Source organism: Billgrantia aerodenitrificans (genome assembly GCF_021404405.1).
In the GTDB taxonomy this organism is placed as follows: domain Bacteria; phylum Pseudomonadota; class Gammaproteobacteria; order Pseudomonadales; family Halomonadaceae; genus Halomonas; species Halomonas aerodenitrificans.
The window spans coordinates 1-230,686 of sequence record NZ_JABFTV010000006.1 but is presented as its reverse complement, the minus strand read 5'-3'; the positions used below and the strand labels follow the sequence as shown (position 1 = coordinate 230,686).

The window sequence follows — 230,686 nt, the reverse complement described above, 5'->3', positions numbered from 1 at the left end:
AGTCGCGGCATCGAGGTCAGCGCCTGGCGTGCCGGACGCGACCCGGCCCCGCTGCTGGTGCGTGCGCCGGAGGGTGAGCGTTTCTCCCTCGAGGGGCTCGAGGGGCTGCGTCTGACCGCGGCCGACGGGCGTTCGCTGCCGCTGGGGGAGATCGCCAACCTGACGCCCGCCTGGCGCCCGGCGGTGATCCAGCATCGCGGCCTGCAGCGCATGACGTCGGTACTGGCGGAGGTGGCGGATGGCTGGACCTACGATGGCATATTGGGCGACATCCTGCCGCGCCTGGAGGCGCTCGAGCTACCGCCCGGAGTCAGCTACAGCGTCGGCGGTGCAGCGGAGTCCGCCGGCGATGCCAATACCGCGCTGTTCCAGACGCTGCCGTTCGGCGGCCTGTTGCTGGTGGTCTTCCTGCTCGCCCAGTTCAACTCCTTCCGCCAGCTGTTCATCGTGCTGACCACGCTGCCGCTGGCGATCATCGGCGTGGTGCCGGGGCTGTGGCTGACCGGCCAGCCGTTCGGCTTCACCGCCATTCTCGGCGTGGTGGCGCTGGTCGGCATCGTGGTCAACAACGCCATCGTGCTGATCGACCTGATGAACGCCAACCGGCGCCAGGGCGAGTCGGTGAGCGAGGCCGTGATCGCGGCCGTCGCCCGGCGTACGCGACCGGTGCTGCTCACCACCGCCACCACCGTGGCCGGCCTGGTGCCGCTGACCCTGACGCAATCGACGCTGTGGCCGCCGATGGCCTGGGCGATCATCTCAGGGCTGGTGGCCTCGACGCTGCTGACGCTGCTGGTGATCCCGGCGCTGTATCGTTTGCTGATCAGAGAATAAGGAACCGTGGCACGGACCGGTGAGCGACTCGCTCGTGCAGACGTTTGTGCCAGGTTTCCTCAGCGTTCGTGGACGACATCCATGGGGTAGAACTGCCCCGCCAGGGCATCGCGAATGCGGCGCAGTACCAGGGGGCTGCGCATGCGCCCCAGGCGTTCGAGCTCCTCGACCTCGTCGAGGGTCAGCCAGTGCACGGCGACGATGGCGGGGTCGAGCGGGTTACCCAGGTGGGCCAGGGCCATGCCAAAAAAGCCGTGACTGTGGAAGGTTTCGCCGTTCGGCGTCTGGTAGACGTAGAGACCGAGATAGTCGGTGATGCCCACCTGCCAGGCGGTCTCCTCGCGCAGTTCGCGCAGGGCGGCTTCTTTCAGTCTCTCTCCGGGCTCCAGATGGCCGGCGGGCTGATTGAACAGGGTGACCTTGCTGCCTCGGGGGGCCTCTTCCACCATCAGAAAACGACCGGCGCGCTCCACGACGGTAGCCACGGTGACGTTTGGTTGCCAGCGGCTCATCGTTGTTCTCCTCTGCCTTTGCGGTGCGGCGGTCTTCGGGTCGTGTTGCGCGGGGCGTGCAGGGTCTCGCGGCGCCACTCACCCGGTGCCAGTCCGTCCAGGCGCCAGGGGCCGATGGCCACGCGCACCAGGCGCAGGGTGGGGTGGCCGACATGGGCGGTCATGCGCCTGACCTGGCGGTTGCGGCCTTCGCTGATGGTCAGCTCCAGCCAGGTCGTCAACGGATGCCGCTTCGGATCCAGCGGCGGTGTGCGCTCCGCCAGGCCGCTGTGGGCCAATCGTCGAACCTTGGCCGGACGGGTCATGCCGTCGCTGAGCGCGACACCTTGACGCAGCGAGTCCAGTGCCGACTCGTCGGGGCTGCCTTCCACCTGCACGCGATAGGTCTTGGGCTGCTTGTGGCTCGGGTCGCTGATGCGCTGGATCAGCGCACCATCGTCAGTCAGCAGCAGCAATCCTTCTGAATCATAGTCCAGCCGTCCTGCAGCGTAGACGCCCGGCACCTTGATGATGTCCGCCAGTGTCGCACGCGGTGCTTCCCCCTTACCGCGACGATCGGTGAACTGGGAGAGCATACGGTAGGGCTTGTGCAGGAGATAGATGGCGCTCATGGGGCAAAGCTTACCGGCAAGCGGGACGGGATGGGAGGGGGAAACGCGTCAGCCTTATTGACCATACGCCGAGGCGGACGGGCTGATATAATGCGCACGCTCGCCGGGAGCGCCCTCGTCGTTACGGGCCTGCCGTGACTCCGCCACCGGGTCGATGCCAAGCGCATCCCCCGCCCGATGAGAACCGTAGGTGGAGCACCCAGGGACCCCGTTTCAGGCATCGTGAGTGCGCGCAACCGTTCCAGTTATTTGCCACCGCAGCGACCAGAGAGATCAAAGCCACCATGTCAAAAACGCCGAAGATTATCTATACGTTCACCGACGAAGCGCCTGCGCTGGCGACCCATTCGCTGTTGCCGATCATCGACGCTTACACCGACGCCGCGGGTATCGAGGTGGAAACCCGGGACATCTCCCTGGCGGCTCGGATTCTCTCCCAGTTCCCCGATTACCTGACCGCCGAGCAGCGCGTCGAGGACCACCTCGCCGAACTGGGCGCTCTGGCCAAGACGCCGGAAGCCAACATCATCAAGCTGCCCAACATCAGTGCCTCCATGCCGCAGCTCAGGGCAGCGATCAAGGAGCTGCAGGGGCAGGGTTACAAGCTGCCGGAATATCCGGACGAGCCGAAGAACGACGAAGAGAAAGAGATCAAGGCGCGTTACGACAAGGTCAAGGGCAGTGCCGTCAACCCGGTGCTGCGCGAGGGTAACTCCGACCGCCGCGCACCCAAGGCGGTGAAGGAGTATGCCCGCAAGTATCCGCACTCCATGGGTGAGTGGAGCCAGGCTTCGCGCACTCACGTATCGCACATGCACGGCGGCGACTTCTACCACGGCGAGAAGTCGATGACGTTGGATCGCGCCCGCAACGTAAAGATGGAGCTGATCACCAAGAGCGGCGAGTCGCTGGTGCTCAAGCCCAAGGTCGCGCTGCTCGAAGGCGAGATCATCGACAGCATGTTCATGAGCAAGAAGGCGCTGTGCGAATTCTACGAGCGTGAGATCGAGGACGCGCGCAAGACCGGTGTGATGTTCTCCCTGCACGTCAAGGCCACGATGATGAAGGTCTCGCACCCGATCGTCTTCGGCCACTGCGTCAAGATCTTCTACAAGGATGCCTTCGAGAAGCACGGCGCGCTGTTCGATGAGCTGGGTGTCGACGTCAACAACGGCATGGTGAACCTCTACGACAAGCTCGACACCCTGCCCGAATCCCAGCGTGAGGAGGTCATCCGCGACCTGCACGCCTGCCACGACCAGCGTCCGGAGCTGGCCATGGTGGATTCGGCCCGTGGCATCACCAACTTCCACTCGCCCAGCGACGTGATCGTCGACGCTTCGATGCCGGCCATGATCCGCGCCGGCGGCCAGATGTACGGCGCCGATGGCCGCATGAAGGACGTCAAGGCGGTGATCCCGGAGTCCACCTTCGCCCGCATCTATCAGGAGATGATCAACTTCTGCAAATGGCATGGCGCCTTCGACCCGGCCACCATGGGCACCGTGCCCAACGTCGGCCTGATGGCGCAGAAAGCGGAGGAGTACGGCTCCCACGACAAGACCTTCGAGGTGCCGGCGGACGGCGTCGCCAACATCACCGACCTGGAGACCGGCGAGGTGCTGCTGTCCCAGCACGTTGAAAAGGGTGATATCTGGCGGATGTGTCAGGTCAAGGACGAGCCGATCCGCGACTGGGTCAAGCTGGCCGTGGAGCGCTGCCGCGATTCCGGCATGCCGGCGGTGTTCTGGCTCGACCCCTACCGCCCGCACGAGAACGAGCTGATCAAGAAGGTTAAGACCTACCTCCAGGATCACGACACCAGCGGTCTCGACATCCAGATCATGTCCCAGGTCCGCGCCATGCGTTATACCCTGGAGCGCGTGATCCGTGGCCTCGACACCATCTCGGTGACCGGCAACATCCTGCGTGACTACCTCACCGATCTGTTCCCGATCATGGAACTCGGCACCAGCGCCAAGATGCTCTCCATCGTGCCGCTGATGGCCGGTGGCGGTATGTTCGAGACCGGCGCCGGCGGCTCGGCGCCCAAGCACGTACAGCAGCTGCTGGAAGAGAACCATCTGCGCTGGGACAGCCTCGGCGAGTTCCTGGCGCTGACCGCCTCCCTGGAGCATCTCGCCAAGCGCTTCGGCAACGATCGCGCCGCGCTGCTGGCGGATGCGCTGGACAAGGCCACCGGTCAGTTCCTCGAGAACGACAAGTCGCCCTCGCGCAAGGTTGGTGAGCTGGACAACCGGGGTAGCCATTTCTACCTGGCCCTGTACTGGGCCCAGGCCCTGGCCGCCCAGGACCAGGACGCCAACCTCAAGGCGCTGTTCGGCCGCCTGGCCGAGACCCTGCAAGCCAACGAAGCGACCATTCTCGAGGAGCTCAATGGCGTGCAGGGCCAGCCGGTCGATATCGGCGGCTACTACCATGCCGACGCTGAGCTGGCTCGCGCGGCCATGCGTCCGAGCAAGACCTTGAACGAGGCTCTGGCGCTGGTGGCCAAGGGCTGATGTCGCGCTAGCACCTTCAGGCGCTGACCATCGACCCCCATCCGCCCACCGGCGGGTGGGGGTCCTTAGGTCATATGGGCCGGTCAGGGTGGACGATGCTATACTCCGCGCTCCACTGAACATACCAGACAGGGGAGTTCTCATGGGGTATCAGAAAATTGTCGTCCCTGAAGGCGGCGAGAAGATTACCGTCAACGCCGACAACACCCTGAACGTACCGAACAATCCGATCATCCCGTTCATCGAGGGTGATGGCATTGGCGTCGACGTCACACCGGCGATGAAGATTGCCATCGACGCTGCCGTGCAGAAGGCCTACAACGGCGAGCGTAAGATCCACTGGATGGAAGTCTACGCCGGCGAGAAGGCCACCCAGGTCTACGACGCCGATACCTGGCTGCCGGAAGAGACCCTGGAGGCCGTCCAGGAGTACGTCGTCTCCATCAAGGGTCCGCTGACCACGCCCGTGGGCGGTGGCATCCGCTCGCTGAACGTGGCCCTGCGTCAGAAGCTCGATCTCTACGTCTGTCTGCGTCCGGTGCGCTGGTTCGAAGGCGTGCCGAGCCCGGTGAAGAAGCCTGCCGACGTCGACATGGTGATCTTCCGCGAGAACTCCGAGGACATCTACGCCGGTATCGAGTGGAAGGCCGGCACCCCGGAAGCCGACAAGGTGATCAAGTTCCTGCGCGAGGAGATGGGTGTCACCAACATTCGTTTCCCCGAGAACTGCGGCATCGGCGTCAAGCCGGTCTCCGAGGAAGGTACCAAGCGTCTGGTGCGTCAGGCTCTGCAGTACACCGTGGACAATGACCGTGAGTCGCTGACCCTGGTGCACAAGGGCAACATCATGAAGTTCACCGAGGGCTCCTTCAAGGACTGGGGCTACGAGGTCGCCAAGCAGGAGTTCGGTGCCGAGCTGCTCGACGGCGGTCCGTGGATGCAGTTCAAGAATCCCAAGACCGGCAAGAACATCGTGGTCAAGGACGTCATCGCCGACGCCATGCTGCAGCAGATCCTGCTGCGTCCGGCCGAGTACGACGTCATCGCCACCCTGAACCTCAATGGCGACTACCTCTCCGACGCCCTGGCGGCGGAAGTGGGCGGTATCGGCATTGCGCCGGGTGCCAATCTGGCCGACGCCGTGGCCATGTTCGAGGCCACGCACGGCACCGCGCCGAAGTACGCCGGCCAGGACAAGGTCAACCCCGGCTCGGTGATTCTCTCCGCCGAGATGATGCTGCGTCACATGGGCTGGGTGGAGGCTGCCGACCTGGTGCTCAAGGGCATGGAGAAGGCCATTGCCAAGGGCGAGGTCACTTATGACTTCCATCGCCTGATGGACAATGCCAAGCTGCTCAAGTGCTCCGAGTTCGGTCAGGCGGTCGCGGACAACATGTAAGCGGCTCGTCGACCCACCGGGCCCCCGTCCGCCTGGCGGACGGGGGCCTTTTACGTATCAACCTGAACCCTGCCGGTCTGTTCTCGTCTAACCTGAGATGCCAGATGACCGGCTTGTCGAGATGGTGTGTGGCTTTTATGTTCGAGATTGAAGACCCGAGCGCATGGGAGTCGGTCGGTGTCGTGGCAGGCATGACGCGACCGCCGCGTCCCGAAGAACAGGATGACGGCGATCTCGCCGTGCAGCCTGCCGACCCCGAGGTGGCGCGCCCGCCGATGTACAAGGTGGTGCTGCACAACGACGACTACACCCCCATGGAGTTCGTGGTGGAGGTGCTGCAGAGCTTCTTCCACATGGACAGCGAGACCGCCGTGCAGGTGATGCTCACGGTGCATACCCAAGGCAAGGCGACCTGCGGCATATTTACCCGCGACATCGCGGAAACCAAAAGTCATCAGGTCAATCAATATGCAAGAGAGTGTCAGCATCCGTTGCTCAGCGACATCGAGGCGACGGACTGACGACTCCCGGCCTGCTCGAGACGGGACAGGAATGGCAGTCGTTGAGTGAAGAGACTTGCAACGGCAGCGTTTGTGCCCGATGTTGAAGGTGCCGGACCACGAAAGATCCGATGCAAGCCCTAAGCGGCGAGAAGGGGACTGCCATGCTGAGCAAAGAACTTGAACTGACCCTGAACACGGCATTTACCGTGGCCCGCTCCAAGCGGCACGAGTTCATGACCGTGGAGCACCTGCTGCTGGCGCTGCTCGACAATGCCTCAGCGGCAGACGTGCTGCGAGCCTGTGGGGCCAACCTCGACAAGTTGCGGTCCGACCTGCAGGATTTCATCAATTCCACCACTCCGCTGATTCCCGAGGATCAGAGCGACCGCGAGACCCAGCCGACCCTGGGTTTTCAACGCGTGCTGCAGCGTGCCGTGTTCCACGTGCAGTCCTCCGGCAAGAGCGAAGTGACCGGGGCCAACGTACTGGTGGCCATCTTCTCCGAGCAGGAGAGCCAGGCGGTCTACTTCCTCAAGCAGCAAAACGTGGCCCGGGTCGATGCGGTGAATTACATCGCCCACGGAATTTCCAAGGTGGCGGGACACGGCCAGAATCCTTCGTCGTCGCCCAGCGATAGCGAAGAGGCCGAAGAGGGCGGCGGCGAGACCAGCGCCAACCCGCTGACCGGCTATGCCACCAACCTCAACGAGCAGGCGCGGATGGGCAAGATCGATCCGCTCATCGGGCGTGAGCACGAGCTCGAGCGGGTGATCCAGATCCTCGCCCGCCGGCGCAAGAACAACCCGCTGCTGGTGGGCGAGGCCGGCGTGGGCAAGACCGCCATCGCCGAGGGTCTGGCCAAGCGCATCGTCGAAGAGGACGTGCCCGAGGTCATCGGCGATGCCGTGGTCTACGCCCTCGACATGGGTGCCTTGCTGGCCGGCACCAAGTACCGTGGCGATTTCGAGAAGCGTCTGAAGAGCCTGTTGGCGGAGCTCAAGAAGCAGCCCAACTCGATCCTCTTCATCGACGAGATCCACACGGTGATCGGTGCCGGAGCGGCTTCCGGCGGGGTGATGGATGCCTCGAACCTGCTCAAGCCTCTGCTCTCCTCGGGTGAGCTGCGCTGTATCGGCTCCACCACCTTCCAGGAGTTCCGCGGCATCTTCGAGAAGGATCGGGCGCTGGCACGTCGTTTCCAGAAGGTCGACGTCATGGCCCCCTCGGTGGACGACACCATCCGCATCCTCAAGGGGCTGCGCTCGCGCTTCGAGGAGCACCATCGCCTCAAGTACACCGACGCGGCACTGGAGAGCGCGGCGCGCTTGGCGGATCGCTACATCAACGATCGCCATCTGCCCGACAAGGCCATCGATGTGATCGACGAGGCCGGTGCGCATCAGCGCCTGCTGCCGCCGGAGGTGCGGGTCGATACCATCGACGTGGACCAGGTCGAGGCCGTAGTGGCGTCGATCGCGCGGATTCCGCCCAAGAGTGTGTCCAGCTCCGACCGCAAGCTGCTCGAGAACCTGGACCGCGACCTGAAGATGCTGGTGTTCGGTCAGGACGAGGCCATCGACAGCCTCTCTGCCGCCATCAAACTGTCGCGGGCCGGTCTCAAGTCCCCCGACAAGCCGGTGGGCAGCTTCCTCTTCGCTGGCCCCACCGGGGTGGGCAAGACCGAAGTGGCGCGTCAATTGTCACGCATCATGGGCATCGAGCTGGTGCGTTTCGACATGTCGGAGTACATGGAGCGCCACACCGTGTCGCGGCTGATCGGTGCCCCCCCGGGCTACGTCGGCTACGACCAGGGCGGGTTGCTTACCGAGGCGATCACCAAGCAGCCGCACTGCGTGCTGTTGCTCGACGAGATCGAGAAGGCGCACCCGGAGGTCTTCAACCTGCTGCTGCAGGTAATGGACCACGGCCGGCTCACCGACAACAACGGGCGCGAGGCGGACTTCCGCCATGTGATCGTGATCATGACCTCGAATGCCGGTGCCGAGCAGCAGGCTCGCCGCTCCATCGGCTTCCAGAGCCAGGATCACTCCACCGATGCCATGGAGGTGATTCGCAAGACCTTCTCGCCGGAGTTCCGTAACCGCCTGGACGGCATCATCCAGTTCCACTCTCTGCCCACCTCGGTGGTGCGCAGCGTGGTGGACAAGTTCCTGGTGGAGCTGCAGGCGCAGCTCGACGAGAAGCGGGTACAGCTGGATGTGGACATCGCCGCCCGAGACTGGCTGGCCGAGAAGGGCTACGACCCCAGCATGGGCGCAAGGCCCATGGCGAGGCTGATCCAGGAGAAACTCAAGAAGCCGTTGGCGGAGCTGATCCTGTTCGGGGAGCTATCCGAGCACGGGGGAGTGGTTCACGTCACGGTGGAGGATGGTGAGTTGCATCTCTCCACGGAGTCGGAAATGGCCGACGCGCCCTGAGCCCAGGGTGGTTTCGACCTCGCACAGCGCCCTGTCTCCGGACGGGGCGTTGTCGTGTCGAGGGCGGCGTCGCTGCCAGGCGCCCGCGTTCGCTCAGCGTGAGCGATAGACGATGCGGCCCTTGGTCAGGTCGTAGGGGGTCAGTTCGACCTTGACCTTGTCGCCGGTGAGAATGCGGATGTAGTTCTTGCGCATCTTGCCCGAGATGTGGGCGGTCACGACGTGGCCGTTTTCCAGCTCGACGCGAAAGGTGGTGTTGGGAAGGGTATCGACGACGACGCCTTCCATTTCGATATGGTCTTCACGTGCCATATAGGCGGTTCCTCGCTGATGACGATGTATGCATGACTTCGTATGCCATGAGCCCCAGGCGCCATGGCTACCGTACGACAGGGCGCCGAGCGCACCGATGAACGGCGCGCCCGTCCCTAGGATAGCGCGATATTGTGCCGCAAGCCGGGCGTCAAGGCAAAGCGGGCCGTGTCAGGGTGAGGACGAAGTGGGTAACAGGCGCCGCCAGTGCCGCCCTTCCAGTGCTTCCAGCGGGCGGTAGGCCTCTTTGTAGGCCATCTTGCGGCATTGGCGAATCCAGTAGCCCAGATAGACGTGGGGCAGCCCCTCGCGGTAGGCCAGATTCAACAGGCTCAGTACGGCGAAGGTCCCGAGCGAACGCCGGTCGTAGTCCGGGTCCGGGTCGAAGAAGGTGTAGATGGCGGAGAGGCCGTGCTCCAAGCGGTCGAAGGCCGACACGGCGATCAAGCGTCCATCCTGGCGGAACTCGAGCAGCCGCGAGTAGGGTTCGTCGAGGGTCAGGAAGGTGCGGTACTGCTCGCGACTGGGGGGGAACATGTCGCCATCCCAGTGGCGTACCTGGATGTAGCGCTCGTAGAGCGCGTAGTGCTCTACGTCGAACAGCGCCGGTCGCTCGACCAGCGACAAGTCCCCGTTGCGCCTGGCGACCCGCCGCTGGCTGCGGCTGGGCTGGAAGTCGTCGACCGGTATGCGCACCGAGACGCAGGCGCTGCAGCCCTCGCAGTGAGGGCGGTAGAGGTGCCGTCCGCTGCGACGAAAGCCGAGCAGGGCCAGCGAGTCGTAGATGCCCTGCCCATGCGACTCCTGGGGATCGAGAAACAGGGTCGTGGCTTCGTGCCCTTCCAGATAGCTGCAGGCGTGCGGTACGGTCAGGAAGAAGCGCAGATCCCTTATCGGATGACGAGGCGCATTGCTGCTCACGGGGGTCGCCTCCTTAAGTGAGTGCCGTCAGGGGTTCGACGCGGGATGAGTCATCGGGTAGCCCCCAGCAGGGCAGGGGATATTGGCTATCCTTATGTTCCGACGTCGCCAGACATGATTCAAGATAGTTGATGAACTCGGTGCGAGCGATGTCGCGTGCGCCCAGGCTGGCGAGGTGGCGGGTATGCATCTGGCAGTCGATCAGGCGCCCGCCGCCCGCGCGCATGGCGCGTACCAGATGCACGAGGGCGATCTTGGAGGCATCGTTGGCCCGCGAGAACATCGACTCGCCGAAGAATACCGGTCCCATGGCCACGCCGTAGAGACCGCCGACCAGCTCGGCTCCGCGCCACACCTCTACCGAGCGGGCATAGCCGAGGCGATGCAGCGTCACGTAGGCGGCATGCATCTCCTCGGTGATCCAGGTGCCCGGCTGACCTTGGCGGGGCTCGGCGCAGGCTCTGACGACGGCCGCGAAGGCGCGATCGAAGGTGACCCGAAGGCCGCCGTTGCGTAGCCGCTTGTCCAGGCTGCGAGCGATGCGCAGTTCGTCGAGGAACAGCACCATGCGCGGGTTCGGGCACCACCACAGGATGGGTTGGTCATCGCTGTACCAGGGAAAGATGCCGTGCCGGTAGGCCGCCAACAGCCACTCGGGCGTGAGTTCGCCGCCCGCTGCCAGCAAGCCTTCCGGGTCACGCAACGCGTGCGAAACGGGAGGAAAACGCACGGGACGCGCGGGAAGCCAGGACAGCATCGAATGGCGCTCCTCGTCAGCAGGAATACCTCTAGTCTGACGCCGCAGCCGATTTGGCTCAAGCGACCTGCGTGACCACTGTGCCGAGGCCTGTACTCCCGGTATGATGGCGGCTGAATTCAATCTGCTTCGTGCAAGTCGAGAAAGGCACCGTTGCCGTAACGGTGCGAGGGGGTTGGCGAGTTGAGTGCAAAGGAAAGAGGCGTGCCGCGGCGCGCAACGGAGGAGAGCCCCCAGCAGCCGACCACACGCCTGGCAATTCACCTGCAGGGCGTGGCCCGGGAAGGGGCAATCATTCTTCTGCTGGCTGCCTGCGTGTTTCTGCTGCTGGCGCTGTTCAGCTATCAGGGCACCGACCCCGGCTGGTCGCGTCGCGGCCCGGAAACCGAGGTTGGTAACTGGATGGGGCCTTTCGGTGCCTGGCTGGCCGACGTGCTGTATTCCTTGTTCGGCGCCAGTGCGCTGTGGTGGCCCGGCATGCTGGGCTTTGCCGGCTGGTGGCTGATTCGCCATCGCCGCGTGCAGATCGAATGGGACGCCACGGCCGTTGCCGTTCGCCTGGGCGGCCTGGTGCTGCTGCTGCTGGGCACCACCACGCTGGGGGCGCTGCATTTCTACAGCCCGAACAGCGTGCTGCCCTATGCCTCGGGCGGCATCCTGGGCGAGGGGCTGGTAGGCGCTCTGGTGCCGTTGGTCGACTCGGGTGGCACCGGCCTGCTGGCGGTGGCGGCCATGCTGTGTGGCTTCCCGCTCTTCACCGGGCTCTCCTGGCTGGCCGTCATGGATGAGCTCGGCTATCGCTTCCTGCGCCTGTGGCGCTGGGCGGCTTCTCCGTTCGGTTTGGTGCGCGAGCGGCATGAACCGCACTGGCGCGAGGGCGATGACCAGGAGCAGAACGAGACGGAACACGACGCTGAGGCAGCAGCCGAGCCGGCGCCGCGGCGTTGGCGGTTTTGGCAGCGGCGTCGCGGCGGAGCCGATGCCGAGGTGCCTTCGCTGCGTGAACCGGGGCTCGAGCCCACCTTCGGTGACGACGGCGATACCGATATTCCCTGGGAAGTGCCCGAGCGTACGCCTTCGGCGAAGCGGCCGGATGCCGCCTATACGGCCCGTCGTGACGACGTGGCCGCCGGGGCGCGGCCTGCTGCTGCCTCTGTGGCTGCCGCCGGCGCTACGATGGCGGCGGCACCGGGTGCGGCTGTCGCCGGGCCGCTTGCCGCCGCTGCGCTCAAGGCCAGCCGCGACGACGAACCGCTGCCTACCGCCGCCATGCCGCTACGCGCCACCGATGACGTTCAGACGCCGGCAGCCAAGGCTACCTCTCCCGGCTTCCAGCCACCCGATCCCGAGACGGTGTCGTCCACGGCGGAGCCCGCAGCCCCCGAGCCTGCTGCACCGCGTGGGGAAGTGCGGCGTGAGGAAGCACGGCGCGAGCCAGGGCTCGGCGATCTGCAGCCCGAAGAGTCGACCGATGCTTACGAGCCGCGGCTGAACTGGAACGACGTCGGTGGCGACGACTTCGAAGACGATGGCGATCTCGACGAGGCGAATGCGGACGAGGCCATGCCGCCTCAGACGGCCAGCGCTGCGCAACGCCCCACTGCCTATACCGATCAGGCCGAGGGTCTGCGGGCCTGGCGTGAGTCGGCCGGCCGGTCGGCTGCCACCGATGAGCCCTCATTGACGTTCATCGATGACGAGGAAGAAAACGAGAGCGAAGACGAGAGCGAAAGTGGCGGCAGAGTCGCCACCGCCGAACAGGCACGTGCCGCGGCAGCGGAGCCCGATGGCCCCACGCTCTGGACGGTGGAGCATCTGCAGAGCCAGCGGCCCACCCTCGACGACATGCCGGAGCCGGACGGCGAGCTGCCCAGCCTGCGCCTGCTCACGCCGCCGGAGCCGCATCAGCAGAACTACACCGAGCAGCAACTGGCCGACATGGCCGAACTGCTCGAGACCCGCCTGCGCGAATACGGCGTCAAGGCCGAGGTGGTGCACACCTGGCCGGGGCCGGTGATCACCCGCTTCGAGATCAAGCCCGCCGCCGGGGTGAAGGTGTCGAAGATCAGCAACCTGGCCAAGGATCTGGCGCGCTCGCTGATGGTCAAGAGCGTGCGCGTGGTGGAGGTCATCCCCGGGCGACCCACGGTGGGCATCGAGATTCCCAATCCGCACCGGGCGATGATCCGTCTGCGCGAAGTGATCGACTCCGACCGCTACCAGCAGGAGGCTTCGGCACTGACCCTGGCGCTGGGCCAGGACATCGGTGGTGGCCCGGTGGTGGCCAACCTGGGCAAGATGCCTCACCTGCTGGTGGCCGGTACCACCGGCTCGGGCAAGTCGGTGGGCGTCAACGCCATGCTCATCTCGATGCTGCTCAAGGCCACACCGGACGAGCTGCGCCTGATCATGGTCGACCCCAAGATGCTGGAGCTTTCCGTCTACGACGGCATCCCGCATCTGCTGGCCCCAGTGGTCACCGACATGAAGGAGGCCGCCAACGCGCTGCGCTGGTGCGTGGCCGAGATGGAGCGGCGCTACAAGCTGATGGCGGCCATGGGCGTGCGCAACATCGCCGGCTTCAACGGCAAGCTCGACGAGGCCGGGCGTGCCGGCGCCCAGGTGGCCGACCCGCTGTGGGAGCCGCAGCCGTGGGAGATGCACGAAGCCCCACCGGTACTGGAGAAACTGCCCTACATCGTGGTGGTGATCGACGAATTCGCCGACATGTTCATGATCGTCGGCAAGAAGGTCGAAGAGCTGATCGCGCGTCTGGCGCAGAAGGCGCGGGCCGCCGGTATCCACCTGATACTGGCCACCCAGCGCCCCTCGGTTGACGTGGTGACCGGTCTGATCAAGGCCAACATCCCCACCCGCATGGCCTTCCAGGTGTCGTCCAAGGTCGATTCGCGCACCATTCTCGATCAGGGGGGCGCCGAGAATCTGCTGGGCCATGGCGACATGCTCTACCTGCCGGCGGGTTCGGGGCTGCCGACCCGGGTGCACGGGGCCTTCGTCGATGACGACGAGGTGCATCGGGTGGTGGAGGACTGGAAACGTCGCGGCGAGCCGGAATACGTCGACGAGATCCTCTCCGGCGGCGTCTCGGCCGACGCCCTGACCGGGCTCGAGGCCGATATGGGCGAGGGTGGCGGCGATGCCGAGCAGGATGCCCTCTACGACGAAGCGGTACAGTTCGTCACCGAGAGTCGCCGCGCCTCCATCTCGGCGGTGCAGCGGCGCTTCAAGATCGGCTACAACCGCGCGGCGCGCCTGGTGGAAGCCATGGAGGCGGCCGGCGTGGTCTCCTCGATGGGCACCAACGGCGGTCGTGAAGTGCTGGCGCCGCCGCCAGTGGGCAATTGATCGCCGTCGGCGACAGGCGACAACCATGCATCAATCATGAAAGTGCCGGCGGGCAATGCAACCCGCCGGCACGTAGCGGGTCCGAGTGACAGGATCCATTCAGGACCCGCCCAGGGAGAGAGACGATGAGTGTGAAGAAGACCCTAACTGCACTGGCCCTTACCCTCGTCATGCCGGCAGCCGCCTTGGCCAGCGAAGGTGCCGACCGGCTGACCAGTCTGTTGGAGCCACTGGAAACCCTCGAGGCGCGCTTCGAGCAGTTGATCCTCGACGGCAGTGGGGAGCGTCTGCAGCAGGCCAACGGCCAGATGTGGCTGTCGCGTCCCGGCAAGTTCCGCTGGGAGGTCGCGGCGCCCTATCAGCAGGAGGTGATCTCCGACGGCAGCGAGGTCTATCTCTACGATCCCGATCTGGAGCAGGTCACCGTACAGGCGCTCGACCAGCGGGTCACCCACACCCCGGCGCTGCTGCTGTCGGGTAGCGCCCGCGAGCTGACCGATAGCTACGAGGTCACACGCCATCAGGAGGGCGGTGGCGAGAGCTTCCGGCTGGTGCCGAGATCGCCGGACACCCTGTTCGAAGAGCTGCAGATGACCTTCCGCGGCGAGCAGCTGGCGGCCCTGCAGATGATCGACAGCACCGGCCAGGAGACCGTCATTGAGTTCAGCGACGTGCGCACCAACCACGCCATCGACGAGCGTCGCTTCGCGTTCCAGATCCCCGAAGGGGCCGACGTGATCCGCGACACTCACTGATCCTCGTTATCCACGGATAGTTCAAGCAGAACGCAAAGCGCCGCCCTTGAGGCGGCGCTTTCGTTAGGGAAACACTGCACAAATGGCTGCGCGAGCGAATCGCTGCGTTGCGCGGTGCGCGGAATCCTCACATATACCCCATATGCTCCGGTTCCTGTGCTCCGTGCGCCTAGCGCTTCATCTCGCTCGCCGATTTATTCAGCGTTTCCTTAGCTGGCGTCTTTCCGGCTCGCCTTGCTACTCGCCTGCGTTTCCGTCGGCCCGGGCATCCAGCTCGGCGCGCCAGGCCATCAGCTGGGCGTAGCGCTTCTCCTGGCCGTGTTCGCTGGGCTGATAGAAGGCCTCTCGCGGCACTTCCTCGGGCCAACAGTCATGCTGGCTGCCCGCCGGGTAGCCTTCCGGCTCGTTGTGGGCGTAGCGGTAGCCGTGGCCATGGCCCAGCGACTCCATCAGCTTGGTCGGGGCGTTGCGCAGGTAGGTGGGCACCTCCAGCCGCGGCTGAGCCGCCGTGAAGGCCTTGGCACGCTTCCAGGCCTGGTCGATGGCGTTGCTCTTGGGCGCGATGGAGAGGTGAATGGCGGCATGGGCGATGGCGCGCTGGCCCTCGTAGTCGCCCAGGCGCAGGTAGGCGTCCCAGGCTGCCATGACCAGCGGCAGCGCGCGAGGGTCGGCATTGCCAACGTCCTCCGAGGCAATCGCCGCCAGGCGGCGAACCACGTCGAGCGGGTCGCCGCCGCCCTGGATGAAGCGGGCGATGTAAAGCAGGGCGGCGTCCTGGCGCGATGAGCGCACTGACTTGTGGATCGCCGAGAGCAGGTCGTAGTAGTGGTCGCCCTGCTTGTCGAAGGCGCTGGCCTGGTGACCGAGCGCGGCATTCAGGGCCTCGCGGGGCAGGCGCTCGCCATCGCCCTCGACGACAGTGAAGTCGCAGGCGGTCTCCAGCATGCCCAGGGCGCGACGGGCGTCGCCGGCCGCGGCGCGGGCCAGCATGCCGAGCACTTCGTCATCCACGGCGATGCGGCGCTGGCCCAGGCCGCGCTCGTCGTCGTTCAGGGCGCGTCGCATCACTTCCATGAGCTCTTCTTCGTCGAGTGCAGTGAGCACATGCACGCGGGCCCGGGAGAGCAGGGCAGAGTTGACCTCGAACGAGGGGTTCTCGGTGGTGGCGCCGATCAACGTGAGCAGACCCGCCTCCACATGGGGCAGCAGGGCGTCCTGCTGGCTCTTGTTGAGCCGATGGATCTCGTCGAGGAAGAGCAGCGTGGGGCGGCCCTGGCCTTGCATGGCGCGCGCGCGATCAACGGCGGCGCGAATCTCCTTCACGCCCGCCATCACCGCGGAGAGTCGCTCCAGGTGGGCGCCGGAGTGTTCGGCAAGGATCTCGGCCAGGGTGGTCTTGCCGGTGCCGGGCGGCCCCCACAAGATCATCGAGCGCACGATGCCCGCCTCGGCCATGCGTCGCAGCGGCTTGCCTGGACCCACCAAGGCCTGCTGGCCCACGTAATCGTCGAGGCGGCGCGGGCGCATGCGATAGGCCAGGGGGGCGGAATCGTCAGACGCCTTACCGAAAAGGTCCATGGCATACTCCTTGGTGCTTGCAAATTCGACCTTGGGCGATGTGCGGGATCGGCATAAAGGGTCTAGGGTGATACAGCATCCCGCTTTTGCCCCGTGTCTCGTTGGCGACAAGACCGTATCTCGACGGCGACGAGACTGAACCTGCTCCTGTCCCGCGACTCCAACACTATACGCTCATCGTTAGAGGAGGCCTCGACATGCCCATGCTGACCCAACTGCGTCAGGATCATGCCAATATGGCGCGCATGTTGCACGTCCTTCAGCTCAAACAGAAGTCCCTCGCTGACGGAGAACGGCCCAACTTCAAGCTGGTCCGCGAAGTCGTCGATTACATTCTCGACTACATGGAAGAGTTCACCGTTCCCCTCGAACGCGTCTGCTCGGAGAGGCTTCAGGCCCTGGCGCCCGAAACCCAGGAATTGACCGAGCGGTTGTCCAGCGACTATCAGGCCTTGCGCAAGCGCCTGAATCAGCTATCCGGCGACATCGACATGATCCTGATGGATGCGGTCATCCCCATGGACCGATTTGCCGACGATCTCAAGGCCTACCTCGACGCGCACCGTGCCTATCTGCGCGATGAGCGCGAACTGCTGTTCCCGCTGATTCGCGAATACTTCAACGATCGCGACCTGGAGCTACTGGCCCAGGCGCTGCCGGAAGGCGCGGCGGCCAAGTTGGGGCGGCTGCAGGAAGCCTATCCGGAGCTATACGCCGAGCTGCGCGAGACCGCGGAACCGGCAGCCTGACGTCAGGCGGCGAAACGGGGGCTTCAGCTCGTTCGGCATGCTGCTAGAATAGAGCCCTTTGCAGCAGCCGAGCGATTTCAATGCGCCTCGTTTCGCCATGTCTGGCCCGATACTGATCTTCGATTCCGGCGTCGGCGGCCTGTCGGTCGTACCGTCATTGCGGCACCACCTGCCTGGTGCCGCCTTGGTCTATGCCTGCGACAACGCCATGTTGCCCTACGGCATCCGCCCCGATGCGTGGCTGGTGGAGCGCATCCTGGCCGTGTGCAAGGCCGCCGTGGCTGCGAGCGAATGCTCCGTCCTGGTCGTTGCCTGCAACACGGCCAGCACCCTGGCGCTGGATGCGCTGCGCGAACATCTGTCGGTTCCGGTGGTGGGGACCGTGCCGGCGATCAAACCCGCCGCTGCCCAGAGTCGCAGCCGGCACATCGGCTTGCTGGCCACCAGCGCTACCGTGGCGCGTCCCTATACCGACCGGTTGATCGAGACCTTTGCCGCCGACTGTCGTGTCACTCGGGTCGCCGCCGACCCGATGGTACGTGAGGTGGAGCGATTCCTGGCCGGCGATGAGCCGGACCAGGCGGTCATCGATGCCGTGACCGCCCCCCTGTGGGAAGCGCCCGATCTCGATACCGTCGTGCTCGGCTGCACTCACTTTCCGCTGCTCGCCGAGCGCATCGTGGCCGCCGCCCCCAGGCCGGTCCAACTGGTCGACTCCGGTGAGGCCATCGCCCGGCGTACCGCCCAGGTGGTGCAGGAGCTCGAGATCGCGAGCGGACGCGACGAGAGCCTGGCGACGGCGCCGGATGCCCGTCTGGCCCGTGCCGTGGCCACTTTCGGTTTCGACGAGCCGCGCCTGCTCATCGTCGGCTGACCCAATATTTTCTTTCCACCCTGCACACGTCAGGAGATGCCGTGTCCATTCCCGTTGTCGACCCCGAACGCTACGACCAGCAGCTGGCGACCAAGCGTGAGCGCATCAGCCGGCAGTTCGAGCGCTTTTCGCCGCCCCCGCTGGAGGTCTTCGCCTCGCCGCCGAGCCACTATCGGCAGCGCTGCGAATTCCGCCTGTGGCACGAAGGCGACGACCTCTTCTTCGCCATGTTCGATGTCGACCCGGACGATCCCAAGCACAAGCGGGTGATCCGGCTGGACGACTATCCCGTCGCCAGCGGGCGTATCAACGAGCTGATGCCGCGCCTGCGCGAGGCGCTGCTGGCAAGCGACGTGCTGCGCCGCCGGCTGTTCCAGGTCGAGTTCCTGACTACGCTTTCCGGCGAGGCGCTGGTGACCCTGATCTACCATCGCCCGCTGGACGAGGCCTGGGAGAGCGAGGCACGGCGGTTGCAGCAGGCGCTGGACATCCTGATCATCGGTCGCTCGCGCAAGCAGCGCCTGGTGCTCGAGCGCGATCATGTCTGGGAGCGGCTCGAGGTGGAAGGGCGCACCTTCCACTACCAGCAGGTGGAGAACAGCTTCACTCAGCCCAATGCCGAGGTCAGTCGGGCCATGCTGACCTGGGCCCGGGACGTGACCCGGGGCAGTCAATCGAGCGACCTGGTGGAGCTCTACTGCGGCAACGGCAACTTCACCGTGGCCCTGGCCGAGAACTTCCGCCGCGTGCTGGCCACCGAGATTTCGCGTACCTCCGTCGCCAGCGCACAGCAGAACCTGGCGGCCAACGGCATCGACAATGCCGCGGTGGGACGCATGTCGGCGGAGGAGTTCGCCGCTGCGCTGAAGGGCGAGAAAGGCGGCCGACGCGTGACTGAAATGGCGCTGGAGGCATATGACTTCTCCACCGTGCTGGTGGATCCGCCGCGCGCCGGCCTCGACGAGGCAAGCTGCCGCCAACTGAGCGAATATTCGCGAGTCGTCTATATTTCATGCAACCCGGATACGTTGGAGCAGAACCTGGAGTCGCTGAGCCGCACGCATCGAATTGCCCGTTTTGCACTGTTCGATCAGTTCCCCTGGACCCATCACTGTGAATGCGGTGTGCTGCTGGAAAGACACGTCGCTTGATTTTCGATTCTGAAGCAATCGGTGGTTGTCAAGTGGCAAAACGTTCGGTCTCGATGCACAAGCGACATGCACCATGAGAAGGCTGGCAAGTCGGTAGGGTGTGGCGCAGGGCTGGAGTAAGCTTCCCGACACGTGGCCCCGGGCCACGCCGATTCTTTCCCAGGGCCGATACGCGGCCCCAGGCAGCCGAGGTGAGGGATGCAATACGAGACGATCGAAGTGGGCCGGCAGGAGATTCTCAAGCAGCTGCGCGAGCGCCTGGACAGCCGACTCGAGAAGGCGCGGGCCGAAGAGGTGGAAGCGTTCGCCCGCCATTTTTACGCCACCGTGCCGCTCGAGGACCTGGCCGACCGCCGCCTGGACGACCTCTACGGTGCCACGCTGTCGGTATGGCACTACATTCAGCACTTCGATCACGCCTCGCCCAAGGTGCGCGTCTTCAATCCCGATTTCGAGGAGCACGGCTGGCAGTCTTCCCATACCTTCGTTGCCGTGCTGCACGAGGACATGCCCTTTCTGGTCGACTCGGTGCGTATCGAGCTCAACCGGCGGGCGCTCACCGTGCACGCGATCCACAATGCCGTACTGGCGGTGGAGCGCAGTGCGGGCCACGACCTGGTGCGGGTCGGTTCGCCGCGGGCTGCCGACGCCCCCGAGCAGCGCGAATCGCTGATCGCCATCGAGATCGACCGCCACTCCAACCCCGAGGTGTTGGCCGACATCGAGGAGTCGCTGCGCGAGGTGCTGCGCGACGTGCGCATTGCCGTGGGCGACTACGATGCGATGAACGAGCGCGCCCTGGAAGCGGTTGCCGAGCTCAAGGCCGGGCGTCCCGAGCAGATCGAGCCGGGCGACCACGAAGAGGCAATCGCTTTTCTCGAGTGGCTGGTGCGCGACAACTTCACCTTTCTGGGCTACGACGCCTTTACCATCGAGTCGGACGCCGACGGCGACCGACTGATCAAGGAGCAGGGTAGCGAACTCGGCGTGTTCCGTCTGGATCTGCCGCGCTACCAGGAGCGTATCCGCACCGAGCTGGGGATCGAGGGCAACCGTTTCGTGCTCGTGCCGCAGCTGCTCTCCTTTGCCAAGAGTTCGCACCACGCCCGGGTGCACCGCCCCACCTATCCCGATTACGTCTCCATCGATCGCTACGACGAACAGGGCCGTGTGATCGGCGAGCATCGCTTCCTCGGCCTGTTCACCGCCAGCGTCTACAACGAGTCGCCGCGCAACATTCCGCTGCTGCGGCGCAAGCTCAAGGCAGTGATGGAGATTGCCGGATTCAACCCCAAGGGGCACAACGGCAAGCAGCTGCTGCAGATCCTCGAGGTCTACCCTCGCGACGACCTGTTCCAGATCGACACCCAGGAGCTGGCCCACACCGCGCTGGGCATTCTCGACATTCGCGAGCGGCGCCGCGTCCGCCTGTTCATTCGCACCGACCGCTCCGGGCGCTTCCACTCCTGCCTGGTGTTCGTGCCGCGCGACGTCTTCTCCACCGACCTGCGCGTGCGTATCCAGAACCTGCTGTGCGAAGAGCTCGATGCCACCTTCGGTGACTTCAACACCTATCTCTCGGAATCGATTCTGGCGCGTATCCAGTTCATCCTGCGCTTCCGTGGCGATGTGCCCCGAGAGGTCAACCTCAAGCGGCTCGAGGCCAAGGTGGCACAGCTGGCGCGCAGCTGGCGCGACGAGCTGCACGAGGCGCTGGTCGAAGGCTTCGGCGAGGAGCAGGCCAACCGGTTGATGGATCGCTTCCGTGACGCTTTCCCGGCCAGCTATCGCGACGACTTCGGCTCGCGCACGGCGGTGTTCGACCTGCAGCACCTGGCCGACCTCGATGCCGGCGAGCCGCTGGCGCTGACGCTCTATCGGCTGGTGGAGGAGGAGGGCAGCGGCGTCAATCTCAAGCTGTTCCAGCGCGATCGCACCATTCCGCTCTCCGACGTGCTGCCGGTGATGGAGAACCTGGGGCTGCGCGTGATCGGCGAGCGCCCCTACGAGATCGTCACTCCCGACGTGCGTTACTGGCTGCACGACTTCGACCTGGAGCACCATACCTCCACCGAGGTCAGCCTGCAGAAGATGCGCGAGCCCTTCATCGAGGCATTCAAGCGCATCTGGGTCGGCGAGGCCGAGAACGACGGCTTCAACCGCCTGGTGATCGCCGCCAACCTGGACTGGCGGGAAGTGGCCATGCTGCGGGCCTATGCCCGTTATCTGAAGCAGATTCGCTTCGGCATGTCGCAGGACTACATTGCCTCTGCGTTGACCAACTACCCCGAGATCACCCGCGAGCTGGTCGCGCTGTTCAAGCTGCGCTTCGACCCCGCGGATCGTCCCGGCGAAGAGGAGGTGGAAGCCTGCGTCGAGCGACTCAACCGCCACCTCGACGGCGTGGCCAGCCTCAATGACGACCAGTTGCTGCGCCGCTTCATGGAGATGATCCAGGCCACCCTGCGCACCAATTACTACCAGCGCAGTGCCGACGGCGGCTTCAAGGACTACATCGCCTACAAGCTGGATCCCAAGCACATCACCGGCATGCCCAAGCCGCGCCCGGCCTTCGAGATCTTCGTCTGCTCACCGCGGGTCGAGGGTGTCCACCTGCGCGGCGGCAAGGTGGCCCGCGGCGGGCTGCGCTGGTCGGATCGCCATGAGGACTTCCGCACCGAGGTGCTGGGGCTGGTCAAGGCCCAGCAGGTCAAGAACGCCGTCATCGTGCCGGTGGGTGCCAAGGGCGGCTTCGTCTGCAAGCGCCTGCCCGAAGGGGGCGACCGCGACGCCATCCAGCAGGAGGGCATCGCCTGCTACAAGACCTTCATCCGGGCGCTGCTCGACGTGACCGACAACCTGGTCGGCGGCGAGGTGGTGCCGCCCAGGGACGTGGTGCGTCACGACGATGACGACGCCTATCTGGTGGTGGCGGCCGACAAGGGCACGGCGACCTTCTCCGACATCGCCAACGAGATTTCCGTCGAGTACGGCCACTGGCTGGGCGATGCCTTCGCCTCTGGCGGGGCCAACGGCTACGACCACAAGAAGATGGGCATCACCGCCCGCGGTGCCTGGGAATCGGTGAAGCGCCACTTCCGCAATCTGGGCCTGAACACCCAGGAAGAGGAGTTCACCGTGGTCGGCATCGGCGACATGGGCGGCGACGTGTTCGGCAACGGCATGCTGCTCTCCGACAAGATCCGTCTGGTGGGGGCCTTCAACCATCTGCACATCTTCGTCGACCCGAATCCCGATGCGGCGGCCACCTTCGCCGAGCGCAAGCGCCTGTTCGAGTTGCCGCGCTCCAGCTGGGAGGACTTCGACGCCTCGCTGATCTCCGAGGGCGGTGGCGTGTTCAAGCGCAGCGCCAAGTCGATCGCCATGACGCCGCAGATGAAAGAGGTCTTCGGCATCGCCGAGGATCGTCTCTCGCCCAACGATTTCATCCGCGCCATGCTCAAGTCCCAGATCGATCTGCTGTGGAACGGCGGGATCGGCACCTACGTCAAGGGCAGCGCCGAGACCGACGCCATGGTCGGCGACAAGGCCAACGATGCGCTGCGCATCAACGGCAGCGATCTCAACTGCCGGGTGGTGGGCGAGGGCGGCAACCTGGGCCTGACCCAGCGTGGCCGCATGGAGGCCGCCGCCAAGGGCGTACTGGTCAATACCGACTTCATCGACAACGCCGGCGGGGTCAACTGCTCCGACCATGAGGTCAACATCAAGATCCTCATCGATGAGGTGGTCAAGCGCGGCGACATGACCGACAAGCAGCGTAACCAGCTGCTCGCCGACATGACCGAGGAGGTGGCCGATCTGGTCATCCTCGACAACTACCGCCAGACCCAGGCGCTGGATATCTCGGCCATCTTCTCGCGTCAGGGCATCGACCCCTACCGGCGCTTCATCAGCGGGCTGGAGGCCGCTGGCCAGCTCGACCGGGAGCTGGAATTCCTGCCCTCCGACGAGGAGCTGCTGGAGCGAGCCAACGACGACCAGGGGATGACTCATCCGGAGCTCTCGGTGCTGATCTCCTACTCCAAGAGCGTGCTCAAGGGCGAGGTGTTGGCCTCCGACGTGCCCGACGACCCCTATATCCAGCAGTACGTGGAACGTATCTTCCCACGGGTACTGGTCGAGCGCTTCCCCGACGAGATGTACGACCATCGCCTCAAGCGCGAGATCGTCTCCACTCAGGTGGCCAACGATCTGGTCGATCACATGGGTATCGTCTTCGTGCGGCTGCTGATCGACTCCACCGGCGCCAGCCCGGCCGATATCGCCCGTGCCTATGTCATTGCCCGCGACAGCTTCCAGCTCTCCAGCCTGTGGGAGCGTATCGAGGCGCTGGACAACCAGGTGCCGAGCCAGGTGCAGTACACCATGATGACGGATCTCATCCGCTTGATCCGCCGCACCACCCGCTGGTTCCTGCGTCAGCGTCTGGGGCTCTCCACTCGCGATGCCATCGAGTACTTCGCTCCGCGTGTGGCCCAGCTGCAGGAGAGCATCGGCGAGCTGCTGCGCGGCGAGGAGCGCGAACGCTGGGAGCACAAGCGCGGTGAGCTGCTCGAGGCCGGGGTGCCCGAAGAGCTGGCGGCCACGGTGGCGGCCTCGGGAAGCCTCTACGGCGCGCTCGGCATCATCCAGGCGGCCCGCCAGGCCGACGAGAAGCCACAGCGCGTTGCCGAGGTCTTCTTCGAGATCGGTAACCGTCTCGAGCTGCCCTGGATGATCCAGCAGGTGAGCAATCTCAACGTGCGTGACAGCTGGCAGGCCCAGGCCCGCGAGACCTTCCGCGACGACATCGACCGCCAGCAGTTGGCGCTGACGGTGAGCGTGCTCAAGACCGATGACGGGCGCGAGCCCGACGAGCGCGTCGACAACTGGCTGGCTACGCATGCCTCGCTGCATGAGCGTTGGTGCCGGCTGATCGCCGAGGTGCGTGGCGGCGGCAGCCAGTCGAGCTTCCCGCTGTTTGCCGTGGCCGTACGCGAACTGGTCGATCTGGCCGAGAGCAACGGCGAAACCTGAGCGAGACGACAACAACTCCGTGGTACTGCGAACCCCGCCCATGGCGGGGTTCGTCGTCTTGGCCTGGCAGCGCTGTTATAATCCGCCCGCCTTTCCAACCGGGCCTATCGCCAGTCGCCCATCGCCAACCGCCCATTGCCAACCGCCAGGAGATCTCATGTACGCGCTTGCCCGCTCGATTCTGTTTCGCCTCGACGCAGAAACCGCCCACGGCCATGCGCTGCGTGCCCTGGATCTGGCCCACTGCCTGAAGCTGTCGGGTGTGCTGGGCGGCAAGCGAATCGACGACCCGGTGGAGCTGATGGGGCTGCGCTTTCCCAATCGGGTGGGCCTGGCGGCGGGGCTGGACAAGAATGCCGACCACCTCGATGCGCTGGGTGCGCTCGGCTTCGGCTTCGTCGAGGTCGGCACCGTCACGCCCAAGCCTCAGGACGGCAATCCCAAGCCGCGCCTGTTTCGTCTGCCCGAGGGTGGCGCGATCATCAATCGCATGGGTTTCAACAATGCCGGAGTGGACCACCTGGTGGCGCGGGTCAAGGCATCGCGCTACGACGGCATGATCGGCATCAACATCGGCAAGAACCTCACCACTCCGGTGGAGCGCGCGGTGGATGACTACCTGATCTGCCTGGAGAAGGTGCACGCCCATGCGCATTACGTGACGGTCAACATCTCCTCGCCCAATACGCCGGGGCTACGCAACCTGCAGTTCGGCGAGCACCTCGACACGTTGCTGGGCACCCTGCGCGAGGCGGGCGACCGACTGGACCGGCAAGCGGGGCGGAAGGTGCCGCTGGCGGTCAAGATCGCACCGGACATGAGCGCCGAGGAGGTGGGGCTGGTGGCGGCAAGCATCGCCCGTAGCGGTATCGATGCGGTGATTGCCACCAACACCACGGTGTCGCGTGAGGCGGTGGCCGGGCTGCCCCATGCCGACGAGCAGGGCGGTCTTTCCGGGCAGCCGGTGTTCGAGCCCTCCAACCAGGTGATTCGTGAGCTGCGTCGTCACCTTCCCGTACTGCCCATCATCGGTGTGGGTGGGATCGACAGCGGAGACGCGGCGGTGGCCAAGGTCGAGGCGGGAGCCGATCTGGTGCAGCTCTATTCGGGTTTCATCTACCGCGGGCCGACGCTGATCGCCGAGTGCGCCGAGGCGCTGAAAGCGGCCGCTGTTCGCTCCGGCAAAGTGGGGGAGTAGCGGTACTGTCGACACAAGAAAGCCCGTGCAAGGCACGGGCTTAGCTCATGCTTCACCGTTCGGCGACGGTGAAGGGATATCGGGTTGGTCGAGAAAGAGGCTGCTTATAGCACCATGGGGTTCTTGTGAATGCCGGAGACACCGGTCATGCCGGCCCATTGGTCTCCTCGGCCTTCACGCCAACCGCTCATCCAGTATTCACGTATGTTGACATCCTGACTGGGACAGTCGTCGCGGGAGCGCCCGGAAATGCCAGCCTTGTAGCCATGAAGGTAGGCGCGTTGGTAGCGATCACGTTTCTGTCTTTTCATCGGATGACCTCTTGTAAAGGTACCAAATTGGGACGCACGACATGCGCGCCCCGACGTTCCACCGTTCGCCTAGCCGTTAATCAGTCCCTTAACGACGGCAGAGCGAGGTCATGCGGGACCAGAGGCCCGCTGGGTGTACGCATGCGTCTTTACAGTAGCTACCATGACTACTCTTAGCCCATCATGGGGGGCATTGTCGACCTATGTTTCGTCATAAGACAGAGACAAAATTGTAACGAAAGGAATATGCCCGGCCGAAGGGGGCGGGAACGACGCATGAGTGATTCATTGCAAAGGGAAACAGCGGCCCTGCTGGCCACCTGCCCCAAGGGCTTGGAAGAACTGCTGGCCGACGAGCTGCGTGCGCTGGGTGCGGAAGTCGACAGGAGTACGGTGGCCGGCGTGCATTTTCGCGCCGATCTGGCCACGGCCTATCGCGCCTGCCTGTGGTCGCGGCTGGCCAATCGTATCGTGCTGTGCCTGCTGCGCGAAGAGGGCATCGAGCACCCCGAGGCGCTGCATCGGGCCGTGGCCGGAGTGGACTGGTCGGCTCATCTGCGTCCTGGCGCCACCCTGGCGGTGGATTTCCATGGCCGCAGCGAGCAGATTCGTCATACCCGCTTCGGTGCCCAGACGGTCAAGGACGGCGTGGTCGATGCGCTGCAGGCACAGGGGCGGCCGCGCCCCGACGTCGACCTGCAGCGTCCCGATCTGCGGCTTTATGCCCATCTGCACCGGGGGCGTCTCACCCTGGGCGTGGATCTCTCCGGCGAGAGCCTGCATCGTCGCGGTTACCGTCGCGACGTGGGGCATGCCCCGCTCAAGGAGAACTTGGCGGCGGCGCTGCTCATCCGTGCCGGCTGGCCGCAGCGCCTGCGCGACGGTCAGGCGCTGGTCGACCCGCTGTGCGGTGCCGGCACGCTGCTGATCGAGGCGGCGCTGATGGCTGCCGACATGGCACCCAATCTGAACCGGGTGCGCTTCGGTTTTCACGGCTGGGCGCAGCACGACGAAGCGCTTTGGGCCGAGCTCAGGCGCGAGGCCGAGGCCCGTGCCAGCATCGGCCGCAAGCGCTGCCGCAGCCGGCTCTGCGGCTTCGACCAGAGCCCACCGGCGCTAGCGGCAGCAAAGGCCAACGCCATGCGAGCCGGCATTCCGGCACTGATCGACTTCCAGGGCGCCTCGCTTGGCCAACTGCAGCGGCCTTCCGAGTTGGGCGATGAGGTGCGAGGCCTGGTCATCACCAACCCGCCATACGGCGAGCGGCTGGGCGAGCTGCCCGAGCTGGTGACGCTCTATCGTGAGCTGGGTGAGGGCATACGGCAGGCATTTCCCGGCTGGCGCCTGGCGGTGTTCACCGCCAATCCCGATCTCGGCCATCGAATTGGCCTGCGCGCCGACAAGCAGTATTCGCTGAAGAACGGCCCGCTCGAGGCCAAGCTGCTGTTGATGGACGTTCCCGACGCGGCGGACGTCGCCCAGGACGCTGGGGCGGGTAGCGCTTCCGGCGCGGCGACGCCCCGACGCAGCGAGGGGGCGCAAATGTTCGCCAACCGCCTGGAGAAGAACCGCAAGCGGTTGAAGAAGTGGCTCAAGCAGTCGGGTGAGAGCTGCTACCGGCTCTACGATGCCGACATGCCGGAGTACGCCCTGGCGGTGGATGTCTACGATGGGCGGGTGCACGTTCAGGAGTACGCAGCGCCGCGCTCGGTGAATGCCGCCCAGGCGCAGAAGCGCCTGTTCGACGCTCTGCAGGTGATTCCCGAGGTGCTGGGCGTCGACCCGGGGCAAGTGGTGATCAAGCGTCGCGAGAAGCAGAGCGGCAAGGACCAGTACCGCAAGCAGGCCAGCACCGGTGAGCGTTTCCAGGTGCACGAAGGGCGTGCCAGGCTATGGGTCAACCTGCGTGACTATCTCGACACCGGGCTGTTCCTCGACCATCGCCCGGTACGTCGCATGCTGGGCGAGATGGCGGCGGGCAAGCGCTTCCTCAACCTGTTCTGCTACACCGCCGCGGCCACGGTGCAGGCTGCGTTGGGTACGCAAGAGGCGGGCGGTGCCACCGACAGTGTCAGCGTCGATCTCTCCAACACCTATCTGGAGTGGGCGCGGGACAACTTCGCCCTCAACGGCCTCGATCCGGCGCGCCATCGTGTGGTGCGCGACGACTGCCTGCGCTGGTTGGAAACCGCCAGGGCCGAGTTCGACCTGATCTTCCTCGATCCGCCGACGTTCTCCAATTCCAAGAAGATGGAGGGCACGCTCGACGTGCAGCGCGACCACGTGCGTCTGGTCTCGCTGGCCATGGCGCGGCTGGCCGCGGGCGGAACCCTGGTGTTCTCCAACAACCAGCGCCGTTTCCAGCTCGACCCGGGCCTGGCTGAGCGCTTCACCGTGGCGGAAATCTCGGCGCGCACTTTCGATCCGGACTTCACTCGCCGCCCCGACATTCATCATGTATTTTTAATTCGTCACCGGGAGGGAGCATGACCCACCTGACGCTCTACACCACGCTGGGCTGTCATCTGTGCGAGCGTCTCGAAGCCTTGCTGGACGTGCTGCATGAGGGTGAATACCGGCTGAACAAGGTCGAGATCAGCGAAGACGAGGCATTGATGCAACGCTACGGCGTGCGCATCCCGGTGCTGGTGGACGAAGCGGGCGAGGAGCTCGACCTGGGCTTCGAGCCGCCGCGGCTGGCCAACTGGTTGGCCGAGCGCGGCCGTCTCGATGAAGCCGTCTGGCGGAGGCTGCAGGCCGGTGTAGGCGAGTCAGGGAGCGGCGGGCACGATACTGTCAAAACTACTGGCAAGACTACTGCCCGTTCCAGCGGAAGACGCTATCTGGGCTGACTGACGCTAATAAGCTACGTTGACCCAGCGTATACCAGGCTCCCGTTTCTCTGTGGTGTGACGGTAGCGCATTGGTGACAATCAAAAAGGCATGGGCTCGTTGGCACGGGGGTGGGGATGAATGCACCGCAACGCAGGCGGTGGCAGCGCACTGCTGTGGCCGGCATGCTGCTGGCCCTGGTCAGCTCGGTGTCAGGTGCCGATCACGTCGGTATCGCGCTGACCGAGGAGGAGCGGCATTTCCTTCATGAGAACGAACCCATCGTTTTCGTCAGCCAGACGCGCTATCCCCCCTTCGAATTCATCGATGCCCACCAGCAGCCTCGAGGCATGATGGTGGAGCTGGCCCAGTGGATTGCCACCGAGGCCGGGTTTCACGCCGAGTTCACCGATACCGTCTTTCAGGAAGCGCAGCAGCGTGTATTGAGCGGCGAGGCGCATGTCCTCACCAGCTTTTTCTACAGCGAGGTGAGAGACCGGCAGTTCGACTTCACGCAAACGGTCTTCGAAGTGCCTGCCTCGATCTTCGTCTCTGCCGGACGCCCCGACATCGCGCTGGTCTCGGATCTCGATGGCAAGCGGGTGGCCACCCAGCGCGGCGACTATGCCAAGGAGTATCTGGCCGGGCTGGGGCTCGAGTTCGAACTGGTACAGACCGACGATTTCGCCAGTGCTGCGATGGCCGTGATCGAGGGGCGTGCCGACGCCATGGTCGGCGACGAGCAGATCGTGCTCTATCACCTCTACAGCAGCGGTCTGCACGAACTGATGAAACGGGTGGGTGAGCCGCTGTACGTTGGTCTGAACGCCATGGCCGTAGCGGACGACAACCACCTGCTTCAATCGATCCTGAACAAAGGGATCGAACACGCTCGCGCCAGCGGCACGCTCGATCGCCTCCAGGAGAAGTGGGTGGGGGCCGCGCTGCCCGGGAGAGTCGAGTTCGACTGGCGCGATTACTGGCTCTACGCTGCGGGTCTCGCGCTGTTGCTGGCCTTGATCGTCACGTGGAACGTCCGGTTGCGCCAGTTGGTGGCACGCAAGACGGCGGAGATCGAACTGGCCGCCAGTGTGTTCCGGCATGCCCGGGAGGGGATCGTCATCACCGATGCCCGGGGCGACATCCTCGACATCAACGACGCCTTCTCGCGCATCACGGGCTATCATCGCGACGAGGTGCTGGGCAAGAATCCACGCCTGCTACAGTCGGGGCGGCAGAGCGATGCCTTTTACCGTGAACTCTGGAAAGCGCTGCTCGAGCGCGGCTCCTGGGAAGGGGAGATATGGAACCGGCGCAAGAACGGTGAAGTCTTTCCGGAACTTCTGACCATTTCCAAGGTGGGTGGTAGGCAGGGCCAAGTGTCCCACTATGTGGGAATTTTCACCGACATCAGCCGCCAGAAGCAGCATGAGCAGCAGCTACAGAACCTGGCCTTCTATGACAGCCTGACCGGGCTGCCAAACCGTATCCTGTTGTCCGACCGGCTGCGTCAGGCCATGTTGACGGCGCGGCGCAGCGGCTGCCAGGTCTCCCTGGCCTACATCGACCTGGACGGCTTCAAGGAGATCAACGATCAGTATGGCCACGTTTTCGGCGACCAGGTCCTGGTGACCATTGCCGAGCGGTTGACGTCGACCCTGCGCGAAGCCGACACGGTGGCTCGTTTCGGCGGCGACGAGTTCATTCTCGTGCTGCCCGAGCAAAGCGATACGGCGAATGTGAACGGTCTGATGGTGCGCCTGCTCGACCACATCGCGGAGCCGATCGACATCGAGGGGAATCGCCTTTACGTCTCGGGCAGCATCGGGCTGGTGCATTGCGCCCCCGACGACGATATCGAGCCCGAGCAGCTCATCCGGCAGGCCGATCAGGCCATGTACCAGGCCAAGCAGGCGGGCAAGAATCGCTTTCATGTCTTCGATGCCGAGCACGACAGGGCGGTGCGCGGACATCTCGAGAGTCTCGAGCGTATTCGCGAAGCCCTGACCAGCGAGGAGTTCGTGCTTCATTATCAGCCCAAGGTCAACATGGCGACGGGCGAGGTGCTCGGGGTAGAGGCACTCATCCGCTGGCAGCATCCTCAGCGCGGGCTGTTGGCCCCTGCTTCCTTCCTGCCGGTGATCCAGCAGCATCCGCTGGCCGTCGATCTGGGCGAATGGGTGCTGGCCCACGCTCTGGACCAGTTCGAGACCTGGGCCGCGGCGGGTATCCGGCTGCCGGTCAGCGTCAACATCGACGCCCTGCATCTTCAGCAGCCCAGCTTCGTCGAGCACCTGCGCGCCGAGATCGAGCGTCATCCCAGCGTGACGCCGGGCGACCTGGTACTGGAGGTGCTGGAGACCAGCGCGCTGAGCGATGTCGCTCATGTTGCCAACGTGATGAAGGCGTGCCATGCCCTTGGCGTCGACTTCGCGCTCGATGACTTCGGTACCGGATACTCCTCGCTCAGCTATCTGCGCCATCTGCCTGCCAGTGCAATCAAGGTCGACCGCAGCTTCGTGCGCGACATGCTCGACGACCCGGAGGATCTGACGATTCTCGAAGGCGTGCTGGGGCTTGCCGTCGCATTTCGCCGCGAGATCATTGCCGAGGGGGTGGAAACCCTGCAGCACGGACGTCTGCTGCTGGCGATGGGGTATCAAGTCGGGCAGGGCTACGCCATTGCCCGCCCCATGCCGGCTGAATCGATCCCCACGTGGCTCGAAACCTGGCGTCCCGATCCATCATGGCGGCAGCGACAGCCGGCCCGGCAGGCGGAGCTGCGGGCCATTTACGCCATGGTCGATCATCGCTCCTGCGCAGCTGGTGTTTTGGATTACCTGAAAGGTGAACGTCATGACCTTCCCGAAACGGGCTGCGGCCAATGTCGTCTGCAGCAGTGGCTGTCTGAGCAGGAAGCCGGTCCGGTCGCGACGGCCACCCCCTTGGGGCGAATCGCCAGGTTGCATGCCACCTATGACCGACTGGTGCAGGAGGCGCTGGAGGTCCGGCAGGGGGGGAGGAATCAAGGCTTGGTGCCGCTGACCCGACGGGTGGCCGAGGTCAGCGAGGAACTGCAAGGCTTGTTGCAGCACTGGATAGACGAAAAGAAGCTCGGCAGAGAGGAGCTATAGCACATCCAGCAGCGAGAGCTGCCGCACTGCCGCCTGCCCTTCGGCGCTCTCTGCCTCGACCTCCAGCACCTTGCGTAAGCCGCGTGAGGATTGGATAGTGGCTTCGTCGGCGAGCCACATCCTGGCCTGATCGTGATCGTCGGCGAGCATGTGCTTGAGGCCGCCGAACTGAGTGCCGATCTGGCCCCAGGCGCGGCTGAAGATCCAGTCGCCGAACATGTCCTGGTGGATGTGCACCAGCACGTAATCGTGGTCACTTTCCCAGCGGACGATCACATTCGCTCCCCGTGACGGAATAAAGAAAACATTGGCTCTGCCGATAAGTCGAGTAGCAGATACGGCATTGTATAGCCTCGGTGTCCTCGAGCAAGCGAGGGAAGAGGGTGGCTGGTATGACATGAGAAGAGTTTTTGGACTGACAGCCAGGCTGGCCGCTCTCACGATGGTGCCGACACTGGTCATACTGGCCACCATTCTGCTGGCGTTACACTCCTTCGGTGAGTATCGCGTGACCGTCTCGCAGTTCTCCGAGCGGCATACCCATGCCTTGATGACGGCCAGCCGTTTGATGCAGCAGAGCGAGAGCATGCTGGGCAGCGGCGCGATGCTGCTGCTGGCCGACGATCACTTCAGCCGGCGCCAGGCTCTGTTCGAGATCGCCGACCGGCGTGAATGGATGGAACGGCTGGTGGATGAGCTTGCCGCCATACGCGGCGAGGCAGGCAGCTTCGATGATATCGAGCGAGTGCGCGATCAACTGATGGAGAGCTTCGACGCACTGGACGCTCTGGTTCAGCGGCGTATCGATCTCGTTGGGCAGCTTCAGCAAGCGCCGGACGAGACCAGCGATGCCCAGCTGCGCGAGACCGAAAGGCTGCTGGCCCGGCAGATGCGCACCAATCGTTCTCTCTCCCAGGACCTGAACGTGGCCATCGGCTATCACGTCAGCGGTATTCGCCTCGCCATTCGCGATTCGGCCGAGCAGATGGAGCAGCAACTGCGCCAGCGGGAGGGCGCCTTGAAGGGCTTTGCCCTGATTGCCGTCCTGTTGCTGCTGGCCACGGCGTTTCATATCAACCGCTCGGTGGTGCGCAGGGTGGTCAAGCTGCAGCGGGTCATCAGCCGTGAGCGTCCCGCCCCGAATGAGCTTCGAGTGGACGGTAGCGACGAAATCGCCCAGATGGCGCGCTCCATCCAACGCTATGTCTATCGCATCAACGACAACGAACGGCGGATCATGGCGATGAACCGGGAGCTCGACTTCCTGGCCACGCATGACGCCTTGACCCAACTGCGCAACCGACACTACTTCGAACGCGAGTGCAATGAGCGCCGCAGCGTCCTGGTGGCCGAGCATTATTGCGTGGCAATGATCGATATCGACCACTTCAAGGCGATCAACGACACCCATGGCCACGAGGCAGGCGACCGGGTGATTCGTCGGGTTGCCGACCGGCTGCGGCGGGGGCTGCCCGAGTCGGCTCTGCTGGCCCGCTACGGCGGCGAGGAGTTCGTGGCGCTGCTGCCCGGACTCGACATCGACGCAGTGGCGCCCATGCTGGAGCAGATACGCCAGGAATTCGAAAGTCATGCCATCGAGCTTGGCGAAACGGCGCTGCGTGTCACGGCAAGCTTCGGCCTGGCACAACAGTTGGCGGGCGGCGAGTTCGACGAAGCACTCAAGGCGGCCGACGAAGCGCTCTATCGGGCCAAGCGCAGCGGGCGCAATCGCGTCATGTATCAGTGGCTTTCGAATGACGATTCCGAAGAGGCGGCCTATGGGTGATGCGTTCAGCCGGCGGCTGGCGGTGGTTCTGCTCGCAAGCCTTTCGTTCCTGGCGGTGCCAGGAGACGCTTCCCAGGCCCTCCTGCGGGTCGAGCTGCAATTGGAACCACCGCACCTCGACCCCACGCTGACGGCATCCAGCACCGTGGCCGAGGCGTTGCATCTGAATGTCTTTCAGGGCCTCACTCGCATCGGCCGGCATGGCGAGGTGCAGCCGGCGCTGGCCAGCCGCTGGGAGGTCAGCGAGGATGGCCTCGTCTATCGCTTCGTCTTGCGTAGCGACGTCTTCTTTCATCACGGCAAGGCATTCGACTCTGGAGTGGCGGCGTATAGCCTGCGGCGCCTGCTGGAGGCCGAGAATGCCAATCCACAGCGCCATCTGTTCCGGGCGATTCGCCACGTAGAGGAAGTGGGGACGCATGAATTGCGCATCGAGCTGGAGCAGCCCGATGCGCTATTGCCATTCCGCCTGGCGCTCTCCGCCGCCGTGATCGTCCATCCCGATACGGTACACACCAACCGTACGCATCCGGTGGGCACCGGCCCCTACAGATTCGTCGGCTGGGAGCGCAAGGAGGGCGTTCGGCTGCGTGTCTTCGAAGCGTATTGGGGCGAGCTGCCAGCCATTCGCGAGGCGCTGTTCACCTTCACCCCCAACCGGGTAGAACTGGAGAATCTGCTCTCGGAGGGTGCCATCGATCTCTACCCCGATGCCAGCAGCCTGACCGCTCATATGCCGCTCATGCAGCGAGCCGACTACGAGATCCAGGACGGTCTCAGCGAGGGCGAAGTGCTGCTGGCCATGAATCATGGCCGTGCACTCTTCCAGGACATACGTGTGCGCCGTGCACTTTCCCATGCCGTCAACCGCGAGGCGCTGCTGGCGATCTATCCTTCCATCGACCCGCCCCTGATCGGCAGTCACTTTTCGCCGCGCCATCCGGCCTACGTGGACCTGAGCCAGCGCTACCCTTACGACCCCGAGCGGGCTCGAGACCTGCTCGCCGAGGCTGGCGTCAGCGCTGGAACTTCCATGACGCTGACGGTACCGCCGACCCAGTATGCCGAGCAGAGCAGCCTCTACATCGCCTCGGACCTGGAAGCGGTTGGCTTCGAGGTCGAGCTGCAGCGGGTCTCCTGGGGGGAGTGGCTGCGTCAGGTGTTCACCGAGCGTGACTACGACGTGACCGTGATCGCCCACGTGGAACCGATGGACATCGACATCTACGCTCGCGATGATTACTACTTCAACTATCACAGCGAGACGTTTCGCGAACTCTGGTCACGCATCGAGGCGCAGCAGGACCCGGCCGAGCGTCACCGCCTGCTGGCTGAGGCGCAGCGTCATCTGGCCGAAGAGGCGGTTCACGTCTTTCTGTTTCTCAAGCCGCAGCAGGCCATACGCAAGTCGAATCTGCAGGGTGTATGGAGCGATGCGCCCATTCCTGCCGTGGTGCTGGAAGAGCTTTACTGGGAGTGAACATGCGTATTCTCGTCGATGCCAACGTGCCGGGCACCGAGGCCTGCTTCGGCCAACTGGGCGAACTGGTGAGGCGGCCGGGGCGCGAGATCGATGCGGCGGCCCTGCAGGACATCGACGTGCTGGTGGTTCGCTCCATCACGCGGCTCGACGCGGCGACGCTCGACACCGCCGTGGCTCGGGGCTCCCGGCTGCGTTTCGTCGGTACCTGTACCATCGGCACCGACCATGTCGACCAGGCGGCGCTGGCGCGCCACGGCATCGCTTTCGCCAGCGCACCGGGCTGCAATGCCGAAGCGGTGGTCGACTACGTGCTGGGCAGTCTGCTCACGCTGGCCGAGCGTCAGGGTTGGCGACTCGCCGAGCGCCGGGTAGGCATCGTCGGCGTGGGCAACGTGGGCGGCAGGCTGCTGGCCCGACTGAGCGCCATGGGCATCGCCTGCCTGGCCTGCGACCCGCCCCGGGCTGAACGTGAGGGCAGTGAGGGCTTCGCGGCTCTCGATACCCTCATCGACGAGTGCGACGTGCTCTGCCTGCACACGCCGCTGGTTCGCGAAGGGCCACACGCCACTCATCATCTGCTCGATGCGCAGCGCATCGCCGAGCTGGCCCCCGGCACGCTGCTGCTCAATGCCGGGCGGGGCGACTGCGTGGACGGCGCGGCGCTGCGTCAGCGGCTGTCCGGCCCGGGCGACATCACGGCGGTACTCGATGTGTGGGAGGACGAGCCGGCCATCCACCCAGCGCTGCGCGATCTGGCCGCCATTGCCACCCCCCACATCGCCGGTCACAGCCTGGATGGCAAGCTGCGCGGCACGCACCAGATCTATACCGCGCTGTGCCGGCATCTGGGCTTGCCGGCACGGCTTGGGCTGGACGATCTACTGCCCCGGCCCCCCGTCTCGCGTCTGGTCCTTGAAGGTGGGCTCGATGCCGAGGAGACGCTGCGGCTCTGCCTGCGTGCGGTTTACGACGTGCGTCGCGACCATGACAGCCTGTTGCGGGAGAGTCGCCAGCTGGGCATGGCAGCCGGCTTCGACGCCTGCCGCGCCAACTATCCGCTGCGCCGGGAGCTCTCGACGCTCAACCTCGAGCTGGGCGAAGCGGCCTCGGCTCACGCAGCCTGGCTGCAGGGTGCGGGACTGCGTCTGGCGTGAGGTTCCATTTTGCAACAGGCCTGAACGCAGAAGAGCCCGTCGTAGCGACGGGCTCTTCTGGTTCTACTGCTGCGTACCGGTCTTTGGGACCGAGTTATGTATCGGGCTCATGTACCGGTTTCTCGTGCAGGGCTCAGCGGTAAGCGGCTTCCTTGAGCGCACGAATACGATCGTCCAGCGGCGGGTGACTGGCGAACAGACGCTCCATCAGCGAGCGGGTCTGGCCCTTGGTGATGGCCATGGCGCGCAGGGTGTCGGGCATCTGATCGGGCAGCTCGGTCTCCGCCTTGAGCCGGGCCAGGGCATTGATCATGGCGCCGGAACCGGCCAGCTGGGCGCCCGCCGCGTCGGCACGGTACTCGCGGTAGCGCGAGAACCAGGCAACGATGGCCGAGGCGATCAGGCCGAACACAATCTCGGCGACGATCACCACCGCGAAGTAACCCATGAAGCCCAGGCCGCCTTCACCGCCGCTGCGGGCGCGCAGGAAGTTGTCGACCAGGTGGGCCACGGCGCGGGCGAAGAACATCACGAAGGTGTTCACCACGCCCTGGATCAGCGCCAGGGTGACCATGTCGCCGTTGGCCACGTGGCCGATCTCGTGAGCCAGTACCGCGCGCACCTCTTCCGGGCGCATACGGTTGAGCAGACCGGCGGAAACCGCCACCAGGGCGTCGTTCTTGTTCCAGCCGGTGGCGAAGGCGTTGGACTGCTGCGCAGGGAAGATGCCGACCTCGGGCGTCTTGATGCCGGCCTCACGGGACAGCTCCTCAACGGTATCGAGCAGCCACTTCTCGGTAGCGTTGCTCGGCTGGGTGATCACCACCGTGCCGGTGCCGCGCTTGGCCATCCACTTCGACAGGAACAGCGAGATCAGCGAGCCGGCCATGCCGACGATGAAGCAGAAGATCAGCAGGGCATTGAAGTTGAAGCCCTCGCCGCGCAGGTAACCCTCCACCCCAAGCAGTCGCAGCGTGATGCTGGCGACGAGGATCACCGCCAGGTTGGTGCCCAGGAAGAGCAGTATTCTCATCATCGTTCGGAGTCTCCGGTCATCTCAAGGAAGCGAGGGCCGCACCGGGCGGCCCAGAAAATCTGTTGATTAGATACGGCTGGTTAACGGAGGTTTCAAGTCCGAGCCGAAAAATCGGGTCTAGGCCGACGCTTACTGGCGATAGCGTGACAGGAAGCGGGCGAAGCGATCCAGAGCGTCGCCGAGCTGATCGGCCCAGGGCAGGGTGACGATACGCACGTGGTCCGGCTCGGGCCAGTTGAAGGCGGTGCCCTGTACCAGCAGGATTCTTTCCTGCAGCAGCAGATCGAGCACCAGCTTCTGGTCGTCCTGGATGGGGTAGACCTTGGGATCGAGCCGCGGGAAGGCGTAGAGCGCGCCCTTGGCCTTGGTGCAGCTCACCCCGGGAATGGCGTTGAGTTTCTCGTAGGTGATGTCGCGCTGGGCCAGCAGCCTGCCGCCGGGCAGGATCAGGTCGTTGATCGACTGATAGCCGCCCAGTGCCGTCTGGATGGCGTGCTGGGCCGGCACGTTGGCGCACAGGCGCATCGAGGCGAGCATGTTGAGGCCCTGGATGTAATCCTGCGCGCGTTGCATGGCCACGCTGCCGGAAAGAATCATCCAGCCGGAGCGGAAGCCGGCGCAGCGGTAGCTCTTGGACAGCCCGTTGAGAGTCACCACCAACTGGTCCTCGTCGGCCAGCGCGCCGGTGGAGACGTGCTCGGTATCGTCGTAGAGGATCTTGTCGTAGATCTCGTCGGAGAACACCACGAGATCGTGCTCGCGGGCGATGGCCAGCAGCTCGCGCACCACTTCGGGTGGATAGACCGCGCCGGTGGGGTTGTTGGGGTTGATGATGACGATGGCGCGGGTGTGGCTGGTAACCTTGGCGCGCACGTCGGCGATGTCCGGCGCCCAGTCGGCCTGCTCGTCGCAGCGATAGTGCACCGCATGGCCGCCGGAAAGATGGGCGGCGGCGGTCCACAGCGGGTAGTCGGGGGCGGGAATCAGCACCTCGTCGCCATCGTTGAGCAGCGCCTGCAGCGCCATCACGATCAGCTCGGACACCCCGTTGCCGATGAAGATGTCCTCGATGCCTACGCCGGGAATCTCCTTGCGCTGGCACTCCTGCATGATCGCCTTGCGTGCCGAATACAACCCCTTGGAATCGCAGTAGCCCTGGGCAGTGGGCAGGTTGCGCATTACGTCCTGGAGGATCTCCTCCGGGGCCTCGAAGCCGAACGGCGCGGGATTGCCGATGTTCAGCTTGAGGATGCGGTGGCCTTCGTCTTCCAGCCGCTTGGCGTGCTCGAGCACGGGGCCGCGGATGTCATAGCAGACGTTGTCGAGCTTGTACGATTTCCTGAACGTGGAGGGCGTATCCATGAGGTGTCCGAGATTCCAGTGGTGTCCGGTGGCTCCGGTCAGCCCTGCTGCCGGAACTCAGTGATTATGCGGGGTTGTCGGCGTCGCCGCTATCGCTGATCGCCGCTTGTGGCATTGGCTCTTCGTCGGCTTCCGGCGGCGGGATGTCGGCGGGGGTTTCCAGCGTCAAACGGCCCAGCTTGCCGTCGCGCAGCTCATGCAGCAGGACCTCGGCGCCGCGATGCAGGTCGATCTCGCCGCCGGGGCGCAGCCCGCCACGACGGCTGGCGATCTCGGCCAGTATCGCATGGCCGTCGAAGCCGGCCACGGCGAGCAGGTCGATGCGCTTCGGTCCATCCGCCTCTACTTGTTCAGCCTGAAGGTTGGGCACGTAGGGCGGCAGGGCGGTCAGCTTGTAACGAGCCTTCAACGCCTCGGGATAGCGGCGGGCCAGCTCGGCGGCGGTGACCACCGCCACGTCGACGTAATCGATGGCGGTATCGCGTATGGCACCGCTGGCGGCCAGGCGATAGGCGCTGGCCTGATCTTCGATCTTCGGCCACAGCACGCCGGGGGTGTCGATCAGCGCCACGCGGCCGGCAATGCGCACCTTTTGCTGGCGTTTGGTCACCGCTGGCTCGTTGCCTGTCTTGGCAATGGCCTTGCCGGCCAGGCCGTTGATCAGGGTCGACTTGCCGACGTTGGGAATGCCCATGATCATCACCCGCACATCGCGGTCGGCGCGTACCTGCCCGGCCAGCTCATGGCACAGCTTGGGGATGCGCTTGAGCTCGCGGGCGTTGGTGGTGGTGACCGCCAGCGCGCGGGTGTCGGGCAGCGAATCGAAGTGCTCCACCCACTCCCGGGTACGCTCCGGGTCGGCCAGGTCGGCCCGCGAGAGGATCTTGAGTACCGGCTTGTGGCGGGTCAGGCCGGCCAGCATGGGGTTGGCACTGGAGTAGGGCAGGCGGGCGTCGAGCACCTCGATCGCCACGTCGATTTCCGGCAGCGCCTCCTGGATCTGGCGGCGCGCCTTGTTCATGTGTCCCGGATACCAGCCGAGCATGTGCCACTCCTGCAAACCGTACGAGGCCGCCCATCATAGCAGAAGGGCGGCCTCGGCAGGGTGGAGGAGGACTACTCGCCGGGATGGAAGGAGATGGACACCGAATTGATGCAGTAGCGTAGCCCGGTGGTGTGGGGCGGGCCATCGGGGAACACATGGCCCAGGTGAGCGTCGCAGTGAGCGCACACGACCTCGGTGCGCTGCATGGCGTGGGAGTCGTCGGGGCGTTCCTCGACGGCGGCCTTGCCCAATGGGCGGTCGAAGCTGGGCCAGCCGCAGCCGGCTTCGAACTTGTGCTCATTTTCGAACAGTGGAGCATTGCAGCAGACACAGTGGTAGATGCCGTGCTCGCCGGTCACCTGGTAGTCGCCGCTGAAAGGGCGCTCGGTGCCCTGCTGGCGCGTCACGCGATACTGCTCAGGGGTAAGCTGGGCTTGCCACTCGGCATCGCTCTTCACGATCTTCTTGCGCATGGCCTCTCTCCTGCTGGGCGACGTCGACTTCATCTGACACTGAAAGCTTGGCCGTTTTCCCTCTTTTCGGCCAGCCCGAGGCCGACAGTTGACAGCCTCGGGGGGCTTGAGTAACATTCGCGCCACCTCGTTGAGGCGAAAGCGAGACGACAGCGTCCCATTCGTCTAGTGGTCCAGGACACCGCCCTTTCACGGCGGGAACAGGGGTTCGAACCCCCTATGGGACGCCACTCGTTTTACGCTGGTTTCAACGGGTACCGGAGTGTAGGACCGAAGTGCAAGAGCAGAGTGCGGGAATAGCTCAGTGGTAGAGCATCGCCTTGCCAAGGCGAGGGTCGGGAGTTCGAATCTCCTTTCCCGCTCCAAATTCTGCTTCGGCAGAATGAGTAGGTGCTCCAATGCGTCCCATTCGTCTAGTGGTCCAGGACACCGCCCTTTCACGGCGGGAACAGGGGTTCGAACCCCCTATGGGACGCCACCTTCCGGTTGCGGTAGAAGTAGCTTTATCGATAGCATAGATGTTCGTGCATGCGGGAATAGCTCAGTGGTAGAGCATCGCCTTGCCAAGGCGAGGGTCGGGAGTTCGAATCTCCTTTCCCGCTCCAGCACGGTCTGGCTTTTGCGTCCCATTCGTCTAGTGGCCTAGGACACCGCCCTTTCACGGCGGGAACAGGGGTTCGAACCCCCTATGGGACGCCACTTCGATACTCTGTGATGTCCATGGTCGACACTCTAGAGGCAATAAGCGGGAATAGCTCAGTGGTAGAGCATCGCCTTGCCAAGGCGAGGGTCGGGAGTTCGAATCTCCTTTCCCGCTCCAGTTTTTCTATCCAATGTCCAAGATGCCAAGGCTCGGGCCGGAAGCCGGGGCGCCGGACCGTCGAATCTCCTCTCCCGCTCCAGTTTTCTTCTCCATCTCGAATATGCCAAGGCTCGCCCCCCCTTTCTTAATTTGATGACCTTGCCCATGGGCGAGGGTTTCGGCGTTTTTCCAGGCGGCGACTTGAAAAATTCCTTCGCGCCCTAATCTCTTGGACTCGCACTTCATCCCAACGCAAGGATGTCCCATGGCCGAACCGGCGCTGTCGATCCGTGGCCTGACGAAGGTCTACGGCAACGGCTTTCATGCCCTCAAGGGTATCGATCTCGACGTCGAGCAGGGAGATTTCTTCGCCCTGCTGGGCCCCAACGGGGCCGGCAAGTCCACTACTCTGGGCGTGGTGTGCTCGCTGGTGCAGAAAACCGCCGGCCGGGTCTCGATCTTCGGTATCGACATCGACCGCGACTTCGCCCGGGCCAAGTACCACCTGGGCGTGGTGCCCCAGGAGTTCAACTTCAACCAGTTCGAGAAGGTCATCGACATCGTGCTGGCCCAGGCAGGCTACTACGGCATGCCGCGCAGCGAGGCGTTGCCCCGTGCCGAGCAACTGCTCAAGGACCTCGGTCTGTGGGACAAGCGCAACGGCAGCGCGCGCATGCTCTCCGGCGGCATGAAGCGCCGCCTGATGATCGCCCGCGCCCTGATGCACCGCCCCAAACTGCTGATTCTCGATGAGCCCACCGCCGGCGTCGACATCGAGCTGCGTCGCAGCATGTGGGAGTACATGCGCCGCATCAACCGCGAGGAGGGCACTACCATCATCCTCACCACTCACTATCTCGAGGAAGCCGAGAGCCTCTGTCGCAACGTGGCGATCATCAACCACGGCGAGATCGTGCGGAACACCGGCGTGCGCGAGCTGCTCGCCGAACTCGATACCGAAACCTTTCTGCTCGACCTCTCCCGCCCCGTGGAGCAGGTCCCGCACGTCGAGGGCTTCGAGGTGCACAAGGTGGAGGGTGCCCAGCTGGCCGTGGTGGTACACCGCGGCCAGCGGCTCAACGACGTTTTCGCCGCTCTGGGCGAGCAGGGCATCGAGGTGGTCTCCATGCGCAACCGCGCCAACCGGCTTGAGGAGATGTTCGTGTCGATGGTGGAGCAGGGCAATGAGATGCAGCGCGAACTCGACGGAGCGGAGGTGAGCAAGTGAGCGCCGCTCAGATCGCCATCGCCCTGTGGACCCTGGTACTCAAGGAAATCAAGCGCTTCACGCGGATCTGGCCGCAGACCCTGCTGCCGCCCTCCATCACCATGGCCATGTACTTCATCATCTTCGGCAGCCTGATCGGCCCGCGCATCGGCGAGATGGACGGCTTCAGCTACATGGACTTCATCGTCCCGGGGCTGATCATGATGGCGGTGATCACCAACAGCTACTCCAACGTGGCCTCCAGTTTCTTCTCCAACAAGTTCCAGCGCAGCGTGGAGGAGATGATGGTCTCTCCCATGCCCAATTGGGTGATCCTGGCCGGCTTCGTGCTGGGCGGCATGGCCCGCGGCCTGGGGGTGGGCGCCATCGTCACCCTGGTATCGCTGTTCTTCACACGCATCAGCGTGGCTCACCCGCTGTTGACCCTCGGGGTGGTGGTGCTCACCGCGGCGCTGTTCTCCATTGGCGGCTTCATCAATGCACTGCTGGCCGACAAGTTCGACGACGTCTCCATCGTGCCGACCTTCGTGCTCACGCCGCTGACCTATCTGGGCGGGGTGTTCTACTCGATCTCGCTGCTGCCGACCTTCTGGCAGAACGTCTCGCTGCTCAACCCGATACTCTATATGGTCAACGTGTTTCGCCACGGCTTCCTCGGTATCTCCGACATTCCGGTAGGCTGGGCGCTGACGGCCATCTTCGCTTTCATCATCGTGCTCTTCGCCATCGCCCTGTGGATGCTGGAGAGGGGTAAAGGTATCAGATCATGAGTCAACGTCCTGACACGCTCGAGCATGCCCCGCTGGGGCGCGAGTCCGCCTATCCCGAGCACTACGATGCCGGGTTGCTCTATCCCATCCCCCGCGCGGCCAATCGCACGCCGCTGGGCATCGAAGAGGGCAAACTGCCCTTCGTCGGCGAGGATGAGTGGCACGCCTTCGAGGTGAGCTGGCTCAACGCCCGCGGTAAGCCGCTGGTGGCCGTGGCACGTTTTCGTCTGCCGGCGGAGTCGCCCAACCTGATCGAGTCGAAGTCGTGGAAGCTCTACCTCAACGGCTTCAACCAGACCCGCTTCGACAGCCGCGAACAGGTGATCGAAATCCTCGAGCGCGATCTGGCCCAGGCCGCCGGGGCACCGGTCTCGGTGGAGCTGTTCGATGTCGACGACGCGGCGCTGGCGGTGTGTCGGCTGCCCGGCGAGTGCCTGGACGAACTCGACATTGAGATCGACGCCTACACTCCCAGCGCCGAGCACTTGAAGGTGGGAGAGGAGATCGTCGAGGAGACGCTCTATTCGCACCTGCTCAAGTCCAACTGCCCGGTCACCGGCCAGCCCGACTGGGGCAGCGTACTGATTCGCTATCGCGGCCCCAGGCTCGACCGCGAGAGCCTGCTGCGCTACCTGATCGGCTATCGTCAACATCAGGATTTCCACGAGCACTGCGTGGAGCACATCTTCACCGACCTGATGGCCAGGGCGAAACCGGAGCGCCTGCTGGTGCTGGCGCGCTACGTGCGCCGTGGCGGGCTCGACATCAGCCCCTGGCGCGCCACTCCCGGCGAACGCCCGCCCGAGCCCCTGCGCCTGGCGCGGCAGTAGCGCCTTGGGTAGAGTGCCGAGAAAGACTCGAGAGGAGAGCAACATGGATGCGATGACCCTGCTGCACGAACGCAGCTCCATGGGCAAGCTGATGGGGCCGGCCCCCGGCCCCGAGCAGATGGAAGCGATCTATCGCGCCGCGCTGCGCGCGCCGGACCACAAGGAACTGCGCCCCTGGCGTTTCATCGAGTTCACCGGTGAGGGACTAGAGCGGCTGGGCGAGCTGTTCGCCGAGGCCGAGTACCGTGAGGACCCGGACATCGAAGATGCCGCCCTGGATGCGGCGCGCAAGAAGCCGCTGCGCGCCCCCATGGTCATCGCGGTGATCGCCAAGGTCACCCCCGATATGCCCAAGGTGCCCAAGATCGAGCAGGTGATCTCCGCCGGCTGTGCCGCCCACGGCATCCTGTTGGCGACCCATGCCCTTGGCCTTGGCGCCATGTGGCGCAGCGGCAAGTACGCCTTCGACCCCACCGTGCGCAAGGGGCTCGGGCTGGAGGAAGACGACGAGCTGATCGCCTTCCTTTATCTGGGCCAGCTCGGCGGACGCCACAAGCCCATTGCCGAGCATAACGTCGGCGACTTCGTCGAACGCTGGACCTGACCCATGCGGGAAATCGGTATACCCCACCCACGGCTGTCGCTGCCCGAGCCCGGCCAGAGCGACGTGCCGCAGGCGTTTCTCGCCTGGCTGGCCGAGGCCATTCCCATGGTCGCGCACCTGGGCATTCGCGAGATGCGCTGGGAAGGGGAGAGCCTGGTGTGGGAGCTCGCGCTCGAGCCCAACCTCAACGACAAGGGCACCGGCTTCGGCGGGGCGCTCACCGCCCAGACCACCCTGCTGGGCTGGTGTTGGACCACCCTTTGGCTGCGCCAGCGCGGCTACGCCCGCGACGTCGTCGTGGCCGAAGCCAGCCAGCGCTTCCTGGCCCCCGTTACCGGCGATTACCGCATCGTCTGTGCTGCCCAGAGCGAACAGGGCCCGGCGAGCCTGGCCGAGCGACTGACGAGCCGTGGGCGCGGCCGCATCAGTCTTGTCCAACAGCTCTGGTGCGGCGAAACCCTGTGCCTGGAAGCCCACGGCGACTACGCCGTGCTGGCCGCCGGCTGAATGTGCTCGAACCGAAAAACCGGCTTGCAAACGCGCACTTAAGCCGTTAGACTTTGCGCCGTTCTGACGCACAAGGGCGCTGCCCCCGTGGAAGAACCACAATGTGGAGAGGTGTCCGAGTGGTCGAAGGAGCACGCCTGGAAAGTGTGTAAGTCGAAAGGCTTCGAGGGTTCGAATCCCTCCCTCTCCGCCACAGATTTCGAAAACCCGGCTCAGCGAGCCGGGTTTTTCGTATGCGTGACCAGAGCACAGTAGCCACGTAGTGTTTGTGGTGTATCTATTACAGCCCGTGTCAGTCATCTCCTACAAACTCGCTTATCTCAGGTTAAATACATAGGGCTTCTTGGCTGCCAGACTGTACTCATGAGCCAGGGAGGCTCATCAGGGATGACCGAGTCAGGACGACTCACTTCCAGGGATGCTTGAGCAGGACGCTCGAGGTGGAAGAAGGGAAGCGAAGATTCAGCCCGGTCGAAAGGCCGGGCTTTCTTGTTTTATTTTGTAGCGCTTGGCGTTGGGTATTATGGCCGATGCTGGCTGTATAGCAGCGCTAGGATGACTTAAATTCTGAGTAGCCAAAGGGTTGCGAGAGGCGAGTTAATCGGCACATGGCTTGCTGAAGGTAAATTCTTACAGGCTTTGTAGGTTATTTCTTACAAGAAAGCATATCCCAGGTTAACAGCATTTTGCTCGAAAGCTGCCATGCTGGTTACAAGGGTAGGAAGCCCGAGACAGGGAAGGCCGCATCAGGACGATGCAAGTTCCATGGATGCTCGATCAGGAGGATCGAGGAGTGAAGCAAGGAGGCGAAGATCAGCCCGGCCGAGAGGTCGGGCTCTTTGCTTTTGGAGGGTCGTTTCTGGCGAAGCCTCAGGCCTTAAAGCTCGAAAAGTCGCCTGATGGCCATCGATTTTTTGCTTTTGCTTTACCGTGACAGGGTAGAAGATGGAAAGTCGACCATCGTAGGTTCATTTTAGATTTTTCTGCTATAACATAACGTATCCTTCTACCAGGTGACGGGATGTCCAACTCTGGCTGGCTGGTCAGCATATGCCGTACGGCTTCTGCAGGGGCAGTGGCTGGCCTGCCGATGGCCGCCTTCGCGGCGGCAGGGAAAAGCGTGCCTCTATCTCCCGGGTGGGGCGGGCTCGTGCTGACGGTGGTACTGGTGCCTGTCCTGGTCGTCGCCGGGCTGGCCTATCGCCGCAAGCTGACGAAAGAGACAGAGCGGCTGCGGGCCGGCAGGGAAGAGCTGGCGACCATCCTGGACAGTGTCGATGCCTGTATCTACGTCAAATCGGCGGACCTGCGCTATCAGTACGTCAATCGGAAGACCGTCCAGAGCATCGGGTTGCCGGTCGACTCGATCCTCGGCAAGACCGACTTCGACCTCTTCGACGCGAACATGGCGGCGGATCTGCGCTTCAACGACCAGCGGGTGTTGCAGCAAGGGGAGAAGGTGGTGGCCGAAGAGGGCCACGTGCTGGCCACGGGCGACACCATCCGTACTTATCTGTCGATCAAGCTGCCGCTGCATGCCGCCGACGGCTCGATTCGTGCGCTCTGCGGTATCTCCACCGACGTCACCGAGTATCGTGACATCCAGGAGAGCAAGTACCGCCTGACCTATTACGATCCCCTGACCGGCCTCCCCAATCGCCGTCTGTTGCTGGACCGCCTCGGCATGGTCGTCAAGGGCACGCGTCGCAGCGAGCGCTATGCGGCGTTGCTGTTCATCGATCTGGACGATTTCAAGGTCGTCAACGAGACCCAGGGACTGTACAGCGGAGACCGGCTGCTGAGTCGGGTGGCCCGATGCCTCGAGGAAGTGGTGCGGGAGAGCGATACCCTGGCGCGCCTGGGGGCGGATGAGTTCGTCCTGCTCATTCACGACCTGGGGCTCGACGTGGAGCAGGCCGCTCATGCCGCCGAGCGTGTGGGCGAGAAGCTGCTGGGCCAAATCGTGAACGCCCGGGGCGAGGACGGCCAACTGCCGGTGCTGCCCATCACCGCCAGCATCGGCATCACGCTGTTCGCCGACGGTGACGCCAACGTCGAGGCGGCCATGCGACAGGCGGACATCGCCCTGCAGCAGGCCAAGGCGGCAGGCGGGAATACGCTGCGCTTCTTCAATGCCGAGATGCAGGCCGACGTGATGGAGCGGGTATCGCTCGAGGCCGACCTGCACCAGGCACTGGCACGCGATGAGCTGTGTCTGCACTATCAGGTTCAGGTCGACAGCCACGCCAGCGTGGTCGGTGTCGAGGCCCTGATTCGCTGGAACCATCCCAAGCGCGGCCTGGTCCCACCGATGCTCTTCATCCCCCTGGCGGAAAAGAACCGGCTGATTCTGCCGATCGGCTACTGGGTGCTCGAAACGGCTTGCCGGCAGTTGGCCGAGTGGGGCAAGGAGCGCGACAAGGAGGGCCTCTACATTGCGGTCAACGTCAGCTCGGTTCAATTCCACCAGACCGACTTCGTGACTCGCGTGCAGCACGCACTGGAGATGACCGGTGCCGATCCGGCCCGCCTGGTGCTGGAGGTTACCGAGAGTCTGCTGATGGAGGATCCGCAGTGGGTGCGTGAGATCATGCTGCGCCTCAGCAAGCTCGGCATTCGTTTCGCCCTGGACGATTTCGGCACCGGCTTCTCATCGCTCAACTATCTGAAGCGCCTGCCCCTGCATGGCTTGAAGATCGACAAGTCGTTCGTCAACGGCGTGCTCGAAGACCCGGTGGACGCCGCCATCGTCAATACCACCATCACGCTGGCGGAGAGCCTCGGCCTGGAAGTCACGGCGGAGGGGGTCGAAAGCGAAGCTCAGCATCGCTGGTTGCTCGAACAGGGCTGCCAGGTGTTTCAGGGCTACTATTTCGGCCGCCCGCAGGCCAGGGAGAACCTCAAGCTGAAAGTGGCCGAGAGCTTCATCCCCACCTGAGGGGGGAAAGCGTTACGCTGTGTTTCCTCCTTTTCCTGTTGTTGCTGGGTTAAGCTGGTGCCTACGTGTTGCCGGAGGCATCGTTTCCTCTGCCATACCTACCACCACAACGGAGAGTTTCATGTCCTTACGACCCTGGGTTGCCGCTGCCGTGCTGATGTTCCCGCTGACGGCGCTGGCCGATACGCCCAACATCGTGCCGGGCCAGTGGCAGTTCACCAGCACCACTTCCGTCAAGGGCGACGTGCCGATTCCCGATCAGACGGAGAGTCATCAGGAGTGCATCGTTCAGGGCGATCTCGACGATGCCGACTTCCAGTTCCTCGAAGTCGAGGAGGGCTGCGAGCTGCTCGAGCACAACGTCTCCGTCGATGGCGTCGATTACCGCATGATCTGTCGCGCCGAGGGCGGCGAGGCCAACATCGACGGCCGCATGGACTTCCTGGGAGAGCGGGTCGAGGGTAGCGTAAACATCGACACCGAATCGCCCATGGGGCAGATGCGTCTCGAAACCGCCATCGAGGGCGAACGTCTCGGCGAGTGCTGAGCGCACGTCTCGCTGACGACGCGTGAGGGCCACCCATAGGGTGGCCCTCATCGTTTTCAGTTTCGGCTCAGCAGGTTCCGGCTCAGGGAAGGGGTGTCAGCGCCGGTTGACGGGGACCTCGTCCATCTCGGTTTCCAGGCGTCGCTTCACGTCGCCGGGGGAGCCGGTATGGCGTGCCAGCAGGTCGTAGGCCACCGGTACCACGAACAGCGTGAAGAAGGTGGCGGCGGCCACCCCGGCCATGATCACCGTACCGATCACCATGCGCGATTCGGCGCCGGCGCCGGTGGAGACAATCAGCGGGATGGCGCCGGCCATGGTGGTCACCGCCGTCATCAGGATCGGGCGCAGACGTGTCACGGCGGCATCGAGCAGGGCGTCGCGGAAGGCCAGGCCCTGATCGCGCAGCTGATTGGCGAACTCGACGATGAGAATGCCGTTCTTGGCCGCCAGGCCGATCAGCATGACCAGTCCCACCTGACTGTAGATGTTGAGCGACTGTCCGGTCAGCAACAGGCCGAGCAGGGCGCCGCTCATGGCCAGTGGCACGGTGAGCATGATCACGAAGGGGTGCACGAAGCTCTCGAACTGGGCCGCCAGCACCAGGAATACCACCAGCGCTCCCAGCACCAGCAGGAAGGTGGTGGCGCCGCTGGCCTCGCGATAGTCGCGCGAGGGGCCGGCCACGTTGGTCTGGGCTTCGGGCGGGAGAATCTCGTTGGCCGTCTGCTCCAGGTACTCCAGCGCTTCGCCCAGCGGGTAGCCATCCACCAGATTGGCTTCGATGGTGATGGAGCGTATGCGGTTGAAGCGGTTGAGGGTGCTGGCGCCCGCGTAGTCGGTCAGAGTCACCAGGCTGGCCAGCGGAATCAGCTCGCCCGAGCGCGCCGAGCGCACCTGGATGTTGTCCAGCGCCCGGGGGCTGTTCTGCCGCGCCCGGTCGCCCTCGAGGATGACGTCGTACTCCTCGCCGTCGTCCACGTAGCGCGTCACGTTGCGTCCGCCCAGCAGCACCTCCAGGGTACGGCCGATCTCGGTCACCGTGACCCCGAGCGAAGCCGCCCGCTCGTAGTCGATGTCCACGCGTAGCTGCGGCTGGGTTTCGCGATAGTCGCTCTCCAGGCCCGCCAGGCGCGGGTTGTGCTCGCGAATGTGCTCGAACATCAGGTCGCGCCACTCGGCCAACTGCTCGTAGGTGCCGCCGCCCAGCACGAACTGCACCGGCTTCTGCACGCGCTGGCCGAAACCCTGCCGCATCACCGGGCTGGCCTGTATGCCGGGAAGATCGGCCAGCAGGGCGCGCACCTCGTCCATGATCTCCCAGGCGCTGCGGCGCTCTCCCCAGTCGGCCATGTTGATGATGGCGAAGCCGCCGTTGTAGTTCTCGATGTTGCCGAAGCCCCGCGGCGCGCGGATCACCACGCGCTCGAGCTCGCCCGAGTCCAGCAGCGGCTGCAGGCGCAGCTCGATCTCGTCCATGTAGTCCATCATGTAATCGAAGGTGGCGCCTTCGGGACCGTTGACCAGAATGATGAAGTTGCCGCGATCCTCCCGCGGGGTGTACTCGTTGGGCAGCTGCTCGGCCATCCACACGGTGGCCGCGATCAGCGCGACGAACACGGCCAGCACCGCCAGGCGTGCCTTGAGGACGATTTCGAGCAGTGCCCGATAGATGCGCTGCGACAATTCCAGCAGCCACTGCACGCCACGGGCCGCCAGGCTGTCGCCCATGTTGGGTTTGAGGATCTTCGAGGCCATCATCGGCGTGAGCGTCAGCGCCAGCAGGCTGGAGATTGCCACCGCCGCGGCCATGGTCAGGGCGAACTCGGAGAACAGGCGGCCCACGTTGCCTTGCAGGAAACTCAGCGGTACGAACACCGCGACCAGCACCAGGGTGGTGGCGATAACGGCAAAGGCGATCTGCCGGGTGCCGCGGAAGGCTGCCACCAGCGGCGTTTCGCCGTAGTCGTGCATGCGCCGGTTGATGTTCTCGAGCACCACGATGGCGTCGTCGACGATCAGGCCGATGGCCAGCACCAGGGCCAGCAGGGTGAGCAGGTTGATCGAGAACCCCATGGCGGCTAGCGCGATGAACGAGCCGATGATGGCGATGGGCACCGTCACCGCCGGCACCAGGGTGGTACGCACGTTGCCGAGGAACATGAAGATGACCACCACCACCAGCCCCATGGCGATGAACAGCGTGATCACCACCTGCTCGATGGCCCCGGCGACGAACACCGAGGCATCGAAGTTGAGGCTCATCTGCATGCCTTCGGGCAGGGTGGCCTGTAGCCGCTCCATCTCCGCCTGGACCCCCTGGGAGAGCTCCAGCACGTTGGCGGTGGACTGCATCATGATGCCGAGCCCCACCATCGGCACGCCGTTGGCGCGGAACACCGAGCGGTCGTCCACCGAGCCCACCTCGACCCGGGCCACGTCGCCCAGGCGTATCAGGTAGCCGTCGCTGCCCTGGCCGATGGCCAGGCGGCGAAAGTCTGCCGCCTCGGCGAAGCTGCGCGGCAGCCGCACGATGAACTGCCGCTCGCGGGACTCGATGGAGCCGGCCGGCAGCTCCACGTTCTCGGCGCGCAGGGCGTTCTCCACGTCGCTCACCGTCAGGTTGCGTGCCGCCAGAGCGTTGCGGTCGAGCCATACGCGCATGGCGTAGTCGCGGCCGCCGCCCAGCCGCACCCGGGCCACGCCGGGCTGCACCGAGAGGCGATCGACCAGGTAGCGGTTGGCGTAGTCGGTCAGCTCCGGCATGGAGTAGCCCTCGCCGGAGAGGCTCAGCCACACCACGATCTCTTCGCTGGAATCGGCCTTCTGCACCTCGGGCGGGTCGGCGTCGTCGGGCAGGTTGCGCTGGGCGCCGGCAATGCGGTCACGCACGTCGTTGGCCGCGGCGTCGATGTCCATGCCCAGATTGAATTCGATGTTGATGCGCGAGCGGCCGTCCTCGCTGGAAGAGGTCACCACCTCGATGCCTTCGATCCCGGCAATCCGATCCTCGAGCACCTGGGTGATGCGCGACTCGACCACGTTGGCTGCCGCCCCGGGGTAGCGCGTGTCGATACTCACCACCGGTGGGTCGATGGCCGGGTACTCCTGCAGCGACAGCCGCTCCAGCGAGAGCAGGCCGAAGGCGACGATCAGCAGGGCCAGCACCGTGGCCAGGACCGGCCGCTGTACGGAGATGTCGGAGAGGCGCATCAGGCGTCTCCCTCGTCGCGATGCGCCTCGAGAATCTCGCGAATGGACATCTCGTCGTCGGCGATGCCGAGCAGTTGCACACGATCGCCCTCCCGGGCGCGCTGCACGCCATGAGAGACGATCAAGTCATCAGGCTCCAACCCTTCGAGAATCTCGGCCTGGCCGATACGGCGCTCGCCGACGCGCACCTCGCGCCGCTCCACGCGGTTCTCGTCGGCCTCGTCGATCACCAGCACATACTGCCGGTCGCCGCTGGGAATAAGTGCCGACTCGGGTACCACCACGGCCTGGCGCGGGCTGCGCTGCAGGATCACTTCCATCAGCATGCCCGGGCGCAGGCGCAGCTCGGGGTTGTCGATCTCGGCACGTATCGTCACGCTGCGGCTCACGGGGTCGACCCGCGAGCCGATGCTGCTCACTTCGCCCTCGAACAGTTCGTCGGGGAAGGCCACGCTGCGGGCGGAGAGCGGCAGGCCGGGCTCTAGGATCGCCAGATAGAGCTCCGGCACACTGAAGTCGAGCTTCATCACGTCGAGCTTGTCCAGGGTCACCAGCTCGGTACCGGGGGTGACCAGGCTGCCGACGCTGATGTTGCGAAAGCCGACCACGCCGTCGAAGGGCGCGCGCAGGCGGTAGTTGGTCAGTCGCGCTTCCAGCCCCTGAATCTCGGCCTCCACCTGGCGCAGCCGTGCCTGGCTGTCTTCCACGTCGGCCCGTGGCGCCATGTTGCGGTTCTGCAGCTGGGTCAGGCGGTCCACCGCGCTGCGACGCTCGTCGCGCAGGGCCTGCGCGGCGCGCAGTTGGGCCTGCTCTTCACCATCCTCCAGGCGGATCAGCATCCGGCCGGCCTCCACCGCTTCGCCATCACGGAAGTTCAGCTCGGCGACCAGCTCGGTCACTGTGGCCGAGAGCGTCACGCTCTCGTCGGCGCGCAGCGTACCCAGCGCCTCCAGCGGGTCGGACCAGGGCTGCAGTGCGGCGCGGGCACCGATCACGGCGGTGCGGTCCTGAGCTGCCAGGGGTAGCGAGACGGCCAGCAGCAGGCAGAGCGGGGCCAGCCAGCGGCAGGCTCCGGAAAAAGAAGTGCGCGATGTGGTCATGGGTGGCTCTTGTCGTGGTTTTCGGGTCGCGACGGAAGCCAACTCCTTTGGCTTCTGAAAGCACTGAACGAACTGGCGAGCTAGACGAAGCGCAACGCAGCGATTCGTTGGCGTAGCCAATGAGTGCAGAGCTTCCTTAACAGGCTACTCATATTGGCACCAACCAATATGACAACAAAATCGCAATATCCTCTCTACTTCCACGCTTGGATTGTACAGGTCTTGCATAGCTTTTGCCTCCTGTGCCGTTTCGTGCCTGCCCGCCGGTTCTGCAAGATTCTCCAAGCGTAACCGCTTTGTAACGGCGATGCTGAGTCACGTGAGCCGGGGCAAAGGCGCCGGACTCCGACAGCAGCAAGCTTGGATGACAAACCTGAAATGGGAGAAAGACCATGAGCAAGCTGATGCAGGGTGTCGTGCGCTTCTGGCGCGAAGAAGAGGGAACCGAGGTGGTGGAGTGGGCGATGTTAGCTGCCCTACTTGTTACTGTGGGTACGGTAATTATGGTCACTATCGGTGGAGCGGCAAGTGCAAGATTGACTGCACTTGCTACCATGCTGACGGGTTAGAATTTTTCGAAATTATAAAAATTTGCCGAAAGGGAATTCGGCAATTAGTTGATGTTTATTTAACTCATTTAGGAAGTGATATGTTAAATGTCATGATCCTCATGTTGGTGTGCTGTGCGGTAGCTTACGATTTGCGCACTCGCCGCATCCCCAACACCCTTATTCTGGCCGGGGCCGCCGTGGGGTTTCTGCTGCAGGGTTGGGCAGCGGGAGCCGGCGGTGTCCTGGCCGCCATCTATGGCCTATTGGTCGGATTGGCCATTCTACTGCCGGGTTACCTGATGGGATTTACCGGCGCCGGGGATGCCAAGCTGATGGCGGCGATAGGTACCTTTCTCGGTCCTGTTGGTGTGCTTCAAGCAGCGCTTATCAGTATTTTCGTTGGTGGCGTTATCGCCTTAGGCTTTGCTTTAAGTGCACTGATTAACCGTCAGTCGATCTCTCCATGGGAGCGCTACTCCCTCATGATGCGCACCCTGGTGGCCACCGGAAGGCCGCTCTATATTCCGCCCGTCGAGGGTGAAGTGATGGGTAAGAAATTCCCCTTTGCCGTTTCCATTGCCCTAGGTACCACTGCCTGGGTCGTCTGGCAGTGATCGCTGGTTTAAGCGGTAATCGAATAGAGGAGCGACGGCATGGATACGAAAATTGACATTGCAGGCAGCGAAGATGCCGCCGATGCCCTGCCGCCGCGCCCTGCCAGCGTCGAGGAGACCGGGCTCACGCCGCTCTACCTGATGGACCTGCTCTCCAAGCAGCTGCTCGAACAGGGCGTGCTCGATCTGCACCAGCTCAGCCGCAGCGCAGCCCTGGCCGGCAGCGTGGTGGAGACGCTATGCCACCTGTTGCGCCGGGAGGGGCGCGCCGAGGTGCGCGGCCAAGGCGAGAGCGGCGCACTGCGCTTCGGCCTTACCGAACTGGGTCGTGCCGCTGCAATAGAGGCGCTGATCCGCGACGGCTATGCCGGGCCGGCACCGGTGCCGCTGGAACGCTACACCACCCTGGTACGGGCCCAGGCCCTGAGCGACGTGGGCGTCTCCCGCGACGAAGTGCGCCAGGCCTTCGCCGATACCGTGATCGACCCGATGCTGCTCGATCAGCTCGGCCCGGGGCTGCACTCCGGTAGGGCGATGTTCATCCACGGCGAGCCGGGTACCGGCAAGAGCTACATGGCGCGTCGCCTGGTACGTCTGCTGCCCGGCGAGGTGCTGGTGCCCCACGCCATTCTGGCCGGCGGCAAGGCGGTGCGCTGCTTCGATCCCTCGGTGCACAGCCCGCTGGCGATGCCTGGAGCCGGGAACACCGGCGCGGCGCTGCTGCTGGCCGAAGGGCACGACCCGCGCTTCGTGCGCTGCCGGCGGCCCTGCGTGGTGACCGGGGGCGAGCTGACCATGGAGCGTCTGGAGGTCCAGTACGACCACGCGACCCACATTCATCAGGCGCCAGTCCAACTGCTGGCCAACAACGGCATGCTGGTGATCGACGATCTGGGCCGCCAGCGCATGGCGCCCATGGAACTGTTCAACCGCTGGATCGTGCCGCTGGAGGAGCGTCGCGACTTCCTGGCGCTGGCCAACGGCTACCACTTCAGCGTGCCCTTCGACGTGGCGCTGGTGTTCTCCACCAACCTGGACCCGCTGTCGCTGGCCGATGCCGCCTTCCTGCGCCGCATCGGCTACAAGATCCGCTTCGCCCCGCTGAGCCGCGAGGCCTACCGGGAGATCTGGGCCCGCCAGTGCCGGGAGAGCGGCATCGGCTTCGACCCGACCCTGGTCGATTTCGTCATCTATGAGCTGCATGCCCGTCTCGGCGTGCCGCTGCTGGCCTGCCACCCCCGCGACCTGCTGGGGCTGGCGGGGGACCACCTGCGCTACTGGGGCGGCGAATCCCTCGACCGCGAGGTGCTCGCCTGGGCCTGGCAGACCTACTTCGGAGACTTCACGAGCGATGACCGCACAGGCGGTGACGCCCACACGAGCGGGAGGACCGCGTCATGAAGAAGAAAGGCATTGTCACGATGTTCTGCGTCTCGCTGCTGATGGCCGGCGGTGCAGCGCTGATCGCCATGAGTTGGATGCAGGAACAGAACCAGGAGCGCGATGCCCTGACCGAGGCCGGTCAGGTAGTGGTGGCGGCGCTGCAGATTCCCTTCGGCACCACGGTGCAGGCCAGCGACCTGCGGGTCATGCGGTTGCCGCCGGAGTCGGTGCCGCCGGGCAGCTTCGACGACATCGAGCGCGTAGTGGGGCGGATCAGCAACCAGGTGATCTACGCCGGCGAGATTTTGCATGAAGGGCGTGTGGCCGAGCACCTGGGCGGAAGCGCCCTGGCGGCGCTGCTCGACCCCGGCAAACGGGCCATGAGCGTGCGGGTCGACGACGTGGTCGGGGTGGCCGGGTTCCTGCTGCCGGGCAATCGGGTCGACGTGGTCTCCTCCCGCAACAACGGCAACGGCACTCGCAACAGCGTGGAGTCGAGAACCGTGCTGCAGAACCTCAAGGTGCTGGCGGTGGACCAGATCGCCTCCCAGGAGCGCGACGGCCCGGTGATCGTGCGGGCGGTGACCCTCGAGGTGGACCCCACCCAGGCGGAGACCCTGGTCAAGGCCACCCAGGAAGGCAAGGTGCAGCTGACCCTGCGCAATCCGTTGGACCAGGAAGAGAAACCCGACCTGCTGGCGGCCCAGCGCGAACTGCTCAACGTCGAGCCGCCGCGCGCAAGCTATGCGCCGCCGCCACCGCGTGCGGCCCCTGCGGCTCAGCCGCAGCGCCAGGTAATGGTGATTCGCGGCACCGAGGCCAGCACCGTGAACGTGCGCAACTGAAACGCAGGGAGCGCAGCAATCCGGGCTGGCGCCGGGTCGGCCGAAGCCTATCAGAACAGGCAGGGGAGAAGCGTCATGAGCATACAAGGCGAGGGGTGGGGAGCGGCGGTGCGGAAGGGAGCGGCGCACACGAGAACGGCATGGCGGGAAATGGCATGGAAGGGGTGGGCGCTGGCGGCGTGCGCCGCCCTGGCCCTGAGCTGGGCGACAGCGCTACAGGCCCAGGAGAGCACGCGTAGCGTCGCCATGCCGGTGGAGGGGCGCACGGTGTCGGTGGCGGTGGAGTTGAACAAGGCCCAGGTGCTGCAGTTCCCCCGCGCGGTGCGGGTGGTGTCGGTGGGCAATCCCGAGATCGCCGACCTGGTGGTGATGGGCTCGCGTCAGCTCTACGTGCTGGGCAAGTCCACCGGAACCACCAACGTGGTGCTGTGGGATCAGTCGGAAAACATCCAGGGCACCCTCAACGTCACCGTGACCCACGATCTTGAAGCGCTGAAGGGCCATTTGCACGCGCTGCTACCGGACGAGAACATCCAGGTGCGCTCGGCCCAGGACAGCATCGTGCTCAGCGGCGAGGTCTCCAGCGCCGAGCGGCTGGATACCGCGCTGCGGCTGGCCATGCGTTTCGCCGGTGGCGGGGAGGATGCAGTGCTCAACCTGATGCAGGTGGGCGGGGCCAACCAGGTGATGCTGGACGTCAAGGTGGCGGAGGTCTCCCGTTCGCTGATCAAGCGGCTGGAGGCCAACTTCAACGTCTTCAACGTCGGCTCGTCGGCGCTCAGCTTGGGGGCGGTCAGCGGTGGAGCCACCTTCCCCGATGCCATCTTCCAGGGGCCGGGCGGGGATTTCCGTCTGCCGGTGTTCCAGAACGGCACGCGAACTCCGCTGGGGCCGATGGTGCGGGAGTTCTCCCCCGCAGTGGCCAGCATCGAGGACACCGGTATCTTCGCCAGCTACCAGCGCAGCGACTACCTGCTCAACCTGGTGCTGGACGCGGCCAGCCGCGAGGGCGTGGCCAAGATCCTCGCCGAGCCCAATCTCACCACCCTCACCGGGCAGCAGGCCCAGTTCCTGGCCGGCGGCGAATTTCCCATTCCGGTGCCCCAGGGCAACGGCCAGGTGGCCATCGAGCACAAGGAGTTCGGCGTCGGCCTGAGCTTCCTGCCGGTGGTGCTGGATTCCGGCTCGATCAACCTGCAGGTCAACGTATCCGTCTCCGACCTGGTGCCGGCCAACAGCCTGCGGGTCGGGGTGGGCGATCAGGTATCGGCGCAGTTCTTCGTACCGGCACTGGTCAAGCGTAGCGCCAGTTCCAGCCTGGAGCTGGCCTCGGGCCAGACCATCGCCATCGCCGGCATGCTCAACGAGAGCCTGCGCGAGAACGTCTCCAAGTTCCCCGGCCTCGGCGACCTGCCGGTACTGGGCGCACTGTTCCGCAGCCAGGAGTTCATCAAGGAGCAGACCGAACTGGTGATCTTCGTCACCCCACGGCTGGCGCGCTCCTTCGCGCCTGAGCAGGTGCGGCTGCCCACCGGTTCGTTCGTGGCGCCCAGCGACCTGGAGTTCTATCTGCTCGGTCGCTTCCAGGCCCGTGACGAAGACGGCGGCTCGCGGCCCCGCCCCAGCAGCCTGGATCTGGAACTGATGTCGAGCCGCCGTGCGGGCGGCACCGAGGGCCGCTTCGGCCATGACCTGTGAACCGAACGCCACGACGGAGGTGTCCGCCATGTTCCCACTGAATCCTTTTGCCGGCCTCGGCCATGCCACGCATCGCCCGCTCGCCCGTGGCATCCGGCTGGCAGCCCTTGCCACCGCCGTGGGGCTGGCGGGCTGCGCGGCCCAGCCCGGCGCCGATCTGCCGCCCTTCGGCGACACGGTGCAGCACACCAAGCGGTTGCAGACCTACGAACCCGGTGATGACGCACCGGCCCTGGGGGGCGCCAAGGCGGCCGAGTCGATGCGCAACTACCGCAGCGGCGGGGCGGGGCAGCAGTCGCTGCCCATGAGCTCCAGTTCGCTGCCTTGAGCGTTTGCCGGGCGCAAGGCGCACAGCGAGCGGAAACGCAAACAACGGTGCCGGTCGGGCGACCGCCGGCAAACCAAGGCTGACGACCAACGGGTATTCGCCATGCTGACACGGCTCGAGATACGGCTGGTGGGGCGCTCCAGGGCAGACATGGAGGCGCTGGAAGCGCTGCTGCGCAGCCAGGGTGGCATCGACGTCACCCTACGGCAGCTGATCAACGGAAACGTCGATCCGCTGGAGGACGTAGAGACGCTGCCCGACGCGCTGGTGCTGATGGTGGGAGAGTGCTGGGAGGCGGAGCTGCTGGCGCTGTGCGAGCGTCCCGTCGGCGAGCGCCCACCGCTGCTGGTGGTCGGCCCCAAGGGCAACGTGGAGCTGATTCGGTTGGCCATGCGTGCCGGTGCCCGGGACTACTTCTCTCCGCCCATCGACGACGGCGAGATCGGCCGCTTCCTGCGTGAGATCGTCCGCGACCGCCGCGAAGAGCAGGCACTGCCGGCGGCAAGCCTGACCGCAGTGATCAATGCCAAAGGCGGCTCCGGCGCCAGCCTGGTGGCGGCCAACCTGGCCCATCGGCTGGCGGTGGAGGGCAAGGAGTGCGCCCTGGTCGACATGGACGTGCAGTTCGGCTCGCTGCCGCTTTATTTCAACCTGACCCCCGACCACGGGCTGGTCCAGGCGCTGGACGCCGCCGACAGCCTCGACAGCCTGGCCATGTCGGCCTATGTCCAGCAGCACGAGAGCGGCCTGGGCCTGCTGGCCTCGTCGCCGGAAGACCGCGTGAGTCTCGCCGAGGTGCCGGAGATCCGGGTCGAGCAACTGCTGCACGTACTGGGCCAGGATCATGAAGAGGTGGTCGTCGATCTGCCGCGCTGGATCAACGGTGCCACCGCCTGCGTGCTCGAGCGCGCCGACCGCGTGCTGATGGTGATGCAGCAGAGCGTGGCGCACCTGCACGACGCCCAGCGCCTGCGCGACATCCTGATTCACGAGCTCGGATTGCCGCCTGCGCGCCTGACTGTGGTGGTCAACCGCTACGACAAACGCAACGAGGTGTCGTTGGGTGCCATCGGCGATGCCCTGCCGCGGCTGCCGATCCATACCCTGCCCAACGACTACCGTCATGCCAGCCAGAGCATCAACGTCGGCAGCCCGTTGATCGATCTGGCCCGCAAGGCACCGCTGACACGCGCCATCAAGGCGCTGGCGCTTGCCTTGACGACACCGCGCGAGCCGCCGGCGCCTGCCCGGCGCTGGTCCCTGCGGCTGTGGAATCGCACGCAACACTGACCCTTGCTGACGTCCGGGAGGCGGCCATGAACTTTCGCGAACGCATGACCAATGGAGATGAGGAGCGTGGCTGGGGCGGCCGCGGGCTGGCGGGCGTGAGCCTGTCGCCCCCAGAGCAGGAGTGCAAGCAGCGGCTGTTCCGTCAGTTGGTCAAGGTGATGGACCTGGCGCTGCTCAGCAGTCTGGAGGAGCGCGAGGCTCGCAGCCAGGTGCAGCAGGTGTGCGAGGCCTTGATGAGCAAGGAGTCGCTGCCGTTCAACGCGGCCGTACGCCAGCGCATCGTCAGCGAGCTGCAGGACGAGGTGCTGGGCCTGGGGCCGCTGGAGACGCTGCTGGCCGACAAGACGGTCTCAGACATCCTGGTCAACGGCACCAACCCGATCTACGTGGAGCGCCGCGGCAAGCTGGAACAGACCCGGCTGCGCTTCGACAGCGACCAGCATCTGATGACCATCATCGACCGTATCGTGTCCAGCGTCGGGCGGCGTGTCGACGAGTCCTCGCCGATGGTCGATGCACGGCTCAAGGACGGCTCGCGGGTCAACGCGGTGATTCCGCCGCTGGCCATCGACGGGCCGATGCTGTCGATCCGGCGCTTCGCCGTGGACCGTCTCACCGCCGAGAATCTGATCGCCCATGGCAGCCTCTCGCCGGTCATCGCCCAACTGCTGGAAAAAGTGGTCAAGGCGCGGCTCAACGTGCTGGTCTCGGGCGGTACCGGCGCCGGCAAGACCACGCTGCTCAACGTGCTGTCGGGTTTCATTCCGGCCGATGAGCGTATCGTCACCATCGAGGACTCCGCCGAGCTGCAGCTGCAGCAGCCCCACGTCGGTCGGCTGGAAACGCGTCCGCCCAACATCGAGGGGCGTGGCGAGGTGACCCAGCGTGATCTGGTGCGCAACAGTCTGCGCATGCGACCCGACCGCATCATCGTCGGCGAGGTGCGTGGCGGTGAGGCCTTCGACATGCTGCAAGCGATGAATACCGGTCACGACGGCTCGTTGACCACCATTCACGCCAATACCCCCCGCGACGCCCTGACCCGGATCGAGAACATGGTGGCGATGAGCGGCTACCAGCTGCCGCCTCGTGCGCTGCGCTCGCAGATCTCCTCGGCCATCGATCTGGTGGTCCAGGTGGAGCGCCAGGAGGACGGCGTGCGGCGCCTGGTCAGCGTGCAGGAGGTCAACGGCCAGGAGGGCGAGATCATCACCATGTCGGAGCTGTTCCGCTTCGAGCGCGAAGGCATCGACGAGCATGGCCGGGTAGTGGGGCGCTTCATGGCCACCGGCGTGGTGCCGGGCTTCTACGATCATCTCAAGCGTCGCGGCCTGGATCCTGGGCTGGAGGTGTTCCAGGTGGGGGGAGGCCAGCGGTCATGGGTCTGAACGTCAACCTCTCCGACGAGGCGATCTTCATCGGCATGATCTTCATTGCCGCCTTCCTGCTGATGCAGAGCTTCCTGGTGCCGACGTTCGGCGAGAACCGCAAGGCGCAGAAGCGGCTGAAGAAGCGCCTGCATGCCATTTCGGCCAGCGCCGATCACGGCAAGGCCTCGCTGGTGCGGCGCAAGTACCTGCGCCAGCTGTCTCCGCTGGAGCGGGCGCTGGAGGCGCTGCCCGGCATGGCCCGGGTCGAGCGGCTGGTCGAGCAGGCGGGGCGCGAGACTCCGGCCTACCGGGTGGTGCTGCAGAGCCTGGGACTGGGCGGCATGTGCGGCACGGTCGGCTTCCTGCTGCTGCCGCAACCCCTGCTCGGCGTGCTGTTGGGGGTGGGCGTGGCGACGCTGCCGTTCATGCACCTGCAGCGCCTGCGCAGCCAGCGCCTGGCGCGTTTCGAAGAGCAGTTGCCCGACGCCCTGATCATCATGGCTCGCGCCCTGCGTGCGGGGCATCCCTTCAGCGACGCCATGCACCTGGTAGCGGAGGAGATGGCCGATCCCATCGCCGGCGAGTTCCGTACCACCTTCATGGAGATCAACTACGGCGGCGAGGTGCGTACCGCCATGCTGGGCATGCTGGAACGGGTGCCGAGCGTGACCGTGATGGTCTTCACCACCTCGGTGCTGATCCAGAAGGAGAGCGGCGGCAACCTTGCCGAACTGCTCGACGGTCTGGCCGCGGTGGTGCGCGACCGCTTCCGCTTCCAGCGCAAGGTACGCACGCTTTCTGCCCAGGGGCGCATGGCGGCCTGGATCCTGTCGCTGCTGCCGTTCGCCCTGGCCGGTGTGCTCACTCTGGTGTCGCCGAACTTCTTGCCCATGCTCACCCAGGACCCCGTGGGGCGGCAGATGATCGCGGCGTCATTCTTCATGATCGTGGTCGGCATCCTGTGGATGCGCCGTATCGTGCGTATCGACGTATGAGGAGGAAGCCCGCATGAACGTTTCAACCGCTTGGCTCGAAAGCGTCAGTGGCCTGCTGAAGGGCCCTCAGGCCATGCAGCTTGGCTTCGCCGCACTGCTGGGCATGGCCGTTTTCAGCCTGATGGTGGCGCTGGTGCTGCTGGTGATGGGACTGTCGGATCCGCTGCGGCGGCGGCTCAAGCATCTGGAAGCCAGCGCTGAGGTGGCCGGTGGGCATGGCAAGGCGGATGAGAGCGGGCTGGTCCAGTGGCTCGGGCCCATGGGCGAGAAACTGATTCCAGAAAAGGATGAGGTGCGCAGCCGGATCGCTACGGAGCTGCGCCATGCCGGCAAGCGCTCGCCATCGGCCGTCAGCCTGTTCTACGGCATACGCCTGCTGCTGACCGTGGTGCCGCCACTGCTGGTGCTGCTGCTGATCATCCCATTCGTGCGCCTGCCCCCGATGGTGGCGGTACTGCTGCTGATCATCCCGGCCATCCTCGGCTACCTGCTGCCGCGCTTCTGGCTGGAGCGGGCGATCAAGCTGCGCACTCAGCAACTGCGCCGCGGCCTGCCCGATGCCCTCGATCTGCTGGTGGTGTGCAGCGAGGCCGGCCTGGGGCTGGGCGCGGCGATTCAGCGGGTGGCCCGCGACCTGGAGGTGAGTCACCCGGAGCTGGCGGACGAGCTGCACCTGTTCGGCATGCAGACCCGTGCCGGGATGGACAACAAGACCGCACTGCGTGACCTGGAGGAGCGCACCGGGGTGGAGGACATCCGCGGCCTGGTGACCACGCTGCTGCAGAGCATGCGTTTCGGTACCAGCATCGCCATGACCCTGCGCCTGTTCGCCGTGGAGCTGCGCGACAAGCGCACCCAGGAGGCGGAGGAGAAAGCCGCCAAGGTCAGTACCAAAATGCTGTTTCCCTTGATCTTCTGTGTCTTTCCCAGCTTCTTCGTGGTGGCTTTGGGGCCGCCGCTGCTGGGTGCGGCGGCCGCCCTGGCGGGGCGCTGAGTCGGCCAATGTCATCAACGAGTGGGAGGGATTGTCATGAAAATCACTACACGATGCCGTGCGGCCTGCGCCGTTGCCACGCTGTCCCTGGCACTGGCCGGTTGCGCTGCCACCGGAGGGGGTATGTCCCAGGAGAGCGACGTCTACGGTGCGCTGGGCGCCGGTGGGTCGTCGGTCGCCTATGGTACCGCCTTCCCGGTGGGGTCTCCCGAGGAGGCCTACCGCAACGGCGAGGCCGCCCTGCGTGCCGGCGACGCCGATCGCGCGCTGTTCGAGTACCTGCGCGGGTTGCGCATGGAGCGGCGCCCCCAGGCCGAAGCGTTGTACCGGGTCGGCATCATCCACCACGGTCGCGGCAACCATGAACTGGCCGACATGGCCTATCGCTGGGTGCTGGAGATCGATCCGCGCCATCCCGGTGCCGGCACCGCGCTTGGCATCATCCTGATCCAGCAGCGCGACTATGACCAGGCCGAGCGGTTACTGGCGCCAATCGCGGCGCGGCGCGATGCACCCTGGCAGACCCACAACGCCCTGGGGGTTATCGCCGACATGCGCGCCGACCACGCCACGGCACAAGGCCACTATGCGCGGGCCCTGGAGACGAACCCGAGAACGCCGCTGGTGCTCAACAACCAGGGCTACTCACGCTACCTGGCCGGCGACCTGCCGGGGGCGCGTCAGGCACTGCGCCAGGCGCTCAACGCCAATCCCAACTATGACCTGGCCTGGCGCAACCTGGGGCTGGTGCACGCCCGCGAGGGCGACTACGACACCGCCATCGAGGCGGTGGCCAGAGGCGGCGACCGGGCCAAGGCCTACAACGACATCGGCTACATCTCGATGCTCGAGGGGCGCTATCAGGATGCCCTGGGCTTCTTCGAGGAAGCCATGCGGCTTTCGCCGGCCTACTACGTCACCGCCAGTGAGAACGCCCGCAGTCTGGATCAATTGATCCGTCGTAATGGAGGCGAGGTCATCAACTGATCGCCCGGGCAGCGTTCCGGCATCGTCATGACCGGAGCGCTTCCCGAGCAGGGAGGGCCAGGCATGAAAGCAATACGCTCGGCGCGCCGGCAGCGCGGCTCGGAGGTGGTGGAGTTCGCGATTTCGGCGGCACTGCTGTTCATCCTGCTGTTCGGCATCATCGAATTCAGCGTCGCGCTGTTCGACAAGGCAACGCTGACCAACGCCAGCCGCGAAGGAGCCAGAACCGGCATCCTGTTCCGGCCCGAACCGCGCGACAACGGGAACGAGAACGCCGCCATCGAACAGGCCATCCGCAACTATGCCGAACAGTACCTGATCTCGCTGGGCGGGCCGGCGAGCATGACCATCGACATCCAGCGCATCGACCGCAACGGCAACGGCCGCTTCGATTCCGGCGACGAGATCGTGGTCAGCGTCGACTACCCCTACCAGTTCCTGCTGCTGCCCGGTTTCATCGGTACCCTGGGCAACGTGCTCGAACTCAATGCCACCACCGTGATGAGGGCGGAATGAGATGAACGTTCGCAACGTAAGGCGCGGCCGTTACGGCTCGCCGCAGCGCCAGCGCGGGGTTTCCATCGTGCTGTTGGCCGTCGGTCTGTTCATGCTGCTGGCCTTCACTGCCCTGGCGGTGGATGGCAGCAATCTCTACGTGGCCAGAAACGAGCTGCACAACGCTGCCGATGCCGGCTCCCTGGCCGGCGCTCGGATGCTGTATACCGCCGATGGCAGCTCGGTCAATGCGGATGCCAACCAGATAGCCACCGATGCGGCCATGGCCAACGACAGCCAGAAGGAGGCAGTCGAGGTGTTGAGTGCGCTGCGTGGCCACTGGAGCTTCGCCACGCGCACTTTCACCCCCAATGACTCCCTCGATCCGGTGGATCTGTTCGGTCGTACCGCCGAGGATCTCGATAGCGACCCCAATTTCATCAACGCCGTGGAAGTGGTGACGGCCCGCCAGCAGAGCCAGGTGGCGGCCTTCTTTGGGCGTATCTTCGGCTTCGAGGGCTACGACGTGACGGCGCGCTCGGTGGCCTACATCGGCTTCGCCGGTAACCTGCGCCCGGAGGACGTGGACCAGCCCATCGCCTTGTGCCGACAGGCGCTGGTGGACCCTTCGGGCAACTACTCATGTAGCGTGGGCCGCTTCATCCCCGAGGGCGACCAGACCGGTGGCTGGACCAATTTCAAGCACAATCACAGCGGAGCATCCAGCGCCAGCGAGCTGAGGTCGTTGGTATGCGGCGATGGCAACCCCAATGAGCTGCGCTTCGGTGAGAACATCGCCACCAACAACGGTCAGGTCAACTCAGCCTTCGGCGATCTCTATGACTGCTGGGTGGAGAAGACTGGCAAGCAGAGCGTCTGGACCCTGACGCTGCCGGTGATCGACTGCGATTCGGGTGTTGCGCCGAGCAATCCGCTGATTGGTGCCGTGACCGTCAACATCGTATGGATGAACGATCAAGCCAACCAGATCGACCAGAGGGCGCCCCAACAAATGCAGCTGCCGCCGGAAAACAGCGGCGGCACCTCGCCAGGCACCTGGAGCCATAGCAGTACCAGCGGCGTGGATCGCTGGAACAGCTTCGTGAATACCTTCAACTTGCGCAAGGCCAATGGGAGCATGGCCCACTGGAACTCTCAGCCACAGCAGAGTGGCTGGCAGCAGAAGAGCATCTACTTCCTGCCCAGCTGCAGCTATCACGATCCCAAAGGTCAGACGGGGGGCGAGAACTTCGGCATTCTGGCGCAGATACCCGTCCTGGTGGATTAGTTGGTGGGGCAGTCACACTGGCGCCGGCGAGAGCCGGCGCCATCGTTTTCGCCTTGTTCTCCCGTGGCTCAGGGCGAGACTACCTGGGGGCAGGTTGAGTCTTGCAGTTGGTTGGTGCTGATCAAGGGGCGAGAGGCCGGGGTCAGCTTGTCGTACGGATTTATCGGCATCGGTTCCACTACAGCGGCGCTGGCGGGTGGCTGAAGGTGCAAGCGCTGACGGTAGTGTGTCGGCGTATGGCCGACATGCTTCTGAAAGGTTCGCGTGAAGTAGGAGAGATCGCGAAAGCCGACGCTGAAGCAGACATCGGTGATGGACGTGCGAGGATTGGCCAGCAATCGCTTGGCTTCGTCGATGCGCCGCTCGAGCAGGAATCCCTGGAAGGTGTTGCCGGTGAGCTTGCGAAACAGTCGGCTGAGTTGAAACGAGGTGATACCGCACTGCGCTGCCACTTCCGCCTGGGCCAGCTTCTGGTACAAATGCTGCTCGATATAGCTGATGGCCCGCTCCAATTGGATCTGCTGGCTGCTGGTCGTGCAGCAGCGCAAGCGCGCTTCGGGCGGAATCCTATTGACGACGGCGGTCGCCTGTTTACGTTCTTGCGAGCCGGGATTGAGCGATCGTAACTGAGCAAGGCTGGCCACCACGCCTATGAACCTGGCCAGGTCGACGGGCTGTACGAAGTAGTCCCAAACTCGAGTGCGAAAGGCCCACACCGCCAGGCTTTCCGAGTGTGCTTGGGTGATCATCAGCAGGGGCACCGAGGCCGCGTGCTGCTTGGCTTGTCTGAGATCGGTAAGGCCCTTCAGATCAGGGTAGTCATACTCGAAGCAGGCAACGATGGGGGGATTAGAGAGCAGAATCGGAAGCGGGTCCTGCTCTGCCCCGACGAACTCGATGCGATAACCCTTTTGCCTTAGTGCAACCACATAGTCTCTTTCTTCAGGCTCATTCAGTGTGCGTAATACGATGAGTACGTAGGCGTGAGCGGACATGAGCGGTGTCCCTCCTGAGTCCCTTGCGTATGTTACTTTATGTGTTTTAGTTCTTGAGGCCTACTTTGCTCTTGTTTATTAGTAATGTCGGCGTGTAACCTTTTGTGATGGGTTGTCTTAGCCAATGTAATAGATGGCGAGGAAATATCTGGGTGATATTTCTCAGGCTGAAGTATTACTTTTCTAGTCAATAAGACCGGCTCCGAGGAGCCGGTCTCGTGGGTCAGTCACTCTTCCACGCCGCCCATCTCTTCGATCAGTGCGGCGAAAGCATCGCGCTGCTCGTATAGGGTGTCGGTGAGTTCTTCCTCGTTCATGTACTGTACCGGCAGCAGCAAGCGCTCTTCGGTCACTTCGATGAAGCGCTCGTCCTGGGTGGCCGCCTCGAGGGCCTCGGCCAGCCGCTCGGCACGCTCATCGGATACGTCATGCGGCAGCACGGCCATCAGGATGTCGCCCGGTGTGATGTCGTAGCCGGCTTCCACCAGGGTGGGGGCATCGGGAAAGGCCACCAGGCGATCGGCAGCCAGGCTCAGCAACACCGGCATCTCGCCGCTGTCGGCATAGCCCGAGTGGGTGCCGCCGCTGTAGGCGAAATCGACGTCGCCGGAGAGAATCAGCGGTGCCATGCCGGCGCCGCCTTCGGTAGGCACGATGCGCAGATCGAGTCCTTCCTGTTCGGCAATATAGTCGATGATGAGCCGGTCCTGAGCGGTCTGGGTGGCATAGCTCACGCCAGGGTTCTCGCGCGCGTATTCCACCAGCTCCTCCCAGCTGTCGCCGAAGGGGCGATCCTCGCCGGTGACGAAGCCGGCCTGGGCCAGGGAGACCGCACCGACATAGCGGAAATCGTCCAGCTCATAGTCGGTCTCCATCGCCAGCGGGGCGAAGGTCAGCGGCGAGGAGGGGCCATAGAGGAAGGTATAGCCATCGTCGGTATTGTTGGTCAGGCGGGTCAGGGCCACTCCCATGCCGGCCCCGGGCTGGTTCACCACGTTGACCGGCTGGCCCAGTTCCTCTTCCAGTACGTTGGCCAATACCCGGCCCTGGATGTCGGTGCTGCCGCCCGCGCCGAAGCCGATCACCATGGTGAGCGGCTGGCTGGGAAAGTCGTCGGCATTTACGGCAGTTGCTCCTACGGCCAGCAGTGATGCCAGGGCAACGGAGCTGGTCAACAGTGCCTTCTTCGGATACGTCATCGTCAAGCCTCTAACTTATTGGAATGATGTTTCTTCTGTTGGCTCAGTAAACCTAGTACACTAACGAGGCGGCGATCCTCCCGCCGTGGGTTTGCCCGCTTACAGCTGCTAGAATGCGCAGCCTCGAAGTGGCAACCCGGTGGGCGACGCAGGTGAGCATGCAAGCGGATGTGGTGGTGATCGGCGCGGGCGCCGCCGGACTGATGTGTGCTCTCACGGCGGGCTACGCCGGGCGGCGTGTGCTGGTACTCGACCATGCCAACAAGCCGGGCAAGAAGATCCTCATGTCGGGCGGCGGGCGCTGCAACTTCACCAATCTGGCCACCGGCCCGGCCAACTTCTTCTCCGCCAATCCTCACTTCTGCATTTCGGCATTGAAGCGCTATCGCCCCGAGCATTTCGTCGAGCTGGTGGAGCGCCACGGCGTGGAGTACGTGGAGAAAGCGCCGGGCCAGCTGTTTTGTGCCCACTCGGCCAAGGATCTGCTCGGCGTGCTGCTCGCCGAGTGCGAGTGGGCCGGGGTGGAGTTGCGCTTGAAGACCACCGTGGAGCGCATCGAGAGGGCGGGTGAGGGCATGCGGCTCGCCACTTCTGCCGGCCGCATCGAAGCGGGCGCGGTGGTGATCGCCACGGGCGGGCTCTCGATTCCCACCATGGGTGCCACCGGTTTCGGCTATGACGTTGCCCGTCAATTCGGCCTCGACGTGACGCAGACGCGTCCGGCGCTGGTGCCGTTCACCTTGACCTCACAGTGGAAGGCGCGGGCGGCCGATCTGGCCGGGGTGAGCTGCGACGTGGCGGTGAGCGCGATACGTGAAGGCCAGCGCCTGGGGCCGGGGCGGCAGCGGTGCTATCGCGAGCCGATGCTGTTCACCCACCGCGGCCTCTCCGGTCCCGGCATGCTGCAAATCTCGAGCTACTGGCAGCCCGGCGACGAACTGGAGGTCGACCTGCTGCCAGGGTTCGACATTGCCGACGCACTGGCCGAGGCGCGCCAAGCGGCACCGCGACGTCAGCTCTCCACCTGGCTGGGCGAACGCCTGCCGCGCCGTCTGGCCCAGGCGCTGGTGGAGTGGCACGGCGAAGACCCCACCCTGGCCGAGCTCTCCAACTCCCGCATCGAGGCCTGGCAGGAGCGCCTGGGGGCCTGGCGGCTCAAGCCCGCAGGAACCGAGGGCTGGCGTACCGCCGAGGTGACCTTGGGCGGCGTGGACACCACGGCGATCTCATCGAAGGACTTCAGCGTCGAGGGGCTGCCGCAGCTGCGCTTCATCGGCGAAGTGCTCGACGTGACCGGCGAGCTCGGCGGTTACAACTTCCAGTGGGCCTGGGCCTCGGGCGTGGCTTGTGGCCAATCACTCTAGCGGTGCCGTCATCGCATCGGGTTCAGAGTCGAGCAGTATGCTGGCCCAGGGTCGATAGCGCAGCGAGAACACGGCGCTCGGATGGCAAGCGGGTGCCTCTGCGGGATGGTTTGGCTGTGCCTGGAAAGGGGCATCCGGCTCGCTGACCTGGACGAAGGCTTCGCGCACGATGCCGATGCGGCAGTCCAGGGCCTCGGCATAGGCCTGCCTGACCGGAAGAGGCAAGGCTTGGGTGCCGTGGCCATCCTGCCACCAGACCTGGATGCCGGCGTCTGTCAGCTCCCCCATCCAACTGGCGAAGACCTCGGGGGACAGGATGCCACCGCTGAAGGCGCTGATGTGCAGCGGCCGGTCGAGGTATGAGGCTAGCGATTGCAACTGGGTTTCGAGCTCAGCCCGGGTTGCCGGATTCTCGAACAGATAGTCGTCCAGCTCCAGTGGCATGTACCAGCCTGCTACTTCGAGCCCCCACGCTCCAAGAGCCTCATGCTGTTCCAGGGCGTGGCTCGACTGTAGATACCAGTAGCTGGCGAAGCGCCGGTCATCCGGGAGTATGCGATAGTACTCGGGGTCGTAGCGCAGGCCCAATATCAACTCCAATCCTTCACGCTGGGCGGCATGCAAGGCCGCCGCCAGCCAGCCATTGCGACCGCCGAAGTCGTCATCGCCGTGGCGTGTCCACTGTACGATCAGGGTATCCACGCCGTGATCAACCGTACTGCGCCATAGGGCTTGCCACTCGCTCTCGCTGAGGGTGGCGTCGCTGTTGTGCGGCTGGTAGAAAAGGCGCTCATCGGCGTGTGTCGACAGTGCCAGCAGCAGAACCAGTATCACGGGCGTTGATCGCATCAGAAATTGATCTCCAGGCCGGCCATGACGCCGTCTTCGTTACGGTGCAGTTCGCCGCCAAGCGATTGTTGATATTCGAGACGCAGGGTGACATTGCCGCGGTAGGCATTGTAGCGGTCCTCATCGAACCAGCGCTGCCAGCGCAGCCCTATCCCGGCACGGGTATCGTGCTGCCACCCCTCGGTCTCGCTGGCGCTGGCTTGCGCCATTACGTAGGGCTTTAGCGTCTGCGCACTCTCCGTTGGCAATTTGTACGTCGGGCCATGGCGATAGCGGGCCAGGGCGCTCTTGTTGCCCGAGCGTGTCCACCAGGCAAGATCGGTGTATAGCGAACGCTCCTGCCAGCGCGTCTCGTCGACGCGCCAGTCGTTGCGGTACTCGCCCTGGTCGAAGAAGCTGGCCGTCATGCGCAACAGCGGTTCGGTCAATGTCTCGCTCTCGTCACCTCTCAGGCTTCGCTCGTGGAAGAGTTCGGCGCTGAGGTTGAGATTCTTCTCGGCAAGTGGCTTGATGCGCAACCCGATGCCGGTTCCGAGGCGATCGTCGCCATCCAATGAGCCGCCCTGCTGTAAACGCCCATAGAGGGCGAGTTCGCGTCCTTTACCTGCTTGCGCTTCATCCAAAAGATGATCCCAGAGCAGGCTGGTCGTCGTCTGACTCCCACCGGTTCGGTCATCCGCCGTTATGGCTGACGGCGATGTGGTGGCGGCCACTGAAACACGGCTGCGCCGCGACAGTGCCTCATGCTGGCGTCGCATTTCGTAGCGACGCTGTGCCAGCTGTGTGGGTGTCTCGTCTTCGACTTGCAGGGGGCGCTGTGTCAGATCGATGCCTTCACGTAACTGCAGGCGTGCCGCCGAGCTGTCGCCGGTTTCGGCATGGCGGGCGGCCAAGGCAATACGCAGCCGGTGGTCCTCCGGGTATGCCGCCAGGCTTTGTTCGAGCAGGGGCAGGGCGCGTTTCCGCTGTGCCTCGTCTTCGCTGGCGGCAAGCAGCAGGGCATGGTCGAGCCGGTAGACGGGGTTGTCGGGGGCCCGCTCGGCCGCCTCGGCCAGCCACGCGCTGGCCTGGGCCTTGTCGCCGAGTGCGCGAGCGGTAGCCGCCGCGGCGTAGAAGCGCTGCGCGCCGGGATCGTGTTCCAGGGCCCGATGCTGACGGTGCCAAGCCGCTTCCTCGTTGCCCAGGGAAAGTGCAATCTCGGCTCCCGTTTGCCAGTCTTCGCCCAACTGCGGTTCGCCTTGCACCCAGAAGCGCTCTGCCTGGTGCGGCTCACCGGCGGCCAGAGCGCTGCGGGAGGCGGCCATGGCGGCAGTCGCATCGAGCGACTCCGGTGTGTATGTCTGCCATATGGCATAGGCTGAAGGGGCATCACCAGCTGCATGCAGGGCATAGGCGAGTGGCAGTTGGCTATCCGTATCGCCCATGGCCATGGCCTGACGATAGTGCACCACCGCTTCTCCGGGTCTCTCCGGCATGGCGCAGACGCCCAGCGCGTGCCATTCGCCGGCTTGGGTTGGTCTGTCGCCGATGCTGCTGGTGACGAGATCGCAGGCGTCGTCGTTAGCCAGTCTCACGAGCAGATGCCGACGTGGCCCCTCCGCCAGCTGCGGCAGCAGGGTTTCGACGCGCTGTGGTGACCAGGTGAGGTCGGGGTTGGCATAGAGTGAGGCCAGGCGCGCCAGTGCGCTGTGTGGCAGGCTGGCGCCGTGTCTGTCGAATGCCGGCTCGAGGAGTGCCAGGGCACGGTCTGGCTGGTCCTGGTCGAGGGCCAGGAAGCTAGCCTGGTCGACTGCCCTCGGATCGCCATCAAGCTGGTACAGGCGCTCCCAGAGGTCAGCGGCCAGTACTGTCTCGCCCGCCTGCTGGGCCAGCTCGGCGCGCTGCCTCAAGACGAATGCTCCCTGCGGCTGTTCGGCCAGCCAGTGCCGTGCCCGCCGGGTATCGCCACGCGCTTGCCACAGATGTACCAGCAGCGCCTGGCGCTGAGTTTCGTAGGGGGCCTGGAGGGTAGTGCTCAGAAGCACATCCGTGGTTTTCAATTGCTGAGCCAGTGCCAGCCACTGCTTGGGGTCCTCTTCGGGGTGGCAGTCGGCGAGCTCCTGACGAGCCCGAGCGTTGCTGTGATTGGCCAGCCACTGAGCCCGGTCGAGACAAGGCATGCCGGTGTCACGACCGAGGGTGGCAAATAGCTCGAGATCGCGAGTCTCCCGGGCCAGTTCGAGCAGACTCGCCTGTTGTTCATCACTCAATGTTTGCATGTCGCCCAGTTCCAGCAGCCACTGCTTGGCGCGCTCATGCACATCGCCGGCAATGGCGCGCTGGCTGGCGATCAGGCGCATTTCACGGGCGTGCTCCGGGTCCGGGGCATCGGTGAGCATGGCATCGGCGATAGCCAGGTTGCCGGCGTCGAGGTGGGCGAGCAGCAAGCGCTGCCAATCATCACCGGTGAGCTGGCCGCGTCCGGCGAGAGGAGTCAGCTCACGTTCCACTCCAGGCCAATCTCCGAGCCGCTCGGCCAGGCTGGCGCGCCAGCGCCGTAGCGGCGCCTCCTCCGCAGCAGGATCGATGCCCTCGAGCCACGTTAGAGCCTCTGTGGTTCCCTCACGTCTTTCCAGTGCCTGTGCGTAAGCCAGCCAGAGTCTTGTATGTGTCTCCGCGCGGGCCTCGTCCAGCCATGCCTGAATACGTTCGCGGTCGGGCGGGTCGTGTGCGATCCAGGCCAGGCGCAGCTCCAGCAAGGCCTCAGCGTCATTTCCCTCAGGTAGGCGCAGAGCTTCCAGTTCGGCGGCTGCATGGCGATGCTGCTCGGTCAAGGCCTGAACCAGGAGTCGCCGCGCTTCCTGGTGGTGCGGCACTCGCTCCAGCAGATGACGCATGGTACGTTCCACCTCGCTCCAGTCGTCGCGCTCCGCCTCGCGATAACCGCGGTCGAGAAACGGATAGCTGCGAAATGTCTCGAAGTCGCTGAGCTCATCGGCGCTCAGGTCGGTCACGCTGGGCAATAGCAGTAGCCCAACAAGCAGCGAATATCTCATTGTTCTCCTTGCTGGCGCAGCACATCCATCGCTGCGGCCTGCTCCTTTTTCTGTGCTGCGATGGCCTCGTCCAGCGTGGCCTCGCTGATCAGCCCCTTCTGCAGCAGATGGCGGCCGAGGGAACCGCTTTCGGGATCGAAGTCGATCAGCGCCTGGTTCAGCACCTGGGCGGGCAGGTGGCCACGCTCCTGAATCAGCTCACCGAGCAGCAATTGGTGGCGGCAATAGGTCTCCATCAGTGCGTTTTCTTCGCCCTCACGTGCCGGGTCCGCGGTGCTTGAACACAGGGCTTGCGGCATCTCTTGATGCAAGTACCAGTAGCGCAGGCCGACCGTGACGCGTCCCTGGGGCACGATGCGATAGCCGACGTCGCGTCGGATCTGGCGGCGGATGGCGCCGAGCACCACGGGGCTGAGCGGATCCTCGCTGGCCAGCACCAACGCACCCTTCTCCAGCGCAATGGGGAGTATTGCGTAGCGCAGGGCGAGCTTGGCGGGCAGAAGGGCGATGACTTCCCGCTGCAGCGCGAACGGGTCGAGCACTTGCCAGGGCTGTCCCGCTTGCTCGGCGAGAGCTTCCGCCAGTTGGGCGCTGGTGATATGACCCCGGCGAAGAAGCTCGCGACCCAGGCGGCGCTGGCGCGGACTGGTCAGCACCTCGTTCAGGGTCTGCCGGTCGATGAACCCTTTGGCGACCAGAAGGCTGCCGATGGGCTCGCGCCGAGCATCGCTCAGTACCGGAAACTCGTGGGTGGTCTTGTCCCAGGCCAGGCGCCGCTCCTTGCCGGCAGCGAAGTAGATGCGAAAGGCGCGAAGGTTGGCCAGAAAGTTGATCAAGTTGCTCCACATCATGCGGGGCATCGAGAGTAGACCCTGAAGGATGCCGTAATAGGTGGTGACGAAGAAGCAACGCTGCAGCAGCCGGTTGAGCAACAGAACGCCATTGATCACCAGCAGCCAGAAGAGCAGGTCGCCGACAAGTATCGGCGGAAAGCGCCAGGCATCGGGCAGCAGCCAGGCGCTGACCCAGAGGGTCAGCAGCACCAGGAAAAGCAGGTTCACCAGCAGCCCGATCGGATAGGCGATCAGGCCGCGACGGTCGCGCCACAGGAAGTAGAGCGTAGCGGGGCCACCGCGCCAGCCAAGGCTGCGAGTGCCTTGGAAGACGATCCCGGTTATCCAGCGCGATTTCTGGCGTACGATGGCTTTCATGCGCTTGGGGAAATGCTCACGCACGCAGATCAGATTGCTGGTGAACTTGCTGGTGCCCCAGCGTCGTTCGCGAAACGGGGAGAGCTGAGGGTCGCTCACCGAGTAATGGGCAAGAATGCCGCCCAGCCCTTTCTGCTTGAGGCGAAAGCCGATGTCGTAATCTTCGGTCAGGCTCCAGGTATCGAAGGCAATGCCGTCGCCCTCTTCGAGCAGGGTGAGGATCGCCCGACGACTGAAGCAGGTGCCCACCCCGGCGCTCGGCACCTGACCGGCGAGAGCCTCGCGCACGGTCACGTCCTTGCCGTGATACTCGGCGAACTCGTCGATGTAATGACTGCCATTGAAGTTGCGCGCGCGAGGGACGAACGGAAAGACCGGCACCTGAATCAGATCCTTGGCCGGCAGCAGGTAGTTGAACAGGCGCAGCTCGAGCGGTGAAATGACGTCTTCGGCATCGTGCAACACGAAACCGGCAAAGGTGATACCGGCCGTCTGCTCGAAGCGCAGAATGGCATCGATCACGTTGTTGAGGCAGTCGGCCTTGCTGGTAGGGCCGGGACGAGCACAGACCACCTTGTGAACGTTGCCGAACTGAAGACACACCATATCGACTTCCTGCTGGGTGTCGGGGTCGTTGGGGTAGGTGCCAACGAAGATCTGATAGTTCTCGTAATCGAGATGGTGTGCCGCGAGGCGTGCCATCTCGCCTATGACCCCTTGTTCCTGCCAGGCGGGGATCATCACGGCCAGTGGCTGCTCCTTGGCTTCGTAAAGACGTGCCTCGTTGGCACGGGGCTCGTGCCGGTAGACACCCAGGCGGCGTTTGAGCCGCCGCATCCAGTAGACGATATCGATGAATAGGTCGTCGAGGCCGAGGATCAGCATGATCAGCGCCAGAAAAATGGCCAGCCATTTGAGGCCATACAGCAGATAAGCCAGCGAATCGATGAGCCAATAGGTCATGAGGCCGGCCTTCTCGTGCGGCCTGCCAGCCACTCTACGATGAACGACTCTATCCGCCTGGCGGCCTGACCGTCGCCGTAGGGCGAGGAGCTCGGGTCTGTCGGAGCGAGTTCGAGGCGCGACTCCAACACGTTGTGGGCGCATTCGTAGATAGCGTCGGGATTGGTGCCGACCAGCCTGGTACCTTCATTCGCCAGGGCTTCCGGTCGTTCGGTGGTGTCGCGCAGAATCAACAGTGGCTTGCCCAGCGTCACCGCCTCTTCCTGGATACCGCCCGAGTCCGTCAGGATCAGCTCGGCGTGCATCATCAGCCACACCAGGTGGCGATAGTCCAGCGGCGCAGTCAATATCACGTTGCGGTAATGTTTCAGCTCACCGTACACCGCTTGCTGCACGGTTGGGTTGAGGTGCACGGGAAAGACGAAGTCGACGTCGGTATGGCGTGACGCGAGTCTGGCGACGGCACGGCAAATGCTCTGCAGGCCGTTGCCATGACTCTCCCGACGATGGCTCGTGATCAGTACGTGCCTGCGCTCAGGCTGCAGACAGGCCAGCGGTGAGGTGTGGTCGGGGCGCCACCGGTGGTCGTCGATACGCTGTTTCATCCACAGCAGAGCATCTACCACGGTATTGCCGGTGACCCTGATACGGGAGGCCGGCAGCCCTTCGGCCAGCAGGGTGTCCCGGGCTGCCGGGGTGGGAGCCAGGTGCAGTTCCGCCAGTGTGTCGGCCATGCGCCGATAGTTTTCTTCCGGCCAGGGGGAGTGGCGGTTGCCGGACCTCAGACCTGCCTCGACGTGTGCCACCGGCAGTTGCAGATGGAAGGCGGCGAGCGAGGCGACGAAGCAGGTGCAGGTGTCGCCATGTACCACCACCAGGGCGGGGGAGGTCTCGTGAAAGTAGCCGTCCAGTTCCCGCATCATCTCACTCGTGAGACGCGTGAGAGAGCTGCCTTGTGGAACGGGCAGGCGAGCGGCGACGGGCAGCTCGAAGAGCTCAAGTACCTGTTCGAGCATCTCCTGATGCTGACCGGTAATGCAGAGCTGTAACTCGATATCGTCTCGCCCACGGAGGCGGTGTGCCAAGGGCGCGATCTTGATCGCCTCTGGGCGGGTACCCACCACCAAGGCGACGCTTGGTTTGGACATATCTCTTCTTCCTTGTTCGAGGTATGCCCTGCGTCAGGTAGTCGTCGCGACTAATGTACTTATTTGACTATTGTCTAATACGCTACAGAAGAAGTTTTCAGTTTTCAAACCGTAACGTCAGGCCCATTACGAAAGATAACCTTGCTGTCTTGGTGTCGCTGCTACGCTGGTTAAAACTGTTCGTCTGGATGGTTCGTCACGGATGTGGCTCGTCACAGGAGTGCGCCATGCCCCCCTTAGCTCATGAGTTGGCCTCCCCCCAGCAGTTGGATACGCCCGATACCCTGCACACCAAGGAGTGGCTGAGACGCTACCAGCGCATACGCCAGGCATCGGAGCGGCTGTGCGAGCCGCTGTGCACCGAGGACTACGTGATCCAGAGCATGGATGACGTCAGCCCGCCGAAGTGGCATCTCGCCCACGTCACCTGGTTCTTCGAAGCGTTCATTCTCGTTCCCTTCCAGCCCCGCTACCGACCTCTCGACCCCATCTACGACCACCTCTTCAACTCCTATTACGAGACCCACGGCGTGCCCTTTCCGCGGCCGAGTCGCGGTACGCTGTCGCGCCCCACGGTGGCCGAGGTGTACCGCTTCCGTGCCCATGTCGATACGGCCATGGCGGAGCTGCTCGAGTCGCCGCCACCCGAGCATGCCGAGGAGATCGTCCGCCGCGTCGAGCTGGGGCTGCACCATGAGCAGCAGCATCAGGAGCTGCTGCTCATGGACATCAAGCACATCCTGGCCCAGAACCCGCTGTGCCCGGCCTACCGCGACGACCTGGCACCACCTCAGGAGGAGGAGATCCCGGACGAGCTGGCCTGGCTCGAGCATGCCGCCGGCATTCGCGAGATCGGCCACGACCTGCAAACGGGCTTCGCCTATGACAACGAAGGGCCGCTGCACCGGCAGTTTCTCGAGGCGTTCCAGTTGGCCAATCGACCGGTGACTAACGCCGAGTTCCTGGCCTTCATCGAAGACGGCGGCTATACCCGCCCGGCGCTGTGGCTCTCCGATGGCTGGCAGCAGGTCGGCCAGGCCGGCTGGCAGGCGCCGCTGTATTGGGTGAAGCGCGAAGAGGGCTGGTACCACTACACCCTGGGCGGACTGCGGCCGGTCGACCCGCAGGCGCCGGTGGTGCACGTGAGCTTCTTCGAGGCCGATGCCTATGCGCGTTGGGCCGGGGCGCGGCTGCCGAGCGAGGCGGAGTGGGAGGTGGCGGCCCGGGACGCATCCATGGGCGGCAATTTCGTCGAGAGCGACCACCTGCAGCCGTTGGCCGCCGCGGCGCGGGGCAGTGCCGCGGCTCAGCTGTTCGGCGACGTATGGGAGTGGACCGGCAGCGCCTACCGGCCCTATCCGGGATTTCGGGCGCTGCCCGGCACCCTGGGCGAGTACAACGGCAAGTTCATGTCGGGACAGATGGTGCTGCGTGGGGGCTGCTGCGCCACGCCGAGCGATCACATTCGCCCGACCTACCGCAACTTCTTCCCACCCCACGCCCGCTGGGCGTTCTCCGGTTTCCGCCTGGCCAGGGAGGCATGACATGGACCCGTTCGTCACTTTTCACGACCAGCACTCACCGGCGGCGGCGGGTTCGCTGAGCCAGGAGCTGATGGTGGGGCTTGCCGCCACGCCGAAATACACCTCGCCCAAGTTCTTCTACGATCGCCGCGGCTCGGAGCTGTTCGACGCCATCTGCGAGCAGCCCGAGTACTATCCCACCCGCACGGAAGAGGCGATTCTGCGTGCTGCTGCGAGCGAGATCGCCGAGGCCGTGGGGCGCGACGCGACCCTGATCGAGCTGGGCAGCGGCGCTAGCCGCAAGGTGCGGCTACTGCTCGAGGCGCTGCATCCGGCCTGCTATCTGGGCGTGGACATTTCACGGGACTTTCTGCTCGACAGCACGCGCCGCCTGGCCACCGACTACCCCTGGCTGGAGGTGCATGCGGCCTGCGCCGATTTCTCGCAGCCGATGTGCTGGCCCGAGGGGCTGTCGGGAGAGCGTCCGGTGGCGTTCTTTCCCGGCTCGAGCATCGGTAACTTCACCCCCGCAGAGGCCGAGGCGTTCCTGGTGGGGCTGGCGCAGCTGCTCCCACCCGGCGGCGGGCTGTTGATCGGTGTCGACCTGATCAAGGATCGGGCGATACTTAACGCCGCCTACAACGATGCTGCCGGCATCACGGCGGCCTTCAACCTCAATTTACTGGAGCGGCTGCGCCGTGATTTCGAGGCCGAGGTGGAGCCGTCGCGGTTTCACCATCTCGCTTTCTACAATGAAGTCGAATCGCGCATCGAAATGCATCTGGTGAGTCGCTGCGACCAGGCCATTCGCTTGGCCGAGGAGCGTTTCTTCTTCGCCGAGGGCGAGAGCCTTCACACCGAAAATTCCTACAAGTACAGCGTGGCCGGATTTGTCGAGCTGGCGGGGCGCGCCGGGTTCGAGCCGTGTGCGCATTGGACCGATCGCGATGCGCTATTCTGCATCCACTATCTGGAGCGGGCGGCCTGATGGCGTCACCCGTAAACCGGGCTATGCTGCAAGCAGAACCATGCTGGAAGCCGAGGGCCACCCATGACCATGATCGCGATACAGGACTCTTCCCGGTCCGAAGCCTCTGCATTTGCCGATCTCGTCGTCGACGAGGCCGTGCGTCAGGCCGAGGAGCGCGGCTGGCAGGCGGTGCGGCTCTCGGATGTGGCACGCAACCTGGAGCTGCCGATGTCAGTGGTGCTGGAACGCTTTCGCGACATGGATGCCGTCGCGAATGCGTGGTTCCAGCGGGGCTGGCGCGCCATGCTGGCGGAAAAGCCGGAAACCTTCGATGACTGGCCGGAGCGGGTGCGCATCGAGCACTGCCTGCAGGCCTGGTTCGACACCTTCGCCGCCCATCGCCGGGTTACCGTGCAGATGCTCCGGACCAAGGCGCATCTGCCGCATCCGCACACCTGGGTACCGTTGGTGTTCGATCTGTCGCGCACCGTGCAATGGCTGCGCGAGGCGGCACGTCTGGAAGCCCGTTACGGCACGCGTCGCGCTCAGCTCGAAGAGGTGGTCTTGACCAGCCTGTTTGTGGCGGCGCTGACGGTGTGGGCAAGGGATACCAGCGAAGGGCAGCGCAAGACGCGTCAGTTCATCGACAAGCGCTTGAAGCGTGGCGAGAGCTGGATGCGATGGGTACCGAGCGGGGGAAAGCATAGGCATAGGGCCGAAGCGCAGCTCTGAACCGCCTTTCGAAGCCCTGTTCCGTTTGACTAATCCTAGGTGCTCAGCGAACCCGCTCCAGCAGGTGCCTTGCCCGATGCAGCAGCAGGGCGCCGGCAGCGATTTGCCTGGTCAGCCGAACGAGCATACGAGGATGACGCAAGCCAGCGACCAGCAGGGCGCCCCCGGCCAGATAAGCCGCTCCCCGGTAGTGCTTGATGAAGGGCTTGAGACTCTCCAGCTGCTGCCAGCCGGCATTGAGCCCCAGGGTGCCGTGCTTCCAGCGCTCCGCTTCCACCAGCAGGTCGATACGCTGCCGTTCGATGGCGGCGATGAGTTCGGCCTTGCGCTGGGCACGGCTCGCGGCAGCGGGTATTGAGGCGTCAACGTTGCGGCGTGTCACGCGGCTCCTCCATCAGGTGACGGTCCAGCGCGAGCTGAGCCAGTGTCTCCTTGAGCAGGGTATGGCGGCGCGCCAGGCGCATGCCCCAGAGTGCCATGCCGATGCCGCTACCCAGCAGCACCAGAGCGCTGATGCCGATGGCGGCCAGGCGGTGGGTGTCCCAGAACAGTACCACCACCAGCAGGGTCAGCATGCCCAGGCCCAGCAGCAGCAGCAGCAGGCTGAGCCCGAGCATCAGCAGCAGCGTGACGAGGCGGGCGCGCTCCTCTTCGAGTTCGAGAACGGCGAGGCGCAAACGCGTCTCGCCCGTCGCCACCAGATTGGCCAGAATTCGCTTGGCGATGCTGAACAGGCGTTGCGCCGGTCCTTCGCTTGCAGCCATCAACGGCGTCCGATGAGCATGCCGATGACGACGCCCACCGCAGCGCCGATGCCGATGCTGGTCCAGGGATTCTCGTGCACGTAGCGGTCGCAGGCGTCGGCCTGCTGGTGCATGGTGTCGCGTGCTTCGCCATAGAGCCGCTCACCGCGGGCTTCGAGTCGGTCGCGGGTGTCCTTCAGTCGCTGCTCGGCGCGCTCGCGCAGCTCCTTGATGTTGCTGCGAGAATCGTCGGCGGTGGCGTGCACCAGCTCCTCGATGGTGCGGGTGAGCTGGTGCAGGTCTTCCTTGAGTTGCCGAGTGGTTTCATCGGTATGCGGGGTGCGCGTTGCCATGACAGTCTTCCTCTGACGATGAATGACAGCCTCAGCATAGCACTCGCTGATATGAGATCAACGCTGCTCCTGTGGCAAGTCAGCGCACGCCACCGGCGCCGGTGAACAGCGGATTGACGCTGAAGCCGACGCTGATGCGTTGGTTGCGGTGGTCATAGTCGATCATGCTCTCGCCGTACCCGTAGAAGTACTGGACATGGCCGCGGATGTTGCCGAACAGGGGCCAGGAGTAGTCCACCTGGGTGCCCATGTTGCCGGGGCTGGGGTTGCCGCGCACCATGACGCTGGCCTCCTGGTCGCCGTTGAAACGGCGCGCCACGGTCACGTCGCCATAGCCCCAGTAGCGGTCGATGTCGGGATTGTCGTCGTCGCCGTCGGATTCGGGAATGCGCCAGTGGGGTGCCACTGCCACTGCCCAGTCGCCGCGTTGAAAGATGCTCTCCAGGTAGATGCGGTTCCAACTGCGCGAAAGCGGCATCGAGCGTCCGTTGGAGAGGTGATTGAAGGCCACCCGGTTGCGCGTGTTGGTCCAACCCAGGAAGCGCGAGGTGTTGTCGAAATCGACGAACACCTCAGGCTCGTAGTTGGTCTCGCGGAAGGGCGAGGAGGCATCGGTGTTGTAGGCCTGCCACCAGCTGCGCTGGGTGTAGGCGAAGTAGAGATCCCCGGTGGTGCCCAGGATGTCTTCGAGCAGGTTGACCTTGGCGCTGAACTGGAACTTCACCTCGAGATCGTTGGGGCTGCCGTCGGCATAGACGTCGCGAAAGGCCACCTGGTTGGGATGCGTGGTATAACTCAGGGGAAACAGGTAATTTCGCCGGTGCATGGTAATGGCCAGCGGGTTGCGCGTCGATTCCCGCTCCAGCTGACGGCGCTGGGCGATCTCTTCCAGCACGGGGTCATCCACCTCGGCATAGAGGGGGTCGTCCTCTGGTGGCAGAGCGTCGAGCTGAAGCCGCAATGCCTCCAGCTCGCCGCTCAACGCTTCGATGCGAGATTCGAGCGCTTGTCGCTGGGCATCGGCCTCGCCCATGGCGGAGGTGGGCAGCAGCCCTAGCACGGCGGCGCTGGCGAAAAGAAGGGAACGGATGGTCATGGAGGAACTCGAAGCGAGGCATTGAGCTTCCGTTTCTACCATGTCGCCTTGGCAAGTCAACTGCTGGCGCCGCTATTGTCATGTTATTGCACCAGTTGAGCCTCGTTCTGACGAGGGTCGCTGCTACGAGGAATTTCGTGAACGTCACGCTTTACTCCGCTGCCGGTATCTTCCGACGTGCCAGCCAGGCGCTGTGTCTACTGATCTGCTGTTGGATTCTGTTGATTACATCGGCGTTGGCGGAAGATGCCCTGCCCGAGCGCCAGGCAGTGGAAGAGCGCCTGGTCGAGCTGCGTCCCGAAGAGGGAGAGAGCCTGAGCGAGGCCGAGCAGCGCGATGTCGAGGCCCTCGAGGCGACGCTGCGTGCCCTGGAACAGCTGCAAGGGATCGAGGAGCGGATCGAGGGGCTGGAGCAGCGGCTCGAAAGTGCGCCCGCCGAGCTGCTGCGCCTGGAGCGGGAACTGCTGCAGGAAGAGGAGGCTGAGCTCGACCGCTCGATTGCCGAGCTCGACGACACGCCGCTGGATGAGCTGGAGTATCGCCAGCAGGAATCAGTGTTCGAGCTGCAGCAGCTGCAGGATCGCCTGGCCGACGTCAACTCCCAGTTGCTGGCGGCCCAGACGCTGCCGGAGCGGGCCCAGCAGGCCATAGCCGAGGCGATGCAGACGGCCGAGCGCACCCGCCGCGCGCTGGATACGCTGGAGGCGCAGGGTGTCAGCGAGGACTCGCCCCGGCTGTGGCAGCTGCAGGTGGAGCGGCGCCTTGCCGAGCGTACGCTGCGGCTGCGTCAGCGCGAGCTGGGCAGCAACACCCGCCTGCGGGAGCTGACCCAGCAGCGACGCGACCTGCTCACCCAGCAGGTCACGCGCAAGGAGTCGGAGCTGGCCCTGTTGCAGGGGGTGATCGACCGCCAACGGCGCATCGCCTCGGAGCAGGCGATTGCCGATGCCGCTCGCGACGACCCCCTGCTCGAGGCCGGACACCCGGTGCTGGAGCGCGCTCAGCACGTCAACCGCGAGCTCAGCCTCGAACTGCTGCGGGCCAACGACCGTCACAACGGTCTGGTGCGCGAGAGCCTGGCCATACGCAGTCAGCTCGATCACGTACGTCAGCTGCAGCGCAGCTTGAACGAGCAGATAGAAGCCATTCGCGGCAGTTTGCTGCTGTCGCGCATTCTGCGCGAGCAGCGACGCTCCTTGCCTCAGGTCGATCCGGGACGCAGCCTGCAGGATGAAATCGCCGACCTGCGTCTGCGCCAGTTCGACCTGGTGCGCCAGCGCGATGCCTTGCGCCAGAGCGAGCGACTGGCCAACCAACGCCTCGAGGAGGCCGGTGTCGAGGTCACTCAGGGACTGGTGGAGTCCCTCCAGGGGCTCTACCACTCGCGCCGTCAGCTCGTCGATCAGCTCGAGCAGACCTATGGCAGCCTGCTCAGCGCGGCCATCGAGCTGCAGCTCAATCAGCAGCAACTGCTGGAAACCACCCGGGAGCTGCGCACCACCATCGATGAGCAGCTGTTCTGGATCGCCAATACCCGGCCGCTGGACCTGGCCTGGTTCCGTCAGCTGCCGGCCAATGTGACCGAAGAGCTGCAGCGTGGCGAATGGCGCGGCGTGCTGCCGGTGCACTGGCGCATGCCGGGAGCCGAGGCCCTGTCGGGAGCGCCGCTGGTGCTCGTGGCGGTCTTGCTGCTGGGGCTGCGCCGCCGCATTCAGCGTCGTCTGGCTATGCTGCACGAGCAGATCGGTCGGCTGCGCAGCGATTCCCAGGCGCACACGCCCCAGGCGATCGGTCTCAATGCCTTGCTGGCGCTTCCCGGCCCGTTGACGCTGGCCGGTATCGGCATCTCGCTTGCGAGCATCGGCACGGGAATCGCCTCTGGCCTGGGCCAGGCGTTCCTGCATCTGTCGCTGGCCTGGGGCTTCATTGCCTGGTCGCGTCGCCTACTGGTACGCGATGGCGTGGCGACCAAGCACTTCTACTGGCCTTCGGGCTATGTGGCGCGGCTGCGCTGGTTGTTGGGCTGGCTCGTGGTGGCCCTGGTGCCGGTGCTGCTGGTTTCCACCCTGGCACTGGATGGCGAGATCGATCTCTCGTCGCGGCCCATTGCCCTGCTGCTGCTGCTTGTCGGCCTGCTGGCCATGAGCGTGCTGCTGGCCAGACTGATCATGGCCCACACCCCGTTCTTCGGCGTCAAGCTGTTCCGCCTGGTGCTGGGCCTGCTGATGGCCGGTGTGCCGCTGGTGCTGGCGGGGCTGATCGTGTCGGGTTACGAATATACCGCCCTGAGCCTGATCGGGCGCTTCGTCATCACCCTCTATCTGCTGGCGATGTGGATCCTGGTCGAGGCCACAGTGGTGCGCGGCCTGGCGGTAGCGGCGCGCCGGCTGGCGTTCAAGCGTGCGTTGATGCGTCGCCGCGCCCAGGCCCAGGAGGGCGCCGAAGGGGGGCTGGAAGTGGTGGAGGAGCCGCCGCTGGACATGGAGCAGATCAACCAGCAGTCGCTGCGTCTCTCCAAGCTGATCCTGCTGCTCGGCTTCGCCGTGCTGCTCTACCTGGTATGGTCCGATCTGCTGACGGTGCTGGGTTACCTCAATGAGATCGCCATCTGGGAAGCCAGCGAAGGCGTCGGCGCCGAGCTCGTCACCAGTGCGCTGTCGGTGGCCGACATCTTCGCCGCTCTGCTGATCTTCGTGCTGACCCTGGTGATGGCGCGCAACCTGCCGGGCCTGCTCGAAGTGATGGTGCTGTCGCGGCTGGAGCTCAAGCAGGGCAGCGCCTACGCTATTTCGGCGCTGCTCTCCTACACCATCGTCGGCACCGGGCTGGTGGTGGCGCTGGCCACCCTGGGCGTGGCCTGGAGCCAGCTGCAGTGGCTGGTAGCGGCGCTGGGCGTGGGGCTGGGCTTCGGTTTGCAGGAGATCTTCGCCAACTTCGTCTCGGGTCTGATCATCCTGTTTGAGCGGCCGGTGCGTATCGGCGACACCATCACCCTGGGCAACCTCACCGGTACGGTGAGCCGGATCCGCATTCGTGCCACCACGGTGACCGACTTCGACCGCAAGGAAATCATCATTCCCAACAAGACCTTCGTCACCGATCAGCTGATCAACTGGTCGCTGTCGGACACCATCACCCGCGTGGTGCTGGGCTACCGTGTTTCCTACGGTTCCGATCAGGTGCTGGTGCATCGGTTGCTTTACCAGGCGGCCGAGGAGAACCCCCGGGTGCTGGGCGATCCCGAACCCCAGGTATTCTTCATGGACTATGGCGAGAGTACCCTCAACTTCGAGCTACGGGTCTTCGTCAACGCGTTGGGCGATCGGCTTTACGCCACCGATGAGCTCAACTGCCGGGTGGGTGAACTGTTTGCCGAAAACGGCATCAGCATTGCCTTCAACCAGCTCGAGGTGTGGTTGCACCGGGAGGATGGCGAAGAGAGAAAAGTCAAAAGTGTATCGCCCAAGTCCAGTAGGGTGTCTCGTCATCCGCCGCCCGGCGCGGGGGGCGACCCAGGCGATATCGATATCGGCGGCAGCGACGGCGGGGATGGCGGACGCTGAGCAACGCCGTCACTGCTTGACGGCGTGTAGCAGGAACTCGCGGTTACCGTCTCCGCCGGCCAGCGGGCTCTCCTGCCAGTGGCGAACGTCGAGTCCGTGCTCGGCGCAGCAGGCGCGAACGGTGGCTTCCACCTCGCCGTAGCGGGCCGGGTCGGAGACGATGCCGCGTGAATTGATCCCGCCCGGGCCCACCTCGAACTGCGGCTTGACCAGACTCAGCAGTTCGCCGCCGGGGCGCAGCAGCTGGGCGATCTGGGGCAGGATCAGCGTCTGCGAAATGAACGAGACGTCCATCACGACGATATCGGGGGCCGCGGCGCTCTGAGCGGCGAGGGCGTCGTGCAGGCGCGGCTCGTCGTGCATGGCCCGCGCATTGAGCCCCTCCAGGCAGGTCACGCGAGGGTCGCCACGCAGCTCCGGGTCTAGCTGGCCGTGGCCCACTTCGATACCGATCACATGGCGCGCACCGAAGGCCAGGGCACAGTCGGTGAAGCCGCCGGTGGACTGCCCCACGTCGAGCACCAGTCGGTCCGTCAGGTCTAGCTCCAGCGCTGCGACCAGCGCTTCCAGCTTCAGCCCCGCCCGTGAGACGTAGCGCTCCTCGGGGTCTTCGGTCACCGCCAGGCGCACCCCCTCGGGCAGCTTCTCACCGGGCTTGCTGAGTATTTTTCCGCTCTCCGCCAGGCTGACCCGGCCGTGGCGGATCAGCCGCTGGGCGCGGGTTCGCGAGCGGGCCAGGCCCTGGGAAACGAGCAGCTGATCGAGGCGGGGCATGCAAAAGTTCCTCATGCGGCAAGAGTGGCAGCCAGAAGCGGGGCCGCCATTATGGCATAATCGTTTAGTTAGCCAGTTAACAGAAGGGAGCCGCGTGGAGCGAAGCGAAGGAACGGCACTGGCCAGGTCGCTGGCCATTGGGGCGCTAGGCGGGCTGATTTTCCACCTCATCGGTATGCCGCTGGCGTGGATGCTGGGGCCGCTGACGGCCAACCTGATCGCGTCGGCGAAGGGCGGCGACGTGCGCGTGCCCGAACCGCTGCGCGAGGCCTTTATCGGCGTGCTCGGCCTGGTGCTGGGCAGTCAGGTGACGCCACAGCTGGCTCAGCGGGTGCTGGACTGGCCGCTTTCCGCAGTGCTGCTGCTGCTCGGCGTGGCCGCTTCCACGGCGGCGGCCGCCGCCTGGTACCGTCGCTGCGGCTTCGATTCGGTGAGCGCCTGGTTCGCCTCGGCGCCCGGCGCGATGACGGCGATGATCCTGATGGGGGAGAAGTGCGGCGGCGATCCGCGGCGTATCGCCATCGCTCAGTCGCTGCGCATCGTGCTGGTGATCATGATCCTGCCGCCGCTGTTCTGGGCCTATGAAGGTGGCGCAGCGCCGCAGGCAGCGGAGATCGAGAACGGCTTTGCCTCCGCCTGGATGCTGCTGGCCCTGCCGCTGCTGTTTCCCCTGGGGCGTCGGTTGCGCCTGCCCAGCCACACGCTGCTCGCTCCTCTGCTCTTCGCCGGCCTGCTCTCCGGCTTCGACATTGCCAGCCTGCGCCTGCCGGACTGGGGTATGAACGTCATGCTGTGGGTACTCGGCTGTGCCATCGGCTCGCGCTTTCGCGGGCTCTCTTCCGCCAGGCTGGGACGCTATCTGTTCGAAGCCTTCATCGCCACGCTGCTGGCGCTGGCAGTGCTGGCGGGCTTCGCCGAACTGATCCATCGCCTGGTCGACGTGCCCCGCGACGTGGCGCTGCTGGCGCTGGCCCCCGGCGGTATCGGCGAGATGGCGATACTCGCCGTGGCGCTGGATCTCGACCCTGTCTTCGTCGCCTTTCATCACCTGCTGCGCATGGTGGCGCTGATGCTCTTCGCGCCGTTCTGGGCGCGCTGGTTGCTGCGTACACGTTGAATTTCAATGTCATGATACCCATTCAGGAACTTCACAGGGACGCTCCATCCAATGAGCAGGAACGAATGAATGCTTGAGCAGGCGCTGGTGCAGTTACTGCTGTTGCTTGGTGCAACGGTATTGGTCGTGCTGGTCTTTCAGCGCTTCAGGATCCCACCTAGCCTGGGATATCTGCTCGTCGGCGTAATGCTGGGCGCCCATACGGCCGGCCCGGTAATCGACAACGACTACATCGACGTCATCGCCGAGTTCGGCATCGTGTTTCTTCTCTTCACCATCGGCCTCAGCTTTTCCCTGCCGCAGATCTATGCGCTGCGCCATACCATTCTTGGATTGGGTACGGCACAGGTGGCGTTGACTACTCTGGTGGTGGCAATAATCGCATGGTGGCTGGGGTTGCCCGGGCCGGCGGCGTTCGTCGTCGGAGCGGTGTTCGCCCAGTCATCTACCTCCATCATCTCCAAGCAGCTGCTGGAGCAGGGTGAAAGCCAGGCGCGACATGGGCGGCTCGGCACTACCATGTCCGTCTTCCAAGACATTACTGCCGTTCCTTTCGTGGTAATCATCCCGGTGTTGGGTGTGGCTGCCATGCATGAGGTGGCAGGGGCGCTAGGGATGGCTCTGGCCAAGGCCTTCCTCGCGTTCGTGATCGTGCTGTTGTCGGGAAGATATCTGCTGCGTCCTCTGTTTCACCTGGTAGCCGAACGGCGCTCAGCGGAGCTGTTCACCCTCACGGTATTGTTCGTCTCTCTGGTATCCGCCTGGACCACCAAGACGCTCGGGCTGTCCATGGCGTTCGGCGCCTTTCTTGCCGGCATGGTGCTCGGTGACACGGAGTTCCGCCATCAGGTCGAGTCCACCATTCGTCCGTTCCGCGACGTATTGCTTGGGCTCTTCTTCGTCAGTATTGGCATGCTGGTCGAGCCCGCGCTTTTGCCCGATATCTGGCTCGAAGCGCTGCTGGGAGCGCTGGGGCTGCTGGGCATAAAGGTGGTGCTGGTCACGCTGATCGTACGTTTCTCGGGGGTCGATCCCCAGACGGCGTTTCGTACCGGGCTGGTGCTGGCCGTCGGCGGTGAGTTCGGCTTCGCGCTGCTGGCCATTGGCCTGGATGGCAACATCATCGCCAGCCGGCCGGCACAGATCGTGCTGAACTCGGTACTGTTCTCGATGATCCTGGCGCCACTGCTGATTCGCTTCAATCAACCTTTGGCGCTGTGGGCATTCGGCCGCTCAAGAGGCCGAGCGAAACCGGCTGGCGACGTACCGACGCCGTCCGAGCCCACCGAGAGCCAGGGGCATGTGGTGATTTGCGGCTTTGGCCGTACCGGCCAGACGGTGAGCCGTTTTCTCGAAAGCGAAGGCTTCGACTACCTGGCGCTGGATATGGATCCGGCCATAGTGAGGGAGGCGCGGCTGGCGGGGCAGCAGGTGTTCTATGGCGACTCATCGGACCTTACCGTGCTGGAAAACGTCGGTGTGGAGCGTGCGGCGCTACTGGTCATCAGCCATGACGACAGGCCGGCGGCACTGACGACGCTGCGCAATGCCAAGCGCCTGAATCCCGAGCTGGCGGCAGTGGTTCGTACGCGGGACCAACAGCATGTGGAGGAGCTGCGCAAGGCAGGTGCCACCGAGGTCATACCCGAGACACTGGAGGCGAGCATGCTGCTGACTTCCCATGCGCTGCAGTCGCTGGGCGTGCCCCTGTACCGGGTGGCACTGCGGCTGCAGGAGCAGCGCAGCAGCCACTACAGAATGCTCAGGGAGCTGTTTCGCGGTACGCTGGACAGCATCAAACCGGAGGCATTGGAGCAGGAGCGATTGCACTCGGTGCTGATGTCCGAGGGCTCACCGGCAATTGGCCAGAGCCTCTCGGAGCTTGATACCGAGCGGGACGATGTCTCCGTCACGGCACTTGTACGTGATGATAAGCGTGAGCGCTATCCGGGCGGTGCCACCGAAGTCCAGATCAACGACGTGCTGGTACTGTTGGGCTCGCAGGACAATCTCGAGCGGGTGGAACGGCGCCTCACCGGCTCCGGTCAGCCACCCGAGTAGCGCTCAGTCGAGCGGGTGCTCCTTGCTCAGGGCCTTGATATGTTCCGTCAGCCCCAGCGCCTTGGACACCTCGATTTCCAGCGCAATGCCCGTGTCGAGACTCTCGTCGAGCTTGCCCGCCGTGCTCACGGCGTTCAGTACATCCTCTGAACGGCGGGCTTCCACCAGAATGAGAATCACGCTGCGAGACGCCATGAATTCCAGGCCGAAGAAGGTCAACTGCGGCTTGAGCCCCTGGCCTTGGGCGTTGTTGATGATGGTAGCCCCGGTGGCGCCTGCTTCCCGTGCGGCAGTCAGAACGGTATCGGTCCGGTCCTGATCGACGAAAACCATCAATAACTTGAAATCCATTCGAACTTCCTCGAAGCGAGCCTCACATTGAGATACTGCCATTCTGGCAGAGCTCCGCAGCATTGTCCTGATATGGGTCAAGTGCCAGGGTTCAGGTGGCCGCTATCGGCCTGCAGATCGGCGGCGGGTACCCGGTTCGCCCCCCAACTGCGATGAACGTAGCCGGTGACCCGGTTGAGCTCTTCCTGGGTGACGTTGGCCAGCTCGCCGCGCTCCAGCGGATCGTAGTGGAAGATGTAGAGCCGCGAGGCGAACTGCTCGAAGGGCAGGGAGGCTTCGCCGAAGCGCTCGCCGTTGCCTGCCGTACTGACCCTGACGCCATCGCCCCAGTCCTGGCCGCTGTCGTTGTTGGGATTGAAGAAGTAGACCCGCATCACGTCCGTGGGATCGAGGGAGACGCGCAGGATGGTGATGGCGTGCCAACCGATGAAGCGCGCCGCGCTATCGGTCACGGCGATGCCCGCCGGCTGCGGGTGGATGAGGGGCTGATTGCCGTTGTAGTAGGGGTGATAGCTGGCGTAGAAGTGGCGCAAAAAGACGTCCAGCTCATGCAGCTGGCCGCTGGCCACGTCCACGTTGATACGAAAGCCGCGCCCCGACCACCAACCGTGGAACTCCGGATTGACCCAACGGTGCGGGTCGCCCTCGCGGCCGATGCAGCGCCGGCCCATCTCGGCATAGATGCGGTCCAGGTGCGGCACCACGATCAGCGACACCGGATCGAGATCCATCGGCAGGCTCTGTGCCACGCCACCACTGCTCTCCATCGAGGAGATCGGCTGGCCTTCGAAGTGCATCACGATCTCGTCGTCGCGGGCGGCCCAGGCCACCATCTGCAGCAGGTAGTCGGGATCGTTGTAAGCCCACATGGAGAGTGCCCTGGCCGACTGACAGGTCGGGTTGTTGCCCTGACCTACGCCCAGCGGCAGCCCCAGCATGCACAACACCCCCTCGAGCAGGCGGGCACGCGGCGAGACCGCATCGCCGTATGCCAGGTTGAGGCGCGCCTGGGACCACTCGGAGAGCGGCAGCCCTAACTGGCGCCACATGGCGGGCGCCACGGGGGGCTGATAGAGAATGCCGCGCTCCAGCATCAGCGCCAGGCCGTACACCGCCTGGGGCGTGGCCGGATGCACCGCACTGCGGATCAGCGCGTGAGCCAGCTCGCGGTAGCACAGCAGGCAGTCGCGGCCGGTGGAGGAGAGCCCCAGGGCCTCGGTGATGAGATGGTCGCCGTGGTCGAGCAGGTGGCGCAGCAGCACCGGGTGGTAGGGCGACACCAGCCCGGTGTCGTGCATGGCGCGGGCGAAGCCGGTGGCTTCTCCCTGCAGGGCGGCGTTGTCCATACTGGCCAGACGCTGGCGATAGACCTCGAGGCCGGGGTCTTCGCGGCAGGCGCGAGTGGGGCCATACAGCGAACTCACCAGGCGGTCGGCGCCCTGGCCGCTGGTACCGAGATCGATGGCCGGATCGGCCTGGCAGATGGCGATCTGGGTGATCATCTGCTTTACCGCCTCCACCTGGATCGGGCGCTGCTGCAGCACCCGCCAGATCTCCTCGATCAGCTGGTCGATGATGTGCTCGTAGCCGATACGCTCGGCAAGGTGATGGAACAGATAGCGTGGAATCCGCGCCAGTCGTCCCTGGGTTTCCCGCTCCGCCTCGCTGGGGGAACTGAACAGCAGCCAGAGGTTGAGCGCCATCACCTGGGTCAGGTAGTGGTGGGCCTGCTCGCCTGACACCAGCGAATGCAGATAGTCGCCCTTGGCCACCGCCAGCAGACGCAGCTCGCTCAAGGCCTCGATCACCACCGTGTTGGCGTCGGGGCTCTTGAGCGAGTAGGTGGTGAGGGAAGGGAGCAGATACTGCGGCGTGGCCCAGTCGGAGCCGAGAAACACGCCGGCCTCTTCCAATGCCCTGGCGCGTACCTCCAGGGCGGCGGCGCCACCGGGATGGAGCAGCACGCGACGTGCCGTATCCAGCACCCGGGGAAGTTTGCCCGGCTTGGCGAAGTCGCGGGCTTCGCCGAGCATGGCGGCTGCCTCGTCGAGGTTGGCCAGTAGTCTGAGCAGCTTCTCCTCGTCCGCTGGCGGGGTGCCCTCGTGCATGTGCCCGTTAGTGGTCACGCCGACTCCTTGTGATCGAGCTGTCGCACCATCACGCCCTGATCAAATGTAGAAATCAAGCTCTTCCTGGTGCTTGAGCAGATCTCGCAGGCGCTCCGGATCGTCGCCCTTGAAGTAGATCAGCCCCCAGTGCGTGCCGAAAGCGGTGCGCTTGGTCACGGTTTCCTCCATGGGCGGCGTGAGTTCGTGGGATTCGAAGTAGGGGTCGTCTTCCACCTCTTCGGGGATCTCCAGGCGGCTGACCACGCGACGCCGTGGATAGACGCCGAAGCAGCCGGCATAGCACTTGGCATCCTCGACCTCGCGAGGGAAGAAGGCGGCGACCTCTTCGGCGCTGCTCTTGGGGTCGAACACCAGCATGCTGGCCTGGTAGGCATTGAAGCCGTAGACCCGCTCGAGCAGCTCGAACACCTTGAAGCCCGGTGGGCGATAGGCCACCTCGCCGAAGTACATCTCGCCGTCGCTGGTGACGAAATACTCGGGATGGATCAGGCCGAAATCGATGTCGAAGGCCTTGATCAGCTTTTCGATCTGAGCGGTGATCTGGGGCCGGTAGCGTTCCAGTTCCGGCGAGGCGGGCACGAAGACCGAGTAGCCCAGGGTGACGTATTCCGAGATGTTGAGAAAGGCGATCTTGCCGTCATGGATCCACGCCTCCACGGCGAATTCCCAGCCGTCCAGGTGCGACTCCATCAGCACCGGAAACTCTTCATCGGGAATGGTATCGACCTCGTCGGGGGTGCGTATCACCCGATGCCCCAGGCAGCCGGCCTTGTCGAAGGCCTTGAGATGAATGGGGTCGTTGGGGTCGCCGTCCAGCTTGAGCAGGGTCTGGTTGACGCGCTTGAGAAAGCGGATGACGTCGCCCTTGTCGTGGGCCTCCTCGAAGATCCCCACGCGAATGCCGCCAAGCTGGGCGCGGCGTTTCATCAGCGCCTTGTCGCGCAGCAGCAGCGATTGGCCGTATAGCCGCGGGTTGTCGAGTAATACCGAGTTGATGGCGCCGGCCCATTCGACGGTTTCCTCGAACAGGGGGATCGCCACGTCCACTCCCATTTCCTTCAGGGTCTCGGCAATTTCCAGCGAGCGGTCGTTGAGGCGCTCGAAATTCCATGACACATGGGGGATATCGTGTTTCTGGCAGTACTCTTCCGCCCATTCCGGCGCTACCACGATGTAGCGACGGTCGAAGTTCTCGGCAGCCTCGACGGCATTCAGGCTCCAGCCGAGCAATGCAATGTAGCCCTTGTCGGGATTCTTCTTCATGGGGCGTCTCCTCCGGTGTGTGTGCCTCTCCTCATCGTCTCCCTTGCCCTTTCACCCTAGCCGATTTGGCTCCGCCTTACAGCCCGGGCCGTCGCTCATGCCTGCCTCGAGCGACGGTCCTTGCTCGCCTCCGGTGCCGCTGGTATAGTGCACGCGCACTCGGCAAGCCATTGATGCACGCCGGGTTCGATGCCTCGAAGGCATCGTGTCGTGGTGGCCCCGTCGGTCCTCCCGCAACGCTAAACCGCAAACCCCGCCAGGCCCGGAAGGGAGCAACGGTAGTGGTGGTCGCGTGTGCCGGGATGTGGCTGTCGGGGCTGCCTCCATTTCGGCCTCTTGTTTTCTTTTCGTCTTGTGTATCTCCGCGCAGCACGCTTCGATGTTAGACCTTGGTCGACATAGACTTTGGTGTTAATATGCAGCGCAGCAAAACGCTTGCGAGAGGATGTGCACCATGCAGATCGACGCCACGCCCAACGCTGGTATTCAGCGCAGCCTGCGCCAGTGCCTGTCGAACGCTGCCTTTCTGCTCTACCAGCAGGGTCACGTGCTGGAGACCATCACCATCCCCTTCCGTGGACTCGATAGCCGCGCGCTGCGCCAGATGCGCGAAGCCTCCCAGGAGTGGCCGGCCTGCCAGCGGGTACTCGAGAGCAGCGAGGCCGCCATCTACAACGAACACGGTCGCTTCGTGCTGAGCGCCATGGGCCGCGAGCTGCTGTTCGACATGTTCGGTGAGGGTGCGGCGGACTGCGCCTGAGTCCGGCAGCGACGAGCACTTACACGCACGAATGAAAGAACGAGCGGGGAGGCCAATGGCCTCCCCGCTGCGTTTTGATCCCCTTTAGAATTCGTGTCCCTGGTTTCAGGTCATCTCCGCCCAGCGATGGATGAACAGCGCGTAGGTGGTCAGCACGTGGCGAATCGAGTCGATCTCTACGCACTCGTCGACGCCATGGATGCGCTGGGCCACCGGCCCGTAGCAGGTGCCATTGATCGCGCCGCTGACGTGGAAGGCGCGCAGGTCGGTGGTGCAGGTGGAGAGATAGGTGGCCGGCGGGGCGCCGAGCAGATCCTGGTGGCAGCGCGAAAGCAGGGCAATGCCCGGTGCCTCGAGGTCGACCAGGTGTCCTTCGGAGCGAAAGCCGTGGAACTCCACCCGGGGCATGGGGCCGTCATCGGCAAGTTCGGCGTGGCGTGCCTCCACGCAGCGGCGCACACGCTCCATCACCTCGTCGGGCGTCATGCCCGGCGGGAAGCCCACGCGGCCTTCGAGGATGGCATGGGCGGGCACGCTGGAGGCCCAGTTGCCCCCTTCGATCTTGCCGATGCTGAGATTGAAGGGGCTGTCGAGGGTGTCGTAGGGCGCCTGGCGCGGCAGGCCGTTGATCTCGGCCTCCAGCGCCTTGAACGCGGGCAAATATTCGACCAGTGTCTCGATGGCGTTGCGCCCGGCACGGGTGTCGAGCACGTGGGCCGGCACGCCGTCGAGGCGCATACGGAACCACAGCACACCGACCTGGCCGGCATAGATCCGCGCGCCGAAGGGTTCGGGAATCAGCACGAAGTCGCCGCTGAAGCCCTGGTGCAGGCAGGCCAGGGCGCCGTTGCCGGTGCACTCCTCCTCGATCACCGTCTGCAGGGTCAGCGGGAAGTCGATGGCCACGCCGGCCTGACGCACCGCCTGCACGGCCAGGGTCATGGCGGCAATGCCGGCTTTCATGTCGCCGGCGCCGCGCCCGTAGAGCCAGCCGTCCCGTTCCCAGGGCTCCCAGGGCGGGCGGGTCCACATGTCGGTGGGCTCGGCGGGGACCACGTCGAGATGGCCGTTGAATACCAGATGCGGCCCCGGAGCCTCGGCATTGAGTTGGGCCACCAGGTTATAGCGTTCGGTGCAGTCCCATTCGGTGGGGGCGCGGTGGGTGTGCTCGGCGAAACCGGGGGCGTCCAGCGGCACCCGGGTAACCGGCAGCTCGAGGCGCTCGAACCAGCGCTCCATGGTCTCGAGTGCGCCGTGCTCCTGGCCCAGCACGCTGTAGCCGCGCACGAGGTCGCGGGTCAGCGCCAGGGTGTCGTCCATCAGCGCCTCGCAGCGCTCGACGATGCGCTGTTCGATGTCACTTAGCATTGGCCCTCCCCCAGTCGGCGCTCGTCGTTGAAGTATTCCACTATATGGTATCTCGGCCTAGGGCATGGCAAGGTCAGGCGAACCATCCCGAAGAGGTGTCGTCATGCTGACCTTCCATAGCGAGTCGACCAAGCTGCGTCGCGCCAAGACCGAGCTCAACGAGGGGTTGCTCATGGCGCCTTTCGAGTGTCCGGAGCGCGTCGACCTGGTGCTCGAGCGGATTCGAGCGAGCGGGCTTGGCCCGGTGCAGGCCCCGGCCCGCTTCGGCCTCGACCCGGTGCTGGCCGTGCACGATCGCGACTACGTCGAGTTCCTGGCCAGCTGCTGGGAGGAGTGGAAGGCGGCCGGCATGGCCGGCGAGGCGATCCCCAACATCTGGCCGTCCCGTTCGATGCCCGGCGTGCGGATACCCGAGCACATCGAAGGGCGGCTCGGCCATTACGCCCAGACCGGCGAGACCTCGATCTGCGCCAACACCTTCGAGGCCGCCGAGGTCAGCAAGGACATTGCCCTGTCGGCGCTGGGTCACACGCTCGAGAGCGGCGAGCCGAGCTTCGGTCTGTGCCGTCCGCCGGGCCACCATGCGTCGTCGAATCAGTTCGGCGGCTACTGCTTCTTCAACAACGCGGCCATCGCCGCCGAGCAGGCCCTGAGGCACGGGCATTCGCGGGTGGCGGTGCTGGACATCGACTTTCACCACGGCAACGGCACCCAGGAGATCTTCTACGCCCGCGACGACGTGATCGTCGTATCGCTGCACGGCGACCCGCTGCACTGCTTTCCCTATTACCTGGGCCACGCCGACGAGACCGGCAGCGGCCGGGGCGAAGGCTTCAACGTCAACTATCCCATGCCACCCGGCACCGACTACGCGCGCTGGTCGGCGGCTCTCGACGAGGGGCTGGCGCGCATTCGTCAGGTCGGGGCCGAGCTGCTGGTCGTATCGCTGGGGGTGGACACTTTCGAGCACGACCCGATCAGCAGCTTCAAGCTGCGCAGCGATGACTACCCGGATGTCGGGCGCCGTCTGGCTGCACTGGGCCTGCCCACCGTCTTCCTGCTCGAGGGCGGCTACGCGGTGGAGGAGATCGGCATCAACGTGGTGAATGTTTTGAGCGGCTTCGACGCTGCCCTAGCCAGAGTCGAATAGAGCCGCCTAGAGTCGCCGTTCTAGCAGGCTGCCCAGCTCGGCATCGGTCAGCACCAGGGGGTTGGTCTTCATGCTGCCGCCCCGGGCGCCGGCGACCACGCGCTCGATGTCGTCTCGCTGCATGCCGTAGGCAGCGAGCCTCGGCATGTCGAGCCGCTGGGTCCATTCGCGCAGCGTTTCGACCAGGGCATCGCAGGCGTCGTCGTCGCTCAGCTCGCTTTTGCCGCTGACCAGGCGGCCGGCCTCGGCATACTTGGCCAGGGCTGCTGCGTGCGGCGCACGCTGGCGCAGCGCCGCGACGTTGACCTCGGTGGCCTCGGCGACCAGGGTGCCGCACACCGTGCCATGGGGAATCGGGAAGAAGGCGCCCAGCGGCGAGGCCAGCCCGTGTACCGAGCCCAGGCCCGCCTGGGCCAGGGCGATACCCGACATCAGCGACGCGTAGGCGAGCTGGCCGTAGCCCTGGTCGGCCTCGGGATGGTTCGCCTCCCAGGCCGGCCAGAAGCCGCGATGGAACGCCTGCATGCCGGACCAGGCCAGAGCGTCGGTGGCGGGACTGGCATTGAGCGAGACGTAGGACTCGAGCAACTGGGTGAAGGCATCCATGCCGTTGGCGGCGATCTGCGCCTTGGGGCAGCCCGCCAGCAGCTCCGGGTCGACCAGCGCCACGGCGGCGACCAGCCGCTCATCGCGGAACGACTTCTTGAACCCGTCGGCGCCCTGTACGCTGAGCACGGCGTTCTTGGTCGCCTCGCTGCCGGTACCGGCGGTAGTGGGCACGGCGATCAGCGGTACCGCCGGGCCGCGATAGGGCAGGCCACGGCCGACGCCCTCGAGGTGATCCATCACCGAATTGCCGGGGCGTAGCAGGCCGGCCACCGCCTTGGCTGCATCCAGCACGCTGCCGCCGCCGATGGCGACCACGACGTCGATGGCGTGCCCTCGATGCTCGGCGACGATGGCGTCCACCCGCTGCGGCGAGGGCTCCCCCTCGACGGTGACGTGATGCCAGCTGGCGCCCTGTGCCTCGAGTGCTGCGACCAGCGCCTGCCAGCGTGGCGTGGCGACGAAGGAGCGCCTGCCCGTGACCACCAGCACGCTCGTGCCGTAGTCGGCGATCAGTCCTGGCAGCAATTCGATGCTGCCGGAGCCGAAGCGGATATCCGGCAGGCGGGCGATACGAAAGGCGTCGATACGTTCGGGAAAGGAAGCTGTCATGGCCGGCCCGCTATTCTAGTTGTTGGATTATCAGACACAGCTTAACGCCAGCGCTCGAGGAGCTGGTAATACCACATCCCCGCGGCCAGCAGCGGATTGCCCAGGGCGTCACCGAATGGCACCTTGAGGTGGCGGCAGGCGGCGAAGGTGTCGAACTCCTCCATGTGACCGGCAATCGCCTTGGCCATGATCTCACCGACGATGTGCGAGGTCGCCACGCCGTGGCCCGAGTAGCCCTGGGCGTAGTAGACGGTGTCGGAGAGCTTGCCGAGCATGGGGATGCGATTGATCACGATGCCGGCCATGCCCTGCCAGGCGTAATCGATGGGCGTGCCCGCGAGCTGCGGAAAGGTGGCTTCCAGGCGCGGGCGCAGCTCGGCGGCGATGTCGGGGGAGTCCTTGCCCGAGTAGTTGGCGCCGCCGCCGAACAGCAGCCGGCCGTCGGCGGTGAGACGGTAGTAGTCGAGTACGAAGCGGCAGTCGTACACCGCCAGATCCTGGGGATTGATCGCTTCGGCCAGCCCACCCAGCGGCGCGGTGGTGACGATGCCCAGCGAGGCCGGAAACAGCCTGCCGCCCAGGCGGCGGCGCTCCAGGCGGTGATAGGCATTGCCGGCCAGCAGCACGCGGTCGGCGCGCAGCGTGCCGTGCGCCGTGATCACGGCCGGCGAGGGGCCATGGTCGATGCGCTCCACCGGGGAGCGCTCGAAGATCAGCGCCCCCAGGCTTGCGGCCACTCGCGCCTCGCCCAGGCACAAGTTGAGCGGGTGCAGGTGCAGGTTGTAGCGATTGAGCAGACCGCCATGATAGAGCTCGGTGCGGATGACGTCGCGTACCTGATGCACATCGAGCAGCTCGACGTGCTCGCCCATGCCGCGGGCCTGACAGGCCTCGAAGTCGGCGCGTAGCGCCGTCATGTGCGAGGGCTTCCAGGCTGCTTGCAGATGACCCTGCTTCAGGTCGCAGGCAATGTCGTACTGCTCGACTCGCTGGCGAATGATGCGTTGGCCGCGCCAGCGCAGGTTCCAGACGAAGTCGTCGGCGGCTTCGCCCAGAGTGCGGCGCATCTGCTTGCGCATGGCCGCCTCGCCGGAGAGGCTGCCGGTCACCTGGCCGCCGTTGCGTCCGCTGGCGCCCCAGCCGACCTTGTTGGCCTCGACGATGGCTACCCGATAGCCGCGCTCGGCCAGCTCCACCGCCGTAGCCACGCCGGTGAAGCCGCCGCCGACGATGGCCACGTCGACCGTCACTTCGCCTTCCAGCCGAGGGTAGTCCGACTCCTGGTGGATGGTGGCGGTATAGTAGGAGGCGCAGCGCGGATCGCTCATGATGACTCCAGTAAATGTCGAAAATACTCAACGCATGCTAACACAGCCAGCCTGGCGGACGAGCCCCCGAGGCGGTGCTTCGACTGGCGGGCCGTGGGCCATTGCCGGGTGTGCTTTGCGCCCCCGGCATCAGCCGGTAGAATGGAGGTTTTCGCGTTCGGCTCGTCACCGGACACCTTCGTCGGGGCGCAGCAGGCCCTGCTCCGATCGGCTGCCCGCCAGCCCTGTTGCAAGGAATCCGTACAGCAATGAGCTACCAGGTTCTGGCCCGCAAATGGCGACCGCGTACGTTCCATGAACTGGTCGGCCAGGAGCACGTCCAGCGTGCGCTGGTGAACGCCCTCGATCAGGGGCGTTTACATCATGCCTACCTGTTCACCGGGACACGCGGCGTCGGCAAGACCACACTGGCAAGAATACTTGCCAAATGTCTCAACTGTACGGCCAAAGGGTATGGTGACGATGGCGTAACCTCTACGCCGTGCGGCCAGTGCGACAGCTGCCGTGCCATCGACGAGGGCCGCTTCGTCGATCTGATCGAAGTCGACGCCGCTTCGCGCACCAAGGTGGAAGACACCCGCGAGCTGCTCGACAACGTGCAGTACGCTCCCACCCAGGGCCGCTACAAGGTGTACCTCATCGACGAGGTGCACATGCTCTCCACCAGCAGCTTCAACGCGCTGCTCAAGACGCTGGAAGAGCCGCCGCCCCACGTCAAGTTCCTGCTCGCCACCACCGACCCGCAGAAGCTGCCGGCCACGGTACTGTCGCGCTGCCTGCAGTTCACCCTCAAGAACATGCCGCCGGAGCGTATCGTCACCCACCTGGCCAAGGTGCTCGAGGCCGAGGGCATCGGCTTCGAGGAGAGTGCGCTGTGGCTGCTGGGACGGGCCGCCGACGGTTCCATGCGCGATGCCATGAGCCTGACCGACCAGGCCATCGCCTTCGGCCAGGGGCAGGTGCGCCATGCTGACGTGGCCGCCATGCTGGGAACGCTCGACCACCGCCACGTGCTGGCACTGGTCGAAGCGCTGGCAGACGTCGATGCGCCGCGTCTGCTGGCCGAGATCGCCCAGTTGGCGGAGCAAGGGCCGGATTTCGCCGCCGTACTCGACGACCTGAGCGCGGTGCTGCACCGCCTGGCGGTGGCTCAGATGGTACCCGCCGCGGTGGACAACGGCCACGGCGACCGGGACACGGTGCTGGCTCTGGCCTCGCGCTTCACCGCCGAGGACGTGCAGCTCTACTACCAGATCGGCATTCAGGGGCGCGGCGACATGGCTCACGCCCCCGACCTGCGCACGGCGCTGGAGATGACGCTGCTGCGCATGCTGGCCTTCCGCCCCCAGGGGGTGCCGCAGCCGGCCAAGACCCCGCTGCCGCTACGCGGTGTCGAAAGTGGCGGTTCGTCCGCCGCACCCGCTGGTGGCGCCGGCGAGCCTGCCTCTCCGGAGGGCGAGTCGACTGGCGCGACCCCGCGGCATCCCGAGCCGGCCCCGGCGGTGAGTGCAGCGTCGCCTGCTGCCGAGGTCGTACGCCCACCGGAGCCACCCCCACCCTGGGAGGAGGCGACGCCGGAGCCATCGCTTGGTTCCACCGCCCAGGCGACGGCCGAGCCCGAGTTCGCCGCGGAAGTGGCTGTCACGTCACGGCCGAAACCTGAACCTGAACCTGAGCCGGTTCCCGAGTCTCGGTTTGCGGCGGAACCTGTACCCGAGCCTGAACCTGAACCTGAACCTGAACCGGAGCCTGCACCCGAACCGGAGCTTGCTCACCCGTCCGCGCCTGAACCTGCCTTCGAGCCGCGCACTGCCGCCGTCCAGCCGGCGGAGGAGTACGCAGGCAGGGCAGCAGCACAGATAGAAGCGGCACAGACAGTAGCGGCACGAACAGAAGAGAGCGACCTGGCGCTGCTCGGCGAACCCGAGCCGGTCGTCGAGGTCGCGCCCGCCAATGCCCACGAGCCGTGCCCTGCGGTAGAGCAAGCGGCAGATGGCGAACTGCTAAGTCATGATCGCTGGCTGGATGGTTTCGATGCTCTGGGCCTCGGTGGATTGACGCGCAACCTTGCGGCCCACTGTGTGGTCGAAGCCGATGACGGTAGGCGGTTGACGCTGCGCCTCGACCCGTCCCAGGAGGCCATGAACGCAGAGATCCACGTGCGTCGTGTGCAGGAGGCGCTGGCCGGCATCGGTATCGTACGCCAACTCGCGATCGTGCCGGGGTCCTTGCCGACCGACATCGAGACGCCCCGCCTGCGTGCCGACCGGATTGCCGCCGAGCGTCACGCCGAGGCGGTGGCTGCCCTGCATCGTGACCCACACGTCAGGCAGCTGCAGGAAACCTTCGGGGCACGCCTGATCGAGTCCAGCGTCAAGCCGGCCGAAGCGGCACCCAGGGCCTGAAGACAAGTTCACTTTGCCAAGCGAGAGGAACGACCATGATGAAAGGTGGAATGGGCAACCTGATGAAGCAGGCCCAGGAGATGCAGCAGAAGATGCAGCGTGTCCAGGAAGAGATCGCCAAGGCCGAGGTGACCGGTGAAGCCGGCGCCGGCATGGTCAAGGTGACCATGAACGGTCGCCACGACGTGAGCAAGGTCGATATCGACCCCAGCGTCATGGAAGAGGACAAGGAGCTGCTCGAGGATCTGCTGGCCGCGGCAGTCAACGACGCGGTACGCAAGGTCGAGGCCAGTTCGCGGGCGAAGATGGAAGAGGCCACGGCGGGACTGAACCTGCCGCCCGGCTTCAAGATGCCTTTCTGACTCTATTGAAACCGGCTTCGCTCGGCCATGCGGCGTCAACCATCCTCTAGAGGTATCGAATGAGCTTTTCCCCCCTCGTCGAGAGACTGATGGAGTCGCTGCGTGTGCTGCCGGGCGTGGGGCCCAAGACCGCGCAGCGCATGGCGATGCATCTGCTCGAGCGAGACCGCGACGGCGGTCGCCGCCTGGCCGGCGTGCTCGAGCAGGCCATCGAACAGGTCGGCTACTGTCGGCGCTGCCGCACCCTCACCGAAGAGGAGATCTGCGGGCTGTGTACCAGCAGCCGGCGCGACGACGCGCTGCTGTGCGTGGTAGAGTCGCCGGCCGACCAGCTCGCCATCGAGGAAGCGGGCGGTTACCGTGGCCGCTACTTCGTGCTCCACGGTCACCTTTCGCCGTTGGATGGCATCGGCCCCGAGGACCTGGGCCTCGACCAGCTCGAAGCGCGTATCGCCGAGGGCGGTATCAGCGAGGTGATCCTGGCCACCAACCCCACCGTGGAGGGCGAGGCCACGGCGCACTACATTGCTGCCCAGCTGGCGTCCCATGGGGTAACCCTGTCGCGCCTGGCCTATGGCGTGCCCATGGGCGGTGAGCTCGAGTACGTCGATGGCGGTACCCTCAGTCGTGCCTTCAATGGCCGCCTGCCGTTTCGCGGCGATTGAAGCCGCTGCCTTTTCCTGTTGCCGGATGACCGCATGACCCTGACCCCCGAGATCCGCTGGATCGACACCCCCGAGGCGCTGGATGCCGCCTGTGCCGAGGTGGCTGGCGCCGAGGTGATCGCGCTGGATACCGAATTCTTTCGCGAGAAGACCTTTCACCCAGTTCCCGCTCTGATCCAGTTTTCCAGCGGTGGACCGGCCTGGCTCGTTGACCCTGTCGTGGTGCACTGTACCGATGCCTTTCGCCGCCTGTTGGGCGAGGGGCCGCTGAAGCTGCTGCACGCCAGCAGCGAGGACCTGGAAGTGTTGGCGCATTGGGCTGGGGTATCGGTGGCTCCGCTGGTGGATACCCAGGTTGCCCAGGCGCTGCTTGGGGAGGACCCCGCCATGGGCTATCAGCGCATGGTGCATCACTGGACCGGGGAGACGCTGCCCAAGGACGAGACCCGATCCGACTGGCTGCAGCGTCCGCTGAGTGAATCCCAGCGGCTTTATGCGGCACTCGACGTGGTCTACCTGCTCAAGGTCTGGGAACGTCAGCACGAAGCGCTGGAACGGCTGGAGCGTCGTGAGTGGCTGGAAGCCGACTGCCGTGAGCTGATGGCCCAGGCCCTGCGCAGCGACGAGGCGGATGGGCAGTGGTATCGTCGCCATCGCCAGCTGTGGCGGCTCACGCCTCGTCAGGTCGAAGCCTACCGGCTGATGACCACCTGGCGCGAGGGCGAGGCCCGGCGACGCAACCTGCCGCGGGGCTGGCTGGTCAACGACCGGGTGCTGTACGCCATCGCCGAACGCATGCCGGAGAATCGTTATCAGCTCGCCGAAGTCGAAGAGATCAAGCCGAGCCTGATCAAGCGCGACGGCGATGCCTTGCTGGCCATGGTGAAGCAGGCGAAACAGTGCGAGGCGGACACTCTGCCGGCGGCGCAGCCTTCGCCGCTGGGGGCGGACTACAAGCGGCGCATGAAGGCGCTCAAGCGGGTGGTGAACGAGCATGCCGAACGGTTGGGGCTGGCGCCTGAGGTGCTGATGCGCCGGCGCGAGCTGGAAGCGCTGATTGCCGCCGATCTGGCGGCGGAACCGCTACCTTTGCCTGAGGGCTGGCGCGGCGACTGCCTCGCGACACCCCTGGAACAAGCTTTGAATGAGGTGAAGGCCGCATGAACGACGACCGTCTGCAAGGCAACAAGCTGCTGTGCGAGATCTTCAAGAGTCCGCACAAGGAGGAGATGTACCTCTACGTCGACAAGCGGCAGGGGCTGGCCGAGGTGCCCGCGGTACTGCTCGAGCGCTTCGGCAAGCCGGTGTCCATCATGACCATGATCCTGTCGCCGGAAAAACCGCTGGCCCGCGCCAAGGTGGAGGACGTGATGGCAGCGATCCGCGAAAAGGGGTTCTACCTGCAGATGCCGCCAGCCAAGGAGGAGTATCTGCTGGACCTGTATCGCACCCCCACAGAGTCGCGTTACTGACATGCGTGAACTGTTCTGGGAGCGCTTCGACCTCGAGGAGCTCACCGCCGAGGAGTGGGAAGCACTGTGCGACGGCTGCGGCCAGTGCTGCCTGGTCAAGTTCCAGGACGAGGACAGCGGCGACCTCGCCGTGCTTGGCGTGGCCTGCGAACTGCTCGACATCCACAGCTGCCGCTGTAGCGACTACCCCAACCGCCAGGCCCGGGTACCCGACTGTGCCCGGCTCACGCCCCAGCGTATCGAAGAATTCCGCTGGCTGCCGAAGTCCTGCGCCTACCGCCGTATCGCGGAAGGCCGCCGGCTGGCGGGCTGGCATCCACTGATCTCCGGCGACCCCGAGCGCGTGCATCGCAAAGGCATCAGCGTGCGCAGCTTTGCCATCTCCCAGCGTGACGTGCCAGACGACGAACTGGAAGACCACATCATTGCCATACTGCCGATTGACAGCTGATCCCCTCAAGGTCTGAAGGTCTTTGGTATCCAATTTCAGCCTGGCTGCTGATGGCCATTTCTCCCATTCCCCATAATGCTGAGTGTTGCAGCTTGTAACATTGTGTTGCTTTCAGGGGGCATTGCAAATGCCACGAGAGCTGAGCAAGCCGATGGGAGGGGATCATGAAACGGAGATGGATGACGACGGCAGGAGTGACGTTTGGCGTCATGCTGACAACGAGCGCCATGGCCCAGTCGCAGCCCTGGACCGAACCGCTCAGCGATGAGGAAATGACGGCACGTTGGAATGCGCTGTTCAACGACGGCGCCGTGCTGAGCGACGAAGAACTCGACGAATTGCTGGAATGGCTGCCGCCAACCGGCGCCGGCCTGGGAGCGATGGGCCTGGATGGCTCCAGAGGGGGAGGTGACGGAGGCCTGGTGCGCACCGGCGGCTCCTCGCCGCCCAGCAGTGGCGGCGGTGGCGGGGGTGGCAATAGCGGCGGTGGCGACGGTAATGGAGGCGGTGGCAACGGCAATGGAGGCGGTGGTAACGGCAATGGAGGCGGTGACAACGGCAATGGAGGCGGTGGTAACGGCAACGGAGGCGGTGGTAACGGCAACGGAGGCGGTGGTAACGGCAACGGAGGCGGTGGCAACGGCGATGGAGGCGGTGGCAACGGCGACGGCGGTGGGAATGGCAACGGAGGCGGTGGCAACGGCGGAGGCGGTTCCGGTGGGGGCGGCAATGGCGGCTCCGGTGGGGGCGGCAGCGGCGGCTCCGGTGGGGGCGGCAGCGGCGGCTCCGGTGGGGGCGGCAACGGTGGCTCCGGTGGGGGCGGCAACGGCGGCTCCGGCGGGGGCGGCAACGGCGGCTCCGGCGGTGGTGACGGCGGCGGTGCCGGTGGCGGCAGCGGTGGCGGTGCCGGCGGCTGATCTTCCGTGACGACCCGGCCCGGTTCCAACCGGGCCGGATTCTTGTTGCCCTCGGCTGCTCAGGCCTCTCTCTCGGCGAGACCCAGCGCCCAAAGAATGAAAGCGTCCTGGCGGGCATTGTCGTGCCAGGCCTTGAAGCGTCCCGAAGCGCCACCGTGTCCGGCGGCCATGTCGGTGCGCAGCAGCACCGGGCCGCGTGCGGTACCCATTTCCCGTAGTCGGGCATAGAGCTTGGCGGGCTCCCAGTAGGGCACTCTGGTGTCGTGCCAACTGCCCTGAAGAAACAGCGTGGGGTAGGGCTGCGGCGTCAGGTTGTCGAGCGGCGAATAGGCGCGAATGCGTTTTCGCGCATCGGGCTCGTCGGGGTTGCCCCATTCGGTGTATTCGGCGGTGGTCAGCGGCAGGTCGGGGTTCTCCATGGTGCGCAGTACGTCGACGAAGGGCACGTCCAGTAGGGCGGCACAGAAGGCCTCTGGTGCCAGATTGAGGCTGGCGCCCACCAGCAGGCCCCCGGCGCTGGCGCCGTAGGCGGCAATCCGTTCGGCGTCGCTGAAGCCTTTCTCCACCAGCGCGTGGCGCGCCGCCAGAAAGTCGCGAAAACTGTTTTCCTTGTGTTCGAGCTTGCCGGCCAGGTACCAGGGTTCGCCTCGGTCGCCGCCGCCGCGCACATGCGCCACGGCAAAGGCAACGCCGCGCGCAAGCAGCTCCAGCCTGGCCACCGAGAACCAGGGGTCGAGCACCTCGCCGTAGGCGCCATAGCCGTACAGCAGGGTGGGCAGCGGGTGGCCGGCTAGATCGGCACGCATCACCACCGATACCGGAATTCGTTCGCCATCGTGGGCGCGGGCCCAGATGCGTTCACAGCACAGGTCCTGGGGCTGCAGGTCGCCGTGGATGGGCTGCGACTTGAGCACCTGGCGCTGGCCGCTGTCGAGGTCGTGCTCGAGCCAGTGCACCGGCATGACGAACGACTCCTCTCGCAGGCGCAGGCGGCGGCTGTCGAAGTGGGGCATATCACCGAGCATCAGGCTGCAGGGCGATTCCGGCAGGGGCAGACGCTCGTCTCGTCCGACGGCATGGCCACCATCGAGTTCGACGATGCGCACCCTGACCTGGGCCTCGTGATGGTCGCGCTCGCTAATGGCCAGCCCCCAGTCGAAGGCTTCGACATCCTCCAGGGTGGTGTCGTCGCGGTGTTCGATCAGCGGACGCCAGGGCGCCTGCGGATCATGCTCGTCCACGACCTCGAGGCAGAAGTGGGGGGCGTTGCGGTTGTGCAGCACGTAGAAATATCCGGGACGGTGCTCCAGCCCGTACTCCACGCCCTTCTCCCGTGGCCGGAAGCAGCGCGGCGTCTGGTCGGGCGCCTGGGCCGACAGCAGGTAACACTCGCTGGTGTCCTTCGAGGCGCTCTCCAGCACCAGCCACTGCCGTGAACGTGTCTTGCCCAGCCCCAGCCAGAACTCCGCATCGTCTTCGCGCAGGATCAACGCCGGTTCGCCGGCCTGGCCTCGATTCAGCGGCAGGCGCCAGATGCTGTCGGGGCGCTGGGTGGCGTCGTAGCGGGTGAACAGCAGGGTGGCGTTGTCCTCGGCCCAGGTCAGCTCCGGGCCTATTTCCTCCAGCAGCAGCAGCGGTTCACCGTCGGGCAGCGCCTTGAGGTAGAGCGTGAAGCGCTCATCGCCGCTGGTGTCTTCGGTCCAGGCCAGCCAGCGCTCGTCCGGCGATAGGGCCATGTCGCCCAATTCCAGGTAGTGCTCCGCCGCGGCGCGCTGCTGCAGGTCCAGAAAAGGTACCGCGTCGCTCGGATTGCCGTTGTGATGGCGCCACCATACGGGGTAATCGGCATCGGCGGCGGTCTCGCTCCAGTAGGTGAAGCGATCGAGCGCGGTGGGCAGGCCCTTGATGCCCAGCTCACGACGCGAGAGATGGCCGTGATAGAGCCGCTCCACCAGATCGTCGAGTGGTCTCATCCAGGTCTTGGATTCGTCATTCGCCGCTTCCAGAAAGGCGCTGACCTGCGGGTCGTCGCGGTCTTCCAGCCAATGCCATTCGGGGTCATCGGGGCGGCGAAACCGTTCGACCGGCGACGGCGATGAAAAATCGGCGGCGGGGATAGAGGAACTTTGTGGCGGCTGTGCTTTCATTGGGGCGGGTGTACCATACTCAAAATGACTTTCCATCCTGTACGCTCCGTCATGTGGCGGGGCGTAATGCAACGAAGAGGTATCGATGCTGACATCCGATTCGATGTCCCTACTATGGCTGACCTATCTGGGTTTGTCGCTGGTCGTGCTGGTGGCAGGTTACCTGGGGCTGGCATTTCTACCCCGTATGCTGCGTCTACCCATCACCTGGGCGGTGGCCGGCATTCTGTGGATGCCGACGCGTTTTCGGCTGCCGCTGGTGGAAGGGGAGACCTATACCGGCATGGCGCCGGCGGTGGTGGTGGCTGCCGTGGCGTTTCTCGAGCGCAATGCGTCGACACTGATGTCGACGGCTTTGCTGTTGGCCGCGGGTGCACTGCTGGGCCTGGCCATCGGCGTGTTGCAGGTATGGATGTTTCGTGCCGAGCCTGTGGTTGAAGGCGGTGCGCAGAAGAAAAAGCAACAGGACGAAGAGAGCAGGAAGCGGGACCATAACAGAAGGCGTGCTGGCCAGGGCGGTAGACAACCGCATGCGTCAACCAAGCGCCGGGAGCCGAAGATCGGCTAGGGAGCCCCGATGGGGAGGGAGCGCAACACGATATGGCGCTGGCTGGCAGGGTTGGTCGGTTGCTTGGTAATGGCGGGTCATCTCTCCGCTACAGAGGTAGCGGAGCGGCCCGAGGTCAGGGTCATCTTCGATGTTTCGGGGAGCATGCGTCACAACGACCCCGACCAGCTGGCCGGCAAGGCGCTGGAACTCCTTGTCGCCATGGTGCCCGATGGCGCCACGGCAGGGATCTGGACCTTCGGCGAGCGGGTGCGCAGCCCGCTGCCGCCGTCACCAGTGAACGCCGAGTGGCGCGAGCGTGCCAGGGCGCTGGCACCTCAGCTGGTCGCTTACGAGCAATTCACCGACATCGAGTCGGCGGTCTATCATACGGCCATGGTCGAGCCGAACGGCGTTCCGCTGCACCTGGTGCTGCTTACCGATGGCGTGATCGACCTGCCTGCCTGGCGCGGTAGCAAGCCGGCCATCGATACGTCATCCCGCGAGGCCCTGCTCGATGAGCTTGGTCCACGCCTGGCCGAGGAAGGCGTGGTGATACACGCCATTGCCTTCTCGGACGAGGCCGACCTCGATCTGGTCGAGCGCCTGGCTCAGATGACCGGTGGGCTTTCGGCTTCGGTTGCCGCTCCCGATGCGCTGATGGGCGCCTTCCTCGATATCGTCGATCGCATCTATCCCAGCGATCGCGTACCGGTCACCGACCGGGGGTTCCTCGTCGAGCCGGGACTGCGCGGCTTCACCGCGCTGCTGTTTCGCGGTGAGGAGCCGGCGACGCTGGTCGCACCCGACGGCCGGCGCTACACCGCCGAAGCCCCCCCGGAAGGCGCCGAGTGGCGCAGCGAGCCTCACTACGACCTCATCAAGGTACCTGATCCTCAAGCGGGTCAATGGCGCCTCGAGGGCGGGGCGGGGCCGAACAGCCGCATCACCGTCGAGTCGCCGCTTCACCTGCAGATGAGTGGCGTGTCGAGCACCCTGTATCTCGGTTTCGGCGTGCCGGTGGAGGCTTGGTTCCTGCGCGAGGGTGATGAGGTGGTGGCCGACGCGTTGCCGGCCCATCTCCGTTTGACGGCGGAGCTGCGCGACGAATCGGGCTCGGCCCAGTCGGCGGTGGTACTCGAGCAGCAGGAGGCGCGTTTCGCCGGCAAGCTGCCGGCACCGGTGCTGGCGGGCAAGGCCCAACTGGCGGTGCGTGCCGAAGGCCAGGGCTTTCGCCGTCAGCGTGTCCAGCCGGTCAATGTCCTGCCGGCCGTGGCGGCCCGCCATGACGAGGCCAACCACCGCGTTCTGTTGAGCGCCGAACATCCCTTGCTGGATCGTCACAATACCCGTCTTTACGGTCAGCTCCAGGGCGCACACCTTGCCGCTGAGCCGATGGCCGAGCGGCGCTGGAGCATTGCGCTACCTGAGCTGGACACGGCGCTCAGCGTGCCGCTGGTTCTGCGCGGTGAGGTCACCCTCGACGGCGAGACCCACGAGCTGCAGCTACCGCGCCTGGTGCTGTTCCCGTCGGTGACCACGGCGATCGGTCAGGTGGATGCCGGCCCGGCGCTGGAGGTGGTGCGCTTTCACGAAGAGCTGACTCCAGTGCGCGAGCCGCGTGCCACCTCGGAGTCGCCGCTGCCGCAGCCGCTGGAACAGGCAGTGCGCAGCATTCAGCAACTGCCGCGGGCGGCCCAGGAGCGCTGGCGAGAGTGGCAGCCCGTGCTGACCCGGCCGCTCGAGGAGGCCGTGGGAGACCGACGCGGGGCCGGTGCGCTACTGGCCGGTGGGCTGCTGCTACTGCTGGTGCTGTTGGTCGCCTGGCGAATGGCGATACGGCATCGCCATGCCGGATCACGGGAGGAACCGCATGTGTGAGCTGCTGGGCATGAGCGCCAACGTGCCCACCGATATCTGCTTCAGTTTCACCGGCTTCTTGCATCGAGGCGGTGGTACCGGGCCCCATCGTGACGGCTGGGGCATCGCCTTCTACGAGGCGGGCGGCTATCGCGATTTCCGCGACCCTCACCCGTCGATTCGCTCGCCCATTGCCCGGCTGATCACCGACTATCCGATCAAGTCACATATCGTCATCAGCCACATTCGTCAGGCCAATGTCGGTCAGGTTCGTCTGGCCAATACCCATCCCTTCACCCGGGAAATGTGGGGCAGAACGTGGTGCTACGCCCATAACGGCCAGCTCGAAGCGTGGCAGGAATTGCCCTTGAGCTTCTATCGGCCGGTGGGCGATACCGACAGCGAGCACGCCTTCTGCTGGCTGTTGGCCAGCCTGCGCGAACGCTTTGCCGAGGCGCCGCGACTGGCGTCGAGCGACGCGCTGCTGAGCGAAGAGCATCAGGCCCTCTGGCAACGCCTCCATGGCCTTTGCGAAACGCTGCGCGGCAAAGGGGTCTTCAATCTGCTGCTGGCTGACGGCGAGTTTCTCTACACCTATTGCTCGACCAAGCTGGCCCACATCACGCGGCGCGCGCCGTTCGGCAGCGCCGAGCTCTCGGATGCCGAGCTGACGGTCAACTTTGCCGAGCATACGACCCCCGACGACATCGTCTCGGTAATCGCGACGGAGCCGCTGACCAGTAACGAGGCATGGGTTCGCATGGTGCCGGGTGAGCTGTTGGTGTGGCGGCATGGGCGGATCGTGTCCCGCTACGTGACTGAGACAATCACGGAACGAGACTGAGTCCTTTGCCCGCGTCGGCTTGCCTTTCCGGCCGATTTTGCCCAGCTTGGTAGACAAAGGAGCACCCTGAAACCGCACATTCTTTTGTGAACGTTCGTTTGAATCATGCGTTTTACAGGCGAGCGATGCCTGGTATATCGTACCGGCTTTGTCATAACAAGAACCGTCGGGGTCGAGGGTGAGTGACCGTGTCGACGAAGCTGTGGAGATAGCGCCTATGAATGAACAAGCCAACGCCGGTATTCTCAACGGACCTGAGCTGGAAGGCATGGATCGGTATCGGTCGCTGATGGACGTCTTCCATGAAGCAGTGAAGCGTTTTGCCGACAATCCGGCATTCACCTGCATGGGTCAGACGCTCACCTTTGCCGAACTCGACCGTCTCTCGGCCGATTTCGCCGCCTGGCTGCAGCACGAGACCGGGCTTCAGCCGGGCGATCGTATTGCGATTCAACTGCCCAACGTGCTGCAGTTCCCTATCGCGGTGTTTGGCGCCTTGCGCGCCGGCCTGGTGGTAGTCAATACCAATCCGCTCTATACCGAGCGTGAAATGGCGCACCAGTTCAAGGACTCCGGTGCCCGGGCAATCCTGATCCTGGCCAACATGGCCAGCAAGCTCGAGAAGGTGCTCGATCGTACCGACATCGAGCACGTGCTGGTCACCGAGCTTGGCGACATGCACGGTTTCCCCAAGCGTTTTCTCATCAACGCCGTGGTCAAGTACGTCAAGAAGATGGTGCCCTCCTACTCGCTGCCGATGGCGATACCGTTCCGCAAGGCGCTGAAGGACGGTGCTTCGCGTCAGCATCGCGAAGTCGAGCGGGGGCTCGACGACATCGCCGCGTTGCAGTACACCGGCGGCACCACCGGCCTGCCCAAGGGCACCATGCTCACCCACTGCAACCTGGTGGCCAACATGCTGCAGGCTGACGCCGCCATTGGCCCGGGCCTGGACGAGGGCAAGGAGGTGGTGATCGCGCCGCTGCCGGTCTATCACATCTATACCTTCACCGTGAACTGCCTGTTCCTGATGAAGACCGGCAACCACTCGATCCTGATTCCCAACCCCCGGGACCTGGACAACTTCGTCAAGGAACTGCAGAAGATCAAGTTCACCGCCTTCATCGGTTTGAACACGCTGTTCAATGCGCTGTGCAACCGTGAGGATTTCCGCAAGCTCGATTTCTCGCAACTGCACCTGACCATTTCCGGTGGCATGGCGCTGACCAAGGCCTCGGCGGAACGCTGGAAGGAGGTCACCGGATGCGACATCGCCGAGGGCTACGGGCTCACCGAAACCGCGCCGGTGGTCAGCTTCAATCCCATCGACGCCATTCAGCTCGGCACCATCGGCAAGCCGGTGGCGGGTACCGCGGTCAAGGTGGTGGACAGCGACGGCAATACCCTGCCGCTGGGCGAGCCGGGCGAGCTGTGCGTGCAGGGGCCCCAGGTGATGAAGGGCTACTGGAACTTGGATGAAGAGACCGCCAAGGTACTGAGCGACGATGGCTGGTTCTCCACCGGCGATATCGCCGTGCTGCAGGAGGACGGTTACATCAAGATCGTCGACCGCAAGAAGGACATGATCCTGGTGTCGGGCTTCAACGTCTATCCCAACGAGATCGAGGACGTGGTGGCCGGTCACCCGGGCGTGGTCGAGTCGGCCGCGGTCGGTGTCAAGGACGAGGACAGCGGCGAGGCGGTGAAGCTGTTCGTGGTCAAGCGCGACGAGAGCCTGGACGAGAAGACGCTGCGCGAGTGGTGCAAGAAGGAGCTGGCCGGCTACAAGGTGCCCAAGTTCGTCGAGTTCCGCGATGAGCTGCCCAAGACCAACGTCGGCAAGGTGCTGCGTCGCCAGTTGCGTGACGAGGAAAGCGACGGCAAGGAGTAGCACGGCCGCGATTGGCCGAACTCCGCTTCCCGGCGTTACAATGATCTGCCCGCTCCGGTGGCCTGGAGCGGGCAGGTTTTTTTCCATGGCAAGAGGATGGCTGTGAGCACCGCAACCCCTACTGGTTCCGCCAATGCCGCCGACAGGGCCGCGCTGGAGCGTCTGGAGCGCGCTTTGGATGACGTCATGCTGCGTGATCGCGAGACGCTCACGCGCAGGCTGAAGGGCCTTGAGCGACGCCTGCGGGAGGGCAAGCCGGTGGATCGCGGCCTGGCCGAGGTGGTGCGCGGCATCGAGCGCTCCGCGGCGCTGGCTGCCAGCCGCCGGGCGCAGCCGGTGACGCTCGACTATCCTCCCGAACTGCCGGTGGCGGAGCGGCGTGACGACATTCTCGCCGCGCTGCGCGAGCATCAGGTGGTGGTGGTGGCCGGCGAGACCGGTTCGGGCAAGACCACCCAACTGCCCAAGCTGTGCCTGGAGCTGGGGCTGGGACGGCGCGGTTTGATCGGCCACACCCAGCCGCGGCGCCTGGCGGCACGCTCGGTGGCTACACGCCTGGCCGAGGAGCTCCAGGTGTCGCTGGGTGAGCAGGTGGGCTATCAGGTGCGCTTCACCGATCAGAGCGGCGACGCCACCCTGGTCAAGCTGATGACTGACGGCATCCTGCTGGCCGAGACCCGCCACGACCCGGATCTGACCCGCTACGAAGCGATCATCATCGACGAGGCCCATGAGCGTAGCCTCAACATCGATTTCCTGCTCGGCTACCTCAAGCGGCTGCTGCCGCGCCGGCCTGAACTCAAGGTGATCATCACCTCGGCCACCATCGACGTGGCGCGCTTCGCCGAGCACTTCGCGCTGCCCGGCGAGAAGGGCGAGCCCCGACCGGCGCCGGTTGTCGAGGTGTCGGGGCGCACCTACCCGGTGGAGGTGCGCTACCGGCCGCTGGTGCGCGAGAAGGAGGACGAGGCCGATCGCACCCTGCAGGAGGGCATTCTTCACGCGGTGGAGGAGGTCGAACAGATCGAGCGGGACAAGCGCTGGTTCCACGGCCCACGTGACATCCTGGTGTTCCTGCCCGGTGAGCGCGAGATCCGCGAGACCGCCGATACGCTGCGCCGCGCCGACCTCAAGGCCACCGAGATCCTGCCGCTCTATGCGCGGCTCTCCAACGCCGAGCAGAATCGCGTGTTCGCGCCTCACGCAGGGCGGCGTATCGTGCTGGCCACCAACGTTGCCGAGACCTCGCTCACGGTGCCCGGCATCCGCTACGTGATCGATCCGGGGCTGGTGCGCATCAGCCGCTACAGCTATCGCTCCAAGATCCAGCGGCTGCCGGTGGAGCCGGTCAGCCAGGCCAGCGCCGACCAGCGCAAGGGGCGCTGCGGGCGCGTGGCCGAGGGGGTGTGCATTCGCCTCTACGACGAGGAGGATTTCCTCTCCCGTCCTGAATTCACCGATCCCGAGATTCGGCGTACCAACCTAGCCTCGGTGATCCTCTCGATGCTGTCGCTCAAACTCGGCGACATCGAGCAGTTCCCCTTCGTCGATCCGCCCGATTCGCGCTTCATCACTGACGGCTTCCGCCTGCTGTTCGAACTGGGCGCGGTGGACGAAGACAACCGTCTGACGGCGATAGGGCGCAAGCTCGCCCGGCTGCCCATCGACCCGCGCTTGGCGCGCATGGTGCTGGCCGGCGCCGAACAGGGCAGCCTGCGCGACGTGCTGGTGGTGGTCTCGGCGCTGGCGGTGCAGGACCCGCGCGACCGCCCGGCGGAGAAGCGCGAGGCCGCCGATCAGGCCCATCGCCGCTGGCACGACCCGGACTCCGACTTCGTGGCCCTGCTCAACCTGTGGCAGGGCTTCGAGGCGGCCCGCGAGGAGCTCTCGGGCAACCGCCTGCGACGCTGGTGCAAGGAGCGCTACCTCAACTACCTGCGTCTGCGGGAGTGGCACGACACCTTCCGCCAACTGCGTCAGCTGCTGCGCGAGATGGAGATCGAGGTGCCTCCGCCCACGCCGCCGCCCGAGCCCGCCGGTGAAGGGGAGACCCTCGACCAGGCGCGACAACAGGCCCGCCGGCAGAACGCCGTGCAGCTGCACAAGGCGCTGCTGCCGGGGCTGCTCTCACATCTGGGCATGCTTACCGAAAACCGCGAATACCTGGGGGCACGCAACCGCAAGTTCGTCATCCACCCCGGCTCCGGGCTGGCCAAGAAAACGCCCAAGTGGCTGATGGCCTTCGAGCTGGTGGAGACCACCCGACTGTTCGCGCGAACGGTGGCCAGGATCGAACCGCAGTGGATTGAGCCCGTCGCCGGCCATCTGGTCAAGCGCAGCCACAGCGAGCCCCACTGGGAAATGAAGCGTGCCCAGGTGGTGGCCAAGGAGCAGGTCACCCTGTTCGGCCTGCCCATCGTCAGCGGCCGCAGCGTGCACTACGGACCGATTGCCCCGCGCGAATCGCGCGAACTGTTCATCCGCCGGGCGCTGGTGGAGGGGGATTTCCGCACCAAGGGGGAATTCTTCGACTACAATCGCGCTCTGGTGGAAGAGGTCGAAGAGCTGGAGGATCGCGCCCGCAAGCGTGACATTCTGGTCGACGAGGAGACGCTGTTCGCCTTCTACGACGAGCGCATCCCCGAGGATATCGCCAACGGCAAGGGCTTCGAGGCGTGGCGCAATAAGGCCGAGGCCAAGGATCCCGCCATCCTCAAGTTCGATCGCGCCGCGCTGCTGGCCCGGGAAGCGGCGGAGGTCACCCAGGCCCAGTACCCCGATGAGCTGGTGCTCGCTGGGGTGCGCTATCCGCTTGCCTACCGCTTCGAACCGGGAGCGCCGGACGACGGTGTGACCCTGACGGTGCCGGCGGCGATGCTGCCGCAGCTGCCGCGGGCACGGCTCGAATGGCTGGTGCCGGGGCTGCTACGGGAGAAGTGCATCGCCCTGCTAAAGTCGCTGCCCAAGGCGATCCGCCGCCAGGTGGTGCCGATTCCCGACTGGGTCGATGCGGCGCTGGAGACGCTCACGCCCGACGACGTGCCGCTCAGCGAGGCGCTGGGGGAGTTTCTGCGCCGCCGCACCGGGGTGCGCGTACACCCCGACGATTGGCGCTACGACCAGCTCGAGCCCCACCTGATCATGAACGTGCGTGTCGTGAATCATGAAGGCAAGGTGCTTGGCCAGGGCCGTGACGCGCGCGAGCTCGAGCGGCGCTTCGAAGCCGCGGCGGGCGAGGGCGCCAGGGCGCTGGCGGCCGAAGTCAGCGACGCGCCGGATGTCGCCGGGTTGTCCGACACTCCGCTGCCCGCGTCGCGGGTGACCACCCAGGCAGGTATCCGGGTCGAAGCGTATCCGGCGCTGGTGCCGGAAGGAGACGCCTTCCGCATCGAGCTGTTCGATCATCCCGGCAAGGCCGAGCAGGCTCATCGCCGCGGCGTGGTGCGGCTGGCCATGACCCGCCTGCCCGAGCAGGTGCGTGTCATCCAGCAGCTCAAGGGGCTCGATGCCTGCGCCTTGCTGTTCACCAAGGTGGGCAGCAAGCGGGTCCTGGTCGACGACGTGGTCGAGGCGGTGTTCGCCCGCAGCATGGCCATGACCCCGCTGCCGCGCAGCAATGCCGAGCTCGACGCTCGCCTCGATGCGACCCGTGCCGAGTTGGTGCCCACGGCCGAAGCGCTGGTCGCCACCCTCAAGCGAGCGCTGGAAGGCCATCTGGCGGTGACCAAGGCGCTGAAGGGCAACCTGAACCTGGCCCTGGCCTTGGTATACAGTGATTTGAAGGCGCAGATGCAGCGGTTGGTACACCCCGGCTTCGTGAGCGAAGCTGGAGAGTGGCTCGAGGAGTATCCGCGCTACATGGAGGCGGCCCTGATCCGCCTGGAGAAAGCCCCGCGCGAGCGCATGCGCGATCAGATGCACATGCAGGACGTGCAGGACTTCGAGGCGCGCCTGGCCGCGCGCCGTGAGAGCCAGCGCCGCGGTGGCCACGAGGATCCCGAGCTGGTGGAATTCGGCTGGTGGATCGAGGAACTGCGGGTTTCGCTGTTCGCCCAGCAGCTGGGCACTCGTATGCCGATATCCGTCAAGCGCCTCGAGCGACGCTGGACGGAACTGACAGGACACGGTCAAGGTGGGGCCTGACCCGCCGATAAACGAGACATGAGGCATTGGTTCGCCGATGTCAGCCAGCGGCCAACAGGCCGCATGAGGGAGAGACTGATGACAGACGTCGTGATTACCGGTACGGGACTCTTCACGCCGGAGCACGCCATCGACAACGATGCGCTGGTCGCCTCGTTCAATGCCTGGGTGGATATCGAGAACGAACGCCATGCCGCCGCCATCGCGGCCGGCGAGCGCGAACCGCTGGCATATTCGAGCAGCGAGTTCATCGTCAAGGCGTCGGGGATCCACAGCCGCTACGTGCTGGATGCCGAGGGCATTCTCGACCCCGAACGCATGCGCCCGCGTCTGCCTCAGCGCAGCAACGACGAACCCTCCATCCAGTGCGAGATGGGGCTTGTCGCCGCACGTCAGGCTCTCGCCGCCGCCGGCGTCGAAGCCGGCGACATCGACATGGTGATCGTTGCCTGTTCCAACCTGGAGCGCCCCTATCCGGCGGTGGCGGTGGAACTGCAGGCGGCCCTGGGCACCACCGGGCATGCCTTCGACATGAACGTGGCCTGCAGCTCGGCGACCTTTGCCATCGATCTGGCGGCAGGTGCCATTCGCGGCGGCAACGTCCGGCGTGCCCTGGTGGTCAATCCCGAGATCTGCTCGGCCCACCTCAACTTTCGCGACCGCGACAGCCACTTCATCTTCGGCGATGCCTGTACCGCCATCGTGCTGGAGAACGCCGCACTGGCCACTGCCGAGCGCCGCTTCGAGATCCTCGGGACCCGCCTGGTCACGCGCTTCTCCAATGCCATTCGCAACAATGCCGGCTTCCTCAATCGGGTCACCGACAGCGACCCCCTGGCCAGCGACAAGCTGTTCGTACAGGAAGGGCGGCGGGTGTTCAAGGAGGTCTGCCCCATGGTGGCGGCCATGATCAGCGACCATCTGGCCAGCCTCGACCTGACCGGTGGCGATCTCTCGCGCCTGTGGCTGCACCAGGCCAATCACCACATGAACGACCTGATCGCCCGGCGGGTGCTGGGGCACGATCCCGAACCCGGGCAGGCGCCGATCATCCTCGATCGCTATGCCAATACCAGCTCCGCCGGTTCGATCATTGCCTTCCATCTGCACCGTGACGACCTGGCCTCGGGCGACATAGGGGTGGTCTGCTCGTTCGGCGCCGGGTACAGTGCCGGCTGCGTGGTGGTGCGTCGGCTGTGACGCACCCCTCTACGAGAACCTTGAGGAGACGTAGCCGATGGTCGTGAAGCAGACCGGCTTTTTTACCCGGGCCCTGGTCGCCATGTCGCTGTTGGCCATGCTGGCGGGCTGTGCCGGACGGGTGGCGGTGGAGGATCGCCATCCCGACGACCCCTGGGAGGGCTTCAATCGCAGGGTCTTCACCTTCAACGAGGCGGTCGACCGGGCTGTACTGCGGCCGGTGGCGCGCGGCTATCGCACCGTCACGCCTCAGCCGGTGCAGACCGGGGTCGGCAACTTCTTCTCCAACCTCGGCGAGATCCGCACCGCACTCAACAGCCTGCTGCAGGGCAAGCCGGCCAATGCCGGTCTCGCTACCTCGCGCTTCGTGATCAACTCCACGGTGGGTATCGCCGGTCTGTGGGACTTCGCCACCCACATGGGCATCACCGTACAGGACGAGGATTTCGGCCAGACCCTGGGCGTCTGGGGGGTATCGGAAGGGCCCTATCTGGTCCTGCCATTCCTTGGCCCCAGCACGGTAAGGGATACCGCCGGCCTGCCGCTGGATACGGTGACCTATCCGCTCTATTACGTGGAAGATGACAAGGTACGTTATGGCCTGACCGCGCTGCGTGTCGTCGACGTGCGCGCAGGCTTCCTCGATCAAGAAGAGTTGATCCGGGGGGATCGCTATGTCTTCATACGTGATGCTTACCTGCAGCGTAGACGCTTCGAAGTCAGCGACGGCGAGTTGGGCGACGATCCCTTCGCCAGCGATGAGTTCGACTTCGATTTCGATGACGCCGACTTCGATGATGCCTTCGACGACGCCTTCGAAGAACCCGAGGGCGACGATGCCGACTTCGCCGATTGAGGTCTGAGCCGATGGATCTACCCAAGCCGTTGATTGGCGTTCTCGACGAGCCCGGTGCCTACCGCGACGCGCTGGCGGAAACCATCGCCCGTGATGGTCTGGCAGTGTTCGCCGCCGAGCGCCTCGAGGATCTGCCCAAGGAGACGGTGTTGGTGGTGGCCCATGCTCAGGCGATTCCCAGTCTGGCTTGGTCGAGCCTGACGGAGCGCCTGCCCACCGTGGTGGTGAGCGACTCGCGGCTCGATGCCGATCTGCTGACCGCCGTCGACGTGGGGTTGGTGGATTACGTGGTCGAGCCGATGCGTCATGGGCAGCTGCTGCGGCGCATGATCCGCAAGGCGATCGAGCTGCGGCGGCTGGAGGACCAGCGCAAGCATGACCGCGAACGACTCGCCCAGCTCAACGCGCATCTGGAAGAGTTGAACGAGAGCCTGGAGACGCACCTGGCACTGCTGCGACTCGACCAGCAGGCCGGTGGGCACATTCAGCGCAAGCTGCTGCCGCCTCACCCGCAGACCATCGAAGGGGTGACCTGCGATTACTGGCTGATTCCCTCGCTCTACCTGTCGGGAGATTTTCTCGATTTCCAGCGTCTGGACGATCGTCACATTCTTTTCTATTTTGCCGACGTGTCCGGTCACGGTGCCTCTTCCGCCTTCGTCACCGTGCTGCTCAAGTATCTGTTCAACCGCTGGTTGGCGGCCTGGGAGGCGGGCCAGCCGGCAGAGATGCCGGCGCGTTGGCTGGCGTCGCTCAACCGGGAATTGTTGGACACCGGGATCGGCAAACACGCCACCCTGTTCGTTGGTGTCATTGACCGGCAGACCCGCGAGCTTCACTATTCGCTTGGCGCCCAGCTGCCGAAGCCGCTGTTGGTGGCCGACGGGGCGGTGAGCGAGCTGCCCGGTGAAGGTATGCCGGTTGGCCTGTTTCCCGACGTGGAGTATCCACGTTTGACGTATACGCTACCGTCGAACTTCCGGTTATGGTTGTGTTCGGATGGAATACTGGAGTGCCTGCCGGGCGAAACGCTCGACACGCGGCTCAGGGAACTCGAGCAACGTGTTTTGAACTGTGCGACGTTGGAGCGGCTTCGCGACAGCCTGATGCTGGACACTCCCCGCGACATCGATGCCGAAGGGGATGGCGGCGGACAGGAACTGCCCGATGACCTGACGATCATGATGTTGAGCGGATTTGGTAATGATCACGAATGAAGGCCGCGTCAAGGCGGCGTTCGACTCTGGTGTCTTCGTGCTCAAGCTGTGCGGCGACGTACGCTTGACGCTCTGCGCGACCCTCGACAGTCAGGCCCAGCAGCTGGCCCGAACGCCTGGGTTGCAGTCGCTGATAATCGACCTGCGCGAGGCCACCAACGTGGACTCCACCGCCCTGGGCTTCCTGGCCAAGGTCGCCATGGCGGTCAAGGATCACATCCTCTACAAGCCCACCATCGTGGTGGACAACCCCGATGTGCAGCGCATGCTCGAAGTGATGGGCTTTGCCCAGTTCTTCGCCATGGTGAAAGCGCCGCTGACCGAGACCTGTGAGCTGTGCGACCTGCCTGAAATACCCGCCGACATGGAAGAGATGCGTCAGCGTATCCTGGAAGCGCACCGCATCCTGATGCGCATGAACGAGCACAACCGGGAAGAGTTCCAGCCGCTGGTGGAAATGCTGGAGGCTCAGGAGACCTCACACTCCCACAAGGATTGAGCCCAGGGGCCACCCAGACAGGAGCCAAGCCCCAGAGGGAGCCGCTTGCGGCCGACATGGCGTCGTTGCCATGCCAACCGCACCCATCCTCGTCAGGCTGCTGCTCAGCCCTGACGCAGCTCTCCCAGCAGTTTCTCCAACTTGCGCTGATCGTCGGCGAACTTGCGAATCCCCTCGGCCAGTTTCTCTGTGGCCATGGCGTCTTCGTTCATCGCCCAGCGGTACTCGGCTTCGTCCTGAGGCTCGGGCGGCGACGTCTCGGCGTCGACCGGCGTCAGGCGGCGCTCGAGCCGGTCTTGGCTCTCTGCCAGTTCGCTGAGCAGGGCAGGGGAGATGGTCAGGCGGTCGCAGCCGGCAAGGGCCAGGATCTCACCGGTATTGCGGAAGCTGGCACCCATCACGATGGTCTTGTAGCCATGCCCCTTGTAGTGCTCGTAGATGCGCTTGACCGACTTCACTCCGGGGTCGTTGTCGCCGCTGAAGTCGGCATCCGGCCACTTGTTGCGATTCCAGTCGAGGATGCGGCCGACGAACGGCGAGACCAGTGTTACGCCGGCGTCGGCGCAGGCCTGGGCCTGGGCGAAGCTGAACAGCAGGGTCAGATTGCAGTGGATACCCTCGCGCTCCAGCTGACGGGCGGCGCGAATGCCCTCCCAGGTCGAGGCGATCTTGATCAGGATGCGCTCAGGGCCGATGCCGTGGCGGTCGTAACGTTCGATCAGCGAGTGCGCGCGGGCCAGAGTCGCCTCGGTATCGAAGGATAGTCGTGCGCTGACTTCGGTGGAGACGTAGCCGGGCACGAGACCGCTGATCTCGCTGCCGATCTCCACTGCCACGGCATCCAGCGCATCGTCGATGTCGGTGGCCTGCCGGGCGATCTCTGCCAGCCGCTCGCGTCGGCCCTCATGCTGGGCTGCCTGCAGGATCAAGGAAGGATTGGTGGTCGCATCGGTGGGCGTGAAGCGTTGGATAGCCTCGATATCGCCGGTGTCGGCCACGACGGTACTCATCGTCTTGAGTTGGGTAAGCAGGTCCTCGGCCATGGAACTCTCTTCGTTGGCGTGATGGTTTACGTCACTTTAGCAAGGCAACGCTGCTTTCTGTACCCCGCAGGTGGGGTGGAGCACCGATGACACGAGGCTGCCAGACATCGGCATGAAGGACAGGCTCGGACTCTGTCAGACTTTCCTGGGCTGCAGTGATGCGAAAGCGGCCGGCGTGGGCCTGCATGTGCTCGGCCTTCTCGCGCAGTGCGTGGGCACTTTGGCTGGAGTGAGCCACCAACTGCTGATTGTCCTGGGTGACCCTGGTCATGTCGTCCATGGCCTGGTTGAGCTGCGCGATGCCGTCATGCTGCTGCTGTGACGCGCGTTCGATGTCTGCCATCAGTCGGTTGACTTCGTCGATTGCCTGCACGATCTCCGTCATGCCCTGATTGGCGTGGCTCGAGAGTTCGTTACCGCGCCGAGTGCTGTCGCGGGAGGCGCCGAGCAGGTCGCGAATCCGGTGGGCGGCCTCGGCACTGCGAGAGGCCAGCGAGCGCACCTCGCCGGCAACGACGCCGAAGCCACGGCCCTGGTCGCCGGCCCGGGCGGCCTCCACCGATGCATTGAGCGCCAGGATGTTGGTCTGGAAAGCGATCGAGTCGATCAGGTCGACGATCGCGTTGACTTGGGTCGCGTGCTCGTGGATCTCTTCCATCGTCCTGATGAAGCGCTGCATCACGACTTCTCCCTGCTGCGCCTTGTCGAGAGCAGTATTGGCCAGTGTTCTGACCTGGTTGGCGCTTTCGGCATTGTTCGCCACGTTGTCGGTCAGCTCACGCAGGTGCGAGGCGGTCTTTTCGAGGGCCGCGCCCTGCTGGCGAGTACGTACGGCAAGCGACTGGTTGCTCTGCGCCAACCGCTCGGCGCTGTCGAGGACGTGATGGCTGGTGCCATGCAGATGGCTAACCGTCTCTACCAGCGATTGCTGCATGCCCGAAAGTTCGTGGAAGAGCTGACTGATCTCCTTGAAGCCGCTGGCCACGACAGGCTCGGTCAGGTTGCCCTTGGCGATGGTGCGGAAATGGACCACGACGTTCTGCAGCGGGGTAAGAACGCAGCGCTGACCCAGCCAGGCCATGAGAACCAGGACGACGAGGGTCAGAGCGAGACCGGAGGTCAGCAGCCAGGTGAACAGTTGGGCCTGACCTTCCGCATGGTGCAGCAGCGCCACACCCTGTTGGTCGGCCAAGGCATAGAAGTGCCGCGCGCTCTCGGTCAGGGCTTGGCTGTTATCCACGGCTTCCAGGGTCAACTGCCGGTAGGCGCTGCGATCGCCTGCTCGTATGGCCATGAGCTGTTGCTGCATCGTTTCGATCAGCCTCATGGCGTCAGCGTCGAGGGTATCGCGCAAGGCGCCATGCGGCGTAGAGCGTGTAGCTTCGAGGAAGGAAGTAAGGCTAGTCGTCATTTCTTCGAGTTCGGCTTCTATCGCTTGCAGAGCCGCCAACGGGTCACCCAGGGAGGGGCGCAGCTGTCGCTCCAGGGCGCGGTCCATGCGATTGAGCCCCTCGAGGCTGGCGATATGCATGCGGTTGAGCGTCGAGGCCTGCTCTACGTTGATCCGTTCGAGCGCGGTAAGGTCGAGCCGGCTCTGCTGCATCACTTTCCAGGTCAGCGAAGCGAAAGCCAGCAGCAGCAGGGTTACCAGGCCCAGCATGACAAGGCTGGCTCGACGGATGGAGAGGTTCTGAAGGCGCGTCACTTGGTGCTCCCTGAAGGCGTCTGATCGAATTCAGGGAAAGGGTAAAGCGCTAATATTGCATTTCATGACAAAGGCGGCTTCGTTTCGAGGCGATCTTCCCCAAGCATGCTAGTATCATTAGCGACCTATCTTTTACCAGACATGCATATGGAGCAGCCTTGACCCTGACGCCTGGACGAGTCTCCCTGCTGGTTGCCATCAATACCGCGCTGGCGCCCTTTGCCATCGATGCCTATCTGCCGGCCATGGGCGTACTGGCGGCCAGCATCGGGGCCAGCATTCACCATACCGAGCTTTCCATCAGCGTGTTCCTGGCCGGTTTCGCCATCGGCCAGCTGCTGTTCGGGCCGGTATCCGACCGGCTGGGACGCAAGCCGGTGCTGCTGTCCGGGCTGGTAGTGTTCCTGCTGGCCAGCCTGATGCTGGCCACGGTTGGTTCGTTGACGGAGCTGCTGGCGTGGCGTTTCGTGCAGGCGCTGGGAGGCGGGGCCTGTGTGGTCAACTCGGCGGCCATCGTGCGCGACTGCTTCAGTGGACGACAGGCGGCCAGCGTCATTTCCACCATGGCCATGATCATGATGCTGGCGCCATTGGTGGCGCCGCTATTCGGTAGCGCCATGCTGTATCTGTCAGGCTGGCGCGTGATCTTCGTCTTCCTGGCGGGCTACGCAGCCTTTCTGCTGTGGCTGATGTCCACCAGGCTGCCCGAGACGCGGGACCCCAATCACCCCGTGGCTTCGTTCCCCCAGGTGTTGCGTAACTACGCCAGTGTGATACGCCATCGGGAAGGGCTGGGTTACATCTGCGCGGTGTCGGCCTCGTTCGGTGGCCTGTTCGCCTTCGTCACCGCGTCGCCCTTCGTCTATATGGAGCACTTCGGTCTGTCGCCCGCCACTTATCCCTTCGTGCTGGGGGCCAACGTGATCTTCATCGCGCTTTCCAATCGGCTCAACATCCACCTGCTGAAGTCCCGCACGCCGTTGCAGAATCTCTATCTGGGGCTCGCCATTCAGATGCTGGCGGCGAGTGGCCTGGTGATGGCTGTAATGACCGGGATGGCCTCGCTGCCGGTGGTCGTGGCTCTGGTGATGCTCTATTCGGGCATGATCGGGCTGATTTCGCCCAATGCCATGGCATTGCTGCTGGATCACTTCGGCCACATGAGCGCCACCGCCACGGCGCTGATGGGGGCGGCCAAGTTCGGTTCCGCGGCGCTGGCAGGGGTGATGGTGGGGGCCTTCGAGATCGAGAACCTGTGGCCCATGGTGCTGACCATGCTGGTGGCCTCGCTGTTCGGCAACGTCATGCTGTCTCGGCTGGCCGGACGCCCCGTGCATGCCTGACGCTTTCCTTCTTTGGCTCGACATGGCGCCGATCACCTGGCTTGGCTGTGCCCTGGTATTGGCGCTTGGGGCCTTCGTCCAGCGTGCCACAGGCTTCGGCCTGGCGGTGGTCGGCGCGCCGCTGCTGCTGATGCTCGAGCCGCGTCTGGTACCGGTGATACTGGTGCTGTTCGGCTTCACCGTGTCGTTGATGACGGTGCGTCATTACCGTCACGAGGTGCAGATCGGTGAGATCGGCATGGCGCTGATCGGGCGCCTTCCCGGCAATGCCCTGGGCCTGTGGCTGCTGCTCGCCGCCCCCATGGTGCTGTTGGAAAAGCTGATTGCCTTCAGCGTGCTGTTCGCCGTGGCGGTTACGCTGTTTCGTTTCCGCCTGCCGGTCAACCGAGCGAGCCTGTTCGGTGCCGGCGTGGTCTCGGGTATCTTCGGCACCGTGGCGGCCATCGGCGGGCCGCCCATGGTGCTGCTGATGCACGGCCTATCGCCGGATCGGCTGCGTGGCAATCTGGCGGCCTTCTTCATCATCACCTCCAGCCTGACGCTGGTGACTCTGGCGCTGGCCGGTCAGGTACGTCTGTGGCATCTGGGGCTGGCGCTCACCTTTTTGCCGGCGGTGCTGGCCGGCAACGCCCTGGCTGATCGTATCGCCCACAAGCTAGACCGGCGTCGCCTGCAGGGCGCTTCACTCGCCTTGTGTACGCTAGCGGCAGTGGGGCTGCTGCTGTAATTCGTTACGTTCCGTTCACGTGTCATCTTTCTGCAATCAAGCATCTCCAGAATCTCTCTTGCGAATGGCCCTCGGGCCAAGACGACACTGCCAGGCCGTGGGGTCTGTCGGATCAAAACGCAGAGAGGATCGTGAAGATGAGCTTCAAGAAGAGCACGCTGAGCATGGCGATCGCCGCTTCCCTTGCCGCCGGTCTGTCGACCGCCGCCCAGGCCCGTGACACCATCCAGATCGCCGGTTCCTCCACCGTGCTGCCCTTTGCCAGCATCGTTGCCGAGGAGTTCGGTGGCTCCTTCCCGCAGTTCAACACCCCGGTGGTCGGTTCCGGAGGTTCCGGCGGCGGTCTGCGCCAGTTCTGTCAGGGCGTCGGCGAGAACACCATCGACATCGCCAACTCCTCCCGGGCCATCCGCTCTGGCGAGCTCGAGAACTGCGCCGCCAATGGCGTCAACGACGTGCTCGAGGTCATGTTCGGCTATGACGGCATCGTCTTCGCATCGCGCGCCGACCGCGGTGAGTTCGCCCTGACCCCGCAGCACGTCTTTGCCGCTGCCGCCGCCCAGATTCCTCAGGACGGCCAACTGGTCGCCAACCCCTATACCCGTTGGTCCGAGATCGACAGCAACCTGCCCGATCAGGAGATCGTGCTGGTCATCCCGGCCTCCAACCACGGCACCCGTGAAGTCTTCGAAGAGAAGGTGCTGCACGCCGGCTGCGACAGCTACGCCGAGATCGAGGGCGATGCCTGTAACAACCTGCGCGGCGACGGTCGCATCATCGAGATCGCCGGTGACTACACCGAGACCCTGGCGCGTCTGGACGCCCAGGCCGATGCTGTGGGCGTGTTCGGTCTGAGCTTCTACGACCAGAACCGCGACCGCCTGCAGGTGGCTACCGTCGACGGCGTTACGCCGAGCCTGGAGACCATCGGCTCCGGCGAGTATCCGGTGTCGCGTCCGCTGTTCTTCTATGTCAAGGGTGAGCATCTCGACGTGATTCCCGGCCTGGCCGAGTACACCGAGTTCTTCCTCAGCGATGCCATCTCCGGCTTCGGTAGCCCGCTGGAAGACGCCGGTCTGATACCGATGGATGACGACGAACGTGCCCAGGCGCTGGAGCAGTTCCAGGCGCGCACCGTGGTCTCCGCCGAGTAAGAGGGTTGCAGTAACGGGGAGCGGTAGCCGCCGCTCCCCGACTCGGACTCAAGAGCGCGAGATGGAGAGACGATGAATCTTGTCTTGATCGCTACCGTGTTGATCGTGATGGCCATGGCCTATCAGGTCGGGCTGTCCCGCAGTAGGGCGGTAGCAGACGGTGGGGTGCGGCTGCATTCCCGCCCCGGATATTACGGCGTGCTGGTCGCCCTCTGGTGTGGGCTGCCGGCACTGCTGCTTTTTGGCGTCTGGCTACTGCTGCAGGATGCCATCGTCGAGGTGCTGGTCGTTCAGCAATTACCGGCTGAGCTTGCCGCATTGAGTGAGCGTGAGATGCAGGTGCTGCTGCGTCGCATCGGGGCGCTGGCCTCGGGGCAGGGCGTGAGCGGTGAGGTGCAGGCCTACGAGGTTGCCGCCGCTCAGCAGATGGCTCGCCTCGAAAGCATGGGGCGGCTGGCCATGATCGCGGCCATGGCCGTGCTGGCCGTCGTCGGCCTGGTCACGGCGCAGCGGCGTGTCTCGCCGCAGCTTCGTGCGCGCAACCAAGTCGAACGGGTGATAACGGCACTGCTGGCGCTGAGTTCCGGCGTCGCCATCCTGACCACGGTGGGTATCGTGCTGTCGCTGGTGGGCGAGGCGCTCCACTTCTTCCGCTACATCAGCCCTGCGGAGTTCTTCTTCGGTACCGTATGGAACCCCCGCTTCAGCACCTCCGGGGTAGGCCAGCAGGGCGAGTTCGGGCTGTTGCCGCTGCTGTGGGGTACGCTCATGGTCAGCGCCATTGCGCTGCTGGTGGCGATACCCCTGGGGCTGATGACGGCCATCTACATGGCGGAGTACGCACCGCCGTGGCTGCGCAACGTGGCCAAGCCGATCATCGAGGTGCTGGCTGGTATTCCGACCATCGTATACGGCTTCTTCGCCCTGATCGTGATCGGCCCGTTCCTGTCCGGGCTGGGCGACATGCTGGGAATCGGCATTCGTGCCACCAGCGCGCTGACGGCGGGCCTGGTGATGGGGATCATGATCATTCCCTTCGTCTCTTCGCTCTCCGACGACATCATCACCCAGGTGCCGAAATCGCTGCGCGACGGCGCCCTGGGGCTCGGTGCTACCAAGTCGGAGATGATTCGTCAAGTCGTGCTGCCCGCCGCGCTGCCGGGCATCGTCGGTGCTTTTCTGCTGGCTGCCAGTCGCGCCATCGGCGAGACCATGATCGTGGTGTTGGCTGCCGGCAACAACCCGGTGCTGCATGCCAATCCTTTTGAGGCTATCTCCACCATCACCGTGACCATCGTCAACCAGTTGACCGGCGACATGGACTTCTCCAGCCCGCAGTCGCTGGTGGCGTTCGCGCTTGGTCTTACGCTGTTCGTCATCACTCTGGGGCTCAATGTGATCGCCCTGGTGGTGGTACGTAAATACCGTCAGCAATATGAGTGACGCCCTGTGACCGCTACCAATTTCGACATTGCCGATACCAGACGCCGCGCACGGCTCGATACCATCCAGCGTTCACTGAACGCCCGACATGCCCGCGAGCGTCGCTTCAGGTTCATGGGGCTGGCTGCCGTCGTCACCGGCCTGGTGCTGGTGGCGATTCTGTTCACCAGCATTCTGGCACGCGGGCTGCCGGCCTTCTGGCAGGCCACCCTCTATCTCGACGTCTACCTCGACCCCGAGGTCATCCAGGTAGACGAGCGGCCGGTGCGCGAGACAGGGGAGAGCCCGGCCCAGTTTCGTGAGCGCGAACTCGCCTGGTTGAATCAGCTTGGCCTGGTCAACTGGAATGCGCTGATCGACGAGGCGCTCAAGGCCCACCTGCCGGGAGAGATCGAGTCGCGCCAGGCGCGTGACCTGCGCGCCCTGGTGGCCACCGGTGAGCGCTTCGCGCTGCGCGAGCGGGTGGTCGCGAACCCCGAACTGATCGGACAGACCATCAATATCAAGATGCTGGCCAGCGCCAACGTGGACGTCTGGCTGAAGGGGAACATCGACCGTAACCTTCCGGATCACCGCCAGCAGCTGAGCGCCCAGACCCGCGAGTGGGCGGATCATCTGGAAGCGCAGGGAGTGATTCGCAACGCCTTCAGCACGGCGCTGTTCCTCAATACCGATTCGCGCAGCTCGCCAGCCTCGGCGGGTCTGGCCGGTGCCTTCATGGGCTCGCTGTTCATGATGCTGATCGTCATCGCATTGTCGATACCGCTGGGGGTGGCCAGTGCCATTTACCTAGAGGAGTTCGCGCCCAGGAACCGCCTGACCGATCTCATCGAGATCAACATCAACAACCTGGCGGCAGTGCCTTCGATCATCTTTGGCCTGCTGGGGGCGGCGATCTTCATCGGCTATCTACGTCTGCCGCTTTCCGCGCCGCTGGTGGGCGGTCTGGTGCTGACGCTGATGACGCTGCCCACCATCATCATTGCCACGCGAGCGGCGCTGCGCTCGATTCCGCCCTCGATCCGCCAGGCGGCGCTGGGCATCGGTGCTTCGCGGGTGCAGACGGTGTTCCATCACGTACTGCCCCTGGCGCTGCCGGGCATCCTCACCGGCTCGATCCTGGGCGTGGCTCAGGCGCTGGGGGAAACGGCACCGCTGCTGCTCATCGGCATGAATGCCTTCGTCGCCAACGTGCCCAGTTCGCCCGTGGACCAGGCCACGGCGCTGCCGGTGCAGATCTACTTGTGGCAGGGCAACGAACTACGCAACTTCTTCGAGGCGCGCACCTCGGCGGCCATCATCGTGCTGCTGGGCTTGATGCTGAGCCTCAATGCGACGGCCATCTGGCTGCGCAAGAAATTCGAGACGAGGTGGTAACCATGACTGTATCCGTCACCGTACCCACGGCCATGAACAAGCGCACTGCCCAGGCAGCCAACGTCAAGATGAGCGCCCGCGGCGTCAAGGTATTCTACGGCGAGAACGAGGCGCTGCACGGTATCGATCTAGATATCATGGAGCATGAGGTGGTGGCCTTTATCGGCCCCTCGGGCTGCGGCAAGTCGACCTTCCTGCGCTGCCTGAACCGCATGAACGATACCATTGCGGGGAGTCGCGTCGAGGGCCAGGTGACCCTCGACGGCAACGACATCTACGACCCCTCGCTCGACGTGGTGCTGCTGCGTGCCCAGGTTGGGATCGTGTTCCAGAAGCCCAACCCCTTCCCCAAATCGATCTACGAGAACATCGCCTACGGCCCTCGCCTGCACGGCCTGGCCCGGCGGCGTGCCGAACTCGATGATATCGTCGAGAGCAGCCTGCGCCGTGCCGGGCTGTGGGACGAAGTGAAGGATCGCCTGGATCAGCCTGGCACCAGTCTCTCCGGAGGGCAGCAGCAGCGTCTGTGCATTGCGCGCACCATTGCGGTGAGCCCTGAGGTGATCCTGATGGACGAGCCCTGCTCAGCCCTCGATCCCATCGCCACGGGCAAGATCGAGCAGCTCATCGATGAGCTGAGCGAGAGCTACACCATCGTCATGGTGACCCACAACATGCAGCAGGCGGCGCGGGTGGCGCACAAGACGGCCTTCTTCCACCTCGGCGACCTGGTCGAGGTAGGCGATACCGACGACATCTTCACCAATCCGCGCGAACAGCGCACCCATGACTACATCACCGGACGTTTCGGCTGATCGAGGTGAGGTGAGTACAGTGAAACCGTATCGGGTTCTCTTTCTCTGCAACGCCAACTCCGCCCGTTCGTTGATGGGCGAGGCGCTGCTCAACCATATCGAAGGCGAGCGGATCGTCGCCTTCAGTGCCGGGGTCGAGCCCGATCGACCCCATGAACTCACGCTCGAAGCGCTTCACCATCTGGGTATCGGCACCGAAGGGCTGGCCAGCGAGCCGCTGGAGCGCTATGCCGGAGAGTATTTCGATTCGGTTATCGTGCTGTGTGAGAAAGCCCAGCAGAGCTGCCGTGAGTGGCCGGGACAGGCCGGTGAGGTGGTCTTCTGGGACATTCCCGACCCGCGCCTCAGCGAGGACCCCAACGCGTACCGCAAGACGCTACGGGAGATTCGTGGGCGCCTTCAGCTGTGGGTGGATGCCAAGCTGCGCAAGCTGGGTTGATTCGCCTGCACGGACGGACCACCACTTGGTTAGAATGGGGCTCCGTCCTTGCCGCTGGAGACTGCCGGTGCCCGAGCTGGATCCCGTTCGCCTCTTCAAATGTCTTGCCGACGAGACCCGTTTGACCCTGACCCTACTGATTCGTGAGGAAGGGGAACTGTGCGTCTGCGAAATGACCCATGCTCTGCAAGAGTCCCAGCCCAAGGTCTCGCGGCACCTGGCGCAGCTGCGGACCTGTGGGTTGCTCAGCGATCGCCGTGAAGGCCAGTGGGTCTACTACCGCATATCCGATGAGCTTCCGGGCTGGGTGGCCCAGGTGCTGGCGGCGGCGGAGAAAGGAGAGGCGCCGCGTCTGGTCGAGCTACAGCAGCGCCTGCAGGGTATGGGCAATCGGCCCGAGCGGCGCGCCGCCCTCTGCTAGGTTGTGAGCTCAAGCTCTGACGAAAAGTGCGGACGACCTCACGCCTGTCTCGCCGGTGCCGGTTCCGCCGAACCGCTTACGCCACGCAGCGCCCACAAGCCGAGAATCGGTCCCGGCAACAGCCACCACAGTACCCACAGCTCCTGCAGCGACCACAGCGTAGTGGTCAGCGAGATGGCGGGAATGGTGAGCGCGAAGCCGATGGCATTCATTACCGCCAGCGTGGAGCCGACCCGCTCGCGTGGGGCGGCCGCTGCTGCCAGTGCCGAGAACTGCGGCGAGTCGGCGATCACCGTGAGTCCCCAGAAGAACAGCAGCGCCAACAGCAGGCCCGGCGGGGCCCAGGCCAGCAGCGGATAGGCCAGGCATAGCATGCCGGAGGCCGTCAGCGCCCAACGCGCCACCCACAGGCTGCCCAAATGGCGGCTCACCGCACCGCCCCCTACGCAGCCCACCAGCCCCAGCGCAATGATGCCGAAGGAGAGCCAGGCCACCAGATCGGTGGAGGCCATGAGCCGTTCGACTTCGCGCATGACCAGAAAGGGTGTCAGCATCCAGAAGGCGTAGAGTTCCCAGCAGTGGCCGAAGTAACCGCCGGCCACGGCGCGAAAGCGTTTCACCCCCAGCGCGGCGAGCCCCTCGGAAAGCCGCGCCTTGCCCGCGGAAGGCGGCAGGTGCGGGCCGTCGCCCAGCCGCAGCACCATGGCGCCCCCCAGCAGGGCCAGCAGCGAGGCGCCCAGCAGTGGCCACTCCCACGGCATGCCCAGGGTGCTGCCACGCAGCAAGTGGGGTAGGGCGGTGCCCAGGGTGAGCATACCCACCAGCCAGGAGAGCGCCGCCCCGGTGTGCTTGGGCGTCCAGCCGATCACCAGCTTCATGCCCAGCGGATAGATACCGGCCAGGCATAGCCCGGTGGCGAAGCGCAGCAGCACCGCCAGCGGAAACTGGGTAGCCGCCAGCACGAAGGCAGCGTTGACCAGCGCGCCCGCCAAGCAGGAGGCGGCGAAGATGCGACTGGCGCGAAAGCGGTCAGCCAGGCCGGTGGCGGCGATGAACAGGGTGCCGCAGATGAAGCCCGCCTGCACGGCGAGTGTCAGCCTGCCGAGATCGACCTCTGAGAAGCCGAGATCCCGCGACAGCGAGAGCCCCACGCCGTTGACGGAGAACCACAGCGAGGTGCCGCACAGCTGGGCAAGCACGATGACGGTAAGCGCATGGCGCTGCAGTGAGGTGGCATTCATCCACGCATACTCACCGCGCCCATTCGGTGAGGCAAGCCGTCATTCGTCTTGGTGGGGTCATGCCCCGGCAGCGGCGAACCTGTGTCGGGTACGGTTGGCGATGCGCACCAGAGCCAGCATCAACGGCACCTCCACCAGTACCCCCACCACCGTGGCCAACGCTGCGCCGGACTGCAGGCCAAACAGCGCGATGGCCACCGCCACCGCCAGCTCGAAGAAGTTGCTGGCGCCGATCATGGCCCCGGGAGCGGCCACGTTGTGCGGTACCTTCCAGGCCTTGGCCCAGCCATAGGCGATGTAGAAGATCAGAAAGGTCTGCACGATCAGCGGAATGGCGATCAGCACGATGTGAAGCGGGTTGGCGAGAATCACGTCACCCTGGAAGGCGAAAAGCAGTATCAGGGTGACGATCAGGCCGATGGGAGTGATCGGCCCGATCCGCTTCATGAAGACGTTGTCATACCACGCACTGCCGCGCCGGGCGATCAGGAGGCGGCGCGTGAGATAGCCCGCCGTGAGCGGGATGACGATGTAGAGGAAGACCGACAGCGCCACGGTATCCCATGGCACCTGGATATTGGAAACGCCCAGCAGCAGCACCACGATGGGAGCGAAGGCGAACAGCATGATCAGATCGTTGAGCGAGACCTGCACCAGGGTGTAGGCGGCGTCGCCGCGGGTCAGGGTGCTCCAGACGAAGACCATGGCAGTGCAGGGTGCGGCGCCCAGCAGGATCGCCCCGGCCAGGTACTGCTGAGCCAGCGGCTCGGGGATCCAGGGCCGGAACAGTACCATCAGGAAGAGCCAGGCGATGGCGAACATGGTGAAGGGCTTGATCAGCCAATTCACCGTGGTGGTGATGACCAGCCCCTTGGGCTGGCGGCGAACGCCGAGCACCGCGGCGAAATCGATCTGGGCCATCATCGGAAAGATCATGGCCCAGATCAGAATGGCCACCGGAATCGATACCTGGGCGACCTCGAATTGCGCCAACGTCTCGGGTACGGCCGGGGCGAACTGGCCAAGCAGTACGCCCGCGACGATGGCCAGCGCCACCCACACGGAGAGAAAGCGCTCGAAGCGTCCCATGCCTTCGGCAGTGGAGGGCGCCTGGGTGAGAGTGTCGTTGGGCATGTGTGGCTCCTGCGCGAGAAGGGCTTGGCGAAAGATATATGGTTTTCCATATATGAGCAACGCCGGCCGGCATGTCGAAGCCGGCGCCTGCGCTGTTATGATTCAGCCAATACCGATGATGAGGAAGCGATTTGGGCTCGACCGAACCTCTGCGGCTCGTTGGCGTCGGCATCGGCGCGCTGAGCGATATCGATCTCGGGATAGCGCCCGGCGAGATCGGCTGCATTTCCGGTGCCAGCGGCTCGGGCAAGAGCCGGCTGCTGCGCGCCGTGACCGATCTCGAGCCTCACGCCGGCGAGGTGTGGCTGGGCGAGCAGGCCCAGTCGCAAATGCCGGGGCATGTCTGGCGTCGCCGGGTGATGCTGGTGCCGGCCGAGAGCCACTGGTGGGAGGATCGGGTGGGGGAGCATTTCGCCAAGCGCCCCGCAGAGAGAGAGCTTCAGGCGCTGGGCTTCACCCCCGATACCCTGGAGTGGCAGGTGAGCCGACTCTCCACCGGCGAGAAGCAGCGCCTCGGACTGCTGCGGGCGGTGAGCCTCGAGCCGCAGGTGCTGCTGCTCGACGAGCCGACCGCCAACCTGGATGACGCCACCAGCGCGCGGGTGGAGGCCTGGCTGGTCGAGCGCATTCGCTCCCGCGGCTGGCCGACCCTGTGGGTGGCCCACGACCGCGCGCAGATCGCCCGGGTGGCCAGCCATCACTGGAGGATTGCCGGAGCGCGGCTCGAGGAGTTGGAGCCCGCATGAACGTGATCGAGCTCTCCTGGTGGCAGCTGGCGCTGGCGGCACTGATGGTGATGGGGCTTGCCGGCTGCACCGCCGCCATGCGCCTGGGCATGAGTCGCAGCCTGCTGATTGCGGCGCTGCGGACCGTCATTCAGCTGGCGCTGGTGGGCCTGGTACTGGAGGCGCTGTTCGCCGCCGAACGGCTGGTATGGGTGGTGCTGATGGCACTGGTGATGCTGCTGATCGCCGGGCGTGAGGTGATGGCGCGGCAGAAACGCCGACTGCTGGGCGGCTGGGCCTTCGGCATCGGCACGCTGTCGATGTTTCTCTCCTCGTTCACCGTGGCCGTGCTGACGCTGACCGTGATCATCGGCCCCGAGCCCTGGTATCTGCCGCAGTACGCCATTCCGCTGCTGGGCATGCTGCTGGGCAACACCATGACCGGCGTGGCCCTGGCGCTGGACCGGTTGACCGACAGCGCCTGGCGTCAGCGCGGCGTGATCGAGAACCGGCTGATGCTGGGACAGCCCTGGCAGGAAGCGATCGGCGACATTCGTCGCGAGGCGATGCGCAGCGGGCTGATGCCGATGATCAATGCCATGGCCGCGGCCGGGGTGGTCAGCCTGCCGGGCATGATGACCGGCCAGATACTCGCCGGCACCGCGCCGGGCCTGGCGGTGAAGTACCAGATCCTGATCATGTTCGCGATCACGCTGGGCACCGGCTTCGGCACCCTGGCGGCCGTTTCGGCGGGCAGCCGCCGGCTGTTCGACTCCCGCGAGCGGCTGCGGCTTGACAGGCTCTCGACGCCACGCTCTTGACCCAACCCCTGCACATGAAAACGCCCGCCTTCGTAGAGAAGGCGGGCGTCGTTCAGGCAGCGCTCGATCGGTCGATGAGGTGCTAATCCACGAGTTCGATGGCCACTGCGGTGGCCTCGCCGCCGCCGATGCACAGGCTGGCGATGCCGCGCTTGCCGCCCTTGGTGCGCAGGGCGTGGATCAGGGTGGCGATAATGCGCGAACCGGTGGAGCCGATGGGGTGGCCCTGGGCGCAGGCGCCGCCGAAGACGTTGACCTTGTCGTGCGGGATGTCGAGTCCGTCCATGGCCAGCAGCGTGACCACGGCGAAGGCCTCGTTGATCTCGAACAGGTCGACGTCGGCCACGCCCCAGCCCAGCTTTTTCATCAGCTTGTCGATGGCGCCCACCGGGGCGATGGTGAACTCGCTGGGGTGCTGGGAGTGGGTGCTGTGATCCAGCATGCGCGCCAGCGGCTTGCTGCCGAGCCTGTCTGCCGCGGCCTGGCTGGCCAGGATCAGCGCCGAGGCGCCGTCGGAGATGGAGCTGGAGTTGGCCGCGGTGATGGTCCCGTCCTTGGCGAAGGCGGGGCGCAGCTGGCGAATCTTGTCGAGCTTGGCCTGGAACGGCTGCTCGTCGTGCTCGACCACGCTTTCGCCCTGACGGCTGGTGACGGTGACCGGGGCCATCTCGGCCGCGAGGTGGCCGGCATTGGTGGCCGCCATGGCCCGCTCCAGCGAGGCGATGGCGAAGTCGTCCAGACGCTCGCGGGAGTAGTCGCGCTGGCTGGCGATGTCCTGGGCGAACACGCCCATCAGCTTGCCGGTTTCGGCGTCTTCCAGGCCGTCGAGGAACATGTGATCCTTCAGCTCGCCATGGCCCAGACGGTAGCCGGTGCGCGCCTTGGTCAGCACGTGGGGGGCGTTGGACATCGATTCCATGCCGCCGGCCAGGATCACCTCGCCGCTGCCGGCACGGATCAGGTCGTGGGCCAGCATGGCGGCCTTCATGCCTGAGCCGCACAGCTTGTTGATGGTGGTGGCGCCGATGCCGTCGGGAATGCCGGCCTGGCGCATGGCCTGGCGAGCCGGACCCTGCTTGACGCCACCCGGCAGCACGCAGCCCATGATGCCTTCATCGATGCTGCCGGCCTCGATACCGGCACGCTCGATGGCGGCACGAATCGCCGTGGCGGCGAGTTCGGGTGCCGTGAGACTGGCCAGACTGCCCAGCATGCCGCCCATGGGCGTGCGGGTGGCGGAAAGAAAGACGATGTCGTGCGGGCTGCTCATGGTGGCGGTCTCCTGGTATTCCTGGATGATTTGTCATTGTCGCGAGCCGGCCTGGCGCCATGGCCGTCTCTTGCATGTATTCTCACGTTCTCGCAGCGCCGTCTCGACGCTAGTCGCGTTGACCTCTTTGCGCTGCTGTGTTCTTCTCAAGATCAACCAAGCAAGCGCTAGTGTAAACCCGATGAATGTCGTTAACGAGTCCCCACGCCGTAAGGAATTGACCCGTCTGGCCGCGCAATTGTTCGTCCAGGAGGGGTTCGACCGTACCACGGTGCGCATGCTGGCCCAGGAGATGGGCATCAAGTCCGGCAGTCTGTTCCATCATTTCCGCGACAAGCAGGAGATCCTTGCCGCCGTCATCGAGGAGGGCACCCAGAACGCCCTGGCTCTGGCGCGTCAGGCGCTGGAAGAGTGCGGCGACTCGGCCGACGAACGGCTGCATGCCATGGCCAGGGCGCATCTGCAGACGCTGCTTACCGACCGCAACGCCCATGTCGTCGCGCTCTACGAGTGGCGGCGGCTGGATGCCGCATCACGGGACCATCTCAGCCACTTGCGCGATGCCTACGAAGAGCTGTGGGAGCGGGTCATCGACGAGGCCCTGGAGGCCGGTCTGATACACGGCGACCGCTTTCTCGTCTCGCGCTTCGTCATGGGGGCGCTGAACTGGACGGTGCGCTGGTACGACCCCGAAGGCGCACGCAAACCCGAAGATCTGGCCCATGAGCTGGTCGCGATGATCACCACCTCAGCCCACACCCCGCCTGGGCAGTCGACCAAGGTCTAGCCCATACCCCTAATTCGAGGGGTTGCCCCGCCTTGAGTTTGCTTCTAGCTTGTACCTAGCGCTTGCTAGGTTGACGCTTACGTCAACTGCATCTAAGCAGAAGAGATCCAAACGGAATGGAACGGCGAACCGGCCTCGACACTGGCGCAGTGTCGAGGCGGAGCTTCAACAACAAGCACAATCAGGCACAAGAGGGCAGTCAATGAGCACGCAATCGCTTCCTGAGTATCCCGCCTTTATGGAGCGCTTCTCCATCGACGAGGTCATCGCGCGTCTCGACGATCACGGCGATGGCAAGTTCAACGCTTTCGAATCCTGCTGCGGCCGCCACCTGCGCGCCGGCCGCGGTGAGGTTTTGGCGCTGGTGCATGAGGATACCCAGGGCAACGTCAATCGGCGTACCTATGCCGAGCTGGAAGCTGAGAGCGCCCGGCTCGCCGGCTGGTTCGCCGAGCGCGGTCTGGGCGTGGGTGACCGCATAGCCTGCATGCTGCCGCGTTCCCCCGAGCTGCTGGTAGCGGTACTGGCCACCTGGCGTATCGGGGCGGTCTATCAGCCGCTGTTCACCGCCTTCGGCCCCGATGCCGTGGATTACCGCCTGGGCCGGGCCGATACCAAGCTGGTGATCACCGATCATGCCAACCGCTTCAAGTTCGACGGTCTCTCCCAGTGTCCGCCGGTGCTGGCCGTAGGCGGACCGAGCGAAGGACACGACGGCGATCTCGACTGGGACGAGGCGCTGTCGCACTCGCCGATCCAGGCCAATCCGCCGCGGCTCTCGCCGGAGGCTCCGTTCCTGCAGATGTTCACCTCGGGCACCGTGGGCAAGCCCAAGGGGGTGGCGGTGCCGCTCTCCGGCATGCCGGCCTTCGCCCTTTACATGGAGCTGGCCATCGACCTGCGCGAGAGCGACCGCTTCTGGAACATGGCCGACCCCGGCTGGGCCTACGGGCTCTACTACGCCATTGCCGGGCCGCTGCTGCTGGGAGTGACCACGCATTTCTGCGAGGCTGGTTTCAGTGCCGAAGGGGCGCTCGACTTCATGCGCCGGCACCGCATCACCAACTTCGCTGCCGCCCCCACCGCCTATCGTCTGATGAAGGCCTCGGGGCTATTCGACAGCGCCCATGAAAGCCTAGAGCTGCGCGTGGCCAGCTCCGCCGGTGAGCCGCTCAACACCGAGGTGGTGACCTGGGTCGAGCGCTCGCTGGGCTGTCCGGTGATGGATCACTATGGCCAGACCGAGACCGGCATGACCTGCTGCAACCATCATGCGCTCGGGCATCCCAAGCACGTTGGGGCCATGGGCGTGCCCATGCCCGGCTATCGCCTGGCCATTCTCGACGCCGAGTACAACGAGCTGCCGCCGGGCGAGCCGGGCGTGCTGGCGGTGGACATCGAGCGCTCGCCGGCGCACTTTTTCCAGGGCTATACCTGGCAGGAGAAGCACCCCTTCGCCAAGGGCTACTACCTGACCGGCGACGTTGTGATCCGCAACGAGGACGGTACCTTCCAGTTCGCCGGGCGTGACGACGACATCATCACCACCGCCGGCTACCGTGTAGGTCCCACCGACGTGGAGAACACCGTGCTCACGCATCCGGCAGTGGCGGAGTCCGCCGCGGTGGGCCAGCCCGACGAGATTCGCGGCGAGATCATCAAGTCCTATGTGGTGCTGCGCGAGGGCTTCGAGGCCAGCGACGAACTGGCCGACGAGATTCGTCAGCGGGTGCGTGAGCGGCTCTCCACCCACGCCTTTCCGCGGGTGATCGAATTCGTCGAGGCCCTGCCCAAGACGCCCAGCGGCAAGATACAGCGCTTCAAGCTGCGCGCCGATGCCGCCGAAAAGGCGGAGGCAGCAGCCAAATGAACCGGGAGACAACCCAATGCAAGTGAAGGACCGTACCTTTCTGATCACCGGCGCCGCCTCCGGACTGGGGGCGGCCACCGCCGAGCGCCTGGTGACCGGCGGCGGCCGGGTGGTGCTCTGCGACCTCAGCGAGGCCGTCGAGGCCCACGCCGAAACGCTCGGCGAGGCCGCCCGCGTGGTACGCGGCGACGTGACCTCGGCGGCCGACATGCAGGCGGCGGTGGACGCCGCCGTCGCCCTGGGGGGCGATGCGGGTCTGGCCGGGGTGGTGCACTGCGCCGGCGTGGTCAGCGTGGCCAAGCTGGTCGACCGCGAAGGCAATCCGGCCGACCTCGACGCCTACGCGCGCACGGTGCAGATCAACCTGGTCGGCACCTTCAACGTAATGCGTCTGGCGGCTGCGGCCATGGCGAAAAATGCACCGAGCGAGGACGGCGAGCGCGGGGTAATCGTCAACACGGCCTCCATCGCCGCCTTCGACGGCCAGGTGGGGCAGTGCGCCTACAGCGCCTCCAAGGCCGGAGTGGTGGGCATGAGCCTGCCGGCGGCGCGCGAGCTGTCGCGCCATGGCATCCGCGTGATGGCCATTGCCCCCGGGGTGTTCCAGACGCCGATGATGAGCGAGATCCCTGACGAGGCCGCCAAGGCGCTGGCCGCCTCGGTGCCGTTTCCCAAGCGCCTGGGCCATCCCGGCGAGTTCGCCCGCCTGGCCGAGCAGATCATCACCAACGCCATGCTCAACGGGGAAGTGATTCGTCTCGACGGCGGCATTCGCATGCAGTGAGCGTTGGTAGCGCTGCCTTGGCAGGCCGCTTGCCGGCGCGTTAGCGTAGGTGCACGACAAGCCGTAACAGGAACGCCTGCCATGCCCAGCCAGGAGATCGGCACTGACCTCGAACTCGAGAGTCAGCTCTGTTTCACGCTGTACTCCACTTCGCTGTTGATGACCAAGTTCTACAAGCCCCTGCTCAAGGGGCTTGGCCTCACCTATCCGCAATATCTCGTTCTCCTCACCTTGTGGCAGCAGGATGGCCAGAGCGCCGGAGTCATAAGCCGGCGCCTGATGACCGATACCGGATCGCTGACCCCCGTGTTCAAGCGGCTTGAAGCCGAGGGCCTGCTGCGGCGGGTGCGCAACCGGCGCGATGAACGGGTCGTCGAACTGTTTCTCACCGAGCGGGGCAGGGCGTTACAGGCGCAGGCGCAGGAGATCCCCGGCTGCGTGGTCATGGCCAGCGGTCAGCCCCAGGAAGAGCTGGAGGAGCTGAAAGCACGGCTCGAGGCGCTGCGCGACAGGCTGTACGATGCCATGCCATGAGCCGGGCCTGAATGTGGGCCAAGGTAGAGCACTCCCGCGATTCCTGGGGGATTGCTGCTATTTTGATTGCGCGCAAGATATTTGTGCACATTGTTCTTGTGCAAATATTGATGGTGTGATTGTAAAACCCTTGGAATCGGCATCAGCTGCCGTGTCAGGCGTCTGGCACGGGCCGCTGGAAGTCCTGCATGCCGCTCATCCAGCCTCTTGTCCGAGCGAATAATGCGGGTGGGGCAGGCAGGTGGAAGAAAAGATTAAAACGAGCGCTTGACTCGGCGCCTTGCGCAGGCTAGTTTCAAACACATGTTTGAAAGCGGCCGCCGCTGCTTTCCCACACCCGGCTTCAGGCGACCTTCTGGCGACCTTTTGTGGAGAGTAGAGATGCCCGATTATCAGGCCCCCCTGCGTGACCTTCGTTTCGTGATGGACGAAATGCTGGACTATCCCGCTCATTACGCTCGTCTGCCGGGCGGTGAAGAGGCCACGCCTGATGTCGTGGCCGCCATTCTCGAAGAGGGCGCTCGCTTCGCCCGCGAGGTGCTGCTGCCGCTGAACCAGAGCGGCGATCAGGAGGGCTGTCTGCTCGAGGGCGGTGAGGTCAAGGCGCCGAAGGGCTTCAAGGAGGCCTATCAGCAGTACGTCGAAGGCGGCTGGCCGAGCCTGGCGGCGGAGCCCGCCCATGGCGGCCAGGGCTTGCCGCACTCGCTGGCCATGGTGCTCTCCGAGATGATCTGCGCCACCAACCTGGCCTGGGGCATGTATCCCGGCCTGTCTCACGGTGCTGCCGACGCGCTGCGCCATCATGGTACCGAGGAGCAGCAGGCCACCTACCTCACCAAGCTGGTGGAGGGCGTGTGGACCGGCACCATGTGTCTGACCGAGCCGCACTGCGGCACCGACCTGGGCCTGATCAAGACCCGCGCCGTGCCCACTGCCGACGGCGCCTACGAGATCACCGGCACCAAGATCTTCATCTCCGCCGGTGAGCACGACTTGGCCGAGAATATCGTCCATCTGGTGCTGGCCAAGCTGCCGGATGCCCCCGAGGGCTCCAAGGGCATCTCGCTGTTCGTGGTGCCCAAGTTCATGCCCGACGCCGGAGGCAATCCCGGCGAGCGCAACGGCGTGGCCTGTGGCTCGCTGGAGCACAAGATGGGTATCCACGGCAACGCCACCTGCGTGATGAACTTCGACGCCGCTCGTGGCTTCCTCGTCGGCCCGCCAAACAAGGGGCTGGCCTGCATGTTCACCATGATGAACGCTGCCCGCCTGGGCGTGGGCATCCAGGGCCTGGGCCTCACCGAGGCGAGCTTCCAGAACGCGCTGGCCTATGCCCGCGACCGTTTGCAGATGCGCGCACTCTCAGGTCCGCAGGCGCCCGAGAAGCCCGCCGACCCGATCATCGTGCATCCTGACGTGCGGCGCATGCTGCTGACTCAGAAGGCCTTCGCCGAAGGCGGCCGGATGCTGGTGCTCTACACCGCGCAGATGCTGGATGTCGTCGAGCACGGCCAGGACTCCGCCGAGCGCGAGCGTGCCGAGACCCTGCTCAGCCTGCTGACGCCGATCGTCAAGGCGTTCCTCACCGAGGTGGGCTTCGAAGCCACCAACGAGGGCGTACAGGTCTTCGGCGGTCACGGTTTCATCCAGGAGTGGGGCATGGAGCAGCTGGTGCGCGACTCCCGCATCACGCGCCTCTATGAAGGCACCACCGGCATCCAGGCCCTCGACCTACTGGGTCGCAAGGTGCTGATGAGCCAGGGCGAGAGCCTCAAGGTCTTCACCAAGGAGATTCACAAGTTCTGCAAAGGCGAAGAGGGCAACGCCGACATGGCCGAGTTCGTCGCGCCGCTGGCCAAGCTCAACGCCGAGTGGGGCGAGCTGACCATGGGCATCGGCATGAAAGCGATGAAAGACCGTGAGGAAGTCGGTGCGGCCAGCGTCGACTACCTGATGTACTCCGGCTACGTGACGCTTGCCTACCTCTTCGCCCGTGCCGCCAAGCAGGCTCAGCAAGCCATGGCGGGAGGCAGCGACGAAGCGGCCTTCTACCAGGCCAAGGTCAAGACCGCGCGCTTCTACTTCCAGCGCCTGTTGCCGCGCACCCGCGCCCACGCCCAGTGCATTCAGGCCGGCGCCGAGCCGCTGATGGCACTGTCGGCGGAGGAGTTCGGTCTCGGCTTCGAGATCTGATCGTTACCAGGCATCTCTCTCGGTCAGTGCGACTGATCGGTGTTTCGCGGCGGGCCTTGCCCGCCGCTTTTTTATTGTCGGCCCGACAAACTATCGATCGCACAGAGTGGCCAGCGGTATCTCGCGAGCGACTTCGAGCCCCGAGGGAAGCTCGGCGGTGGGGTCATGAAGCCAGGCTGCGATATCTCGCTCGGTGCGCTGGCGCTGGCTGTAACGGGTGAGCATGTGGTAGCCGCCGGGATAGAACGCCAGGCGTATCGCCTCATCCTGCGGCAAGCGCTCCAGCAGGGCGCAGTAGGCTTCGGTAGGAATAACCTGATCCTCGTCGCCGTAGAGGATCAGAGCCGGTGAGGGCAGCTTGCTCGACGCTTCGAGAGCCAGCCCCATGGTATTGGTCAGGCCTGCCAGGGTGTCGACTCGTGCGCTGCGCAGAATCAAGGGGTCGCCGGCGAGCTGGCGCTTGATCTCGTCGTCGTCGGTGGGCTCGATGCCCAGGCGCCGGGTGGTGCGGATCGAAAAAGTGGTTTGGGGCATCAGACGCACGCCGAGCCAGAGCCCGGCGCGCTGGTACCAGGGCATGGTTTCCGTACCCCACACGGCGGGGGCGATCAGTACGCTGCCGTCCACGGGCGGCGGTGTATCGGCGGTCATGGCAAGCAACGTGATTGCGGCCCCCATGCTCTTGCCGATCACATAGAGCGGGGTTTCGGGATGGCGCTCACGTAGTAGCTTCGTCAGCATGATGACGTCGTCGCGCAGGCGCTCGTGACCGGCCCAAATACGGCGCTGATCGGTAGTGCCGAAGCCACGCTGGTCGTGGGCATAGACCTCGATGCCGTGCGGGGCCAGAGCCTGAGCCATGACGTCGAAGCTGCCGGCGTGATCGTTGAAACCGTGTACTGCCAGCACGACCACCTCGGTTTCGTCCTCGGCCGGCCAGTGGCGCAGCGGCAAGCGGTAGCCGTCGTCGGCAGTCACCTGGTAGGAGGTCAATTGGGGTACGCTGGCGGCCGGTCCCGGTGTTTGCAGTACCGGCCCGGCGCAGCCGGCCAGCAGGGCGATCAGAGCCAGCAATCCTCCGATATTCCAGCCGTGCCTGTTCATGTCGGCTCAGGCCCGTGACATTTCGGGATAGCTCAGGGCGGTACGCAGCCGCTCGGCGTTGTTCCTCACCCACGCTGGGTCGATAGGTCCCCAGTCGACGATTTCGTAGCCACCGCTATTGTGACGTTCGCCCGGTGTCGGCCGGAATTCGCAGCGGATGTCCAGCTCCTCCAGGGCCTTGAGGGTGTCTTGGGCGGTGCGGCGGGGCATGCCGGTGGCATTGACGATGGCCGGTATGCTGCTGATGCCGCACTCGATCAAGTGGGCCAGGTACAAGCGGCGATAGAAGCTGGATTGGGTCTTGCTGAGGGTCATGGTTACCTGCGGATGAAAAGAGGGGTCTGGCAAAGTCTACTCGCCCTAGCATAGCGCCGGGACACGAGATTCCACCAGCCGCCTGCGGGATGTCATCCTCTGCTTCATCTCCTACATTGAAAGGCATGAAATGCTCTCGCCGCAGCTTGGAGCGGCGTATGACCAGGGAGGAACGTGATGACAGTCAAACAGGTAAGCGAAGCGGAGCTGCTGGCCCAGGTGGGACGCTGCATGTTCGGTGAACGAGTGGTAGTCGAGCGTGAGGGCAAACGTTTTTCAGCGCGGATTCAGCATGTGGGCGCCACCGGGGTCAAGGTGGTGCCTGAGACCACGCTGATGGAGCACGATGGGGCACCAGGTGACATCAACGGCGTTACCGTCGCCTATGCCGACATCCAGGAGGTCGAAGTCGACGGCATTACCTATCGATTGTCATGAAGAAGCTGTCGCTAGGGCGACTCGTCACCGTGCTTAGCATGGGAGGCGAGTCGCTCGAGGGCTCGCTTGAGGCGCGGGTCCTCCACGTCGGCAGCGCAGGCGGAGATCTCGTCGGCAGCCGGGGCGGGTAGCTGCCTGACCTGGCGCGGCGGTACTTTGAGCGGCCTTACGGGGCGTACCTTGAGACTGAAGCCCGTGACGGCGGCAAACTCCGGCAAGCGGTGCAGCAGCTCGAGCAGGCGTGCTTGTTCGTAGCGCAGCCAGGTCAGCCATACGGCGCGGTCGGTCAGTAGCGTGAGCTTGCCGTCGCGATAGCCGCCGACGAAGACGTGCTCGCGCACCTCTTCCGGCAAGTTTTCACGTAGGTGCTGCTGGGCCTTGCCGATTAGGCGTGCCGTGCGCATCAGCGGTGCCAACTCGCCGTTACCACCGAGCAGGCGCGACATGGGCTGTGCTCGTGAGCGCTTAACCTTTATACTCATGTGCTTGTTTCTCATCGTACCAACACGGCAAGCCTAGCACGCTCGGAGATCAGCGACAGCATGACCGCCGCCCAGCCACAGGATCGTAGCGTCGCCAGCCTATCGGCTGCGACGACACGCTGTCGACAGCGTTCGCGCTGGTGGCTTGCCGGCCTGCTGGTCAGCTGTCTGTTGCCGGCCGGCTTGACCCAGGCGGAAACCCTGCGCCTGGCCGAGCGGGTCGTGCAGACCTGCATTCTCGCACCGACGCTGATGCGCGCCCGCTGCCGCTATGTGGCGCGTCGGCGTGCGCTGCCGCACTGGCCGCGGCGCCGGCCGGTGGTGCAGGTCAGGAAGGCCGTCGCACCACCAAGGGCGCTGCCGCAGCGCCGCTGGGCGGCCGACCACGACGTGCTCACGCGGCGTGGCCCACCTCTTGCGTATCGCATTCACCAAGCCAACTCTTCCTGCCGCTGACCGCAGTCCCTCGATGGGTGCTCGGGTCATCGGCTGAACGCGACACGCAGATTGGACATTCCATGATCAATACTCTTTTACGCAAGGTCGTCGGCTCCAAGAACGACCGTGAAGTCAAGCGCATGCAGCGCCAGGTCCAGCAGGTCAACGCCCTGGAGCCGCAGTACGAAGCCCTCGACGATGCCGCGCTCCAGGCGCGTACCGAGGAGTTCCGCGCCCGCCTGGCCAACGGCGAGAGCCTCGACACCCTGCTGCCTGAAGCCTTCGCCACCGTACGCGAGGCCAGTAAGCGGGTGATGAACATGCGTCACTTCGACGTGCAGATGGTCGGCGGCATGACCCTGCACCGCGGCCGCATCGCCGAGATGAAGACCGGCGAGGGCAAGACGCTGGTGGCCACCCTGGCGGTCTATCTCAACGCCCTGCCGGGCGAGGGCGTGCACGTGGTGACCGTCAACGACTACCTGGCGCGTCGCGACGCCGAGTGGATGCGCCCGCTGTACGAATTCCTGGGCCTCTCGGTGGGCATCATCTTCGCCGGGCAGACCTCCGAGGAGAAGCGCGCCGCCTACGCCTGCGACATCACCTACGGCACCAACAACGAGTACGGCTTCGATTACCTGCGCGACAACATGGCCTTCTCGCTGGAGGACAAGGTCCAGCGCGGGCTGAGCTTCGCCATCATCGACGAGGTCGACTCCATCCTCATCGACGAGGCGCGTACGCCGCTGATCATCTCCGGCGCCGTGGACGAGAACACCGAGCTCTACAAGGTGGTCGACCGCCTGGCGGCCCAGTTGGAGAGGGGCGAGGTCTCCGAAGATGCCGACGCCCCCATCGAAGGCGACTTCGTGCTCGAGGAGAAGCAGAAGCAGGTCGAGATCACCGAGGCGGGGCACAACAAGGTGGAAGAGCTGATGCGCGCCGAGGGGCTGCTGGGCGCCGACGATTCGCTCTACGCCGCCCAGAACCTCAACCTGCTGCATCACATGCATTCGGCGCTGCGTGCGCGCCATCTCTATCACCGTGACGTCGACTACATCGTCGCCAACAACCAGGTGGTGATCGTCGACGAGCACACCGGCCGTACCATGCCCGGTCGCCGCTGGTCCGAGGGTCTGCATCAGGCGGTGGAGGCCAAGGAAGGGGTGCCGGTGCAGCGCGAGAGCCAGACCCTGGCCTCGACCACCTTCCAGAACTACTTCCGCCTTTACGACAAGCTGGCCGGCATGACCGGTACCGCCGATACCGAGGCCTTCGAGTTCCGCCAGATCTACGGCCTGGACGTCATCGTGATTCCGACCAACCGGCCGCTGGTGCGTCGTGATCTCAACGATCTCGTCTATCTCACGGCGGAGGAGAAATACGAGGCGATCATCAACGACGTCAAGGCCGAGACCGAGGCCGGACGCCCGGTGCTGGTGGGTACCGCGTCCATCGAGACCTCCGAGTATCTTGCCGGTCTGATGAAGCAGGCCGGGCTCAGCTTCAACGTGCTCAACGCCAAGCAGCACCAGAGCGAAGCCGAGATCATCGCCCAGGCCGGGCGTCCGGGCGCCGTCACCATCGCCACCAACATGGCCGGTCGCGGTACCGATATCGTGCTGGGCGGCAACTGGGAGGCCGAGGCGGCCAAGCTCGAGAATCCCAGCGAGGAGCAGATTGCGCAGCTGCGCGAGGAGTGGCGGGTGCGCCACGAGGCGGTGCTGGAGGCCGGCGGCCTGCACGTGATCGGCTCCGAGCGCCACGAGTCGCGGCGTATCGACAACCAGCTGCGCGGCCGTGCCGGCCGTCAGGGCGACCCAGGTTCGACGCGCTTCTTCCTCTCCATGGAAGACAGCCTGATGCGTCTGTTCGGCTCCGACCGGGTACAGCGGATGATGAAGGCGCTGGGGCTGGAGCGCGGCGAGGCCATCGAGCACAAGATGGTCACCAACGCCGTGGAGCGGGCCCAGAAGAAGGTCGAGAGCCGCAACTTCGACATCCGCAAGCAGCTGCTCGAGTACGACGACGTGGCCAACGATCAGCGCCGCGTGATCTACGAGCAGCGCAACGAGATACTGGCCGCCGAGGATGTCTCTCAGAACGTGCTGGGCATCCGTGACGAAGTGCTGGATCTGGCCGTCAGCGAGTTCGTGCCGCCCCAGAGCCTGCCGGAGCAGTGGGACCTGGCCGGGCTCCAGGAGCATCTCAAGACCGAGTTCAACCTGGAGGCACCGGTGGTGGAGTGGTCCGCAGCCGACGAACGCTTCCACGAGGAGCAACTGCGCGAGCGTCTGCACGAGATGCACCGCAAGGCCTATCAGGAGAAGGTCGAGATCGCCGGCGAGGAACTCATCCGTCGTTTCGAGAAGCAGATCATGCTGCAGGTGCTCGACACGCGCTGGAAGGAGCACTTGCAGTCGATGGATCACCTGCGTCGCGGTATTCATCTGCGCGGCTATGCTCAGAAGAATCCCAAGCAGGAGTACAAGCGCGAGTCGTTCGAGCTGTTCCAGACCCTGCTGACCAACATCAAGGCCGACATTACCCGTATCACCAGCCACGTGCAGGTGCGCCGGCCGGAAGAAGTCGACGAACTTGAGCGTCAGCGGCGTGAGGCGCTGGAGCGGGAGAAGGCCGCCGCTGCCAGCCGCCACGATGCCCCCGAACTCGACGGCGAGGAGCAGGCGGGCGCCGCGACCGCTCCGGCGGGCGATGGACGTCCGGTACGCCGCGAGGGGCCCAAGGTGGGGCGTAACGACCCCTGTCCCTGTGGCTCGGGCAAGAAGTACAAGCAGTGCTGCGGCCAGTTGAGCTGATTGCGGAGCCCGCGCGCGCAGCGTATGCCGTAACTGCTCCAACCAACTGAGGAGTCACCATTTCATGGCAGTGGGTGAGACACGTTTTCCGGCCATGCCGGTCATTGAAGGGCTGCGCCTGGGTACCGCCATGGCTGGTATCAAGAAGCCTGGGCGGCGTGACCTGGTGGTGATCGAGATTCCCGAGGGCGCCAAGGTGGCGGGCAGTTTCACCCTCAATGCCTTCTGTGCCGCCCCGGTGACGGTGGCCAAGCAGCACCTGGCCGAGTGCCAGGCCCGCGGCGAGGGGGCACGTCTGCTGGTAATCAATACCGGCAATGCCAATGCCGGTACCGGCGAGACCGGCTTGCGCGATGCCAGGACGACCTGCGCCGAGCTCGCCCGGCTCGCCGGGGTGCCGGCCGAGAGCGTGCTGCCGTTCTCCACCGGGGTGATCGGCGAGCCGCTGCCCATGGAGCGGCTGCTGGCCGGCTTGCCCCAGGCGCTGGAGTCGCTGAGTGCGGATGCCGGGGCCTGGCAGCAGGCCGGCGAAGGTATCCTGACCACCGATACCCGGGCCAAGGGCGCCAGCGTGACTCTGGAGATGGGCGAGCGCACGGTCACCATCAACGGCATCAGCAAGGGCTCGGGCATGATCAAGCCCAACATGGCGACCATGCTGGCCTTCGTGGCGACCGATGCGAACATCGAGCAGCCCCTGCTCGATACGCTGCTGCGCGAGACGGTGGACCGCTCGTTCAACTGCATCAGCGTGGATGGCGATACCTCCACCAACGATGCCTGCATGCTGATCGCCACCGGGCGCGGCGCCGCGGTGGCCAGCGACGAACAGGTAGCGATCTTCCGCAACGGCCTGCAGCGGGTCATGACCGAGTTGGCACAGGCCATCGTCCGCGATGGCGAGGGCGCGACCAAGTTCGTCACCCTGCAGGTGCAGGAGGCGGCTACGCGTGAAGAGGCGCTGGACGTGGCCTTCACCGTGGCGCACTCGCCGCTGGTGAAGACGGCGCTGTTCGCCTCGGACGCCAACTGGGGGCGTATCCTGGCGGCAGTGGGGCGGGCGCCGCTCCACGGTTTCGACGTCGGCCGGGTGACCATCGACCTCGGCGACGTGCGCCTGGTGGAGCAAGGCGGGCGTGCCGCCAGCTACACCGAGGAGGACGGCAGCCGGGTGATGGGCGAAGAGGAAATCGTGATTCGCATTGCGTTGGGGCGGGGTGATGAGGGGGCCACCGTGTGGACCACCGACCTGTCTCACGACTACGTCAGTATCAACGCCGACTATCGCAGCTAGACCAGTCTGTGGCGAGGCAAGAACGATACCCGCGCCGAACGTTCGGTGCGGGACAAGCGGGTAGGAGTCAATGAACGTAATGGTGAAGAGAAGGGTGCACGTGGCGGCTGCCGCCATCATCAGCAGCGATGGTGAGAAGGCGCTCATCGCTCGTCGCCCCTCCAACGTCGATCACGGCGGGTTGTGGGAATTCCCGGGGGGCAAGCTGGCGCCTTACGAGACCGGCCTGGAGGGGCTCAAGCGCGAGCTCCACGAGGAGCTCGGGGTGGAGATCAAGCGTGCCCAGCCGCTGATTCGCATCCACCACGAGTATCCGGACAAGCACATCCTGCTCGACGTCTGGCAGGTACACGAGTTCAGCGGTGAGCCGTTCGGTCGTGAAGGCCAGGCGATACGCTGGGTGCCGCTCGATGAGCTGGTCAACTATCCGTTCCCGGCGGCCAACCTGCCGATTCTACAGGCGGTGATGCTGCCCACCGAGTACCTGATCACCGCCGAGGAGGCCGATGAGACGCTCTTCGATGCCTGCCTCGAGCGTGCCTTGGTGGAGGATGGCGTACGGTTGGTGCAACTGCGCGCCAAGACGCTGGACGAAGCGGCTTATCTGGCCCGCGCCGAGCGTGCCCTGGCGCTGTGCCGTCGCCACGGCGCTCGCCTGCTGCTCAATGCCGATCCGGCTCTGCTGGATAGGGTGGAAGCCGACGGCGTGCATCTCACCAGCGAGCGGCTGATGACCCTCGAGCGTCGTCCCATCGCCGAGGACAAGTGGCTGGCGGCCTCTACCCACGATCGCAAGCAGCTCGGCCAGGCGGCCCGTATCGGCTGCGACTTCGTCACGCTTTCGCCGCTGCGTACCACGCCGTCGCACCCTGAGGTGGCGCCGATGGGCTGGCACGACTTCCAGCAGATGGTGGAGCGTGCCGCCATGCCGGTGTTCGCGCTGGGCGGGATGACCCGCTTCGATGCCAACCACGCCCGCGCTGTGGGTGCCCAGGGCATCGCCTCGATCCGCGATTTCTGGAAAGCGCCGGACGCCTGAACCTGGCGCTAAACGCAAAACCCACCGCATGCTTTGGCTGCGGTGGGTTTTTCTTTGTTAGTCCGACCAATTCCAGCCTGAGTTCTCCCGAGGCTCCGGGGATAGGCCGGAGAGGAGGTTTTTTGCCATGGGTGAGGAGCACCGCTCCGAACGGGCTGGCCATGGATGGCCAGCCCAGGTCCTGCAAGTGGAGCAGGATGCGAGAGCGCAGCAGGGCAAAAATAGCGCCCAGGGATGGGTTTACAGCGCCTCATCGACGGTCCGGCGCTCCGGGGCCTGTCGCCGGAGCCGCTTGCGCTCCAGGCCTAAGGATGTCAATCCCGGTAGCGCCGAGTCAGGTCGCCATAGGCGTCGATGCGGCGGTCGCGCAGGTAGGGCCAGATGCGCCGCACGTCCTCGCCGCGGCTCATGTCGAGCGTGACCAGCATGCGCTCGGCCTTGGTGCCGGCGTGGGCCAGCAGCTCGCCCTGAGGGCCGGCGACGAAGCTGCCGCCCCAGAAGTCGATGCCTTCGCCCACGCCGGAGTGGTCCGGTTCGTGGCCGACGCGATTGGCGACCACCACCGGCAAACCGTTGGCCACCGCGTGGCTACGCTGAATCAGCGTCCAGGCCTCCTTCTGACGGGACTTCTCGCCGTCGTCGTCGGAGGGGCTCCAGCCGATCGCGGTGGGGTAGAGCAGCACTTCCGCCCCGGCCAGGGCCATCAGGCGCGCTGCCTCCGGGTACCACTGATCCCAGCATACCAGCAAGCCCAGGCGGCCCACCGAGGTGTCGATGGGCTGGAAGCCCTGCTTGCGGCTGTCGTCCTGATCGCCCGGGGCGAAGTAGAACTTCTCGTAGAAGCCCGGATCGTCGGGGATATGCATCTTGCGGTACACGCCGACTCGACCGCGGTCGCCGTCGTAGACCACGGCGGTGTTGTGGTAGAGGCCCGGGGCGCGACGCTCGAACAGCGAGCCCACCAGCACGATGCCGAGCTCTGCCGCCAGTGCTGCCAGGCGCTGGCCGGTGGGGCCATCCAGCGGCTCGGCCAGGTCGAACAGTTCGGTGGCCTCGTACTGGCAGAAATAGTGTGTGGCATGCAGCTCCTGCAGCAGCACCAGCTCGGCGCCAGCGGCAGCCAGCTCGCGCACGCCGGCCTCGCTCTCGGCCAGGCTCTTGCTCTTGTCGGGCCAGGCGGGTTGCTGGACCAGGCCGACCTTGAGGGTGCGGGTCATGATGTCTCTCCTTGCTGAGTTGCGACGTTCAGGCTGCCCCGGGGGAGCTGCATGGTCAGGCAATGCAGGCTGCCGTGCTGGCGGATCACGCTCAGGCAGTCGATCGGCACGATGTCGCGGTCGGGGAAGGCGGAGGCCAGGGCGACGAGCGCCCGGCTGTCGGCGGCGTCACCATAGACAGGCACCAGTACCGCGGAGTTCACGATCAGGAAGTTGGCGTAGGTGGCCGGTAGCCGGTGGCCGTCCACCGGGTCGAAGCAGGGGCGCGGCCACGGCAGCGGCACCAGGCGATAGGGCTCGCCATCGCTGCGGCGCAGTGCCTGAAGCTCGGCTTCCATGGCGGCCAGGGCCGGGTAGTGCGGATCGGACTCGTCGTCGCAGCGTACGTAGGCAATGGTGGCCGGATCGCAGAAACGCGCCAGGGTGTCCACGTGGCTGTCGGTGTCGTCGCCTTCCAGGTGGCCATGCGTCAGCCACAGCACGCGCTCGACGCCGAAATCTGCCATGAGCAGGGCTTCCACCGCCTCGCGGTCGAGCTGCGGGTTGCGGTTGGGGTTGAGCAGGCAGGCCTCGGTGGTGAGCAGGGTGCCTTCGCCGTCGGTTTCGATGGCACCGCCTTCGAGCACCACGTCACGGCTTTCCACCAGACAGGCGTAAGCGCCGAGTGCGGCCAGCTTGCTGGTCAATTGGTTGTCGCGCCCGGCCTCGAACTTGCCGCCCCAGCCGGTAAAGACGTAGTCGAGCAGCACGGGGCTGCCGTCGCGCTCGATGGCGATGGGGCCGTGGTCCCGCGCCCAGGTGTCGTCGGCCTCGGCCACCGCAAGGTGCAGGCGCGTGGCGTCGACCCCCAGATGGGTGAAGCGCTGGGTCAGGTGAGCGCGGGTGGCGGCATCGGGTACCGCGATCAGCACGTGCTGATAACGCGTGATGGCGACCACCATGGCCTCCATGGTGGCCTCGATGCGCTCGAGCAGGGGCGCCCAGTCGCTGGTCGGAGTGGGCCAGGTGAGCTGAACGGCATCCTGAGGGTGCCATTCGGGGAGCAGGCGATTGGCCATGAACGAAGCCTCTTGAGTCGCGTCTTAGGGAAGCGCTGCACAAATGCCTACGCGAGCGAATCACTGCGTTGCGCGGTGCGCGGAATCCTCACATATACCCCATATGCTCCGGTTCCTGTGCTCCGTGCGCCTTGTGCTTCATCTCGCTCGTCGATTTGTTCAGTGCTTCCTTAGAACGGGGCCGGATAGCGAGTCGGCGCAATGTAGGCCGGCACCGCCAATGATGCAAGCTTCGGGGAATGATTGCGCAGCCGATGCAGCGCGGCGCAAAAAACCGTACCATGGCCACCTCTGACAAGGAACGCGATGATGCTCGACCGCCTGCCACTGCTGATCGGGTTGCGATATGTGCGCGCCAAGCGCCGCAACCACTTCATATCCTTCATTTCCCTCACCTCCATGCTGGGCCTGATGCTGGGCGTGGCGGTGCTGATCCTGGTGCTCTCGGTGATGAACGGCTTCGACCACGAGCTGCGCACCCGTATTCTCGGCATGGTGCCGCACACCAAGATCGAGTCGCGCAGCGGCCTGGTCGAGTGGGAAGCCATGGCCGAACGGCTGATGCAGCGCGAGCGGGTGATCGGTGCCGCACCCTACGTGCAGCAGCAGGGCATGTTCTCGGTGAGTGGGCGCAACGAGGGGGCCATGGTCAACGGTATCCATCCCGAGTGGGAGGATCGCGTCTCGATCATCGGCCGCCACATGCAACGAGGCAGTCTCGACGACCTGCAGCCGGGTGAGTGGAACATCGTGCTCGGCTCATTGCTGGCGCGACACCTCGGTGTCGGCGTGGGCGACCGGGTCACGCTGCTGGTACCGGAGGCCTCGATCACCCCGGCCGGGGTCTTCCCCCGCCTCAAGCGCTTCACCGTGAGCGGAATCTTCAGTGTGGGTGCCGATCTCGACGCCAACCTGGCCTATGCCAACATCGAGGACATGCAGACCCTGGCGCGTCTCGGCGACGCCGTGGGCGGGTTGCGTCTGGAATTGGACGACCTGTTCGTCGCCGCCAGCGAGACCCGTGCCATCATCAATGAGCTGGGCACCGGCTACCGCGGCATCGACTGGACCTTCTCCCACGGCAACCTGTTCCAGGCCATCCAGATGGAGAAGCGCATGATCGCGCTGCTGCTGACAGTGATCATCGCGGTGGCCGCCTTCAACATCGTCTCGACCCTGGTCATGGTGGTGACCGACAAGCACGCGGACATTGCCATCCTGCGTACCATCGGCGCCACGCCACGCTCGATCATGGGGATCTTCGTGGTGCAGGGCATGGCCATCGGCGTGATCGGCATCGCCATCGGCGTGGCGCTCGGGATCCTGCTGGCGCTGACCATCTCCGACCTGATCGGCTGGGTGGAGTCGGCGCTCGGCATCCAGTTCCTCGATGCCGGGGTCTACTTCATCAGCGATCTACCGTCACGTCTGCACTGGGACGACGTACGCAATATCGTGGCCGCCGCCTTCGGCTTGACCTTCCTGTCCACGCTCTATCCGGCATGGCGCGCGTCGCGCGTGCAACCCGCGGAGGTACTGCGCTATGAGTGATTCAGCCATCGTGAACAAAGACGAACTGATCCAGCGCACGGCCAGCGGCAAGGTGATGCTGGCCTGCCGCGACCTGACCCGGATCTACCACGAGGGGCCGCAGGACGTCACCGTGCTCGACTCCCTGTCGCTGGAAGTGCGCGCAGGGGAGCGTGTCGCCGTGGTGGGTAGCTCCGGCTCGGGCAAGACCACGTTGCTCAACCTGTTGGGTGGGCTCGACCGTCCCACCCGCGGCGAGGTGGCCATTGCCGGTGAGTCGCTGCTGGACCTGGGCGAAGCGGCGCTGGGCAAGTTCCGCAATCGCCACATCGGTTTCGTCTACCAGTTCCACCATCTGCTGGCCGAGTTCACTGCCCTGGAAAACGCCGCGCTGCCGCTGATCGTGCGGGGTATGCGCAAGAAGGCGGCCGAGGCACAGGCCCGTGAGCTGCTGGTCAAGGTTGGCATCGAGCACCGTGCCGATCACAAGCCGGGCGAGCTCTCCGGGGGCGAACGTCAGCGGGTGGCCATTGCCCGGGCGCTGGTCACCGACCCAAGCCTGGTGTTGATGGACGAGCCCACCGGCAACCTGGATCAGGCCACGGCGGCCAGCATCCTGGCGTTGATGGACGAGCTGGCGCGGACCACCGAATGCGCTTTCGTCGTGGTGACCCACGATACGTCGCTTGCTGCCCATCAGGACCGCGTCATGAAGCTCGACGGCGGGCGTCTGACCGAGCAGCACTGAGCGCTACCGATTCTGCCGGCAGTCCTTTCGAGCCCCCGTTCAACGGGGGCTCAGTCCTCCATTTCCATACGCCGCAGGCGGCGACGCATGGCACGCTGCTTCCAACTACGCGAGATGTGCCAGCGCCACACCAGGCGCACCAGCAGGTTACCCAGAATCGCGAACACGATGGCCGATACCACCGAGCCGAGCGCCAGGGCCGGCAGGATGTCGGCCATGCGTGAGGCGATCCAGTGGGTCGACAGGCGGGCAGGGGCTTCGCGCACGGGGGTATCCATCAGCCAGGCGCCGATACGGTAGTTGCCGTAGAAGATCAGCGGCATGGTCAGGGGATTGGTGATCCAGACCAGGCCGACCGAGAGAGGCAGATTGCAGCGCAGCACCCAGGCGCCGAAGGCGGCCACCACCATCTGGAAGGGGATCGGCAGCATGGCGCTGAACAGCCCGACCGAGAAGGCATTGGCCACGGTACGGCGCGACAGCACCCAAAGCCCGGGGTCGCCGATCATGCGGCTCATGAAGCGCAGCGAGCGCTGGCGCCTGAGCGTGTCGGGGTTGGGCATGTAGCGCTGCAGGAATCGGCGCGGCATGTCGGGTTGGCTCGCTGCTTCGGGACCCGGGTATTATCCATGGATGGGGCGTGGCCCGCCATGCTGGGCGCAACAATAAGATGATGCCGGGCGATGAGCCGGGTCAGGGATCGGGGGAGACAAGGAGCGTGCGAATTGGCATGGCGATGCCGCTGGCGCTGGCGGCACTGGTGGGGGTCGGTCTGGGAAACCTGGCGCCGCCCGGGCTGTTCGAGGCCTGGGCGTTGTGCCTGCTGTGGCTGGCGGGGCGTGGACACTGGCGCACCGTGATGCTGGGCGGGCTCGTTGCCGTCACGGCCAGTCAGATTCTGCTGGCCAGGGGCGCCGTGCTGCCGGATGGATTGCTGCGTGAAGACCTGCTGGTGGAAGGGCGCATCGAGGCGGTGGAGGATGAAGGTCGACTCAGCCGTTTGATGGTGCGTGTCGACGCCTGCCGCCCGTTGGACCCCGCCCGGCTGCCTTGCGATGCGCTGAAGCGGATACGACTCAGCTTCTATGGAGCGCCGGAAATACACGCCGGGGAGCGTTGGGCGCTGACGGTGCGCCTGAGGCCGCCGGCCGGTTTCGCCAATCCCGGCACCTTCGATTACGGCGCCTGGCTATGGCGTGAGGGCATTCAGGCGACCGGCTATGTGCGCAGCGAGCCTGCCGCTCAGCGTTTGAGGCCGGCACCTGCCTCGCTGCGAGCGCGCGCGCTCGACCATCTCGACGCCCAGGATCTGTCGCCTCAGGCCCGCCGCTGGCTGGCCGCGCTGACGCTGGGAGCCGGCGAGCGGCTCGAGCGTGACGATTGGGATCTGCTCAATGCCAGTGGCACGACCCACCTGGTGGTCATCTCCGGTCTGCATGTGGGATTGGTGGCCGCTTTCGTGCTGCTGGTCGGACGTGGTGTGGCGCGCGTGGTGACGCCCCGCCTTTGGCGCATGGCGGTGTGGCCGTGGTGGCTGGCCGGGGCGGCGGCGGTTGGCTATGCCTGGCTGGCGGGCCTGCAGCCCCCTGCCATGCGCGCCATGATCATGACTCTGCTTGGACTGTGGGTGGCCAGTGGGCGTCATGCGCCGGGGCCCTGGCAGGCCTGGTGGCTGGCATTGGGTGTGATCGTCATGCTGGACCCATTGTCGGTGTGGCGACCGGGGCTGTGGCTCTCCTTCGTTGCCGTGGCGCTGCTGATCCTGATCTGGCAAGGCCGACCGCGACTGCGCGGAATTCGCGGCTGGAGCTGGGCACTGGTACGCACGCAGATGCTCTTGGCGCCGTTGATGGCGGCTGCCGTGCTGATGGCCTTCGCGCGCCTGGCGCCGGCGGCTCCGCTGATCAATCTGGTGGCGGTGCCACTGGTCAGTACGGTGCTGGTGCCGCTGGGACTGTTGGGCTGGCTGCTCGCTCCGGTGCCGCTGCTCGCTACACTGTGCTGGCGTCTTTTCGAATTCACCACGCAAGTGCTGGTGCATGTACTCGAACTGTCGGTGGCGGTGCTTCCACTGTGGTGGCCGCTGGCGGAGTTCGTCTGGCCGCTGGCGCTGATGCTTGGACTGGTGGCACTGCTGTGGGCACTTCCGGGGTTGGCTAACGCGCTGCGTCTGGGGGCGACGCTACTGCTGGTGCCGGCCATGCTGGGGCTCGAGGCGTCAGGGCCCGAGCCCGGCACGCTGCGGGTGAGGGTGCAGGATGTCGGCCAGGGCCAATTGGTCGAACTGCGCAGCGCCAATTACCGTCTGCTGTATGATACCGGGCCGCGCTTCGCTTCGGGCTTCGCACCGCTGAGCGCGCTATGGCCGGCGGGGCAGCGTTTCGACGAGGTAATGGTCAGTCATGACGACCTCGACCATGCCGGTGGCGTTACGGTACTGGCCGAGCAGCATACGGTGGGACGCTTTCTGGCGCCGCCCGGCGAATCGATAGGCGTGCCTTTCGACAGCTGCCTGCGCGGGCAGGCGTGGCAGAGAGACGGCGTCTCCTATCGCGTGCTGTGGCCGCCCGAAGAGACCGCCGAGCTGTCGAGCAACGACCGCTCCTGCGTGCTCGAGGTGACGGCCGGCGAGGACCGTCTGTTGATCACCGGCGATGTGGGCCGCGACGTCGAGCGTCGCTTCCTGCTCGATGTCACGCTTCCGGTCACCCTGCTGGTGGCGGGGCATCATGGCAGTCGCACCAGCTCGGGGCCGCAGTTGGTACAGATGCTCGAACCCGACCACGTCGTCTACAGTGCCGGGCGTCGCAATGCCTTCGGTCACCCCCACGATGAGGTGGTGCGCCGCTTTCGTCGCGCCGGCAGCTGTCAGTGGAGCACGGCACTGGATGGGGCCGTGACCTTCTGGTTGGGCCAACAGCAGGCAGCATCGCCCATTGCCGCCCGTCCATCGCCCTGGCGCCGTGGCGGTGTCGAAGGCAAGTGCCATGCGGTAGAATCGCGCCAATGATCGCGACGCTGGTTGCGTGAAGAGGGGATAACCATGGACATGATGGATGCGCTCATCGCCGGCGGCTGGTTGATGATTCCCCTGCTGGGGTGCTCGCTGCTGGCGACGGTGATCATCATCGAGCGGCTGTGGACACTGCGGGCCAAGCGCATCGCGCCCTATGGCCTGGGCCAGGAGGTCTGCTCGCTGGTGGCACGCGGGCAGGTCAACCTGTACTGGCTGGAAGGCCACTCCCCCCTGGGTGGCGTGCTGGCCGCCGGGCTGCGCAATGCCCGGCTGGGCCACGAGCAGGTCAGGGCGCGGCTGCAGGAAGCGGCAACGGCCGTGATCCATGACATGGAGCGCTTTCTCAGCCCACTGGGTACCATTGCCGCCATCACGCCGCTGATCGGGCTGCTGGGCACCGTGGTGGGCATGATCGAGGTCTTTGCCGTGATCGTCTCTGCCGACGGCGTGGGGCGTACCGCCGAGCTTGCCGGCGGCATCTCGCGGGCCCTGGTAACCACGGCCGCCGGGCTCACCGTGGCGATCCCGGCGCTGATGTTCCACCGCTACTTCCAGCGCCGGGTCGAGGAGATCACCGTACGCATGGAGGAGCAGGCCAGCCAGGTGGTCGAGTTTCTCGCTCACTATCGCGGCGAGATCGGCTTCAACGAGCAGCGTGAAGGCGAGCGCCCTGGCGCGGAGGCTCGGCCCTCGTGAAGTTCGCTCGCAGGCGCCATGATCCGGTGGAGGTCAACCTCACGCCGCTCATCGACGTGGTCTTCCTGCTGCTGATCTTCTTCATGGTGTCGACCACCTTCGAGACGCGTCAGGCCCTCGAACTCACCCTGCCGGAAAGCGTTTCCGGGGTGGATCTCGAGGTATCGCCGGTCACCCTGGTGGTGACCGAACAGGGGCGCTATCGTCTGGGCGAGCGAGAGCTCGACGCCGCTGAACTGAGCCGGGCGCTGGCTGACGAGGCCGAGCAGGCCAGGCAGCATGGGCTGGTGGTCGAAGCCGACGCCAGAGCGGTACATGCCGATGTGGTGCGCGCCCTGGATCAGGCCGGCGTGCACGGCATTCGCCAGGTGCGCATCGCCACGCGCGAAACACAGGCAACATCCACGCAAGCGGAGACACCGTGAATCAAGACCGGACCCAACACTCGGGCTGGGCCCTCTACAAGCAGCTGCTGGCTTATGTGAAGCCTCACTGGATCTCCTTTTCCCTGGCGATCGTCGGCTATGCCATCTATGCGGCCTCCAGCACGGCCCTGGCCGAGATGATGAAGCGCCTGATCGACGGCATCCAGAACCCGGATGCCGCCTTTCGCCTGTTCCTGCCGCTGTTCGTGGTGCTGATGTTCGCCGCCAGGGGGCTGGGCACCTTCCTCGGCACCTACTTCATGAGCAACGTGGCACGCAACGTGGTCCATGCGCTGCGCTGCAACGTGTTCAACCACATGCTGCACCTGCCCGGTCGCTTCTTCGATTCGCACTCCAGCGGTCATCTGATCTCGCGGGTTACCTACCATGTCGAGCAGGTCACCGGGGCGGCGACCAACGCCATCACCATACTGCTGCGCGAGGGGCTGTTCGTGGTGGGTCTGCTGTCCTACCTGCTCTGGACCAACTGGATGCTGACCCTGCTGTTCGTGGCGGTGACCCCGCTGATCGGCGGTGTGGTGAGCTATGCCAGCAAGCGCTTTCGGCGTATCTCTCTGCGCATTCAGGACTCCATGGGTGACGTGACCCATGTCGCTTCCGAGGCGCTGACGGGGTACCGGGTGGTGCGTACCCATGGTGCCGAAGCGTACGAGAAGGAGCGCTTTGCCCGGGCCAGCGACTACAACCGTCAGCAGAAGATGAAGGAAGCCCTGACCAAGGCCATCAGCACGCCGGTGATCCAGCTGCTGATTGCCGTGTCGCTGGCCGTGCTGGTATGGCTGGCCATGTCGCCGGCGCTGCTGGCCGACATGACGCCTGGCGAGTTCGTTGCCTTCATCACCGCCGCCTCGCTGATGGCCAAGCCGGTGCGTCAGTTAACCGAGATCAACAGCGAGATCCAGAAGGGCATTGCCGCCGCCAGCGAGCTGTTCGGCCTGATGCAGGTGCCGCTCGAGCCCGATGAGGGCTCTCGCGAGCCCGAGCGCTTGCGGGGCCGGGTCGAACTGCGTGGGGTCCACTTCCGCTATGGCGACGATCAGCCCGACGTGCTCAAGGGCATCGATGTGGTGATCGAACCTGGCGAGATGGTCGCGATCGTCGGACGCTCGGGCAGTGGCAAGTCGACGTTGGCCGGGCTGCTGCCGCGCTTCTACCGTCCTACCGCCGGGGAAGTGCTGATCGATGACGTGCCCATCGATGAGTATCGCCTGGCACCGCTGCGCCGACAGATCGCCCTGGTGTCGCAGCAGGTCACGCTGTTCAACGCCAGCGTGGCCGACAATATCGCCTACGGCATGCCGGAAGCGGATCGGCGCGTCATCGAGAGCGCCGCGAAGGCGGCCTATGCTCATGAGTTCATCGAGCGCCTGCCCGGTGGTTACGACACTATCGTCGGTGACAACGGCGTCATGCTCTCCGGCGGCCAGCGCCAACGGCTCGCCATCGCCCGGGCGATCTTCAAGGATTCTCCGCTGCTGGTGCTCGACGAAGCGACATCGGCGCTGGACACCGAGTCGGAGCGTTACATCCAGCAGGCGCTGGAGGTGGTGTGTCGTGGCCGTACTACCCTGGTGATTGCACACCGGCTCTCCACCATCGAGCGGGCCGACCGCATTCTGGTGATGGAGCAGGGACGGATCGTCGAGCAGGGCAGTCACGCCGAACTGCTGGCACGCGAAGGCGCCTATGCGGCGTTGCATCGATTACAGTTCCAGGAAACCTCGGTGTCATGAGCCTGGGGGAGCGCTGGTTGCAGGCCGCCTATCAGGGCAGTGCCTGGCTCAGGCTGCTGAAGCCGCTCGAGGCACTGTATCGCCTGGTGGTGGCGCGGCGTGCCGACGCCTACCGCGACGGCCGGCGTGACGTGTGGCGTGCCGAGGTGCCGGTGATCGTGGTGGGTAACGTGACCCTGGGTGGCACCGGCAAGTCTCCTCTGGTGGCCTGGCTGGCGCGCCATCTCAGCGAACGGGGCTGGCGACCGGGGATCGTCTCGCGGGGATATGGAGGCAAGGCGGCGCGTGAAACGGATCATCCGCTGCGTGTCACGCTGCAAACCCCCATCGAGCAGAGTGGAGACGAGCCGCGCATGCTGGCGCGCCAGACCGGCGTGCCGGTGGTGGTGGACCCCGACCGGCCGCGTGGGGCCAAGGCCCTGTGCGAGCTGGGCTGCGATATCCTGCTCAGCGATGACGGCCTGCAGCACTTGGCGCTGGGACGCGATATCGAGCTGGTGGTCGTCGACGGCCGTCGCGGCTTCGGCAACGGACACTGTCTTCCGGCCGGCCCGCTGCGCGAGCCACTGTCGCGCCTGAGCGAGGTGGATGCGGTGCTGATCAACGGCGAGCCGGCCTTCACCCCACCTCAGGGCGCCTGGATTTTCCGCCTGGTGCCGGCGCGCTGGCGTTCGCTGAGCGATGGCGTGGCAAGGCCCCTGACACCGCTGCCTTTCGGCGGGCCGGTTCACGGCGTGGCGGGTATCGGCAATCCACAGCGCTTCTTCGCCACGCTGGAGGCGCTGGGCGTACGGGCCGTGCCACATGCCTTTCCCGATCACCATCGGTTCACGGCCCAGGATCTGACCTTCGGCGACGGCCTGCCGGTGGTGATGACGGCCAAGGATGCCGAGAAGTGCGACTTGCTGGCGCTCGGGGAGGTCTGGGTGCTGGAGGTCGAAGCCGAACCTTCGCTGGACTTCGTGGCCTGGCTGGACAGACGCCTTGCAAGCCTGCGATAACCGAATGGCCAGGTGAGCGAGAGCATGATACTCGTGGATATAGAGGTGAAACGATGGACAAGGAACTGCTGGCCATGTTGGTCTGCCCGCTGTGCAAGGGCAAGCTAAAGTACGACCGCGAGGCTCAGGAATTGGTATGCCTTTACGATGGCCTGGCCTATCCGATACGTGACGGTATCCCGGTGATGCTGCCTGAAGAAGCGCGGCAACTGGACGTGGACGAGAAGCTGCCGGCTTCGCCCGGACGCACCGGGGAAGCATGATGGCGCAGGATCGAACCTTCATTGCGGTGGTTCCGGCGCGCTTCGGCTCATCGCGCCTGCCGGGCAAGCCGCTGCTTGATATTGGCGGCGAGCCCATGGTGGCCCATGTCTGGCGACGGGCCTCGGCGAGTTCCGCCAGTCGAGTCGTCGTCGCCACCGACGATGATCGCATCCGCGACGCCCTGACCCCGCTGGGTGCCGAGGTGGTCATGACCCGCGCCGACCATCCGTCCGGTACCGACCGGCTGGCCGAAGTCGCTGAGCTGCTGGCGCTCGATGACGATGCCGTGCTGGTCAACGTACAGGGAGATGAGCCGCTGATTCCGCCGCGGCTGATCGATCAGGTGGCCATGCGCCTGCACGACGATGCCGAGGCATCCATCGCCACACTCGCCGAATCCATCGCCGACGTCGAGTCGCTGTTCAATCCCAACGTGGTCAAGGTGGTACGCTCGCTTTCCGGGCGGGCGCTCTATTTTTCCCGCGCCCCCATTCCTTGGGATCGCGAGGCCTTTGCCGCGCGCCCCGAATGGCTCGAAACCGATGCCTGGCTGCGCCATATCGGCATCTATGCCTATCGCGCCGGCTTCCTCGCGGCCTATCGCGACTGGACCCCTTCGGCACTCGAACGGCTGGAGCAACTGGAGCAGCTGCGCGCGCTGCACTACGGGCATGTCATCCAGGTGGCGCTGGCCGCCGAGCCCAATCCACCCGGCGTCGACACGCCCGAAGATCTGGAGCGCGTCAGGGCACTGCTGAGCGCGAACCGATAAGGAGTAGAGCATGCGCGTTCTTTTCGTCTGCCTCGGCAACATCTGTCGCTCGCCCACCGCCGAGGGCGTGTTCCGGCGCGAGTTGGAGAAGGCGGGGTTGGCACATCGGGTGGAAGTCGACTCCTGCGGCATTGCCCACTGGCACGTGGGCAAGGGGCCCGACCCGCGCACTACGGCGGCGGCGCGCCAGCGTGGCGTCGACCTGAGCGAACTGCGTGCGCGCCAGCTGGCAGCCGAGGACTTCTCGCGCTTCGATTACCTGCTGGCGATGGACCACGACAACCTGGCGGCCATCCGTGCGCAGTGCCCCGAGGGGTGTGGCGCCCATATCGGCCTGTTTCTCGACTTCGCCGGTCACGTCGACCGCCCGGTGCCCGATCCCTACTACGGCGGTGAGCAGGGCTTCGAAGAGGTGCTGGACCTGGTCGAAGCCGCCTCGCGCGGCCTGCTCGAGGAGATCGCCCGTCGTCTCGAAGGGCACCGGGTTTGAACGATATCGTCCGTCACGATCATGATCTGACGCGGAGCAACACGCTGGGCTTGCCATGCTGGGCCGAGCGTTTTGCCGCTCCGGAAACGGTGGATCAGCTGCGCCGGCTGCTGCAACGGGCTGCCGCACAGGGCTGGCCTGTTACCCTGCTTGGCGGTGGCAGCAACCTGATCCTGCCGCAGCGTCTGAGTGGCCTGGTGGTCAGGCCGGCGCTGAATCATTGGTGGCTGGAGCGGCAGGGCAGCGCCGTGAAGCTACATGTCGGTGCCGGCGTCGAGTGGCATCCGCTGGTCATGACATTGGCGGCGCGTGGCCTGTGGGGCACGGAAAACCTGGCCCTGATACCCGGCCACTGCGGCGCCGCACCGATCCAGAACATCGGTGCCTACGGGGTCGAGCTGTGCGAGCTGGTCGAGGCGGTGCAGGTCGTATTCATGGAAGATGGGCGAAGCGCCGTGCTTACGGTGGAGGAGTGCGCCTTCGGCTACCGAGACAGCATCTTCAAGGGCGAGCTCGAGGGCAGGGTGGTCATTACTGGCATGACGCTTCGGCTTGACCGTGAGGCCGCGCCTCGCCTGACCTACGGCGATCTGGCCCAGCGGGTAGGTCCTGGGCCGACTCCGCTCGAGGTGGCCGAGGCGGTATGCGCCATTCGCCGCGAGAAACTTCCCGATCCGGCTGAGCTGGGCAATGCCGGCAGCTTCTTCAAGAATCCCATCGTGGAGCGGGAGGTAGCCGAGCTCTTGCTGGCGACATGGCCCGACATGCCGCGCTTCGAGCTGGCCGATGGGCGGGTGAAGCTGGCTGCCGGCTGGCTGATCGACCGCTGCGGCCTCAAGGGGTGGCGCAGCGGGCACTTCGGCGTGCACGAACGTCAGGCCCTGGTGCTGGTGCACTTCGGCGGCGGCAATGCCGAAGAGCTGCTGGCCGTCGCCGACGCCGTGGCTGAACGGGTCCGAGAGCGTTTTGGCGTGGTACTGGAGCGGGAGCCCCGGCTGGCCTGAGCCTTGTTCTGAATCCTGTCCGGCCTAAACCCTGCTCGTACCGAGAGCTGACCAACGAAAATGGCCCGCACATAGTGTGCGGGCCATTTCATTGCGGTGCGACCCGTTCAGCCCTGGCTGCCTTTCTGCCCCTCTTGCTCGCGTTTGCGGATCTCACGCGGGTCGTTGTGGGCGCGGCGACGGCGGCGCTGAGCGGCCTGAGGCTGCTCGCTTTCGGCCTGCTGCGGAGCGTCTGCTTTCGGCTCCTCGGCTTTGGCTTCCGGCTTTGGCTCCTGTGCTTCTGGCGCTTTGGCTTCAGGTGCTGTGGCCTTCACCGGTTCGGCAGGTTTCTCCGCCGGCTTGTCGGTCGTCTTGGGTGCCTGGGCTTCAGATGCCTGGGCCTTCACCGCCTCGGCGGGCTTCTCCGCTGGCTTGTCGGTCGGCTTGGGCGCATCCGCCTGGGGCGCTTCTGCCTTGGGCGCCTGGGCTTTCTGCTCCTGGGTGTCAGGGGCTTTGGCTTCAGGGGCTTTGGCTTCAGGCGCTTTGGTTTCAGGCGCCTGGGCCTTCACCGCCTCGGCGGGTTTCTCCGCCGGCTGGTCGCTCGGCTTGGACGCATCCGCCTTGGGGGCTTCTGCCTTGGGCGCCTGGGCTTTCTGCTCCTGGATTTCAGGTGCCTTGGCTTCAGGGGCTTTGGCTTCAGGTGCTTTGGTTTCAGGCGCCTGGGCCTTCACCGCCTCGGCGGGTTTCTCCGCCGGCTGGTCGCTCGGCTTGGACGCATCCGCCTTGGGGGCTTCTGCCTTGGGCGCCTGGGCTTTCTGCTCCTGGGTGTCAGGTGCCTTGGCTTCAGGGGCCTTGGTTTCAGGGGCCTGGGCCTTCACCGCCTCGGTGGGTTTCTCCGCCGTTTGCTCGCTCGGCTTGGGCGCATCCGCCTTGGGTGCTTCTGCCTTGGGGGCCTGGGCTTTCTGCTCCTGGGTATCAGGTGCCTTGGTTTCAGGGGCCTTGGTTTCAGGGGCCTGGGCCTTCACCGTCTCGGTGGGCTTCTCCGCCGGCTTGGGCGCATCCGCCTTGGCCTGCTCCGCACCGGCTTCATCCTTCTGCTCGGGCGCTTCGGCCTGCAGACGCTTCTGCTCGGCTTCGGCCTGAGGATTGATGGCGTGCTGGCGCGAGCGGTTGCGCGGATTGTTGCGCGTGCGCTTGGGCTTGCCGTCGTCGACCGGCTCTGCAGCCTGCTCGGCCGGCTTCTCCTGGGGCTCCGCCTTTTCTGCCTTCTGCCTCCGGGTGGCGTCGTCACGACCGCGCGGCTTGCCTTGGCGTGCTTCGTCGGTCTGCGGCTTGTCGCTGCGCGCCTGACCGCGGCCGCGTCCGCCACGGCCTTCTCCACGACCTTCGCCTCGGCCTTCTCCACGACCGGCAGCGTTGTCCTGGCGAGCTTCCTGACGGCCCTCGGAGCGGGCGCTCTCACCACCGCCTGCCTGCTGGCGGGACTGCCCGCGCTGGCCGCGAGGCTCATCCTGTCCTTCACTGCGTGAACGGCGACGCTGACGACCGTTGCGCTCGCCACGCTCGTCATCGCCGCTGCGGGCGGGGGCCGGCGGCGGTGTGGCCGGCTTGCGCGACTCGGTTGCTGTGGTGGTGTCGCTCTCGGCTCCGCCGAGCAGCTTGGTCACGCCCTTGAGCAGGCGGCCGAGCACGCCGCCGGCAGCGGGCGCGGCAGCAGGGGCGACAGACGGCTTCGCAGCCGGCTCCTGCTGCAGCGAAGCCGGCGCCGGCTCGTTGTGGATCACCGTCTTGACGGCCGCCTCGGAGCGGGCAACCGGCTTGGCGATGCTCATGTCCGGCTCCTTGCCGATGTCCGTCTCGACGGACAGCTCGAAGCTGGACTTGTCGTGATCGCCTTCCTCTTCGACATGGTCGTCACGCAGACGCTGCACGTCGTAGTGCGGGGTGTCCATATCGGGGTTGGGCAGTACCAGCACACGGACGCCTTGGCGCTTCTCGATGTCCGAGAGGACTGCACGCTTCTCGTTGAGCAGATAGGTGGCGACCGGTACCGGCAGAATGGCGCGAATCTGGGCGCTGCGCTCCTTCATCGCTTCTTCCTCGATCAGGCGCATGATCGAGAGCGACAGTGAGCGCACGTCGCGAATGGTGCCCTGGCCGTTGCAGCGTGGGCAGACTACGCCGCTGGTTTCGCCCAGCGAAGGCCGCAGGCGCTGGCGTGACATCTCCATCAGGCCGAAGCGCGAGATGCGACCGATCTGCACCCGGGCACGGTCGAGCTTGAGCGCGTCGCGCATGCGGTTCTCGACCTCGCGCTGGTTGCGCGCCGGGCTCATGTCGATGAAGTCGATGACCACCAGGCCGCCGATATCGCGCAGGCGCAGCTGGCGGGCGATCTCGTCGGCCGCTTCCAGGTTGGTCTGCAGCGCGGTTTCCTCGATGTCGCTGCCACGGGTGGCGCGCGCCGAGTTGATGTCGATGGAGACCAGCGCTTCGGTATGGTCGATGACGATGGAGCCACCGGAGGGCAGCTTCACTTCGCGCTCGTAGGCGGTCTCGATCTGCGATTCGATCTGAAAGCGCGAGAACAGCGGCACTTCATCGGCGTAGAGCTTGATCTTCTGCTGGTAGGAAGGCATGACCTGACGGATGAAGGTCAGCGCCTCCTGATGCACTTCGGGACTGTCGATCAGCACCTCGCCGATGTCCTGGCGCAGGTAGTCGCGCATGGCGCGGATGATGACGTTCGACTCGCGGTAGATCAGGAAGGGGGCGGGGCGTTTGCCGGCCTCCTCGGTGATCGACTCCCACACCTGGACCAGATAGTCGAGATCCCACTGCAGCTCCTCGGAGCTGCGGCCGATGCCGGCGGTGCGCACGATCACGCCCATCTTTTCTGGCACGGTGAGCAGGCCCATGGCCTCCTTGAGCTGGGTGCGCTCGTCGCCTTCGATGCGACGCGAAATGCCGCCGGCGCGGGGGTTGTTGGGCATCAGAACGAGGAAGCGGCCGGCGAGGCTGATGAAGGTGGTCAGCGCCGCCCCCTTGTTGCCGCGCTCCTCCTTGTCGACCTGGACGATGACTTCCTGGCCTTCCTTGAGAACTTCCTTGATGCTGGGGCGCCCCGAGGCTTCCTTCAGGAAGTACTCGCGGGAAATTTCCTTGAGAGGGAGAAAACCGTGGCGATCGGCGCCGAAGTCGACGAAGGCGGCTTCGAGGGAGGGTTCTACGCGGGTGATCTTGCCGCGGTAGATGTTGGCTTTCTTTTGCTCCCGGGCACCGGACTCGATGTCCAGGTCGTACAGGCGTTGTCCATCGACCAGCGCAACACGCAGCTCTTCCGGCTGGGTTGCATTGATGAGCATCCGTTTCATGTTGTCTCGCAATCTGGACGCGCCGGGGGGCATCGAAGAAGGCGAACCTCTGGGTGCTGCGTGCTTGTGCTCAGCGCATGTCGCGGATGCACAGTGGCGCCCGATCGTACCGGCACCGTGAGGGCCCAGCACGACATGATCATGTTGAGTACGCGGCGGAGGCAGGACATGTCTCGGTGGGGCTTCTCCCATCCGGCCCTGCGGTCACCGCCAGACACCTGGCATTCATCGATTCGCCAACGCCGGCCACCGGCACGATGTTGAACGATTCCCGTGGCCACCGCTCGCCTGTGACTGATGCGAGCCGGGATCCGGGCGTGGCGTCATTACTTGTATTGCTGCAAATTCATGCGTCTATCACTCGTCGGCGGCGGGATCCATGTACAGGGATCGTCGCGGCCCGATTTCGTCGCTCCGGCCTGCGTGTCTGTCGTGCAGGCGCCATGGGACCGAAGGGATCCATCCGAGCGAGCTGGCAATATAGCAGTAATGGCAATTCGCAGCAATTGGCGCAGCGCATCGCCGAGTACGTTAGAATGCTGGCTCACAACGGATTTTCAGCAGGAGTGTCATGACCGAAGGTCGCGACGTACAGTGGGTGGAAGTGGGCGAAGGGCAGTCGGGCCAGCGGGTCGACAACTTTCTGATAACGCGCCTGAAAGGCGTGCCGCGAACCTTGGTCTACCGCATCGTGCGCAAGGGCGAGGTGCGGGTCAACAAGAAGCGGGTCAAGGCCGATTACCGCCTGCAGCCTGGCGACGTGGTGCGTATCCCGCCGCTGAAGCTGGCCCCGCGCGAGGCGGTCAAGCAGGTCAGCGAAGGGTTGCGCAACCTGCTGGCCGGCAGCGTGCTGGTGGAAGGTCCGGGCTGGCTGGTACTCAACAAGCCGGCCGGTCTGCCCGTGCACGGCGGCAGCGGCGTCAAGATCGGCCTGATCGAGGCCCTGCGCCAGGTGCGCGAGGATCTCGATTTTCTCGAGCTGGTGCACCGGCTCGATCGCGACACCTCCGGCTGCTTGCTGTTGGCCAAGTCGCGTCCGGCGCTGCTCGCCCTCAACGAGGCGCTCAAGGGTCACAAGATGGACAAGCGCTACCTGGCGCTGGTGGCGGGTCGCTGGCCCGCCCGGCGCGAGTTCGTCAGCGCCCGGCTCGACCGCTACGATGCCGGCAACGGCGAGCGCCGAGTACGGGTGGATGCGGCGGGCAAGGTCGCGCGCACCCGCTTTGCCGTGCGCGAGACGTTTCCCAAGGCGACCCTGATCGAAGCCGAGCCGGTCACCGGGCGTACCCATCAGATTCGCGTGCATGCCGCGCATGCAGGCTTTCCGCTGCTGGGTGACGACAAGTACGGCTCGCGTGAAGGTGAGGCGCTGGCGCGGCAGTTGGGCCTGTCGCGCCTGTTTCTGCATGCCGAGTCGCTGACCTTCCCCGAGCCGAGCAGCGGCCGGCCGGTGCAGATTCGTGCACCCCTGCCGGAAGAGCTCGAGGCGGTGCTGTCGCGCGCTCGCGAGTCCCATTGAGCACTGCCTCATCGATATCTGACGCGGAGTTTTCATGCGCTACCGACTGGTGATCTTCGACTGGGACGGAACCCTGATGGATTCCGCTGCCCGAATCGTTTCCAGCATGCAGGCGGCGGCGCGCGATGCCGGCTGGGGCCATCTCGAGGCGGCGGCGGTGCGCGATATCATCGGTCTGGGGCTTCCCGAGGCCATCGATCGCCTGTGCCCGGGGATCGATGCCGAGCGCTTCGAGCTGCTGCGTAGCCGTTATGTGCACTATTTCGTCGAGGCCGATGGCACGCCGATGACCTTCTTCGACGGCGTCGAATCCGGCATTGCCACGCTGAGCGAGCGGCACGAACGGCGGCTGGCCGTGGCCACCGGCAAGAGCCGGCGAGGGCTCGACCGGGTCTTTCGCGAAAGCGACAGCGGTCGTTGGTTCCACGCCAGTCGCACGGCGGACGAAACCCGCTCCAAGCCACACCCACAGATGCTCGAGGAGCTGCTGGTGGAGCTGGGCACGCCGGTGGAGGAGGCGGTGATGGTTGGGGACACCGAGTATGACCTGGAGATGGCGCGCGCCCTGGGCATGGATCGGGTCGCCGTCACCTGGGGGGTGCATGAGCCGGGACGGCTGGCGGCGAGTCGCCCTGTCTATACTGCCGGGACGGTAGGCGAACTGTTCGAATGGCTGAATCGCGAGTGATGAAAAGGAAGACGAGTCAATGAGCGACGACAAGCGGCAAGACGACGACAAGCGCCCGGAGCGCGAAGATCGCTGGACCGATGGGCCGCAGCTGACCCCCGAGCAGGCGCGCGAGGTGCGTCAGGCCAAGATCGAGAAGCCGGCGCCGCCTGCCGAAAGTGCCGAGGTGCTGCGTGAGCGGCAGCGTCTGGCGCAGCAGGAGATGCTCGATCGCTGGATCGGCGGCGTGCTGACGGAGCAGCGTCGTTCGCGGCGCTGGAAACTGTTCTTTCGCTTCTTCTTCGCCGCGCTGATCCTGGCCTCGTTGGCCACCAGCTTCTATAGCCTGTTCGGCGATGGTGCCCGCGAGCCCGAGCGACAGCATCTGGGCGTGGTAACCGTGCGTGGTGTGATCGATGGCGAATCCCCGGCCAGCGCCGAGCGCATCATCGAAGGGCTCAACCGTGCCTGGGATGCCGACAATGCCGCTGCCGTGGTGCTGCACATCGACAGTCCGGGAGGCAGTCCGGTGCAGTCCCAGCGGGTCTACCAGGAGATCATGCGGCTGCGTGAAGAGGGCGGCAAGCCGATCATCGCGGTAATCGAGGACGTCGGCGCCAGCGGTGCCTACTACATGGCGGCGGCCGCCGATGAGATCATCGCCGCGCCGGCAAGTCTGGTGGGGTCGATCGGGGTCATCTTCGCCAGCTTCGGCTTCGAGGAGGCGATCGACAATCTCGGGATCGAGCGGCGTATTTATGTCAGCGGCGAGAACAAGGGCTTCCTCGATCCATTCTCGCCGGTGCGGCCGGAGGAGCGCGAGTTCTGGCAGACGGTGATGGATACCACCCATGGCCAGTTCATCGAGGCGGTGCGGCTGGGCCGGGGCGATCGTCTGGTGGAGGATGAGCGCCTCTTCAGCGGTCTGATCTGGAGCGGTCAGCAGGCGTATGAGCTGGGTCTCATCGATGGGATCGGCAGCCTCGACGCCCTGAGTCGCGAGCTGTTTGGCGAGGTGCGCCTGCACGACTACACGCCGCGGCTGGATCCCTTCGAGCGGCTGACCCGTCAGTTTGGCCGGGTCGCCGCCGAGTGGATGGGCGTGCCCTCCAGTCGTTCGCCGGTGCGCTACCAGCTGCCCTGATCGCCCAGTGGGTCGAGGCCCGCTTCGCGCAGCAGGGCGCACAGGCGAATCAGTGGCAGACCGATGAGAGTGTTGGGGTCGTCGCCCTCGAGTTTTTCGAACAGGGCGACGCCCAGCCCTTCCATGCGAAAGCTGCCGGCGCTGTCCAGCGGTCGCTCGCGCTCCACGTAGCGAGCGATCTCGTCATCACTGAGGCGCCTGAACACCACGTCGTAACGCTCGTGACAGACCCGGTGGCTCGCCTGGCGGGTGTCGACCAGGGCCAGGCCGGTGAGAAAGGTGACCCGCTGACCGGAAAAGCGTGCGAGCTGAGCGCGGGCCGTGGCTTCGTCGCCAGGCTTGCCGAGAATCTCGCCGCCGAACACGGCGACCTGGTCAGAGCCGATGATGAGATGGTCGGGATACTGCTCGGCCACACGGCTGGCCTTGGCCAGAGCCAGGCGGTGCACCAGTGCTTGCGGCGTTTCGCCGGGACGTGGTGTTTCGTCGATATCGGGGCTGAGCCAGGCGTAGGGCAGGCCCAGGCGGTCGAGGAGTTGGCGGCGCCAGGGGGAGCCTGAGGCGAGAACGAGTCGTGGCATGGTGTGCTCCTGTGCTGGGTGATGCGAGCCGTTGGCGGGTTCGAAGAGAGAGGTATTGTAACTTGCTGACATGGCGTCTTTGACAGGGGCATGGGGAGTGCCTATCATTGCGCGCCTATGTTGACCTCACGACTTCCCAACAAGGTCGAGCCCTATCGGCTCGCCGCTCGTGCCGAAAGCCTCTCGGGGCTGATGGCGCTCGACCAGTTCGAGCGCCTTGCCGCCCAGGTGGGCGAGCAGACGGGCGACTGCCAGGTGTGGCTCGACTTCGGCATCGATGCCCAGGGGCGCCGTGAGATTCGCGGCCGTCTCGAGGCCGAGCTGCAGCTGCCCTGTCGGCGCTGCCTCGAGCCGCTGTCTCAGCGCGTCGAGAGCGAGTTCCTGCTGGGAATGGTCTCGAGCGATGCGCTGGCGGCGGAGCTGCCGAGCACCCACGAGCCGGTGCTGGTGGAAAACGAACAGCTGAACCTGCTGGAGGTGGTGGAGGATGAATTGATCCTCAGTCTGCCCCAGGTGGTTTACCACGACGAGGCGCATTGCCGTGTCTCGCGCGACCAGCTGAGCAGCGGCGAGGAGTTCGTGGAGAACGAGCCTGCTCCCGCGAGTCCTTTCGAGGTGCTGCGCCGCCTCAAGGACAAATCCTGATTGTTTATCGTCTCACTTCGGAGTGACACCCATGGCAGTTCAACAGAATCGTAAGACTCGTTCCAAGCGCGGCATGCGTCGTAGCCATGACGCCCTGAGCGCGCCGACCCTGTCTCAGGACAAGGAAACCGGCACCACTCACCTGCGTCACCACGTCTCCCCCGACGGTTTCTACCGCGGTCGCAAGGTCGTCGACGTCTAAGTCGACCCGCCTCGATGACCATCGGCACCTGAACGTGCGGATTGCCATCGATACGATGGGCGGAGATGCAGGCCCTGCCGCTGCCGTACAGGGGGCGGCTGCTGCCGTGCTGGCAAGGCCTGAATTGCAGGCCGATCTGTTCGGACCGGGCGATCGACTGTCAGACGAGCTCAAGAACCTGCCGCGGCACCTTGCCGCGGCCGGTTCGCATCTGTCCGTTCATCATGCACCGAGCCTGATTCGACAGGACCAGCGTCCCACCGACGCGCTTCGGCGCGGCGGCGATACGAGCATGGCGATGATGCTGAAGCATGTGGCCACTCAGGGCGCCGTTGCCGGTGTCAGTGCCGGTAACACCGGTGCGCTGATGGCGCTGGCCAGGCGCGAGCTGGGCACCGTGGCGGACATTCCACGTCCGGCCATCTGCACTGCCATACCCACTCGCGGCGATGGGCGCTGCTATCTGCTGGACCTGGGAGCCAACGTCGACGTCTCTGCGAAGCGGCTGGTTGACTTCGCACGCATGGGCGAAGTGATGGCGCGTCACGTGGACGGTATCGCCGCCCCGCGGGTGGCGCTACTCAACGTCGGCAGCGAGGGGACCAAGGGTAGCAACGCGGTGCGCGAAGCGGATGCGCTGCTGGCCGAAGTCGGTGCGTTGAACTATATCGGCTTTGTCGAGGGCGACGGTATCTTCGCCGGCTCGGCCGATGTGGTGGTATGCGATGGTTTCGTCGGCAATGCGGTGCTCAAGGCCAGCGAAGGCCTGGCGCGCATGCTGATCGAACGAGTACAGGCGACCTTCGACTCGCACTGGAGCAGTCGCCTGGTCGGAATGTTGGCGAGGCCGGCGTTGCGTCGGCTGAAGAGCGAGCTGGATCCGGTGCGTTACAATGGCGCCAGCCTGCTGGGCCTCGATGGCATTGTGATCAAGAGCCATGGCAGTGCCGATGCCACCGGCTTTTCCTATGCTGTGCTGCGGGCCGCGCAGGAGGTCAGTCGAGACCTGCCCGCCCGACTCGCTCTCGAGTTGGGCGGTCGCAACTGACAGCACTCAACAAATGGTGAACGACATGACTCAACCCCTTGCCCTCGTCTTTCCCGGGCAAGGCTCCCAGCAGGTAGGCATGCTGCGGGAGCTGGCCGAACGCTACAGCGTGGTGCGGACGACCTTCGAGGAGGCCGCCGATGCGCTGGGCTATGACCTGTGGAAGGTGGTCCAGGAGGGACCGGATGAGGCGCTCAATACCACCGCCTGCACCCAGCCTGCACTGCTGACGGCCAGCGTTGCCATCTGGCGTGTCTGGCAGGAGCTCGAGGGGCCTCGACCCGGTGCCATGGCAGGCCATAGCCTGGGTGAGTACAGCGCCATGGTCTGCGCCGGCGTAATGAGCTTCGCCGACGGTGTGCGTCTGGTACGTCTGCGCGGCGAAGCGATGCAGGAAGCGGTGCCGGCCGGGAGGGGGGCGATGGCCGCCATTCTCGGCCTCGACGATGCCATCGTTGAAACCGCCTGTGCCGAAGCGGCACAAAATGAGGTGGTGGCGGCGGTGAACTACAATTCCCCGGGGCAGGTGGTGATCGCCGGTGACAAGGCGGCCGTCGATCGTGCCATCGCCCTGTGTCAGGAGGCGGGAGCCAAGCGTGCCATGCCGCTGCCGGTTTCCGTACCTTCGCACTGCGATCTTATGCGCCCGGCGGCGGACCGCCTCAAGGCGGCCATGGCCGACCTCGACATGCGTGCGCCGCGCTACACCGTGTATCAGAACGTCGATGCCCAGGCGCATGCCGATGTCGAGACCCTGCGCACGCGTCTTGTCGAGCAGCTCTATCAGCCGGTGCGCTGGACGTCCTGCGTCGAGGCAATGGTGGCGGGTGGAGCCGAGGTCTTCATCGAGTGCGGTCCGGGCAAGGTGCTGACCGGGTTGGGCAAGCGTATCGCCAAGAGCAGCAAGGGCCTGGCGGTTAACGATCCCGACAGCCTCGAGGCGGCACTCGGCCTGGCGCGCGAGACGCTCGGGCAGTAAAGGCTGCGCGAACCGAAGGCCGGCGCAGAAGCGGCCTGAACGACAAGCAGGGGCAAGAGCCCCAGGATCCAACAGCATTCGGAGCGGGAACAGGTTATGACCAGCGAACGCAGAATCGCCCTGGTGACCGGCGCCAGTCGTGGCATCGGTCGGGCCATTGCCCATGAGCTCGGCCGTCAGGGGCGCGTGGTGATCGGAACGGCAACCACCGAGTCCGGCGCTGCCAAGATCGACGAAGATCTGCGCGCCCATGGTATCGAGGGGGCCGGCAGAGCCCTGGACGTCACCGATCAGGCCAGTGTCGATGCGCTGGTGAAGGCGATTACCGAGGAGTTCGGTGCGCCCACCATTCTGATCAACAACGCCGGCATCACCCGCGACAATCTGCTGATGCGGATGAAGGAAGAGGAGTGGGATTCGGTTCTCGATACCAATCTCAAGTCGGTCTATCGCGTCACCAAGGCGTGCCTGCGCGGCATGACCAAGGCCCGTTTCGGCCGTATCGTCAGCATCAGCTCGGTGGTGGCGACCATGGGCAATCTCGGCCAGACCAACTATGCTGCCGCCAAGGCGGGCATGGAGGGGTTCACCCGTGCGCTGGCGCGGGAAGTGGCGTCGCGGGCGATCACCGTCAATGCGGTGGCGCCGGGCTTCATCGCCACCGACATGACCAGCGCCCTGCCCGAGGAGCAGCATCAGGCGTTGATGACGCAGATCCCTCTGGCCCGCCTGGGCGAGCCCGAGGAAATTGCCGCTGCCGTCGGCTTTCTGACCAGCGAAGGCGCCGGCTACATTACCGGTGAAACGCTGCAGGTCAACGGCGGTATGAACATGCGTTGAAGCTCCTGCCTGTCGGCGGTTGCGCCGACAGGGGGGGGTCTATAAACTACCCGCAGCTTGAGTTTGCGGACCAATGGCTGGTCATCTGAACGGCTAACTTGAACGACTGGAGTACGTATAAAATGAGCACCATCGAAGAGCGCGTGAAGAAGGTTGTGGCCGAGCGCCTGAACGTCAAGGAAGAGGATATCCAGAACAGCTCCTCCTTCACCGAGGACCTTGGCGCTGATTCCCTGGATACCGTCGAGCTGGTCATGGCGCTCGAAGAGGAATTCGATACCGAAATTCCCGATGAGGAAGCCGAGAAGATCACCACCGTTCAGGAAGCCATCGATTACGTCAACGCCCATCAGTAAGAGGGCGCTAGTCGCCGCTTGCTGAGGTGTAGGGCCCCGTTCGCAAGGCCCTGAAAAGCCGTCCTGAGTCCCAGGACGGCTTTTTGCTTTACGTAAAGGCCGCGCTGCCCAAGCAGGGAGCATGTCCGGTATAATGCGCGCAAAGACGACCTGGGGAAGGGTCGTGTCATCAAGGTTGTCTGGAGGAATACTGATGGCTCGTAGAGTTGTGGTGACCGGGCTGGGGCTGGTCACGCCGGTGGGCAATACGGTCAAGGAGAGCTGGGAAAACATCCTGGCCAGCAAGAGCGGCATCGCTCCCATCCAGCATTTCGATGCTACCGGCTTCAACACCCGCTTCGGTGGCTCGGTCAAGAACTTCGACATCAGCCCGTACCTGAATCCCAAGGATGCGCGCAAGATGGACCTGTTCATCCAGTACGGGGTGGCGGCGGGCGCTCAGGCCATCAGCGATGCCGGCATCGAGTGCACCGAGGAGAACGCCGAGCGTATCGGCGTGGCCATCGGCTCCGGCATCGGCGGTCTGCCGATGATCGAGCAGAACCACAATGCGCTCAACAAGGGTGGTGCGCGTCGCGTTTCGCCGTTTTTCGTGCCCGGCTCTATCATCAACATGATTTCCGGCAACCTGGCCATCCAGCATGGTTTCAAGGGGCCGAACATCGCCATCACCACGGCCTGTACCACCGGTACCCACAATATCGGCTATAGCGCTCGCACCATCGCCTATGGCGATGCCGACGTGATGATCTGCGGCGGCGCCGAGATGGCCACCACCCCGCTGGGTCTGGGCGGGTTCTCCGCGGCTCGTGCCTTGTCGACGCGCAACGACGACCCGCAGGCCGCCAGCCGTCCTTGGGACCGCGACCGCGACGGCTTCGTGCTCTCCGACGGGGCCGGCATCCTGGTGCTCGAGGAGTATGAGCATGCCAAGGCGCGTGGCGCCCGCATCTACGCCGAGCTGACCGGTTTCGGCATGAGCGACGACGCTTTCCACATGACGGCACCGCCGGAGGACGGTAGCGGGGCTGCGCTCTCCATGCGCAACGCCATTCGCGACGCCGGTATCGACCCTTCGGCGGTCGACTACATCAATGCGCACGGTACCTCGACACCGGCAGGAGATCTGGCCGAGAGTCGTGCCATCAGGAAAGTGATGGGGGCGGCGGCCGATGGTGTCGCGGTAAGTTCCACCAAGTCGATGATCGGCCATTTGCTGGGTGCGGCCGGTGCCGTCGAGGCGGTGTTCTGCATCCTGGCCATCCGCGATCAGGTGGCTCCGCCGACGATCAATCTGGACAATCCCCAGGAAGGCTGCGACCTGGATTACGTGCCGCATACGGCCCGCGAGCGGAAGATCGACGTAGCGCTGTCGAATTCGTTCGGCTTCGGTGGCACCAACGGCACCCTGGTCTTCTCTCGGCTGCGCTGAGCCGGGGCGTCTCGAGCGAGTGACATGACCCGGCCGCAAACAGAGGCGTGGGTGCCGTCCGACGACCGCGGCCTAGCCTATGGCGACGGGTTGTTCGAGACGGTGCTGGTACGCGATGGGGCCCCGCTGCTGTGGCCGCAACATATGCAGCGGCTCGCCGAGGGCTGTCGCCGGCTCGGCATTCCCATGCCCGCGGCCGGCACGCTCGACGTGCTACCGGCCCAGGCCGGGCCGGCACTGAAGGTGCTCAAGCTGATAGTGACCCGAGGCGGGGGCGGGCGTGGCTACCAGACGCCCGCTGCGCCGGAGCCGCGCTTGCTGTGGCAGGCTACTGATTTCACGCCTCAGCCGCGACGCTGGTGGGAAGGCGTGAGGATTCGCCACTGTCGGCTGCAGTTGGGCATGCAGCCGCTGCTTGCCGGAATCAAGCATCTCAATCGGCTCGAGAACGTGATGGCCCGCCGTGAGTGGGACGATGCCGATATTGCCGAGGGGCTGCTCTGTGACAGCCAGGGCCAGCTGGTCGAGGCCACCAGCATGAACCTGTTCTGGCTTCGCCAGGGGCGCCTGGAAACGCCGCGATTGGACGCCTGTGGCGTGGCGGGAACGCTGCGCGCGGCGCTGATGCAGCGGTTGTCAATTGTCGAGGTCTCAGTAGGGCCGCAGGCGCTGGCGGATGCCGAGGCGGTGTGGCTCGGCAATTCGGTCCAGGGGCTCTGGCCGGTGGTGCGCCTCGATACCGCCGACGGCACCCCGCTGTATCGTTGGTCGCTGAGCAGCGTTCAACGTGATTTACAGAGGGAGGCTCATGCGCTGCTGGGTTATCCCACCGCTCCCGCGGACTGATCGGGATAAGCCGGCGAGCGCAGTCAGCTTCATGCCGCGCTTGGGCCGTACTTCGTGTATCAGGGCCTGCATCTCGAGGTCTGCGTATCGAGATCTGTATATAAGACTGGTAGGTAGTGAGGAAAGCGCATGCTGCGTTTGCTGAAGTTTTTGCTGGTTCTGCTGGTGGTGGCGGCCGTAGGGGTCTTTGCCGGCTATCGCTATTGGGAAAGCCGTCTCGCGGCACCTATTGCGGTGGAAGAGGACACGCTCTATGAAGTGCCGCGAGGTGCGGGCTACAACCGGGTAGTGACGGACCTGGCGGCGCGTGGCGTGATCGAGGACGAATGGGCATTTCGTCTGTTGACCCGTCTCGAGCCGGAGGCGATCCCGCGGCTGCGCAGCGGCGAGTATCTGCTCGAACCGGGCATGAGCGGACGCGAGCTGATCGAGCTGCTCGGCAGCGACCGGGTCGTGACCTATCCGCTGACGGTCCCGGAAGGGTGGACCTTCCGTCAGATGCGCGCTCGCCTCGATGCCGCTCCCAAGCTCGAGAACCTCACCCAGGGCCTCAGCGACGAGGAGGTCATGGCACTGCTGGAACGCGAGGGTCGCCACCCCGAGGGTTGGTTCTTCCCTGACACCTATCGCTACCACAAGGGCATGAGCGATCTCGATATCCTGCGTCAGGCGCTTGCGCGCATGGAGCAGGTGCTGGAGGAGGTATGGGAAGGGCGCAATGACGACCTGACCATAGAGTCTCCCTATGAGGCACTGATCATGGCCTCGCTCATCGAGCGTGAAACCGGTGCCCCCGAGGAGCGTCGCGAGATCGCCGGGGTGTTCAAGCGTCGCATGCAAACCGGCATGCGCCTGCAGACCGACCCTACGGTGATCTACGGCATGGGCGAGCGCTATGAAGGACGCATCACCCGTGCGGACCTGCAGGAAGCCACGCCCTACAATACCTACGTGATCAATGGCCTGCCGCCGACGCCCATCGCCATGCCCGGCCGTGCTTCGCTGGAGGCCGCCGTCGACCCGCTTCCCGGCGACACCTACTATTTCGTTTCGCGTGGCGATGGCACACACCACTTTTCACGTACGTTGCGTGAACACAACAATGCCGTGAACCGCTATATCCGCAATCGTTGAGAGGCGATTGCGCTATGCAGGGCGGAGCGCGGCAGGCGGCACAGGAGCCCCCAATGCGACAGCGTGGACGTTTCATCACCCTGGAGGGCGGCGAGGGCGTCGGCAAGTCGACCAACCTCGAATGGGTGGCCCAGTGGCTGACGGCCCGTGGCGTCGAGGTCGTGCGCACTCGCGAACCGGGTGGCACGCCGCGAGCCGAGGCCATTCGTGAGCTGCTGCTCTCGGCGAAGGCCGACGAACCTCTCGATGCCGATGCCGAGCTGCTATTGGTGTTTGCCGCCCGGGCCCAGCATCTGGCCCAGCGCATACGTCCTGCGCTCGAGCGTGGTGCCTGGGTGCTCTGCGACCGCTTCACCGATGCCACCTTTGCCTACCAGGGCGGCGGTCGCGGCATCGAGCCGGATCGTATCGCCGAGCTGGAGCGCTTCGTACAGCGCGGCCTCGAGCCCGATCTGACCCTGCTGCTCGACATGCCCGTCGCAGCCGCCCAGCGGCGCCTGCAAGGGCGCCTGGCGGCCAGCGGCGACAGCCGCGATCGCTTCGAACAGGAGCAGGCGACCTTCTTCGAAGCCGTGCGCCACGCCTATCTGGCGCGTGCCGCCGCGGCGCCTCAGCGCATGGCGGTGATTGATGCCGATGCGCCGCTGGCTACCGTGCAGGCGCGCCTCTCCGCCTGCCTGGAAGCGAGAGTGAGCGCATGGCTGTGAGCGATCCGGCGACTCCGCTGCCTTGGCATGCTCCGCTGTGGCGGCAGTTCCTCGCGCTGCATGGCAGCGGTCGATTGCCCCACGCCTTGCTGCTCTCGGGACCGCGCGGTGTCGGCAAGCAGCGCTTCGCCGAGGCGCTGCTTGGCTACCTGCTGTGCGCCTCGCCGGGCGAGACGGCCTGCGGCCAGTGCCATGGCTGCCATATGCTGGCGGCCGGCTATCATCCCGATCTGCTGCGGGTTTCACCGGAAGAGGGCAAGCGGCAGATTCGTATCGATCCGATCCGCGAGGTCAACGCTTTCGTCTCCCAGACCGCCCAGCAGGGCGGTCATCGGGTGATCGTGCTCTCGCCGGCTGAGGCGATGAACGTGGCGGCGGCCAATGCGCTGCTCAAGAGCCTGGAGGAGCCGGGCGCGCGCACCCAGTTCCTGCTGCTGGCCGATGTTCCCTCGCGCATGCTCGCCACCATTCGTTCCCGCTGTCAGCACTGGAGCCTGCCGCTGCCCGAGCACGAGCAGAGCATCGAGTGGCTGGCGAAGTCGCTGGGGGGGCGTGATGAAGCCGAGTTCTGGCTGCAGGTTGCGGGTGGCTTGCCGCTGCTCGCCGCCGAGCTGGCCACGCCCGACTCTCGGGCGCTGCGCAAGCAGCTGCACGAAACCTTCGATGCCCTGGTGCGTGGCGCCGAGCCGGTGGCGGAGGCTGCCCGTCTCGACCGTCAGTCCCTGGAATCGATACTATGGTACGGTATTGCCTGGCTCGAAGACTTGATTCGACTGGGCCTGTCGGGGGAGTCGGCGACAGTGCGCAATCCCGACCTCCTTCCGCTCTACCGTCAAGCGGTCAAGAATGCCCGGGTGCAGGACTGGTTCCGGCTGCTGGACTTCGCCCGAGAGCAGCGCCGCCTGCTGGCGGCGGGTGGCAATCCCAATCCTCAGCTGGTCCTCGAGGCCTGGCTGGTACGCTGGTCGACCCTGCTGCGCTCGTGAAGTAGGCTAACCTCGTGAAGTAGGGTAACGGAGAGATTCATGGCACCGCAGAAGGCCCTGTCGCTGACCATTCAGGACGAGCAGACCCTGCTCTCCGCCTACATGCCGCTGCTCGAACGCGGCGGCATTTTCATTCCGACCCGTGAGCGCTACGAGCTGGGCCAGGAAGTCTACCTGCTGCTGACCCTGCCCGGCGAAAGCGAGCGGGTGCCGGTGACCGGTCAGGTAGTGTGGGTGTCGCCCGACGGCGTGGCGGGGCGGCGGGTGCCGGGAATCGGCATCCACTTCAGCCCCGAGGATCATGTCGTGCGCGACCGTATCGAGACGCTGCTGGCCGGGCAACTGGACAAGGGTACGTCGAGCTACACGCTTTAAGCCGACCGTCGGACACCACGGTCAAGTCCGACTGCCGCCTGGGCTTACCGCAAGCGCTACATCTGGCGCAATCGCCAATCGCTCCTGCCATTCACTGGATGAGTTTTACACTGCATGTTCGTCGATTCCCACTGCCACCTGGACCGCCTCGATCCCACCACCCACAGCGGCAACCTTGCCGACGCCCTGGCCGCCGCTCGGGCCCGTGACGTCGGCCAGTTCCTCGCCGTTGCCGTCACGCTGGATGACATGCCGACACTTGCCGCCATTGCCCGCGAGCATGATGACGTGGCGATCTCTGCCGGCGTGCATCCACTGCACCTGCTGGAGCGTGAGCCGGAGATCGAGGCCATCAAGGAAGCCGCGGAGCGCTTCGGCGCGGTCGCCATCGGCGAGTGCGGTCTGGACTATCATTATCTCGACAAGACCCCTGACCGGGTGCCGTCGCGGGAGGTGCAGCGCGAGCGTTTCCGGCGTCAGCTGGTGGCCGCCACCGAGCTCGAACTGCCGGTGATCGTGCATACCCGCGATGCCCGCGAGGAGACGCTTGAGCTGATACGCGAGCACAGCGATCCGGCCATCGGCGGGGTGCTGCACTGTTTTACCGAGGATCTCGAGATGGCGCGGGAGGCGGTGCGTCACGGCTTCTACATCTCGCTGTCGGGTATCGTCACCTTCCGCAACGCCGAATCGCTGCGTGAAGTGGCGCGCCGGGTGCCCCTCGACCGACTGCTGATCGAGACCGACAGCCCCTACCTGGCGCCGGTGCCGTATCGCGGCAAGCCCAATGAGCCGGCCTGGGTGGTGGAGGTCGCCGAATGCATCGCCGAGGAGCGGGGCATCAGCGTCGAGGAGGTTGCCATGCAGACCACGGCCAACTTCTACCGCCTGTTCCGTGGTGCGGCGCCCGAGCCCAGCGACGAGACGCGCGATATCCTGACCCGAGCCGGCCTGGTGTAGCAGTAAGAGGGAGTTTCATGTCGAAGGGGGGGCGTATGAACCTGGACCCACTGCTCAATCACGTCGAGCCCGATGGCGACATTCCCCCGCTGGACCGCTGGCAGCCGGGGCAGGCAGGCGCAATGGACCTGGAGATCGCCGCCGACGGGCGCTGGTTCCACGAAGGCAGTGAAATGACGCGGCCGCGCCTGGTTCGCCTGCTCTCGACGCTGCTGCGGCGTGAGGAGGATGGCGAATACTATCTGGTCACGCCGGTGGAGAAGCAGCGCATTCGCGTGGTCGACCGCCCCTTCGTGGTGGTGGACGCCGACTATGACGATGCTGCGGGCTGCTGGTGGCTGACCACTCATGCCGGTGATCGCCTGCGGTTGGACGAAACGCATCGGCTGCGGCTCAGTGCTACTCCCGAGGGCGCGCAGGTGCCCGAAGTGCCGGTGCGCTTCGGTCTCGCGGCGCGCCTCGGGCGCAACGTCTATTACCGACTGGTGGAGGCCGCCGAGCAGCGCCCCAGGGGCGACGGCACCGTCGAACTCGGCCTGACCAGTGCCGGTAGCTGGCAGCCACTGGGCGAACTGCCCGCCGAGGCCTCGTGAGGCTGACCGCGGAGCAGCGTGCCGTCGTCGAACACGGTGCCGGACACGCCAGGGTATCGGCGGTGGCGGGTGCCGGCAAGACGACCACGCTGGTCGCCCGCGTGCTGCACCTGCTGGCACGAGGCGTCCCGGCGCAGCGCATCCTGGTACTGATGTTCAACCGCTCGGCCCGCGAGGACTTCCAGCGCAGGCTGTTCGAGATGGCACCCGCCGGGCAGCGGCTGCCCGACGTACGCACCTTCCACTCCCTCGGCCATCGCCTGACCCAGAGCCTGACCCGCTGGGGCGCGCTGGCCCCGCGCCGATTGATTTCCGCCGACTGGCAGGTGGAGCGTCTGCTGCGGCAGGCGACCCTGGAGGTGCTGGAGGATGGCGAGCGGCGCGACATGGCCCTCGAGGGCGATACCCTCGAGGCGCTGGCGCACTTCTGCGGTCTGGTGAAGGCCGAGATGCTGCCTGCCGCCACGCTGCTCGAACGGCTCGATCTCGACGAGGGCTGCGAGCACTTCGCCGCGGCCTTCGAGCGCGTCGAGGCGCTGCTTGCCGAGCATGGCCTGATGACCTACTCCGATCTGCTCTACCGTCCGCTGCGGGCGCTGGAAGCCGACTCTGCTCTGGTCGGAAGGGTGGAAGGTTATCTCGACCAGGCGATCATCGACGAATATCAGGACATCAACCAGGCCCAACTGCGCCTGTTGGCCATGCTGGCGGGGCGCAGCGCGGACGTCATGGCCGTGGGCGATGCCAACCAATGCATCTACGAATGGCGCGGTGCGCATCCCGACACCATGCGCGAGCACTTCAGCGCCACCTTTGGCGCGGCGACCGACTACCCGCTCTCGACCACCTTCCGCCATGGCCACTCGCTGGCGCTGCTGGCCAACCATGCCATTGCCGCCAACCGGCGTCGGCCCGATCAGCTGTGCCTGGCCGCTTCCGGCAATCCGACCACCGAGGTTGCCGTCGAGCAGGGCAAGGCAGCGCTGCTGGCGACCCTGGAGCGCTGGCGGCAGGGCGGCAGGGCGCTGAGTGAAGCGTGCCTGCTGGTGCGCAGCTGGGCGCTGTCGGTGCCCGTGCAACTGCAGCTGCTGCAGGCCGGTATTCCGTTCCGCCTGGCCCGCGAGGATCGCTTCGTCTTCCGTCTGCCGCTGGTGCAGGCGCTGGCAGGCTACCTGCGGCTCTCGCAAACGCCGGCGCTGCTGCACGACCCGGGTCACCTGTTGCGGCTGCTGGAGCAGCCGACCCCCTTCGTTGCCCGTGAGCGCCTGGCGGCATTGGCCCAGCGCCTGGCCCATACGCAGCAGTACCCCGAGCGGGACGACCCCCTGCTGGCTGGGCTCAAGCCGATGCAGCGCCGCAACCTGAAGCGGCGCTGGACGCTGCTGTGCGAGCTGCCACGTCTCGGCGCCTGGCACCCGGCCCGGCTGTTGGCGCACGTGGTCGATGCGCTGGATGCCGAAAAAGTGCTCAAGCGGGCCGCCGCAAGGCGTGAGAAGGGCGAAGAGGACGTGCGCCTACTTGATGTGCTGGTGGAGCAGGCCGGGGAGACCTCGGATATCGAGGCCTTCATCGAACTGCTCGAGCGGCCGGTCGAGAATCGCGACGACGGCATCCTGATCACTACCGTGCACGGCGCCAAGGGGCTCGAGTGGCCGCTGGTCGTGGTGGCCGGCGTCAACGAGGAGGACTTTCCACACTACAGTCGCGACAACCCCCTGTCGGCGGAACGGCTGGAAGAGGAGCGGCGGCTGTTCTACGTGGCCGTGACCCGGGCGCGGGAGCAGCTGTTGCTGCTGCACGACAGCGGCGATCATCGCCCCAGCCGTTTCATCGGCGAGACCCAGTGGCTTGAGTGCCGGCAGATCGCCGCCCGGCTGTCGGCGGCGCACGAAACGTCGTCTCCGCTCAGCGTGACGTCGCCTGCGCTGGTATCACGCTATCTCGCTGCCCTGGGCTGCGAAGGGATTGAGCTGGTGCCGCGCGAGCCCACGTTGGCTGAGCCCACTGCCGTCTATGCCGTTCAGCATTATCGCCCCGGGCTGCGGCTACGCCACGCGGTGTTCGGCGAGGGCGAGGTGGTGGTGGTGGAGGGCAATCCCGACGATCCGGTAATCGAGGTAAACTTCATTCAGGCCGGCCGGCGCCGGCTGCTGGCGTGTCGTGCTCCCATCGAGATATTGGCCGCCGAGACCGCTACTTCCTAGTTGGCCCAGGGAGCGCTAGCTGGCCCAAGGAGAACATGCATGAAACAGGTACTCATCGCCGCCACCGAGCTGGCGCAAGCGCTGGAAAAGGATGGGGCGCCGCAGGTATTCGATTGTCGCGCCAGGCTGGGCGACCTCGATGCCGGTCGCCGCCTGTGGGAGGCGGGCCACGTGCCGGGCAGCCTGCATCTCGACCTCGATCGCGATCTGGCTGCCGAGCCCGGGGCAGGGGGGCGCCATCCCTTGCCGTCTGCCGATGACTTTGCCGCCACTCTGCGCCGCCTGGGTGTGACCCCGCAGCGCCCCGTCGTGGTACTGGACGACATGGGCGGTCAGCTGGCAGCGGCGCGGGCGTGGTGGATGCTGGCCATTTGGGCCGGACACCCCGACGTGCGTGTGCTCGACGGTGGGCTGAAGGCCTGGCAGGAAGCGGGCGGAGAGCTGGTGCTTGGCCAGGAGCCGCTTCCCGAGCCGAGCCAGTGGCAGCCAGCCTTCGATGACGGCGCGCGTATCGCCGCCGACGAGGTGTTCTCGGGGCGCGAGCTCAAGGTGGATGCCCGCAGCGAGGAGCGCTTTCGCGGCGAGGCAGAGCCCATCGACCCGGTTGCCGGACACATACCGGGGGCGGTGTGTCGTCCCAGTGCCACCAATCTCGCCGACACCGGCCGCTTCAAGGCGCCCGAGGCGCTGGAGGCCGAGCTGCCGCGGGCCGAGGCCATCGTGGCCTACTGTGGTTCCGGGGTCACGGCCTGCCACAATATCCTTGCCTATGCCATTGCCGGACGTACCCTGCCACGACTCTATGCGGGCTCCTGGAGCGAGTGGGTTCGCGATCCGTCACGGCCTGTGGCCCGCTCAGGAAGAGGGAACGCTTGAATCCCCCCGCGGCTGGCGTGTAGCGTCGGCCGCTGGTTCAATGGAGATGACACAGAATGGAAATCTGGGGAGAGAACAATATGAACTTTGCGCTAATCGGCGCTGCAGGGTATATCGCGCCTCGCCACATGCAGGCGATCAAGGATACGGGACATGACCTTGTGGCAGCGTACGACATCAACGATTCGGTCGGCATCATCGACTCGATCTCGACCGACTGCTCGTTCTTTACCCAGTTCGAATACTTTCTCGAGCATGCCTGGCGGCTCAAACGGCAGCGCGAGAGGGCGGTCGACTACTGGGTAGTCTGCTCTCCCAATCACTTCCATAGCGCACATATCACGGCTGGGCTTCATCTCGGCTGTGACGTGATCTGCGAAAAGCCCCTGGTCTCGACCCCGGCCCAGCTCGATGAGCTGCGCTGCGTCGAACAGGAGACCGGGCGTCGCGTCTACAGCATCATGCAGTTGCGTCACCATCCGGCCATTCACGAACTCAGGGACAAGGTGATCGCCGAGCAGCGCGACGACCAGTATGAGGTCGAGCTGACCTACATCACTGCACGAGGCCCGTGGTATCTGGCCAGTTGGAAGGGCGATTCGCGCAAGTCGTTCGGTGTGATGGCGGAAATCGGCATTCACTTCTTCGACATGCTGCACGTGATCTTCGGCGAGCTGCAGCGCATGGTGCTGCACTACCATGACGAGCACAAGGCCGCCGGCTATCTCGAATACGAGAAGGCCAAGGTGCGTTGGTTCCTCTCCATCGATGCCGAGGATCTGCCCGAACGCGTGCGTGGCCAGCACTCCACCTACCGCAGCATCAGCTGCGACGGCGAAGAGTTCGAGTTCTCCAGTGGGTTCACCGACCTGCACACCGTGAGTTACCGCGAGATTCTCTCCGGTCGCGGCTTCGGCATCGAGACCGTACGGCACTGCCTGGAAACCGTTTATCAGTTGGGTCAGGCGACTCCGGAGGCGCCGAGCGAAGGCGAGGCCCATCCCCAGCTTTCCCGTATCGTCCCGGCCCGTGCGGCCGGTGCAACGGCACAGGGTTGAGGGGGCTGCCGGTGAACTTCATCGATCTTGCCGCGCAGCAGGCGCGCATCAAACCGCAACTGGACGCCGCCATTCAGGGCGTGCTGGCGCATGGCCGTTACGTGATGGGACCCGAGGTGGCCGAGCTGGAGCGCCGCCTGGCCGACTATGTCGGCGTGGCCCACTGCATCGGCTGTGCCAACGGCACCGACGCGTTGCAGATCGCCCTGATGGCGCTCGATATCGGCCCGGGAGACGACGTGATCGTGCCCGGCTTCACCTTCATCGCCAGCGCTGAGAGCGTGGTGCTGGCCGGTGCCAGGCCGGTCTACGTCGATATCGATCCCCGCACCTACCTGATCGACCTCGAGAGTGTCGAGGCGGCGATTACGCCGCGTACCCGAGCCATCATGCCGGTGTCCATGTTCGGCCAGTGCGCCGACATGGAGGCCATCGGGGCGCTGGCGAGCAAGCACGACCTGGCGGTGGTGGAGGATGCTGCGCAGAGCTTCGGCGCCACGCGCCACGGACGACGCTCCTGCGGCCTGTCGCATATCGCCTGTACCAGCTTCTTCCCCAGCAAGCCCCTCGGCGCCTACGGCGACGGTGGCGCGGTGTTCACCGACGACGCCGAGCTGGCCGAGAAGGTGCGTCTCGTCGCCCGTCATGGTGAGGCGCGCCGCTATCATCATACCCGGCTTGGTATGAACAGCCGCCTGGACACCCTCCAGGCCGCCGTTCTGCTGGCCAAGCTCGAGCTGTTCGACGATGAGGTGGCGCTCCGGCAGCAGGTGGCCGAGCGCTACGCTGCGCTGCTGGCCGAGTCCGGCGTCGTCAATGCGCCTTGCGTGGCGCCCGGCAACACCAGCGTGCATGCGCAGTACAGCATTCGCGTGCCAGGGCGCGACGACGTCCAGGCGAAGCTTGCCGATGCCGGAATCCCCACCGCGGTGCACTATCCGCTGCCGCTCAACCACCAGCCCGCCGTGGCCGATCCCGACTGCAGCTTGCCGGTCACCGAGACGGTGTGTCAGGAGATTCTGAGCCTGCCGATGCACCCCTACCTCGAGGCGGAACAGCAGCGGCAGGTGGTGGAGGCGCTGGTGAAAGTGCTGGGTTGAAGAGATAGGACAGGTAAAGGAATGAAGAAAAGGGCGTGCCATGTGGCACGCCCTTCTTGCGGCTGGATCTCGGTAGCGGGACCGTCAGTTACATATTGGGATAGTTGGGCCCGCCGCCGCCCTCCGGCGCCACCCATCTGATGTTCTGCGCAGGATCCTTGATGTCGCAGGTCTTGCAGTGCACGCAGTTCTGGAAGTTGATCTGGAAGCGCGGCTTGCCGTCGTCGTCCTCGACCACTTCGTAGACCCCAGCCGGGCAGTAGCGCTGAGCCGGCTCGGCATACTTCGGCAGGTTCTCGCGGATGGGAATCTCCGGGTCCAGCAGCTTCAGATGGCTCGGCTGATCCTCCTCGTGATTGGTGTTGGACAGGAACACCGAGGAGAGCTTGTCGAAGGAGAGCTTGCCGTCGGGCTTGGGGTAATCGATCTTCTCGAACTCGGCGGCCGGCTTCAGGGCGGCATGGTCCGCGGTGGTGTCGTGCAGGTTAGGCAGCTTGCCGCCCAACAGCTGATTGGCGAAGTTGTAAGCCCCGCCGCCCACGGTACCGTACTTGTGGATCGCCGGGCCGAAGCTGGCGGTTTCCTTGAGTTCGGCGTAGGCCCAGCTCGCTTCCCACTTCTCATTGAAGGCGGTCAGTTCCTGGCCGCCTTCATCGCCGGCGGCGATCGCTTCGAACACCGCTTCGGCGGCCACCAGGCCGGATTTCATCGCCGTGTGCAGGCCCTTGATCTTGGCGAAGTTGAGCGTGCCGGCGTCGCAGCCGATCAACAGTCCGCCGGGGAAGGTCATCTTCGGCAGACAGTTGAGGCCGCCCTTGGTGATGGCCCGCGCGCCGTAGGCCACGCGCTTGCCGCCCTCCAGGTGCTTGGCCAGTACCGGATGGTGCTTCATGCGCTGGAACTCGTCGAAGGGGGAGAGCCATGGGTTCTTGTAGGAAAGGTCCATGATCAGGCCGACCACCACCTGATTGTTCTCGGCGTGGTAGAGGAACCAGCCGCCGTGGGTATCCTTGGCCAGCGGCCAGCCCGAGCCGTGCAGGACCAATCCCGGCTCGTGCTGCTCGGCGGGGACGTCCCACAGCTCCTTGAGACCGATGCCGTAATGCTGAGGGTCCTTGCCTGCGTCGAGCTCGAAGCGCGAGATCAGGCCCTTGCCCAGATGGCCGCGTGCGCCTTCGGCAAACAGGGTGTACTTGGCGCGCAGCTCCATCCCCGGAGTGTAACTGTCCTTGGGGGAGCCGTCGGCGGCCACGCCCATGTCGCCGATGAGGATGCCGCGTACCGTGCCGTCCTCGTCGTGCAGCACTTCCTGGGCGGCGAAGCCCGGAAACACCTCGACACCCAGCCCTTCGGCCTGCTCGGCCAGCCAGCGGCACAGGTTGCCGGCGCTGATCACGTAGCGCTTCATGTCGCCGCCGGTGTTGTGCATGCTCTTGGGCACCAGGGCATTGGGCAGCTTTTGCGCCTTCTCGGCATCCTTGAGCAGGTAGACCTCATCGCGGGTGGCGGGGGTGGTCAGCGGGGCGCCACGCTCTTCCCAGTCGGGGAACAGCTCGGCCAGCGCGCGGGGCTCGAACACGGCGCCCGAGAGAATGTGGGCGCCGACCTCGGAGCCCTTTTCCACCACGCACACCGTCAGCTCCTGACCGGCCTCGCCCGCCTGCTGCATCAGGCGGCAGGCGGCCGACAGCCCGGAAGGGCCGGCGCCGACGATCACCACGTCGAAATCCATCGAATCGCGTTCTACTTGCTCAGACATGCCAGTCGCTCCTCCCTCGGCTTCGGCGTCGGAGCGGATGTGCCACCAACGTCGAAGGAAAATAAAACGGTCGTTTGCTTCTCGATATTCTTCATGATAGGCATAATAAACGACTCAGGATACCCCTACGATGCCAATGTGCTACGTTCCACGCTTCGGTCTGTTGCAAGGGGATTGTTGCCAAAGCCCAGGCTATGGCACATTGGCAGGGTTTTTTGATTCGGCGCCTATCAAACGCTTGCATGAAACGGCATGCCCTGGAATGCGCGGAGGCATGCTGACAGAATCGCGGAGTCGTTGATCTTCCCGGCACGCCATGGGCGTCAGCGAGTCCCTAACGAAAAGGTTCACCCATCGAACCAAGCGAGGACACCATGAAAGTACTCGTCGCGGTCAAACGCGTCATCGACTACAACGTCAAGATTCGCGTCAAGGCGGATCACTCCGACGTCGACCTCACCAACGTCAAGATGGCCATGAACCCCTTCTGCGAGATCGCCGTGGAAGAGGCCGTGCGGCTGAAAGAGAAAGGCGTGGCCACCGAGGTCGTCGCGGTGACCATCGGCCCCAAGGCCGCCCAGGAGCAGCTGCGCACCGCGCTGGCGCTGGGCGCCGACCGGGCCATTCATGTCGAGACCGAAGAGCGCGTTGAGTCGCTGGCCGCGGCCAAGCTGCTGGCCAAGGTGGTGGAAGAGGAGCAGCCGGGGCTGGTCATTCTCGGCAAGCAGGCCATCGACACCGACAACAACCAGTGCGGCCAGATGCTGGCCGCACTGGCCGGCCTGCCTCAGGGCACCTTCGCCTCCGAGGTGGTGGTCGAAGGCGACAAGCTGCAGGTGACTCGCGAGATCGACGGCGGCCTGCAGACCGTTTCGCTTTCCCTGCCGGCCATCGTCACCACCGACCTGCGCTTGAACGAGCCGCGCTACGCCAAGCTGCCCGACATCATGAAGGCCAAGAAGAAGCCGCTAGACGTCAAGAGCCCGGCCGATTACGGCGTCGAGGTGGCCAGCAAGCTCACGCTGCTCAAGGTCGAATCGCCGGCCGAACGCAAGGGCGGCATCAAGGTGGGCTCCGTCGACGAGCTCGTGGACAAGTTGAAGAACGAAGCCAAAGTGATTTGAAGGAGCTGATCGCATGAGCATCCTGGTTTTAGCAGAACATCATGACGGCCAGCTCGCCGGTGCCACCGCCCACGTCGTTGCCGCAGCCAAGGCCATCGGTGGCGACATCGACGTGCTGGTCGCCGGCGAGAACGTCGGCGCCGTGGCCGAGGCCGCTGCCAAGCTCGACGGCGTGAGCAAGGTCCGCGTGGCCGACAACGCGGTTTACGCCCACCAGTTGGCCGAGCCCATGGGCGCGCTGCTGGCCGAGCTGGCCGGTGGCTACAGCCACGTGCTGGCCGCTGCCACCACCACCGGCAAGAACGTGCTGCCGCGGGTTGCCGCGCTAAAGGACGTCAGCCAGATCTCCGAGATCGTCGAAGTGGTCGACGCCGACACCTTCAAGCGTCCGATCTACGCCGGCAACGCCATCGCCACGGTGAAGAGTGCCGACAGCCTCAAGGTGATCACCGTGCGCAGCACCGGCTTCGATGCCGTCGGCGAAGGCGGTAGCGCAGCTGTCGAGAATGTCGATATCGTTGCCGACAATAGCCAGTCCAGCTTCGTCAAGCAGGAGCTGGCCCAGAGCGACCGTCCCGAACTGGCGGCGGCCAAGGTGGTCATCTCCGGCGGGCGCGGCATGGGCAGCGGCGAGAACTTCAAGCTGCTCGACGGCATCGCCGACAAGCTGGGCGCCGCCATTGGCGCCTCCCGCGCTGCGGTAGACGCCGGCTTCGTGCCCAACGACATGCAGGTGGGGCAGACCGGCAAGATCGTCGCGCCGGAGCTCTACATTGCCGTGGGCATCAGCGGTGCGATTCAGCACCTGGCCGGCATGAAGGACTCCAAGGTGATCGTGGCGATCAACAAGGACGAGGAAGCGCCGATCTTCCAGGTGGCGGATTACGGTCTCGTCGGCGACCTGTTCCAGATCCTGCCGGAGCTCGAGAGCAAGCTCTGAGCCCTCTCCGTCATGTCCAAAGAAGCCGGTTCCGCAAGGAGCCGGCTTCTTGCCGATTGGCCTTTGCGTTCTGGGCGAGGGCACTCTCTCTGGTGTAGGGTGTTCGTGCCTTGAGAAAAAGGAGCTCGGGACGGTTGAAATCGCCGCTCGGCGACCGCACCTCATTTGATTGCAGCACAACCACTGACACCAAAGGAGATGACCAACATGGCACACACCCTCCCTGACCTGCCGTACGCCTACGATGCGCTCGAGCCGCACATCGATGCCATGACCATGGAGATCCACCACTCGCGTCACCACCAGACCTATGTCAACAACCTGAATGCTGCCCTCGAGGGAACGGGTCTGGAGGACATGCCGGTCGACGAGCTGCTCGCCAACCTCGATCGCGTGCCGGCCGACAAGCGCCAGGCGGTGATCAACAACGGCGGTGGTCACTCCAACCACACCATGTTCTGGCAGATGATGTCGCCCAACGGCGGTGGCCAGCCCAAGGGCAAGGTGGCCGCAGCCATCGACAGTGAGCTGGGTGGCTTCGAGGCCTTCAAGGATGCCTTCACCAAAGCGGCCCTGGGTCGCTTCGGCAGCGGTTGGGCCTGGCTCAGCGTTACCCCGGAGAAGAAGCTGGTGGTGGAGAACAGCCTCAACCAGGACAGCCCCATCTCCAACGGCAACACCCCGGTGCTGGGTCTGGACGTGTGGGAGCACGCCTACTACCTGAAGTTCCAGAACAAGCGCCCGGACTACATCGCCGAGTTCTTCAACGTGATCGACTGGGAAGAGGTGGAGCGCCGCTATCAGCAGGCCACTGCCTGATGGCATGACGTCCTGACCCAGGCTCCACGAAAGCCGCAACCCTCGGGGTTGCGGCTTTTTCACTTCAAGCGGCCTCAATGCCTGTTGTGACAGTAAGATAAGAATATTTATAGTAATGATTATCATTTGACATTGTTGGCGTGGCTCATCAAGATGTCCATCTCGTTGTTCGTATAGGCAGGAGGCCTGGCGGTGGACGCGTGCAAATGGAGAGCGGAGATCGAAGATATCTTCGTCAATCACCGGGCGCGACTCTGTTGCGTGGCGATGAGGATTCTGGGTAGCGCCGATCAGGCAGACGATATCGTGCAGGATGCCTACCTGAAGATATCGGAAGCGCAGGCCGTCTTCAGCATCAGGCAGCCTATTGCCTATGCTTCTCGCGTGGTGCGCAATCTCGCGATCGACCGACAGCGGCGGTGCCTGTTCGAGTCGGCTCTGTTCAAGGAGGAGGAGCAGGGCGAGCTGGTGGCTGTGCCGAGCGGCTCTCCCGAGGCCATCGAGATCGATCGCCAGGCGTTGGAGCGGGTCGTGCGGGCCTTGGACGAATTGCCCGACCGCACGCGCCGGGCCTTCGAGCTGTATCGCATGGGCGGGCATACCCAGCGTGAGGTGGCCGAGCAGCTAGGTGTTTCGACCACGCTGGTCAACTTCATGATTCGCGATGCACTCAGCCATTGCCGAGGTTGTCTCTTCGCCGATTGACTGCTGTCATCTCTTCGCTGTTGCTATCTTGTTACAATGGTTGCAACTGGCCTTGTCTCCATGGCCAACAACCCGACAAGAGGCAATGTGGAAATGGGCAATGGTAGCGATGCTGTATGGCAGGCAGCCCTCGACTGGTTGATGCTCATGCACGAGGGTGAGCTCGACGATGCCGGGCACCGGGAGCTACATGCTTGGTTGGCGGCGTCGCCGACACACCGTGAAGCCTTCCGCGAGGCCGAGCGCCTCTGGACGCTAACCGGGCTGGTACCCCCCAAAGACAAGTAACGTTCTCTTCTCTCTTCTCTCTTCTCTCTTCTCTCTTCTCTCTTCTCTTTATTCCCTCCTTTCGCTTATGAGCCTGCGCTTGGCTTAAATTCTTTCGCCCCTCGTTCGTCATGGTAAATGAGAAGCAATAGCATGCTTCGAAAAAACCATGCACCGACGAGGTAAGCGTCATGACGAGTTGTTTCGATCGCGAAGACGGGGTGTTCCGCGTCCTGGTCAACCACGAAGAGCAGTACTCCCTGTGGCCCGAGTGGAAGGCGATTCCCGCCGGCTGGAAAGATACCGGCGTACTCGGCGACAAGAAGACCTGCCTCGACTACGTGGAAAAGACCTGGACCGACATGCGGCCGCTCTCGCTACGCAAGTGGATGGAAGAGCAGCAAGCCACGGCGGAAGCGGAGTAGGCAGATGCATCCCCAACGGATGAAGCTGCTCTGTCTGCCCTGCGCCGGGGCCAGCGCCACCATGTACCTGCGCTGGAAGCGCCGCTTGCCGGCATGGGTCGAGGTTCACCCCATCGAGCTGCCGGGACGGGGCGAGCGTCTGGGGGAGCCGTTCATCAAGGACTTCGAGACCCTGGTGGTGCGCCTGTGCGAGGAGCAGGCGACGCGGATGCTCGGCGACTTTGCCTTGTTCGGGCACAGCATGGGGGCGCTGCTGGCCCACGGCATGGCGGTGCGCCTGCGCGATGTGGGGCGCCCCCAGCCGCGCATGCTGTTCGCCTCGGGGAGTCCGGCGCCTTCGATGCGCGATCCGCAGCGCTTCGCCGGGCTCGACAACGACAAGGCCCTGGTCGCCGACCTGCGCCAGCAGGGCGGCACCCCCGAGGAGGTATTCGAAAGCCCCGAGCTGCTGCGCCTCACCCTCGACGTGCTGGCGGCGGACTACCGCCTCTGTCGTGGCTTTCGCTATCGCGGCAGGCCGCCGCTCGACTACCCCCTTCAGGTCTTTGCCGGGCGCAGCGACGACATCGAGAGCGAGCGTCTGGAGGCATGGCGACGTGAGGCGGGCGGGGCCTTCTCTCTGGAGTGGTTCGAAGGCGGGCACTTCTTCCTGCGTCAGCAGGAGGCGCAAGTGCTGGCGGCCATCGAGCGCTCGCTGAGTTCACGGTTAGCGGAGGTGCCCCATGCAGCGCCTGCCGCTGGCTGAATCGGTGCCCGCGGAGCTGGAGGTCTGGCAGTTGCTGCTGGATACCGGCAGGGAGCCGACCCCAGATGCCTGGCGACTGCTCAGCCACGCGGAGCAGGCGAGGGCCCGGCGCTTTCACCACCTGGCGGATCGTGTACGAGCCGTCGCCACCCGTGCAGCACTGCGTCGGCTGCTGGCGGAGCGAGTCGGGGTGGCGGCTGATGCGCTGACGTTCAGCGAGAACGCCTACGGCAAGCCGCTGCTGTCCGGTGTCGAGGGGCCGGCGTTCAACGTCTCGCATGCCGGCAACGTTGCCCTCATTGCACTGGCGTCCAGCGGTGCGGTGGGGGTCGACATCGAGCGGCAGCATACCGACGCCGAGCTCGAAGCGCTTTACGACCTGCTTTTATCTCCGAGCGAGCGGGTCGAGCACGATGGGGGAGAAGCGGTCTTGCCCCTGATCGAGCGCTGGGTCGTGAAGGAGGCAGCGCTCAAGGCCTTGGGCGTGGGAATCGCCGAGCATCTGCCAGCGCTGTCGGTCTTCCCCTCGTCTGGCCAACGCAATGCCTACTGGCTCGATTACCGCTTAGCCGCCCCACCCTTGGAAGCCTGGGCAATCAGCGTGCCGGCGGGCTATACCGCCGCGCTGGCCTGTGCCGACAGGACGGCGAGCGAACGCTACAGCACACACTCTTTAGGAGGCCAGCCATGCACAGCAATGGCACAACACCAGTGAAGCGCGCCGCAGAAGAATTCGAGCGTAAGGCGCCTGTAGAGTCGGAACTGCCCAGTCTGATCACCCCGGCGTACGAGAACCAACCGTTATTGGAAGCCTTCAGCGAACTGCGTGCCGATGTCGAGGCGCTGGTGGCACGGGTAGGCGGGGTGCTGCTGCGTGGCTTCCAGGTTCCCTCGGTCGACTCTTTTCAGCAGTTTGCCGCGTCCTTCGGGCACCCCCTGCTACGATACGAATTCGCCTCGACCCCTCGCTCCGCCGTCTCTTCGGGGATCTACACCTCCACCGAATATCCCGCCCATCAGCATATCCCGCTGCACAACGAGCAGGCCTACACCCGCGAGTGGCCGATGAAGATCTGGTTCCACTGCGTCACCGCTTCGCCGGAGGGCGGCGAAACGCCGATTGCCGACAGCCGTGCCATCTACCGCCGCATGCCCGTGGAGATCCGCGAGCGCTTCGAGCCCGGCATCCTCTATGTACGCAACTACGGCGATTTCGACGTGCCCTGGCAGCAGGTCTTCAACACCGACGATCGCGCCGAGGTCGAGGCATTCTGCCGTCGTGCCGGTATCCGCTGGGAGTGGAAGCCGGATGGCGATCTACGCACCAAGCAGCTGTGCCAGAGCATGGAAACCCATCCCGTCACGGGGGAGAGAGTGTGGTTCAACCAGGGGCACCTGTTTCACGTCTCCAACCTGCAGCCGGAAGTGCGTGAATCGCTGGAAGAGCTGCTCGACCCCGAAGACATGCCGCGCAATGTCTACTTCGCCGACGGTAGCCCCATCGACGACGCCATCTTCGATGAGATTCGCGGCGTATTGGAAGCAGAGACCGTGATCTTTCCCTGGCAGGCGGGCGATGTACTGATGCTCGACAACATGCTGGTCGCCCACGCACGCACACCTTTCAAGGGACCGCGCAAGGTCGTGGTGGCCATGGCGGAAGGCCACGGCAACCTCGCCAACACCACCTTTTGATACGCCATCCCCGGGTCTGACTTTCAGTAGGTACGCATATGAACGCAGTACACCCCGCCGCACCCAGCACCGATCACCCCCGTGACTTCGTCGAGCACCTGTCAAGGCTGGCCAGCGAGCGGCCCACCGATAGTGCCTTGATCGTGGTCAGCGCCCAAGGCGAGATCACCCTCGACTACGCCACCCTGGAGCGGCGTTCGCGTGCCCTGGCCAGCGACCTGCAGGCGCGCTTCTCGCCCGGCGAGCGAGCCCTGATCCTGCTCGACAACGACGAGCACTACGTGGTGGCGTTCTTTGCCTGCCTATATGCCGGGGTGATCGCCGTGCCGGTGTTCCCCCCGGAGTCGGCCAAACAGCAGCACCTGGCACGCCTGCTGGCCATCGCCGCCGATTCCCAGGCCGCCTGCGTGCTGACCTCGACGACGATCATCGAGGTACTGGCATCGGCCGGCGAGGGTTTCGGTAGCACCGAGCTGGTCCCGGTGGATGCCGTGGACGAGTCCCGCGCCGACCAGTGGCGCGAGCATCGCCCGCAGCGGGGCGACGTGGCCTTCCTGCAATACACCTCGGGCTCCACGGCCACGCCCAAGGGGGTGATGGTCAGCCATGGCAACCTGATGGCCAATGAGCGGGCCATTGCCTCGGGGTTCTCGATCGGTGCCGATGATGTCTTCGTCAGCTGGCTGCCGCTGTATCACGACATGGGTCTGATCGGCGGCCTGCTGCAACCCATCTATCGCGGCATTCCCGCCGTACTGATGAGCCCGACCTTCTTTCTGCAGCGCCCGGTGCGCTGGCTGGAGGCGATCTCCCGCCACCGTGGAACCGTCAGCGGCGGCCCCGACTTCGCCTACCGCCTATGCCTCGAGCGCATTCGCGACGACCAGCTCGCCGCGCTGGATCTCTCCAGCTGGCGGGTGGCGTTCTCGGGCGCCGAGCCGGTGCGCCACGCGACCCTTACCGGCTTCATCGAGCGCTTCCGCCCGGCGGGCTTTGCCGCCGACACGGCTGCCCCCTGCTATGGGCTGGCCGAAGCCACGCTGCTGGTAACGTGCAACCCACGCGATACTGGCGTGGTGGGTACGGCGTTTTCCCAGTCGTCGCTGGCGCAGGGGCAAGCCAGCCCCGCGGCGGAGGGCAACACCCTGGTAGGCTGCGGCACGCCGCCACCCGACCACAGGATCGATATCGTCGACCCCCAGGGCCATCACTCCCTGCCGGCGGGCGAGGTGGGCGAGATCTGGGTGCATGGGCCCAGCGTGGCCCTGGGCTATTGGCAGAACAGCGTGGCAACGGCACACACCTTCGTCAGCCGCGATGGGGTGAATTGGCAATCCGCTGACGGTCAGCAAGACGCCGACGGCAGTGTGGGGCGCTGGCTGCGCACCGGCGACCTGGGCTTCCTGCATGACGGGCAGCTGTACATTGCCGGGCGTATCAAGGACTTGATCATCCTGCGCGGCCATAACGTCTACCCCCAGGACATCGAGTGCGCCATCGAAGCCGAGGTGGAAGCGGTGCGCAAGGGGCGGGTAGCGGCCTTTGCCGTCACCACGCCGGAGGGGGATGAAGGGATCGGCGTGGCGGCGGAAATCTCCCGCGGCATGCAGAAGCTGGTGCCCGCCGAGAAGCTGATCGATGCCCTGAGCGAGGCGGTAGGAACCGCCTGCCACGAGCCCCTGGCAGTTGCCGTGCTGCTCAATCCCGGCGGCCTGCCCAAGACTACCAGCGGTAAGCTGCAGCGCAGTGCCTGCCGCCAGGGCTGGGAGGCCGGCAGCCTGGATGCCTACGCTATTCACGCCTTCGGCTACTTCGTCAGCGGTAGCGACGATGGCGAGGAAGGAGACCCACCCGCTGGCCCGACAGCGTCTGGGCACGCTGCCGAAACCACGGCCGAGAATGAAACGCAGCGCACCCTGGCAAAGCTCTGGCGCCAGGTGTTGAAAATTGACGACGACAAGCCGTTGGCAAGCGATGCCCACTTCTTCGCCAGCGGGGGTAACTCACTTGCGGCGGTGCAGCTGGCGGGACGTATCAGTGAGTGCTGGCAGATCGATTTCCCGACTCGAGTCCTGATGGAGACGCCGTATCTTGACGCTCAGAGTGAAGAGATCGAACGCTTCGCAACGCGCTCGATGGCGAGCAGCGGGATGCCCCACCGGGATGCGCTGGTGCCCATTCCGCGGCACAACGCGCTACCTTTGGCACCTGCCCAGCGTCGGCTCTGGCTGGTGGATCGCTTGGCGAGTCAGACCCGTGACCAAGAACGTGCCGCCTACAATTTGCCTGCACTGTTTTCCCTGAAAGGAGAGCTGTGCCTGGATGTCTTGCAGAACACCCTCAATGCTATCGTGGCACGGCATGAAATCTTGCGTACACGCTATCCGCAGAACGAGCACGGCGAGCCCATTGCGGTCATCGAAGATCGACTGATCGTCGATCTGCCCGTTCTGGATTGCCGTGGCCTGTCGGAGCATGAGCAGCAGCGATATCGGCAGGAAATGTTTGCGGAGTATGCGAGCAGTGCGTTTGACCTGGCTACGGGGCCCCTTATAAAAGCGTGCCTGCTACGTTTTGGCGACCAGGACCACGGCCTGATACTGGTCATCCACCACATTGTCTTCGACGGTTGGTCGGAAGCCGTCTTTATCAAAGAGTTTGTCACGACCTATCGGGCGCTGATCGATGAGAAAGAGAGCGAGCTTCCCGAGCTGCCCATACAGTACGTGGACTATGCCGCTTGGCATGAGAAAGCCCTGTCGGGAGAGGCGTTCGAGAAAAGCGCGGCTTTCTGGCGGCGTTATCTAAAGAGTGCGCCGCCGCTCTCGACACTCCCATCCGACTTCTCCAGGCCCAGCCAGGCATCGCATGCGGGTAAGGCTTTCCGCACGCAGCTAAGTCCCGAGCTGTCAGCGTCGTTGAATCGGCTCGCAGCAGAGCGTGGCACCACGCTATTTACCCTGCTGTTGGCGAGTTTCCTGCTCATGATGCATCGTCAGACACGGCAGCAAGACCTGGTGGTGGGCACCGATGTCGCCGGCCGCCAGCATCCCGATGTGGAGCCGCTGATTGGTTTCTTCGTCAATGTAATCCCGCTGCGATCTCGCTTGACGGATGAGCAGATCGATTTCTGCCACTGGCTCGAACAAGTCCAGACCAGTGTGCTGGATGCTTTCGACCATCAAAACGTCCCGCTCGACAGGATCGTCGAGCTATCGGGTAGCTCCCGTGAGCGAGATCGTTCACCGCTGATACAAACCCTCTTCGTACTACAAAACACGCCAACCGAGCGCTTCTCCATTCCGGGGCTGGAGGTCGAGGTCATGCCCCAGCCCAGGCGGGAGTCGAAGTTCGACATGGCGCTATTCGTGGAAGAGCGTGACGCCGGGCTCTCGGTCGAGTGGGTATACGCCACGGCCCTTTATCGACACGACACCATCGAGCAGCTGACAGGGGCGTGGCAGTCGCTACTGGCGCAGATCGTGGAAGCCCCTAGCCGCCACATTGAGGAGTTTCGCCTACCTGTTAAGGAGAAACACGCTATGCAAAGCAAGCTTGCCAAAGGCGCCAAGCTCAACAAGCTCGGCAGCCTTAAATCCCAACCAAGTGCACGCACCTCTTCCAAAGCGGAAGCGCCAGTGCGTACCTTATTGCTCGATGAGAAAAGAGTTTTCCCTCTCGTGATCGAGGCAACCGATGCGGACCTTGATGCAGTGGAGTGGGCGACGTCACAGCGCGACGTCATCGAGCAACATTTACGTAAGCACGCAGGCATACTCTTCCGTAATTTCCGCCTCACGACACCCCAAGATTTCGAAGCCTTTGCCGAGGCGATTCAGCCGGGCTTATATGGCAACTATGGTGATCTTCCCAAGAAAGAAGGGGGGCGCAATACCTACCGTTCTACCCCTTATCCCGAGCGCCAGATGATTCTCTATCACAACGAAAGCTCGCATCTGGATCGCTGGCCGCGCAAACAACTGTTCTTCTGCGAGTACCCCTCTGCTGTTGGAGGGGCCACCCCGATCGTGGACTGTCGCGAGATGCTGCGCCAGCTGCCCGCCGACGTAGTGGAGGCGTTCGAGCGCAAGGAACTGCTTTATGTACGCACCTTCACCCGCAACCTGGACGTGAGCTGGCGGGACTTCTTCAAGACCGATAGCAAGGGGGAGGTGGAGGCCCGGCTGGAAGAGGCGGGCATCGACTGGCAGTGGTTTGGCGACGATGAGTTGCAGACACGCACGCGCTGCCCAGCAGTGGTAACGCATCCGGTGACCGGCGACCGGGTGTTCTTCAATCAGGTGCAGCTCCACCACGTCAGCTGTCTCGAGCCTGACGTGAGAGACGACCTGCTTGGCCTGGTCGGCCAGGAGCGTCTGCCGCGCAATGTCTACTTCGGCGATGGCTCCGTCATCAGTGACGAGATCATGCAGATCGTTGGCGAGGCCTACGAAGCATGTGCCGTGCGCTTCGACTGGCGCCAGGGCGATGTCGTGATGGTCGACAACATGCTGGCGGCCCATGCCCGGGATCCCTTTGAAGGGCCACGCAAGATCGTGGTGGCGATGGGAGATATCTACCAGCGCTCGGCATTGGCAGAGACCCAAGGGGCAAGCGCCGATGCCGAGTTGGTCGGTCAATGAAGCCACGGGTATGGGGAGTCAATCGATGAATGCGATAACCGAACGGCCGGACCTGGCCCATTGGCCGCTGAGCCCTGAACAGCACGCGGTGCTGACGGCGTTGGATACCCAGGAAGGTGACGCCTCAGCGATGGCGTCGCCGCAAGTCCACATCATGGCGATCGATATTGAGGGGGCGCTGGATGTATCGCGGCTGGAGCGCACACTGAGCGATCTCAGGCTGCAGCACGAAGCCCTGTCAACGGCGCTTTGCAAGGTAGCGGGGTACCGTGGGCTGAGGCATCAGGCACTCGACGCCCTTGCTGATATCGAGTGGCTGCACGAGGACTTGCGCGGCCGCGATGATAAGGAAACACGGCTTGACGAGCATGCCGAGGCGCTTCGCCAGCACCCCCTGGCCGTCGAGCACGGCGAGCTGCTTCGCCCGGCACTGCTGCGAACCGGTGACACCGCATGGGCACTGCTCCTGGCAGTCTCGGCGCTGGCAGCGGATCGTGGCAGTCTGCAAGCGCTGTTCTCGGCGCTACCGGATGCCTATGCCCTGGGCGGCGCCGCCGATGATGAGCCGGCGCTGCAGTATTCCCAATTCATCGAATGGCGTGCGTCCCTCGAAAGTGACGAAGACGCCCAACAAGGGCGTGAGTACTGGCAGGCGCATCAGCAAGGCGCTGAGCAAGCGGGGGCGTGGCGTCTGCCTGCCAGGCGCTTGGGCCAGCCTGCATCGAGCCCAGCGTATGAGCACGTGGCCTGGGCACTCGAACCCGACTTGGTCGCGCGCATCGATGGCCTGGCCGACGAGCTTCAGGTATCCGCAGAGGCTGTGCTGCAGGCGGTTTGGTGGGCGTTACTCGCCAGGATCAGCGGCAGCGAGTGCGCGCTGGGCGGTTGGCAGCACGACTGCCGGCAGGATTACGAGGTGATGCAGGGGGCGATTGGCCTCTTCGATAAAGTCCTGCCGGTGCTGGTTGACGGGGTCATGGATCGCGGCTTCTCCGATTGGATCGTGCGCCTATCCGAACAACTCGAAGCGCACATACAGGCCCAGGAGTACTGGCCGGTGGATGCGCTATCCGATAAGCGTCACCTAGCAGCAGGGTTCGCTCTTGCCAGCGAGGCGAGGGATCACGATGCCGCGGAGGTACGCTGGCATTTGCGGGCGCTGCCTGGGCCCTCGTCTCCATTCGAACTCATCCTGCATATTGGCCGCAGTGAGCACGGTGCAGTGGCGACGCTCTACACCGACCCCTCATGCTACAGCCGAGCGGTCGCCGAGTGCCTGCTGGACCAGTATCAGTTGTTGCTCAGGGTAGGGCTGGCCGACCCTGCGCAGACGATACGCTCGGTACCGCTTATTTTTCCTGATCAGCAGCAGGCGCCAGCGCTCGAGGGGGGCACACTCGATGTTGGTGAACGCAGCGTAGCGGCGCATATTGCCGCATGGGCGGACGCAACACCTGACGCCATCGCTATCGAAGAGCAGGGCACCACGCTGAGCTATGCCCAACTACACGCCCGCGTCAATGATATCGCGGGGTGGTTGGGTAGCCAGGGCGTCAAGCGTGGTGACTACGTGGCACTCGACCTGCCGCGCTCCACGCATGCCGTCGTGCTGCTACTGGCCGTATGGCGTGTCGGTGCCGCTTATCTACCGCTCGATCCTGAGTGGCCCACCGCCCGCAAACGGCAGGTGCTCGAGGATGCCCAGCCCGCGCTGGTGGTGAGCGCTGAAAATGCCGAGGCGGAATCCACAGCGTTCGCCCTTCCTGGCATCCCCTGCGTGGGCTTGCCACAAGCGGTGGAAGAGACCGACAGCGCAGAATCACTGCCAGAACCAGGCCTGGGTGACGTGGCCTATCTCCTCTATACCTCAGGCTCCACGGGCACCCCAAAAGGCGTGATGATCGAGCACGCCCAACTGCTCAATTATGTGGCCGCTGCCACCAGGGCCATGAACCTCTCGACATGCCAGCGCTGGGCACTGACGGGGTCGTTGGCCACTGACCTGGGCAATACGGCACTGTTCGGCGCCTTGTTCAATGGTGCCCGCCTGGTGATCGCCGGGCCTGACGACATGCAGGATGGAGAGGGCTTTGCGCGTTTTATGTCAGCGACCGACATCGATGCGCTCAAGATCGTGCCGTCTCATCTAGAGGCCTTGCTCGAGAGCGACGCCCCGCGCCTGCCCAGCACCCTGATACTGGGCGGTGAAGCGGCTTCGCCTGCCTTGCTTTCTCGCATCGCGCAGCTCTCGTCCGAGATCCAGCTATACAACCATTACGGCCCCACGGAAGCGACCGTCGGCGTCCTGGTGCACCCGGTATCGCTGTCTCACGATATGGGCGGCCCTCTGCCACTCACCCAGGCGTTGCCCAACTGTCGCTGTCGGGTGCTGGACGATGACCTGGGGGTAACGCCTGCCGGTGCTGTAGGGGAGCTGTATCTGGGTGGCGCCCAACTGGCCCGCGGCTATCTCAATCACGCTGCGGCAGCGTTCGTCGAGGATCCCGTCATGCCCGGTGAACGGCTCTACCGCACCGGCGACCTGGTGTGCGTGCTGCCCGAGGGTGGCATAAGGCCTATCGGACGAGCCGACGACCAAATCAAGCGGCGCGGTTTTCGTATCGAACCGGCGGAAATCGAAAGCGTGTTGCAAGCCCAACCAGGGATCAAGCAGAGCCTGGTGCGTCTGAGCGGTTGCGGCAGCAACGGGCAGGAGCTCGTGGCGTTTCTTGTGGCGGATGCCGAGGCCGTGTCCGCAGAAGGCCAGGCCCGGCTTCGCGAGCAGTTGGCCACACGCCTGCCCGAGCCCATGCATCCTTCTCGCTTTATCCACGTCGAGGATTTTCCCCGCTTGGGCAATGGCAAGGTCGATAGCCAAGCGCTGGACGCTCTTGCTCACCAAGCAGGTGAGCAACGACCGCTGACGAAACCGCGGGATGCCGTGGAAGCCACCCTGTGCCAGTCGATGGCCGAGTTGCTGGGGCGCGAGGAGATCGGCATCGACCAAGACTTCTTCGAACTGGGTGGGCACTCCCTGCTGGTGATCAAGCTAGTGGCCCGTATCCGTAAACAACTGGGTGTCGAGATAGCCCCCGGCGTGGTGTTCGACCACCCCACCGCTGCTGAGCTGGGGAGTGTGCTGCGTGAGAGCGATTCGGAGGCGCGCGAAGGCGGGCTAGCCGAGCTCGATACCCACTGAGATGCCAAGTCCGTTCGATAACACCATTCGCAATACGGTTCAGGAAGAGGGGTAATTCATGAAGGAAGCAGTTCATTCACCAGGTCTGACAGCACCAGATAATGAAACGGCGGTGCGAGACAGTGTGCCCTCAGCAGGTAATGGGTTCCCCCTGTCATACTCGCAGCAGCAGCTCTGGTTCCTATACCGTTACTCCCCGGACCTTACCGCCTATAACCAGCCGCGCGCGTATCGCCTAACCGGAAGCGTAGATGCTGGGGCGCTAGAGCGCGCCTTTCAAGTGTTGATCAAGCGCCATGGGGTACTGAGAACGCGATTCTTCGAGCGTGCTGGCGTACCACTGCAGATACCACTCTCCAATGTTCCGTTCTCCCTTGATAGGGAAGACCTCTCTGGGCTGGATGGGCCTAAGCAGGACGAAAGGCTGGCGCGTTCGATCAACAGCGTTACGCAGCACGTCTTCGATCTTGGCAAGCCACCGCTGCTCGTGGCTCGATTGATCAGGATGGAGGAGCGCCGACACGTTCTGGTCGTCTGTCTTCACCACATCATCTCGGATGCCTGGTCCAACCGTATCATCGAGTCCGATCTAAGCGATGCCTATCGCATGGCCTTGCACCAGGACGGCGATATTCAGCTTCCGAGCCTGTCAGTGCAGTATGGCGACTATGCGCGACAGCAGCAGGAGAGAGTGGCAGCGGGCGCCCTTCACAAGGAGCTCGCGTACTGGAACGACCATCTTGGCGATGATGTTCCCCCGCTGGATATCCCGACGGATCATGCCTATCCCAAGCGGCTCGGGTTCACTGGCGATGCGCAACGTTTTGTGCTGGAAGGCCGTCTCGCCAACTCCCTGAAAGCCTTTTGTCAGCGCGAAAGATTCACACCCTTCGTGCCGCTGTTCGCCGCCTGGCAAATCTTGTTGTCTCGCTATTGTGGGCAGCAGGATTTTGCCATCGGTGTGCCATCCTCTGGCCGACAGCAGGAGGCGTTCCAAGACGTCGTCGGTTTTTTCATTACCACGCTTCCGTTTCGGGCGAGAGTGGAGCCGGACCTGTCCCTGGGCGAGGTATGTCGCCAAATCAAGAAAGATGTGGTGGGCTCTCTCGACCATGCCGATATGCCACTGGAGATATTGCTTGAAGAGCGGAAGGCTAGGCGAGACCCGACTCGGCAGCCGCTGTTCCAGGTCATGTTCGGTCTCCAGCTCAAGTCAGAGGACGAAGCGCTCGCGTTGGAGGGGACATCAGCTGCACTGATCGACATTCCACAAACGAGTGCAAAATTTGAGCTATCCCTGGATATGCTTATCGAGCAGGAGCAAGTGGTTGGTACGTTGGAGTTCAATACCGGCCTGTTCGAGGAGCAGACCATCCAGCGACTGATTGGTTATTACCAGAAGGTGCTGGGAATCCTGCTGGAGGAGCCAGATACCCGGCTCTCCTCGATCGAACTACCTGGCAATGCCGAGAAAGACCTGCTGCTCGATTGGGGCAGCCGCGAGGCGACGAGTGAGTCTACTGAGCCCATCTTCCACGAGTTCGAGCGCCAGGTCGCGGCAACCCCAGAGGCCGAGGCACTAGTATTTGAAGATCAGTCGCTCAGCTACGCCGAACTCAATACCCGAGCCAACCAGTTGGCCCACTATTTGATCGGGCTAGGAGTAAGACCCGAAACCCGAGTGGGGATCGCTGCTGAGCGCTCCATCGAGATGGTGGTGGGGCTGCTGGGCATCCTCAAGGCCGGCGGCGCCTATGTGCCGCTGGATCCGGATTACCCCAGCGAGCGGCTCGCTTATATGGTCGAAGACAGTGGCATCGAGCTGCTGCTGACCCAGCAGCATCTCCGCGAGTCGTTGCCGGTGACTGAGAGCCTTAGCGTTATCGAGCTGGATCGATTGGATGTGACGCATCAAGCGTCGGCCAACCCGAACGTGGCGCTGCACGGTGAGAATCTTGCTTATGTGATCTACACCTCTGGCTCCACCGGGCGGCCCAAGGGCGCGGCCAACCGCCATCGCGCGCTGAGCAACCGCCTGGCGTGGATGCAGGATGCCTACCGGCTAACGGCCGACGATGCGGTATTGCAGAAGACCCCGTTCAGCTTCGACGTCTCGGTGTGGGAATTCTTCTGGCCGCTGATGCAGGGCGCCCAGCTGGTGATGGCCCCACCGGGGGCGCATCGCGAGCCGGCGAGGCTGGTCGAACTGATCCGTACCCACAAGATCACCACGCTGCACTTTGTGCCGTCGATGCTGCAGGCCTTCCTGGCGCATGGCGAGGTAGAAGCCTGTACGAGTCTGACGCGTGTGGTATGCAGCGGCGAAGCGCTACCGGCGGAGCTGCAGAATCAAGTATTTGCTCGCTTGCCTCACACGGCGCTCTATAACCTCTATGGCCCCACCGAAGCGGCCATCGACGTTACCCACTGGACATGCCAAGACGATGGACGCAACCAGGTTGCTATCGGCCAGCCGATCGCCGGGATTCGCACCCATGTGCTGGATGGCGATCTCAACCTGGTGCCGCCCGGGGTAGCGGGTGAGCTCTACCTCGGCGGTGTTGGTCTAGCGAGGGGCTACCTGCACCGCCCTGACCTCAGCGCAGAGCGGTTTATCGCCGACCCACTCACCGTAGGAGAACGCCTCTACCGCACCGGTGATCTGGTGCGCTGGCGGGAAGACGGCCAGCTCGAATACCTGGGACGCCTCGACCACCAAGTGAAGATCCGCGGTCTGCGCATCGAACTGGGTGAGATCGAGGCTGAGCTGCTCTCTCAGCCAGAGATTCGCGAGGCAGTGGTGGTCGCCCAGGAAGGCCCCAATGGCGCTAGGTTGGTAGCCTATGTGGTTCCCCAGGCCGGCAGTGAACTCGACAGCCTCTCACTACGTGAGGCACTGGGGCAGAAGCTACCGGACTATATGGTGCCGGGCGTCGTGGTCACCCTCGAGGCACTGCCGCTGAATGCCAACGGCAAGGTGGATCGCAAGGCCCTGCCCGAGCCGGAGTTGGCCAGTGGCTCGCAGTACGCGCCGCCGCAGGGCGAGGTGGAAGAAGCACTGGCAGACATTTGGTCAGAGATACTTGGCGTTGAACGAGTGGGCCGCCACGATAACTTCTTCGAGCTGGGTGGCGACTCGATTCTCAGCCTGCAGATCGTCTCGCGTCTTCTCCAGGCCGGCTGGAAGATTACGCCCCGCCAGCTGTTCGAACGTCAGAGCGTGGCCGAATTGGCAGAGGTGGCCGAGGCGACGAGCGAGACGTTGGCCTCGAGCTTCGGTAGTGCCGAAGGCGAAGTGCCGCTGTTGCCGTTCCAGGCTGAGTTCTTTGCCCAGGCGATACCGGCACGTCACCACTGGAACCAGGCGGTATTGCTGCATAGTCGAGAGGCACTCGACACAAAGATGTTGTCGCAGGCGCTGAGTGCGCTCGTCCGGCATCATGACAGTCTGCGGTTGCGTTACTGGCAGGATGCCGACGGTGCCTGGCGGCAGCATTATTCGGAAGTGGCGGATGTCCAGGAGCAGGAACTGCTATGGGTGCGCCAGGCCAGCGATGCCGCAGAGATCGAAGCCTTGTGCGAGAGCGCTCAGCGCAGCCTGGACCTTAGCGAAGGGCCATTGCTGCGAGCACTGGCCATCGAGGTGGACGATGGGAGCTGGCGACTGCTGCTGGCCATTCATCACCTGGTGGTGGACGGCGTGTCGTGGCGCATCCTGCTCGACGACCTACGGGCGGCTTATTCCCAGGTGCGGACTGGGCAGGCCATCGAACTGGCAGAAAAGAGCAGCAGCCTGCTGGATTGGGCCGGGGCCTTGCAAGGCTATGCCGAGACCCATGGCGATGAACTAGGCCATTGGCAGCGTCTGGCCGGGGTGCCCGTCGAGCTACCCTGCGACGAACCGGACGGTGAGAATACCAGTGCCTGGCAAACCAGTATCCAACTGCAGTTGGACGAAGCCCGTACCGAGGCGCTGCTCAAGGCGGCGCCGACGGCCTATCGCACCCAGGTCAACGATATCCTGCTGACGGCCCTGGGCAGGGCGCTATGCGATTGGAGCGGTCACGAACGGATATTGATCGACCTGGAAGGTCATGGCCGCGAGGACCTGTTCGAGGGCATCGACCTATCGCGCAGCGTAGGCTGGTTCACCAGCCTGTTCCCCGTGGTGCTCGCGCCCCAAGGGGAGTTGGAACAGGCGTTGAAGCGCGTCAAGGAGGGCCTGCGTGAGACGCCGCACAGGGGGCTTGGCTACGGAGTCTTCAAGCACCTGGGCAGTGCTGGGCAGCGGCAAGCGCTGCGCGCCCTGCCCAAGGCCCGGGTGGTGTTCAACTACCTGGGGCAATTCGACGGCAGTTTCGACGACGCAGCGCTCTGGACCCCTGCCCGGGAAAGCGCCGGTACCTGTTTCGATGGCGATGCTCCACAGCAGCACGAGCTGGTGATCAACGGCCAGGTCTACGACGGGAAACTGACGCTGAACGTACGCTTCAGCAAGGCGCGCTATCGTCATGCCACCGTGCAGGTTCTGGTCGATTGTTTCCAGCGAGAGCTGGAGGAGCTGGTAGCTCACTGTACCAGTGGCGTACACGGGGCGACGCCTTCGGATTTCCCGCTGGCGGCCATCAGCCAGAAACGCCTGGACCGTCTGCCACTCGATTTCGACAACCTGGCTGATCTCTACCCGCTGTCACCGATGCAGCAGGGCATGCTGTTCCATAGCTTATACGACGTGCATGGAAGCGCTTACCTCAACCAGTTGCGGGTGGATATCGATGGCCTTGATCCACGCCGCTTCAAGGCGGCCTGGGAAGCGGTGGTGGCACGTCACGACATCCTACGCAGCGGTTTTCTGAGTCAGGACGATACACCGCTGCAGTGGGTTGCCAGACGGGCCGAGTTACCCTGGTTCGAGGAGAATTGGCAAGCTCGAGAGAGCCAGAAGGTGGAGCTTGACGACCTGGCCCAGGAGCAACATCGCGCTATGGATTTGACCAAGCCACCTTTGATGCGTGTGGCCTTGGTGAAAGTCGACGAGACACGTCACCACTTGATCTGGACGAGTCATCACCTACTGCTGGATGGCTGGAGTGGCGCTCAATTGCTGGGAGAGGTCATTCGGCATTATGAGGGTTCTCCCTTGCCCGCACGCGCCGGCCGCTATCGCGATTACATCGAGTGGTTGGAAGAGCGCAATGTCGAGGCGAGTGAATCCTTCTGGCGTGAACGGCTTGGACAGGTAGAAGAGCCGACTCGCCTGGTCGAAGCCTTGCCCGCTGCCACCGGCTCGGCAACGGAGCCTGGGATATATCGCAGCGAACTCGATAGCCAGCATGTCGACTGGCTGCAAGGAGTGGCGCGTCACGAGCGAGTAACGCTCAATACCTTGCTACAAGCCGCCTGGGCTTTGCTGCTGAGTCGTGTTACCGGCCAGCAGACGGTCACCTTTGGCGCTACGGTCGCGGGCCGCCCCGCGGATCTGGATGGTGCAGATGAAATCTTGGGGCTGTTCATCAATACCTTGCCGGTCATCACGTCATTGAAACCAGATATGCGTTTGGGTGACTGGTTGCGTGAGCTGCAGGCCGGAAATCTAGCCTCGAGGGAACACGAACATACGCCGCTTTATGAAATTCAGCGCTGGTCCGGAAATGGAAGCCAAGGGTTGTTCGACAATATCGTGGTATTCGAGAACTTCCCGGTGGATGAGATTCTGCTCGAGTCGGATAAACGACAATTGTCGTTTTCGTCAATTCAGAGCGATAGCGGAAATCACTATCCCCTGACACTTCGCGTCAAGCTAGGTAGCGGAATTAGCCTGGATTATTTGTATGACCCCGACGCGTTGAGCGAGGAAACGGTTGGCCTGTTGGCACACCAGTTCGAATCTCTCCTGAATGAATTCCAATGGAAAAAAAGCACTCGAGAAAGTCGCTTGTGCGACGTCTACTCGCAAGACGCGGAACTCGGCCTGCCGGTGGTGAACAGGTCGTGGCAGGATACAACCGTACTGACTCTATGGCAGCGAATGGTTCGTGAATCACCGGATGGCCCGGCGGTGAGCGACGATGCTAGCCGCTTGACCTATACCGAACTGGATGCCCAGGCCCAGCGTCTGGCACAGGCACTCATCGCACAGGGCGTTGGCCCCGAGGCGCGTGTTGCCATCCACGCCGAGCGTTCCTGCGAGTACGTACTCGGTATTCTCGCCGTTCTCAAAACGGGCGGGGCCTTCGTGCCACTGGATCCACAGCTGCCGAGCGAGCGCTTGGCCTATCAACTGGCTGACAGCGGCGCTCGCTTAATGCTGAGCAGTATGGCGTGTGACTGGAACGCTGACGTTCCGGTCATGGCGCTGGCGTTTACCGATGATATTCCGTCTGCAGTTGAGCCAGAACTACCCGTCATCCATCCCCAGCAGACCGCTTATGTGATCTATACCTCTGGCTCCACGGGCAAGCCCAAAGGGGTGGCGGTCAGTCACGCTGCCCTGGCCAACTACGTGCAGGGCGTTCTGGAGGCGCTGGCGCTACCAGAGGATGCCCGCAACATGGCGATGGTGTCGACGGTAGCGGCGGACTTGGGGCATACGGTGCTGTTTGGTGCCTTGTGCACCGGGCGCACCTTGCACCTCATTTCCCCCGAGTGCGCCTTCGACCCGGATGCCTTCGCGGCTTATATGCGGGAACAGCAGGTGGATGTGCTCAAGATCGTGCCGAGCCACCTGCGGGCACTGCTGAGTGCCGCCAACCCGGCCGATGTACTTCCCCTCGAGCGCCTGATTCTGGGCGGCGAAGCGACCGACTGGGCGCTACTGGCGCGTATCGCCGAACTCAAGCCAACCTGCCGGGTGCTCAATCACTACGGTCCCACGGAAACCACGGTAGGCATTCTCACCCAGCAAGCCGACATGGCCGATCGAGCTGCCAGCACGCTCCCGATCGGCACACCGTTGGCCAACGCTCAGGCCTGGGTGCTCGATCCCTGGCTCAACCCGGTGCCGAAGGGCGTTGCCGGCGAGCTCTATTTGGGTGGTCCAGGGCTGGCGCAAGGCTATCTGAAACGTCTGGGGCAAACGGCGGAACGTTTCGTCGCCAGCCCCTTCCATGCGGGGGAACGGCTCTATCGCAGCGGTGACCGTGTGCGTCAACTGGCCGACGGTAGCCTGGAGTTCCTGGGCCGGGTGGACGAGCAGGTCAAGATTCGTGGTTATCGGGTGGAGCCGAGCGAGATCGCTGCCCTGCTGCGCGACCAGGCGGGTGTCTCGGAAGCCGAGGTGATCGCGCGGGAAAACGAGGAAGGCCGTGTGCAACTGTATGCCTACGTGGTGATGGCAGACGGGAGCGACCTCGATGACACCGCGTTACTCCCGCAATTGGGTGAACGTGTGCCGGACTATATGGTACCCAGTGCCATGGTACGACTGGATGCCTTGCCGCTGACCGCCAATGGCAAGCTGGATCGCAAGGCGCTGCCCGAGCCAGTGCAAGCCGGTAAGGATAAGGCCTTCGAGGCGCCCCAGGGAGAGGCAGAGGAGACCCTGGCAGCGGTCTGGGCCGAGGTGATCGGCTGCGAGCAGGTGGGGCGCAACGACAACTTCTTCGAACTGGGTGGCGACTCCATCCTCAGCCTGCAGATCGTCGCGCGCTCGCGCAAGCGTGGCTACAAGGTAACGCCCAAGCAGTTGATGGAAGGGCAGACCATCGCCGCCGTGGCGGCGATGGCCACGCCCCTGGCTGCTACGGCTCCTAAACAAGCGGCTGCGCCTGAAAAGGTCGCTTCCTTTGCTCTGCTGCCAGTACAGCGCTGGTTCTTCGAGCAGAACTTCTCCGAGCCACACCACTGGAATCAGTCGTTGATGCTGGAAGCGGCCAGTGGTGTCGATGCTGCGGTGCTACGGCGTGCAGTCGAGACAGTGGTAGATCACCATGGTGCCTTGCGGCTGCGCTTTGAGCGCCTGGGCGATAGTTGGCAACAAGCCTATGGCAAGCTAGCCGACGATATCTTCGAGCACGTGGACGTAAGCGATCATGCGGGTCCGGCGCAGGCCATCACCCAGGCCGCCGAGGCTGCGCAGCGCAGCCTGAGTCTGACGCGGCCGTTCCGTGCCATCTGGATGGAACTGGGAGGGGAGCGCGGCGGGAGGCTGTTGCTCGTGGCTCACCACCTGGTGATAGACAGCGTCTCGTGGCGCGTGATTCTCGACGACCTACAAGCGGCCTACACGCAGTTAAGTTCAGGGAATGCGATCGACCTACCACCGGCGACCACCTCGCTAGATGAGTGGGCACGCGCTCTGGCCGACTACGCCACATCGGAGGCCATGGCTGAGCAACGCCCCTATTGGGAAGGCCTCGTCAAAGCGCCAGAACCCAGCTTGCCGGCACGGAATCCCCAGGGCAGCAATACCGTTGCCGATACCGCATCACTTGCCGGCAGCTTATCGATTGATGCAACCACGCAACTGCTGGGGCCGGTGCATAAAGCCTACCGCACCCAGGTGGATGATCTGCTCCTCACTGCGCTGTCGAGCGCCCTATGCCAATGGGCTGGGCGCGACAGCGTACTGATCGAGCTGGAAGGCCATGGTCGCGAAGACCTGTTCGACGGTATCGATCTCAGTCGCAGCGTGGGTTGGTTCACCTCGCTCTACCCTGTGCGTTTGACGCCGGGCAGTACCGAACCGGGCTCGAGCCTCAAAGCCATCAAGGAGCAGCTTCGCCAGGTGCCCGACAAGGGGCTTGGCTACGGCGTGCTGCGTTATTTGAAAGAGGAACCCGCGCTGGTCGGCGGTGCCTACCCCCAGGTCACCTTCAATTATCTAGGCCAGTTTGACCGCTCCCTGCAGGGCGATGGGGCCTGGCGGCTCGCCAAAGAGAGCGCCGGGCAGCCCCGCGCGGCGCAAAGTGAGCGCCGTACCTGGATTGAGGTGGTGGCCTGGGTTCAAGAGGGCCAACTGCGCTTTCACTGGCATTACAGTCGTGAGATTCACAGCGAGGCAGAGATACATGCCTTGCGAGCAAGCTTCCAAGTGCAGCTAGAGGCACTGATCGAGCACTGTACCGGCGGCGCACAGGGTGCGACGCCCTCGGACTTCCCGTTGGCTGGGCTCAGTCAGAAGCAGCTCGACGACCTGCGATTGGATATCGCCAACGTCGAGGACCTCTACCCGCTGGCGCCGATGCAGCAAGGACTGCTGTTGCATACCCTGCTCAACCCGGGCTCCGGGATGTACATGATGCAGGACCGCTACCGGTTCGCCTCGTCGATCGATGTGGATGCCTTCGAGCAAGCCTGGCAGCGCGTCGTCGAACGTCACGAGATACTGCGTACGGGGTTCGTCTGGCGAACCGAAGAGATGCAGTGGCAGGTGGTGTATCGAAAGGTCCCTTCACCGGTGGAATACCTCGACTGGAGCGGACTCGACGAGTCCGAGGCAGAGCGTCGCCTGGCGGCGCTGTTGCGCCAGGAACTCGACGAAGGCTTCGCCCTGGAGCACCCGCCGTTGCTGAAGGTGCGCCTCATCCGGTTGGCGGAGGACCTCTTCTATTTCGTGCAGAGTTTCCACCACATCCTGATGGATGCCTGGTGCCGCTCCCTGCTGCTCACCGAGTTCTTCCACTATTACACGACCCATCGCCATGCGACGCGTACCGACCTGGCGCTGCCCCGGCCGTACCGGGATTTCATCGCCTGGTTGCAGAAGCAGGATGAAGGCGCGCTACGTGACTACTGGCAACGCGAGCTCGCCGACTTCGATACGGTGACGCCGGTTCCCTACCTGAAGCCGCATGGCTCACTCGACAGCGTCGCCACGGTGGCCGATGCGTTCGCCTCGTTATCCCACGCCGAGAGTGCGGCATTGCAGGACTTGACGCGGCGCCATCAGCTCACCGTCAACACGATTGTCCAGGGCGCCTGGGCCCTGCTGCTGGGGCGGCTTGCCCAGGCGGACGACATCCTGTTCGGCGTGACGGTGGCCGGGCGTCCGCTCGAACTGGAGGGGATCCAGGAGACCGTTGGTCTGTTCATCAACACGATTCCACTGCGCGTGGCGCTGCCCTCGCCACAAACGTCGATTCTCGACTGGCTGCATGAGTTGCTGGCGAAGAACCTGGAGATGCGCCAATACGAGCACCTGCCGCTGGTGGATATCCAGGCAATGGGCGAAGTGCCGCGTGGTCGTAGCCTGTTCGACAGCCTCTTCGTGTTCGAGAACGCGCCGATAGATGCGGGCCTGGCCGTTAAAGGCCGGGATTTCCAGGTGGCGGTCAAGGGCAACCGCACGCATACCAACTATCCCTTGACCGTGGTTGTCGTGCCCGGCGAGGAACTGAAGCTGCAGTTGTCCTACGATGCGCGCAAATTCGACGGTTCCGATGTCGAGCGCCTGCTGGCCGGCTTCCGTCAGCTGCTTCTGCAGATCATCGCCAAGCCCGACGCGGCTTGTCATGAGTTGGAGGTGTTGCCGGCGGATGAGAGAAAGACGCAACTGGCGCAATGCCGGGGGCCGTCGGTCGCTTATCCCTTCGCGCGCGGCTATATCGACCTGTTTCGCGACCAGGTACACCAGCAGCCACACCGGGTCGCCGTGCGCCACCTGGGAGAAACGCTCACCTATGAAGAACTCGACGACCTCTCGAATCGTATCGCCCAGGCGCTGCGGCAAGCCGGCGTGAAGAAGGATGATGTCGTGGCGCTGCATGCCGAACGCGGCCTGGCGTTGCCGAGCATGATCCTGGGCACGTTCAAGGCCGGTGGGGCGTACCTGGCGCTGGATCACCGGCTTCCGGACCCTCGCATCGCCGCGATGCTGGCGTCCAGCCATGCATCGGTTCTGGTTGCCACTGCTGAGCAAACATCGCGTCTCGAAGCTGTACTTGAATCCATGCCCAGCCCACCGAGGATGCTCGTGTTCGAGGAGCTCGCCGCGGCGGAAGATCCGCAGGGCGATGTCGCCATCCCGGTGCACCCCGATCAGGCCGCCTACGTCATCTATACCTCAGGTTCGACCGGTGAACCCAAGGGCGTGGTGGTCAGCCAGCGTGGCATGCTCAACAACCAATTGAGCAAGATTCCCTATCTGGATCTGTCGCCCCGCGATGTCATCGCGCAAACGGCCGCGCTGAGTTTCGATATCTCCGTCTGGCAATCGCTGGCGGGCCTGCTGTGTGGTGCCTGTATCGAGATCGTCCCCGACGAGGTCGCGCGTGACCCGGGGGCACTGCTCGATTACGTTCGCGACAACGGCATCACGGTGCTGCAAAGCGTGCCCGCACTGATCCAGAGCCTATTGGCCGCTTCCCCGGCCGAGCTACCGGCGCTGCGTTGGATGCTGCCCACCGGCGAAGCCTCCACGTCCGATTTGGCACGCCAATGGTTCGCGCGCTATCCGTCGATCCCGCTGGTCAATGCCTACGGTCCCGCCGAGTGTGCCGATGACGTGTCGCTGCACCTGCTGCGTGCCGACGATGATGAGCGTGCGCCCGTGGTACCGATCGGCAAGCCGACCGACAACACCCGACTTCTGGTCCTGGATGATCACCTGAATCCGTTGCCCAGCGGCGTGTGCGGCGAGCTGTATGTCGCCGGCGTGGGCGTCGGGCGGGGCTACCTGAACCGGCCGGGCCTGACGGCGGAACGTTTCGTGCCCAATCCGCATGCCGACGCGCCCGGGGAGCGACTCTACCGGACGGGCGATCTGGCCCGCCATCGCGCCGACGGCGTGCTGGAGTACGCCGGTCGTGTCGACCAGCAGGTCAAGATCCGGGGCCAGCGCCTTGAGCTGGGCGAGATCGAGTCCCGGCTGGCGGAGGTCGAAGAAGTCCGCGATGCGGTGGTGGTGACCCAGGACGGGCCGGGCGGTGCCCGGTTGGTGGCGTATGTCGTGGCCCAGCCGCATGGCGCGATCGACACGGCTGCACTGCGTGAGCGCCTGGGACAACAACTGCCCGACTATATGGTGCCGAGTGTGATGGTGACGCTCGATGCCTTGCCGTTGACGCCCAATGGCAAGGTGGACCGCAAGGCGCTGCCGGCACCGGAATTCGGCAGTGGAGAGGCGTATGTCGCCCCGCAAGGCGAAGTGGAGGCAGCGCTGGCGGCGATCTGGTCGGAGGTGTTGGGCATCGAGCGCGTGGGACGCCACGACAACTTCTTCGAACTGGGTGGGCATTCGCTTCTGGCACTTGGTGTGCTCGAGCGCCTGCGTGCCCGGGGCCTGGAGGCGCAAGTTCGAACCCTGTTTCAGTGGCCCGAACTGGCGGCCTTCGCCAAGGCGCTGTCTCAGGCACCGGAGCGGCAGCAACTCGTCGTACCGCCCAATCGGATTCCGGAAAACTGCCAGTCGATCCAGCCGGAGATGCTGACGCTGATCGACCTGGATATCGAGGAAATCGACCGGATAGAAGACGTGGTACCAGGCGGGGCGTCCAATATCCAGGATATCTACCCACTGGCACCGTTGCAGGAGGGCATCCTTTTCCATCACCGGCTGCAGCAAGTGGGCGACACTTATGTCCTTCCATGCTTGCTTGGCTTCGGTAGTCGGGAACAGCTCGAACGGTTCATTGCCGGTTTCAACCAGCTGATTGCCCGTCATGACATCCTGCGCACTGCGGTCTTGTGGGAAGGGCTCCACGAGCCGGTGCAAGTGGTGTATCGACACGCCTTGCTGGAGATCGAGTGGCTGGAACGGGAAGAAGCCGATGCCTCGAGCAACGTGGCCGAACGACTGAATGCCCATGTGGATCCTGCGCAGTACCGCATCGATGTACGCCAGGCGCCGATGGTCCGGGCGATTGCGGCACAAGACGCCGAGCAAGGGCGCTGGTTGTTGCAACTTCCCAGCCACCACCTGGTGCTGGATCACACCACCCTCGAGCTGCTGGTGGAGGAGATCGCCCTCATCCAGCAAGGACGAGAGGGCGAGTTGCCCAAACCGCTTCCATTCCGAAACTTCGTGGCGCAGGCAAGGTTGGGCGTAAGCCCGGCAGAGCACGAAGCCTTCTTTAGAGAACGGCTGGGTGACGTGGAGGAGCCCACTGCTCCGTTCGGTCTGCTGGACGTACGCGGCGATGGCAGCGACATAGAGGAAGTGCGCATGCCGCTGGAGGCCGAGTTGGCTCAGCAAGTGCGACAGCAGGCACAGCGCCATGGCGTGAGCACGGCCAGCCTGTTCCATCTGGCATGGGCCCTGGTGCTGAGCAAGACGACGGGCCGGGACGATGTGGTGTTCGGCACCCTGCTGTTCGGGCGCATGCAAGGCGCCGAGGGTGCCGAAAGGGCGCTGGGGATGTTCATCAACACCTTACCTGTCCGCATCGGACTGGGCGTGAAAGGTGTGGCCGATTGCCTGCGTCAGACGCATGACGTGGTGACCGAACTGTTGCACCACGAGCATGCGAGCCTCGCCCTGGCGCAACGCTGTAGCGGACTGCCTGGGGGAACTCCACTGTTCTCGACCTTGCTGAACTATCGTTACAGTGCTCCTCAGCAGGAAGCTTCCACAAGGCGGGCGTGGGAAGGAATGGAGGTATTGGGTAATCGTGGTCGTACCAATTACCCGATCGTGATGTCAGTAGATGACATGCGGAGTGGATTCCAACTGGTGGGGCAGGCCAGCAATTCAGTCGGCGCACGGCGGCTGTGCGATTACATGAGCGCTGCCGTTGCCGGCATCGTGGCCAGCCTGCAATCGGCTCCGCAGCAGGCACTGAGCGAAATTGCTCTGCTCAGCGAAGCCGAACGTCGCCAGCTTGTTGACTGGGGGCTCAATCACCAGCGCAATCCAGGTACCGACCCCGTGCATCGCCTGTTCGAGCGCCAGGTGGCGACGAGCCCAGACGTTAGGGCAGTGGTTTTCGAAGAGCAGACACTAAGCTACGCCGAACTCAATACTCGCGCCAACCAGTTGGCCCACCATCTGATCGGCCTGGGTGTAAAACCCGAGACACGGGTGGGCATCGCCATGGAGCGTTCCATCGAGATGATGGTGGGGCTTCTGGCGATCCTTAAGGCTGGTGGCGCCTACGTGCCGCTGGATACTGACTATCCGTCCGAGCGGCTGGCTTATATTGTCGAAGACAGTGGCATCGCGCTGCTGCTCACCCAGCAGTATCTGCGTGAAGCACTACCGTCGACTGAAGGCCTGAGTGTCATCGAGCTGGATCGTCTGGAAGTCGTGCACCATGCATCAACCAATCCAGAAGTGGAACTGCATGGTGAACACCTCGCCTACGTGATTTTTACCTCCGGCTCCACCGGGCGGCCCAAGGGCGCCGCTATCCGTCATGAGGCCTTGACCAACTGCATGGTGTGGATGCAGGAGACCTACCGGCTTACCGATACCGATGCCGTACTGCACAAAGCGCCGTTCGGGTTCGACGTTTCGGTATGGGAAATTTTCTGGCCACTGAGTGTCGGGGCTCGTCTGGTAATCGCCCAGCCAGGCGACCATCGAGATCCCGAGCGCATCATCGAGCTGGTCCAGCGCCACGGCGTCACCACGCTCAATTTCGTGCCCTCAATGCTGAAGGCGTTCCTGGCCTATCCCGATGTCAAGACCAGGACGCGGCTCAAGCACATCATGTGTGGTGGGGAAGCGGTCCCGGCCATACTTCAGCAGGAAGTGCAGGAACGTCTCGACGGGGCGAACCTGCACGACCTGTATGGACCGACGGAAACCACAATCCATGTGACTTCCTGGTGGTGTCATGACGAGGCTCAGCGACAAATTCCCATTGGGCGACCGATTACCGGTACCCGCACCTATGTAATGGATGGCGAGCTCAACCTGGTGCCACCGGGTGTGGTGGGGGAATTGTACTTGGGCGGAGTAAGTCTGGCGCGAGGATATCTGAATCGTAGCGATTTAACTGCGGAACGTTTTGTCGCCGACCCGTTTGCAGCCGGAGAACGTCTCTACCGTACCGGCGACCTGGTGCGCTGGCGGGAGGATGGCCAGCTCGAGTACCTGGGACGCCTCGACCATCAGGTGAAGATCCGTGGGCTGCGCATCGAGCTTGGCGAGATCGAAGCAGAACTGCTCTCCCAGTCAGAGGTTCGCGAGGCAGTAGTGGTGGCCCAGGAGGGACCGGGCAGTGCACGGCTAGTGGCTTACGTCGTTCCCGAAGCATGCGCTGAACTCGACACCGCCTCGCTGCGCGAGCGACTGGGCCGACACCTGCCAGATTACATGGTGCCGGCAGTCGTGGTGACACTGGAAGCGTTGCCGCTGAATGCCAACGGCAAAGTGGATCGCAAGACGTTGCCTAAGCCTCACCTAGAAGAAGTCCGAGATTACGTGCCACCCTCCACACCAGAGGCACGCCAACTCGCCGCGATTTGGCAAGAAGTGCTGGGTGTAGAGCGAGTCGGAGAAACCGATAACTTCTTTGAGCTGGGTGGAGACTCGCTGCTGAGCCTGAAAGTGTTGAGCCATGCGCAGGCTCTGCAGGAAACCAAGCTCGACTTCAAGTTACGCGATTTGATGCAGAAGCCGACCATTGCCCACCTGTTGGGCATGAGTAGACATACAGAGGCCTTGCATGAAGGAACTGTCATGCTCAATGGCGAATGTCATGAACAGCCGCCGCTGTTCTGTCTCCATGCCGTTATGGGAACGGTTTTCGACTACCAGGCGTTGGCCCGACGTCTGCAAGGTAAATGCACTGTGTACGGGTTGCCTTGCCGAATGCTGACCGATCCGCAGCATCTAGACATTTCGCTGGAAGCAATGGCCGATGCCTATGCAGGGACGATCCGTCGCTTGCAGCCCGTTGGTCCCTATCGGTTGCTGGGTTGGTCCCTAGGTGGAACATTGGCGGCCATGGTCGCTGCACGTCTTGAGGAGCAGGGCCAAGGGGTGAGTTTGCTTGCATTGGTGGACCCCTATGTCCCGGGGGCAGGGCGGCGAGTCGAGGACGGCTGGCTACGAGATTTTGCCGGCTTCGTATCGGTGATATTGCCGGGAGTCTCACTCGAGATGCTGGAACGCGATGATGAAGAGCGGAGCGAGGAACCGAGTGTAGAGGAACTTGCGACTAAGCTGAAGAAGCTGCTGACATCGTATGAGGCGAACGGACGGGAGGGTTATGCAGCATTGGGTAGTGAGGAACTGGCCAGGATCTTCTATGTGGCTCGCCACCTGAAGCGGCTCTCTCTGCAGACCGATACCTTACCGAAGTTGTGCTGCGAAGCGGACTGCTGGTGGGAGGCGGGACGGCCGCAAGTGGAGCAAGGGGCACTGACGAACCAGTTGGACCGTATGCCGAGGCGCTCCATTGAGACCTCCAAGGATCATTTTTCCATCATTACTGATGACGACTTGCTATCCCAGATAGAAGAGCAGTTGTTAGAAAGTAGTGAGTGCCATCCGCACACACATGAGACTGTACTGCCGGTGCCATGAATCCAAACCCTTCGTAAGCAGGAGTTATTGAGCATGGAAAGTGCGCCAGACTTATCTGGCGCACTTTATTTTTCAATGAATATTGAAAAAGGTGGAGTTCTTGAATTTTTCTGAAGGTATGGGATCGTAAAGGAAGTGGAAAGAGCTTTAGCGATGGAGGAAAGGGCAGCTGGCAGCCGAAGGTGGGTGTGCGGCTTAGTTTTCAATGAAAGCGTTAACCAAAGATTCTGCAAAAAACGTGGCAGAAGGAATAGCACCAAATACCCAAAATTCAGCATTCAGCATGGTGATGTTGTTTTTCTGTACACTAGGTAAAAGATTCCACAGTTCGCTACTCATCACATTTTCCTGTATGATTCTTTTACTCTGTAAGTGAGAGGTGTCGATGATGACAAAATGCACGTCATGATTGAATAGTTCGCTAATACTGATGGTGGCAAAGCCCCACCGGTTGGAGGGGCCGCTCCAGGCATTATATAATCCAAGCCGATCGAGAACGGCTCCTGGAAGGCTGTTATCTCCGTAAACCCTGACATGCTTCTCGTCAAGAAGTTGTATCACCAGTAAGGTTTCTGGAAAGAGTGAAGTTGAGACTTGCAGTCCGTCCATCAAGTTTTCCGCTTCAGAGATAAATTGGTCGGCTTCTTGCTCCCGGTTTATGTGAGATCCAATTTCCTTGGTGAAGGTTGTCATGCCTTCCCAGTTGTTCATGGAGCTAGGGTTGTAAGGGGATAGTTGCGCTACGGGAGCTAGTATCGAAAGATCATTCGCCAAGTGGGAATATTGTAGCGGTGCGAGTATTGAAAATAGATTTAATGAGGAAATTAATTCCTTGTTGGGGTTGGGGTTGGCACCTATGTCCACGAGATTTGATGGCGTTGAATTGTTTCCAGTCCAGCTCTTGTAATTATCGACACTCCCCATAGCGATTGGCAGGTCTGCAATATCGAAAAGAGTCTCTGCAATCGCGAAGTCAAGGGCCAATATGTAGCCTTCATCGCTGGCTTGCTGTCCAAGTGCAGACGAAGAGGCGAATGAGATGGCGGCTGCCAGGGCAAGCAGCTCGCTTTTTTTTCTCAAGGCCAACACGAGTCCATGAAACATCTTTAATGCCTGTTGCCAATTTTCTATATTGTATGAGTAACTAAGGTGAAAGGCCAGTGCGAAAGACTCCCTCACCTGCCTTGCTGCTCAGTATTGATAGCGCATCGTTAGCATAAAGTTGCGTGGCGCACCATAGTAATTGTTGCGAGTATTGGCCCTCAATGTATCAAAGTACTTCTTGTCTGTCAGGTTTTCGCCTGTCAGGGAGAAATCAAGGTTACGATTGAACCTATAGCCGATCAGGCCGGAGAGTGTCGTGTACCCACCTTGTTGCCAACGCGTATCCATGGCTTCTGCATAGATGCTGCTGGAATAGTTGAGGCCGGCCCCGATTCGCCATCCCTGATCAGGGTTGTCGGAGAAGCGATAGCGCGTCCACAACTTAAAGTCATGCTTTGGAGTGTCGGTGGAAAATGGTTGACCTTCCTGGTTCGGGTCGTTGACATATTCTGTCTTGGTATAAGCATAGCCTGCCGAAATATCCCAGCGAGGCAAGGGGCTCCCGGTAACTTCAACCTCGAAGCCTTCACTCTCGGCTTCTCCCTCGGCAACCGAGAAGCCTGGGTTGGCTAGATCAGCAACGCTGCGGTTCTGATCGGTAATCTGGAAAACTGCGGCATGCCAGTTCAATGCCCCATTCAAGTGCTCGCCTTTCAGCCCCAGCTCGAGCTGCTTGCCACTGCGTGGCTCGAGGAAGTCGCCCTCAACAGTTTGTGAACTTTGCGGCTGGAAGATCTCGGTGTAGCTGGCATAAGTCGAGACTTGGCCGTTGATATCATATATCAAGCCCGCATAGGGCGTGAACTCGCTGTCAATTGAGAAGTTATTGGAAGAATCCAGTCGGTCCTGAGTTTCCCACCAGCTGACACGACCGCCCGCGATCAGCGTGGAATTATCAAGAATGGAAAGATTTAGCTGGCTGTAGAGGCTGGATTCTTCCGTCTTAATGCTCCTTGTTTCGTTAATGTCGAATGTGGGCTTCGGCGTATGGGGGTCGGGGTTGGTCAGGTTGCGTTGTATAAATTGCGGGTCACCAGATCCCCAGATGGTTTGTTCTTCGGTCACTCTGTGACTGGCGCCTATCATCAAGTTATGGGAGTTGCCAAAAAGCTCGAATGGCGTGGAAAGTGTTGCGTCGTAAAAACTGTCTTCACGCGGGTTAAGTTGACGCCATTGCCAAATATTGATGTCATCCATGTTGGATGCAGGAATACTGACGCCCGCAGTGCTTTGTTGAGTGTCAGATTCTCGTTCAATATGATTTGCACTGAAGCGCAAGCTGCCACCATTTGCCAACTGATGCTCTAGTTCGGCAAAGTATCTCTCAATACTTTCATCCTTAATGTCCCAAAGCGAACCGTGGTACGTGGATCGGTCGATATTCAGCAATCGACCTCCGGCAAGCTGCGGTAGGCCATAGTTAGGCCTGGAGGCGCCGGACTGGCTCATGATACCGGCGGACAGGGTGGTGTTGGGAGTGACATCGTACTCTAGGGTGCCATAGCCTACAGTATTTTCGATATAGACATGATCGATGAAATGGTCTCGGTCATCGTATACGCCGACGAAGCGACCACGGAGTCTGCCGGACTTGTCCAGCGCACCAGTAACGTCGATCTCGCCGCGATAGGTGTTCCAAGAGCCATAAGTCAGGGCTGTTTCAAAACCGAACTCCTTTTGGGCACGCTTGCGCACCATATTGACGGTACCACTGGGTTCGCCAGAACCTTGTATCAGTCCTGCCGGGCCGCGCAGGACTTCTACACGATCCATGACAGCTGTATCGAACATGGTATCGGTTACGCCGATCGCGCTGTCGATCGGGCTGCCATCCAGTAGCAGGGTATCGATTTCGTACCCGCGCGACCGGAATGTGGAAGCTGTGGGGCCAAAGCTCCGCCTGGTGATGCCGGTGGTTTGGGTCAGGACATCATCGAGCGTCGTCATGTTCTGGTCGTTCATGCGCTCGCGGGTGATAACGCTGACGGATTGCGGCGTTTCCCTGAGTGACTGCTCCCGTTTGCCGATGGTAACCCGGTTCGAGGTATATGAACCGGTGTCTGCGGTGGTGGCGTCATGAACATGCTCACCCGTTACCGTGAGGGTGGGAAGGGTATTGTCATCACTATCACTATCACTATCACTGTCCTGGGCCAGTGTGATGGTGGGAGAACTACAGGCGACGGCTATGGCTGTGGCCAATAAACTTCTGCGGGTGGGTAGGTAGGTCATGGTGAATTTCTCTGGGGTTCCGTTTGATGATGCCTGATCTTAAATAGAATTGTTATTATTTGTATTTAGTATCATTGATGAGGCGCCCATATGCAACCGGAGGTACTCATGCCGAGTCAGGCTGCGCCGTGCTGGCATGAGATGACGGATGTCGGGATGCAAGATGGGAAGCCTTGGATAGAGCTACCGACGCAGGCCGCTCAGGCCGGAGTGGCGATGGCTGCATGCATGGCTATCTAGTTCGTGCTTAATGCGCTTTCTGCCTGAGCACTGGAGTAGCTTTCTCCCGCTGCCGGGAGCGTGGCGTCGAGCACTTCGCAGATCTCCTGGGTGCGTGACGCCAAGATCGACAGCAGCGTATCGCTTAGGCCGTGGGTGGGCTCGCAGCATCCCTGCAGGAAAATTGCCGGCTTGAAGTGGGGTGGGGTGAATACGCGGTAGTGACGATCGACGGCGAAGTCGCCTAGGTGGGGCTTGAGCGGGTCGAGCAGCGTCTCGTGCACGTCGCGCCGGTAGCCCGTGGCCAGCACGACGGCGTCGAAGTTGGCCGTGTCCGTGGCGCCGCTATCCAGTTCGGTGATGTCCAGTCGCACGCCGTCCGCCGTCGATTCGGCGTGGGTGACCTCATGGCGGCGGCGGAAGCGATGGCGCGTCTCGCCGGTGACCTTCTGCTGGTAGAACACGTTGTAGATCTGCTCGATCAGCGCCAGGTCGGGCGCTGAGTAGTTGGTGCTCTTGTACTCCTGCATCAGCGCCTGGCGCTGGCCGGTGGGGTTGTTGAACACATAGTCGGTGTACTCGGGGTTGAAGATTTCATTGACGAAGGGGCTGTCATCGGAGGGTTTGAATGCCCAGGCCCGGGTGATGAGGTCGACCTCGATGCCGGGGCGATTGTGGAGGTCGAGGAAGATCTCGGCAGCGCTCTGCCCGGCACCGACCACGGCGATGCGTCGCGGCGACTTTTGCCGCGCCAGCTCCCTGAGGTAGTGGCTGGAGTGGAAGACCCTGGGATCGTCGTAGAGCCCGGCAAAACAGGGCGGAACATTGGGTGCGCCGCCAACGCCGATCACCAGGGAGCGCGTCAGGCGCTCGTGGTGGTTGCCGTTGGCGTCTCGCGAGCAGACGCGTAGCAGCGTGATGTCATCATTCTCGCCGTGGGGCAGCACTTCGACGACCTCTTCGCCATAGCTGCAGCGTTCCTCGAAGTGCGATGCCACCCAGGACAGGTAGTCGTTGAACTCGTGGCGGCTGGGGAAGAACGTCTGCAGGTTGATGAAGTCCTGCAGTCGGCCTTTGGCATGCAGGTAGTTCAAGAAGGTGTAGTGGCTGGAGGGTGCGCGAGGGGTGACCAGATCCTTGAGGAAGGAGATCTGCATATGGGCGTGGTCGAGCATCATGTCCGGGTGCCAGGCGAAGGCGGGCTGACGTTCGATGAAGAAGGCATCTCGCGCCTGCCCCCTTTGGTCCTGCTCTTCGAGGGCGATGGCCAGGGCGATGTTGGAGGGGCCGAAGCCGATACCGATCAGGTCGTGAATACGCATGTGAATCCTCGTGGGTGTCGTGGTTATCGAGAGAAGCGCGGGTCGGGTCTGGGGGCCGAGCCGGGGTGAGGTGGCTGGGGAATCCAGCTGCGCTCGTTGAAGAAGTGCTCGCGTAGCTGCATGCCGAGCATGGCCCGCTTATGCGGGAAGTCGAATGCCTTGAGGTGGGCGTAACCGCAGCGCGCCAGGTTGTAGAGCATCTTGGCGTTGTCTACGCGAGGCTCGATAACCAGGCGCTGGGTGCGGCAGTCGTCCAGAAACAGGTAGTGAGAGATGGAAGGCAGCCAGGCGGCGACGTAGGGCGTGCCGCGGAAGGCGGCTTCGCCGATCAGCAGGTGCCAGCCGCGGTCGAAGTCATCGGCATCGTAGTAGGCACCGAGGCGGTCCTCCTTGGCCCAGTAAGCCTCGAAGTAGCCGAAGGGCTGGTCATCGAAGCAAGCGATCAGCGGCAGGGCGTTGGGATGGCCCAGGGTCGCTTCCAGGCGGTGGCGATGTTGGGCCAGGTCGCCCTGTTCCTCCCAGAAGTGGGCTACCACCGGATCGTTCATCCAGCGGCTGAAGCACTCGAGGTCGCGTTCCAGGTCGAGGACGCGAAAGCTCAGGGTAGCCTTCAACCAGGGAATATAGCGCCGGTAGACGGTGCCCTCGGGCTTGGGCGGGCGGCGCGGATGGCGTCGACCATCGCTCGAGATCGGCTGCTGCGGATAGGGTAGTGACTTGGGGGAGGGAAGCCACAGGTCAGGCTGTTGCCAGAACAGCTCGGCGGGCACCCAGGGCACTCCCTCACTATCGTCCACCACGATGCCGGTATGGCGCAGCGATGGGTACATGGCCTCCGGCACCTGCAGCTGCAATGTCTGGCTGTCGGGATGCAAGGCAAAGGCGGTCTCGATGGCCGCGAGGGTGGCAGCGTGTGGTGGGGCGCTGCTGGTAGGCCAGGTGAGCGCCAGCCGGCCGGCGTTTTTGTCCAGGCGCCAGGTGGCGCTGTGACGGTCGCTCTCGACATGCAGGCGATGGGCTTCGGCATCGTGGTCGACCCGATGCGGTACGCCATGGGGGTAGGAGACGAACTCGTTGGCTGCCGTACGTTGCGGCGTGGCATGCGGTTCTGCTTGAACGGTGGTAGACACTGCTGGGCTCCTGTCAGGGGCTCGCGAAGGCAAGTGGCCTGCTCACCTTGATGACGAATGAGAATGCGCCTTGTTTAATTTTTGTCGTCGGTCGATAACTTTCCGGGGTGTCGCTCGTCAGCTAAATAGGTCTCCCGTTCGAGTGAGGTCGCTGTGCTCTCCTTTCTGATTCGTCGTTCCCTCGCCTTGATGCTGGCCGCAACCCTGGCCAGCGTAGGGGCGGGGTTATGCAGCGTGTTGTTGATCGCGCAGATCAACGCTGCCTTGACCAGCGATGCAGAAAGCCGCGCCGGTATCGCCTGGCTCTTTGCCGCCGTGGCGGTGGCATTGATGCTGAGCCGCATGTCGTCTGTAGTGCTGTTCGAACGCCTGGGGTAGCACGCCCTGGCGGAGTTGCGCGCTACTGGTGGTGGCTATTGGGAGGAGCTGGTCTTCGACGAGTGGGCTGCGGACCAAGATCTGCTATTCAAGGAAGTGATCTCCCACGACGACCGCTATTTCCCTGGCTGGCGCGGTTGGAGAGCGGCAAACATGATCACATTTTTCATTTTAATTGGAGTGGTTGTTTAGTTGTAGGCAGGGGGCTTAGCCCCCTGCCTATGTTTTAGCATTAGGGCTTCATCAGAACTCGAAGCGAATACCGCCAAAGAATGTTCTGGGGTTGCCGACGCTGATCCGAGTGTTACCACCGGACGCAACGATATACTCCTCATCGGTGACGTTCTTGACGCCTAGGTCGAAGCGCAGGCGGTTGCCATTTCCGACCGGTAGGTAGTACCAGAGGCCGGTGTCGAGAATGGTATAGTCGCCAAGTTCGAAGGAGTGTGTATTGTCCCCATAGCGGTTGCTGGCATAGGTGATACCGCTGCCTATTCCCAGCCCCCTGAGGGCGCTTTCTGGGTTCTGGAATTCGTAACTTGCCCACAGACTGGCGGTAGTCTTCGGCACGTTACGCGGGCGGTTGCCATCCGTTGCGTCATTGTCGCTATCTATCTCGGCATCCAGTACGCCGACCCCACCACGCACGTTGAAGCCATCGATCGGATTGGCGGCCACCGAAACCTCCGCGCCCTTGGAAGTGATGCCACCCGTTGGCACAGGCTCTCCGTTGACGAACTCGACGACATTGTCTTCACGAATATCAAAGATGGCTCCAGTGATGAAATAGCGGTTGTCAGCTGATCTCCATTTCATCCCTGCTTCAACTTGCCGGCCCTCGCTGGGATTCTGCTCAATGACCCGTTGATCGCCAAAAAAGATATTCTGGGGTTCGAAGGTATCGGCATAGCTGATATAAAGGTTCAAGCCCGGGGTCGTTTCCCACACCAGTCCGAGTCCCTTGGTCAGCTTGTTCATTCTTCCCGAATCCAGTTCGGTAGTTTCCCCTGTCAGCAGGTTTTCATTGTGGTAATCATTGCTAAATGTTTCGTATCTGAGGCCTAGATCAAGGGTAAGAGTATCGGTTAGCGAGAACTCGGTAGCGGAAAACACACCATAGGACTTAAGTGAAGCATCGAAGTGCTGGGCACGGCTGGGTGTGTCAATATCGTTTACTAGTGAGAATGAGTCAGGGTTGCTGACTGTTCCGCCTGCCTGGATATTGCCGGAAAAATTTTTCCACTCCTGATTGTATTCACGATATTCGACACCCGTTGCCAGCCGCATTGGCATGGCTGTGTCGATCTCGCCAATGAGCTGGGAGCGGGCGAATCTATGTACTATTTCCTGATCTTGGTTGCTTAGCACTCTCCTGGCCAATACGCCATCAGAGCCGACAGCAGCAACTTCGGCGCGGATATCTTCGTTGTCTTCACGACTGTAGAAGAGCTTGTTTTCGATCTCCCAAGCCGGGTTGACCAGTGGGATGGTGACATTGAGTTCGACAAGGTGGGCTTTGGAGTCGCGCTCGTTGGGGATATTGGCATCGTAGCGGGTATCGAAGGGAACGTCGGCAATCTCGCGTCTCGAATCTCCCGTTGGCACCGTAATCAGCCCTCTGTCGATGTCGCGGCGATCCCGAGTGTATTCATGGTTGACGCCGATACGCACGCCTGAGTCGCCCTGCCAGAGCAACGAAGACGACAGGAACTGCCGGTCGACCGTGGTATCGCGGAAGGTATCGCTATCCTCGGCGGCACCCGTTATCCGGTAGGCCAAGTTTTGACTGTTTCCGACCGGACCGGTGAGATCGAATACGCCACGGCGCTGTCCGTGCTCGTCGAAGGTCGTCGATACGGAATGTTCTCGCTGGAACTGCGGCTGCTTGGTTTCGATATTGACGATGCCACCTGGAGACATCCTCCCGATATCCGCAACCGGCCCCTTGATGATCTGGACATTGTCGATCGTGGCGGGATCCACACGACTGGCATTACCCGATGGAACGCCATTGCGGTAGATATTGTCGTTGCGATTGAAGCCGCGGATCAAAGTATGCTCGCGGCTACCGCCATAACCGTCGCCAACGACCATATTGGGCGATAGCCGAAAAGCATCCGCCATTTCCCGTGCCTGCTGGTCGAGCAGGAACTGCTCGGGAATGACGTCGATGGTGCGTGGTACTTCGGCAATGTCCTTGGGAATGCGCAGTGCCGTGTCGGCGTACCGGCCTTCATAGCGGGACGGGAGGGTGCCGTAAATAGTTACAGTGTCGAGCTGCTGGCCTGTCTCTGCGTCATCCGCGGAGGCATTCTGCGCTAGAGCGATAGAGGGGAATGGTGCCAGCACGGTGCCGCAGGTGGCAGCGATGGCAATGGTCAGAAGGGGCCTGCGTAAAGGGGGTTGATGCATTTTTGGTCTCCAATGTTGTCATGGCAGGGGCAGTTTTCTCCCGGGCTAATCGTAATAATAATTGTTATCATAAATGTGCAATATGTGACTGGATGGAAACACCCTAGTGACTGGCTGCCAGGGATAGTCTTGCAGTGCTTGGTATCCAGGCTGGCTAATGGTTCATGAGGTGTAAGTGGCCCCCTTCCTCTTGCGGAACTCGGGGGAGAGAGGGCAGAGGCCGCAGTAACCCTTCCCTGGCAGGCGGTAAACGAGACAGCAATGCCGGTGCAGGCGTACCGGCACTTCTCCTGCTTCGGTGATCCGGGTAGCGTGGCGCTTGTGGCTGAACATCGGGTTGCGCTGGCCGCCTGGCCATGTTTTCCGTTCCAGTAGGTATTCCTTGTCGCTGGCAGCTCGTTGGGCGGTCTCGGGAGGGTATTCCGTCAATTGCTGTGACAGGATGAGAATGGATTCCAGGCGCCGGGAGACGTTTCCCCACAGGAGTTTGGTCGGCACACGTGTGCGCGTGGAGAGATAGTCAATCAGCGGTTCCAGATGCTCCTGGAGCAGTGGGGCATAGCGTCGCTGGGTATCGAGACCGGCAATGCTCTCGCCGAGATGCGGAATGACGAAGGCTACCGGTTCTGCATCGTCGTCCAATATCACCGAAATGTCCTTAGGGCCGACGGGAAATCCATGTTCCAGTACGGACGCGGCCACAGCGACGGGGGGGACCAGCAGGGTGACGTATTTCAGCAACCAGACCACTGCTACGGGACGCAAGTCGTCGCAACCGACGAAACGAGCCCGCCTTATCAGGATGTCATCGATCTCCCGAGGTTGGTCGAGCAGGTCGGCAAGTCGGTATGCATGGCTTCCTGCGGTCTTGCTGCAGATCAGTGCTTCACCATGGTGAGCCCACTCGCCCTGGAAGACAGGGGTCAGTAGTTCGATCATGTGGCAGTGTCGCGTCGGCAGTTGATGGAGGTCTGCTTTGGAGTGCACGCAGAGCCTTGTGTCTCTCCGGGCTTGTTGATTAGCTACCAGCAGGCCTTGGCATCAGGGTGAGCATCCGCAGAGCCTGAGGCGCTACAGCCTGGGACTTAGATTATGCCCCCTGATGCCTACTATCTCGATAGCTTGAATGGTATCCAAGCCCCTCCCCAATCGGAGTGAGGCTGCACGAACAAGGAAAGGCGACGAGACATGGCAGTGATCGGTATCGACGTCAGTAAGCAGAAGCTCGACTGCGCCTGGCTACGCGATGAGGCGACTGGAAAGGTCAAGACGCGTGTATTCGGCAATCGGCGGCAGGACTTTCCACACCTGCTGGAATGGCTTGAGCACCAAACCGGTGAGCCATTGGACCAGTTGCACGTTGTGATGGAAGCCACCGGCATCTATCACGAAACGCTCGCCTATTGGCTGCATGCTGCCGGCATCCAGGTTTATGTCCTCAACCCCGCCCAGGTGCGTGACTTCTCCCGTAGCCTGGGAGTACGCGGCAAAACAGATAAGAAGGACAGTGTGGTGCTGGCACGCTATGGCGCGACGCAACGACCTGATGCGTGGCAGCCGGAGCCTGAGG

181 protein-coding genes, 7 tRNA genes and 1 other RNA gene (1 of these 189 cut by a window edge) are annotated in these 230,686 nt (G+C 64.3%); 137 read left to right on the top strand and 52 right to left on the bottom strand.

Annotated elements, in window-relative coordinates:
• Window positions 1–834 carry the 3' portion of an efflux RND transporter permease subunit gene (locus HOP59_RS13130; RefSeq protein ID WP_234254224.1) on the top strand. It extends 2,169 nt beyond the left edge of the window, so the window shows 834 of its 3,003 coding nt (coding positions 2,170–3,003); its start codon lies off the left edge, out of view; the stop codon is at window positions 832–834.
• A gap of 59 nt (window positions 835–893) precedes the next feature.
• On the opposite strand, the gene HOP59_RS13125 is transcribed toward HOP59_RS13130, so the two are convergent.
• Together HOP59_RS13125 and HOP59_RS13120 are read right to left on the bottom strand one after the other, a co-directional pair.
• Window positions 894–1,346, bottom strand: a complete 453-nt coding sequence (locus HOP59_RS13125; protein WP_234254223.1) for an NUDIX domain-containing protein — start codon at window positions 1,344–1,346, stop codon at window positions 894–896.
• Complete coding sequence (locus HOP59_RS13120) at window positions 1,343–1,957, bottom strand: pseudouridine synthase (RefSeq protein WP_234254222.1); 615 nt, start codon at window positions 1,955–1,957, stop codon at window positions 1,343–1,345. Before HOP59_RS13120 ends, HOP59_RS13125 begins: the two co-directional genes overlap by 4 nt.
• Window positions 1,958–2,241: 284 nt before the next feature.
• Between HOP59_RS13120 and HOP59_RS13115 the strand changes: the two genes are divergently transcribed.
• From HOP59_RS13115 to clpA, 4 genes are all read left to right on the top strand, one after another.
• Window positions 2,242–4,479, top strand: coding sequence for an NADP-dependent isocitrate dehydrogenase (locus HOP59_RS13115; protein ID WP_234254221.1), 2,238 nt, complete (start codon window positions 2,242–2,244; stop codon window positions 4,477–4,479).
• A gap of 142 nt (window positions 4,480–4,621) precedes the next feature.
• Window positions 4,622–5,878 (top strand): NADP-dependent isocitrate dehydrogenase, encoded by a 1,257-nt coding sequence (icd, locus tag HOP59_RS13110; protein WP_010627814.1) that lies wholly within the window; start codon window positions 4,622–4,624, stop codon window positions 5,876–5,878.
• Between the two features lie 137 nt (window positions 5,879–6,015).
• On the top strand, window positions 6,016–6,399 hold the full coding sequence (gene clpS, locus HOP59_RS13105; protein ID WP_422676467.1) for an ATP-dependent Clp protease adapter ClpS: 384 nt from the start codon (window positions 6,016–6,018) through the stop codon (window positions 6,397–6,399).
• A gap of 143 nt (window positions 6,400–6,542) precedes the next feature.
• A complete protein-coding gene (clpA, locus tag HOP59_RS13100) occupies window positions 6,543–8,819 on the top strand; it encodes an ATP-dependent Clp protease ATP-binding subunit ClpA (protein ID WP_010627816.1) in 2,277 nt (758 codons plus the stop codon).
• Between the two features lie 93 nt (window positions 8,820–8,912).
• Here clpA and infA read toward each other — a convergent pair whose 3' ends face one another.
• The 3 genes from infA to aat all read right to left on the bottom strand — a co-directional run bounded on the left by infA (window position 8,913) and on the right by aat (window position 10,809).
• Window positions 8,913–9,131, bottom strand: coding sequence for a translation initiation factor IF-1 (infA, locus tag HOP59_RS13095; protein WP_010627817.1), 219 nt, complete (start codon window positions 9,129–9,131; stop codon window positions 8,913–8,915).
• A gap of 171 nt (window positions 9,132–9,302) precedes the next feature.
• Complete coding sequence (locus HOP59_RS13090; protein WP_010627818.1) at window positions 9,303–10,052, bottom strand: arginyltransferase; 750 nt, start codon at window positions 10,050–10,052, stop codon at window positions 9,303–9,305.
• A 13-nt stretch (window positions 10,053–10,065) separates the two neighbouring features.
• A complete protein-coding gene (aat, locus tag HOP59_RS13085) occupies window positions 10,066–10,809 on the bottom strand; it encodes a leucyl/phenylalanyl-tRNA--protein transferase (protein WP_234254220.1) in 744 nt (247 codons plus the stop codon).
• A gap of 204 nt (window positions 10,810–11,013) precedes the next feature.
• Here aat and HOP59_RS13080 point away from each other — a divergent pair, with 204 nt between their 5' ends.
• Window positions 11,014–14,175, top strand: coding sequence for a DNA translocase FtsK (locus HOP59_RS13080; protein ID WP_234254219.1), 3,162 nt, complete (start codon window positions 11,014–11,016; stop codon window positions 14,173–14,175).
• A gap of 125 nt (window positions 14,176–14,300) precedes the next feature.
• Window positions 14,301–14,930: an outer membrane lipoprotein periplasmic chaperone LolA gene (gene lolA, locus HOP59_RS13075; RefSeq protein WP_234254218.1), complete on the top strand. Its 630-nt coding sequence runs from the start codon at window positions 14,301–14,303 to the stop codon at window positions 14,928–14,930.
• 237 nt (window positions 14,931–15,167) lie between these two features.
• Here the strand turns inward: lolA and HOP59_RS13070 are convergent, their stop codons facing one another.
• Window positions 15,168–16,508, bottom strand: a complete 1,341-nt coding sequence (locus tag HOP59_RS13070; RefSeq protein ID WP_010627823.1) for a replication-associated recombination protein A — start codon at window positions 16,506–16,508, stop codon at window positions 15,168–15,170.
• Window positions 16,509–16,711: 203 nt separating this feature from the next.
• Between HOP59_RS13070 and HOP59_RS13065 the strand changes: the two genes are divergently transcribed.
• From HOP59_RS13065 to HOP59_RS13045, 5 genes are all read left to right on the top strand, one after another.
• Window positions 16,712–17,257 (top strand): hemerythrin domain-containing protein, encoded by a 546-nt coding sequence (locus tag HOP59_RS13065; RefSeq protein WP_026038047.1) that lies wholly within the window; start codon window positions 16,712–16,714, stop codon window positions 17,255–17,257.
• A gap of 97 nt (window positions 17,258–17,354) precedes the next feature.
• On the top strand, window positions 17,355–18,131 hold the full coding sequence (gene murI, locus HOP59_RS13060; protein WP_026038048.1) for a glutamate racemase: 777 nt from the start codon (window positions 17,355–17,357) through the stop codon (window positions 18,129–18,131).
• Between the two features lie 41 nt (window positions 18,132–18,172).
• Window positions 18,173–19,282: a tRNA (uridine(54)-C5)-methyltransferase TrmA gene (gene trmA, locus HOP59_RS13055; protein ID WP_234254217.1), complete on the top strand. Its 1,110-nt coding sequence runs from the start codon at window positions 18,173–18,175 to the stop codon at window positions 19,280–19,282.
• Window positions 19,283–19,480: 198 nt separating this feature from the next.
• A complete protein-coding gene (locus HOP59_RS13050) occupies window positions 19,481–24,322 on the top strand; it encodes an NAD-glutamate dehydrogenase (protein WP_234254216.1) in 4,842 nt (1,613 codons plus the stop codon).
• Between the two features lie 157 nt (window positions 24,323–24,479).
• Complete coding sequence (locus HOP59_RS13045; RefSeq protein WP_234254215.1) at window positions 24,480–25,520, top strand: quinone-dependent dihydroorotate dehydrogenase; 1,041 nt, start codon at window positions 24,480–24,482, stop codon at window positions 25,518–25,520.
• A gap of 104 nt (window positions 25,521–25,624) precedes the next feature.
• Here the strand turns inward: HOP59_RS13045 and rmf are convergent, their stop codons facing one another.
• Window positions 25,625–25,831 (bottom strand): ribosome modulation factor, encoded by a 207-nt coding sequence (rmf, locus tag HOP59_RS13040; RefSeq protein ID WP_010627829.1) that lies wholly within the window; start codon window positions 25,829–25,831, stop codon window positions 25,625–25,627.
• Between the two features lie 276 nt (window positions 25,832–26,107).
• Here rmf and rlmKL point away from each other — a divergent pair, with 276 nt between their 5' ends.
• From rlmKL to HOP59_RS13025, 3 genes are all read left to right on the top strand, one after another.
• Complete coding sequence (gene rlmKL, locus HOP59_RS13035; protein WP_234254214.1) at window positions 26,108–28,321, top strand: bifunctional 23S rRNA (guanine(2069)-N(7))-methyltransferase RlmK/23S rRNA (guanine(2445)-N(2))-methyltransferase RlmL; 2,214 nt, start codon at window positions 26,108–26,110, stop codon at window positions 28,319–28,321.
• Window positions 28,318–28,683, top strand: coding sequence for a glutaredoxin family protein (locus tag HOP59_RS13030; protein WP_234254213.1), 366 nt, complete (start codon window positions 28,318–28,320; stop codon window positions 28,681–28,683). The genes rlmKL and HOP59_RS13030 overlap by 4 nt, the downstream gene beginning before the upstream one ends.
• Before the next feature lie 117 nt (window positions 28,684–28,800).
• Window positions 28,801–31,797, top strand: coding sequence for an EAL domain-containing protein (locus HOP59_RS13025; protein WP_234254212.1), 2,997 nt, complete (start codon window positions 28,801–28,803; stop codon window positions 31,795–31,797).
• Here HOP59_RS13025 and HOP59_RS13020 read toward each other — a convergent pair.
• On the bottom strand, window positions 31,792–32,073 hold the full coding sequence (locus tag HOP59_RS13020; RefSeq protein ID WP_010627833.1) for a hypothetical protein: 282 nt from the start codon (window positions 32,071–32,073) through the stop codon (window positions 31,792–31,794). The genes HOP59_RS13025 and HOP59_RS13020 overlap by 6 nt on opposite strands.
• 121 nt (window positions 32,074–32,194) lie before the next feature.
• Between HOP59_RS13020 and HOP59_RS13015 the strand changes: the two genes are divergently transcribed.
• Genes HOP59_RS13015 through pdxB form a run of 3 tightly spaced genes read left to right on the top strand, consistent with a single transcriptional unit; the run spans window position 32,195 to window position 36,220 of the window.
• Window positions 32,195–33,583 (top strand): GGDEF domain-containing protein, encoded by a 1,389-nt coding sequence (locus HOP59_RS13015; protein WP_234254211.1) that lies wholly within the window; start codon window positions 32,195–32,197, stop codon window positions 33,581–33,583.
• A complete protein-coding gene (locus tag HOP59_RS13010) occupies window positions 33,576–35,063 on the top strand; it encodes an ABC transporter substrate-binding protein (RefSeq protein WP_234254210.1) in 1,488 nt (495 codons plus the stop codon). The genes HOP59_RS13015 and HOP59_RS13010 overlap by 8 nt, the downstream gene beginning before the upstream one ends.
• 2 nt (window positions 35,064–35,065) lie before the next feature.
• Window positions 35,066–36,220 (top strand): 4-phosphoerythronate dehydrogenase PdxB, encoded by a 1,155-nt coding sequence (gene pdxB / locus HOP59_RS13005; protein WP_234254209.1) that lies wholly within the window; start codon window positions 35,066–35,068, stop codon window positions 36,218–36,220.
• 133 nt (window positions 36,221–36,353) lie between these two features.
• Here pdxB and htpX read toward each other — a convergent pair whose 3' ends face one another.
• From htpX to msrB, 4 genes are all read right to left on the bottom strand, one after another.
• Window positions 36,354–37,256 (bottom strand): protease HtpX, encoded by a 903-nt coding sequence (gene htpX, locus HOP59_RS13000; protein ID WP_010627837.1) that lies wholly within the window; start codon window positions 37,254–37,256, stop codon window positions 36,354–36,356.
• Window positions 37,257–37,385: 129 nt separating this feature from the next.
• Entirely contained in the window at window positions 37,386–38,618 is a 1,233-nt protein-coding gene (locus HOP59_RS12995) for a pyridoxal phosphate-dependent aminotransferase (RefSeq protein WP_234254208.1), read from the bottom strand.
• Between the two features lie 64 nt (window positions 38,619–38,682).
• A complete protein-coding gene (gene ylqF / locus HOP59_RS12990; protein ID WP_234254207.1) occupies window positions 38,683–39,663 on the bottom strand; it encodes a ribosome biogenesis GTPase YlqF in 981 nt (326 codons plus the stop codon).
• A 71-nt stretch (window positions 39,664–39,734) separates the two neighbouring features.
• Window positions 39,735–40,136 carry a peptide-methionine (R)-S-oxide reductase MsrB gene (gene msrB, locus HOP59_RS12985; RefSeq protein ID WP_010627840.1) on the bottom strand — a complete coding sequence of 134 codons (402 nt, stop codon included), beginning with the start codon at window positions 40,134–40,136 and terminating at the stop codon, window positions 39,735–39,737.
• A 154-nt stretch (window positions 40,137–40,290) separates the two neighbouring features.
• On the opposite strand from msrB, the gene HOP59_RS12980 reads away from it, so the two are divergent.
• From HOP59_RS12980 to HOP59_RS12915, 14 genes are all read left to right on the top strand, one after another.
• Window positions 40,291–40,366: transfer RNA gene (locus HOP59_RS12980), tRNA-Glu, on the top strand.
• Between the two features lie 60 nt (window positions 40,367–40,426).
• Window positions 40,427–40,501 (top strand) — tRNA-Gly (locus HOP59_RS12975).
• Window positions 40,502–40,538: 37 nt separating this feature from the next.
• Window positions 40,539–40,614 (top strand) — tRNA-Glu (locus HOP59_RS12970).
• Between the two features lie 52 nt (window positions 40,615–40,666).
• Window positions 40,667–40,741: transfer RNA gene (locus HOP59_RS12965), tRNA-Gly, on the top strand.
• Window positions 40,742–40,759: 18 nt separating this feature from the next.
• Window positions 40,760–40,835, top strand: a tRNA-Glu gene (locus tag HOP59_RS12960).
• A gap of 46 nt (window positions 40,836–40,881) precedes the next feature.
• Window positions 40,882–40,956, top strand: a tRNA-Gly gene (locus HOP59_RS12955).
• A 247-nt stretch (window positions 40,957–41,203) separates the two neighbouring features.
• Window positions 41,204–42,166, top strand: coding sequence for an ABC transporter ATP-binding protein (locus HOP59_RS12950; protein ID WP_234254206.1), 963 nt, complete (start codon window positions 41,204–41,206; stop codon window positions 42,164–42,166).
• Complete coding sequence (locus HOP59_RS12945) at window positions 42,163–42,936, top strand: ABC transporter permease (protein ID WP_010627842.1); 774 nt, start codon at window positions 42,163–42,165, stop codon at window positions 42,934–42,936. Before HOP59_RS12950 ends, HOP59_RS12945 begins: the two co-directional genes overlap by 4 nt.
• Window positions 42,933–43,766: an NADPH-dependent 7-cyano-7-deazaguanine reductase QueF gene (gene queF / locus HOP59_RS12940; RefSeq protein WP_010627843.1), complete on the top strand. Its 834-nt coding sequence runs from the start codon at window positions 42,933–42,935 to the stop codon at window positions 43,764–43,766. The genes HOP59_RS12945 and queF overlap by 4 nt, the downstream gene beginning before the upstream one ends.
• 43 nt (window positions 43,767–43,809) lie before the next feature.
• Window positions 43,810–44,370: a nitroreductase family protein gene (locus HOP59_RS12935; RefSeq protein ID WP_010627844.1), complete on the top strand. Its 561-nt coding sequence runs from the start codon at window positions 43,810–43,812 to the stop codon at window positions 44,368–44,370.
• 3 nt (window positions 44,371–44,373) lie between these two features.
• Entirely contained in the window at window positions 44,374–44,877 is a 504-nt protein-coding gene (locus HOP59_RS12930) for a YiiD C-terminal domain-containing protein (RefSeq protein ID WP_234254205.1), read from the top strand.
• A gap of 105 nt (window positions 44,878–44,982) precedes the next feature.
• Window positions 44,983–45,070: transfer RNA gene (locus tag HOP59_RS12925), tRNA-Ser, on the top strand.
• Between the two features lie 927 nt (window positions 45,071–45,997).
• Window positions 45,998–47,815, top strand: coding sequence for a putative bifunctional diguanylate cyclase/phosphodiesterase (locus HOP59_RS12920; RefSeq protein ID WP_234254204.1), 1,818 nt, complete (start codon window positions 45,998–46,000; stop codon window positions 47,813–47,815).
• A 121-nt stretch (window positions 47,816–47,936) separates the two neighbouring features.
• Complete coding sequence (locus HOP59_RS12915) at window positions 47,937–48,362, top strand: DUF3617 domain-containing protein (protein ID WP_010627849.1); 426 nt, start codon at window positions 47,937–47,939, stop codon at window positions 48,360–48,362.
• 96 nt (window positions 48,363–48,458) lie between these two features.
• On the opposite strand, the gene HOP59_RS12910 is transcribed toward HOP59_RS12915, so the two are convergent.
• Window positions 48,459–51,575 (bottom strand): efflux RND transporter permease subunit, encoded by a 3,117-nt coding sequence (locus HOP59_RS12910; protein ID WP_234254203.1) that lies wholly within the window; start codon window positions 51,573–51,575, stop codon window positions 48,459–48,461.
• The gene (locus HOP59_RS12905) at window positions 51,575–52,675 is read right to left on the bottom strand and encodes an efflux RND transporter periplasmic adaptor subunit (protein WP_234254202.1); all 1,101 of its coding nucleotides are present in this window, start codon (window positions 52,673–52,675) and stop codon (window positions 51,575–51,577) included. The genes HOP59_RS12910 and HOP59_RS12905 overlap by 1 nt, the downstream gene beginning before the upstream one ends.
• Before the next feature lie 392 nt (window positions 52,676–53,067).
• Here HOP59_RS12905 and HOP59_RS12900 point away from each other — a divergent pair, with 392 nt between their 5' ends.
• From HOP59_RS12900 to HOP59_RS12840, 13 genes are all read left to right on the top strand, one after another.
• Window positions 53,068–53,244: a Flp family type IVb pilin gene (locus tag HOP59_RS12900; protein WP_191224977.1), complete on the top strand. Its 177-nt coding sequence runs from the start codon at window positions 53,068–53,070 to the stop codon at window positions 53,242–53,244.
• Between the two features lie 80 nt (window positions 53,245–53,324).
• A complete protein-coding gene (locus tag HOP59_RS12895; RefSeq protein WP_234254201.1) occupies window positions 53,325–53,840 on the top strand; it encodes an A24 family peptidase in 516 nt (171 codons plus the stop codon).
• Between the two features lie 39 nt (window positions 53,841–53,879).
• Window positions 53,880–55,241: an ATP-binding protein gene (locus HOP59_RS12890; RefSeq protein ID WP_234254200.1), complete on the top strand. Its 1,362-nt coding sequence runs from the start codon at window positions 53,880–53,882 to the stop codon at window positions 55,239–55,241.
• Window positions 55,238–56,068: a Flp pilus assembly protein CpaB gene (gene cpaB / locus HOP59_RS12885; RefSeq protein WP_234254199.1), complete on the top strand. Its 831-nt coding sequence runs from the start codon at window positions 55,238–55,240 to the stop codon at window positions 56,066–56,068. The genes HOP59_RS12890 and cpaB overlap by 4 nt, the downstream gene beginning before the upstream one ends.
• A 75-nt stretch (window positions 56,069–56,143) precedes the next feature.
• Complete coding sequence (locus tag HOP59_RS12880) at window positions 56,144–57,766, top strand: type II and III secretion system protein family protein (RefSeq protein ID WP_234254198.1); 1,623 nt, start codon at window positions 56,144–56,146, stop codon at window positions 57,764–57,766.
• A 28-nt stretch (window positions 57,767–57,794) separates the two neighbouring features.
• Window positions 57,795–58,094 carry a hypothetical protein gene (locus tag HOP59_RS12875; RefSeq protein WP_010627857.1) on the top strand — a complete coding sequence of 100 codons (300 nt, stop codon included), beginning with the start codon at window positions 57,795–57,797 and terminating at the stop codon, window positions 58,092–58,094.
• Window positions 58,095–58,196: 102 nt separating this feature from the next.
• Window positions 58,197–59,384, top strand: coding sequence for a CpaE/TadZ family protein (locus HOP59_RS12870; protein WP_234254197.1), 1,188 nt, complete (start codon window positions 58,197–58,199; stop codon window positions 59,382–59,384).
• A 26-nt stretch (window positions 59,385–59,410) separates the two neighbouring features.
• Window positions 59,411–60,772: a TadA family conjugal transfer-associated ATPase gene (locus HOP59_RS12865; RefSeq protein WP_010627859.1), complete on the top strand. Its 1,362-nt coding sequence runs from the start codon at window positions 59,411–59,413 to the stop codon at window positions 60,770–60,772.
• Entirely contained in the window at window positions 60,763–61,749 is a 987-nt protein-coding gene (locus HOP59_RS12860; RefSeq protein ID WP_010627860.1) for a type II secretion system F family protein, read from the top strand. The genes HOP59_RS12865 and HOP59_RS12860 overlap by 10 nt, the downstream gene beginning before the upstream one ends.
• A gap of 13 nt (window positions 61,750–61,762) precedes the next feature.
• Complete coding sequence (locus HOP59_RS12855) at window positions 61,763–62,743, top strand: type II secretion system F family protein (RefSeq protein ID WP_234254196.1); 981 nt, start codon at window positions 61,763–61,765, stop codon at window positions 62,741–62,743.
• A gap of 36 nt (window positions 62,744–62,779) precedes the next feature.
• The gene (locus tag HOP59_RS12850) at window positions 62,780–63,730 is read left to right on the top strand and encodes a tetratricopeptide repeat protein (protein ID WP_051004628.1); all 951 of its coding nucleotides are present in this window, start codon (window positions 62,780–62,782) and stop codon (window positions 63,728–63,730) included.
• Window positions 63,731–63,793: 63 nt separating this feature from the next.
• Window positions 63,794–64,246, top strand: a complete 453-nt coding sequence (locus HOP59_RS12845; RefSeq protein WP_010627863.1) for a TadE/TadG family type IV pilus assembly protein — start codon at window positions 63,794–63,796, stop codon at window positions 64,244–64,246.
• A gap of 1 nt (window position 64,247) precedes the next feature.
• Window positions 64,248–65,513: a pilus assembly protein TadG-related protein gene (locus HOP59_RS12840; protein WP_010627864.1), complete on the top strand. Its 1,266-nt coding sequence runs from the start codon at window positions 64,248–64,250 to the stop codon at window positions 65,511–65,513.
• A gap of 68 nt (window positions 65,514–65,581) precedes the next feature.
• On the opposite strand, the gene HOP59_RS12835 is transcribed toward HOP59_RS12840, so the two are convergent.
• Window positions 65,582–66,508 (bottom strand): helix-turn-helix transcriptional regulator, encoded by a 927-nt coding sequence (locus tag HOP59_RS12835; protein ID WP_010627865.1) that lies wholly within the window; start codon window positions 66,506–66,508, stop codon window positions 65,582–65,584.
• A 227-nt stretch (window positions 66,509–66,735) separates the two neighbouring features.
• Window positions 66,736–67,707, bottom strand: coding sequence for a Bug family tripartite tricarboxylate transporter substrate binding protein (locus HOP59_RS12830; RefSeq protein ID WP_234254195.1), 972 nt, complete (start codon window positions 67,705–67,707; stop codon window positions 66,736–66,738).
• Window positions 67,708–67,865: 158 nt separating this feature from the next.
• On the opposite strand from HOP59_RS12830, the gene HOP59_RS12825 reads away from it, so the two are divergent.
• Window positions 67,866–69,071, top strand: a complete 1,206-nt coding sequence (locus HOP59_RS12825) for a BaiN/RdsA family NAD(P)/FAD-dependent oxidoreductase (protein WP_234254297.1) — start codon at window positions 67,866–67,868, stop codon at window positions 69,069–69,071.
• On the opposite strand, the gene HOP59_RS12820 is transcribed toward HOP59_RS12825, so the two are convergent.
• Genes HOP59_RS12820 through wecB form a run of 4 tightly spaced genes read right to left on the bottom strand, consistent with a single transcriptional unit; the run spans window position 69,063 to window position 76,277 of the window.
• Window positions 69,063–69,920, bottom strand: a complete 858-nt coding sequence (locus HOP59_RS12820) for a DUF4434 domain-containing protein (RefSeq protein ID WP_234254194.1) — start codon at window positions 69,918–69,920, stop codon at window positions 69,063–69,065. The two genes, HOP59_RS12825 and HOP59_RS12820, sit on opposite strands and share 9 nt — an antisense overlap.
• Window positions 69,920–72,955 (bottom strand): NfrA family protein, encoded by a 3,036-nt coding sequence (locus HOP59_RS12815; protein ID WP_234254193.1) that lies wholly within the window; start codon window positions 72,953–72,955, stop codon window positions 69,920–69,922. Before HOP59_RS12815 ends, HOP59_RS12820 begins: the two co-directional genes overlap by 1 nt.
• Window positions 72,952–75,129 (bottom strand): glycosyl transferase family protein, encoded by a 2,178-nt coding sequence (locus tag HOP59_RS12810; protein WP_234254192.1) that lies wholly within the window; start codon window positions 75,127–75,129, stop codon window positions 72,952–72,954. Before HOP59_RS12810 ends, HOP59_RS12815 begins: the two co-directional genes overlap by 4 nt.
• The gene (gene wecB / locus HOP59_RS12805; protein WP_234254191.1) at window positions 75,126–76,277 is read right to left on the bottom strand and encodes a non-hydrolyzing UDP-N-acetylglucosamine 2-epimerase; all 1,152 of its coding nucleotides are present in this window, start codon (window positions 76,275–76,277) and stop codon (window positions 75,126–75,128) included. Before wecB ends, HOP59_RS12810 begins: the two co-directional genes overlap by 4 nt.
• Before the next feature lie 227 nt (window positions 76,278–76,504).
• On the opposite strand from wecB, the gene egtB reads away from it, so the two are divergent.
• From egtB to HOP59_RS12790, 3 genes are all read left to right on the top strand, one after another.
• Window positions 76,505–77,821, top strand: coding sequence for an ergothioneine biosynthesis protein EgtB (egtB, locus tag HOP59_RS12800; protein WP_234254190.1), 1,317 nt, complete (start codon window positions 76,505–76,507; stop codon window positions 77,819–77,821).
• A gap of 1 nt (window position 77,822) precedes the next feature.
• On the top strand, window positions 77,823–78,788 hold the full coding sequence (gene egtD / locus HOP59_RS12795) for an L-histidine N(alpha)-methyltransferase (protein ID WP_234254189.1): 966 nt from the start codon (window positions 77,823–77,825) through the stop codon (window positions 78,786–78,788).
• 63 nt (window positions 78,789–78,851) lie between these two features.
• Entirely contained in the window at window positions 78,852–79,502 is a 651-nt protein-coding gene (locus HOP59_RS12790; protein ID WP_234254188.1) for a ubiquinone biosynthesis protein COQ9, read from the top strand.
• 43 nt (window positions 79,503–79,545) lie between these two features.
• Here HOP59_RS12790 and HOP59_RS12785 read toward each other — a convergent pair whose 3' ends face one another.
• The 4 genes from HOP59_RS12785 to HOP59_RS12770 form a co-directional block, all read right to left on the bottom strand.
• Window positions 79,546–79,884, bottom strand: coding sequence for a YqjK family protein (locus tag HOP59_RS12785; protein WP_010627871.1), 339 nt, complete (start codon window positions 79,882–79,884; stop codon window positions 79,546–79,548).
• A complete protein-coding gene (locus tag HOP59_RS12780; protein WP_010627872.1) occupies window positions 79,865–80,266 on the bottom strand; it encodes a phage holin family protein in 402 nt (133 codons plus the stop codon). Before HOP59_RS12780 ends, HOP59_RS12785 begins: the two co-directional genes overlap by 20 nt.
• Window positions 80,266–80,598 carry an ElaB/YgaM/YqjD family protein gene (locus HOP59_RS12775; protein WP_010627873.1) on the bottom strand — a complete coding sequence of 111 codons (333 nt, stop codon included), beginning with the start codon at window positions 80,596–80,598 and terminating at the stop codon, window positions 80,266–80,268. The genes HOP59_RS12780 and HOP59_RS12775 overlap by 1 nt, the downstream gene beginning before the upstream one ends.
• A gap of 79 nt (window positions 80,599–80,677) precedes the next feature.
• Window positions 80,678–81,694 (bottom strand): phospholipase A, encoded by a 1,017-nt coding sequence (locus HOP59_RS12770; RefSeq protein ID WP_010627874.1) that lies wholly within the window; start codon window positions 81,692–81,694, stop codon window positions 80,678–80,680.
• Between the two features lie 137 nt (window positions 81,695–81,831).
• Here HOP59_RS12770 and mscK point away from each other — a divergent pair, with 137 nt between their 5' ends.
• A complete protein-coding gene (gene mscK / locus HOP59_RS12765) occupies window positions 81,832–85,257 on the top strand; it encodes a mechanosensitive channel MscK (RefSeq protein ID WP_234254187.1) in 3,426 nt (1,141 codons plus the stop codon).
• Window positions 85,258–85,266: 9 nt separating this feature from the next.
• Here mscK and HOP59_RS12760 read toward each other — a convergent pair whose 3' ends face one another.
• Window positions 85,267–86,031 carry a TlyA family RNA methyltransferase gene (locus HOP59_RS12760; protein WP_234254186.1) on the bottom strand — a complete coding sequence of 255 codons (765 nt, stop codon included), beginning with the start codon at window positions 86,029–86,031 and terminating at the stop codon, window positions 85,267–85,269.
• Between the two features lie 94 nt (window positions 86,032–86,125).
• Here HOP59_RS12760 and HOP59_RS12755 point away from each other — a divergent pair, with 94 nt between their 5' ends.
• Both HOP59_RS12755 and HOP59_RS12750 read left to right on the top strand, forming a co-directional pair.
• Entirely contained in the window at window positions 86,126–87,148 is a 1,023-nt protein-coding gene (locus HOP59_RS12755; RefSeq protein WP_086508447.1) for an AbrB family transcriptional regulator, read from the top strand.
• A 69-nt stretch (window positions 87,149–87,217) separates the two neighbouring features.
• On the top strand, window positions 87,218–89,209 hold the full coding sequence (locus HOP59_RS12750) for a monovalent cation:proton antiporter family protein (protein WP_234254185.1): 1,992 nt from the start codon (window positions 87,218–87,220) through the stop codon (window positions 89,207–89,209).
• Between the two features lie 3 nt (window positions 89,210–89,212).
• Here the strand turns inward: HOP59_RS12750 and HOP59_RS12745 are convergent, their stop codons facing one another.
• The 3 genes from HOP59_RS12745 to HOP59_RS12735 form a co-directional block, all read right to left on the bottom strand.
• Window positions 89,213–89,560, bottom strand: a complete 348-nt coding sequence (locus HOP59_RS12745) for a P-II family nitrogen regulator (protein WP_086508445.1) — start codon at window positions 89,558–89,560, stop codon at window positions 89,213–89,215.
• A gap of 77 nt (window positions 89,561–89,637) precedes the next feature.
• Window positions 89,638–91,686: a transporter permease gene (locus tag HOP59_RS12740; protein WP_422676446.1), complete on the bottom strand. Its 2,049-nt coding sequence runs from the start codon at window positions 91,684–91,686 to the stop codon at window positions 89,638–89,640.
• A 42-nt stretch (window positions 91,687–91,728) separates the two neighbouring features.
• Window positions 91,729–92,952, bottom strand: coding sequence for an ATP-grasp domain-containing protein (locus HOP59_RS12735; RefSeq protein ID WP_010627881.1), 1,224 nt, complete (start codon window positions 92,950–92,952; stop codon window positions 91,729–91,731).
• A gap of 220 nt (window positions 92,953–93,172) precedes the next feature.
• On the opposite strand from HOP59_RS12735, the gene ffs reads away from it, so the two are divergent.
• Together ffs and HOP59_RS12725 are read left to right on the top strand one after the other, a co-directional pair.
• An RNA gene (ffs, locus tag HOP59_RS12730) (signal recognition particle sRNA small type) lies at window positions 93,173–93,269 on the top strand.
• A 137-nt stretch (window positions 93,270–93,406) separates the two neighbouring features.
• Window positions 93,407–93,712 carry a hypothetical protein gene (locus HOP59_RS12725; protein WP_010627882.1) on the top strand — a complete coding sequence of 102 codons (306 nt, stop codon included), beginning with the start codon at window positions 93,407–93,409 and terminating at the stop codon, window positions 93,710–93,712.
• Window positions 93,713–93,817: 105 nt separating this feature from the next.
• Here the strand turns inward: HOP59_RS12725 and HOP59_RS12720 are convergent, their stop codons facing one another.
• Window positions 93,818–95,080, bottom strand: a complete 1,263-nt coding sequence (locus HOP59_RS12720; RefSeq protein WP_234254184.1) for an ArgE/DapE family deacylase — start codon at window positions 95,078–95,080, stop codon at window positions 93,818–93,820.
• Between the two features lie 103 nt (window positions 95,081–95,183).
• Between HOP59_RS12720 and HOP59_RS12715 the strand changes: the two genes are divergently transcribed.
• Window positions 95,184–96,230 carry a histone deacetylase family protein gene (locus HOP59_RS12715; protein WP_234254183.1) on the top strand — a complete coding sequence of 349 codons (1,047 nt, stop codon included), beginning with the start codon at window positions 95,184–95,186 and terminating at the stop codon, window positions 96,228–96,230.
• Between the two features lie 6 nt (window positions 96,231–96,236).
• Here HOP59_RS12715 and HOP59_RS12710 read toward each other — a convergent pair whose 3' ends face one another.
• The gene (locus HOP59_RS12710; RefSeq protein ID WP_234254182.1) at window positions 96,237–97,448 is read right to left on the bottom strand and encodes an iron-containing alcohol dehydrogenase; all 1,212 of its coding nucleotides are present in this window, start codon (window positions 97,446–97,448) and stop codon (window positions 96,237–96,239) included.
• A 41-nt stretch (window positions 97,449–97,489) separates the two neighbouring features.
• Window positions 97,490–98,776 carry an NAD(P)/FAD-dependent oxidoreductase gene (locus tag HOP59_RS12705; RefSeq protein ID WP_234254181.1) on the bottom strand — a complete coding sequence of 429 codons (1,287 nt, stop codon included), beginning with the start codon at window positions 98,774–98,776 and terminating at the stop codon, window positions 97,490–97,492.
• 248 nt (window positions 98,777–99,024) lie between these two features.
• On the opposite strand from HOP59_RS12705, the gene dnaX reads away from it, so the two are divergent.
• The 7 genes from dnaX to HOP59_RS12670 all read left to right on the top strand — a co-directional run bounded on the left by dnaX (window position 99,025) and on the right by HOP59_RS12670 (window position 105,048).
• Window positions 99,025–101,181: a DNA polymerase III subunit gamma/tau gene (gene dnaX / locus HOP59_RS12700; RefSeq protein ID WP_234254180.1), complete on the top strand. Its 2,157-nt coding sequence runs from the start codon at window positions 99,025–99,027 to the stop codon at window positions 101,179–101,181.
• A 35-nt stretch (window positions 101,182–101,216) separates the two neighbouring features.
• On the top strand, window positions 101,217–101,543 hold the full coding sequence (locus HOP59_RS12695; protein WP_010627889.1) for a YbaB/EbfC family nucleoid-associated protein: 327 nt from the start codon (window positions 101,217–101,219) through the stop codon (window positions 101,541–101,543).
• Between the two features lie 59 nt (window positions 101,544–101,602).
• Window positions 101,603–102,208, top strand: coding sequence for a recombination mediator RecR (gene recR / locus HOP59_RS12690; protein ID WP_234254179.1), 606 nt, complete (start codon window positions 101,603–101,605; stop codon window positions 102,206–102,208).
• Window positions 102,209–102,241: 33 nt separating this feature from the next.
• Window positions 102,242–103,372 (top strand): ribonuclease D, encoded by a 1,131-nt coding sequence (gene rnd / locus HOP59_RS12685; RefSeq protein ID WP_234254178.1) that lies wholly within the window; start codon window positions 102,242–102,244, stop codon window positions 103,370–103,372.
• Complete coding sequence (locus tag HOP59_RS12680) at window positions 103,369–103,680, top strand: YcgL domain-containing protein (protein ID WP_234254177.1); 312 nt, start codon at window positions 103,369–103,371, stop codon at window positions 103,678–103,680. Before rnd ends, HOP59_RS12680 begins: the two co-directional genes overlap by 4 nt.
• Window position 103,681: 1 nt before the next feature.
• Window positions 103,682–104,131: a YcgN family cysteine cluster protein gene (locus HOP59_RS12675; RefSeq protein WP_234254176.1), complete on the top strand. Its 450-nt coding sequence runs from the start codon at window positions 103,682–103,684 to the stop codon at window positions 104,129–104,131.
• A gap of 164 nt (window positions 104,132–104,295) precedes the next feature.
• Window positions 104,296–105,048: a hypothetical protein gene (locus HOP59_RS12670; protein ID WP_234254175.1), complete on the top strand. Its 753-nt coding sequence runs from the start codon at window positions 104,296–104,298 to the stop codon at window positions 105,046–105,048.
• A 59-nt stretch (window positions 105,049–105,107) separates the two neighbouring features.
• Here the strand turns inward: HOP59_RS12670 and HOP59_RS12665 are convergent, their stop codons facing one another.
• On the bottom strand, window positions 105,108–107,195 hold the full coding sequence (locus HOP59_RS12665) for a S9 family peptidase (protein WP_010627895.1): 2,088 nt from the start codon (window positions 107,193–107,195) through the stop codon (window positions 105,108–105,110).
• Between the two features lie 85 nt (window positions 107,196–107,280).
• Here HOP59_RS12665 and HOP59_RS12660 point away from each other — a divergent pair, with 85 nt between their 5' ends.
• The 9 genes from HOP59_RS12660 to HOP59_RS12620 all read left to right on the top strand — a co-directional run bounded on the left by HOP59_RS12660 (window position 107,281) and on the right by HOP59_RS12620 (window position 120,252).
• The gene (locus tag HOP59_RS12660; RefSeq protein WP_010627896.1) at window positions 107,281–107,763 is read left to right on the top strand and encodes a hypothetical protein; all 483 of its coding nucleotides are present in this window, start codon (window positions 107,281–107,283) and stop codon (window positions 107,761–107,763) included.
• 9 nt (window positions 107,764–107,772) lie between these two features.
• Window positions 107,773–109,623, top strand: coding sequence for a vWA domain-containing protein (locus tag HOP59_RS12655; protein WP_234254174.1), 1,851 nt, complete (start codon window positions 107,773–107,775; stop codon window positions 109,621–109,623).
• On the top strand, window positions 109,616–110,446 hold the full coding sequence (locus tag HOP59_RS12650) for a class II glutamine amidotransferase (RefSeq protein ID WP_010627898.1): 831 nt from the start codon (window positions 109,616–109,618) through the stop codon (window positions 110,444–110,446). The genes HOP59_RS12655 and HOP59_RS12650 overlap by 8 nt, the downstream gene beginning before the upstream one ends.
• A gap of 217 nt (window positions 110,447–110,663) precedes the next feature.
• Window positions 110,664–112,337: an AMP-binding protein gene (locus tag HOP59_RS12645; RefSeq protein ID WP_234254173.1), complete on the top strand. Its 1,674-nt coding sequence runs from the start codon at window positions 110,664–110,666 to the stop codon at window positions 112,335–112,337.
• Between the two features lie 102 nt (window positions 112,338–112,439).
• Window positions 112,440–116,480 carry an ATP-dependent RNA helicase HrpA gene (gene hrpA, locus HOP59_RS12640; protein WP_234254172.1) on the top strand — a complete coding sequence of 1,347 codons (4,041 nt, stop codon included), beginning with the start codon at window positions 112,440–112,442 and terminating at the stop codon, window positions 116,478–116,480.
• A 78-nt stretch (window positions 116,481–116,558) separates the two neighbouring features.
• Window positions 116,559–117,680, top strand: a complete 1,122-nt coding sequence (locus tag HOP59_RS12635) for a beta-ketoacyl-ACP synthase III (RefSeq protein WP_234254171.1) — start codon at window positions 116,559–116,561, stop codon at window positions 117,678–117,680.
• A 37-nt stretch (window positions 117,681–117,717) separates the two neighbouring features.
• Entirely contained in the window at window positions 117,718–118,536 is an 819-nt protein-coding gene (locus HOP59_RS12630; protein ID WP_010627902.1) for an MlaA family lipoprotein, read from the top strand.
• An 11-nt stretch (window positions 118,537–118,547) separates the two neighbouring features.
• Entirely contained in the window at window positions 118,548–119,753 is a 1,206-nt protein-coding gene (locus HOP59_RS12625; RefSeq protein ID WP_234254170.1) for a PP2C family protein-serine/threonine phosphatase, read from the top strand.
• The gene (locus HOP59_RS12620) at window positions 119,740–120,252 is read left to right on the top strand and encodes an STAS domain-containing protein (RefSeq protein WP_234254169.1); all 513 of its coding nucleotides are present in this window, start codon (window positions 119,740–119,742) and stop codon (window positions 120,250–120,252) included. The genes HOP59_RS12625 and HOP59_RS12620 overlap by 14 nt, the downstream gene beginning before the upstream one ends.
• A gap of 104 nt (window positions 120,253–120,356) precedes the next feature.
• Here the strand turns inward: HOP59_RS12620 and tal are convergent, their stop codons facing one another.
• Both tal and HOP59_RS23610 read right to left on the bottom strand, forming a co-directional pair.
• Complete coding sequence (gene tal / locus HOP59_RS12615) at window positions 120,357–121,295, bottom strand: transaldolase (RefSeq protein WP_234254168.1); 939 nt, start codon at window positions 121,293–121,295, stop codon at window positions 120,357–120,359.
• Between the two features lie 31 nt (window positions 121,296–121,326).
• Entirely contained in the window at window positions 121,327–123,000 is a 1,674-nt protein-coding gene (locus HOP59_RS23610; protein ID WP_234254167.1) for a methyl-accepting chemotaxis protein, read from the bottom strand.
• Window positions 123,001–123,158: 158 nt separating this feature from the next.
• Here HOP59_RS23610 and HOP59_RS12605 point away from each other — a divergent pair, with 158 nt between their 5' ends.
• From HOP59_RS12605 to HOP59_RS12570, 8 genes are all read left to right on the top strand, one after another.
• Entirely contained in the window at window positions 123,159–124,343 is a 1,185-nt protein-coding gene (locus HOP59_RS12605) for a multidrug effflux MFS transporter (RefSeq protein WP_234254166.1), read from the top strand.
• Complete coding sequence (locus HOP59_RS12600; protein ID WP_010627908.1) at window positions 124,336–125,070, top strand: sulfite exporter TauE/SafE family protein; 735 nt, start codon at window positions 124,336–124,338, stop codon at window positions 125,068–125,070. The genes HOP59_RS12605 and HOP59_RS12600 overlap by 8 nt, the downstream gene beginning before the upstream one ends.
• 137 nt (window positions 125,071–125,207) lie before the next feature.
• Window positions 125,208–126,224: a substrate-binding domain-containing protein gene (locus tag HOP59_RS12595; protein WP_010627909.1), complete on the top strand. Its 1,017-nt coding sequence runs from the start codon at window positions 125,208–125,210 to the stop codon at window positions 126,222–126,224.
• A gap of 72 nt (window positions 126,225–126,296) precedes the next feature.
• Window positions 126,297–127,667, top strand: coding sequence for a phosphate ABC transporter permease subunit PstC (gene pstC / locus HOP59_RS12590; RefSeq protein WP_191223851.1), 1,371 nt, complete (start codon window positions 126,297–126,299; stop codon window positions 127,665–127,667).
• 6 nt (window positions 127,668–127,673) lie between these two features.
• Entirely contained in the window at window positions 127,674–129,044 is a 1,371-nt protein-coding gene (pstA, locus tag HOP59_RS12585) for a phosphate ABC transporter permease PstA (protein WP_234254165.1), read from the top strand.
• Between the two features lie 2 nt (window positions 129,045–129,046).
• A complete protein-coding gene (pstB, locus tag HOP59_RS12580; protein WP_010627912.1) occupies window positions 129,047–129,859 on the top strand; it encodes a phosphate ABC transporter ATP-binding protein PstB in 813 nt (270 codons plus the stop codon).
• 19 nt (window positions 129,860–129,878) lie between these two features.
• The gene (locus HOP59_RS12575; protein ID WP_234254164.1) at window positions 129,879–130,298 is read left to right on the top strand and encodes an arsenate reductase ArsC; all 420 of its coding nucleotides are present in this window, start codon (window positions 129,879–129,881) and stop codon (window positions 130,296–130,298) included.
• Between the two features lie 67 nt (window positions 130,299–130,365).
• Window positions 130,366–130,719: a metalloregulator ArsR/SmtB family transcription factor gene (locus HOP59_RS12570; RefSeq protein WP_422676436.1), complete on the top strand. Its 354-nt coding sequence runs from the start codon at window positions 130,366–130,368 to the stop codon at window positions 130,717–130,719.
• A 38-nt stretch (window positions 130,720–130,757) separates the two neighbouring features.
• Here HOP59_RS12570 and HOP59_RS12565 read toward each other — a convergent pair whose 3' ends face one another.
• Both HOP59_RS12565 and arsB read right to left on the bottom strand, forming a co-directional pair.
• The gene (locus HOP59_RS12565; protein ID WP_234254162.1) at window positions 130,758–131,960 is read right to left on the bottom strand and encodes an MFS transporter; all 1,203 of its coding nucleotides are present in this window, start codon (window positions 131,958–131,960) and stop codon (window positions 130,758–130,760) included.
• A 57-nt stretch (window positions 131,961–132,017) separates the two neighbouring features.
• Complete coding sequence (arsB, locus tag HOP59_RS12560) at window positions 132,018–133,094, bottom strand: ACR3 family arsenite efflux transporter (protein ID WP_234254161.1); 1,077 nt, start codon at window positions 133,092–133,094, stop codon at window positions 132,018–132,020.
• Window positions 133,095–133,225: 131 nt separating this feature from the next.
• Here arsB and HOP59_RS12555 point away from each other — a divergent pair, with 131 nt between their 5' ends.
• Window positions 133,226–133,840: an ABC transporter ATP-binding protein gene (locus HOP59_RS12555; protein WP_234254160.1), complete on the top strand. Its 615-nt coding sequence runs from the start codon at window positions 133,226–133,228 to the stop codon at window positions 133,838–133,840.
• On the top strand, window positions 133,837–134,640 hold the full coding sequence (locus HOP59_RS12550) for an ABC transporter permease (protein WP_234254159.1): 804 nt from the start codon (window positions 133,837–133,839) through the stop codon (window positions 134,638–134,640). Before HOP59_RS12555 ends, HOP59_RS12550 begins: the two co-directional genes overlap by 4 nt.
• Before the next feature lie 82 nt (window positions 134,641–134,722).
• Here the strand turns inward: HOP59_RS12550 and HOP59_RS12545 are convergent, their stop codons facing one another.
• Entirely contained in the window at window positions 134,723–135,910 is a 1,188-nt protein-coding gene (locus HOP59_RS12545) for an acetyl-CoA C-acyltransferase (RefSeq protein WP_234254158.1), read from the bottom strand.
• Window positions 135,911–136,091: 181 nt separating this feature from the next.
• On the opposite strand from HOP59_RS12545, the gene HOP59_RS12540 reads away from it, so the two are divergent.
• The 5 genes from HOP59_RS12540 to HOP59_RS12520 all read left to right on the top strand — a co-directional run bounded on the left by HOP59_RS12540 (window position 136,092) and on the right by HOP59_RS12520 (window position 142,078).
• On the top strand, window positions 136,092–136,697 hold the full coding sequence (locus HOP59_RS12540) for a TetR/AcrR family transcriptional regulator (RefSeq protein WP_035590879.1): 606 nt from the start codon (window positions 136,092–136,094) through the stop codon (window positions 136,695–136,697).
• 202 nt (window positions 136,698–136,899) lie between these two features.
• Window positions 136,900–138,567 (top strand): AMP-binding protein, encoded by a 1,668-nt coding sequence (locus HOP59_RS12535; protein WP_010627921.1) that lies wholly within the window; start codon window positions 136,900–136,902, stop codon window positions 138,565–138,567.
• 16 nt (window positions 138,568–138,583) lie between these two features.
• Window positions 138,584–139,351 carry an SDR family NAD(P)-dependent oxidoreductase gene (locus HOP59_RS12530; RefSeq protein ID WP_234254157.1) on the top strand — a complete coding sequence of 256 codons (768 nt, stop codon included), beginning with the start codon at window positions 138,584–138,586 and terminating at the stop codon, window positions 139,349–139,351.
• An 81-nt stretch (window positions 139,352–139,432) separates the two neighbouring features.
• Window positions 139,433–139,885 carry a MarR family winged helix-turn-helix transcriptional regulator gene (locus tag HOP59_RS12525; protein ID WP_234254156.1) on the top strand — a complete coding sequence of 151 codons (453 nt, stop codon included), beginning with the start codon at window positions 139,433–139,435 and terminating at the stop codon, window positions 139,883–139,885.
• A 381-nt stretch (window positions 139,886–140,266) separates the two neighbouring features.
• Entirely contained in the window at window positions 140,267–142,078 is a 1,812-nt protein-coding gene (locus HOP59_RS12520) for an acyl-CoA dehydrogenase C-terminal domain-containing protein (protein WP_234254155.1), read from the top strand.
• A 90-nt stretch (window positions 142,079–142,168) separates the two neighbouring features.
• Here HOP59_RS12520 and HOP59_RS12515 read toward each other — a convergent pair whose 3' ends face one another.
• Together HOP59_RS12515 and HOP59_RS12510 are read right to left on the bottom strand one after the other, a co-directional pair.
• Complete coding sequence (locus HOP59_RS12515) at window positions 142,169–143,182, bottom strand: alpha/beta fold hydrolase (RefSeq protein WP_026038059.1); 1,014 nt, start codon at window positions 143,180–143,182, stop codon at window positions 142,169–142,171.
• Window positions 143,183–143,188: 6 nt separating this feature from the next.
• Window positions 143,189–143,497 carry a winged helix-turn-helix domain-containing protein gene (locus HOP59_RS12510; protein ID WP_234254154.1) on the bottom strand — a complete coding sequence of 103 codons (309 nt, stop codon included), beginning with the start codon at window positions 143,495–143,497 and terminating at the stop codon, window positions 143,189–143,191.
• Window positions 143,498–143,674: 177 nt separating this feature from the next.
• Here HOP59_RS12510 and HOP59_RS12505 point away from each other — a divergent pair, with 177 nt between their 5' ends.
• On the top strand, window positions 143,675–143,935 hold the full coding sequence (locus HOP59_RS12505; RefSeq protein ID WP_234254153.1) for a hypothetical protein: 261 nt from the start codon (window positions 143,675–143,677) through the stop codon (window positions 143,933–143,935).
• A gap of 11 nt (window positions 143,936–143,946) precedes the next feature.
• Here the strand turns inward: HOP59_RS12505 and HOP59_RS12500 are convergent, their stop codons facing one another.
• A complete protein-coding gene (locus HOP59_RS12500) occupies window positions 143,947–144,417 on the bottom strand; it encodes a DUF721 domain-containing protein (protein WP_035590897.1) in 471 nt (156 codons plus the stop codon).
• 60 nt (window positions 144,418–144,477) lie between these two features.
• Here HOP59_RS12500 and HOP59_RS12495 point away from each other — a divergent pair, with 60 nt between their 5' ends.
• From HOP59_RS12495 to HOP59_RS12480, 4 genes are all read left to right on the top strand, one after another.
• Window positions 144,478–144,873: a hypothetical protein gene (locus tag HOP59_RS12495; protein WP_010627930.1), complete on the top strand. Its 396-nt coding sequence runs from the start codon at window positions 144,478–144,480 to the stop codon at window positions 144,871–144,873.
• 62 nt (window positions 144,874–144,935) lie between these two features.
• On the top strand, window positions 144,936–147,674 hold the full coding sequence (secA, locus tag HOP59_RS12490) for a preprotein translocase subunit SecA (RefSeq protein ID WP_234254152.1): 2,739 nt from the start codon (window positions 144,936–144,938) through the stop codon (window positions 147,672–147,674).
• A 64-nt stretch (window positions 147,675–147,738) separates the two neighbouring features.
• Window positions 147,739–148,968, top strand: a complete 1,230-nt coding sequence (gene argJ / locus HOP59_RS12485; protein WP_234254151.1) for a bifunctional glutamate N-acetyltransferase/amino-acid acetyltransferase ArgJ — start codon at window positions 147,739–147,741, stop codon at window positions 148,966–148,968.
• A 79-nt stretch (window positions 148,969–149,047) separates the two neighbouring features.
• Window positions 149,048–150,007: a Nudix family hydrolase gene (locus tag HOP59_RS12480; protein WP_234254150.1), complete on the top strand. Its 960-nt coding sequence runs from the start codon at window positions 149,048–149,050 to the stop codon at window positions 150,005–150,007.
• Between the two features lie 314 nt (window positions 150,008–150,321).
• Here HOP59_RS12480 and HOP59_RS12475 read toward each other — a convergent pair whose 3' ends face one another.
• Window positions 150,322–151,224 carry a carbon-nitrogen hydrolase gene (locus HOP59_RS12475; RefSeq protein ID WP_234254149.1) on the bottom strand — a complete coding sequence of 301 codons (903 nt, stop codon included), beginning with the start codon at window positions 151,222–151,224 and terminating at the stop codon, window positions 150,322–150,324.
• Complete coding sequence (locus HOP59_RS12470) at window positions 151,221–152,282, bottom strand: agmatine deiminase family protein (protein ID WP_234254148.1); 1,062 nt, start codon at window positions 152,280–152,282, stop codon at window positions 151,221–151,223. Before HOP59_RS12470 ends, HOP59_RS12475 begins: the two co-directional genes overlap by 4 nt.
• 309 nt (window positions 152,283–152,591) lie before the next feature.
• On the opposite strand from HOP59_RS12470, the gene HOP59_RS12465 reads away from it, so the two are divergent.
• Both HOP59_RS12465 and HOP59_RS12460 read left to right on the top strand, forming a co-directional pair.
• Complete coding sequence (locus tag HOP59_RS12465) at window positions 152,592–153,833, top strand: lipoprotein-releasing ABC transporter permease subunit (RefSeq protein WP_026038060.1); 1,242 nt, start codon at window positions 152,592–152,594, stop codon at window positions 153,831–153,833.
• The gene (locus HOP59_RS12460) at window positions 153,826–154,560 is read left to right on the top strand and encodes an ABC transporter ATP-binding protein (protein WP_010627937.1); all 735 of its coding nucleotides are present in this window, start codon (window positions 153,826–153,828) and stop codon (window positions 154,558–154,560) included. The genes HOP59_RS12465 and HOP59_RS12460 overlap by 8 nt, the downstream gene beginning before the upstream one ends.
• 50 nt (window positions 154,561–154,610) lie before the next feature.
• On the opposite strand, the gene HOP59_RS12455 is transcribed toward HOP59_RS12460, so the two are convergent.
• Entirely contained in the window at window positions 154,611–155,150 is a 540-nt protein-coding gene (locus HOP59_RS12455; protein ID WP_010627938.1) for a DUF2062 domain-containing protein, read from the bottom strand.
• Between the two features lie 140 nt (window positions 155,151–155,290).
• Here HOP59_RS12455 and HOP59_RS12450 point away from each other — a divergent pair, with 140 nt between their 5' ends.
• The 9 genes from HOP59_RS12450 to murB are packed head-to-tail and all read left to right on the top strand — an operon-like array spanning window position 155,291 to window position 163,982.
• Window positions 155,291–157,570: a DNA internalization-related competence protein ComEC/Rec2 gene (locus HOP59_RS12450; RefSeq protein WP_010627939.1), complete on the top strand. Its 2,280-nt coding sequence runs from the start codon at window positions 155,291–155,293 to the stop codon at window positions 157,568–157,570.
• A gap of 33 nt (window positions 157,571–157,603) precedes the next feature.
• Window positions 157,604–158,272, top strand: a complete 669-nt coding sequence (locus HOP59_RS12445; protein ID WP_010627940.1) for a MotA/TolQ/ExbB proton channel family protein — start codon at window positions 157,604–157,606, stop codon at window positions 158,270–158,272.
• Window positions 158,269–158,697 (top strand): ExbD/TolR family protein, encoded by a 429-nt coding sequence (locus HOP59_RS12440; RefSeq protein WP_010627941.1) that lies wholly within the window; start codon window positions 158,269–158,271, stop codon window positions 158,695–158,697. Before HOP59_RS12445 ends, HOP59_RS12440 begins: the two co-directional genes overlap by 4 nt.
• The gene (msbA, locus tag HOP59_RS12435) at window positions 158,694–160,451 is read left to right on the top strand and encodes a lipid A export permease/ATP-binding protein MsbA (protein ID WP_234254147.1); all 1,758 of its coding nucleotides are present in this window, start codon (window positions 158,694–158,696) and stop codon (window positions 160,449–160,451) included. Before HOP59_RS12440 ends, msbA begins: the two co-directional genes overlap by 4 nt.
• The gene (lpxK, locus tag HOP59_RS12430) at window positions 160,448–161,452 is read left to right on the top strand and encodes a tetraacyldisaccharide 4'-kinase (protein WP_234254146.1); all 1,005 of its coding nucleotides are present in this window, start codon (window positions 160,448–160,450) and stop codon (window positions 161,450–161,452) included. The genes msbA and lpxK overlap by 4 nt, the downstream gene beginning before the upstream one ends.
• A gap of 53 nt (window positions 161,453–161,505) precedes the next feature.
• A complete protein-coding gene (locus HOP59_RS12425) occupies window positions 161,506–161,715 on the top strand; it encodes a Trm112 family protein (RefSeq protein WP_010627944.1) in 210 nt (69 codons plus the stop codon).
• Entirely contained in the window at window positions 161,712–162,488 is a 777-nt protein-coding gene (gene kdsB / locus HOP59_RS12420; protein WP_010627945.1) for a 3-deoxy-manno-octulosonate cytidylyltransferase, read from the top strand. Before HOP59_RS12425 ends, kdsB begins: the two co-directional genes overlap by 4 nt.
• Window positions 162,489–162,498: 10 nt before the next feature.
• Window positions 162,499–162,978 (top strand): low molecular weight protein-tyrosine-phosphatase, encoded by a 480-nt coding sequence (locus HOP59_RS12415; RefSeq protein WP_010627946.1) that lies wholly within the window; start codon window positions 162,499–162,501, stop codon window positions 162,976–162,978.
• Entirely contained in the window at window positions 162,975–163,982 is a 1,008-nt protein-coding gene (gene murB, locus HOP59_RS12410; RefSeq protein WP_234254145.1) for a UDP-N-acetylmuramate dehydrogenase, read from the top strand. The genes HOP59_RS12415 and murB overlap by 4 nt, the downstream gene beginning before the upstream one ends.
• A 107-nt stretch (window positions 163,983–164,089) precedes the next feature.
• Here the strand turns inward: murB and rne are convergent, their stop codons facing one another.
• On the bottom strand, window positions 164,090–167,335 hold the full coding sequence (rne, locus tag HOP59_RS12405) for a ribonuclease E (RefSeq protein WP_234254144.1): 3,246 nt from the start codon (window positions 167,333–167,335) through the stop codon (window positions 164,090–164,092).
• A 571-nt stretch (window positions 167,336–167,906) separates the two neighbouring features.
• Between rne and HOP59_RS12400 the strand changes: the two genes are divergently transcribed.
• The 3 genes from HOP59_RS12400 to sppA are packed head-to-tail and all read left to right on the top strand — an operon-like array spanning window position 167,907 to window position 170,665.
• The gene (locus HOP59_RS12400) at window positions 167,907–168,854 is read left to right on the top strand and encodes an RluA family pseudouridine synthase (RefSeq protein ID WP_234254143.1); all 948 of its coding nucleotides are present in this window, start codon (window positions 167,907–167,909) and stop codon (window positions 168,852–168,854) included.
• 34 nt (window positions 168,855–168,888) lie between these two features.
• Complete coding sequence (locus HOP59_RS12395; protein WP_234254142.1) at window positions 168,889–169,542, top strand: HAD family hydrolase; 654 nt, start codon at window positions 168,889–168,891, stop codon at window positions 169,540–169,542.
• Between the two features lie 19 nt (window positions 169,543–169,561).
• Entirely contained in the window at window positions 169,562–170,665 is a 1,104-nt protein-coding gene (gene sppA, locus HOP59_RS12390; protein WP_010627951.1) for a signal peptide peptidase SppA, read from the top strand.
• Here sppA and HOP59_RS12385 read toward each other — a convergent pair.
• Window positions 170,650–171,246, bottom strand: coding sequence for a Maf family protein (locus tag HOP59_RS12385; RefSeq protein WP_010627952.1), 597 nt, complete (start codon window positions 171,244–171,246; stop codon window positions 170,650–170,652). The two genes, sppA and HOP59_RS12385, sit on opposite strands and share 16 nt — an antisense overlap.
• A 117-nt stretch (window positions 171,247–171,363) precedes the next feature.
• Here HOP59_RS12385 and HOP59_RS12380 point away from each other — a divergent pair, with 117 nt between their 5' ends.
• From HOP59_RS12380 to HOP59_RS12295, 18 genes are all read left to right on the top strand, one after another.
• On the top strand, window positions 171,364–171,891 hold the full coding sequence (locus tag HOP59_RS12380; protein ID WP_010627953.1) for a YceD family protein: 528 nt from the start codon (window positions 171,364–171,366) through the stop codon (window positions 171,889–171,891).
• A gap of 31 nt (window positions 171,892–171,922) precedes the next feature.
• Entirely contained in the window at window positions 171,923–172,093 is a 171-nt protein-coding gene (gene rpmF / locus HOP59_RS12375) for a 50S ribosomal protein L32 (protein ID WP_010627954.1), read from the top strand.
• 34 nt (window positions 172,094–172,127) lie between these two features.
• Window positions 172,128–173,141 (top strand): phosphate acyltransferase PlsX, encoded by a 1,014-nt coding sequence (gene plsX, locus HOP59_RS12370; RefSeq protein ID WP_338073333.1) that lies wholly within the window; start codon window positions 172,128–172,130, stop codon window positions 173,139–173,141.
• A 25-nt stretch (window positions 173,142–173,166) separates the two neighbouring features.
• Complete coding sequence (gene fabD / locus HOP59_RS12365; protein WP_234254140.1) at window positions 173,167–174,120, top strand: ACP S-malonyltransferase; 954 nt, start codon at window positions 173,167–173,169, stop codon at window positions 174,118–174,120.
• 96 nt (window positions 174,121–174,216) lie between these two features.
• Entirely contained in the window at window positions 174,217–174,960 is a 744-nt protein-coding gene (gene fabG / locus HOP59_RS12360) for a 3-oxoacyl-ACP reductase FabG (protein ID WP_010627957.1), read from the top strand.
• A 122-nt stretch (window positions 174,961–175,082) separates the two neighbouring features.
• Window positions 175,083–175,316 carry an acyl carrier protein gene (gene acpP / locus HOP59_RS12355; protein ID WP_008956801.1) on the top strand — a complete coding sequence of 78 codons (234 nt, stop codon included), beginning with the start codon at window positions 175,083–175,085 and terminating at the stop codon, window positions 175,314–175,316.
• A gap of 190 nt (window positions 175,317–175,506) precedes the next feature.
• Window positions 175,507–176,748 carry a beta-ketoacyl-ACP synthase II gene (fabF, locus tag HOP59_RS12350; protein WP_234254295.1) on the top strand — a complete coding sequence of 414 codons (1,242 nt, stop codon included), beginning with the start codon at window positions 175,507–175,509 and terminating at the stop codon, window positions 176,746–176,748.
• A gap of 24 nt (window positions 176,749–176,772) precedes the next feature.
• Window positions 176,773–177,594: an aminodeoxychorismate lyase gene (gene pabC, locus HOP59_RS12345; protein WP_010627959.1), complete on the top strand. Its 822-nt coding sequence runs from the start codon at window positions 176,773–176,775 to the stop codon at window positions 177,592–177,594.
• 129 nt (window positions 177,595–177,723) lie between these two features.
• Window positions 177,724–178,728, top strand: a complete 1,005-nt coding sequence (gene mltG, locus HOP59_RS12340) for an endolytic transglycosylase MltG (protein WP_010627960.1) — start codon at window positions 177,724–177,726, stop codon at window positions 178,726–178,728.
• Between the two features lie 53 nt (window positions 178,729–178,781).
• Entirely contained in the window at window positions 178,782–179,435 is a 654-nt protein-coding gene (gene tmk, locus HOP59_RS12335; protein WP_010627961.1) for a dTMP kinase, read from the top strand.
• Window positions 179,426–180,421, top strand: coding sequence for a DNA polymerase III subunit delta' (locus HOP59_RS12330; protein ID WP_234254139.1), 996 nt, complete (start codon window positions 179,426–179,428; stop codon window positions 180,419–180,421). Before tmk ends, HOP59_RS12330 begins: the two co-directional genes overlap by 10 nt.
• A 39-nt stretch (window positions 180,422–180,460) precedes the next feature.
• Window positions 180,461–180,796 carry a PilZ domain-containing protein gene (locus HOP59_RS12325; RefSeq protein ID WP_010627963.1) on the top strand — a complete coding sequence of 112 codons (336 nt, stop codon included), beginning with the start codon at window positions 180,461–180,463 and terminating at the stop codon, window positions 180,794–180,796.
• 114 nt (window positions 180,797–180,910) lie between these two features.
• A complete protein-coding gene (locus HOP59_RS12320) occupies window positions 180,911–181,756 on the top strand; it encodes a TatD family hydrolase (RefSeq protein ID WP_234254138.1) in 846 nt (281 codons plus the stop codon).
• Between the two features lie 35 nt (window positions 181,757–181,791).
• Window positions 181,792–182,349: a DUF1285 domain-containing protein gene (locus HOP59_RS12315; RefSeq protein WP_010627965.1), complete on the top strand. Its 558-nt coding sequence runs from the start codon at window positions 181,792–181,794 to the stop codon at window positions 182,347–182,349.
• Window positions 182,346–184,553, top strand: coding sequence for an ATP-dependent helicase (locus HOP59_RS12310; protein WP_234254137.1), 2,208 nt, complete (start codon window positions 182,346–182,348; stop codon window positions 184,551–184,553). The genes HOP59_RS12315 and HOP59_RS12310 overlap by 4 nt, the downstream gene beginning before the upstream one ends.
• Before the next feature lie 39 nt (window positions 184,554–184,592).
• The gene (locus HOP59_RS12305; RefSeq protein WP_234254136.1) at window positions 184,593–185,429 is read left to right on the top strand and encodes a sulfurtransferase; all 837 of its coding nucleotides are present in this window, start codon (window positions 184,593–184,595) and stop codon (window positions 185,427–185,429) included.
• Window positions 185,430–185,509: 80 nt separating this feature from the next.
• Window positions 185,510–186,487 (top strand): Gfo/Idh/MocA family oxidoreductase, encoded by a 978-nt coding sequence (locus HOP59_RS12300; protein ID WP_234254135.1) that lies wholly within the window; start codon window positions 185,510–185,512, stop codon window positions 186,485–186,487.
• An 11-nt stretch (window positions 186,488–186,498) separates the two neighbouring features.
• Window positions 186,499–187,587 (top strand): DegT/DnrJ/EryC1/StrS family aminotransferase, encoded by a 1,089-nt coding sequence (locus tag HOP59_RS12295; protein WP_234254134.1) that lies wholly within the window; start codon window positions 186,499–186,501, stop codon window positions 187,585–187,587.
• Window positions 187,588–187,675: 88 nt separating this feature from the next.
• On the opposite strand, the gene HOP59_RS12290 is transcribed toward HOP59_RS12295, so the two are convergent.
• Window positions 187,676–189,346 (bottom strand): electron transfer flavoprotein-ubiquinone oxidoreductase, encoded by a 1,671-nt coding sequence (locus tag HOP59_RS12290; protein ID WP_234254133.1) that lies wholly within the window; start codon window positions 189,344–189,346, stop codon window positions 187,676–187,678.
• A 374-nt stretch (window positions 189,347–189,720) separates the two neighbouring features.
• Between HOP59_RS12290 and HOP59_RS12285 the strand changes: the two genes are divergently transcribed.
• The 12 genes from HOP59_RS12285 (at window position 189,721) to HOP59_RS12230 (ending at window position 220,319) form a co-directional block, all read left to right on the top strand.
• The gene (locus tag HOP59_RS12285; RefSeq protein WP_010627971.1) at window positions 189,721–190,470 is read left to right on the top strand and encodes an electron transfer flavoprotein subunit beta/FixA family protein; all 750 of its coding nucleotides are present in this window, start codon (window positions 189,721–189,723) and stop codon (window positions 190,468–190,470) included.
• A gap of 13 nt (window positions 190,471–190,483) precedes the next feature.
• Entirely contained in the window at window positions 190,484–191,410 is a 927-nt protein-coding gene (locus tag HOP59_RS12280) for an electron transfer flavoprotein subunit alpha/FixB family protein (RefSeq protein WP_010627972.1), read from the top strand.
• A 207-nt stretch (window positions 191,411–191,617) separates the two neighbouring features.
• Window positions 191,618–192,229 carry a superoxide dismutase gene (locus HOP59_RS12275; protein WP_010627973.1) on the top strand — a complete coding sequence of 204 codons (612 nt, stop codon included), beginning with the start codon at window positions 191,618–191,620 and terminating at the stop codon, window positions 192,227–192,229.
• Window positions 192,230–192,421: 192 nt separating this feature from the next.
• Window positions 192,422–192,934, top strand: a complete 513-nt coding sequence (locus tag HOP59_RS12270; RefSeq protein ID WP_010627974.1) for an RNA polymerase factor sigma-70 — start codon at window positions 192,422–192,424, stop codon at window positions 192,932–192,934.
• A 60-nt stretch (window positions 192,935–192,994) separates the two neighbouring features.
• Complete coding sequence (locus HOP59_RS12265; RefSeq protein ID WP_234254132.1) at window positions 192,995–193,222, top strand: FecR/PupR family sigma factor regulator; 228 nt, start codon at window positions 192,995–192,997, stop codon at window positions 193,220–193,222.
• 170 nt (window positions 193,223–193,392) lie between these two features.
• Window positions 193,393–193,626, top strand: a complete 234-nt coding sequence (locus HOP59_RS12260) for an MbtH family protein (protein WP_234254131.1) — start codon at window positions 193,393–193,395, stop codon at window positions 193,624–193,626.
• Between the two features lie 4 nt (window positions 193,627–193,630).
• Window positions 193,631–194,371 carry a thioesterase II family protein gene (locus HOP59_RS12255; protein WP_234254130.1) on the top strand — a complete coding sequence of 247 codons (741 nt, stop codon included), beginning with the start codon at window positions 193,631–193,633 and terminating at the stop codon, window positions 194,369–194,371.
• Window positions 194,349–195,086, top strand: a complete 738-nt coding sequence (locus HOP59_RS12250; RefSeq protein WP_234254129.1) for a 4'-phosphopantetheinyl transferase family protein — start codon at window positions 194,349–194,351, stop codon at window positions 195,084–195,086. The genes HOP59_RS12255 and HOP59_RS12250 overlap by 23 nt, the downstream gene beginning before the upstream one ends.
• Entirely contained in the window at window positions 195,059–196,066 is a 1,008-nt protein-coding gene (locus tag HOP59_RS12245) for a TauD/TfdA family dioxygenase (protein WP_234254128.1), read from the top strand. Before HOP59_RS12250 ends, HOP59_RS12245 begins: the two co-directional genes overlap by 28 nt.
• Window positions 196,067–196,104: 38 nt before the next feature.
• Window positions 196,105–200,709, top strand: coding sequence for a condensation domain-containing protein (locus HOP59_RS12240; RefSeq protein WP_234254127.1), 4,605 nt, complete (start codon window positions 196,105–196,107; stop codon window positions 200,707–200,709).
• A 25-nt stretch (window positions 200,710–200,734) separates the two neighbouring features.
• The gene (locus tag HOP59_RS12235) at window positions 200,735–203,908 is read left to right on the top strand and encodes a non-ribosomal peptide synthetase (protein ID WP_234254126.1); all 3,174 of its coding nucleotides are present in this window, start codon (window positions 200,735–200,737) and stop codon (window positions 203,906–203,908) included.
• A gap of 58 nt (window positions 203,909–203,966) precedes the next feature.
• A complete protein-coding gene (locus tag HOP59_RS12230) occupies window positions 203,967–220,319 on the top strand; it encodes a non-ribosomal peptide synthase/polyketide synthase (protein WP_234254125.1) in 16,353 nt (5,450 codons plus the stop codon).
• 195 nt (window positions 220,320–220,514) lie between these two features.
• On the opposite strand, the gene HOP59_RS12225 is transcribed toward HOP59_RS12230, so the two are convergent.
• The 4 genes from HOP59_RS12225 to HOP59_RS12210 all read right to left on the bottom strand — a co-directional run bounded on the left by HOP59_RS12225 (window position 220,515) and on the right by HOP59_RS12210 (window position 226,326).
• The gene (locus HOP59_RS12225; RefSeq protein ID WP_234254124.1) at window positions 220,515–221,423 is read right to left on the bottom strand and encodes an ABC transporter substrate-binding protein; all 909 of its coding nucleotides are present in this window, start codon (window positions 221,421–221,423) and stop codon (window positions 220,515–220,517) included.
• 87 nt (window positions 221,424–221,510) lie between these two features.
• Window positions 221,511–223,655 (bottom strand): TonB-dependent siderophore receptor, encoded by a 2,145-nt coding sequence (locus HOP59_RS12220; RefSeq protein WP_234254123.1) that lies wholly within the window; start codon window positions 223,653–223,655, stop codon window positions 221,511–221,513.
• Between the two features lie 236 nt (window positions 223,656–223,891).
• Window positions 223,892–225,196: a lysine N(6)-hydroxylase/L-ornithine N(5)-oxygenase family protein gene (locus HOP59_RS12215; RefSeq protein ID WP_234254122.1), complete on the bottom strand. Its 1,305-nt coding sequence runs from the start codon at window positions 225,194–225,196 to the stop codon at window positions 223,892–223,894.
• 23 nt (window positions 225,197–225,219) lie between these two features.
• Entirely contained in the window at window positions 225,220–226,326 is a 1,107-nt protein-coding gene (locus HOP59_RS12210; RefSeq protein ID WP_234254121.1) for a GNAT family N-acetyltransferase, read from the bottom strand.
• Window positions 226,327–226,479: 153 nt separating this feature from the next.
• On the opposite strand from HOP59_RS12210, the gene HOP59_RS12205 reads away from it, so the two are divergent.
• Entirely contained in the window at window positions 226,480–226,704 is a 225-nt protein-coding gene (locus HOP59_RS12205) for a hypothetical protein (protein WP_010627989.1), read from the top strand.
• A 243-nt stretch (window positions 226,705–226,947) separates the two neighbouring features.
• Here the strand turns inward: HOP59_RS12205 and HOP59_RS12200 are convergent, their stop codons facing one another.
• Entirely contained in the window at window positions 226,948–229,116 is a 2,169-nt protein-coding gene (locus tag HOP59_RS12200) for a TonB-dependent siderophore receptor (protein WP_234254120.1), read from the bottom strand.
• Between the two features lie 162 nt (window positions 229,117–229,278).
• A complete protein-coding gene (gene fhuF, locus HOP59_RS12195) occupies window positions 229,279–230,055 on the bottom strand; it encodes a siderophore-iron reductase FhuF (protein ID WP_234254119.1) in 777 nt (258 codons plus the stop codon).
• Window positions 230,056–230,304: 249 nt separating this feature from the next.
• On the opposite strand from fhuF, the gene HOP59_RS12190 reads away from it, so the two are divergent.
• The coding region (locus tag HOP59_RS12190) for an IS110 family transposase (RefSeq protein WP_234254118.1) at window positions 230,305–230,686 on the top strand (382 nt) is incomplete at its 3' end.

Coding starts and splice junctions, on each gene's coding strand:
- HOP59_RS12890 (WP_234254200.1), top strand. CDS start 53,880: ATGGATACGAAAATTGACATTGCAGGCAGCGAAGATGCCGCCGATGCC.
- HOP59_RS12665 (WP_010627895.1), bottom strand. CDS start 107,195: ATGAAAGCACAGCCGCCACAAAGTTCCTCTATCCCCGCCGCCGATTTT.
- HOP59_RS12495 (WP_010627930.1), top strand. CDS start 144,478: ATGACCGCCGCCCAGCCACAGGATCGTAGCGTCGCCAGCCTATCGGCT.
- HOP59_RS12675 (WP_234254176.1), top strand. CDS start 103,682: ATGCGTGAACTGTTCTGGGAGCGCTTCGACCTCGAGGAGCTCACCGCC.
- HOP59_RS12825 (WP_234254297.1), top strand. CDS start 67,866: ATGCAAGCGGATGTGGTGGTGATCGGCGCGGGCGCCGCCGGACTGATG.
- HOP59_RS12475 (WP_234254149.1), bottom strand. CDS start 151,224: ATGACCCGCACCCTCAAGGTCGGCCTGGTCCAGCAACCCGCCTGGCCC.
- HOP59_RS12695 (WP_010627889.1), top strand. CDS start 101,217: ATGATGAAAGGTGGAATGGGCAACCTGATGAAGCAGGCCCAGGAGATG.
- pabC (WP_010627959.1), top strand. CDS start 176,773: ATGACCCGGCCGCAAACAGAGGCGTGGGTGCCGTCCGACGACCGCGGC.
- HOP59_RS12750 (WP_234254185.1), top strand. CDS start 87,218: ATGCTTGAGCAGGCGCTGGTGCAGTTACTGCTGTTGCTTGGTGCAACG.
- kdsB (WP_010627945.1), top strand. CDS start 161,712: ATGATGGCGCAGGATCGAACCTTCATTGCGGTGGTTCCGGCGCGCTTC.
- HOP59_RS12220 (WP_234254123.1), bottom strand. CDS start 223,655: ATGACCTACCTACCCACCCGCAGAAGTTTATTGGCCACAGCCATAGCC.
- HOP59_RS12450 (WP_010627939.1), top strand. CDS start 155,291: ATGGCGATGCCGCTGGCGCTGGCGGCACTGGTGGGGGTCGGTCTGGGA.
- fhuF (WP_234254119.1), bottom strand. CDS start 230,055: ATGATCGAACTACTGACCCCTGTCTTCCAGGGCGAGTGGGCTCACCAT.
- HOP59_RS12330 (WP_234254139.1), top strand. CDS start 179,426: ATGGCTGTGAGCGATCCGGCGACTCCGCTGCCTTGGCATGCTCCGCTG.
- HOP59_RS13010 (WP_234254210.1), top strand. CDS start 33,576: ATGGGTGATGCGTTCAGCCGGCGGCTGGCGGTGGTTCTGCTCGCAAGC.
- HOP59_RS12325 (WP_010627963.1), top strand. CDS start 180,461: ATGGCACCGCAGAAGGCCCTGTCGCTGACCATTCAGGACGAGCAGACC.
- HOP59_RS12240 (WP_234254127.1), top strand. CDS start 196,105: ATGAACGCAGTACACCCCGCCGCACCCAGCACCGATCACCCCCGTGAC.
- HOP59_RS12760 (WP_234254186.1), bottom strand. CDS start 86,031: ATGCCCCGCCTCGATCAGCTGCTCGTTTCCCAGGGCCTGGCCCGCTCG.
- HOP59_RS12865 (WP_010627859.1), top strand. CDS start 59,411: ATGAACTTTCGCGAACGCATGACCAATGGAGATGAGGAGCGTGGCTGG.
- HOP59_RS12815 (WP_234254193.1), bottom strand. CDS start 72,955: ATGAGATATTCGCTGCTTGTTGGGCTACTGCTATTGCCCAGCGTGACC.
- HOP59_RS12500 (WP_035590897.1), bottom strand. CDS start 144,417: ATGAGTATAAAGGTTAAGCGCTCACGAGCACAGCCCATGTCGCGCCTG.
- HOP59_RS13065 (WP_026038047.1), top strand. CDS start 16,712: ATGCTGACCCAACTGCGTCAGGATCATGCCAATATGGCGCGCATGTTG.
- HOP59_RS12830 (WP_234254195.1), bottom strand. CDS start 67,707: ATGACGTATCCGAAGAAGGCACTGTTGACCAGCTCCGTTGCCCTGGCA.
- HOP59_RS13025 (WP_234254212.1), top strand. CDS start 28,801: ATGAATGCACCGCAACGCAGGCGGTGGCAGCGCACTGCTGTGGCCGGC.
- icd (WP_010627814.1), top strand. CDS start 4,622: ATGGGGTATCAGAAAATTGTCGTCCCTGAAGGCGGCGAGAAGATTACC.
- argJ (WP_234254151.1), top strand. CDS start 147,739: ATGGCAGTGGGTGAGACACGTTTTCCGGCCATGCCGGTCATTGAAGGG.
- HOP59_RS12230 (WP_234254125.1), top strand. CDS start 203,967: ATGAAGGAAGCAGTTCATTCACCAGGTCTGACAGCACCAGATAATGAA.
- HOP59_RS12780 (WP_010627872.1), bottom strand. CDS start 80,266: ATGGCTGCAAGCGAAGGACCGGCGCAACGCCTGTTCAGCATCGCCAAG.
- HOP59_RS12305 (WP_234254136.1), top strand. CDS start 184,593: ATGAAACAGGTACTCATCGCCGCCACCGAGCTGGCGCAAGCGCTGGAA.
- pstB (WP_010627912.1), top strand. CDS start 129,047: ATGACTGTATCCGTCACCGTACCCACGGCCATGAACAAGCGCACTGCC.
- HOP59_RS12235 (WP_234254126.1), top strand. CDS start 200,735: ATGAATGCGATAACCGAACGGCCGGACCTGGCCCATTGGCCGCTGAGC.
- recR (WP_234254179.1), top strand. CDS start 101,603: ATGAGCTTTTCCCCCCTCGTCGAGAGACTGATGGAGTCGCTGCGTGTG.
- HOP59_RS12930 (WP_234254205.1), top strand. CDS start 44,374: ATGCGGGAAATCGGTATACCCCACCCACGGCTGTCGCTGCCCGAGCCC.
- clpA (WP_010627816.1), top strand. CDS start 6,543: ATGCTGAGCAAAGAACTTGAACTGACCCTGAACACGGCATTTACCGTG.
- arsB (WP_234254161.1), bottom strand. CDS start 133,094: ATGCCCAACGACACTCTCACCCAGGCGCCCTCCACTGCCGAAGGCATG.
- HOP59_RS12680 (WP_234254177.1), top strand. CDS start 103,369: ATGAACGACGACCGTCTGCAAGGCAACAAGCTGCTGTGCGAGATCTTC.
- cpaB (WP_234254199.1), top strand. CDS start 55,238: ATGAAGAAGAAAGGCATTGTCACGATGTTCTGCGTCTCGCTGCTGATG.
- HOP59_RS12820 (WP_234254194.1), bottom strand. CDS start 69,920: ATGCGATCAACGCCCGTGATACTGGTTCTGCTGCTGGCACTGTCGACA.
- wecB (WP_234254191.1), bottom strand. CDS start 76,277: ATGTCCAAACCAAGCGTCGCCTTGGTGGTGGGTACCCGCCCAGAGGCG.
- HOP59_RS13120 (WP_234254222.1), bottom strand. CDS start 1,957: ATGAGCGCCATCTATCTCCTGCACAAGCCCTACCGTATGCTCTCCCAG.
- HOP59_RS12535 (WP_010627921.1), top strand. CDS start 136,900: ATGAGCACGCAATCGCTTCCTGAGTATCCCGCCTTTATGGAGCGCTTC.
- HOP59_RS12745 (WP_086508445.1), bottom strand. CDS start 89,560: ATGGATTTCAAGTTATTGATGGTTTTCGTCGATCAGGACCGGACCGAT.
- secA (WP_234254152.1), top strand. CDS start 144,936: ATGATCAATACTCTTTTACGCAAGGTCGTCGGCTCCAAGAACGACCGT.
- HOP59_RS12900 (WP_191224977.1), top strand. CDS start 53,068: ATGAGCAAGCTGATGCAGGGTGTCGTGCGCTTCTGGCGCGAAGAAGAG.
- HOP59_RS12735 (WP_010627881.1), bottom strand. CDS start 92,952: ATGAAGAAGAATCCCGACAAGGGCTACATTGCATTGCTCGGCTGGAGC.
- HOP59_RS13115 (WP_234254221.1), top strand. CDS start 2,242: ATGTCAAAAACGCCGAAGATTATCTATACGTTCACCGACGAAGCGCCT.
- msrB (WP_010627840.1), bottom strand. CDS start 40,136: ATGCGCAAGAAGATCGTGAAGAGCGATGCCGAGTGGCAAGCCCAGCTT.
- HOP59_RS12670 (WP_234254175.1), top strand. CDS start 104,296: ATGAAACGGAGATGGATGACGACGGCAGGAGTGACGTTTGGCGTCATG.
- rne (WP_234254144.1), bottom strand. CDS start 167,335: ATGAAACGGATGCTCATCAATGCAACCCAGCCGGAAGAGCTGCGTGTT.
- HOP59_RS12625 (WP_234254170.1), top strand. CDS start 118,548: ATGGATCTACCCAAGCCGTTGATTGGCGTTCTCGACGAGCCCGGTGCC.
- HOP59_RS13030 (WP_234254213.1), top strand. CDS start 28,318: ATGACCCACCTGACGCTCTACACCACGCTGGGCTGTCATCTGTGCGAG.
- HOP59_RS12460 (WP_010627937.1), top strand. CDS start 153,826: ATGAGTGATTCAGCCATCGTGAACAAAGACGAACTGATCCAGCGCACG.
- HOP59_RS12840 (WP_010627864.1), top strand. CDS start 64,248: ATGAACGTTCGCAACGTAAGGCGCGGCCGTTACGGCTCGCCGCAGCGC.
- fabG (WP_010627957.1), top strand. CDS start 174,217: ATGACCAGCGAACGCAGAATCGCCCTGGTGACCGGCGCCAGTCGTGGC.
- HOP59_RS12470 (WP_234254148.1), bottom strand. CDS start 152,282: ATGGCCAATCGCCTGCTCCCCGAATGGCACCCTCAGGATGCCGTTCAG.
- HOP59_RS12545 (WP_234254158.1), bottom strand. CDS start 135,910: ATGAGCAGCCCGCACGACATCGTCTTTCTTTCCGCCACCCGCACGCCC.
- HOP59_RS12905 (WP_234254202.1), bottom strand. CDS start 52,675: ATGACCACATCGCGCACTTCTTTTTCCGGAGCCTGCCGCTGGCTGGCC.
- mltG (WP_010627960.1), top strand. CDS start 177,724: ATGCTGCGTTTGCTGAAGTTTTTGCTGGTTCTGCTGGTGGTGGCGGCC.
- HOP59_RS12320 (WP_234254138.1), top strand. CDS start 180,911: ATGTTCGTCGATTCCCACTGCCACCTGGACCGCCTCGATCCCACCACC.
- HOP59_RS12540 (WP_035590879.1), top strand. CDS start 136,092: ATGAATGTCGTTAACGAGTCCCCACGCCGTAAGGAATTGACCCGTCTG.
- HOP59_RS12630 (WP_010627902.1), top strand. CDS start 117,718: ATGGTCGTGAAGCAGACCGGCTTTTTTACCCGGGCCCTGGTCGCCATG.
- HOP59_RS12705 (WP_234254181.1), bottom strand. CDS start 98,776: ATGAGCGATCCGCGCTGCGCCTCCTACTATACCGCCACCATCCACCAG.
- egtD (WP_234254189.1), top strand. CDS start 77,823: ATGGACCCGTTCGTCACTTTTCACGACCAGCACTCACCGGCGGCGGCG.
- clpS (WP_422676467.1), top strand. CDS start 6,016: ATGTTCGAGATTGAAGACCCGAGCGCATGGGAGTCGGTCGGTGTCGTG.
- tmk (WP_010627961.1), top strand. CDS start 178,782: ATGCGACAGCGTGGACGTTTCATCACCCTGGAGGGCGGCGAGGGCGTC.
- HOP59_RS12280 (WP_010627972.1), top strand. CDS start 190,484: ATGAGCATCCTGGTTTTAGCAGAACATCATGACGGCCAGCTCGCCGGT.
- HOP59_RS12660 (WP_010627896.1), top strand. CDS start 107,281: ATGCTGACATCCGATTCGATGTCCCTACTATGGCTGACCTATCTGGGT.
- lolA (WP_234254218.1), top strand. CDS start 14,301: ATGAGTGTGAAGAAGACCCTAACTGCACTGGCCCTTACCCTCGTCATG.
- murI (WP_026038048.1), top strand. CDS start 17,355: ATGTCTGGCCCGATACTGATCTTCGATTCCGGCGTCGGCGGCCTGTCG.
- HOP59_RS12505 (WP_234254153.1), top strand. CDS start 143,675: ATGACAGTCAAACAGGTAAGCGAAGCGGAGCTGCTGGCCCAGGTGGGA.
- HOP59_RS12620 (WP_234254169.1), top strand. CDS start 119,740: ATGATCACGAATGAAGGCCGCGTCAAGGCGGCGTTCGACTCTGGTGTC.
- egtB (WP_234254190.1), top strand. CDS start 76,505: ATGCCCCCCTTAGCTCATGAGTTGGCCTCCCCCCAGCAGTTGGATACG.
- HOP59_RS12950 (WP_234254206.1), top strand. CDS start 41,204: ATGGCCGAACCGGCGCTGTCGATCCGTGGCCTGACGAAGGTCTACGGC.
- HOP59_RS12915 (WP_010627849.1), top strand. CDS start 47,937: ATGTCCTTACGACCCTGGGTTGCCGCTGCCGTGCTGATGTTCCCGCTG.
- HOP59_RS12875 (WP_010627857.1), top strand. CDS start 57,795: ATGTTCCCACTGAATCCTTTTGCCGGCCTCGGCCATGCCACGCATCGC.
- HOP59_RS12870 (WP_234254197.1), top strand. CDS start 58,197: ATGCTGACACGGCTCGAGATACGGCTGGTGGGGCGCTCCAGGGCAGAC.
- HOP59_RS12465 (WP_026038060.1), top strand. CDS start 152,592: ATGCTCGACCGCCTGCCACTGCTGATCGGGTTGCGATATGTGCGCGCC.
- HOP59_RS12515 (WP_026038059.1), bottom strand. CDS start 143,182: ATGAACAGGCACGGCTGGAATATCGGAGGATTGCTGGCTCTGATCGCC.
- HOP59_RS13125 (WP_234254223.1), bottom strand. CDS start 1,346: ATGAGCCGCTGGCAACCAAACGTCACCGTGGCTACCGTCGTGGAGCGC.
- HOP59_RS12445 (WP_010627940.1), top strand. CDS start 157,604: ATGGACATGATGGATGCGCTCATCGCCGGCGGCTGGTTGATGATTCCC.
- HOP59_RS12790 (WP_234254188.1), top strand. CDS start 78,852: ATGACCATGATCGCGATACAGGACTCTTCCCGGTCCGAAGCCTCTGCA.
- HOP59_RS12395 (WP_234254142.1), top strand. CDS start 168,889: ATGCGCTACCGACTGGTGATCTTCGACTGGGACGGAACCCTGATGGAT.
- HOP59_RS13015 (WP_234254211.1), top strand. CDS start 32,195: ATGAGAAGAGTTTTTGGACTGACAGCCAGGCTGGCCGCTCTCACGATG.
- HOP59_RS13050 (WP_234254216.1), top strand. CDS start 19,481: ATGCAATACGAGACGATCGAAGTGGGCCGGCAGGAGATTCTCAAGCAG.
- rlmKL (WP_234254214.1), top strand. CDS start 26,108: ATGAGTGATTCATTGCAAAGGGAAACAGCGGCCCTGCTGGCCACCTGC.
- HOP59_RS12415 (WP_010627946.1), top strand. CDS start 162,499: ATGCGCGTTCTTTTCGTCTGCCTCGGCAACATCTGTCGCTCGCCCACC.
- ylqF (WP_234254207.1), bottom strand. CDS start 39,663: ATGCTCGGCTGGTATCCGGGACACATGAACAAGGCGCGCCGCCAGATC.
- HOP59_RS12600 (WP_010627908.1), top strand. CDS start 124,336: ATGCCTGACGCTTTCCTTCTTTGGCTCGACATGGCGCCGATCACCTGG.
- HOP59_RS12845 (WP_010627863.1), top strand. CDS start 63,794: ATGAAAGCAATACGCTCGGCGCGCCGGCAGCGCGGCTCGGAGGTGGTG.
- HOP59_RS12655 (WP_234254174.1), top strand. CDS start 107,773: ATGGGGAGGGAGCGCAACACGATATGGCGCTGGCTGGCAGGGTTGGTC.
- HOP59_RS12385 (WP_010627952.1), bottom strand. CDS start 171,246: ATGCCACGACTCGTTCTCGCCTCAGGCTCCCCCTGGCGCCGCCAACTC.
- HOP59_RS12245 (WP_234254128.1), top strand. CDS start 195,059: ATGCACAGCAATGGCACAACACCAGTGAAGCGCGCCGCAGAAGAATTC.
- HOP59_RS12530 (WP_234254157.1), top strand. CDS start 138,584: ATGCAAGTGAAGGACCGTACCTTTCTGATCACCGGCGCCGCCTCCGGA.
- HOP59_RS12635 (WP_234254171.1), top strand. CDS start 116,559: ATGACAGACGTCGTGATTACCGGTACGGGACTCTTCACGCCGGAGCAC.
- lpxK (WP_234254146.1), top strand. CDS start 160,448: ATGAGCCTGGGGGAGCGCTGGTTGCAGGCCGCCTATCAGGGCAGTGCC.
- HOP59_RS12835 (WP_010627865.1), bottom strand. CDS start 66,508: ATGTCCGCTCACGCCTACGTACTCATCGTATTACGCACACTGAATGAG.
- HOP59_RS12645 (WP_234254173.1), top strand. CDS start 110,664: ATGAATGAACAAGCCAACGCCGGTATTCTCAACGGACCTGAGCTGGAA.
- HOP59_RS12910 (WP_234254203.1), bottom strand. CDS start 51,575: ATGCGCCTCTCCGACATCTCCGTACAGCGGCCGGTCCTGGCCACGGTG.
- HOP59_RS13045 (WP_234254215.1), top strand. CDS start 24,480: ATGTACGCGCTTGCCCGCTCGATTCTGTTTCGCCTCGACGCAGAAACC.
- rpmF (WP_010627954.1), top strand. CDS start 171,923: ATGGCAGTTCAACAGAATCGTAAGACTCGTTCCAAGCGCGGCATGCGT.
- HOP59_RS12425 (WP_010627944.1), top strand. CDS start 161,506: ATGGACAAGGAACTGCTGGCCATGTTGGTCTGCCCGCTGTGCAAGGGC.
- HOP59_RS12565 (WP_234254162.1), bottom strand. CDS start 131,960: ATGAATGCCACCTCACTGCAGCGCCATGCGCTTACCGTCATCGTGCTT.
- HOP59_RS12935 (WP_010627844.1), top strand. CDS start 43,810: ATGGATGCGATGACCCTGCTGCACGAACGCAGCTCCATGGGCAAGCTG.
- HOP59_RS12260 (WP_234254131.1), top strand. CDS start 193,393: ATGACGAGTTGTTTCGATCGCGAAGACGGGGTGTTCCGCGTCCTGGTC.
- HOP59_RS12285 (WP_010627971.1), top strand. CDS start 189,721: ATGAAAGTACTCGTCGCGGTCAAACGCGTCATCGACTACAACGTCAAG.
- HOP59_RS12775 (WP_010627873.1), bottom strand. CDS start 80,598: ATGGCAACGCGCACCCCGCATACCGATGAAACCACTCGGCAACTCAAG.
- queF (WP_010627843.1), top strand. CDS start 42,933: ATGAGTCAACGTCCTGACACGCTCGAGCATGCCCCGCTGGGGCGCGAG.
- HOP59_RS12400 (WP_234254143.1), top strand. CDS start 167,907: ATGACCGAAGGTCGCGACGTACAGTGGGTGGAAGTGGGCGAAGGGCAG.
- HOP59_RS12720 (WP_234254184.1), bottom strand. CDS start 95,080: ATGCTAAGTGACATCGAACAGCGCATCGTCGAGCGCTGCGAGGCGCTG.
- HOP59_RS12215 (WP_234254122.1), bottom strand. CDS start 225,196: ATGCGTATTCACGACCTGATCGGTATCGGCTTCGGCCCCTCCAACATC.
- HOP59_RS12275 (WP_010627973.1), top strand. CDS start 191,618: ATGGCACACACCCTCCCTGACCTGCCGTACGCCTACGATGCGCTCGAG.
- HOP59_RS12510 (WP_234254154.1), bottom strand. CDS start 143,497: ATGACCCTCAGCAAGACCCAATCCAGCTTCTATCGCCGCTTGTACCTG.
- sppA (WP_010627951.1), top strand. CDS start 169,562: ATGAGCGACGACAAGCGGCAAGACGACGACAAGCGCCCGGAGCGCGAA.
- HOP59_RS13070 (WP_010627823.1), bottom strand. CDS start 16,508: ATGGACCTTTTCGGTAAGGCGTCTGACGATTCCGCCCCCCTGGCCTAT.
- HOP59_RS12520 (WP_234254155.1), top strand. CDS start 140,267: ATGCCCGATTATCAGGCCCCCCTGCGTGACCTTCGTTTCGTGATGGAC.
- HOP59_RS12250 (WP_234254129.1), top strand. CDS start 194,349: ATGCAGCGCCTGCCGCTGGCTGAATCGGTGCCCGCGGAGCTGGAGGTC.
- HOP59_RS12850 (WP_051004628.1), top strand. CDS start 62,780: ATGAAAATCACTACACGATGCCGTGCGGCCTGCGCCGTTGCCACGCTG.
- tal (WP_234254168.1), bottom strand. CDS start 121,295: ATGGCCGAGGACCTGCTTACCCAACTCAAGACGATGAGTACCGTCGTG.
- HOP59_RS12315 (WP_010627965.1), top strand. CDS start 181,792: ATGAACCTGGACCCACTGCTCAATCACGTCGAGCCCGATGGCGACATT.
- HOP59_RS12860 (WP_010627860.1), top strand. CDS start 60,763: ATGGGTCTGAACGTCAACCTCTCCGACGAGGCGATCTTCATCGGCATG.
- HOP59_RS12710 (WP_234254182.1), bottom strand. CDS start 97,448: ATGACAGCTTCCTTTCCCGAACGTATCGACGCCTTTCGTATCGCCCGC.
- HOP59_RS12650 (WP_010627898.1), top strand. CDS start 109,616: ATGTGTGAGCTGCTGGGCATGAGCGCCAACGTGCCCACCGATATCTGC.
- HOP59_RS12380 (WP_010627953.1), top strand. CDS start 171,364: ATGTTGACCTCACGACTTCCCAACAAGGTCGAGCCCTATCGGCTCGCC.
- rnd (WP_234254178.1), top strand. CDS start 102,242: ATGACCCTGACCCCCGAGATCCGCTGGATCGACACCCCCGAGGCGCTG.
- acpP (WP_008956801.1), top strand. CDS start 175,083: ATGAGCACCATCGAAGAGCGCGTGAAGAAGGTTGTGGCCGAGCGCCTG.
- HOP59_RS12770 (WP_010627874.1), bottom strand. CDS start 81,694: ATGACCATCCGTTCCCTTCTTTTCGCCAGCGCCGCCGTGCTAGGGCTG.
- dnaX (WP_234254180.1), top strand. CDS start 99,025: ATGAGCTACCAGGTTCTGGCCCGCAAATGGCGACCGCGTACGTTCCAT.
- HOP59_RS12480 (WP_234254150.1), top strand. CDS start 149,048: ATGGTGAAGAGAAGGGTGCACGTGGCGGCTGCCGCCATCATCAGCAGC.
- HOP59_RS12200 (WP_234254120.1), bottom strand. CDS start 229,116: ATGCATCAACCCCCTTTACGCAGGCCCCTTCTGACCATTGCCATCGCT.
- HOP59_RS12595 (WP_010627909.1), top strand. CDS start 125,208: ATGAGCTTCAAGAAGAGCACGCTGAGCATGGCGATCGCCGCTTCCCTT.
- pstC (WP_191223851.1), top strand. CDS start 126,297: ATGAATCTTGTCTTGATCGCTACCGTGTTGATCGTGATGGCCATGGCC.
- HOP59_RS12300 (WP_234254135.1), top strand. CDS start 185,510: ATGAACTTTGCGCTAATCGGCGCTGCAGGGTATATCGCGCCTCGCCAC.
- HOP59_RS12715 (WP_234254183.1), top strand. CDS start 95,184: ATGCTGACCTTCCATAGCGAGTCGACCAAGCTGCGTCGCGCCAAGACC.
- HOP59_RS12550 (WP_234254159.1), top strand. CDS start 133,837: ATGAACGTGATCGAGCTCTCCTGGTGGCAGCTGGCGCTGGCGGCACTG.
- infA (WP_010627817.1), bottom strand. CDS start 9,131: ATGGCACGTGAAGACCATATCGAAATGGAAGGCGTCGTCGTCGATACC.
- HOP59_RS12855 (WP_234254196.1), top strand. CDS start 61,763: ATGAACGTTTCAACCGCTTGGCTCGAAAGCGTCAGTGGCCTGCTGAAG.
- HOP59_RS12525 (WP_234254156.1), top strand. CDS start 139,433: ATGCCCAGCCAGGAGATCGGCACTGACCTCGAACTCGAGAGTCAGCTC.
- aat (WP_234254220.1), bottom strand. CDS start 10,809: ATGCTGTCCTGGCTTCCCGCGCGTCCCGTGCGTTTTCCTCCCGTTTCG.
- HOP59_RS12880 (WP_234254198.1), top strand. CDS start 56,144: ATGAGCATACAAGGCGAGGGGTGGGGAGCGGCGGTGCGGAAGGGAGCG.
- HOP59_RS12455 (WP_010627938.1), bottom strand. CDS start 155,150: ATGCCGCGCCGATTCCTGCAGCGCTACATGCCCAACCCCGACACGCTC.
- rmf (WP_010627829.1), bottom strand. CDS start 25,831: ATGAAAAGACAGAAACGTGATCGCTACCAACGCGCCTACCTTCATGGC.
- HOP59_RS12225 (WP_234254124.1), bottom strand. CDS start 221,423: ATGTTTCATGGACTCGTGTTGGCCTTGAGAAAAAAAAGCGAGCTGCTT.
- HOP59_RS12995 (WP_234254208.1), bottom strand. CDS start 38,618: ATGGATACGCCCTCCACGTTCAGGAAATCGTACAAGCTCGACAACGTC.
- HOP59_RS12255 (WP_234254130.1), top strand. CDS start 193,631: ATGCATCCCCAACGGATGAAGCTGCTCTGTCTGCCCTGCGCCGGGGCC.
- htpX (WP_010627837.1), bottom strand. CDS start 37,256: ATGATGAGAATACTGCTCTTCCTGGGCACCAACCTGGCGGTGATCCTC.
- HOP59_RS12265 (WP_234254132.1), top strand. CDS start 192,995: ATGGCCAACAACCCGACAAGAGGCAATGTGGAAATGGGCAATGGTAGC.
- HOP59_RS12725 (WP_010627882.1), top strand. CDS start 93,407: ATGCAGATCGACGCCACGCCCAACGCTGGTATTCAGCGCAGCCTGCGC.
- HOP59_RS12290 (WP_234254133.1), bottom strand. CDS start 189,346: ATGTCTGAGCAAGTAGAACGCGATTCGATGGATTTCGACGTGGTGATC.
- HOP59_RS12810 (WP_234254192.1), bottom strand. CDS start 75,129: ATGACCTATTGGCTCATCGATTCGCTGGCTTATCTGCTGTATGGCCTC.
- HOP59_RS12895 (WP_234254201.1), top strand. CDS start 53,325: ATGTTAAATGTCATGATCCTCATGTTGGTGTGCTGTGCGGTAGCTTAC.
- pdxB (WP_234254209.1), top strand. CDS start 35,066: ATGCGTATTCTCGTCGATGCCAACGTGCCGGGCACCGAGGCCTGCTTC.
- fabD (WP_234254140.1), top strand. CDS start 173,167: ATGACTCAACCCCTTGCCCTCGTCTTTCCCGGGCAAGGCTCCCAGCAG.